General features: G+C 58.8%; 146 protein-coding genes, 18 pseudogenes and 1 riboswitch. Of the genes and pseudogenes, 56 read left to right on the top strand and 108 right to left on the bottom strand.

Annotation, left to right across the window (positions count from 1 at the left end):
• Position 1 precedes the first annotated feature (1 nt).
• Both KQH55_RS16945 and KQH55_RS10865 read left to right on the top strand, forming a co-directional pair.
• A pseudogene (locus KQH55_RS16945) lies at positions 2 to 199 on the top strand (type II toxin-antitoxin system PemK/MazF family toxin); the annotation flags it as partial.
• Positions 200 to 452: 253 nt separating this feature from the next.
• Entirely contained in the window at positions 453 to 1,769 is a 1,317-nt protein-coding gene (locus KQH55_RS10865) for a hypothetical protein (RefSeq protein ID WP_235090881.1), read from the top strand.
• A gap of 126 nt (positions 1,770 to 1,895) precedes the next feature.
• On the opposite strand, the gene KQH55_RS10860 is transcribed toward KQH55_RS10865, so the two are convergent.
• Positions 1,896 to 2,036, bottom strand: a complete 141-nt coding sequence (locus tag KQH55_RS10860; protein WP_338893349.1) for an EAL domain-containing protein — start codon at positions 2,034 to 2,036, stop codon at positions 1,896 to 1,898.
• A 3-nt stretch (positions 2,037 to 2,039) separates the two neighbouring features.
• Between KQH55_RS10860 and KQH55_RS10855 the strand changes: the two are divergent.
• The 5 genes and pseudogenes from KQH55_RS10855 to KQH55_RS10835 form a co-directional block, all read left to right on the top strand.
• Positions 2,040 to 2,465: pseudogene (locus KQH55_RS10855) on the top strand (pyridoxal-phosphate dependent enzyme); the annotation flags it as partial.
• Between the two features lie 107 nt (positions 2,466 to 2,572).
• Entirely contained in the window at positions 2,573 to 4,009 is a 1,437-nt protein-coding gene (locus KQH55_RS10850; protein WP_235090879.1) for a cytochrome ubiquinol oxidase subunit I, read from the top strand.
• Positions 4,010 to 4,014: 5 nt separating this feature from the next.
• Positions 4,015 to 5,022 carry a cytochrome d ubiquinol oxidase subunit II gene (gene cydB / locus KQH55_RS10845; RefSeq protein ID WP_235090877.1) on the top strand — a complete coding sequence of 336 codons (1,008 nt, stop codon included), beginning with the start codon at positions 4,015 to 4,017 and terminating at the stop codon, positions 5,020 to 5,022.
• On the top strand, positions 5,022 to 5,168 hold the full coding sequence (locus KQH55_RS10840) for a DUF2474 domain-containing protein (RefSeq protein ID WP_076794323.1): 147 nt from the start codon (positions 5,022 to 5,024) through the stop codon (positions 5,166 to 5,168). The genes cydB and KQH55_RS10840 overlap by 1 nt, the downstream gene beginning before the upstream one ends.
• A 154-nt stretch (positions 5,169 to 5,322) precedes the next feature.
• Positions 5,323 to 5,514 (top strand): hypothetical protein, encoded by a 192-nt coding sequence (locus KQH55_RS10835; RefSeq protein ID WP_076794325.1) that lies wholly within the window; start codon positions 5,323 to 5,325, stop codon positions 5,512 to 5,514.
• A 366-nt stretch (positions 5,515 to 5,880) separates the two neighbouring features.
• On the opposite strand, the gene KQH55_RS10830 is transcribed toward KQH55_RS10835, so the two are convergent.
• Positions 5,881 to 6,414: a bacterioferritin gene (locus tag KQH55_RS10830; protein ID WP_233203373.1), complete on the bottom strand. Its 534-nt coding sequence runs from the start codon at positions 6,412 to 6,414 to the stop codon at positions 5,881 to 5,883.
• Between the two features lie 237 nt (positions 6,415 to 6,651).
• Positions 6,652 to 6,825 (bottom strand): DUF1328 family protein, encoded by a 174-nt coding sequence (locus tag KQH55_RS10825; RefSeq protein ID WP_076794591.1) that lies wholly within the window; start codon positions 6,823 to 6,825, stop codon positions 6,652 to 6,654.
• A gap of 415 nt (positions 6,826 to 7,240) precedes the next feature.
• A riboswitch (TPP riboswitch) is annotated at positions 7,241 to 7,347 on the top strand.
• An 81-nt stretch (positions 7,348 to 7,428) separates the two neighbouring features.
• On the opposite strand from KQH55_RS10825, the gene thiC reads away from it, so the two are divergent.
• The 3 genes and pseudogenes from thiC to KQH55_RS10810 all read left to right on the top strand — a co-directional run.
• The gene (gene thiC / locus KQH55_RS10820; RefSeq protein ID WP_076788145.1) at positions 7,429 to 9,360 is read left to right on the top strand and encodes a phosphomethylpyrimidine synthase ThiC; all 1,932 of its coding nucleotides are present in this window, start codon (positions 7,429 to 7,431) and stop codon (positions 9,358 to 9,360) included.
• A 115-nt stretch (positions 9,361 to 9,475) separates the two neighbouring features.
• A complete protein-coding gene (locus tag KQH55_RS10815) occupies positions 9,476 to 9,688 on the top strand; it encodes a glycine zipper 2TM domain-containing protein (RefSeq protein ID WP_076794329.1) in 213 nt (70 codons plus the stop codon).
• 170 nt (positions 9,689 to 9,858) lie between these two features.
• Positions 9,859 to 10,257: pseudogene (locus tag KQH55_RS10810) on the top strand (DMT family transporter); the annotation flags it as partial.
• Here KQH55_RS10810 and KQH55_RS10805 read toward each other — a convergent pair.
• Positions 10,229 to 10,552, bottom strand: coding sequence for an Lrp/AsnC family transcriptional regulator (locus KQH55_RS10805; RefSeq protein WP_076794330.1), 324 nt, complete (start codon positions 10,550 to 10,552; stop codon positions 10,229 to 10,231). The pseudogene KQH55_RS10810 and the gene KQH55_RS10805 overlap by 29 nt on opposite strands.
• A gap of 280 nt (positions 10,553 to 10,832) precedes the next feature.
• Between KQH55_RS10805 and arfB the strand changes: the two genes are divergently transcribed.
• The gene (gene arfB, locus KQH55_RS10800; protein WP_235090875.1) at positions 10,833 to 11,234 is read left to right on the top strand and encodes an alternative ribosome rescue aminoacyl-tRNA hydrolase ArfB; all 402 of its coding nucleotides are present in this window, start codon (positions 10,833 to 10,835) and stop codon (positions 11,232 to 11,234) included.
• A gap of 21 nt (positions 11,235 to 11,255) precedes the next feature.
• Here the strand turns inward: arfB and KQH55_RS10795 are convergent, their stop codons facing one another.
• Genes KQH55_RS10795 through recC form a run of 3 tightly spaced genes read right to left on the bottom strand, consistent with a single transcriptional unit; the run spans position 11,256 to position 20,550 of the window.
• On the bottom strand, positions 11,256 to 13,364 hold the full coding sequence (locus tag KQH55_RS10795) for an AAA family ATPase (protein WP_235090873.1): 2,109 nt from the start codon (positions 13,362 to 13,364) through the stop codon (positions 11,256 to 11,258).
• Positions 13,365 to 13,408: 44 nt separating this feature from the next.
• Positions 13,409 to 17,152 carry an exodeoxyribonuclease V subunit beta gene (gene recB / locus KQH55_RS10790; protein ID WP_235090871.1) on the bottom strand — a complete coding sequence of 1,248 codons (3,744 nt, stop codon included), beginning with the start codon at positions 17,150 to 17,152 and terminating at the stop codon, positions 13,409 to 13,411.
• Complete coding sequence (recC, locus tag KQH55_RS10785) at positions 17,152 to 20,550, bottom strand: exodeoxyribonuclease V subunit gamma (protein WP_235090887.1); 3,399 nt, start codon at positions 20,548 to 20,550, stop codon at positions 17,152 to 17,154. Before recC ends, recB begins: the two co-directional genes overlap by 1 nt.
• 274 nt (positions 20,551 to 20,824) lie before the next feature.
• Between recC and KQH55_RS10780 the strand changes: the two genes are divergently transcribed.
• Positions 20,825 to 23,245: an FUSC family membrane protein gene (locus KQH55_RS10780; protein ID WP_076788158.1), complete on the top strand. Its 2,421-nt coding sequence runs from the start codon at positions 20,825 to 20,827 to the stop codon at positions 23,243 to 23,245.
• A 12-nt stretch (positions 23,246 to 23,257) separates the two neighbouring features.
• Here KQH55_RS10780 and KQH55_RS10775 read toward each other — a convergent pair whose 3' ends face one another.
• From KQH55_RS10775 to hrpA, 7 genes and pseudogenes are all read right to left on the bottom strand, one after another.
• On the bottom strand, positions 23,258 to 23,491 hold the full coding sequence (locus tag KQH55_RS10775; RefSeq protein ID WP_139337196.1) for a hypothetical protein: 234 nt from the start codon (positions 23,489 to 23,491) through the stop codon (positions 23,258 to 23,260).
• 76 nt (positions 23,492 to 23,567) lie between these two features.
• Positions 23,568 to 25,625, bottom strand: a complete 2,058-nt coding sequence (locus tag KQH55_RS10770) for a response regulator (protein WP_235090869.1) — start codon at positions 25,623 to 25,625, stop codon at positions 23,568 to 23,570.
• Complete coding sequence (locus KQH55_RS10765; protein WP_076788163.1) at positions 25,622 to 27,373, bottom strand: ATP-binding protein; 1,752 nt, start codon at positions 27,371 to 27,373, stop codon at positions 25,622 to 25,624. Before KQH55_RS10765 ends, KQH55_RS10770 begins: the two co-directional genes overlap by 4 nt.
• Before the next feature lie 233 nt (positions 27,374 to 27,606).
• On the bottom strand, positions 27,607 to 28,407 hold the full coding sequence (locus tag KQH55_RS10760) for a molybdopterin-binding protein (protein ID WP_235090866.1): 801 nt from the start codon (positions 28,405 to 28,407) through the stop codon (positions 27,607 to 27,609).
• Between the two features lie 34 nt (positions 28,408 to 28,441).
• Complete coding sequence (locus KQH55_RS10755; protein WP_076788166.1) at positions 28,442 to 29,287, bottom strand: EI24 domain-containing protein; 846 nt, start codon at positions 29,285 to 29,287, stop codon at positions 28,442 to 28,444.
• 11 nt (positions 29,288 to 29,298) lie between these two features.
• Positions 29,299 to 29,784, bottom strand: a pseudogene (locus KQH55_RS10750) (YncE family protein); the annotation flags it as partial.
• 96 nt (positions 29,785 to 29,880) lie between these two features.
• Complete coding sequence (gene hrpA / locus KQH55_RS10745) at positions 29,881 to 34,062, bottom strand: ATP-dependent RNA helicase HrpA (RefSeq protein ID WP_076794337.1); 4,182 nt, start codon at positions 34,060 to 34,062, stop codon at positions 29,881 to 29,883.
• A gap of 22 nt (positions 34,063 to 34,084) precedes the next feature.
• Here hrpA and argA point away from each other — a divergent pair, with 22 nt between their 5' ends.
• The 3 genes from argA to KQH55_RS10730 all read left to right on the top strand — a co-directional run bounded on the left by argA (position 34,085) and on the right by KQH55_RS10730 (position 37,335).
• Positions 34,085 to 35,494, top strand: a complete 1,410-nt coding sequence (argA, locus tag KQH55_RS10740; protein WP_235090864.1) for an amino-acid N-acetyltransferase — start codon at positions 34,085 to 34,087, stop codon at positions 35,492 to 35,494.
• Positions 35,495 to 35,556: 62 nt separating this feature from the next.
• On the top strand, positions 35,557 to 35,832 hold the full coding sequence (locus tag KQH55_RS10735; RefSeq protein WP_013428666.1) for an oxidative damage protection protein: 276 nt from the start codon (positions 35,557 to 35,559) through the stop codon (positions 35,830 to 35,832).
• Between the two features lie 336 nt (positions 35,833 to 36,168).
• A complete protein-coding gene (locus tag KQH55_RS10730; RefSeq protein ID WP_139337291.1) occupies positions 36,169 to 37,335 on the top strand; it encodes a hypothetical protein in 1,167 nt (388 codons plus the stop codon).
• 31 nt (positions 37,336 to 37,366) lie between these two features.
• Here the strand turns inward: KQH55_RS10730 and KQH55_RS10725 are convergent.
• The 4 genes and pseudogenes from KQH55_RS10725 to alr form a co-directional block, all read right to left on the bottom strand.
• Positions 37,367 to 37,617 (bottom strand): annotated as a pseudogene (locus tag KQH55_RS10725) (IS481 family transposase); the annotation flags it as partial.
• 89 nt (positions 37,618 to 37,706) lie between these two features.
• Entirely contained in the window at positions 37,707 to 39,086 is a 1,380-nt protein-coding gene (locus KQH55_RS10720; protein ID WP_235090862.1) for a hypothetical protein, read from the bottom strand.
• 189 nt (positions 39,087 to 39,275) lie between these two features.
• Positions 39,276 to 40,661 carry a DNA repair protein RadA gene (radA, locus tag KQH55_RS10715; protein ID WP_235090860.1) on the bottom strand — a complete coding sequence of 462 codons (1,386 nt, stop codon included), beginning with the start codon at positions 40,659 to 40,661 and terminating at the stop codon, positions 39,276 to 39,278.
• Between the two features lie 15 nt (positions 40,662 to 40,676).
• The gene (gene alr / locus KQH55_RS10710; protein WP_076794342.1) at positions 40,677 to 41,747 is read right to left on the bottom strand and encodes an alanine racemase; all 1,071 of its coding nucleotides are present in this window, start codon (positions 41,745 to 41,747) and stop codon (positions 40,677 to 40,679) included.
• 201 nt (positions 41,748 to 41,948) lie between these two features.
• On the opposite strand from alr, the gene lplT reads away from it, so the two are divergent.
• Positions 41,949 to 43,253, top strand: a complete 1,305-nt coding sequence (gene lplT / locus KQH55_RS10705) for a lysophospholipid transporter LplT (RefSeq protein WP_235090858.1) — start codon at positions 41,949 to 41,951, stop codon at positions 43,251 to 43,253.
• Between the two features lie 66 nt (positions 43,254 to 43,319).
• Entirely contained in the window at positions 43,320 to 44,126 is an 807-nt protein-coding gene (gene thiD / locus KQH55_RS10700; protein ID WP_076788179.1) for a bifunctional hydroxymethylpyrimidine kinase/phosphomethylpyrimidine kinase, read from the top strand.
• Positions 44,127 to 44,267: 141 nt separating this feature from the next.
• Here thiD and KQH55_RS10695 read toward each other — a convergent pair whose 3' ends face one another.
• The 4 genes from KQH55_RS10695 to tsaB are packed head-to-tail and all read right to left on the bottom strand — an operon-like array spanning position 44,268 to position 47,668.
• The gene (locus tag KQH55_RS10695; protein WP_235090857.1) at positions 44,268 to 45,455 is read right to left on the bottom strand and encodes a DUF1853 family protein; all 1,188 of its coding nucleotides are present in this window, start codon (positions 45,453 to 45,455) and stop codon (positions 44,268 to 44,270) included.
• Complete coding sequence (locus KQH55_RS10690; protein WP_076794344.1) at positions 45,410 to 46,387, bottom strand: uracil-DNA glycosylase family protein; 978 nt, start codon at positions 46,385 to 46,387, stop codon at positions 45,410 to 45,412. The genes KQH55_RS10695 and KQH55_RS10690 overlap by 46 nt, the downstream gene beginning before the upstream one ends.
• Positions 46,374 to 46,919, bottom strand: coding sequence for a ribosomal protein S18-alanine N-acetyltransferase (gene rimI / locus KQH55_RS10685; protein WP_235090856.1), 546 nt, complete (start codon positions 46,917 to 46,919; stop codon positions 46,374 to 46,376). The genes KQH55_RS10690 and rimI overlap by 14 nt, the downstream gene beginning before the upstream one ends.
• Positions 46,916 to 47,668, bottom strand: coding sequence for a tRNA (adenosine(37)-N6)-threonylcarbamoyltransferase complex dimerization subunit type 1 TsaB (gene tsaB / locus KQH55_RS10680; protein WP_076794345.1), 753 nt, complete (start codon positions 47,666 to 47,668; stop codon positions 46,916 to 46,918). Before tsaB ends, rimI begins: the two co-directional genes overlap by 4 nt.
• Before the next feature lie 125 nt (positions 47,669 to 47,793).
• On the opposite strand from tsaB, the gene KQH55_RS10675 reads away from it, so the two are divergent.
• From KQH55_RS10675 to KQH55_RS10655, 5 genes and pseudogenes are all read left to right on the top strand, one after another.
• Positions 47,794 to 48,063: an acyl-CoA-binding protein gene (locus KQH55_RS10675; protein ID WP_076788187.1), complete on the top strand. Its 270-nt coding sequence runs from the start codon at positions 47,794 to 47,796 to the stop codon at positions 48,061 to 48,063.
• A gap of 583 nt (positions 48,064 to 48,646) precedes the next feature.
• Positions 48,647 to 50,254: a DEAD/DEAH box helicase gene (locus KQH55_RS10670; RefSeq protein WP_083703631.1), complete on the top strand. Its 1,608-nt coding sequence runs from the start codon at positions 48,647 to 48,649 to the stop codon at positions 50,252 to 50,254.
• A 398-nt stretch (positions 50,255 to 50,652) separates the two neighbouring features.
• Positions 50,653 to 51,960, top strand: coding sequence for an isocitrate lyase (gene aceA / locus KQH55_RS10665; protein ID WP_235090855.1), 1,308 nt, complete (start codon positions 50,653 to 50,655; stop codon positions 51,958 to 51,960).
• Positions 51,961 to 52,175: 215 nt separating this feature from the next.
• A complete protein-coding gene (gene aceB / locus KQH55_RS10660; RefSeq protein ID WP_235090854.1) occupies positions 52,176 to 53,771 on the top strand; it encodes a malate synthase A in 1,596 nt (531 codons plus the stop codon).
• A 131-nt stretch (positions 53,772 to 53,902) separates the two neighbouring features.
• Positions 53,903 to 54,295, top strand: a pseudogene (locus tag KQH55_RS10655) (alpha/beta fold hydrolase); the annotation flags it as partial.
• Between the two features lie 214 nt (positions 54,296 to 54,509).
• Here KQH55_RS10655 and KQH55_RS10650 read toward each other — a convergent pair.
• The 23 genes and pseudogenes from KQH55_RS10650 to KQH55_RS10540 form a co-directional block, all read right to left on the bottom strand.
• Positions 54,510 to 55,604, bottom strand: coding sequence for a hypothetical protein (locus tag KQH55_RS10650; protein WP_235090853.1), 1,095 nt, complete (start codon positions 55,602 to 55,604; stop codon positions 54,510 to 54,512).
• 41 nt (positions 55,605 to 55,645) lie between these two features.
• Positions 55,646 to 56,542 (bottom strand): DUF4255 domain-containing protein, encoded by an 897-nt coding sequence (locus KQH55_RS10645; protein WP_235090852.1) that lies wholly within the window; start codon positions 56,540 to 56,542, stop codon positions 55,646 to 55,648.
• Positions 56,543 to 56,556: 14 nt separating this feature from the next.
• Positions 56,557 to 58,614, bottom strand: a complete 2,058-nt coding sequence (locus KQH55_RS10640; RefSeq protein ID WP_235090851.1) for an ATP-binding protein — start codon at positions 58,612 to 58,614, stop codon at positions 56,557 to 56,559.
• On the bottom strand, positions 58,611 to 60,266 hold the full coding sequence (locus tag KQH55_RS10635; RefSeq protein WP_235090850.1) for a contractile injection system tape measure protein: 1,656 nt from the start codon (positions 60,264 to 60,266) through the stop codon (positions 58,611 to 58,613). Before KQH55_RS10635 ends, KQH55_RS10640 begins: the two co-directional genes overlap by 4 nt.
• Before the next feature lie 46 nt (positions 60,267 to 60,312).
• Positions 60,313 to 61,854 carry a WD40 repeat domain-containing protein gene (locus KQH55_RS10630; RefSeq protein WP_235090849.1) on the bottom strand — a complete coding sequence of 514 codons (1,542 nt, stop codon included), beginning with the start codon at positions 61,852 to 61,854 and terminating at the stop codon, positions 60,313 to 60,315.
• Positions 61,855 to 61,938: 84 nt separating this feature from the next.
• Complete coding sequence (locus tag KQH55_RS10625) at positions 61,939 to 62,403, bottom strand: hypothetical protein (RefSeq protein ID WP_235090848.1); 465 nt, start codon at positions 62,401 to 62,403, stop codon at positions 61,939 to 61,941.
• A gap of 241 nt (positions 62,404 to 62,644) precedes the next feature.
• Positions 62,645 to 66,493 carry a WD40 repeat domain-containing protein gene (locus tag KQH55_RS10620; protein WP_235090847.1) on the bottom strand — a complete coding sequence of 1,283 codons (3,849 nt, stop codon included), beginning with the start codon at positions 66,491 to 66,493 and terminating at the stop codon, positions 62,645 to 62,647.
• Between the two features lie 2 nt (positions 66,494 to 66,495).
• Positions 66,496 to 69,198 (bottom strand): hypothetical protein, encoded by a 2,703-nt coding sequence (locus KQH55_RS10615; RefSeq protein WP_235090846.1) that lies wholly within the window; start codon positions 69,196 to 69,198, stop codon positions 66,496 to 66,498.
• Between the two features lie 44 nt (positions 69,199 to 69,242).
• Positions 69,243 to 69,662 (bottom strand): hypothetical protein, encoded by a 420-nt coding sequence (locus KQH55_RS10610; protein ID WP_235090845.1) that lies wholly within the window; start codon positions 69,660 to 69,662, stop codon positions 69,243 to 69,245.
• A complete protein-coding gene (locus KQH55_RS10605) occupies positions 69,659 to 70,075 on the bottom strand; it encodes a GPW/gp25 family protein (protein ID WP_235090844.1) in 417 nt (138 codons plus the stop codon). The genes KQH55_RS10610 and KQH55_RS10605 overlap by 4 nt, the downstream gene beginning before the upstream one ends.
• Before the next feature lie 18 nt (positions 70,076 to 70,093).
• Positions 70,094 to 71,767 (bottom strand): phage baseplate assembly protein V, encoded by a 1,674-nt coding sequence (locus tag KQH55_RS10600; RefSeq protein WP_235090843.1) that lies wholly within the window; start codon positions 71,765 to 71,767, stop codon positions 70,094 to 70,096.
• Positions 71,764 to 72,462, bottom strand: a complete 699-nt coding sequence (locus KQH55_RS10595; RefSeq protein WP_235090841.1) for a hypothetical protein — start codon at positions 72,460 to 72,462, stop codon at positions 71,764 to 71,766. Before KQH55_RS10595 ends, KQH55_RS10600 begins: the two co-directional genes overlap by 4 nt.
• Entirely contained in the window at positions 72,459 to 72,647 is a 189-nt protein-coding gene (locus KQH55_RS10590) for a DUF5908 family protein (protein WP_235090840.1), read from the bottom strand. The genes KQH55_RS10595 and KQH55_RS10590 overlap by 4 nt, the downstream gene beginning before the upstream one ends.
• Positions 72,644 to 73,102: a phage tail protein gene (locus KQH55_RS10585; RefSeq protein WP_235090838.1), complete on the bottom strand. Its 459-nt coding sequence runs from the start codon at positions 73,100 to 73,102 to the stop codon at positions 72,644 to 72,646. The genes KQH55_RS10590 and KQH55_RS10585 overlap by 4 nt, the downstream gene beginning before the upstream one ends.
• Complete coding sequence (locus tag KQH55_RS10580; RefSeq protein ID WP_235090829.1) at positions 73,099 to 74,340, bottom strand: phage tail sheath C-terminal domain-containing protein; 1,242 nt, start codon at positions 74,338 to 74,340, stop codon at positions 73,099 to 73,101. Before KQH55_RS10580 ends, KQH55_RS10585 begins: the two co-directional genes overlap by 4 nt.
• A 47-nt stretch (positions 74,341 to 74,387) precedes the next feature.
• Positions 74,388 to 75,800 (bottom strand): phage tail sheath C-terminal domain-containing protein, encoded by a 1,413-nt coding sequence (locus tag KQH55_RS10575; protein WP_235090827.1) that lies wholly within the window; start codon positions 75,798 to 75,800, stop codon positions 74,388 to 74,390.
• Positions 75,801 to 75,861: 61 nt separating this feature from the next.
• Entirely contained in the window at positions 75,862 to 76,932 is a 1,071-nt protein-coding gene (locus KQH55_RS10570) for a phage tail sheath C-terminal domain-containing protein (protein WP_235090826.1), read from the bottom strand.
• A gap of 58 nt (positions 76,933 to 76,990) precedes the next feature.
• Entirely contained in the window at positions 76,991 to 77,440 is a 450-nt protein-coding gene (locus tag KQH55_RS10565) for a phage tail protein (RefSeq protein ID WP_235090822.1), read from the bottom strand.
• Positions 77,441 to 77,627: 187 nt separating this feature from the next.
• Complete coding sequence (locus KQH55_RS10560; protein WP_235090820.1) at positions 77,628 to 78,200, bottom strand: hypothetical protein; 573 nt, start codon at positions 78,198 to 78,200, stop codon at positions 77,628 to 77,630.
• 80 nt (positions 78,201 to 78,280) lie between these two features.
• Complete coding sequence (locus KQH55_RS10555; protein ID WP_235090819.1) at positions 78,281 to 78,763, bottom strand: glycoside hydrolase family 108 protein; 483 nt, start codon at positions 78,761 to 78,763, stop codon at positions 78,281 to 78,283.
• Positions 78,764 to 79,186: 423 nt separating this feature from the next.
• Entirely contained in the window at positions 79,187 to 79,336 is a 150-nt protein-coding gene (locus tag KQH55_RS10550; protein ID WP_235090818.1) for a hypothetical protein, read from the bottom strand.
• A 282-nt stretch (positions 79,337 to 79,618) separates the two neighbouring features.
• Positions 79,619 to 79,843: pseudogene (locus KQH55_RS10545) on the bottom strand (Rieske 2Fe-2S domain-containing protein); the annotation flags it as partial.
• 240 nt (positions 79,844 to 80,083) lie between these two features.
• Positions 80,084 to 80,917 carry a sulfite exporter TauE/SafE family protein gene (locus tag KQH55_RS10540; RefSeq protein ID WP_235090817.1) on the bottom strand — a complete coding sequence of 278 codons (834 nt, stop codon included), beginning with the start codon at positions 80,915 to 80,917 and terminating at the stop codon, positions 80,084 to 80,086.
• Positions 80,918 to 81,336: 419 nt separating this feature from the next.
• Between KQH55_RS10540 and KQH55_RS16940 the strand changes: the two genes are divergently transcribed.
• Both KQH55_RS16940 and KQH55_RS10535 read left to right on the top strand, forming a co-directional pair.
• Positions 81,337 to 81,669, top strand: coding sequence for a hypothetical protein (locus KQH55_RS16940; protein WP_373566386.1), 333 nt, complete (start codon positions 81,337 to 81,339; stop codon positions 81,667 to 81,669).
• Positions 81,670 to 82,307: 638 nt separating this feature from the next.
• Positions 82,308 to 83,237: a DMT family transporter gene (locus tag KQH55_RS10535; protein WP_235090816.1), complete on the top strand. Its 930-nt coding sequence runs from the start codon at positions 82,308 to 82,310 to the stop codon at positions 83,235 to 83,237.
• Positions 83,238 to 83,599: 362 nt separating this feature from the next.
• On the opposite strand, the gene KQH55_RS10530 is transcribed toward KQH55_RS10535, so the two are convergent.
• The 6 genes from KQH55_RS10530 to argG form a co-directional block, all read right to left on the bottom strand.
• Entirely contained in the window at positions 83,600 to 84,502 is a 903-nt protein-coding gene (locus tag KQH55_RS10530; protein WP_255763126.1) for a LysR family transcriptional regulator, read from the bottom strand.
• A 26-nt stretch (positions 84,503 to 84,528) separates the two neighbouring features.
• On the bottom strand, positions 84,529 to 85,773 hold the full coding sequence (locus KQH55_RS10525) for a phosphatidylserine decarboxylase family protein (RefSeq protein ID WP_235090811.1): 1,245 nt from the start codon (positions 85,771 to 85,773) through the stop codon (positions 84,529 to 84,531).
• 120 nt (positions 85,774 to 85,893) lie between these two features.
• Positions 85,894 to 88,545, bottom strand: coding sequence for a response regulator (locus KQH55_RS10520; RefSeq protein ID WP_235090809.1), 2,652 nt, complete (start codon positions 88,543 to 88,545; stop codon positions 85,894 to 85,896).
• A gap of 125 nt (positions 88,546 to 88,670) precedes the next feature.
• The gene (locus KQH55_RS10515; RefSeq protein WP_235090808.1) at positions 88,671 to 88,877 is read right to left on the bottom strand and encodes a helix-turn-helix domain-containing protein; all 207 of its coding nucleotides are present in this window, start codon (positions 88,875 to 88,877) and stop codon (positions 88,671 to 88,673) included.
• Positions 88,878 to 89,455: 578 nt separating this feature from the next.
• Positions 89,456 to 90,901: an NAD-dependent succinate-semialdehyde dehydrogenase gene (locus KQH55_RS10510; RefSeq protein ID WP_235090807.1), complete on the bottom strand. Its 1,446-nt coding sequence runs from the start codon at positions 90,899 to 90,901 to the stop codon at positions 89,456 to 89,458.
• 67 nt (positions 90,902 to 90,968) lie between these two features.
• On the bottom strand, positions 90,969 to 92,327 hold the full coding sequence (argG, locus tag KQH55_RS10505; protein WP_076788213.1) for an argininosuccinate synthase: 1,359 nt from the start codon (positions 92,325 to 92,327) through the stop codon (positions 90,969 to 90,971).
• A 508-nt stretch (positions 92,328 to 92,835) separates the two neighbouring features.
• On the opposite strand from argG, the gene KQH55_RS10500 reads away from it, so the two are divergent.
• Positions 92,836 to 94,269 (top strand): F-box domain-containing protein, encoded by a 1,434-nt coding sequence (locus KQH55_RS10500; protein ID WP_235090806.1) that lies wholly within the window; start codon positions 92,836 to 92,838, stop codon positions 94,267 to 94,269.
• Between the two features lie 163 nt (positions 94,270 to 94,432).
• Here the strand turns inward: KQH55_RS10500 and KQH55_RS10495 are convergent, their stop codons facing one another.
• From KQH55_RS10495 to KQH55_RS10450, 10 genes are all read right to left on the bottom strand, one after another.
• Complete coding sequence (locus tag KQH55_RS10495; RefSeq protein ID WP_235090805.1) at positions 94,433 to 96,004, bottom strand: hypothetical protein; 1,572 nt, start codon at positions 96,002 to 96,004, stop codon at positions 94,433 to 94,435.
• 713 nt (positions 96,005 to 96,717) lie between these two features.
• The gene (locus KQH55_RS10490) at positions 96,718 to 97,443 is read right to left on the bottom strand and encodes a ProQ/FinO family protein (protein ID WP_235090804.1); all 726 of its coding nucleotides are present in this window, start codon (positions 97,441 to 97,443) and stop codon (positions 96,718 to 96,720) included.
• Between the two features lie 179 nt (positions 97,444 to 97,622).
• Complete coding sequence (locus KQH55_RS10485; protein ID WP_235090803.1) at positions 97,623 to 98,732, bottom strand: NADH:flavin oxidoreductase/NADH oxidase; 1,110 nt, start codon at positions 98,730 to 98,732, stop codon at positions 97,623 to 97,625.
• A 134-nt stretch (positions 98,733 to 98,866) separates the two neighbouring features.
• Positions 98,867 to 99,466, bottom strand: coding sequence for a TetR/AcrR family transcriptional regulator (locus KQH55_RS10480; protein ID WP_235090800.1), 600 nt, complete (start codon positions 99,464 to 99,466; stop codon positions 98,867 to 98,869).
• Positions 99,467 to 99,746: 280 nt separating this feature from the next.
• Positions 99,747 to 101,207 carry a DegQ family serine endoprotease gene (locus KQH55_RS10475; RefSeq protein ID WP_076788221.1) on the bottom strand — a complete coding sequence of 487 codons (1,461 nt, stop codon included), beginning with the start codon at positions 101,205 to 101,207 and terminating at the stop codon, positions 99,747 to 99,749.
• Positions 101,208 to 101,553: 346 nt separating this feature from the next.
• A complete protein-coding gene (locus KQH55_RS10470) occupies positions 101,554 to 101,826 on the bottom strand; it encodes a hypothetical protein (RefSeq protein ID WP_076794606.1) in 273 nt (90 codons plus the stop codon).
• A 271-nt stretch (positions 101,827 to 102,097) separates the two neighbouring features.
• Positions 102,098 to 102,997: a LysR family transcriptional regulator gene (locus tag KQH55_RS10465; RefSeq protein ID WP_076794368.1), complete on the bottom strand. Its 900-nt coding sequence runs from the start codon at positions 102,995 to 102,997 to the stop codon at positions 102,098 to 102,100.
• A gap of 301 nt (positions 102,998 to 103,298) precedes the next feature.
• Positions 103,299 to 104,075 (bottom strand): SDR family NAD(P)-dependent oxidoreductase, encoded by a 777-nt coding sequence (locus KQH55_RS10460; protein WP_235090798.1) that lies wholly within the window; start codon positions 104,073 to 104,075, stop codon positions 103,299 to 103,301.
• 545 nt (positions 104,076 to 104,620) lie between these two features.
• Positions 104,621 to 110,548 (bottom strand): excinuclease ABC subunit UvrA, encoded by a 5,928-nt coding sequence (gene uvrA / locus KQH55_RS10455; protein WP_235090796.1) that lies wholly within the window; start codon positions 110,546 to 110,548, stop codon positions 104,621 to 104,623.
• Between the two features lie 821 nt (positions 110,549 to 111,369).
• On the bottom strand, positions 111,370 to 111,993 hold the full coding sequence (locus KQH55_RS10450) for a GNAT family N-acetyltransferase (protein WP_235090794.1): 624 nt from the start codon (positions 111,991 to 111,993) through the stop codon (positions 111,370 to 111,372).
• 46 nt (positions 111,994 to 112,039) lie between these two features.
• Here KQH55_RS10450 and KQH55_RS10445 point away from each other — a divergent pair, with 46 nt between their 5' ends.
• Positions 112,040 to 112,369, top strand: a complete 330-nt coding sequence (locus KQH55_RS10445) for a hypothetical protein (RefSeq protein ID WP_235090890.1) — start codon at positions 112,040 to 112,042, stop codon at positions 112,367 to 112,369.
• A gap of 130 nt (positions 112,370 to 112,499) precedes the next feature.
• Positions 112,500 to 113,027, top strand: a pseudogene (locus tag KQH55_RS16700) (alpha/beta fold hydrolase); the annotation flags it as partial.
• Here the strand turns inward: KQH55_RS16700 and KQH55_RS10435 are convergent.
• On the bottom strand, positions 112,986 to 113,630 hold the full coding sequence (locus KQH55_RS10435) for a class I SAM-dependent methyltransferase (protein WP_235090791.1): 645 nt from the start codon (positions 113,628 to 113,630) through the stop codon (positions 112,986 to 112,988). The pseudogene KQH55_RS16700 and the gene KQH55_RS10435 overlap by 42 nt on opposite strands.
• A gap of 543 nt (positions 113,631 to 114,173) precedes the next feature.
• Between KQH55_RS10435 and KQH55_RS10430 the strand changes: the two genes are divergently transcribed.
• The 3 genes from KQH55_RS10430 to ahpF all read left to right on the top strand — a co-directional run bounded on the left by KQH55_RS10430 (position 114,174) and on the right by ahpF (position 117,816).
• Positions 114,174 to 114,956: a putative hydro-lyase gene (locus KQH55_RS10430; RefSeq protein WP_235090790.1), complete on the top strand. Its 783-nt coding sequence runs from the start codon at positions 114,174 to 114,176 to the stop codon at positions 114,954 to 114,956.
• A 622-nt stretch (positions 114,957 to 115,578) separates the two neighbouring features.
• Positions 115,579 to 116,142, top strand: coding sequence for an alkyl hydroperoxide reductase subunit C (gene ahpC / locus KQH55_RS10425; RefSeq protein WP_235090788.1), 564 nt, complete (start codon positions 115,579 to 115,581; stop codon positions 116,140 to 116,142).
• A gap of 78 nt (positions 116,143 to 116,220) precedes the next feature.
• Positions 116,221 to 117,816 carry an alkyl hydroperoxide reductase subunit F gene (gene ahpF, locus KQH55_RS10420; RefSeq protein WP_235090786.1) on the top strand — a complete coding sequence of 532 codons (1,596 nt, stop codon included), beginning with the start codon at positions 116,221 to 116,223 and terminating at the stop codon, positions 117,814 to 117,816.
• 206 nt (positions 117,817 to 118,022) lie between these two features.
• On the opposite strand, the gene KQH55_RS10415 is transcribed toward ahpF, so the two are convergent.
• Together KQH55_RS10415 and KQH55_RS10410 are read right to left on the bottom strand one after the other, a co-directional pair.
• Positions 118,023 to 118,628, bottom strand: a complete 606-nt coding sequence (locus KQH55_RS10415) for a hypothetical protein (RefSeq protein WP_235090784.1) — start codon at positions 118,626 to 118,628, stop codon at positions 118,023 to 118,025.
• A gap of 1,032 nt (positions 118,629 to 119,660) precedes the next feature.
• Positions 119,661 to 120,212, bottom strand: a complete 552-nt coding sequence (locus tag KQH55_RS10410) for an NADPH-dependent FMN reductase (protein WP_076788236.1) — start codon at positions 120,210 to 120,212, stop codon at positions 119,661 to 119,663.
• A gap of 314 nt (positions 120,213 to 120,526) precedes the next feature.
• On the opposite strand from KQH55_RS10410, the pseudogene KQH55_RS10405 reads away from it, so the two are divergent.
• The 3 genes and pseudogenes from KQH55_RS10405 (at position 120,527) to KQH55_RS10395 (ending at position 121,648) form a co-directional block, all read left to right on the top strand.
• A pseudogene (locus tag KQH55_RS10405) lies at positions 120,527 to 120,761 on the top strand (hypothetical protein).
• Between the two features lie 129 nt (positions 120,762 to 120,890).
• Complete coding sequence (locus tag KQH55_RS10400) at positions 120,891 to 121,199, top strand: DUF1488 domain-containing protein (protein ID WP_235090782.1); 309 nt, start codon at positions 120,891 to 120,893, stop codon at positions 121,197 to 121,199.
• 89 nt (positions 121,200 to 121,288) lie between these two features.
• Positions 121,289 to 121,648: a DUF3564 family protein gene (locus KQH55_RS10395; protein ID WP_076794608.1), complete on the top strand. Its 360-nt coding sequence runs from the start codon at positions 121,289 to 121,291 to the stop codon at positions 121,646 to 121,648.
• Positions 121,649 to 121,658: 10 nt separating this feature from the next.
• Here KQH55_RS10395 and KQH55_RS10390 read toward each other — a convergent pair whose 3' ends face one another.
• The 4 genes from KQH55_RS10390 to hpnI form a co-directional block, all read right to left on the bottom strand.
• A complete protein-coding gene (locus tag KQH55_RS10390; RefSeq protein WP_076794378.1) occupies positions 121,659 to 122,720 on the bottom strand; it encodes a lysylphosphatidylglycerol synthase domain-containing protein in 1,062 nt (353 codons plus the stop codon).
• Entirely contained in the window at positions 122,717 to 123,574 is an 858-nt protein-coding gene (hpnK, locus tag KQH55_RS10385) for a hopanoid biosynthesis-associated protein HpnK (protein ID WP_076794379.1), read from the bottom strand. Before hpnK ends, KQH55_RS10390 begins: the two co-directional genes overlap by 4 nt.
• Positions 123,571 to 124,992, bottom strand: a complete 1,422-nt coding sequence (hpnJ, locus tag KQH55_RS10380) for a hopanoid biosynthesis associated radical SAM protein HpnJ (protein WP_235090780.1) — start codon at positions 124,990 to 124,992, stop codon at positions 123,571 to 123,573. Before hpnJ ends, hpnK begins: the two co-directional genes overlap by 4 nt.
• 82 nt (positions 124,993 to 125,074) lie before the next feature.
• On the bottom strand, positions 125,075 to 126,301 hold the full coding sequence (gene hpnI, locus KQH55_RS10375) for a bacteriohopanetetrol glucosamine biosynthesis glycosyltransferase HpnI (protein ID WP_235090778.1): 1,227 nt from the start codon (positions 126,299 to 126,301) through the stop codon (positions 125,075 to 125,077).
• A gap of 471 nt (positions 126,302 to 126,772) precedes the next feature.
• On the opposite strand from hpnI, the gene KQH55_RS10370 reads away from it, so the two are divergent.
• Positions 126,773 to 127,099 (top strand): DUF1778 domain-containing protein, encoded by a 327-nt coding sequence (locus KQH55_RS10370; RefSeq protein WP_306666085.1) that lies wholly within the window; start codon positions 126,773 to 126,775, stop codon positions 127,097 to 127,099.
• Between the two features lie 459 nt (positions 127,100 to 127,558).
• On the opposite strand, the gene KQH55_RS10365 is transcribed toward KQH55_RS10370, so the two are convergent.
• On the bottom strand, positions 127,559 to 127,960 hold the full coding sequence (locus tag KQH55_RS10365; protein ID WP_076794381.1) for a type II toxin-antitoxin system VapC family toxin: 402 nt from the start codon (positions 127,958 to 127,960) through the stop codon (positions 127,559 to 127,561).
• A complete protein-coding gene (vapB, locus tag KQH55_RS10360; protein WP_076788259.1) occupies positions 127,960 to 128,196 on the bottom strand; it encodes a type II toxin-antitoxin system VapB family antitoxin in 237 nt (78 codons plus the stop codon). The genes KQH55_RS10365 and vapB overlap by 1 nt, the downstream gene beginning before the upstream one ends.
• Before the next feature lie 425 nt (positions 128,197 to 128,621).
• Here vapB and KQH55_RS10355 point away from each other — a divergent pair.
• A pseudogene (locus tag KQH55_RS10355) lies at positions 128,622 to 128,927 on the top strand (transposase); the annotation flags it as partial.
• Positions 128,928 to 129,122: 195 nt separating this feature from the next.
• Complete coding sequence (locus tag KQH55_RS10350; protein ID WP_170872350.1) at positions 129,123 to 129,287, top strand: hypothetical protein; 165 nt, start codon at positions 129,123 to 129,125, stop codon at positions 129,285 to 129,287.
• 105 nt (positions 129,288 to 129,392) lie between these two features.
• On the opposite strand, the gene KQH55_RS10345 is transcribed toward KQH55_RS10350, so the two are convergent.
• The 3 genes and pseudogenes from KQH55_RS10345 to KQH55_RS10335 form a co-directional block, all read right to left on the bottom strand.
• Complete coding sequence (locus KQH55_RS10345; protein ID WP_235090776.1) at positions 129,393 to 130,589, bottom strand: F-box domain-containing protein; 1,197 nt, start codon at positions 130,587 to 130,589, stop codon at positions 129,393 to 129,395.
• A gap of 1,037 nt (positions 130,590 to 131,626) precedes the next feature.
• On the bottom strand, positions 131,627 to 132,688 hold the full coding sequence (waaC, locus tag KQH55_RS10340; protein WP_076794384.1) for a lipopolysaccharide heptosyltransferase I: 1,062 nt from the start codon (positions 132,686 to 132,688) through the stop codon (positions 131,627 to 131,629).
• A gap of 85 nt (positions 132,689 to 132,773) precedes the next feature.
• Positions 132,774 to 133,090: pseudogene (locus KQH55_RS10335) on the bottom strand (N-acetyltransferase); the annotation flags it as partial.
• A gap of 250 nt (positions 133,091 to 133,340) precedes the next feature.
• On the opposite strand from KQH55_RS10335, the gene KQH55_RS10330 reads away from it, so the two are divergent.
• The 4 genes and pseudogenes from KQH55_RS10330 to KQH55_RS10315 all read left to right on the top strand — a co-directional run bounded on the left by KQH55_RS10330 (position 133,341) and on the right by KQH55_RS10315 (position 137,403).
• Entirely contained in the window at positions 133,341 to 134,561 is a 1,221-nt protein-coding gene (locus tag KQH55_RS10330; protein WP_235090774.1) for a metallophosphoesterase, read from the top strand.
• 424 nt (positions 134,562 to 134,985) lie between these two features.
• The gene (gene adh, locus KQH55_RS10325; protein ID WP_235090772.1) at positions 134,986 to 136,506 is read left to right on the top strand and encodes an aldehyde dehydrogenase; all 1,521 of its coding nucleotides are present in this window, start codon (positions 134,986 to 134,988) and stop codon (positions 136,504 to 136,506) included.
• 19 nt (positions 136,507 to 136,525) lie between these two features.
• Positions 136,526 to 136,897 (top strand): annotated as a pseudogene (locus KQH55_RS10320) (DUF779 domain-containing protein); the annotation flags it as partial.
• A 305-nt stretch (positions 136,898 to 137,202) separates the two neighbouring features.
• Entirely contained in the window at positions 137,203 to 137,403 is a 201-nt protein-coding gene (locus KQH55_RS10315; protein ID WP_076788266.1) for a hypothetical protein, read from the top strand.
• Positions 137,404 to 137,623: 220 nt separating this feature from the next.
• Here the strand turns inward: KQH55_RS10315 and KQH55_RS10310 are convergent, their stop codons facing one another.
• The 4 genes and pseudogenes from KQH55_RS10310 to KQH55_RS10295 form a co-directional block, all read right to left on the bottom strand.
• Positions 137,624 to 138,334: an MIP/aquaporin family protein gene (locus KQH55_RS10310; protein ID WP_235090770.1), complete on the bottom strand. Its 711-nt coding sequence runs from the start codon at positions 138,332 to 138,334 to the stop codon at positions 137,624 to 137,626.
• Between the two features lie 21 nt (positions 138,335 to 138,355).
• Positions 138,356 to 139,852, bottom strand: coding sequence for a glycerol kinase GlpK (gene glpK / locus KQH55_RS10305; protein WP_076794388.1), 1,497 nt, complete (start codon positions 139,850 to 139,852; stop codon positions 138,356 to 138,358).
• A gap of 339 nt (positions 139,853 to 140,191) precedes the next feature.
• Positions 140,192 to 144,055 (bottom strand): non-ribosomal peptide synthetase, encoded by a 3,864-nt coding sequence (locus KQH55_RS10300; RefSeq protein WP_235090768.1) that lies wholly within the window; start codon positions 144,053 to 144,055, stop codon positions 140,192 to 140,194.
• 370 nt (positions 144,056 to 144,425) lie between these two features.
• Positions 144,426 to 145,802 (bottom strand): annotated as a pseudogene (locus tag KQH55_RS10295) (hypothetical protein).
• A 975-nt stretch (positions 145,803 to 146,777) separates the two neighbouring features.
• Between KQH55_RS10295 and KQH55_RS10290 the strand changes: the two are divergent.
• Together KQH55_RS10290 and KQH55_RS10285 are read left to right on the top strand one after the other, a co-directional pair.
• Positions 146,778 to 147,974: a hypothetical protein gene (locus KQH55_RS10290; RefSeq protein ID WP_306666084.1), complete on the top strand. Its 1,197-nt coding sequence runs from the start codon at positions 146,778 to 146,780 to the stop codon at positions 147,972 to 147,974.
• Between the two features lie 612 nt (positions 147,975 to 148,586).
• The gene (locus KQH55_RS10285; RefSeq protein WP_076794390.1) at positions 148,587 to 148,868 is read left to right on the top strand and encodes a hypothetical protein; all 282 of its coding nucleotides are present in this window, start codon (positions 148,587 to 148,589) and stop codon (positions 148,866 to 148,868) included.
• Between the two features lie 10 nt (positions 148,869 to 148,878).
• Here KQH55_RS10285 and KQH55_RS10280 read toward each other — a convergent pair whose 3' ends face one another.
• Together KQH55_RS10280 and KQH55_RS10275 are read right to left on the bottom strand one after the other, a co-directional pair.
• Positions 148,879 to 149,094 carry a hypothetical protein gene (locus KQH55_RS10280; RefSeq protein WP_076794391.1) on the bottom strand — a complete coding sequence of 72 codons (216 nt, stop codon included), beginning with the start codon at positions 149,092 to 149,094 and terminating at the stop codon, positions 148,879 to 148,881.
• 17 nt (positions 149,095 to 149,111) lie between these two features.
• Positions 149,112 to 149,261: a hypothetical protein gene (locus tag KQH55_RS10275; RefSeq protein ID WP_170872351.1), complete on the bottom strand. Its 150-nt coding sequence runs from the start codon at positions 149,259 to 149,261 to the stop codon at positions 149,112 to 149,114.
• Positions 149,262 to 149,331: 70 nt separating this feature from the next.
• Here KQH55_RS10275 and KQH55_RS10270 point away from each other — a divergent pair, with 70 nt between their 5' ends.
• The 5 genes from KQH55_RS10270 (at position 149,332) to KQH55_RS10250 (ending at position 157,023) form a co-directional block, all read left to right on the top strand.
• Positions 149,332 to 150,519 carry a DNA topoisomerase IB gene (locus tag KQH55_RS10270; RefSeq protein WP_235090767.1) on the top strand — a complete coding sequence of 396 codons (1,188 nt, stop codon included), beginning with the start codon at positions 149,332 to 149,334 and terminating at the stop codon, positions 150,517 to 150,519.
• A 229-nt stretch (positions 150,520 to 150,748) separates the two neighbouring features.
• Positions 150,749 to 152,926, top strand: coding sequence for a 3-hydroxyacyl-CoA dehydrogenase NAD-binding domain-containing protein (locus tag KQH55_RS10265; protein WP_235090765.1), 2,178 nt, complete (start codon positions 150,749 to 150,751; stop codon positions 152,924 to 152,926).
• A 234-nt stretch (positions 152,927 to 153,160) separates the two neighbouring features.
• Positions 153,161 to 153,964: an EAL domain-containing protein gene (locus KQH55_RS10260; RefSeq protein ID WP_076794394.1), complete on the top strand. Its 804-nt coding sequence runs from the start codon at positions 153,161 to 153,163 to the stop codon at positions 153,962 to 153,964.
• Positions 153,965 to 154,039: 75 nt separating this feature from the next.
• Positions 154,040 to 155,449: an NADP-dependent phosphogluconate dehydrogenase gene (gene gndA / locus KQH55_RS10255; RefSeq protein WP_235090763.1), complete on the top strand. Its 1,410-nt coding sequence runs from the start codon at positions 154,040 to 154,042 to the stop codon at positions 155,447 to 155,449.
• Between the two features lie 161 nt (positions 155,450 to 155,610).
• On the top strand, positions 155,611 to 157,023 hold the full coding sequence (locus tag KQH55_RS10250) for an MFS transporter (protein ID WP_139337297.1): 1,413 nt from the start codon (positions 155,611 to 155,613) through the stop codon (positions 157,021 to 157,023).
• 5 nt (positions 157,024 to 157,028) lie between these two features.
• On the opposite strand, the pseudogene KQH55_RS10245 reads toward KQH55_RS10250, so the two are convergent.
• The 5 genes and pseudogenes from KQH55_RS10245 to KQH55_RS10225 all read right to left on the bottom strand — a co-directional run.
• Positions 157,029 to 157,217, bottom strand: a pseudogene (locus tag KQH55_RS10245) (VapC toxin family PIN domain ribonuclease); the annotation flags it as partial.
• Entirely contained in the window at positions 157,204 to 157,437 is a 234-nt protein-coding gene (locus KQH55_RS10240; RefSeq protein ID WP_076788281.1) for a DNA-binding protein, read from the bottom strand. The gene KQH55_RS10240 and the pseudogene KQH55_RS10245, both read right to left, overlap by 14 nt.
• A 321-nt stretch (positions 157,438 to 157,758) precedes the next feature.
• A complete protein-coding gene (locus KQH55_RS10235; RefSeq protein WP_235090761.1) occupies positions 157,759 to 158,076 on the bottom strand; it encodes a hypothetical protein in 318 nt (105 codons plus the stop codon).
• Between the two features lies 1 nt (position 158,077).
• On the bottom strand, positions 158,078 to 159,436 hold the full coding sequence (locus KQH55_RS10230) for an acyclic terpene utilization AtuA family protein (protein ID WP_076788284.1): 1,359 nt from the start codon (positions 159,434 to 159,436) through the stop codon (positions 158,078 to 158,080).
• A gap of 21 nt (positions 159,437 to 159,457) precedes the next feature.
• Positions 159,458 to 160,762 (bottom strand): CitMHS family transporter, encoded by a 1,305-nt coding sequence (locus KQH55_RS10225; RefSeq protein ID WP_076794615.1) that lies wholly within the window; start codon positions 160,760 to 160,762, stop codon positions 159,458 to 159,460.
• A gap of 175 nt (positions 160,763 to 160,937) precedes the next feature.
• Here KQH55_RS10225 and KQH55_RS10220 point away from each other — a divergent pair.
• From KQH55_RS10220 to KQH55_RS10210, 3 genes and pseudogenes are all read left to right on the top strand, one after another.
• A pseudogene (locus KQH55_RS10220) lies at positions 160,938 to 161,051 on the top strand (IS3 family transposase); the annotation flags it as partial.
• Positions 161,052 to 161,109: 58 nt separating this feature from the next.
• Positions 161,110 to 161,340: an acyl-CoA dehydrogenase family protein gene (locus tag KQH55_RS10215; protein ID WP_083703607.1), complete on the top strand. Its 231-nt coding sequence runs from the start codon at positions 161,110 to 161,112 to the stop codon at positions 161,338 to 161,340.
• Entirely contained in the window at positions 161,285 to 161,569 is a 285-nt protein-coding gene (locus KQH55_RS10210; RefSeq protein ID WP_139337298.1) for a hypothetical protein, read from the top strand. The genes KQH55_RS10215 and KQH55_RS10210 overlap by 56 nt, the downstream gene beginning before the upstream one ends.
• A 359-nt stretch (positions 161,570 to 161,928) precedes the next feature.
• Here KQH55_RS10210 and KQH55_RS10205 read toward each other — a convergent pair whose 3' ends face one another.
• Positions 161,929 to 162,357 (bottom strand): type II toxin-antitoxin system HigA family antitoxin, encoded by a 429-nt coding sequence (locus KQH55_RS10205; protein WP_083703608.1) that lies wholly within the window; start codon positions 162,355 to 162,357, stop codon positions 161,929 to 161,931.
• Positions 162,358 to 162,359: 2 nt separating this feature from the next.
• Positions 162,360 to 162,662 carry a type II toxin-antitoxin system HigB family toxin gene (locus KQH55_RS10200; protein ID WP_076794397.1) on the bottom strand — a complete coding sequence of 101 codons (303 nt, stop codon included), beginning with the start codon at positions 162,660 to 162,662 and terminating at the stop codon, positions 162,360 to 162,362.
• A gap of 240 nt (positions 162,663 to 162,902) precedes the next feature.
• On the opposite strand from KQH55_RS10200, the gene KQH55_RS10195 reads away from it, so the two are divergent.
• Positions 162,903 to 163,058, top strand: coding sequence for a hypothetical protein (locus tag KQH55_RS10195; protein ID WP_170872352.1), 156 nt, complete (start codon positions 162,903 to 162,905; stop codon positions 163,056 to 163,058).
• A gap of 236 nt (positions 163,059 to 163,294) precedes the next feature.
• The gene (locus tag KQH55_RS10190; protein WP_139337299.1) at positions 163,295 to 163,582 is read left to right on the top strand and encodes a hypothetical protein; all 288 of its coding nucleotides are present in this window, start codon (positions 163,295 to 163,297) and stop codon (positions 163,580 to 163,582) included.
• Between the two features lie 459 nt (positions 163,583 to 164,041).
• Here the strand turns inward: KQH55_RS10190 and KQH55_RS10185 are convergent.
• The 3 genes and pseudogenes from KQH55_RS10185 to KQH55_RS10175 all read right to left on the bottom strand — a co-directional run.
• Positions 164,042 to 164,363, bottom strand: a pseudogene (locus tag KQH55_RS10185) (transketolase); the annotation flags it as partial.
• Positions 164,364 to 164,659: 296 nt separating this feature from the next.
• The gene (locus tag KQH55_RS10180; RefSeq protein WP_235090759.1) at positions 164,660 to 165,448 is read right to left on the bottom strand and encodes an OBAP family protein; all 789 of its coding nucleotides are present in this window, start codon (positions 165,446 to 165,448) and stop codon (positions 164,660 to 164,662) included.
• A gap of 70 nt (positions 165,449 to 165,518) precedes the next feature.
• Positions 165,519 to 165,758 carry a hypothetical protein gene (locus tag KQH55_RS10175; protein ID WP_076788289.1) on the bottom strand — a complete coding sequence of 80 codons (240 nt, stop codon included), beginning with the start codon at positions 165,756 to 165,758 and terminating at the stop codon, positions 165,519 to 165,521.
• Positions 165,759 to 166,029: 271 nt separating this feature from the next.
• On the opposite strand from KQH55_RS10175, the gene KQH55_RS10170 reads away from it, so the two are divergent.
• Both KQH55_RS10170 and KQH55_RS10165 read left to right on the top strand, forming a co-directional pair.
• Positions 166,030 to 166,722 (top strand): PadR family transcriptional regulator, encoded by a 693-nt coding sequence (locus KQH55_RS10170; protein WP_373566385.1) that lies wholly within the window; start codon positions 166,030 to 166,032, stop codon positions 166,720 to 166,722.
• Entirely contained in the window at positions 166,719 to 167,561 is an 843-nt protein-coding gene (locus KQH55_RS10165; protein WP_235090756.1) for a siderophore-interacting protein, read from the top strand. The genes KQH55_RS10170 and KQH55_RS10165 overlap by 4 nt, the downstream gene beginning before the upstream one ends.
• 36 nt (positions 167,562 to 167,597) lie before the next feature.
• Here KQH55_RS10165 and KQH55_RS10160 read toward each other — a convergent pair.
• Positions 167,598 to 167,749, bottom strand: a pseudogene (locus KQH55_RS10160) (methylmalonate-semialdehyde dehydrogenase); the annotation flags it as partial.
• 715 nt (positions 167,750 to 168,464) lie between these two features.
• Between KQH55_RS10160 and KQH55_RS10155 the strand changes: the two are divergent.
• Positions 168,465 to 168,998, top strand: coding sequence for a hypothetical protein (locus KQH55_RS10155; RefSeq protein WP_235090754.1), 534 nt, complete (start codon positions 168,465 to 168,467; stop codon positions 168,996 to 168,998).
• A 517-nt stretch (positions 168,999 to 169,515) separates the two neighbouring features.
• Here the strand turns inward: KQH55_RS10155 and KQH55_RS10150 are convergent.
• The 12 genes from KQH55_RS10150 to KQH55_RS10095 all read right to left on the bottom strand — a co-directional run bounded on the left by KQH55_RS10150 (position 169,516) and on the right by KQH55_RS10095 (position 183,032).
• Positions 169,516 to 170,097 carry a TMEM165/GDT1 family protein gene (locus KQH55_RS10150; protein WP_076794404.1) on the bottom strand — a complete coding sequence of 194 codons (582 nt, stop codon included), beginning with the start codon at positions 170,095 to 170,097 and terminating at the stop codon, positions 169,516 to 169,518.
• A gap of 194 nt (positions 170,098 to 170,291) precedes the next feature.
• Positions 170,292 to 171,665 carry an alkaline phosphatase family protein gene (locus tag KQH55_RS10145; protein ID WP_076794405.1) on the bottom strand — a complete coding sequence of 458 codons (1,374 nt, stop codon included), beginning with the start codon at positions 171,663 to 171,665 and terminating at the stop codon, positions 170,292 to 170,294.
• A 93-nt stretch (positions 171,666 to 171,758) separates the two neighbouring features.
• A complete protein-coding gene (locus KQH55_RS10140; protein ID WP_076794406.1) occupies positions 171,759 to 172,649 on the bottom strand; it encodes a TatD family hydrolase in 891 nt (296 codons plus the stop codon).
• Entirely contained in the window at positions 172,636 to 173,358 is a 723-nt protein-coding gene (locus KQH55_RS10135; RefSeq protein ID WP_076794407.1) for an EboA domain-containing protein, read from the bottom strand. The genes KQH55_RS10140 and KQH55_RS10135 overlap by 14 nt, the downstream gene beginning before the upstream one ends.
• A 57-nt stretch (positions 173,359 to 173,415) precedes the next feature.
• Positions 173,416 to 174,273: a UbiA family prenyltransferase gene (locus KQH55_RS10130; protein ID WP_170872353.1), complete on the bottom strand. Its 858-nt coding sequence runs from the start codon at positions 174,271 to 174,273 to the stop codon at positions 173,416 to 173,418.
• Positions 174,270 to 175,577, bottom strand: a complete 1,308-nt coding sequence (eboE, locus tag KQH55_RS10125; protein WP_235090751.1) for a metabolite traffic protein EboE — start codon at positions 175,575 to 175,577, stop codon at positions 174,270 to 174,272. Before eboE ends, KQH55_RS10130 begins: the two co-directional genes overlap by 4 nt.
• Before the next feature lie 65 nt (positions 175,578 to 175,642).
• Entirely contained in the window at positions 175,643 to 176,686 is a 1,044-nt protein-coding gene (locus KQH55_RS10120; protein WP_139337300.1) for a hypothetical protein, read from the bottom strand.
• Positions 176,673 to 177,953 carry a 3-dehydroquinate synthase gene (locus tag KQH55_RS10115; protein ID WP_235090748.1) on the bottom strand — a complete coding sequence of 427 codons (1,281 nt, stop codon included), beginning with the start codon at positions 177,951 to 177,953 and terminating at the stop codon, positions 176,673 to 176,675. Before KQH55_RS10115 ends, KQH55_RS10120 begins: the two co-directional genes overlap by 14 nt.
• A 486-nt stretch (positions 177,954 to 178,439) precedes the next feature.
• Positions 178,440 to 179,522, bottom strand: coding sequence for a ferritin-like protein (locus KQH55_RS10110; protein WP_076794409.1), 1,083 nt, complete (start codon positions 179,520 to 179,522; stop codon positions 178,440 to 178,442).
• A gap of 34 nt (positions 179,523 to 179,556) precedes the next feature.
• Complete coding sequence (locus tag KQH55_RS10105) at positions 179,557 to 181,458, bottom strand: hypothetical protein (protein ID WP_235090746.1); 1,902 nt, start codon at positions 181,456 to 181,458, stop codon at positions 179,557 to 179,559.
• Between the two features lie 191 nt (positions 181,459 to 181,649).
• Positions 181,650 to 181,790: a glycosyl hydrolase 108 family protein gene (locus tag KQH55_RS10100; RefSeq protein WP_170872354.1), complete on the bottom strand. Its 141-nt coding sequence runs from the start codon at positions 181,788 to 181,790 to the stop codon at positions 181,650 to 181,652.
• A 1,098-nt stretch (positions 181,791 to 182,888) separates the two neighbouring features.
• On the bottom strand, positions 182,889 to 183,032 hold the full coding sequence (locus KQH55_RS10095; protein ID WP_170872355.1) for a hypothetical protein: 144 nt from the start codon (positions 183,030 to 183,032) through the stop codon (positions 182,889 to 182,891).
• A gap of 243 nt (positions 183,033 to 183,275) precedes the next feature.
• On the opposite strand from KQH55_RS10095, the gene KQH55_RS10090 reads away from it, so the two are divergent.
• Positions 183,276 to 183,737 (top strand): transposase, encoded by a 462-nt coding sequence (locus KQH55_RS10090; protein WP_083703610.1) that lies wholly within the window; start codon positions 183,276 to 183,278, stop codon positions 183,735 to 183,737.
• 565 nt (positions 183,738 to 184,302) lie between these two features.
• On the opposite strand, the gene KQH55_RS10085 is transcribed toward KQH55_RS10090, so the two are convergent.
• The 6 genes and pseudogenes from KQH55_RS10085 to KQH55_RS10060 all read right to left on the bottom strand — a co-directional run.
• Entirely contained in the window at positions 184,303 to 184,527 is a 225-nt protein-coding gene (locus KQH55_RS10085; protein ID WP_076794412.1) for a hypothetical protein, read from the bottom strand.
• Positions 184,528 to 184,899: 372 nt separating this feature from the next.
• Complete coding sequence (locus KQH55_RS10080; protein WP_235090743.1) at positions 184,900 to 186,012, bottom strand: NAD(P)/FAD-dependent oxidoreductase; 1,113 nt, start codon at positions 186,010 to 186,012, stop codon at positions 184,900 to 184,902.
• Positions 186,009 to 187,961, bottom strand: a complete 1,953-nt coding sequence (locus KQH55_RS10075) for a LodA/GoxA family CTQ-dependent oxidase (protein ID WP_235090741.1) — start codon at positions 187,959 to 187,961, stop codon at positions 186,009 to 186,011. Before KQH55_RS10075 ends, KQH55_RS10080 begins: the two co-directional genes overlap by 4 nt.
• Before the next feature lie 8 nt (positions 187,962 to 187,969).
• Complete coding sequence (locus KQH55_RS10070; RefSeq protein WP_170872357.1) at positions 187,970 to 188,107, bottom strand: hypothetical protein; 138 nt, start codon at positions 188,105 to 188,107, stop codon at positions 187,970 to 187,972.
• A 39-nt stretch (positions 188,108 to 188,146) separates the two neighbouring features.
• Entirely contained in the window at positions 188,147 to 188,413 is a 267-nt protein-coding gene (locus KQH55_RS10065; protein ID WP_235090739.1) for a hypothetical protein, read from the bottom strand.
• A gap of 58 nt (positions 188,414 to 188,471) precedes the next feature.
• Positions 188,472 to 188,745 (bottom strand): annotated as a pseudogene (locus tag KQH55_RS10060) (hypothetical protein); the annotation flags it as partial.

Here is a 188,745-nt window from a genome sequence, read left to right as displayed (position 1 = left end):
CGTGGTGAGGCAGGTCAAGTTCGAGCGGGGCGATATCGTGCGCGTGAGCCTGAATCCGACTGTCGGGCGAGAGCAGCAAGGCGATTTTCGTCCGGCGCTCGTTCTCTCTCCGGCGGCGTTCAACGCCTTGGGCGTGGCGCTCGTTGCCCCAATCACCCAGGGCGGCGAATTGGCTTCCATGATCCTGTTTGACATGCCCGATGATCGGCTCGACGGCTTGACGCCGCCATCCACGCCACGAAAGCCCAGATTGGCCTGAGGCGGGAGGCGACCATTCCATCGATAAAGCTACTACATCCCTAATATGCGATAATTCATATTATGTAAATTATGATATCGTCAAGAAACTTAAACTCGCAACGTATCGCTGCGCGCCGCTACCCGCTTTCCGCTAGCCTGCTGCACAGCTTCGCTGCGCGTGGCGTCTTCTTGACTTATCGCTGAGCTTGCCGATGGAATTTGATCTGAACACTGCTTTAAACGACTCGTCTGCCTACGTTTGCACATTGGCATCTGTCCCATCACCCACCGCGCCGTCACCGTCACCGTCGCCGCAACCGCCCCGCGCCGCGTGGGCAAACCCACGGTTCAAGCAGCCCACCACTTACCAGGACCTGCCAACCGAGGTCATCGCGCGCATTGGTGACTACGTGCCCGTTCAAGACGTGATACCGTTTTCCACCGTCAATCGACGCACATATCATGCGATGCAGACCAGACGCCTGGTGCACCGCTATTGGCAGCGGGCTCAACAAGCCGTGAGTCGTGAATCGGTCAACCAGTTGCTCAATGAAATGGACGGCACGCTCGCCAATCCAGCGCAGCACGCCGAACCCCTGGACGCACTGCGCCAACGGCTGCGAGCGTTGCCTGAAGGAGACTGCGCCGACGTGTTCAAGCGTGTATTCGCAGCCGCACAGTGTATCCCGCAAGAAGGCGTGCAGATACAAAAAGCGCTGTTGCTCATGCACCGGGATTTCGCCTATGACCGCGTATGGACTGAACTCTTTGACTTTGCCTACGCGCTGGTCGAGCAGCGTAAGCCAGGACAAGACAATGTGTGGCCAGAACTGGCGCTCGGGTTGTCAAATTTCTCGATCCATACTTCTGACACGCCCCACTTTGCTCAGCGGTATTACGCGCTGCTGGCACGGCTGCCGTCGCTGAGCGTGGCCGAGCAGGAGCAGATCATCCCGACAATGTGCCGCTTATTACTTAAATTCAGACAGTCAGACCCGCGCGTCTCCCAACTCCATGCGCTCCTGCAAGACTACGCATTACGCCTGCCCCGGTCCCATCAAGGCTCGTCGGCCGGCGCGTTGGGAAGTTACATTTGGTTTTTGCCGGAAGCGGAGCAACCCGTGCGGTATGCGCAAGTGCGCGATTGGGCTCTATCGCTGCCTGATGATCAGTGGGCGGTCGCACTACGCCATTTACCCGCAGGACTCGATGGGTTGCCCACCAGGCAACAAGAGCAAGAGCTTGCGTTGCTTGAGCGCCATTTGGCGCGCGTACCCGCGGCGCAGCGTGTTTCAGCAGCATTAGGGCTACTTAGGTGTGTCCCTTTGATGAACGACACGCTGGCACAGCGGGTCTGGCAGCAAGGACTGAGTCTATTGAAGGGTACGGACGAAGCCACTTTATGGAAAGTACTGAACGAGCTTCGCGGGCATTGGGTGCTATCTGGATTAGAACGGCATACCATGGTTCAAAAGTGTGCCCGATTAATTGTCCCTTCAGTGGTATCCGTCCAGCTTTGGTACTCCTGATCCAGGCCCTCCCATCTCACAACGACGTCGATCATGGGCTCAAGCGGCATCGTACGATGGACGTGCCAGCGCAGCGCCAACCTCGAAGCGGACTGCACACCGATCTCGAGACATTCTCCTTGACGATTACTCAAACTCGACGAGCGCCGGCAGCATGCGCACCGGGCACCCTTGCACGAGGTCGCAACCCGCGTCGAGCAGCCAGGCGAATTGCTTTAGGCTTTCCACGCCTTCGGCCACGACCTGAAGGTCGAAGCGATGCGACATCAAAATGCACTGTTCGTGCCGCTAGGCGGCGGACTGCTGTCCAGGACGGCGCTCGCTGCATTGTGAGTTGTTCGGTGTCAAGCGGAAAGCGGGCAACGACGGACAATAATCGTTGCGCAGCGGCTCACGCGTGCGCATCGACACACCAAAGACTCTCGCGGACGGCGCGCAGACACAGCAACTGGGGCAATTAACCTTCTCGATCATTCAGCGCGACGTCACCGATATCGAGACCGCATCGGACGACGAGTTGATCGTTGCCTCCGTTTTTTTGCATCAAGGATGAAGACCGTCGTCGAGCCGACAGGTTGCCTGGGCTTTGAAGCGGCCCGCTGCGTCGCGGGCCGCTTCACAAGCAAGTGTATCAGCGTGCTGCTCAGCGGCGGCAACATGGGCCTGGATCGATACGCCGCACTGCTGGCGCAATAGTGCGGCCGCACTCAACCATCGCGCGCCGGGGGGCGCGGGCACGGGGTCTGCTTCGCCATGGCGCGACGTCCAACCGCGGACGTCGTTGCCGCGATGGAGGAACTCGCATGTTAGGCTTGTCCGCGCTGGATTTGGCGCGCTTTCAGTTCGCTTTTACGATCTCTTTCCATATTCTCTTTCCCACCATCACGATTGGCCTGGCGAGCTATCTGGCCGTGCTCGAGGGATGCTGGCTGCGCACGCGCAACATCGTCTACCGCGACCTGTATCAATTCTGGATCAAGATCTTTGCCGTCAACTTCGGCATGGGCGTGGTGTCGGGCATCGTCATGGCCTATCAGTTTGGCACCAACTGGGCGGGTTTTTCGCGCTTTGCCGGGGGCGTAACCGGCCCGCTGCTCGCCTACGAGGTACTGACCGCGTTTTTCCTCGAGGCGGGATTCCTCGGCGTCATGCTGTTCGGGTGGAACAAGGTCGGACCGGGATTGCATTTCCTGTCAACCATCATGGTTGCCGTCGGGACGCTAATTTCAACGACATGGATCTTGGCCTCAAACAGCTGGATGCAAACTCCGCAGGGATATCAGATCATCGACGGGCACGTCGTGCCCGTCCACTGGCTGCAAGTCATCGCCAATCCATCGTTCCCGTACCGCCTCGTGCACATGAGCCTGGCCGCGTTTCTGGCCACCGCGTTGTTCGTGGCCGCATTGGCCGCTTGGCACCTGCTGCGCGGCCACGACAATGCGGCGATCCGCAAGATGCTATCGATGGCGATGGGCATGATATTGGTCGTCGCACCGATCCAGGCCGTGGTGGGCGACGCACACGGACTCAACACGCTGGAACATCAACCAGCCAAGCTTGCTGCCATCGAAGGCCACTGGGAGAATCGTGGAAACGAAGCCGTACCGCTGATCGTCTTCGGCTGGCCCGACATGCAACGCGAGCAGACTCGTTATGCGCTCGAGATCCCGCACTTGGGCAGCCTGATCCTGACACATAGCTGGAACAAGCAATTCCAGGGCTTGAAGGCGTTTCCCCCAGACGAGCGGCCGAATTCGACCGTGGTGTTCTGGACCTTTCGCACGATGGTTGGCCTCGGCCTATTGATGATTGCGCTGGGCGCATGGAGCCTGTTCTTGCGCCGCCGCGCACGCCTATACCACTGCCGCGCATTCCTGCGCTGCACGCTGGTGATGGGGCCGGCCGGACTGGCCGCCGTACTCGCAGGCTGGCTGACCACAGAAATCGGTCGGCAGCCTTGGGTCGTGTATGGCCTGCTGCGAACCACCGATGCGGTGACGCCACATCCGGCGCCGGAAATACTGCTGTCGGTGGTGTTGTTCGTCGTGTCATATTTATTCGTCTTCGGGGCTGGGTTGGCTTATATCCTGCGGCTGATCCGTCAGGGGCCCCAGCTGCAACCCGATACCCGGCCGCCCGTGGGCGGCCCGGGACAGCCGCACACCCCGGCGCGGCCGCTGTCCGCCGCGCACGAAGATGAGCGTCGAACGGCCACGATGGGCGACGTCGGGAGATAAAGACAATGGGTTTTGACATTTCTCTGGTCTGGGCCGTGATCATCTTTGCCGGCGTGATGATGTATGTCGTGACTGACGGCTTCGACCTGGGTATCGGCCTGCTCTTTCCTTTCGTGCCGAACCGCACGGAGCGTGACTTAATGATGAACAGCGTCGCGCCGGTTTGGGACGGCAATGAAACCTGGCTGGTGCTGGGCGGTGCTGGGCTGCTGGCCGCGTTTCCACGAGCCTATGCGATTTTGCTGAGCGCGTTGTATCTGCCGCTGATTTTTATGCTACTCGGCCTGATCTTTCGCGGCGTGGCGTTCGAGTTCCGTTTCAAGGCCAACGACCGCGAGCGCCCCATCTGGGACATCGCATTCGTGGCTGGCTCGTTGCTCGCGTCATTCTTCCAGGGCGTGGCGCTGGGCGCGTATATCGACGGCGTGAAGGTCAACGGCGATGCGTTCGCTGGCGGCGCCCTCGATTGGGTCAAGCCGTTTGCACTCTTTTGCGGACTTGGCGTGGTCGCGATCTATGCACTGCTGGGCGCGACATGGCTGATCATGAAAACCGAACATACGTTGCAACGCACGATGATCGGCATAGCGCGGCGGCTCGCATGGCTCGTGCTCGCCGCGATCGCGATTGTCAGCATCTGGACGCCAATCGCCCATCCCCACATCGCACAGCGCTGGTTTACGCTGCCTAACCTGCTTTGGTTTTGCCCCGTCCCATTGCTGGTGCTGCTTTCCGTTTATGTTCTCCGACGCTCGTTGAGCCACACGCCGCACGCCGGTCCGTTCCTGTGCGCGCTGGCGCTGATGTTCTTAGGCTACACCGGGCTGGCAATCAGCATCTGGCCGAACATCGTGCCACCGTCGCTATCGATCTGGGACGTGGCCGGTCCGTTGCAGAGCCAGGGCTTTACACTGCTCGGCACCCTGTTCATCATCCCGTTCATCCTCGGCTACACGACGTGGTCGTACTATGTGTTCCGGGGCAAGGTACATCCTGGCGAGCACTACCATTGATGCCAACATCCCGTCAAAACCGCATGCCGGCTTGGATTAAGCGATTGGCTTGGTTGATCGCACTATGGACGACCGGCGTCACCGCGTTGGCCGTCGTCGCTGGTGCATTGCGCATCGCGATGCACGCAGCTGGGTTGTCCTCCTGAGCTGGCCAACATCCGCACACGCCGTCACCTGTGTGCATAGTTGCAAACGAAATACCGACAGACATGTGTAGTGGTTGACAGCACAACACGGCTCGTGCGGTCGCCATCTGGCAACCTTGAATCGCGCCTGCCCTGTCAACGCATCAAACTGCTCATGACGCAATGCCCGCTATACGTGTTAGAGGATCGGCCCACCCCGATCGCTGCTGTCGTTACACTCGTGTGCACGCTGGAGGACCAGGCAATCGTCGCATCGTTCCAAGTCCCCAGGCTGGTGAAGCTGGCCGACCTGTCGACGATGACAGTCAAAGCCCAGGCCGCAGAGGCCGATGTGAGCTGGATCTAGCCCCCGCCAGAGAAAATCAACAACGCGGTATTCTTCTACACGCTGTTCGACGTGCTGAATCCGGACCGCACACAATAGGTGGATATGACGGCGCAGGTCGCCATTCTGCTCGACGACGCTCGTGACGCATGACGCTACCGCAATGCCCTTGATGGCACTGACAGCCGAGGCCAGGGCGGCTGCTACGAGGTAGGCGTGCTGCACGCCAACGCTGATGAACCTCCTGAGCTACCTGGACCTGCGCAACAGCGGCCCGTGCCAGGTGCGGGACCACAATGTTCGGGCTGGCCGCCGCCGCGCTAGCCGGCGTAGTCCATTGGCGCGGCGGACAGCGACGCGCGCAGGCCGCGTGAAGCGGCCTGCGCGTTAGGCGCGCTCCTCGAGCAAGTCGGCCATGTCGTCGGCATGCTCTTCCTCAACCGCCAGGATTTCCTCGAAGATGCGGCGCGTGGTCGGGTCCTTGTCGCCAATGTACTTGACGATCTCGCGGTAGGTATCAATCGCGATGCGCTCCGCAACCAGGTTTTCTCGAATCATCTCGGTCAGCGTCTCGCCTTCCACATATTCGGAGTGCGCGCGGCTGGCCAGCCCGGCTGGCGCAAAATCGGGTGACCCGCCTAACTGCACGATGCGCTGCGCAAGCTGATCCGCATGCTGCTGCTCCTCGGCCGCATGCTGTGCAAACTCGTCGGCCACCGCTTCCGAGTTGATCCCTTTTGCCATGAAATAATGCCGCTTATAGCGCAGCGTGCAGACCAGTTCCGTGGCCAGCGCGTCATTGAGCAGCTTTAGGATCGTGTCGCGATCCGCGCTGTAGGTCGACGTCACGGGACCCTCGTCCATATGCTGGCGAGCGCGCTCACGGATTGTCTCTAAGTCGAGTCTAAAAGTGTCTGTCATCGCAACCTCCATAAATAACTGTCATGTCCTTGTCACGCCGATCAGCAACCTGACGACAAACACGACAGCGAAACACAAAACAAGATTTTTGCGCGGTCTGCGCGCCACGCGTAGCCAAGTCGGTCAATTCCGATGCGCCGGCCATCACGACTGCAATAAGAAGCAACCGTGCTGTGGCGTGCAGCATCGCGGCACCTTTAGGCCCCGCATGACGCGCCCGCCGTTTGCGTGTGGCGGCTAGGTGATCTTCTTCGCGACAAAAATGCCGATCAGCAGGCACACCACGCACAGCACGACGAAGACGAAAAACAGGAATTTCGCAATCGCGGCCGCGCCCGTGGCAATGCCGCTGAATCCAAGCAATCCCGCGATGATGGCGACAATCGCAAAAAATAATGCCCACTTCAACATGATCGCGACCTCCATAGCAAGTGCCGGGATTCGGCAACGAGCGCAATTAAAGCAAAGGCAATGCCAGAATTGTTGCTCGCTACCCCGGCAACGCACTGGCTGACAACACATTGTCCTCTCGAAATCAAGGGTTTAGAGCCGTTTACCGAACGGTGGCACGACGCACTGGTTGTAGGTTACGCAGACAAGTAGAGGCCGCCACTTTGTTTCATACAATGAGTAAGCCTTACTCCATTTAGCGTAAGCTCTACCCTAATTTACTGAGACTGAAACCGCTGGAGATGGGTGGTGCGACCTCAAAAAAATCACGCGACCCTAGATCCCATCCCACGTTATGGACGGCAAACGTCACGGACAGCGGCGTCAACATTACGGACGGCGGTTGCCAAACGCCCCTGAACCAGTGTATCGTGAACCTGCTACGCGGGGGTCCTGCTTGCGCACCATTGTCAAGCGGGTGAGAAACACCCTTTGAACCTGATCTGGGTAATGCCAGCGCAGGGAAGCGTCCGGGGTCGATCAACGATGGTCGCCGCATCCGCCCCGCTCCACCGCTTCTCTGGTCTCCCGTGTTCCGTTGCCCTTGCCCACAGGAGACATGCGATGGTTGCCAACCCAAAGTTTCTGTCCGAGTCCGCACGCGTGGACGATGCCGCGGTCACGCCGCTGCCGAATTCCCGCAAAATCTATGTGACCGGCTCCCGGCCCGACCTGCGGGTTCCGATGCGCGAAATCAGCCAGGCCGACACACCGACCGGCTTCGGTGGTGAGAAAAACCCGCCGATCACGGTCTATGACACGTCCGGCCCGTATACTGATCCCGACGCCAGGATCGACATCCGTGCCGGCCTGCCCGCGCTGCGTGAGGCCTGGATCGAGGAGCGCGGCGACACCGAGCGGCTGAAAAGGCTCTCGAGCCAGTACGGCCAGGCCCGCGCGGCCGACCCGGACACCGCGCAACTACGCTTTCCAGGGCTACATCGCGCGCCGCGGCGAGCCAAAGCCGGCGCCAACGTGACCCAGATGCACTACGCGCGCCGCGGCATCATCACGCCGGAAATGGAGTTCATTGCGATCCGCGAAAACCAGCGTCGTCATGAGTATCTGGAGAGTCTGCGCGCCAGCGGGCCACAGGGCGCCAAGCTGGCCGAGCTGATCGGCCGGCAGCACCGTGGCAACGCATTCGGCGCGACGGCATTCAGTGGCACTCAGGCCCGCGAAATCACCCCCGAATTCGTGCGTGACGAAGTCGCGCGCGGTCGCGCGATCATTCCGGCCAACATCAATCATCCCGAATCCGAGCCGATGATCATCGGCCGCAACTTCCTGGTGAAGATCAACGCAAACATCGGCAACTCCGCTGTCACGTCATCGATCGGCGAGGAAGTCGACAAGATGACATGGGCGATCCGCTGGGGCGGCGATACCGTGATGGACTTGTCCACCGGCAAGAACATCCACGAGACGCGCGAGTGGATTATCCGCAACAGCCCGGTGCCGATCGGTACCGTGCCGATCTATCAGGCGCTGGAGAAAGTTCACGGCAAGGCGGAAGAACTGACCTGGGAAATCTTCCGCGACACGCTGATTGAGCAGGCCGAACAAGGCGTCGACTACTTTACGATTCATGCCGGCGTGCTGCTGCGCTATGTACCGATGACTGCAAGCCGCATGACGGGGATTGTCTCGCGCGGCGGTTCGATCATGGCCAAGTGGTGTCTTGCCCATCACCGCGAGAGCTTCCTGTACGAACATTTCGAAGACATCTGCGAGATCATGAAGGCATACGACGTGAGCTTCTCGCTGGGCGACGGGTTACGGCCGGGCTCGGTCTACGATGCAAACGACGAGGCGCAGCTCGCCGAACTCAAGACGCTGGGCGAGTTGACGCAGATTGCATGGAAGCACGATGTGCAGACGATGATCGAAGGCCCGGGGCACGTGCCGATGCAGTTGATCAAGGAAAACATGGACTTGCAGCTGGAGTGGTGCAACGAAGCGCCATTCTATACGCTCGGACCGCTGACCACCGACATCGCACCGGGATACGACCATATCACCTCGGGCATCGGCGCGGCGATGATCGGCTGGTTCGGCACCGCGATGCTGTGCTACGTGACGCCGAAGGAACATCTGGGGTTACCGAACAAAGACGATGTCAAGGAAGGCATTATCACGTACAAGCTTGCCGCACACGCCGCCGACCTTGCGAAGGGGCATCCCGGCGCGCAGATGCGTGACAACGCGTTGTCGAAGGCCCGCTTCGAGTTCCGTTGGGAGGATCAGTTCAATCTCGGACTCGATCCGGACAAGGCGCGCGAATTCCACGACGAGACACTGCCGAAGGATTCCGCAAAGGTTGCCCACTTCTGCTCGATGTGTGGCCCGCATTTCTGTTCGATGAAGATCACGCAGGACGTGCGCGAGTTTGCCGAGAAGCAAGGTGTTGGCGAAGTGGAGGCGCTGCGCAAGGGCATGGAAGTCAAGGCGATCGAGTTCAAGCAGTCGGGCGCCGAGATCTACCAGAAACAGTAAAGTAACATTTGCTTACAAAAGCGACGAATCGCCTACAAAGCCGTAACGTCTTGAAACGTATCGGCCGCGTACTATCGAATCAGGCCGACAATCAATACAACGAGGAGTCACCATCATGAATTCGGTTAAGCGTATTGGCGCCGCGGCGCTCGTCGCCGCGCTGCTGACGAGCTTGGTGGCGTGCGACGGGATGACCACACGCCAGCGCAACACCGCGATCGGCGCGGGCGTGGGCGGCGTCGCCGGCGCGGCAATCGGCGGCAACGCACTGTCGACGCTGGGCGGCGCAGCTGTCGGCGGCATCATCGGCAACCGGGTTGGCAAGTAAGGCTTCGTCGCGCGACAGGGACGCGGCTCGCGTGAGCCGCTGCGGAACGAGCCGGCAGGCGGCGCTTCCGCCGGCGGCACTTCTACCACCGCGCCGCTAGCCACCCCTGGCCGTCCCTCAGTCGCCCATCGGGGCGCACGCGGGCTCCGTCACGCCCGTCACGCTTATAAGGCGTGGCGGCGAACTACACCAAACAATATCTGTCCGGGGTGGACTCGTTGACCGTGGCGTGCGGCAGCATGGTCGGCGCGTCCATCGCCTTGTTGCCGCTGGCCGCGTGGTGTTGGCCTGCTGCCCCGGTCTCGACGCATGCGTGGCTCGCGGTACTGGCGCTCGGTGTCGCGTGCACGGGTATCGCGTACAGGCTCTACTTCCATTTGCTGGCCACGGCCGGCCCGGCCCGCGCGATGACGGTAACGTTCGTGATACCGGTGTTCGGTATTCTGTGGGGCGCGCTGTTCCTCGCGGAATCCGTGTCGATGCGGATGATCGAGGGATGCGGGGTCGTGCTGATCGGTACCGCGCTCGCCGCCGGCCTCATCAAGCGGTTACGCACGCAGGAATCGTAGCGCCTGGCGCTGGCTTGCCAATCCGCGACGGATCCTGTTGCGGTTGCGCGCCATGTTCGCCGTGGTGCCGGGCGCGCATCCGTATCATCGCGCAGATCGCATAGCCAAGCTTAACCGGATCCACTTGCGTGCGATATCCGGCAATCACGCCACTGGCCTCGAGCCTGCGGATCCGCTCGGATACAGCCGGCTGGCTCAGATGGACGCGCCGTCCGACCTCGGCATGCGAAATGCGGGCGTCTTGCTGCAGCAGTTCAAGAATCCGAAAATCATACTGATCGAGCTTGACATTCATGATGCTACGACTCAAAAGAAATGCTGACCGTCCGCCGGCCAGCAAGCATTACGTGCAAGGTACGCGCGAGCGAAGCGTCCAACATGGCAAGGTGCCGAGGAACATGATGCGACGTAGCGGCATGGCATGCATAGAAGGTATCATCGGCTATGAGGCCCTGGTGCGCTGCAACGTCAGCGCCAACGAAATCACCCGGGACGCGTTGCTGGCGCGGGCAATCCGGACCAGCTTCCATGATGCTATATCGGCTGAACTGGCCAGTAGGGGCAGACACTGAACCATGCACAAGCTCGTCGTTCCCGACCACGAAATCACCATGACGGCAGTGCGAGCGCAAGGCGCAGGTGGGCAAAACGTCAATAAGGTATCCAGTGCGATCCACTTACGGTTTTCGATTCGGTCTTCGTCGCTGCCCGAGGTTGTCAAGATGCGCTTGCTCGCGCTGAACGATAACCGTATTACGCGCGATGGGGTCATCGTGATCAAGGCGCAGTCCTACCGGACACAGGAGTCGAATCGTACCGAGGCGCTCGCACGCCTGCACGAGCTGATCGAACGCGCCAGTCTCCCCCGGCGACCCCGCCGGGCAACCCGGCCGACGCTGGCGTCGCGGATGCGCAGGCTCGACAAGAAGGCGCGCCATGGCCAAATCAAGGCCGGCAGACGGCCGGTGACCGACTAAGCTCCACAGGCGCTCACGACTTTATCGTGACGAGGCGGTTTCGCGCTGTGCACGCGCCGCCGCGTATCGTAACCGCGCCGACAGTCCGGTATCGCGGCGGGTCGGCGTGCCAATGGCCTGTGCCAGCACCGCACGCGTGCCAATAATCGCGATTTGAGCCCGTGCACGGGTCACAGCCGTGTAAATCAACTCCCGCGACAAAGCCCGGCTGAACGTAGGCGGCAACACCAGCGCAGCCCGTTCGAATTCCGAACCCTGTGACTTGTGGACCGTGAGCGCGAATGCCGTATCGTGCGACGGCAGCATTGCGGGCGACACACTCCGGCGCTGTCCAGCCCCCTGTTCGAAGACCACCCGCAGCGCGCCGTCGCCAGCCGGCAGCGCGATGCCGATGTCGCCATTGAACAGGCCGAGCGCATAGTCGTTGCGCGTGACGATGACCGGACGGCCAGCAAACCACCGGGCGGCCGGCGCAAATGGCAAACGGACGACCCGACGCAGTTCAGCACTGATCCACTCATTCAATGCATCGACACCGTGTGGACCGGCGCGAACCGCGCACAGCACACGGAATGCGTTAAGCGCGTCGAACAGCACACCGGCCTGCGGCTCGCGCCGCTGCAACATCCCAGCCAGCAGATCGGCATAGCGTGCGAAACCCCGCGCGATATATTCGCGTGCCGCGTGTCCGAGTGCCGGTCCGCCGTCATCGATGAAGTAGGCAGGCGCGCAATCGTCTGCCGCCTCGAGCACGCCGAGCGCGTCCGCCGGCGAACCGTCGCGGATTGCACTGGACAGCTGTCCAATCGGAGAATCAAGACCGAATCGATAGTTGGTCTGCAACCACACGACGCAATTGGCGAGCGCGGCGGGCTGTGCACTGTCGGCCGCGCTCGCCGTGTCGTTCGGCACCGGATCGATGGTACCCGCCCCATCCGCCGGATTGTCGTCGGCGAACAGATCGCGCTGTGCAGGCGCCGAGGGCGTCGTCGGCGTGTCAGGCGGCGCGGCCAACACGCCAAGCGTATCGAACAACGCGCGATAATCCGCCCGCTCCGGGAGCACATCCCCATCCGGTAGCAGATCAGTGTGTTCGCGTTGGGGCAGGCCACCGCGAACATGCCAGGCAAGCGCGTTGCGCAATGTGTTGGTCGTGCAGCCAAGCGCCTGCGCGATGCGCTCGGCGCGCTGGCCGACATAGCACGGATGGGCACTCAGTTCGGCGAACACCGCTCCCGCGTCGACCGCGGCCAATTGGTCCTTGTCGCCCAGTAGAATCAACCGAGCACGCGGTGCAACGGCGTCCACCAACCGGCTTGCCAGCGCGACGTCGATCATCGAAGCCTCGTCAACGACGATAACATCGTACGGCAAAGGATTGCGCCGATGGTGGCGAAAGCCCCTGTCCGGTGTGCTGCCCAGCAACCGATGCAGCGTATATGATGCGGTTGGCAGCTTGGCGGCGATATGGTGGGCCAACCGGTCTGTGCGGGACGCCAATGCCTCCAGCATGCGCTGTGCCGCCTTGCCGGTGGGCGCCGCCAGCGCGATGCGCAGGTCCGGTTTGGCATCGAGCAAACAGGCCAGCACGCCGACGACCGTGGTCGTCTTACCCGTGCCTGGCCCACCACTCACAATCGTCAGTTTCCCGGACAAGGCGACAGCCGCCGCGACGCGCTGCCAGTCGAGGCCGCTGCCGCTCGCCTCGCCGAAATAGCGGGACAACACGTTACGCCACCGCTGCGCGTCATCGGACGACGCATCATCAAATTCCGCTTGCGCACGTGCGCTCAGTGCATTGGCCAATCCACGCTCGAATTCGTAATAGCGTGCGAGATAGAGTCGGTCATCGGTATCGATCACCAGCGGCAAACGGGGCGCCGGCTCGTCATCGTCGATGCACGCGGCAACGCCGCTTGCGAGCAGTAACGCGCGGACTGTGTCGGGCGGCTGCCCGAGTTGCCGCGCGAGCGCTGCCAACTCGATGCAGACATGTCCGTTCGCAGTCGCCGCGCTGACCATCGCGGCGGCGGCCGCAGCGACGCGTGCATCGCCGGCGGCTGCTCCCAAGCGCTGCGCAAGCGCGCCGATCCGGCGCGAGAACCCCTGGGCCAGCATGATGTCAGTCATCACTGCTCTCCACCGAAGCCGGGCATGGTCCGTACCTCCTGAAATCAAGCATGGCTACCCCCCGCTGAAAACAGTGCGTCGAACGCCTCGACGACGGCGCGCGTCGGCCTGAATCGTTCGATGCCGGCACCAGGCCAATCCGGACGCACGCCTCGTAAAAATAGGTACAGGCTTGCACCAAAATGGGTGTCATAGTCGTAATCCGGCAGTCGCACCTTCAAATATCGGTGTAACGCAATCGTGTAGATCAACGCCTGCAGCCGGTATGCATGGGTGTCCATCGCGGCCGATAGCGCGTGCGCGCGATACGCGTGCGGCGAGTTGCCGAGATGGTTCGATTTCCAGTCGATAATCCAGAATCGGCCGCGGAACTCGACCACAGCATCGATGAACCCCTTCAGATAGCCGTGCAATACGCCATCGTCGAGAGCCACGCCGGCGATGCCGTGCTCCTCAAGCATTGTCGCAAGCCGGCGCATGTTGAGCGACGCAACCGGGAAGACAAATTCAAGCTCGGTCAACCGACGCGACGGATCCAGCTCGCCAAGCATGAAGTCCGCTTCGAGCGGAGTATGCGCAAGATCCCGCAACAGGCGCATCATCATGGCACTGAGCCGTTCCGTGCTCAACTCGCGCGAATGCACCGGCTGCTCGGTCAGCGCCCGCACGATGGCAGTTGGCCAGCTGGAAGGATCGCGCAGATCGGCAAGCTCCATCAGCCGATGCAGACAGTCGCCCGCGGCTGGCCCCCGGGGGAAACGCAGGATGTCGTCGTCATGTAGCCCAGTCAACGCGCTGTCCAGCATCGGTTCAGGTTCTGCTGCAATCGCCTGCGCATCAAACTGATCGACATCATCATCGTCGTCGTGATCGGGTCGCGCGTGCAACACATCGTCGATACCCGGTAACGGCCGCTGCCGCGCCGAGGCGAGCGAGCTAAAACTCGCGGTCCGCCAGGCATCGAAGAGATGGCGCGCCGGCACGCGTGGGCGCACGTCTACATGCGATGCATCAGGTGGAGGCAACGGATCACGCCGGGCCACGATCGGCAGCGGCACAACGACAATGCTATCCTCGTCACCCGGTAACGCGCGCCAGCATGCCGCCAACGCGGCAGCTTCAGGTGGTGCATCCAACCATGCGTCGAAATGCGACGATCCACCCGCAACGAGCCAGTTCAGCACACTTTGGCGCGCCTCCTTCGTCGATGCATGGGCGCCGCTCGCGTAGATCCCCGCAACGAGATAGCACCGATACACCGCACGCGTGAGCGCGACATAGATCAGGCGCGCACGCTCGGCCGCCTGTTCACGCATCACGCCTCGATCGATGCGCTGCGCGTCATCGCCGTCGCAGCCAAAGTGCAGCACGGCAAGTCCATCATCACGATGGTACTCGCGCGCCACCGGCAATGCAGTGGACGAGGGCCCTACACGTAATGCACCGTTGGTCAGGAACGGGCAAAACACCACGGGGTATTCGAGCCCCTTGGACTTGTGGACCGTCACAATCTGGACCAGGTCTCGGTCTGATTCGAGCCGCAATTGCGTCTCGTCGCCGATGCCGGGATCCGCGCGTTGCGCACTCAGCCAGCACAGGGTTGGCGCGATACCGGGGTGTTCGCTGTCACGAGCCTGAATCAGTTCGGCCAGGTGATTCACGTCGGTCAGCCGGCGTTCACCGTCGTCTGCTCTGGCCAGGCGCTGCGCAATGCGCAGTTCGCGCATCACGATGCGCCACATCGGCGCAAAGCCACGCTCGTGCCAAAGCAACCGATAGCCCGCAAACCGCTCCACCCACGATGCCGAATCCAGGTCCGATGGCACCGGCTCACATCGGCCAGCCACGGCAGCGGCTGGTTCACCTTGCTCGATGGCCCACAATGCCGCCGCGTCCAAACCGATCCAGTCCGTGGCCAATGCCGCCCGCAAGCGTCGCAAGTCACCTGGCGTGTCGATTGCCAGCAAGACGCGTTCGAATTGCTCCGCGTCGATCGACGCGAAAACCGAGGCTTGGGCAAGCTCCACGCTGCCGATGCCCCATCCGCGCAATACCCGTTTCATCAACATACCCTGCCGATGCGTCTGCACGAGCACGGCGATATTGGCCGGGGCGAGCGGCTCGGTGCCGATCGTCGCATCCCCTGCTCGCGCGTCGCGCATTAGCCGTGCGACCTCTGCCGCACACGCCTCGGCGGCTGCACGCTCGGCATCCCGCTTGCTCAGCGGCGCGTGGTCTGGCAGCCACCATACTCTTAGGGCCGCCCCACTGCCATCGGTTGCGCCGAGCGGATCGTGCCGGTCGGCAAATGTCGGTCGCGTCCTCATGCCGGCGCGCACTGGGTGATAGTAGAGTCCGCCTAGCACAAAAGCGCGCGGGTTGGCACCGAACAAGCGGTTGCACGCAGCGATCAGCGCGGGATCGGACCGTTGATTGACGGCCAACGTGTAGCGGGCGCTGGCATAAGCACGCGCGTCCAGGTACGTATGCAAATCGGCAGCACGAAAACTGTAAATCGCCTGCTTCGGGTCGCCAACGAGAAACAAGGGGCCCTTCGGCGCAAAAATCTGGTTAAAAATGGCAAACTGCAGCGGGTCTGTGTCCTGGAATTCATCGATTAGCGCTGCGGGATAGCGCTCACGCAACGCATCGGCGAGCCAACGGTGCGTATGCAGCGCACGATACAAATTGGCTAGCAGGTCATCAAACGACATGACCCGCGCAATGCGCTTACGTTCGGCAACGCTCGGCGGCCCAATATGCAGCCACTCGCGCACCAACGCAAACCAACGACGCAGATGCATCGCCTGCTCTGCACGGAACGCGGCAACCAACGCGTCCGCGCAGTCGAAGAACGGGTGTGCCGGCGGCTGGCATTTGGCCTTGGTGGCAGCGGCCAGTGAGGACGAAGTCAACTTCAGCGCGTCCTTCGAAATCGGCGCATAACGGTCACCGCGCACAAAAAAGCGCTCCCACGCCGCCAGCGCGGCTTGCACCTGAGACGGCTTGTGCGTGCGCCGGTCCAACTGGAGGGCACAGTCGGCAAGCCGCTGCGCGATCTGCTCTCGCTCTTCGCGCCATAGGTTGCCGGCGCGGTCAAAATGATCGATCGTCGTGTCAACCGTCGCATCACACGCCGGATCGGTCCATACGAGTTCGGCCAACGGCTTTTTTAGACGTTGCGCGAGCAGCGCCTGCAGCACCGTGGGCCCGGCGCCTTGCGAAACGAGCCAGTGTGCGAATCCCGGCGTGCGCGCCGCTTCCGGTTCAACGCGCTCGCGCCAGAACTGCGCGGCGACATCGAAGCGCAGCGCGGCGTCGTCGGCTTCGGTCTCGAGCGCGAACGGCATTGCAGCCGCAAACGGCGCTTCTTGCAGCGCACGTTGACAAAACGCATGAATTGTATGGATCGCGGCCTGATCAAAACCATGCAACGCGCGCCGGATCCGCTTCAGCGCGCGCTGTGTGGCCGTTTCCGGCGCGTCGCCATCAATAATAATCCGCCCGATTAGCCCGGTCACGAACGGGTCGTCCAGCGCGGCGCCATGCGCGAGCGCCTGCTCGAGTTGCATCAGGCGCGCTCGGATTCGCGCGTGCAGCTCCGCGGTGGCCGCTTTCGTAAAGGTCACGACCAGGATCTGGTCCGCTTGTAAGTCCTTTTCGAGCAACAGGCGGAGATAGAGCGCACAGATGTTCCAAGTCTTGCCGGTGCCGGCGGAGGCCTCGATCTGCGTCACACCATCAAGCGCGCACGCGAAGACGTCGAGTTCAAGCACGTCGGAAGTCATCAGGCGTCCTCCGCCGGCTGTAGGTGCGCGAGCAGTGGTTCGAACACCGTCTTGGCAATGGCGACAAACGTGTCATCCAGTGTCATCGGCGTGCCGCGCAACACGAGCTGGATCGCCGGATCGTCGAGCTCGCCACCCGTACGTTCGTTCGACCACGCGTTGCGGGCGGCGGAGTCGCTTTGCGACACGAGTAACCAGGCGCTTTTTGGAAAGAAACGCAACGGCGCGCGTAACCCGGCACGATACAGCGCAAGCAACTCGCCCAGGTACGCGTGCGGGTCCCGTGGCGTCGTGAGCACGAAGCGCTCGTCGTCGCCGATCCACAGCGTCTGACGTGATGCTTGCGGACTTGCGGCACACCAGCACAGATGGCGCAACCACGCATCAAGGTAATCACGAGCGGTCGGCCTAGCATAGCGGTAGAGTACCAATTCGTTACGTGTCACACCGTCCAGCACGCCAGTCAACACCGTCGGCAACAACACCGTCTCGCGCCACGCCGGCATCCGGTCCAGCAACGTCGATACGGACCCGAGCCGTTCAGGCCAGCGCGGGGCAACGTGGATCGAAAATTCGGCAGGTTCGAGTTTAGTGCCGACCTGCCCCCGGATGTGCTCGGCCAGCTTGCTCAACGCCACCACCTCACGCTCGTGTATCGCGCGTCCGGTCGCACCTCCCGGCAATTCGGGAATCGCACGCGCGATTTCATGGGCCCGCTCGGCGTACGCCGATGACTCCACTAGCAACGGCAACAGGCGCCCGGCAAGCGCATCGCGTCCCGCATAATCGAACTCGTACGGCTCGGTGTCGGGCAATGGGGCCTGCGCGCGATGCAGCACGATGCCCAGTCGTTCGCGCAGCAGCGCGCGTTGCGGGTGGCGCCAGAATCGCACCAATTCGTCCAACCCGATCGTCTCGCGCATATCGGGGGGCAGCGCGTCGCCAAAAAACGGCTGCATGGCGTCCGCCTCCATCCGCTGTGTCGGATCGGCAAGCGCTGCGGCCACTTGCGCGCGATCTGCATCGTAGGTCAACAAAGGCCCCTGCATCGAAAAATACGACAGCGCGAACGGCTGCAACGGATGTTCCGTGACAAAACTGCGCCGCGCCAGTGCAATTTCGTCAAGACTTGCCCCTTCGCCCGCCTTCAACGACGCAAGGTGATCAAGCAACTCGGTCACCAGCGCCGATGGCGGCAACTCGGCGTTGTCGCAGATATTGCGGCCGGTATAGCTGAGCAGCACGGTATCGCGCGCCGCCAACATGAGGTCTAGGAACAGGTTGCGCTCGTCATCGCGACGTTGCCGGTCGCCGGATTGCGCAAACGAGGCCATCAGGTCGAACTCATCCGCGCGCGAGAGCGTGGGCAACACGCCATCGTCGATGCCAGCCACGCAGACGACACGGAACGGCACACCACGCAGGCTGGATAGCGGCGATACGGTCACCGCGCCAGACGGGACCCCGCCGCGCGCAGGATCGTCGAGCACGGACAATAAAGCCGTACGCAACACCGCCGCGGGCAACGGTGTATGTGGCGCGCCTGCTTCGATTTGCACGAAGAGCGCATCGAGCGCGTCGCGCAGCCCGCTCAATGAATCAGCATCCGGGCCGCGGGCATCAAAGAACTGGTCGAGCACGGCGAGCAACACATGACGCCACTGCGCAACCGTATGCGGTGTCGCGCACGCGAGCGCGAATGCATCGAGCTCGTCGACGAATTGCGCGAGCCGCCCAAGCAGCATGGCGTCGGCGCCGGTGGATGCCGCCACCGGCAACCAATCGCCGACAGGCAGAGCGTCATCCGGCATCGCGTAGCCAAGAAACAACCGCGTCAAGGCGTCAGCAAACGTATGGCGAGCGCGGGGCGCGTCAAGATCCCGCTGCTCACGCGGCGCGAACGAACGGCGCGCGCCGGCGTGCGCCAACCACCGTTGCACGGTGTCCAGCGCCACCGGGTCGATGTCATAGCGCGCCGCAATCGCGTCCACGCGCAGCCATTCGACTAGCGCGGACGCGTTGACGTCGCGCTCCGCCAGGGCCAGCCAGTCCAGCAGCGTGCGCGCGAGCGGATTGGCTTGAGACGGCGGCAAGCCGGTGACGCGATATGGGATGCGGCGCGGGTCGCCCGGCGGCACCGCGCCGAACACCGCGTCCACGATCGGCGCGGCGGCAATCAGGTCGGGCACCGCGATCAGTACGTCGGCCGGCGTCAAACTCGGATCCGCATCGAATTCGGCCAGCAGCCGGTCATGGAGTACCTCGAACTGCCGCGTCAGGCTGTGACAGACGTGAACTTCGATGCCATCGCGCGCAGGCGGTGGCGATGGCGACACCGGATGCTCGAGCGACAGGATTGCATTCTGTACGACGGCGAGCCAGCTGCACGCCGGGGCCTCGACGAATTCGCTGCTCTCGCCCGCCACCGCACCCTCGGTATGCTCATGAAGCAACGCGAGTTGCGCTTGCGTCTGCCGCCCCCACTCGGCCAGCAGTGGGTGCCCGACCGTCTGGTAGTCGAGTTGCCCCGCCGCATCCAACGCGTCGGCGCGCCGTTGCGTGACGATGTCGAACCAGTACTCACGGCATGGATTAAGTGCATAGATCCGTACATCGATCCAGCGCGACAACTCGCGCAGCAATTGCACATGCAGTGGTGGCATCGTCGGCAACGCGAACACGCTGACCTGCGCCGGCCAGTCCGCGCGCGCGACATCGTCCAGATCCAATTGCGATGCGATCGACAGAAACCGGTATGCGGGCGGCGACATCCGTTCGAGCGCACCGGCATCGCGTCCGCCGGCTAGTTCGTTTAGCACGTCGCGCCACAATTGTGCTTGCCAAGCCTCGTCGGCACGCTGTATCGGCGTCACGCCGGCAAGCCGTTGCGCGCCGTCCGGCTGGTGGCGCGGCGCGAAGATCGACTCGCCTGCCAGCCATTGGGCAAGCCAATGTGGACGATACGTTAGATAATGATCGAAAACGCAGGCAATGCGACGCGCCAGATCGAACATCATCGCAGGATCCGCCGCCGCCAGGTAGGCGTCCAGTCGCGTCAAGGGCGTCTGGCCGTCGCCATCGCACACCGTGCCGCGCTGCGCGAGCATCCGGTAAAGCCGCCATACGAGCCGCTCCGGCGCGAACGGCGATTCGCACGGCACGTCGATTGCTTCGACGCGCGCGATCTGTGCCCATAACCACTGCGCGAGATAGCAGAATTCGACATTCGCGCACAGGCCGAACCGGTCGGCGTAGTCCAATTCGAGCCGTCGGCGTACCGCGACATTCGGCACGATGATCGGCTGCGGCCGCCACAGGTCGCCGCCGATGCGCTCGAGGTCGTCCAACAGCGCCGCGGCAAGCGTCTCGTAGCGGTTTGAATAAAACAGTTCAAGCATGAAGCGGCGGATGAAAATCGCGACGCGCGACGGCCACATGGACGCCCCGTCGCCAGTGAAAGACCCAAGCATAACAAAGCGCCGGCCGCCCGCGAACCCGGCCGTTCGGCCTATTGTGCGTGACGGGCCCGTGGCGTTACGCTGTCCCGGTACGTTAACGGGCTGTGGGCCGGAAGCCTAGCCGCCGGCACGCACGAGCATGACTTCAGGCGGCCGCAAAAAACATCGGCGAAGTGCGCTAGACTCGCAGCATTGTGTGCCCGCCCAAGCGTCGATGCGATATTCGATCGAAATCAAGAAATTTCTCTACAGTCAGTATTTCTACGGTGGGCTTCGGATCGCGACCGGCATCTCGTTGCCGGCCGTGGTATTGCTCGTCGTCTTTCACAATCGGGAGCTAGGCTTCACGATTTCGACCGGCGCACTGGGCGCATGTGTGGTCGACATGCCCGGGCCCCTGAAATACAAACACAACGAGATGCTCGCGTGCAGCGTGATCGGGTTCTTTTCGGCGCTGGCCACCGGCATCGCGACCGCTCACCCGCTATCGCTGTGGCTAACGGTCGTACCGTTGACTTTCGTGCTGTCCTTGATCGTCGTCTACGGGAACAAGTGGCCGCAGATCAGCTTCGCGACGCTATTCATGATGGTGGTGACGCTGGAGGAGCGCTTCACGCCGCTCCAGGCACTGGCCAATGCCGGCTGGATCCTGGCCGGCGGAATCTGGTACACGTACTGGTCGACGTTCGTGTCACGCTGGCAGACCCACCGGATCGAGCAACAGGCGATCGCCGAAAGTGTGTTCGCATGCGCCGACTACCTGCGCGCGCGCGCTCGTTTCTATGGTCCGGCGCATGATCTGGATGAGTGCAATAGGCAACTAGTCGACAAGCAGGTGCTGGCCGTAGACCGACAAGAGGCGGCGCGCGACATCGTACTGCGTAACCTGCCGAAGCTGCGCAGCGGGCAACTCGATGCACGCCGCACGATGTTGTTCAACTTGTTCATCAATACGGTCGACCTGCACGAGCTGTTCGTCGGTGCACACGTCGATCACGCGATGATCCGCGCAACCTTCGGCGGCTCGGACTTGATGGTATTTTTTCGCGATCTGATCAAGAAGGCCGCGTCCGACCTGGAAGACATTGGGCTAGCCGTGCTACAGGATCGCCCGTCGGCACAGCGAATCAACGCGAAGGCGGAACTGCGCGCGATCGAGTACGAGATCGAGCTGATGCGCAAAAAGGCATTGCCAACCACCAATCCGGAGGCGTACTCGACGATTGTGTCGGCATTCCGGCGCGTCTGGAGCGCACAGCGGCTAATCGAGCGCATGCACCGCAACACGCGCGTGGATATCAGCACGCAAGACACGGAGATGCGGATCGATCAGGCGCTGTCGCGCTTCCTATCGAGCCGGCGCGTGCCGTGGCTGCAGATCTTCTCGAATCTAACCATGTCCTCGCCCAGCTTTCGGCACGCGTTGCGCGTCACCGTTGCGGTGGCGATCGGCTTGTGGCTTGGCCGCCTGCTGCCGCTCACGAACGCGTACTGGATTGTGATGACGACCATCATCATCCTGAAGCCTGGTTACTCGCTCACCAAACAACGCAATACGCAACGGATCATCGGTACCACGATTGGCTGTGCGGCGAGCATCGCGCTGATTCTGTTCGTGAAGGAACCGCCGCTGCTGTTGGCCGTCATGTTCGCCAGCATGGTGATGAGCTACAGCCTGTTGCTGTTCAACTACACGGCCAGCGTCGTATTCACGTCGTCATATGTCCTGTTGATGTTCCACATGCTGGCACCCGGTAGTCTGCGCATCATCGGCGAACGTGCGATTGATACAGTGCTAGGCTGCGCGATTGCGATCGCCGCAAGCCACCTGTTTCCCTATTGGGAGTATCGGCTGATGGGCAAACTCGTCAACGGCTTGCTCAGCGCAACCCGGCAATATCTGGAAATCTGCTGGTATGCGGGCAAATCGGGGACCGCGGCCAGCAGCGTAACAGACCAGGCCAAGCCGCCCACTCCGGATCCGACCGCGCCGGCGGACAAGAAGGGTACGGGCAAGAAGGCCAGCGCGCTGGTTTCCAGCGCAACCGCACAACCAACGCCGGCGGCCAGCGCCGCCGCGTCGGCGATTGACAGCGACATTCGATACCGGCTCGCGCGTAAGAATGTGCATATTGCATTCGCCAACGTCGGGCAGGCGTTGCAGCGCATGTTGCTCGAACCGAAGTCCGCGCAACGCTATGTCGCTGAGTTGAACGACCTGTTGGTGCGCGTGCACGCGTTGACGGCACAGATCACGGCGTCCGCGCCGCTGATGATGACGCTGTCACAGTCACCGGCCCGTACGGCCGGGATCGTGGGCGCCACTGGATGGGGCACCCAGCCCGTACCGGTCGTCGATGCACAAGCGCTTGCGCCACTGCGCAAGGCGCTGGGCATCGTCCATGACAATTTGGTACAGGCCGAAGCGGGCGTCGCACCGCCCCCCGAGCAAACGAGCATCGTCAAGCAATTGAATCATGAGCTGGACCAAATGGTCGTCGACGCGGAACGCACGCGCAGCGAATCGTCCGACGTAGCGCAAGAGCTCAAAGGGTTGGCATACCAGTGTAAGCAGATGGTGGGCGCATCGTTTCTCATCCGCAAGGATGCAAGCGTCATCAAGCTGCCGACATAGGACTCGACGCCGTTAACGGCTCCCAGGCACCGGCGTGGCAGCCGACGCACCGGCCACCGGGGCACCCTGCACGCCGACGCGCGCGGGCGACGCGGATACCGCAGCCGATGCGCCGAGCGTGGCAGACACCGCGCGTGCGACATCCGCAGCGGCTTGATGATGCTCGGCATCGTACTCCCGCTTGCCCGACAGTGCATTGAACAGCACGGTCGCAAGCACCCCGGCAACGATGCCGACAATCATCACGCCGACCCACGCTGCGGGATCGAGATGTCGGCGGCGACCAGTCTCGGGAGCGGGCTGGCGTGGGTTAATACGTCAGCTAAGCGCTAACCGCTGGTGGCGCGCGACCGACCAGCGATGCGATCGCCAGCAGTAGATCGGCCGGGTCGACGGGCTTGGCTAAGTGCGTTTGGAAGCCGGCCATCAGTGCGCGCCGGCGATCCTCGCCGTGGACCCGGCCGGACAATGCCGCGGCCGGCGTCATTCCACCTCGCGCCGCCTCGCGCTCGCGCAACTGTGCGATGAATGCGAAACCGTCTTCCTCCGGCATGCCCAGATCGCTGATGACGACATCGGGCGTGCCGTCGTCAAAGGCCTGCAACGCGTCCCGCACGGACGCCACCGCGCTCACCTGTGCGCCGCGCTCCTCGAGCACGCGCTGCACGAGTTCACGCGCATCGGCTTCATCTTCGATCACCAGCACGTGAACGCCATCCAGACGCGGTAGCGCCGTATTCGGCTGCGCGCTGATCGGTGCCACTGCGCCGCGGCGCGTGTCGGCGCCGGTCGTCACCGTGGGCAGCGTCACCGTAAATGTCGCGCCACGCTGTTCACCCTCGCTGGCCGCGGTGATATGGCCTCCATGCATCTCGACCAGTTCCTTGACGATCGACAACCCCAGCCCTAGGCCGCCAAACTGGCGTGTGGTACTCGCGTCCTCCTGTCGGAAACGCTCAAATACGTGCGGCAGGAACGCCTCGCGGATACCACAGCCCGTATCGCTGACGACTAGTCGCGCCTCGCCGTCGCCGCTGGTTAGCGTGACCGCCACGCGTCCACGCCGGGGCGTAAACTTGATTGCGTTGGTCAGCAAATTCCAAATAATCTGCTGCAGCCGAGCGGGATCACCATTGACCACTGCCGGCGCGCCGAGCACTGGCATGACGCGAAGCTCCTTCGCGTCGGCTGCTAGCTGTACGGTCGCGATCACGTCGGTGATCACATCGACCAGTTCGACGCGCTGCACGTTGAGCCCCACCTTGCCCGCCATGATGCGCGACATGTCCAGCAGATCATCGATCATCTGCGATTGCAGCCGTGCATTGCGGTGGATCACCTGCAGGCCCTTCTCGACGCGAGCCGGATCGGACGCGTCACGCAGCAGCAACTGGGCCCATCCGACGATGGCATTCAGCGGCGTGCGCAGTTCGTGCGACAGCGTGGCGACGAACTCGTCTTTGAGCCTGGATGCTCGCTCCGCTTCCGAGCGAGCCTGCCGCTCATTCGCGAGCAAATGCTCACGCTCCTGCGCAGCCAGCTTCTGGTCGTCGATGTCGGTCGACGTGCCAAACCACTTGCTAACCCGGCCGGCGCTGTCCAGCAGCGGCGCGGCCCGGGTCTTGAACCAGCGCCATGCGCCGTCGGCAGCCCGCAGCCGATGTTCGACATCGTAATCGCTACTGTCGCGCAAAGCGTCGGACCAACACTGTACAGTATGCTCGCGATCCTCAGGATGAACCAGCACGTCCGGCCACACGTGGCCAAGTAGTGACGGCGCGTCCATACCCGTGTAGGACAGCAACTGCTTGGACGCGAAATCGATCCGTCCGTCGGGCAACGCGGTCCAGACCAGTTGCGGGATCGCCTCCGCCAGCGTCCGGTAGTGCAACTCCCTTGCACGGACCAGCTCCGCCTCGGCAATTTCCCGCTGCGCGCGCTTCTGCGCCAACACGCGCTCGATTGCCTGTGGCAAATAATCAAGGTAATCGGAGGTCTTGGGCACCACGTCCGCGACGCCCGAGCGCAGTGCCTCGATCACCCGCGTCTCGTCGGCAAAGCCGGTGCACAGGATGGCGGGCAGCATCGTGCCCTGCATGCGTAAAGAGCGCAGGAAGTCAAGCCCCGTCTCGGCAGTACCGAGCACATAGTCTACGACCAGCACGTCAGGCCACCGCTCCTGGCCCCGGCTGTCCAGCCACGCGCGCGCGGCCTGCGTGCCCGTCAACGTCACCACGTCGAATCCGGCGCGGGTAAGCGCGCGGCGGGCCAGGCTAAGCAGACCCTCGTCGTCATCGATAATCAGTGCACAGGCAGCCGGCTGGCCATCCGCACCCAATACTCCGGGTGACGAATCGACTCGATGAGAAGCAGGCGTCATACGGGGAACGTCGAGTGAGTAGGCAACGGACGGTCCGGAGCCAAAGCGCTGGCGCCGGGCTCCAGCCCGCTACCTGGGCGCAAGCGACCGACGCGCGCGGCCCTGGCTCCCGCGTTGACGCGGGCCAGCGTGTTCAGTGCTGCCGCACGCAACGCTTCATGTGCACTGCTAGATTCGGGCAGCGACAAGTAGAACGTCGAGCCGAATCCTTCACTGGACTCGGCCCACACGTTGCCACCGTGTCGCTCGACAACACGGCGCACGAGCGCCAGTCCAATACCCTCGCCCTTGGCTGCGCCACCGTGCAAGCGCTGGAACGCGGTGAACAATTTGGGCAGTGCCGACGCGGGAATGCCATATCCGTTGTCGCGCACGTAGTAAATGCGTAACGAGTGCACGCCGACCGGGTTCGGACGCGTACCGATTTCGATCTCGCCAGCGCGGCTCGGATCAAGATAATTGACCGCATTGGAAATCAAGTTCGCGAAGACTTGCTCGACCGCGGTCGGATCGCCCCATGCGGACGGCAACGAATGCGTCTTCACAGTCACGCCCCGGCTCTTAATCGAGTCGCGCATAGCATCCACCACGCGGGACACCACCGCCTGTACATCGACTTGTTGCGGTCGGTACTCGACCCGGCCCGCGCGCGAGAGCCGCAGCAACGCGTCGATGATACTGGCCGAGCGCATCACCGCTGTTTGCAGAAAGCGCAACGCCTCGGCAATATCGTCGTCGACAATCCGCAACAGCCGGCGCCGTTGTGTGTCGGTCAGCGTGCTGCGCGCCAGTATCTGGCGCAGTGAGTCGCACGCCAAACTCAGTTCCTGCGAAAATCCTTGCAGGTTGACCAGCGGCGCGCGCAAGTCATGCGACACGCTGTAGATGAACATTTCGTTTTCTTGCGTACGCTCGCGCAAATGCTCGTTCATCGTGCCGAGTTCCTCGGCCTGATGCGCGAGGTCAGACCGATAGCGCGACTCGATGCGCTCCGCTTCAAGCAGGCGTCGGCTCGTCTGGTGCAGCGCGAGGTCCAACTCGGCGATTTCATCGTCGCCCCCGAGCATCGGTGCGAGCGGCGCATTGTTCGCGAGCTGCTTAGTGTTGTCCGCAAGCGTGCGCAGCCGCCGTCGCACGCTCGACGTGAACACGTAGACCGCGATGGCGCCGGTAATGATCGACGCGACCACGGCCGACACGAGCAGCACCTGCTGCATGCGGCGCGCCTCGGCGACACGTTCGGTACGCACGCTGTCCAGCCGCATTTCCTCTTGTTGCAACGCGGCGACCTGCGCACGGAAGTAATCGACGATATCGTGGCCATTGATCTCGCGAAAGCGGGCCACAAGCCCCGCTTGATGACCGTGCCGAAGCAGTTCCTGCGAACGCTCACTCCACTGCCGGTATGCCTGTGCGCTTTGCCGGATCTGCACCGCGCGTTCGACCTGCAACGGATTGTCGGCAACCAGTTCGATCAATCGGTCAATGCGACGGTCGATCTCGCCCCATTGGCTGGGCGGCGTCCATACCTGTCCATATCCGTCAATCACGGCGCCGCGCATGCGCACGGCATCGACGAGCACTGGGTCGAGCACGGCAGTGGCCTGACTCAGCACTTCCTTGCTCCGCACTGCCCACTGCTCCGCTTCCAGGGCCTCAGCCTGGGTACGCATCACGCCGACCAATAAGCCAAGCTCAACGAGGCTCGGAATCGCGATCAGCAGCAGCCCTTTGGTGATCAGTCTCATACAGCGTTCTGGCGTTGGCGAAACAATGCGCACAGCAATGCCCGATTCGGCGCACGCGCGAAACGGCATGACAAGCACGCGGCGGCGCGGCGTGTCGCCGGATCTGCCGCGGAGCCATTATCGCGTCGTTTAGCCTAAATGACAAAAGCCCATGTTGTGACAAATGACCTTCATCGATTCAGATATAAGGGACACAACATTGCGCATGATAATTTCAATATTGCGCTCAATAATCAGCTTCCCGGCTCGAAAATTTCTCCTCCAAGCATATATACGCCTTCACGTAGCACCCTATACGCGACAGCGACGGCCTCCGGGTCGCCTTTCACGCCCAGATCGATATGCCGTCGCGCATAGATCCCACCGTGCTCGGCATCGCCGACGCTGGGCAAGCTGAAGACACGTACGCCGACAAAATCGCGTTCGATGCGCTCCATCAGCGGCGTGAGCGCGGACTCAGGCAACTCGAATACCAGAAATGAGCGCTCGTCATGCGGCGTGCCGTGATGCAAATGGGCATAATGGGTATCGAGCACCCATTCCATCATGGGCCATGCCATGACAGGGAACCCCGGCATAAAATAATGATTGCGCACCGAAAAGCCGGGAATCTTGTTATAGCTGTTCGGAATGATGCTGGCGCCCTGCGGGAACACGCCCATGTTGAAGCGATGCCGGTTATCCGGCGCATCCAGGTCCGCCTGGCCGGTCGGTGCGGTTTCAATAATCCGCTCAGCGATCAGTTGCCGGGCCTGTGGGTGCAGTTCCAGCGGCACGCCGAGCGCGGCCGCCGCACACTGCCGCGTATGATCGTCCGGCGTCGCGCCGATGCCCCCAGTCACGAAGACGATGTCATCGGAGTCGAAGGTGCGCTTGAGCGTGGCAGTGATTCGTCTGCGCTCGTCGCCAATGTACTCGGCCCACGCGAGCGCCAGCCCCCGCGCGCGAAGCAACTCGATGGCCTTCGGCAAATGCTTGTCAACACGCCGTCCGGACAGGATTTCGTCGCCAATGATGATAATGCCGAACCCCATGGGATCCCCTTGATCGTTTCAGACGGCACGCAGCTTACGCCGATCCTGGCGGGCGCGCTTGCGTTGGTTGCCGGTCAGTCCCATGGTGTCGCGCACGCAATCGCCGCAGCACGCTCAGGCAATAATGAGCGAACCACAGCGCGGAAAACACGAAGATACACACGTACAGCCAGATCGACACGATCGCGACGAATGGGAACAGCACGATCATCAACACGGAGGATGCCCACAGCAGCGTTGGGACCGCGCCGAGCATCCCGCACATCACGCCGATCGCGAGCAGCGGCACGCGGTGCGTGCGAAAAATCATGCGCCGCTCATCCAAGCTTGCATGCCATGCCAGCGCATCATAGGTCATCACGCGATAGGTGAGCCAGCCCCACAGCAGCGGCGGGATCACGGCGAACAGCGGCGGCACGAGCCACAGCGGAACCGTGACGACCAGCAGCAGCACGCAGATGCACGTGGCCGCGATCGAGTGGAGCAGACTGCCGAGCAGCGTGCCGCCGCGCAAGGGCTCCAGATCGGCGAATTGGCGCGCACCGAGATGGCGGATCACCGCCGGCATCGATATCGCGGCAATCATCAGCAATACGGTCAACACGATCAATGGCACAGCGATCGCGACAACGACGAGCGGCGCGAGCACCATTTGTACGTGGCCGAAGCCGATCCCCATGAGCAGCGAATTGATCGATGCAGTCCAGCCCCAGTGTGACAGCCAACCGTGCGCCGCACCGACCCATCCTTCCCAGCCAAACCACAGCACCGCTCCCCAGCCCAGCGCGGTCAGCAAAAACGGCAACACGGTCAACCACAGCATTCGTGGATGAAGCATGCCCAGCAGCGCACGACCGAACGAACCGAGCAACTCGTTCATTGGCAAAGACGTGGTGTCAGCCACGGTGGTGCGATGCGCGCGGTATGCGACGTCGGGCTCATGAGGCGGCCCGACACCTGCAGCGTCACGGACGCGGTACGACTGTCGTCCAGCCGGTCCAGCCGCAGGCCGGTCGATACGAACCCTTTTCGATCCGGCGAGAAATCGATCTGGTACGGATCCTCGATGCCCTCGACCCAGCGCTGCACCTTGCCGGACTTCGGATCAACGAACATCAGGTTGTTGAACACCGAGTTTGCGACGATCAGCGACATATTATCCAGAGTCGGCATCAAGCGATGCGGCTCCTTATCCGTCGGCACAGTGCCGACGACTTGCCGCGACGCCTGGTCGATTAGTGACAGCGTGGCTTTACTCGAGTTCAGGACGATGACGTTGTTGGCGACAGCCAGCGGAGCCAGCGCGACACACACGAGCGCGGCGGCAAGCGAGCCGGCCACGCGGCGGGCCTGTACACAGCGGTTGGAATTGAGCATGGACACCCAGACAGGAAAACTGCGTCTATTGTACGGACTTTGCCGAGGGCCCGGAACGAATCGCGCATCGGGGCAAACGTGCCGGCATGTCGCGCGTCATCGCTGCATCGATTCCCATACCTTATGCAGCCGCTTGACAGACACCGGCATCGGCGTACGCAGTTCCTGCGCGAACAGCGAGATGCGCAACTCCTCGAGGAGCCAGCGGAACTCTACGAGCCGTGCATCGGCTGCGCCTCCGCGCTGCGACAACGCACGCTGGTATGGCTGCATGAGCTGCGCACACTCGGCCGCGAGCCGCTGGTCACGCGCCGGGTCCACCTTGAGCTTGTCAATGCGCAACGACATGCCCTTTAAATAACGCGGGAAATGCGCAAGCTGGGCGTAAGGCGTATCGATCACAAAGCGGCGGGTCATCAGCGCGGCCAACTGCTGCTGCATGTCCGCGTGGGCTGCGCCAAAGCCTTTGGCTTGCGCGAGCTTCTTCACGAGCGCTGCGTACTCGGCGAGGATTTGGCCGGTCAGCCGTGCGAGTTCCTGGGCGAGCAGCGACAGTCTAGCCCGGCCCTCATCGCGCCGGGCCGCGAAGCTAGCATCGTCGTGCGGCCACGGCGACTGCAGGCAGGCACGGTCCAGCGCGGCCTCGATCAATTGGTCGCGCAGTTCCTCCTGCGTGCCGAGTGCCATGTACTGCATTGACATTTCGCGTAGTCCTGGCAAGTTTTTCGCCAGATAGCGGATCGGCTCGCGCAACTGCAGTGCGAACAGCCGGCGCAGACCGGCGCGATGGATATGCTCGGCCTGCGCAGGCGAATCAAAGACTTCGACGTCGCAGTGCCCACCACGATCGACCAGGGCCGGATAGCCGAACAGCGTCTGGCCGCCACGCTGGATCTCGAGCAACTCGGGTAGCGTGCCAAAATTCCACGTCGTCAGGTTCTCATACAGCGCGGTACAGGCCGGCCGCGCCGTATCCGATGCTTCGGCGTGCGCCGGCCCGCCGGCGTTCGCCAATTTGTTTCGCGCCGGGCCGGTTGACGGCTGTCCGGCCACGCGCGACGCACCCGGTGCCGGTCCATCGCCCGACGTGCGGCTGGACGTGCGGCCCGGCGAACCAGCGCTTGCCGCAGCCGCCTGCGTATGCTGGAATGGTTGCCGCCCATCGGCCAATGCCGCGCTGGCCGCACCCGACGCGATGCGCTGGAACTGTTGCTGCGCCTGCGCGCCAAACTCGCCGCGCAGTTGCGCGAGATTGCGCGCCATGGCGAGCTGGCGCCCGTGCTCATCGACCACCTTGAAGTTCATGAACAGGTGAGCCGGCAGCGTCTCGATCTTAAAGTCGGTCGACTTGACCATCACTTGCTTGTGCTCGCGCAGATCGGCGATCAGCGCGTCAATCAACGACTGCCCGGCAAAATACACGCGCTCGACGAAACCGGCCGCATACTCGGGCAGCGGCACACAATGTCGGCGCAGCTTTTGCGGTAGCGATTTGAGCAGCGACTGCACCTTGTCCTTCAACATGCCAGGCACCAACCATTCGGTGCGACGCGCGTCGACTTGGTTCAGCGCGTACAACGGCACGGTCAGCGTGACGCCATCACGCGCCGCGCCCGGCTCGAAATGGTAGCTCAGCGCCATGTCAACGCCGGCCATCGCCAGCCGTTTCGGAAACAGATCCGTCGTCACGCCGGCCGCTTCATGCCGCATCAGGTCCTCGCGCGACAGAAACAGCAGCTTGTCGCCGTCGCTACCTCGCCGCCGCGCCTCGTCGCGATACCAGCGCTCGAACGCCGCGCCGGTATAGATTTGCGCGGGCACCGCCGCATCGTAGTACGCGTAGATCAACTCATCGTCAACCAGCACGTCCTGACGACGTGACTTGTGCTCGAGTTGCTCAATTTGCGCGACCAGCCGCCGATTGTGCGCAAAGAATGGCAGACGAGTGTCGAATTCGCCATCGACCAGCGCGCTGCGAATGAACAATTCCCGCGCACGTGCCGGATCCTGTGCGCCGAACGCGATGCGCCGGCGCTGATAGACGGGCAGCCCATACAATGTGCCGCGCTCGAACGCCACCACCTGCGCGGCCTTCTTTTCCCAATGCGGCTCGGCGACCGAGCGTTTGATCAGGTGGCCGCCGACACGCTCGATCCATTCCGGCTCGATGCGGGCGACGGTGCGCGCGTAAAGTCGGGTGGTCTCGACCAACTCCGCGGCCATCACCCAGCGGCCGGCCTTTTTTGCAAGCGTCGATCCCGGCCATACGAAGAAACGAATGCCCCGTGCCCCCAGGTAATGCGGATCGTTGTCGGCCTTCAGACCGATATTTCCGAGCAATCCCGCCAACAGCGCCTGATGGATCTGCTCGAATGTCGCCTCGGACTCATTTAACCGCCAGCCGTGCTCGCGCACCACGGTCAACAACTGCGAATGCACGTCGCGCCACTCGCGCAGCCGCAGATGCGAGAGGAATTGCGCGCGGCACGCTTCGGCCAGTTGCCGGTTCGATTTCTTGTGTGCAACGGCTTCCTCGAACCACGCCCAAATCTTCAGCCACGTGATGAACTCCGAGCGCTCGTCGGCAAAGCGGCGATGCGCCTGGTCAGCCTGCTCCTGCGCGTCCAGCGGACGCTCGCGCGGATCCTGCACGGACAGCGCGCTGGCAATGATCAGCATTTCGCGCAACGCGTGTTGCTCGCGCGCCGCGACAATCATCCGGGCCACGCGCGGATCCAGCGGCAGGCGCGCCAGCTCGCGACCGACCGGCGTCAACGCATTGTCGTCGTCAACCGCGCCAAGCTCGGCGAGCAATTGGTAACCATCGGCAATGGCCCGGCCCGGCGGTGGCTCGACGAACGGAAACGCGTCGATTTCGGCCAGGTGCAACGACTTCATCCGCAGGATCACCGACGCCAGTGACGCGCGTAGGATCTCCGGATCCGTGAAGCGCGGGCGAGCCTGGAAGTCACGCTCATCATAGAGCCGAATGCAGACGCCGTCGGCCACCCGGCCGCACCGGCCAGCCCGCTGATTGGCGGCGGCTTGCGACACCGGCTCAATCTGCAATTGTTCGACCTTGTTCCGGTACGAATAGCGCTTGACCCGCGCCAGGCCGGTGTCGACAACATAGCGGATGCCGGGCACCGTCAGCGATGTCTCCGCGACGTTGGTGGCGAGCACGATGCGGCGCGCATTGCCGGGCCGGAACACCCGCTCCTGCTCGGCGGCCGATAGCCGGGCGAACAGCGGCAGGATCTCGGTATGCGGCGGATGGTGCTTGCGCAGCGCCTCAGCGGCGTCGCGGATCTCCCGTTCGCCCGGCAGGAAAACCAGAACATCGCCCGGGCCTTCGCGACACAGTTCATCCACCGCGTCGACGATCGCGTCATGCAAGTCGCGCTCGGCCTGACGCGCGGCAGTGATACTGCCCGTGGCGCCCGGCGCAAAGCCCGGTGAGCCAAGTGGACCGGCCCCTGGCGCCGCGCCGCGCCGTGCGGGCGTGGCGCGCCCATCGTCGCCGACGACCGGCCGATAGCGGATCTCGACCGGATACAATCGTCCGCTGACCTCGATGACGGGCGCGGGTCGCTCGTCGCTGCCAAAGTGGCGCGCAAAGCGCTGCGCATCGATCGTAGCCGACGTGACGATCAGCTTCAGGTCAGCACGCCGCGGCAGGATCTGCTTCAGATAGCCAAGCAGGAAATCGATATTCAGGCTGCGCTCGTGCGCCTCGTCGATGATGATCGTATCGTAGGCGCGCAGCAGCGGATCGGTCTGCGTCTCCGCGAGCAGGATGCCGTCGGTCATCAACTTGACCGATGCACCCGGCGACAGGTTGTCGGTGAAACGGACCTTGTAGCCCACCACTTCGCCGAACGGCGTACCCAGTTCCTCGGCAATGCGTCGCGCCGTCGCCGATGCCGCGATACGTCGCGGTTGCGTATGGCCGATCAGGCCGGTGCCGCCCGCGCCCAGCCCGCGTCCGAGCGCCAAGCAGATCTTGGGCAGTTGCGTGGTCTTGCCTGATCCGGTTTCGCCGCTGACGATCACGACTTGGTGGTGCGCGATCGCGGCAGCGATCTCGTCGCGCCGACCGCTAACGGGCAGCGCCTGCGGGAACGTGACGGGAGGCACCGGATTGGGCGCAGGGTTGTGCGCCGAGGACGCGCGTCGGGCCTCGGCGCGACGTGCAGCAGGCGGCCTGCCGTGGCGCGCAGGGTCAGCGAGATCAGTCGGCGATGCATCTGCCGCGCGGTTTTTGGCTACATTGGACATGGGGGCGCATTATAATCCGGCCATGACTGCACAAAACGATCTCGCCCGCCGCGACACGAGGGCCAGCGGCCTCGCCGTGGCCGGCGGCCAGACGAGCGCCGCCATCGAATACACCGCGAATCACGCTCAATTCGTCGAATGGCTGCGATCGGTTGCACCGTACATCCATGCGTTCCGCAACCGGATGTTCGTCGTCGCGTTCGGCGGCGAATTGATGCAAGCGGGCGCGCTCAATGCGCTGGTGCAGGATGTCGCATTATTGCATGCGATGGGCATTCAGATCGTACTGGTGCACGGTTCCCGCCCGCAGGTCGAGGAACAGTTAAACCTGCACCAGGTCGAGTCGTTGTTCGCGGGCGGCATGCGGATCACCGATGCACGCGCGCTAGAAGCGGCCAAAGAAGCGTCCGGCGAAGTGCGGCTAGACATCGAAGCGGCAATCAGCCAAGGTTTACCCAATACGCCGATGGCGCACGCGCATATCAGCGTCGTATCCGGCAATTTTGTCACCGCGAGGCCGGTCGGGATACTCGATGGCGTCGATTTCCAACATACCGGCGTGGTGCGCAAGATCGATGCCGAATCGATTCGGCATTCGCTGGAGAGCAACAAGATCGTGTTACTGTCGCCGCTCGGATTCTCGCCGACCGGCGAGGCGTTCAATCTGTCGATGGAGGATGTCGCGTCGTCCGCGGCCATCGCGCTACGTGCCGACAAGCTGATCTTCATCACCGAGACGCCCGGCGTGATCGACGGCGACGGTGAACTGACCCGTGAGCTGTCGCTGGATGACGCACAGAGAATCTACGAAGCTCATACGGGCGAGTTGGACCGCGCAGATGCGGACTTTTACCTAAAGCATGCGATCCGCGCGTGCCGCGGTGGCGTGCCGCGCTCGCACATCATCCCCTATGCGCTGGACGGCAGTATCCTGCTGGAGCTGTTCCTGCACGACGGGGTCGGCACAATGATCTCGTACGAGAATCTAGAAAGCCTGCGTGAGGCAGTGCCGGACGATGTCGGCAGCATCCTGCAACTGATCGAGCCACTCGAGACGGACGGCACGCTGGTGCGGCGCGACCGCCACCAGATCGAGCGTGACATCGATCACTTCTCAGTCATTGAGCACGATGGCGTGCTGTTCGGTTGCGCGGCGCTGTACCCATACCCGCAGGAGCGGATCGGCGAGATGGCGTGCCTGACCGTGGCACCGGAGGCGCAGGGCACCGGCGACGGCGAGCGTCTGCTCAAGCGCATCGAGCAACGCGCCCGGGCGCGCGGCCTGACGCGGATTTTCGTGCTGACGACCCGCACTGAGCATTGGTTCCTCAAACGCGGTTTCGTCAAGGCGACGGTCAACGACCTGCCCGAGGACCGGCGCCGCCTGTACAACTGGCAGCGCAAGTCGCTCGTGCTGATCAAGCAGCTCTGAGCACGCGCGGGGAATCCGCACGTCGGCACCCCGCCCCACCCCCATATCAAAGGAGAAGTCTGATGGCTCGAATGGTTCACTGCGCAAAACTTGGCAAAGAGGCGGAAGGATTGGACTTTCCGCCGTTGCCGGGCGAGCTTGGCAAACGCATCTTCGAAAGCATCTCGAAGGAAGCATGGCAGGCGTGGCTCAAGCAGCAGACGATGTTGATCAACGAAAACCGTCTGAACATGGCCGATCCGCGCGCGCGCCAATATCTGTTAAAACAAACTGAAAAATTTTTCTTTGGCGAAGGCGCGGACGTCGCGTCGGGCTACGTGCCGCCCGCCAACGGCTAAGCGGTGTGGCCGTGCCGGACATCGGCCGGCGGTGCATGCCGGCCACCATTGCCGCACGCTGGTGGTCGGCGACGACGACCCGCACATCGTCAAGAGGCTGGACGCAGCATGATGCGGCGTCGGCCGTCACTTGTCCTTCTATTCAGCCAATTTCCACCCGCTGGAAGACGCTTCGTTTTTGACGTCTGGACTTCGTGCTGCGCTATCACAGTCAAAACAGCACGCCTATAACGTAACTGAAGCACGTCGTTTTCACTCACGGCAGAGGCAACATCGCTTTATCTTGAATAATAGCTTGTCGACATAACTGCCGTGGAACCAAATAGGGGTCCTAAATTGAAACTGACCATTACTTCTCACCAGACCGAATTCGAAGCGCAGAATACGAATACGCAAACTTCGCCGCCCCGTGCGCCGTCACCGTCTAAGAGCGCATCCTCTGCACCGACCAGCCCATTATCTAACACTGACGAGTTCGAGGCGATACGAAATAAGCTTAAAGACAATCCCAGCGCCGCCAAGGCACTTTCTCGTTTCGCCGCTCGAGCCAAAGGGCATTTCGTGCGGGAGAAGATCGTCAAGGTACAAAGCCACGGTACGGGAGTCATCCAGATTACGATCAAAGGTGGCTCTGTCGGCGCGAGTCCTCCAGACACGCCGCTTAAAAGGATCCGAGATAGGCTTCCGAGCGATAAAGATGGGAATATCGCGACTTACAATATGGTTGTTGTAAAAGGTGGAGCGGAGTCTGGTAAAGTGATCGGGACAAAGGAAGGGGAGGAGCCGGAGTTCCCCTCAGACCTTGCAGCGGCAGCGCCGGAAGGGTCCGCCTTTATTAACGGCGGGTACTTCGTGCACAAAACCAGACTTAAGATTGTTCAAGGAAACGATGAAAAGTCAGCAAAAGAAAATGACGTTGGCAGGCCGGTGGGCCCAACCGCAACTCGAGGCGACCATGTCGACGTCGCTCCGCCTTGGCGGAATGACTACGGTCAACTACAAGCGGACGGTAAAGTCGGCGTCACGAGCGGTCCAGTGCTCGCATTGAATGGACAGAAGACGAAGTTGGACAGCAACGATGACCGATTCCAATATCGCAACGCCGAGGAGGAAAACCCATTAAACAAATTTGCCGGCGCGCTGACTCATGCTAGCGAGCGCAATGAGCGGGCCGCGGTGAGTGTGCGCCCCGGAGTGTCTGGCGAACCAGATGACTTAGTCATGCATACTTTGACAACAACAGGCGGCAAACGAGGCCTGGGTGTGGAAATGGTTTCATGGCAAGATATCACGGCAACTGGTGCTGATCCAGCAGGGAAATATAAAAACGCTGCCAATGGGATTGGCGTTTCCACGCTCAACTTAGATGGTGGTGGTTCTGTATATCTTGGTATCCGCGATAAGGATAAGGTGAGAGAACTTGCCAGAAGCGGACAAGCCGACATCCGGCCTGTCGCCAATATCATTTCTGCCCAGCCCGCGGAAAAGACACCGAAGGAGTGAACCGTGCGCTGCCGATGGCGTGCAATTTGCTCCTTGACTCGTGCAATCGAGGTTCATTCTGGATCTGCCGCGCGCCTTTGTGCTCAGCACGCAGTCGGAGGATCGTTGCTCGATCTGCCTCGATAACCTTCTGGCTTGGAATTCGGTCGGTGTAGACGGCGGCTTTGGGATGGCAGGCCTGCTTTGCCGGCTTCCTGATAGCGGCGTAGCCATTTGCGAAGTGTCGGTCGAAAGATGCCGCACCGCGCACACGAGGCCGGCGTTGCCGGCCTCGTAATACATGTGCACCCAACGTAATCGCGCGGCATGACGACAACGACGAACCCTTGCCAGCGCGCCGATGGCACGTCGGTATCTGTTCCGGCGTTGAATCAACGAAGCATACTGGGTTCAGTTTCAATAAATATTATTGGCTCACTTCTGAGCCAATCTACATTGGCCCGGAATCGCGCCCGCGCCGGCTCGGAGAACTGGCTGGCCTCCATAAAGCGCGTAATCTCCTCCACCGCCATTTCCCATCTGAAATTGCTGAACTCAGATAACACCCAAGCGGCCCGAAGTTGGCGAAGCAAATCCCATAAAGCGGCTTCGCCCGCATCATTCAGTAGGTTCAAACCTTGCCGCCAGGCCCGCTTCATTTGTACATCGTCTAAAAACAAGTGGCATTTGAGTAGTCCAAACGCTGCCGAAACACGCTGAGACATAGGCACGCGCGCTAAATGACCCTCAAGCAACGTCAGCTCCTGCGCACGTTGTTCATACGACAGCTCTTCAAGCCCTTCGGGCAAATACTGCAAAGCAACCCCCCACTGCTCATCAGGCAGCGACAGCGCCCAATCACGCATCCGCGTGTATTGGGCAAACTGCTCCGCTTGCGGCAAAATCCGTACGCAACTCGCTAATATGCCGACCGATGCGCCTTGATGAGAGGGCGGCAGTTGTAACGCGTGTCCGCGTAAGAGCGCATAGCGTTCAAGGACGCGTGGGTCTGTCTTATTAAAGTAAAAAAGCAAATTGGATAATACCGGGATGAGCTTCGCTTGTTCGGATATTCTTAACGACGCAAGCCGATCTAAAAGCGCCTGATAACGCTGCTCGACAAAAGGCGAATGGAACGAAAAAAACCGCAAACTGTCAGCCAGCTCCGCCCAAATATTGTCTTGCCCGGGCGCGCGTCGTTCCGCCATCGCATAAGCGAAGTCGAATAGCTCATCACGCCGGCTCGGAGGAAAAATAAAAAAAGCGCGTAATAGCGCTTTTTGTATTCGCACGCCGTCCTGCGGGATACGCTCTGCGGCCGCAAACACGCGCTTGAATGCCTCGACTCGCTCGGCTTTTGGCAACGCTCGCAGACGCTGACTTAGCGCATCAATGGGTTCGACATACTGCGCTGGATTGCTCAACGCGCCCCCCATTTCATTCAGCAGCTGGTTGACTGACGCCAAGCTGACGGCCTGGTTTGCCCGCTGCCAATAGCGGTGGACGAGGCGCCGGGTCTGCATCGTATGATACGTGCGGCGATCGACTGTGGCGAACGGCATCACGTCTTGAATGGGTACATAGTCACCGATCCGGGCAATCAGTTCGGACGGCAGGTCATCATACGTCGTCGGTCGGGTGGGCAAGGGACGAGTCAACGCGTCGTTGGAAGACAGTCGTGGCGGCGCTGACGCGGCAGGCTGTTGGCCCGCCTGCCCTGCGCACACGTAGCTGGAGTGAGGGTTTAAAGCGGCATTCAAATCGAAGTCCATTGGCAAACTCAGTAATCGATGAAAAGATAACTTTGCGGCCAACGCGCACGTGCTTAACCGCAGTCCCCAAATGCAAATTCATTTTCGCACCCATCGCGCGTTCGATGAGCGCCTTGTTGAACGTTAACATCCGATCCCACGCCTGAAGCACGGATAGGCGGTGCGGCCGAGAGTAGCGATTGCGTCCCCCTATTGTTGCAGCGTCCGAATACGGTCAATCGCCTGTTCGATGCGCTCGACGGCGATCACCTGCAAGCCGTCGATTGGCTGCTTCGGCGTATTGGCCTTCGGGATCAATGCAATCGAGAAGCCGAGCTTGGCGGCCTCCTTCAGGCGCTCTTGGCCACGCGGGCATGGCCGGATCTCACCGGCCAACCCGACTTCGCCGAACACGATCAGCCCCTTAGGCAACGGCTTGTTGCGCATCGACGAATGAATCGCGAGCAGCACGGCCAGGTCCGCGGCCGGCTCGGCGATCTTCACACCGCCGACCGCGTTCAGGAAAACGTCCTGATCGAAGCATGCGATGCCTGCGTGCCGATGTAGCACCGCGAGCAGCATCGCAAGCCGGTTTTGTTCCAGGCCGACGGCCAGCCGGCGCGGGTTCGGCACGTGCGCCGTATCGACCAGCGCCTGCACCTCCACCAGCAACGGCCGCGACCCTTCTTGCGTGACCAGCACGCACGAGCCAGGAACCGTATGCTCGTGCTGCGACAAGAACAACGCCGACGGATTGGCCACGCCGCGCAGCCCGCGCTCGGTCATCGCGAACACGCCGAGTTCGTTGACCGCGCCGAAGCGGTTCTTGAACGCCCGCACCAGCCGGAACGATGAATGAGTGTCGCCTTCGAAATACAGCACCGTATCGACGATGTGCTCGAGCACTCGGGGCCCGGCAAGCGCGCCCTCCTTCGTCACGTGGCCAACCATGATAATCGTCACGCCGGATTGCTTGGCAATCCGCGTCAGTTGCGCCGCGCATTCACGCACTTGCGCCACGGAGCCAGGCGCTGAACTCAGCGCATCCGAGTAAATGGTCTGGATCGAATCGACGACGGCAATATTCGGCTTGACGGCGTCAATCGTGGCTTGCAACTTCTCGAGTTGGATCTCTGCCAGCAGTTGCAAGTCGCCGACCCGGCTGGCGGGCGCATCGAGCAAGCCGAGCCGCTGTGCGCGCAACGCGATCTGCGCGCCGGATTCCTCGCCGCTGATATACAGCGCACGCCGCTTGTGCGCGATCTCGGCGAGCGCCTGCAGCAGCAACGTCGACTTGCCGATACCGGGATCGCCGCCGATCAGCACGACGCCACCTGCGACCAGACCGCCACCGAGCACACGATCGAACTCACCGATGCCAGTCGAGTAGCGCGGCACGTCCGACGCTTCGATTTCGGCGAGCTTGCGCACCGGCTGGCTCTTGGCAAGTGCCTGGTAACGATGGTTCGGCGCGGCGATCGACTCAGCCGACTCGACCAGGGTGTTCCAGCTGTGGCACGATGGGCACTGGCCCTGCCACTTCGGCGACTGCGCACCGCAGTCATTGCAGACGAAAACGGTCTTTGTTTTTGCCACGCGTCCTGCTCCGCGTTATTCTGCACGCACCGACACGCGCTGCGTGATCGCGCACATCAATTCGTAGCCGACCGTGCCGCACGCTGCCGCGACATCGTCGATTGGCACGTCGCCCCCCCACAACTCTACTGGGCTGCCGATCGCCGCGCTCGGACACGAGGATAGATCCACGGTCAACATATCCATCGACACTCGACCGACAACCCGCGTGCGAACCCCGCCCACCTGGACCGGCGTGCCCTCGGGCGCGCAACGGGGATAGCCGTCCGCGTAACCGCACGCCACAACGCCAATACGCATGCGCTCGCGCGCCTTGAAAGTCGAGCCGTAGCCGATGCTGTCCCCTGGCTCGACCGTCTGCACCGCGATCAGTTCCGAGCTGAGCGTCATCGCCGGCTGCAGGCCGAGGCCCTCGATCGCGGCCGAGACGCCGGACGGCGACGCGCCATACAGCATGATGCCGGGGCGCACCCAGTCGAAATGCGCATGCGGATGCCATAGCGTCGCAGCCGAGTTCGACAGGCTGCGCGCACCTACAATGCCTTCGGCGCCATGTTCGAACACTTCTAATTGGTGTCGGATGCCGCTTTCGCCCTCGGCATCCGAAAAATGGGTCATCAGCGTGATCTGGCCAATGCTAGGACACGCGCGCGCGCGTTCCCATGCGGCGCGATACTTGCCGGCTGCATAGCCAAGCCGGTTCATGCCGCTGTTCATTTTCAACTGGATGTTGACCGGCTTGGACAGACGCGCCATTTCCAGCATCCGCAATTGTTCGTCGCAATGCACGGTGGTCGTCAGGCTGTAGCGGTCAATCACATCAATGTCGGTCGGACGAAAAACCCCCTCTAACAGCAAAATGGGCCCGGCCCAGCCCAATTCGCGCAACTTGACCGCTTCTTCGAGGTCAAGCAATCCGAAGCCGTCGGTCGAACGCAGGCCGGGGAACGCGCGCGCCAAGCCATGCCCGTAGGCATTGGCCTTGACAACGGCCCAGAGCTTGGACTTCGGAGCACGGCGGCGGGCAACGGCGAGATTATTAGCAAGCGCTGCGGTGTGAATCGTGGCAAGGAGCGGGCGAGGCATAGATTGGATAGTTTAATGTCGCTGCAAATCAACGATTTAAGTGCACGATCGCCGGCGCGATCTGCGTCGCTGAAGCGAGCGCTAACTCTGAACGTTCGTATTTTCGTGTTATAAAGCCGTGCACACAACCCATTTCGAGCAGTTCATGCTACGGGTTAGCCCGACAGCGGCTGCCGACAGAGGAATCAAGCTCAGCATCAGATGAAGAAAGGTTTTTACACCATCATGGCGGCGCAGTTCTTTTCTTCGCTCGCCGACAGTGCGCTTCTGATCGCTGCGATAGCCCTTCTGAAAGACCTTCACGCGCCGAATTGGATGACGCCGCTGCTGAAGCTGTTTTTCGTGCTGTCTTATGTTGTACTTGCCGCCTTTGTGGGCGCATTTGCAGACTCGCAGCCGAAAGGCCGCGTCATGTTCGTCACCAATACGATCAAGATGGTAGGCTGCGTGACGATGTTGACTGATGCCCATCCGCTACTGGCCTATGGTATCGTCGGATTCGGCGCGGCCGCGTACTCGCCGGCTAAGTACGGCATCTTGACCGAATTACTGCCGCCAGAGCGCCTGGTAGTGGCCAACGGCTGGATCGAGGGAACGACCGTCGCGTCGATCATCCTGGGCACCGTGATGGGTGGCGCGCTGATCAGTCCGCACATCGCACAACCGCTGCTGCGGCACTTGTCGTTCGCCCACACCGCGGCAGAATCGGCGATTGTGGTGATCATGTCCGTGTACGCACTGGCTGCGGTGTTCAATCTGTGGATACCGGACACCGGCGCACGCTACCCACAGCAGCAACACCGGCCGATCCGGCTGATCCGTGACTTTGCCGAGTGCTTTGGCGCACTGTGGCGCGACAAGCTCGGCCAGATCTCGCTGGCGGTCACCACCTTGTTCTGGGGCGCCGGCGCTACGTTGCAGTTCATCGTGCTTAAATGGGCCGAGGTATCGCTCGGCATGACGCTGTCCGAAGGTGCCGTGCTGCAGGCCGTGGTCGCGGTCGGTGTGGCAGGCGGCGCAATGCTCGCGGCCACGTGCGTGCCGCTCAAGCGCTCGCTGACGGTACTGCCCGTCGGTATCGTGATGGGTCTGCTGGTCATGACGATGTCATTCTATACCCCGGAGCTCTTTCCATCCGACTGGGCATGGCACATTGGCCACATCCGGGTACCCGCCTACCTGATATGCGCGTATGCTTTCCTCATGGTGGTCGGCGGCATGTCGGGCTTTTTCGTCGTTCCGATGAATGCGCTACTGCAGCACCGCGGACATGTGCTCCTGTCCGCCGGCCATTCAATCGCGGTACAGAACTTCAACGAGAATCTGTCGGTGCTCGTGATGCTGTGCTTGTACGCCATGCTCATCTGGTTCAACGTGCCGATCCAGCTGGTGATCGTGCTATTCGGCACCCTTGTGTGCCTGACCATGTGGTGCGTGATGCGCCGGCACGCAGCGAATCAGCGCGCGTTCGATTCAGTCGCGTTGATCGGCGAGCAGGGGCATTGACGCGTGCGGCGATGGCCGCAGCGCGGCATGGATGACTATTTGAGTGGCTTTTCGCGCACTTTTTCCATGGAGCCTATGATTCCGAATGTGCTGACAATTGCCGGGTCCGATCCAAGCGGCGGCGCCGGCATCCAGGCTGATCTCAAGACCTTTTCCGCGCTAGGCGCATACGGCGCCGCGGCGATTACCGCGTTGACCGCGCAAAACACGCGGGGCGTCACCGCGGTGCATCCGGTACCTGCCGACGTCGTGACTGCGCAACTGGACGCAGTATTCAGCGATCTGCGCGTTGACGCAGTCAAGATCGGCATGCTGGCGAACGCGGCGATCGTTCGCGCGGTGGCTGCCGTACTAGAGCGGTACCAGCCCGCGCACGTGGTACTTGATACCGTGATCTTGTCGTCCAGCGGCCACGCGTTGCTCGAGCCCGATGCACTTGATGCGCTGCGCGAGCGATTGCTGCCACTGGCCAGCATCATCACGCCGAACTTGCATGAAGCGGCGGCGCTGCTTGACCAACCCGTCGCCGCCGACGAAGCGCAGATGGCACGCCAAGGCGATGCGCTACACGCGCTAGGCGCCCACGCAGTGCTGATCAAGGGAGGGCACTTGCCAGGCGACTTCAGTCCAGACTGGCTGATCGAAGCAAGCCGCCATACCCGGCTGGCCGGCGCTCGCGTGAATGTGACCAGCACGCACGGCACCGGCTGCACATTGTCCGCCGCGATTGCCGCGCTGCGCCCGCAACGACTGGACTTGGCCAACGCCGTCAGCGATGCAAAGACCTATCTGACCCAGGCATTGATCCACAGCACGCGGCTTTCAGTCGGGCAAGGCACCGGGCCACTGCACCACTGTCACGCATGGTGGTAGCTGTTCTCAAGCGGCAGCAGACGTGGCGACCTGCGCGAGGCAGACTCCACGCCGCGAGCGGGGTCGGCGCGCCGGGGACGCCATACGAAGACGACATAGAAGGACATCGTACAGGGACGTCGCGCAGAGACAGCCGCGAGGTCACGGAACCGTCGTATACGCGGCCGCACGTTTGGGCCAGTCATCCGGCACGATGAACCCGCGCGCCAACTCACACCACTCGCCGGCCGGGTTGCCGACGTCCTGGTTGACGCGCACGTCGGCTAACGCCGCCACCATCAATGGCTGATTCGGCCGGTCGCGCCAATAGTCGATGCAGTGCACCAGCACAGCGGTCGAATCACGATACACGCGCGGGTCGTCGGCGGACAGCCGCAGCGGCGCCATCCAGCGCAAACGTGGCACGATCGTCCAGGCAGGCGCGTCGAATACGGGCCACTGCGCGGCACATGTCCACCAACCCCATAAGTGATCCGGCGCGACAGATTCCGGCGCGGCATCGCTGCGCGGCGCGCAGTTCACGCTGACGTTGTCCGAATCGCCAACGCCGCTCGAATCCCAGCGACGGAACAGCCAGCCGCACACGACCATGGCCGCCTGCCAACGACCATCGGCGGCCAACGCCGCGATTTGTGGATGCTGGCTCAGCGTCAGCTGGTGGGTCAGCAACCGGGTCAGCTTACGGTCAAAGCGGTCGGCCAAATTCGGCCCCACATAGCGCACCAGTGAACCGGGCGGCCCCCCCACGTCGAGATAGCACTTGACCGTCAGTTCCCAATGCCACGCCCTTGCGTCGTCATCTACGAACAGAAAGTCGCACTCCCCCAGTGTGTGGCCATCGACCCGCACGGGCCGGTTTGCAGCGATCAACCGCGTTGCGGGGCCATATTGTAAGAAGAAGCCGAGCAACTGCTCCGCATATAAGCCGAGACGCGACTGCGGCCGGGCATCCAGAGCCGCATGCAACGCACGCGGATCGGCGTCGAGCCGTGCCAGCCATGCGAGCGCTTGCTGCCGCTGCCGCGGCTGCGCCAGCACGTGTGCCAATCGCGGGCCGAAATACCGCGCGTCAAGCAACGAGGGCGACAATAGCAGCCACGCCAGATCACGCACCGCAACGTCGCGATACGCATGGAGCAGATCAACGCAGAGCCTGCTGGCATGTGCAGGCATCCGGAGATCCACGCACCCGCGCGCGGCAGCCGCGAATGCAGCCAGGCCATCCGACTGACGCACGCTGCCGCCCTCGTCGGCAGCCACGCCGGCGTCGCGATCCTGGCGGCTCAATGCGCGACGGTGCGCTTGCGATGAATCGCACGAGCCAGACATAGGTCACTCCAGGCCTTGTGCTTGTCGTGCAGGCTGCGTAACAGGTACGCCGGATGATACGTGACGATCACCGGCACGCCTTCATACTCGTGCACACGCCCCCGCAACGAAGCAATGCTCGCGTCGGTCTTCAGCAAGCTCTGCGCGGCGAACCGTCCGAGCGCGACAATCACGCTCGGCTTGACCAGCGCCACTTGCCGTTTCAAGTAGGGCTCGCAGCGCACCACTTCGTCCGGCTCCGGATTGCGATTGCCCGGCGGCCGGCATTTCAGCACATTCGCGATATAGACGTTGTCGCCGCGCCGCAGCTGCAATGCACGCAACATGTTGTCCAGCAGCTTGCCGGCCTGGCCAACGAACGGCTCGCCTTGCTTGTCCTCGTTCTCGCCTGGTGCTTCGCCGACCAGCATCCAGTCGGCCATCTCGTCGCCGACGCCGAACACCGTGTTCGTGCGTCGTTCGCACAGCCGGCACAGCGTACAGCCCGCGACGCGCGCCTTCAACGCTGCCCAATCCAACATCGGCACCGGTTGCGCGTCTGCCGCGGCCCCGGACGCTGATGCGGCAGTCGTCTTGACTCCCTCAGCCGCCTCGACTCCTTCTAATGCCTTGCCGACTCCACCCGCTGGTCCAGTTGCACTGTCCTCTGCCCTAGTCGCTTCAACTCGCGACTGCGCGGCCTCAACCGACGTGTGGCTTGCTTGAGAGGGCGCATGCGCTGCACTCTCTTGCGCGTCGCAAGCCTGCACAGTCACATCCGTCGCTTGGAGCGGCTGCGACGGCAGCGCGATGCCGGCCTCGCGCATAACGTCCCGAGCCGGGGACAGCGCATCGCCCTCAGCGTCACCAGGACGATGAACATGCCCCGCGCCGCGGCGGACCCACAACGGCGCAATGCCAAGCTCTTCCAGAATCGCGTCAAGCTGCGCCATCGGCCTGCTCCCGTTCCGCTTCCAGCGGGGTGCCCGCGCGCCGCGCGCCGGACATCACCTCAGCGTGCAAGCCGTAACGCATCACGATTGCGTCCTCGCGCGCGTGGTGCCGCGCGGGATAATAACTCTTGCGCCGGCCGATCACGATGAAGCCAAAGCGCTCGTACAGCCGCATGGCACGCTGATTGGACGGACGCACCTCGAGCAGCACGCTGCCGAGCTGGCGCGCACGCGTGATGCGCACCGCTTCGCGCAACAACGTCAAGCCAGCGCCGTGGCCTTGCGCGGTGGGCGCCACGCACAGATTCAATAAGTGCATCTCGTCCACGACCGGCATCAGCACGCAATAGCCGACCAACACGCCAGTGACGTGCCTCAGGCAAACACCGAAGTAGCCATTGCGCAGTGAGTCCTCGAAGTTGCCTCGCGTCCAGGGAAACTCGTACGCGTCGCGCTCGACCGCCGCGACCTCATCGAGATCGCTGTCGGTCATCGGCGTCAGATAGCGCTGGGTCATCAACACGCCGCTCATCGGGCCTCCTTCGCCGAATCTTTGAGCACACGGGCCGCCGCGCGCTCGTCAGTGGTCTGCGCGACTTTGTCGCGCACGTACTCGGGCGTGGCCAGGTGCGCTGGCAACGCGCGGCCCGCCATCAACGCACGCCAGCCGGCTAGCGCCAGCGCGTGGGCGTGCGGCATCGCGCAAGGGTCGATCACGCGCGCCCGCGTCGCGGCACACAGCGCGTCGCCGAACACAGACGATGCATTGCCGGCTAGCGTAAACGGCTCGTCCGGAGCCGGCACGCGATCGGGCGCGGCGAGCGCGGCAGGATGGCATACCCGCCAGTCGGCGAGCGTGTCGTCCCACGCAAAGTCCGCCCAATAGACCTCGCCCATCCGGGCGTCGAGCGCGACAAGCACGCGTCCTGCATCTGGATCCGATGCGCGCGCGCGTTCCGCGCAGACAAGCAACGTGCCAACCGGCACCACCGGCACACCCAGCCCGAATGCCAGACCCTGCGCCACGCCAGCCGCCGTGCGCAGACCGGTGAACGAGCCGGGCCCCGCGCCGAACGCCACCGCGGCGCAATCAGTCAGTGTGAGTGTCGCTTCCTCCAGCACTTCCCGTACCGCGGGCAGCACGCGTGCGCTGGAAACCGGGCCAGTGTGCTCATGGCGGCTGATCACGCGCGGCGAACCGGCGGCAGGCGGCAGATGGAACACCGCGACCGAGCAGAATTCGGTCGACGTATCGAGAGCAAGCAAGGCATGAGGCGTCATAACCGCTATTGTAATGCCGGCCCGCGTCAACTCTATTATTTGGAGGACTTGCTCCAGCACAGGGCGGCACGTTCCGACTACACTCGGCCGTTCAGGATGGATGGACAGGGCCAAGGAGGGTCACGATGAGTGAGATCGATGCGCGGTTCGCGCAGGCGCAGAACGAAGTTAGACAATTGCCGGAGCGCCCCAGCAATCTAACGTTGCTGCGCTTATATGCGCTGTTCAAGCAAGCCACGGAAGGTGACGTGTACGGCGACAAGCCCGGCTTAGCCGATATCGTCGGCAAGTATAAGTACGACGCCTGGGCCGCGCTGAAAGGCACGTCGCAGGACACCGCCAAGCACCAATACGTCGAGTTGGTCGAATCGTTGAAGAACGGCACCGCGTCGTGATACTGCGCGCCCGCGCCCGCGCCGGCGGGCACAGCGCGATCTTGCTCGCAGCAGGTAGCGCAGCGCAGCAAATTCGGATAGAATCGAGGCTTCGCGCGCCGGTGAACTACTATATTGTTTGGCTGGGTCGCGCGTTTTTGCAGCGTTTTGCTCCAATCCCCGTTTAGAAACTGTCCCCTCCCACCTTTGCCCGCTTTTGGGTGCGGTTGTAGACCAAGCAAGGTTCGCGTTTCCGCGTTGGGCGGTTCGCACCGTTACAGGTTCTAACATCGGCTCGCATTTCACGAGCCATGCCCGTTTTTCGATCTGGTGAACGGCTATCGTTCATCGCATCCGACGATCGTGGCTGCCGATTGGCGCCTCTCGCATTTTTCCGGACCGGTTCGCGCCGTGCAGGCGCGAAACTCATAGGATCGTCATGACCTCGAATTCCTCCTCGTCACTCGGCACGCTGGCGCGTGAACTTTTCGGCAACGATGCCCCCTCGTCGCACGGCGACGCGCCGGTGGTGCCCACGCCAGCTGCTGAAGCCGCCCCTGCCACAGCGATGCACGCAGCCGCCGCCACGCCGGCATCCGATGCAATGGCTCCGTCAATGGCCGCGCAGCCCGACGCCGCAGCAAGCGCGGCCATCGGCGCTGCACAGGCCACCGACACGGCGAACAACGATACTCCCCGCGGCGACGGCTTTATAGCGCTCGGTCTGTCGCCGGAGATCGTCTCCGCGCTGACCGCCGCCGGCTATCACGCGCCAACGCCGGTCCAGCAGCGCGCAATACCGGCTGCACTTGCCGGCCACGATCTGCTGGTCTCGAGCCCGACCGGCTCGGGCAAGACCGCGGCATTCATGCTGCCCGCGATCGAGCGCTTTGCACAGATGCAAAAAGCCGGCACGCTTAGCCCGCGCGCGAGCCAGCCCGCGCATCAGGCGCAGCGTGGTGATCGGGGCGAGCGCCGTCATCGCCGCGAGCAACCTGTCGCCAAACCGGCGCTGCTGGTGCTTACACCGACACGCGAACTCGCGATGCAGGTGACCACTGCGGCGGCCACCTATGGCAAGCACCTGCGGCGACTGCGCACGGTCAGCATTCTGGGCGGGGTCGCCTATGGCCAGCAATTGATGCTGCTGGCGAAGAACCCCGAAATCCTGGTTGCCACCCCCGGCCGGCTGATCGATCATCTCGAGCGCGGCCGTATCGACCTGTCCCAGTTACAGATGCTGGTGCTCGACGAAGCCGACCGGATGCTCGACATGGGGTTCATCGAAGATATCGAGACCATCATCGACCGCACCCCGGCCACACGGCAAACGCTACTGTTCTCGGCAACGCTCGACGGCAAGGTAGGATCGCTGGCGCAACGCTTTCTCAGCGACGCCGAACGGATCGAAATCCGTCGTGAGCCGGAGTCGCGCGCGAACATTGCGCAGTCCATCCACTACGTCGACGACCGCGCCCATAAGGATCGGCTGCTGACGCATCTGCTGGCTGACGGCGCGCTTGATCAGGCGATTGTGTTCACCGCGACAAAGAACGACGCGGACGTGATCGCTGCCAGGCTGGCCGAAGACGGCTTCGCCTCCGCCGCGTTGCATGGCGATCTGCCGCAAGGCGCGCGCAACCGGACAATCCGCGCATTGCGTGAACGCCGCGTGCGCGTATTGGTCGCGACAGATGTCGCCGCGCGTGGCATCGACATACCCGGCATCACGCACGTGTTCAATTACGATTTGCCCAAATTCGCAGAAGACTACGTGCACCGGATCGGCCGGACCGGACGTGCGGGGCGCAGCGGCATCGCTGTCAGCCTTGTGCACCATGCTGAAGTCGGCGCCCTGAAGCGGATCGAGCGATTCGTGCGCACGCCGCTGCCTGTCAACGTGATCGCCGGATTCGAGCCCAAGCGAGCACCGTCCACGCGTGCACCGGCACGTCGGGGCGCGCCGCCGCGCGGCCACGGGCGGGGCGCCGGCGGCAGCTATCAAGGGCGAGGAACAAGCAATGGTTACGGCAACGCTCGGCACGGTGCCGGTGGTGGTAGCCGCGAAGGCGGCGGCCGCGAGGCCGGCTATCGCGGCGGGTTCAGTGACACCCGCGCCGGTAATGACCGTGGCCGAGGCGGTTTTGCGGATTCGCGCGGGCCGGCGCGTCGTCGGGATGACGATCGCCGTACGTCACGCTACGACGACTGACCGTTCTGACGCGAGCGGGCCGGCGACGGCCCGACGTTCCGAGAGATGGCGCCCTGCGGCGCCATTTTTTTGCGCCGTATTTATTGCACCGTACGGCTGGCATTCGAATCAAAAATTTCATTATATGAAATCATCTTTTGTGTCATAAAAATGTGTGGTGCATGGCACAAAAATTCTGTTGCAGGATAGAAAATTTCATTTCATATAATGAAATTATATTTTTAAATATTTGATTTTTAAAATTTAAATATATTCCGCCAAACGCTTTTCGCCTCTGTTCCGCTCGACTTGGTTTGCCTAATCTCTTATATAAGACTTCACACGCAGCGCTAATCTCGGCGATGCAAAACCGAAGTCATCCAGGCTACCCCATACGTCATTCGAGCAAGGAGAACGCTATGTCTCGCCAACAGGAAGCCCAAAAACTACAGGCCCAGTGGGAAACCAATCCACGCTGGAAGGGAATCAAGCGCGGCTACACCGCAGAAGACGTGATTCGCTTGCGTGGCTCGGTACCGGTCGAGCACACGCTTGCTCAGCGCGGCGCCGAGAAGCTGTGGACACTGATCAACGAAGAGCCGTTCGTCAACGCGCTTGGCGCATTGACTGGCAACCAGGCGATGCAACAGGTCAAGGCCGGGTTGAAGGCAATCTATTTGTCCGGCTGGCAAGTCGCGGGCGATGCCAACGTCGCTGGCGAAATGTATCCGGACCAATCGCTGTACCCGGCCAACTCGGTGCCGCTGGTCGTCAAGCGCATCAACAACACGCTGACCCGCGCTGATCAGATCCAATGGTCTGAAGGCAAGAATCCGGGTGACGAAGGCTACATCGACTTCTTCGCGCCGATTGTTGCGGACGCCGAAGCCGGCTTTGGTGGTGTGCTGAACGCATACGAGTTGATGAAAGCGATGATCGAAGCGGGTGCGGCCGGTGTGCACTTTGAAGATCAGCTCGCCGCCGTGAAGAAGTGCGGCCACATGGGCGGCAAAGTGCTGGTACCAACCCGCGAAGCGGTGGCCAAGCTCATCTCGGCACGGCTCGCGGCCGATGTCAGCGGTACGCCAACGGTATTGGTGGCCCGCACCGACGCGGAAGCCGCCGACCTGATCACCTCCGATATCGACGACAACGACAAGCCATTCCTCACTGGTGAGCGCACGGTCGAAGGCTTCTTCCGGACCCGTCCGGGCCTGGAGCAAGCGATCTCGCGCGGCCTGGCGTACGCGCCGTATGCCGACCTAATCTGGTGCGAGACCGGCAAGCCGGACCTGGAATACGCAAAGAAGTTTGCCGAAGCAATCCACAAGGCATTCCCGGGCAAACTGCTATCGTACAACTGTTCGCCGTCGTTCAACTGGAAAAAGAACCTGGACGATGCAACGATCGCAAAGTTCCAAAAGGAACTCGGCGCGATGGGCTACAAGTTTCAGTTCATCACGCTGGCCGGCTTCCACAGCTTGAACTACTCGATGTTCAATCTCGCGTACGGCTACGCGCGCAACCAGATGAGCGCCTTCGTTGAATTGCAGCAGGCCGAATTCACCGCAGCCGAAAAGGGTTTTACCGCGGTCAAACACCAACGTGAAGTCGGCACCGGCTACTTCGACGCGGTCACGCAGACGGTCGAGCGCGAAGCGTCGACGACCGCACTGCATGGCTCCACCGAAAACGAACAGTTCTTCGACAGCAAGAAGGTCGCGTAAACCGCGTCAGCTGATCGCCCCGACAAAAAGGGCGTCTGCATGCGACGTGTCGCCGATGCAGTGGTGCATGCGCGGCGGAATCAAGAAGGAAAGGAAGGTCCGCCCCCGATGCCGGTACCGGATCCGGCATGCAGGACATGATTGCGTTCATCGAACGCGCGTCTCACCTATCTTATTCGCATCACTGAATAAGCTTGACCGACCAAGGAGAAATCATGGCACACTCGCCTCTCTCGCTACCCGAAGGCGTGCAGATTCATGCTCCGCTCAAGCCCGGCTTTGAAACAATCCTCACGCATGACGCACTCGCGCTAGCTGCTCAGCTTCACCGCCAATTCGAAGCGCGCCGCCAAGCCCTGCTGGCTGCGCGCGTGGCGCGTGCAAAGCGGTTGGATGCCGGCGAACGGCCCGACTTTCTGCCTCAGACTCAAGCCATTCGAGATGGTAGCTGGACTATTGCGCCGCTGCCTGCCGACCTGCAATGCCGTCGTGTCGAGATCACCGGGCCGGTCGAGCGCAAAATGATCATCAACGCGCTGAACTCCGGTGCGGACTCGTACATGACCGACTTCGAGGATTCGAACGCGCCGAACTGGGACAACCAGATCCAAGGCCAGATCAACCTGAAGGACGCGGTGCGGCACACAATCTCATTAGAGCAGAACGGCAAGTCATACCGGCTCAACGACAAGATCGCGACGCTGCTGGTACGCCCCCGTGGCTGGCACCTTGACGAAAAGCATGTGACGATCGATGGCCAACGCGTGTCCGGCGCGCTGTTCGACTTCGCGTTGTTCCTCTTCCACAACGCCAAGGAGCAACTGTCGCGCGGCACTGGTCCGTATTTCTACCTGCCGAAGATGGAAAGCCACCTGGAAGCGCGGCTGTGGAATGATGTGTTCGTCGCCGCGCAACAAGCACTCGGCATCCCACGCGGCACGATCCGCGCGACCGTGCTGGTCGAGACCATCCTCGCCGCGTTCGAGATGGACGAGATCCTGTACGAGCTGCGTGAACATAGTGCCGGGCTGAACGCAGGGCGCTGGGACTATATCTTTTCAGCGATCAAGAAATTTAAGACCGACAACGACTTCTGCCTCGCCGATCGTGCCCAGGTGACAATGACTGCGCCGTTCATGCGGGCGTATGCGTTACTGCTGGTCAAGACCTGTCACCGGCGCAATGCGCCGGCGATCGGCGGCATGAGCGCGCTGATCCCGATCAAGAACGATCCGGCTGCCAACGACAAGGCACTGGCCGGCGTGCGCTCGGACAAGGCGCGTGATGTAGGCGATGGCTACGATGGTGGCTGGGTCGCCCACCCCGGCCTGGTGCCGATCGCAATGGAAGAGTTCGTCAAGGTGCTCGGCGACAAGGCCAACCAGATCAACAAGCAACGCGATGACGTGCAAGTCACCGCCAAGGATCTGCTCGACTTCCGTCCGCAAGCACCGATCACCGAAGCCGGCTTGCGCAACAACATCAACGTGGGCATCCATTACCTTGGCTCATGGCTGACTGGCAACGGCTGCGTGCCGATCCACAATCTGATGGAAGACGCGGCGACCGCCGAGATCTCGCGTTCTCAGGTGTGGCAGTGGATCCGCTCGCCGAAGGGTAAGCTCGATGACGGCCGCAAGGTGACTGCGGAACTCGTGCGAGCGCTGAGCGTCGAGGAACTCGCCAAGGTCAAGGCTGTTGTCAGTGGTGACACTGCGTCGTATGATCGGGCCGCGCAGATCTTCGAGCAGATGTCGACGTCGGGCACGTTCACCGACTTCCTGACGCTGCCGCTGTATGAATCGATCTGACGATCGGATTGCTGCGCGATCCGTGATGCTGAACCAATCGTAACCGGTTCGACGCGGTTCTGGACAGCGATACCGATTACGCTGGTCAACCGGATCTTTCCGGAGGTCGCGACGCGCGTAGTGCCGCAGGCGTGATCACGTCGGCCTTGCCGTCACGGGACGTATTCGGGCGACCGGGCCGACGTACACATGCCGTACCCGACCTGCTTGGCTACGGCCGGTACCAGGACGTGGCATTCGATGCGATATCGCTCGATGGGCAAGTGGAACACCGGCGTGCATTCGTTCACACGCAATGGCCGGCGACGCCGGTCGATGTGGTCGGGCACTCCGTCGGTGGCACCGTCGCGATGCTGTTCGCGTACTGGTTTCCGCACCTGGTGCGCCGGATCGTCAATGCCGAAGGTAACTTCACGTTGGACGATGCGTTCTAATCCGCATCGGTGGGACGCATGAGCGCCGAACAGGCCGATGCCATGCTTGATGCATTTCGCGCTGATCCACTGGTCTGGCCGAGCGGTGCGTCCCGGTAGATGAATGAGGCGTTCGCTGCCCCATAGCCCATGCTCATTCCGACAGGGCGCCACCGGCTAAGCATGCTTTATTTTCCGTTTTCTGAAGCGCGCCCCTTCTGCGGGTTGCGTATCGGCAGCGCTGACGCATGGTTCGTACCAGGCCGCGGCGCGATGGTGGCCTTGACCGGCCAGCGTAGCCCGCCAGCCTGCGAGATCGCTGCAATCAGCCCGCTGAACCTTCCAACTGCGAGCATGCTGTCTTCATAAGCGGTTCATTAGCCATTCTGATCAAATTCTTAATTTTGTTCGTCGACGAAATATTCTCTTTACCAGCATAATCAATAGAAACAATCCCTAAGCGTTTTTTTGTTTCATAAATTTCATTAATAGCCTTAATTACCTTATTGTGATCATCTCTGGCCAGATTTTTTACAGATTTTGGCACCGGCAATATTCTGAGCGGCATATTGCTTTGAATAATTGATATTTTTTTATCCTCAAACTCTGGCTTGCCATGAAATTTTAAAATATGTTTTGCTGTTTTTTTGCCGCTAGCTTTGTCAGCCCACTTGGAATAAGTGCTACCTTTATAATCCCATACATATTTACTTACAATGGAATCATTAAATGACTTTTCCGCATGATTCACCATAATTAGAATATTTTTACCGCAGCCAAGCGTCTCCCCTACGGTAAAACTACCAAGTGGCTTCTCCCCCTTACCGTTATTTCCTTCCTTGCCTCTCTCGCCATTATCTCCCTCTTTGATATTATCACCCTCTTTTTCATTATCGCCTTCCTCACCACCACTGTCTTCCGTGCCACTATTTCCGCCCGCGCAATCATATATTAGATGGCCTATGTATTCATTTACAAAGCCGCAAAGAAAATCCTCTGCATCCCTTTTATCAAAATGCATCTTAAATATATATAAATTATCTTTATCGTTGACGGCATAATTAAACAGATCCATTACTTCCGCGAGCGCATCACCTCCTGTTTTGCTGGGTCCATGAAAAAAACTGAATTTTCCCGCCCGCCCTTTTTTTACCCGGATATCAAAGTATCTAACTCCTGCTCGGGCTTGTTCAACCAAACTTAGAGACTGACATTTAAAGCCACCAGGAAACAATGTTCCTAAACTATCGATCCCCTCCGCTTTTTTACGACTAAACCAATGCGTTCCGGCATCGTGTGCACCTAACATCGAAATTTGAGAGAGGGTAACTTCAGGACGCATATCAGCATGATCTTCGCCAAGACTTTTAGTTTTATGATTTTTCTTTGCTTCCCTATTAAGACGCATCTGTTCTTGCATTTTTAATCCGATTTTTAAGTAAGCTTAAGTAGTGTCGGACCTTATTTGTGAGAATCCGATTCGCTTTCTACTATGCGCAGTTTAGCTGCTGTATCATCCACACTCTCGATGGTCAAACTCACACCCTCTGCAAGAGAGATGGTCGTACCACGCCACGCATTGGCGATTTGCGTGATCTTCTCACTTATGTCCTTCGATACAACGCCTGACAACTTAACGTCAATCATATTTTGCCCCGGTATCGGATTACAGCAAATCCTTACTTTTTCAAGTTCAATGGCATCCCCGTTCATTCCGTCAACTGCATTGCTCAGCTTGTCACGCAATAGATGCTCAGCCTGCCGGTATAAATCGATCGCTGGTTTGGGTTGCACGTCACTAATAGGTTCACGTACAGGGGGAGATGGTTCACTTAGATCGGTCAGCGTGATAGGCACGGTAACCATATAACTCAAACTGAGTCTCGGCTTGTTATCCAACGCCTGCCAGAATGCGCCTAAACTTGTTAAATGTTCAGCTGGCGGCAGAACTCGGCAATAGGCAGACAAACCCGGCAACGTGCGGTGATTGACCAATGCATTGAGCACCCAGTTCATCCGGACCATCGCGTCACTTCTCGCGCCCAGCACCGCTGGGCTATCGCTGTTTTGGGGCTTTTCCCAGTATGTGATCAGATAGCAGCAACGCACTTGTACACAGCCAGGCGCCGCTTTGCCTGTGCTTGGGTCATAGAACCGGCTCTCGCTGTTGCGCAGCTGCAAATCCTCTTGGATATCATATAAAAACACGCTGACCGTAGGGTCGTTGACCTTCCCCTGTTCCGGCAAGTCGAAACGGATTGTCAAATTCAAATCTTTCGGAACATATAACTCGATTGCTTCTTGAATCCGTTCGTTCAATTCGAGTATCTTATCATCCGATTTTCTGGTTATGTCCATTCGTTCGTTCCAGCTTAGTTGTCATCCCGCGCCCATAGGCGCCCCATTTTGCCTAGCTCACGCTGCGCCGCCCGCTCGAGGTGCACACGTCCCACGCAGGGTGCGCCTTCGTCGACAGCTAACCAAGTGGCAAACAACGCGATATTGCGAATATTACCTCCGGTAATTTCAGCCTGTCGCGCGAGTCGTGTTAGATCCACATCGTTGGCTAGCGCGATAGCGGCGGGCCAGATCGCGCGCCACATCCGTTCGCGAACTGCCGCGTTGGGAAAAGTGAAACGGATCATGAACGTGAGCCGGCGTGTGAACGCATCGTCTAAATGCGCACGGTGATTTGTCGATAAGATCACCAGCCCAGGATAGGCTTCGAGCCGCTGTAGCAGGTAAGCCACTTCAATATTGGCATGGCGATCCTGCGCGTCTTTGACTTCGCTACGCTTACCGAATAGCGCATCGGCTTCATCGAAGAATAGAATCCCTGAATCGGCTGCAGCCAAATCAAAAATCCGCGCCAGATGCTTTTCGGTTTCGCCGATATATTTGTTGACTACCGTCGATAGATCGACTCGGATTAGATCAACGCCGAGCTCGCCAGCCAGCACCTCAGCCGCCAGAGTTTTACCGGTACCCGAGTCGCCGTAAAAGAGCGCGCTAATACCGGTATTGTTCCCAAGCTTGCGTGCAAAACCGCGTTCCAGCACGTTTTCCCGATGATGGATTGCCGCCCGGACTTCCCGTAACTGGTGTTGCACGTCGTCGGGCAGCATCAAGTCATCCCAATTCCGCTTGGGCGTTAGGCGCTGCGCGAGCGAGCCAAACTGACGCTGTGCGCGCAATCCAAATGCTTTTGTTAGATCTGCCATCTCTAACACGGCCTCTTGGCCGCGTTGCCGACGGTAACCATCTGCCTCTTGCAATGTATGCGTTGCCGTTTCCGGAGTTGGCCGGAAGCGTTGCACCAGCGTGTCCAAATCCAGCTTGGCGACTTCTGATGCTTTTGTCCATGGAGCCAGCTGTTCACGCAACCATTTCACATCGTGCGCCATTGAACGTGGCGGCATATCGTGAAACACCTGCGCGCGTGCACCTAACCACACGGGTTGACTGGTGACGAGCACGGCCACTGGCGCTGGATACGCGGCGATTTGACGCGCAAACGGCGCAAACAGCCGAGGCCGCGTGTCGGCCAATACATCGGACGCGGCCAACACCAGGCATAGATCCCACAGGCGGGCTTCACGTAGCACTTGATCCAGTACGGCCCATGCGTCATCGTCTTCGTCGGGTAAGCTAGCTAAATTCAGCTGAAGCGCGCGACGCCCCACTGACGCGGCAGCCTCGGCAAGCGCCGCGCCTCCCCCCTCGCCTTTTACAGCGACCACCGGGCTGATCGTGTCAGGCATACGCCAATCGCGCGCGAGCGCGGCGATAAAATCGGGCGCATGCGCACCAGCTACCGGCGTTAGCCAATCGGCGCAACGCGCGGGCAATGCCACATCGCCGCCAATCAGATAGTAATAAACAGATGGGTTAATTTTGAGGTCCTGCAGTACTTCACCCGTTTTCGGCCGACGCACTAGACCGTGCGCAAATAGCGGCGCGTCGGCGCCCAGGCGCGCCTGCTGCGCAAGGCGGGTCTGGTTATCCGGGCACAATAAGCTTAACGCCCAATCCAGCGTAGGCCAACGACGCGCCTCGTCTTGCTGCGCATAGGCCAATAATGCTCCGTAGCGGCTATCTAAGCGAGGTAACAAGCTAAGTATCAACAGGTCGCGCTCAAGGTCTGACAAACCAAAGCGCGCGACTACCTGAGCCAATCGACCGGTTGTGGGTGGCGGCGGCGGCATCGTCTCGTGAGACGGGACAAACCAGGCTGGTACACCGGTCGGTCGCTCAAGGCGCTCAGCAAGCGCTTCGGGTGATAACATCAGCGCATGCAGCATCAAACGATCATCCGGATGCTGCTCGAGCGTTTGCAACCGACGCTGCAGCAGCAAGTCGAGCCGTTCGACATGCGACAGAAGGCTCATCACGTCCGTCGGTATATTGAGGCCAGGTAAGTCGTTTTTCATTGGTATGCATTGTCGGTTAGCGCCCAATCGATCGCAATGGGCTTTTCAAGCCATGGCAGCAGTACGGCTTGCATTGGCCAGCAGATGTCGCGCAATAAAACGTCGCTGGCATCGGTGTCGACATGCACGGTCCATTGCCCGGCACGTTGCGTCAAATAACCTGTCCGTTGTAAAAACAGTTGCCGTATGTCAGGCACGCCACAACGCTGCAAGCCTGGTAGGCTCATCGGTAACCCATCGAGCCACGCGTTCAGTTCGGCGAGCCGCTCAGTTTCAAGTGGTGCCTCGGTAAATGGCGCATCCAGCGGTAACGCGCATAGCGCCTTGTTAAACAACGCACGCGATTCAAGGACAGCGTCATCACCCCATATCAAGCGATTGAGCCAATTGACGGCGCCGTATTGCGCTGCCTCATCAATAAATGTTTTTTCTGCCACCAGACCCAGGCGTCGCAACACAGTGGGTAGCAATGGCCAAAACAATACAAGGCCCGCACCGCTGATAGGCAGTGGTTTATCGATGGACAGATCAGGCTGAGATGCAGGTAGAGGCTGCTGTGCAGTGAGCGGCCCCGGCCGGGAAAGCAAGGCCGTCTTGTGATTGCTCACCGGCCAAACATCCATAGGCACAGCCGAGCGCTGCTCGGGATAACGCTGAAAAAATGATTCAGCGCTATGCAACAGCACCTCCGTAAATCGCTCACTGGTCCAAGCCGTTGTTCTACGGCGGGCTTGCGGCGTGTTGAATCCCGGTGCATCGTTAAGCGCGGGGGGGCACTCATCGCCGTTGAGCGTGCGCGCAATGCGCTGCAGCGTGTCAGAATCAAGCATCTGCTGTAGACGCTTTACCATCTCAGGATTTAAGCACAGTCGTGCCAGCCATGCGCGATCAGACAGCGTTCGGATGCGCAAGGCTTCGAAGATCAGATGATCAAAGGTTTGTCCATCGTCCGCTTCGCGGGCCATAGCGCCCGCCCGTATCGTGGGCAAGCGCTGCTCGGGATGGTGTTGAAAAAATGATTTAGCGCTGTGCAATAACACTTCCGAGACCCGCTCACATGTCCAGACCGTTGTACTACGGCGTGCTTGCGACGTGTTTATCTCCGATGCGTCGCTAAGCACGGGTGTGCATTCATCGCCGCCGAGCGCGTGCGCAATGCGCTGGAGCGTGTCAGGGTCAAGCATCTGCTGTAGACGCTGTAACATCACCGGATTCAAGCATAACCGCGCTAGCCATGCTCGATCAGACAGGGTTGCGCTGCGCAAGGCATTGAAGACCAGGTGGCCGAAGGCTTGTCTATCGGCCACTTTATGAGCCACATCGCCTGCCTGTACCGCGGGAGAGCGCTGCTCGACTTGTAAGTAGACACGCGAAGTAGATGCACCTATCTTACCCAACCGCTGCCTTAGTTGCGTGATTAGTTGCTGACGCAATTCCGTTTCCCAATGCGTACAACTGAGCGTACCGACATCCAAAACTAATCGGTCAATGGAGAACGTCAAAGCGTCCGGCGAAAGTGCCAATACCTGTTCCAGATCATCTCGCAAGTACTGGTGAAATAAGATACTACAACGCTGCAAGATCAGCTCACCATGATCAACGGAACGTATGCGTAAAATCATGCGTACGCTATTAATCGCAGCAGTGTTCATTAGTGAAATTCCAATTCCCACTCATTATGTCACACTGCCATCATAATCATTTAAACGGATGTCCATAAACATATGCATTTCCCTCACCGCCCCCCACAAGCAGCGTTTGGCCGTGGTAGCTTACAGCAACACTAACACTGTAGTTAGCAGTCAGCTTTTGTTTTTGTGCCCATGTCTCGCCCTCTTTCATAAACACACATGCCACTCCAGCGCGTGCTCCCACAAGCAGCGTTTGACCATCGCCACTTATAGCAACGCTAGAACCAAATTGGCCATCGTTAGCAGTCAGCTTGTCTGTTTGTTTCCATGTCTCGCCCTCTTTCATAAACACATACACTGCTCCAGTAAATGTTCCCAAAAACAGTGTTTGGCCGTCACCGCTTACAGCAACGCTAGAGACAAATTGACCGTCGCCAGCAGCCAGCCTTTGGAGCTTCCATGTCTCGCCCTCTTTCACGGACACATATGCCGCTACAGTGGACGTTCCCACAAGCAGCGTTTGGCCGTTGTCGCTTATAGCAACGCTACAACCAAATTGGTAGTCAGCACCGTAAGAAGCAGACAGCGTCGTTTGTGGTCCGTAGTTCCATTCCCCATTCTCTTTCAGAAATACATATGCCGACCCAATTGAATTGTTGCCGCTATAGCGACGGTTGGATGATCCAACAAGCAGCGTTTGGCCGTCACCGCTTACAGCAACGCTACAACCAAAGCCCTCGTTGGCATCCCAGCCGTGCAGCATTTGTGTTTTTGTCCATGTCTCGCCGTTTTTCATAAACACATATACTGCCCCAAGGCCCGGAGATACTCCAGTGCCATAGTTAGATGCTCCCACAAATAGCGTTTGGCCGTTGTCGCTTACAGCAACGCTATAGCCAAATTGGCTGCCGTTATCCCCGTCAGTCAGCGTTTGTGTGTGGTTCCATGTCTCGTTCTCTTTTATGAACACATGTACTGATCCAATGCCGGAAACGTTACCGTGGTCATTGACGGGTGCTCCCACAAGCAGCGTTTGGCCGTCAGCGCTTACAGCAACGCTATAACCAAATTGGTCGTTGACAGACTGACCACTAGCAGACCCGCTTGAAGCAGTCAGTCTCTCTCCGATATAATAAATGAAATTGCACGATTCCAGTAACAGCCGATAAATCTCCTGTCGATCAGCCTTACTCAATTGCTTAAAAGCATCGACTGAAAGCAGCTTATCCTTAGCAATAGACAATCGATGTTCTGCATCAATCTGCAAACCTGAGCTCGGATCGATGGCCACACTCAACCCGTTTGGGCTAATGCTAAGCCCTCCCCCCATGCCTCCTTCAGATTTCGAATTATCGATTTTCACCGATAATCTTTGGTTGCTATCCAACTCCAAGCCCAATCCCGGCTGTTTACTACCACCCAGTTGCATACCCACAGCAGCATACCCCACCGATGCCATATCGATTAAGTTACTGAAATCTTGCTGCGTAGGGATATGCCCCTCACTGAATTTTTCTTTTAAACTCTGTGTCAGAGGTACCTGTTGAGCATCGTGTTCCCTCGGAGGTTGCTTTGGGGCAGTCGGGTTCTGTTGCGATTGATCTTCCATATAGATACCTTGTTTAAATATTCACTGGGTTACGGTTGCGCAGCAGTTCATCAAAAGCTCACAGGCCTGGAAACGTAAAGCACTTCAGTCTGCTTGAAGCAGCTGATAAATTGCTCGTCGATCAGCTTTACTCAATTGCTTAAAGGCATTAACAGAAAGCAGTGCATCCTTGTCAACAGCCATTCGATGTTCTGCATCAATCTGCAAACCTGAACTCGGATCGATGAACACACTCAAGCCGTTTGGGCTAATGCTAAGCCCCCCGCTCATACCATCCTCAGATGCCGAATTATCGTTTTTTACCGATAATCTTTGGCTGCCATCCAACTCCAAGCCCAATCCCGGCTGTTTACTACCACCCGGTTGCATACCCACAGCAGCATACCCCACCGATGCCATATCGATTAAGTCACTGAAATCTTGCTGCGTAGGGATATGTCCTTCACTGAACTTCTCTTTTAAGCTCTGTATCAGCGTCAGCTGTTGAGCATCGTACTCCATCGGAGGTTGCTTTGGGGCAGTCGGGTTCTGTTGCGATTGGTCTTCCATATAGATACCTTGGTTGAATACTCACTGGATTTCAAGTGCGCAGCGGCTGGACATGAGCTTACAGATCGCCCTTTGCTCCGCAAGTACTGGTGAAATAAGGTGTGACAACGCCGCAAGACCACCTTACTCCACTTAACGGAGCGTACGCATAGAATCATGAGTACGCTATGAATAGCGGTAACGCTCATTGATAAAATTCCAACTTCCCTGCATCATCACATCACACTGTCATCGTAATCCGTTAAACGGACGACTCATAAATATATGCCTTTCCCACACCGGGGTAGTTTTCTGCTCCCACAAGCAATATTTGTCCGTCACCGCTTATAGCACCATCAACACCAAAACCCACTTCGCCTTCCAAAGCAGTCAACTTTTGTTTTTGTTTCCACCCTTTTTCCTCTTTCATAAACACATATGCCGCTGCAAACTTATTATTGGAATTGCTATATGCTCCCACAAATAGTGTTTCGCCATCGTCGCTCACAGCAACGCTAGCTCCAAAGCAGTCAACAGCAGTCTCAACCAAAGCAGTTAGCTTTTGCTTTTCTTTCCATGTCCCGTTTTCTTTTACGAATACGTATGCCGATCCAGTTCGGGCACCACCGTTATTGTTGTAAGGTGCGCCCACAACCAGCGTTTGGCCATTACCGCTTACAGCAACAGCAACGCTACCACCAATTTGGTCGCAGGCAGCTCCATCCGAAGCAGTTAACTTTTGTTTTTCTATCCATGCACCATCTTCTTTCATGAACACATATGGTGAGTTATATGAGCCCGCAACCAGCATTTGGCCATCACCGCTTACAGCAACACTACCGGTACCGTCCGAAAACTTCAGCTTTTGTTTTTCTGTCCATGTACCGCCTTCTTTCATGAACACATATGCCGATCCAACGCCATTATTAGATGCTCCCACAACTAGCATTTGGCCGTCGCCGCTTATGGCAACCTTAATGCCAAAATGATCGCTAACAGCTCCATCCGAAGCAACCAGCTTTTGTTTTTCTATCCATATACCATCTTCTTTCACGAACACATATACCGATCCAGTTTGGGCACCGCCGTTACCGCAACCGGTGCGTGCTCCCACAACCAGCGTTTGGCCGTCACCACTTATAGCAACGCTACAGCCAAATTCATGCCAGGCAGCCCCGTCCGAAGCAGTCAGCTTTTGCTTTTCTGTCCATGTCTCGTTTTCTTTCACGAACACATATGCTGATCCAGTTTGTTGCATGATGGAAACTGCTCCCACAACCAGCGTTTGGCCGTCACCGCTTACAGCAACGCTAAAGCCAAATTGGTCGATGGCAGCCCCGTCCGAAGCAGTTAACCTCTTTCCATTACCAAAGCAATCCTTTAGTTTGGGAACGTAAAGCACTTCAGCCTGCTTGACGTTCTCCTCCGTTTTCCATTCATGCGTCGCTGGATCAACCAATGTGGCGTCGACCAACTCCTCACGAGTGATGATATGCATCGTGCCGATCCCCTCCGGCTCATCGGGCAGCCGGCCTAAAGCAAGTTGCCGTAACAACGTGTAAGATTTTTGGCCCAACGGAACACCATTGTTTTGCCAAGCCTGATAGTTTTGGCTGAACTGCTTAAACTCGTTGTTGTCAAGCCAGTGGATATTTGTGGCGATGTGACACGGAATTTCTTCACGCACAATCTGTTCGACCCAGGCGATCACATCGCCCGGTCGGGCGACGTTGAGCAACTGGTCCCGATTAAAAACGATGCCCACTCCAAATGAAAACTGATCCTCAATCGTATCCTTTGGAATGTACCAGAGATACGAGCTGGGCGTATCTGGCCAAGTGGCCTGCTGGTCCTGGAGCTCAGCTATAAAGCAACCTTTGGCCACATCGATGGAACGGATAGTGGCATGCAATGGGACATCACTGATGGAGGCGTCAGATCCCTTTTCCCGAGATGCAATAATTTTGGCTGACTCAACAATGATATCGTTGCCCGCTTTCAGCACAGTTGGACTGAGAGTGATTTGAATGCGTTTTTGCCGCTTATTATCGTCAAGACCATTCTGATCATCAGCATACTCCAACCGGAAGTCCATATCGTGCAACCAAACATCGCAGTAGCTACACTGCACGCTTGATAAATTCTTTTTAATACGTTCAGCATTTCGCTTCAAATGGGCATTTTGTTTGGCATCCAACTCAATGAATTTTTGACTTTTGTCCGCCTGAGTTACCAAGGCCCAATTAATATTAACTTGCGCGCCCTTTAATTGAATCAGTTGCCCCGCTTGAGGCAAGCATTCGGCATCAATTTTAGCAAAAAAAAGCTTCAAGCTGCCACTGTCGTTAACATCAACATCAGTCGGTATCTGATTCACAAAGTCTGTATTGGGCGCTTGCGGCAACAACGCACGATATTCAACCAAGTAAATATCCGATTTAGCCGATTGAGAATCTATTTTATTGGTTAGCTGGGGATCGTTCGATTCGATACCGAGCCGAGCCGCAATGCGTTTGAGCAGAGGAAAGGTCTTATCAATCCGAACTTTGGCACGGTGATAAGTCAAATCGCAAAACTGGGAGAGATAATTTTGCTGCGTTTTAAGAAAATCGGAATCAAGCAGTCCTTTGGAGGACAACACAGGAGACGCAACTTGGCCGCCAAAATAGCGCAGCAGCGCGTCGATAGTCTCCAGTTCTTTCTTATAAGCTTGCTCCTGTTCTTCGACTTTCTGATGATCCCGATTAAAGGCCAGACGCTGAGGAAGCGTAGCCAATTGCTGACGCTCCGTCGTCAGGCAATCCTCAAATAGCTGCAAGAATTGACGTAAATTCTCACGTTGCAGTGTTTCATCAGTTGTGAGCGTTGCATCTTCTAATGCATCTTGCAATCCATAACAAGATGGCAGCAGCGCGCTTACGGATAACGCCTGCCCCACATTGCGGTCACGCCCCATAGGCAGCATAGGTAATACATCATCGATCAGTTTAGGGGCTTTAACATAACGACGGATGTTTTTAATTTCGGGCAACAAGTGTTGCCCACGTTTAAACAGTTTGACTGGTGAGTCCTTCCCTGCCAATATCTCAATTGGTTGATCACCCCAAGCCATGGGATAGTGCTGTGCTGGAATATCTTGAGTCCAGCCGGTGTTCTGTCCGCAGTGCAGTGTGCGGATCCGCGCAATACCACGCACGTTCAATAAGTGGCAGACCAGCCCGCTGATGTCTACGGTTTGCTTGTTACGATAGTCCACTGCTGGCGGCAACGCAGTAATCCAACCATGATTTAGATAGGGACCGTCGTAAATATCGTCGGTAGACCACCCTTCCGCTATCAGCACATCGGACGCCGAGCGTGCCGGCTTCGGACTGATCCAATCATCGACGAGTGTGTAAATATCGGCCATCACACGCTCATAATCTTGACAGTCATCGTCCAGATCCACCTCCACCTGTACGTTAACAGGCTGCGGCTTCAGCCAAGTGATGGTACGCACCTGCTCACAAATATTGCGATTCTCAATTAAAAACTTATCTAGCGCCTCTTGAGCCTGCACTAAATTAGCATTCCGACTTGGCTCGACAAAGATTTGATAACCGCCTAGTAGATGAAGCTTCTGCGCTGCATCCCTGTTACTAAACTGGAATTGACGCGTTTTAACGTTATACCAATAAGTGTAATATTGTTCGGCGGACTCACACACCAACTGAATGTTTCTAAAGTAGAAAGGATCACTTTCTTTATCGCTGTGCAGGTCCAGCAACGCGCGCCGATAATCTTCCGCGGTAATTGGCGTACAGGTCAGCGCCCACTGCGGTCCAAATGTTTTTGGAAAAACTCCTTGCGCCTGCCGTGCTTGCGATCCGGACGTAGCCGGGATGAGTAAGTCCACCAACGGATGCGTATGCCGGTAAGCCAGATCGGACACGCCATAGGCTAAGGCTTGCAACAATGTGATACCGGGATCATGTTCAGCCTTGTCACTCCAGGACTTGCCGGCATACGTAGCCAACACCTGACTCGCCGTTTCCAAAAGGGTATCGAAGTGAATCTGACGCCGCACTGCGGCAGGCACGCGATTCAAGTTGTCTAAAATCAAGTTATCCATCTTTAGCGCGGCTTAGAATAATCGGGAATATCAAGTATCAACACTTCTAGCGCCTGTGCAGCTGCCGACTCAGCTTTGCCATCAAGCGTCAGCTTACTGATACTTTTAACCCATTCCAGTTGTTGAATAAAAGCAAGCAGCGCATAGTAGTCGAGGGATTCACCAAGCGTTACCGTGCGATGATTTGCATCGTCGGCCCAAGGCATATAGTGGGCTGTTAAAGCGAGTTTGACCTGCCGATAGCCGTAATGCGGATTGAGGCTGTCATTAAAAGTTAACTCGTAATCCAACGCAACATTTTTATATTGCGGATTGCATAGCGAGAGGGCTAGCCACGGCGAAGCACGGCTGCGCATATCCTTCTGCATCGTCTGTAGCCGTGCAGGGTTAAACATCGGTCGCAGCGCATCAGTATTGTCGCGTTGTCCTGGCGCTGGAATAATGACCAATTGCTGTATCGGCGGCTCTGCCAAATTGCTAGGCTTTTGGGGTTGAGCGATCCGTGCGTCATACACTTCCGGGTAACGATCGTGCAGCAGCGCGATAATATCGCGCCAGGTCAACGCGCGATTCCTGTGGTTAAGCCGTCGCGCTATCCGGGCTAAAAACTCGGTTTCATCTTCCGGGCCTCGTCCGCCTTCGGACGGCCACGGTTGTTCAATCTTTTGAATTCCATCGCAGGACTCGACAGTGCGAGTAATTGTGCCTGCAGGCAATGCAACCTCCAGGTCGCCTCCGCTCACACGCGTTGCCGTTACACTATTGGTATGAAGACCGTTAATCCACGGAAAATTCGATACAGCCTCACTCTTTAATGCAACCTCACTGAATTCAGCCTCATGCGCAAATGAACCCCGAATCCAACAACGCCCTGGAGGCATCGCGGAGGCATGAGTGCTCGCGTCGTCAGGAAGCGTGGCCGACCATAAGCCGGGGCGGAATAAGCCATTGGTGTCATCCCGCACTTGAGCATCTAAGCTTTTCCACTGATTGCTGTCACACAAATATTCCCAAACAATTGTATGCCGCTGCGCGCTGCTAAGCTGCCAGTGCAAAGCGAGATCTTGGCCAGGCAAAAGATGTTCAAAACCGAGATAAATTTGACGTTGTTTAACAGCTTCCTCGGCATCTGCATGCCCAAATGGCGTCAACACGTACTGCTTATCGATGTCAGGTGACAGCGTATAGTCACACTGATAGTCTACACGCAGGCCTTTGAATTGAGGTGTGTACGGCGGATTGAGCACCTTTTTACTATCTTGCTCTGCAGGCGCGGTTAAATATTGCCAATATTCTTTATGTAAAAAATCCTGTCCCGCCAATTCCAAACGCAGATATTGCGGCCATTCTCGAGGATCAAGACTGGTAGACGCAGTAGCATTGAAGCTCGGGAACGTAAACTGCAGTGATTGCGATGTTGGCTCACCTGTCGTCTCAATACTCGAAAAAATTGGATGGATCTCGCTCCATGAGCTTGTTATTGAGCCAACCGTCGCTTTAAGTTTGAACACGTCATTATCTTTGACGCTGTTTACGTCCTTATAATTTTCATACCATTTTGGAAAAGACACTGCAGGCAAGTCCAACCACTCCGGCGTAAGAGTCAGCTTGATCTCGCATTTTGGCTTATAGAAATCAGCAGCAGTCAAATACACGCTACTGCCAATCAACGGCTCCATGCCAAAAGGGTAAACACGCTCGGTCAATTTGGCAGCCCCGTCATCGGTGCTCAGCCGTGCGTCGGGTAATTGCTCGACCTGGATGCTTAGCTGCTTAATTTCGGGCACCGCTTGGCCACTAGAATCAATGAGCTTAAGCAGCGGAGCGGTATCGGTAAAACCATCTAATCCTGGCGATGCACTGATCGCTGGCGCATCGGCATCCAATGTAAATTGAGGATCCGTTTGTCCAGTAGCAGTCGTCTTCAACGGAATCCATTTCCCATTGCTGCTGGCATACGCGTGTAACTGCGTTACGTTATCCACGTTTCCGCCCAACTTGAGCGTCAGTGTGCGCGTGCCACCCGATAGCGCCAGCGCAGGACTACTGAGCACCCGGCCCGTGACGATGGTCGGATCGCGCGTATCACCCTGCTCGAACAGCCGAATGCCTGCCGTTGGCCAAGGCTGCTGGGCGCTATACACAATACGATAACTGCCAGCCCCACCGCCTGGTGCCGGCCGGCACCAACGCAAGTCGGTCCACCGGCTCTGGTTGGCCAATAAATTTTGGTCCAGCTGATAGCGCCGAGGCGTGCCATCACTGTCTTGTCCGGCGTCGACCAAGAGCCCAACTGGCAACATCCTTTCAGGTCTATCGTCATTAAGCTGGAACGAAAGCACTACCCGGTCGGCAACGCTTACACGCTCGCGCAGTCCCAAGGCCTGGCGATAATAAAACTGCCGGTGTTGTGCAGGCAGCGCGTTTAATAACGCCTGCGGTGTCTGCAGCAGTTGTAAAAACGCCAACAGCAACGCCTGATGAGGTGGTAATTGACCATTGCTTTGCGTTGGGTCCTCGGCCAATTGAATCAGACGCTCGACGTTGTCTGGTTCTTGAAATAGCACGTCTGCCCAGGAAAGCTTAGCCGCCGAACCTTCCCACGTCTTAAAGGGTGTGTTTTCGCACTGCTTTTGCCAGTCACGCAAACGACAAGCGATCGTGCGATCATCGAGTACAAACGGTGTGTCTTGCTGCAATGCCATAAGGTCAAGTCAGATTTAAGTTACCCAAAGTCCAGATAGGCGGTCTAACCCGCTCGCGCAAACATTTGGGTCGTCATAAAGCGTCCTTTACCCATTGTTGGCGTTGGCACATCAGGGCTGTTGGGCGGATTAGTCATAATCGCCGGCTGCGTTGGTGTAAAACGGGCGATAAACTGCTGACCTTTAAGCAAAATAGGCGCACCACTGTTGCAGCGCGGAGTTTGCTGATTAGGCAACAGTTGCAGAATGCTCACCAGTCCTTGACCGGGACTATAGCCAGGTATCAGGTATTGCGCCTGTGCCTGGACTTTTTTCTCATCGCCCAACACACAAACCGGACGGCCGCTAACCGTTGCGTGACCGCTACCTCGAATCATGACCGGGGCAGCCACGATCACTTGCCGGTTGCCAAACATCGGTTCAAACAACAAAGTATCGCCATCCATCACAATGATGTCGCTCATACGAATCCTCCTGCACGGCCGTTACCGATATCCAACTGACCATTGAACCTATGCACGCTGTCTGCACCCCGAATACGGTAAGCGACCTGAACATGCAGGTAATTTGGCTGTTCCGAAGCCCGTGTAAACGTTACGTCCTCGACGATCACTCGCGGCTCATGCTGTAGCACACTGTCGATGATCCGCGTGCGCAACTCCGCGAACAATGCTTCACTGATGTTTTCAAAAACAGCCGACTGTAAATCACATCCGTAGTGGGGCCGCATAATGCGTTCACCGGGCTGCGTCCTAAAGAGGATTTGCAAACTTTGCTCGATGTCTTGCTGATCAGCCACCATTTTTACCCCTTGTTTGGTAAAAGTGATTGGAAAACACCAACCACGACCATATATATCTTTGGTCTTATCACTCATCGCTCTAACCACGCATGCTTAATTAGTCAAGTCTACTTTGGCACCTTTCAGCGTGACACCCATCGTGCCTTCAGCCGTAAATTGCTGCTTCGCCTGGATAGCGACTTTTTGCCCGTTAATTGCGACCTGTTGCTCGTTACTGGTTAGCGTAAGCGACTGTTTAGCCACGACATCGATTTTTTGGCCGTTAATCGCGATATTCTGCTCGCTGTCAATCTGCCCGCCCTTATGCAAAGTCAATCGATCTTTGCCGCTCTCAAGCACGGCGGAAATTTCTTGTGTATCGAATACCAAGCCCTGTTGCGTTTCACCTCGCACAAAGATTAGGGCTTTTTTTGCATTTTCCTCACTGGGAGGAAATGGCGCTTTGTTTTTGGGGTTATGCATTGCACCCAGTATCACCGGATAGCGTGGATCTTCATCCAGAAACGCCAGCACAACTTCGTCGCCCGGTTCAGGATACAGGCACAGCCCGCTGCCATTGCTCGCGTATGGCGCACCCAGCCGCGCCCAAAGCGGTTCAGTGCCCAGCACGGGAACACTGACGCGCAGCCGGTTAAGATTGCTCGGATCAGCTCGATATTTCTGCACCACGCCAATCGTCAGCCCAGGGGCACGCGGCAACAAGCCGGCATCGACCGCGCGCAATGCATCCTGGCCGATCGCCACAGTGGTCCGCAATGCACCCCGTTGCCAATGGTGCCGCACTTCGCTAATAATGCCCTTACCTTCGAAGTGCTTTTCAAAACCTTCGAGCGCTAAAGTCTGTCCCAGCTCGTACTGGAGCGATTCGGCCGAATCCAGCACTGTCAAACGCGCCTGCACAGCGGCGGCATGTTGCGCGAGCAACCGTGCATCGGCTTGTGCCTGTGCTTCAGCTGGCGTCAATGGCACCGCATGGCTTAATTGCCAAGGCAGTGAACTCAAGGCCGCAACCTTGGTAGGATCCAGGCCTCCCTGGCCCAGACTTGAAGCGTTGGCCCGCACTGTACGCGACATCGCTTGTTGTGCCACATCCCAATAATTCACTGTCAGCGATGACGGTTGGGTCTCGCTGCTAAATTGCCATTCGGCATCGATAACTGCCGCCTGCGTATCCGACGATCGGCTGGCCATAAGCTTATGATCGGCGCGGGCCGCCAATTTCGGGAAACGGCACTCGAGTTGCTCAGGCTTGGGCATCAGCCATACGCCGTAGGCGCTTAACCGGCTACGCAGCCATTGCCAATCAGAGCACGCCCATTGAACCAGTTGCGGCTGCTTAGCGGTCATGCCATCGATTGTGCCAACCGAGATGCGCTGTGCTTGCAGCAAGTGTCGCAGGATATCGGCGTCGCTCTGGTTTTCGAATAGCTGGCTGCGATAGGTGCTCACCAGCCGATGCAGCGGGTGCTTCAGCCGTAGCGCGAGTTGCCGGTCGTGCCAACGCCACGTCTGCTGCACGACAACGCCAGAAAACAGCGTTGTCTGCTTGCACTGGATATGCACCTCCGTACCCGGCTGGCATCGTGCCGCATCTTCCGAACTATGCTTCCAGAGATCACTATGTGCATCGCCCGTCGGCTCCAACACTAAATATGCCGATGGAATATGTTGAACCGTATAACGTGTCTCGATCCGCACGGGTTTGAAAAACTTAAGCGGCTGACCCTGAAACAGTATCGTCAGATCCGTGGCTGGCCCGCTGCTCATGACGCCCCTCCACCACTTGGTGGCCAGACCAACGTTTGTCCCGGCGCGATTGCACCTAGATTGTCCAGATCATTCGTATACGCCAAATCCAAATAATCCACCGTGCTCGACTGCGCACTCAATGCACCGCTAGCAATGAGTGGCAGCGTGTCTTGCCCCTGCACCTGTACGGCTGATGGGGACGGTGTTAAACGGCCTTGCGCGGACTGCTGCAGAACAATGCTACGGTCTTCTTTCAACACCAGCGTCACATTGGCCCGCAGCGGAGCGCCATCTCGGTCGAACAACGTGTAATACACGGACATGCTGGCCATCCGCCCGGCAAAATAGCCATCACCGTGCCAACTGAGCTTGCCCCATTTGACTTGCAAAAAGCGTGTCTCCTGGCTATGTCCGTCGACAATGCCGCACAACGCCCGCAATGCGGTTAATTGAGTGTCGACCGGCTGGGTATTGCCTGGTAGCTGGCTGTCGAAAAGTAGCTGCAGGCTTAGCCGGCCTGGTCGCAGCCCGGTAAAATAGTTGACCTGTGACGAGTCATTTAGCGCCTGGTTTTCTTGATAATCAGCCTCATAGTTCAACTCGAGCGCCTCGGGATTATACATAGCTTGGATGTGACCGATCTCACGCTTGAGTTCACGGTCCAAATAAGCACGGATCGTGAGTTTGGCCAGGCTGCGCTCGAAGGCTTTCATAGATGCCGCTCTCCATTTTCCCGCAACTCTTCCCGAAGTTGCGTCAGTACACGGCGTACCACCTCCTCGATGAGCCGCTCTTCTTGCTGCAGCGTGAGCCGTGTTTCAGCATTCTGCACCGCTACTGCTGGCGCAGCATCGGCTATCCGTGCTTCGATAACCAGCTCCCGAATTTCGAGCGTCATGCTTTAGCTCCTAACCAGTGCATCTCACGGTAAGCCAACTCCAGTGTATTGATCAATACAGTGTTACTGGTTGCATCCAAGTCGCCTGTCTGCCAGCGCACTGGCAACGCCTGCGTAAAGGTCCAACTGCATACTGGAACATCGACGTGATTCATAAGCAACACGACCACATTGGCGTAGCGGCTCTTAAATTCACTCAGCACATCATTGAATGTCCAGGTCAGCGGCGTCAACGTCATCACCCCTCGCTCCAGAATTAGGTTGCCGTGGACAACTCGCTCGGGCAAATGTACGTTACCGACGTTGTCTCCCCCTTCATGCCGGCTGCTAACTTGTAATTCCCGGTTCAGGCCAGAGATGCGCTGAAAACGGAAATCCACTGGGCTGGGCACTTTATCAAAGAAGACAGAGACGATAAAACGGTGCGCTACCGCAGGTTCAAAAAGATCGCTCATCGCATCACACTCTTATGAGGAGGTGCCATGTCAGGCGACATCATGCTTTCCGAAGTTTGAAGCTGCAGGCGCAACTCGATAAATTCGGCTGGATAATAAGCAGCAAGAAAAACCTTCATGATCAAACGGCCGGCTTGAACATCTTCTTCGGTCATGCTCTCGCCCAACCCCAGCAACAGCCGAAAAGCTTCATCTTCTTGCGCACCAAATAAGCCGCCAGCCTGCCAAAGTTGGCGCAGCCATGCTCGTGCCAACGCCTTAAGTTTGAACCAGGTGATTGCATTGTTGGACTCAAACACTGCAAAGCGGCCGATTTCACTCAGATGCGCTTCAATGTAGGACAGCGTCCGGCGCACTTGCACATAGCACCACGGAGGAGATTGTATTAATGTGCGACATCCCCAAATGCGCACACCACGCGCGGGAAAACTACGAATCAAATTAATTTTCGGCTCCTGGCCGAACACGCCAGCTTGTTGGTAAGGTCGTGCGGGGCGGATCACGCGAGCCAAAAGCACATTTGCGGGCGCTTTCCAGATCCCACGTTCACGATCCGTACATTGAATAGCCGCTGCCAGCGCGCCTGACGGAGGCACGGTAATCCAGCTTCCGTCGTCTTTTTCATAATTGGTGACCAACTGTGGCCAATAGGCTGCACCGTGCGCCAGCGCTTCGTCCAGCCCCGCTTTTGCGATGCGGTCCAAACATTGGCGCGCTACATCGGGATCCGATGGAGCATCAAGCAGGGCGAAAACACCACGCTGGTGTCGATGAACGCACAGCATCTTTTCCCAAACCCTGGTCCAGTGATCGACAAGCACATTCTCATCACCTGATTCCAGCAATACTAGATCTGGTATTGCCAGCAAGGTGGCCTCGGATGCCTGAGCTAACGCACTTACCAAGTCACGCTGCAACGCCTGCGCGATTGCTTCCTGTGTCGCCTGCTTAACCGATGCATACGAGCCGACCGACAGCACATAACATCGGCCACCGCCATTATCAAAATAGTGCCGTACGGTGCTATAAAGTGCTAGACAACAATCTTTTGGTGGAGGGCCGCCGAGCTGATCTTGATAGTCTGCGAAAGTACCGATGTTATACACGGTCGGTGCCTTGCTTTCCTCTGGGGTATCCGTATACCCGACAAACAATGGCACCGCCGTAGGCAACTCCGTTGGAGTTGGCACGGCCGGCTCCTGAGAAAATACCACGCCGGGTGAGAAAGGAGAATCCATGACACTCACTCAAATCGCAAACTGACAGCGGCGTGACGCATTACCGTTCATGATGCGTCGCCTCCCAGAATTTGCGAAAACTGCAAAATAATAAATTCGGCGGGACGTGCTGCGGCCATCCCTACTTTGACAATCAGCGTGCCCGCATCGATGTCGCTTTCGGTCATTGTGATGTTCTGGCCAATTTTCACAAAATACGCTTCTTCCGGCTTGGTCCCCATTAACGCGCCCAAGCGCCATAGGCTGTACAGGTAATTATCGATTGCTGAACGTACTTTTTCCCAAGTGAGCGGACTATTCGGTTCAAACATCACCGTACGCATCGCCTGCTGAATATCGCGTTCGACCGAATTGAACAAACGGCGCACTGGAATATAGCGCCATTCGGGGTCCTGGGCCGCAAGCGTGCGTGCCCCCCAGACCACAAAGCCTTGATCACTGAAGGCGCGGATGGCATTGATGCCGTTCCCGTTGAGCTTGCCTTGGTCAGCCTCGGTCACAGTAACAGGCGTGAAGGTGGGCTTATTACCAACTATTGCCACTTGCACTAATCCAGCGACATTAATGAACGCCATATTGGCCGGCGCTTTCCACACGCCGCGATTTCGATCGGTTTTACAATAAACGCCCGCGATCGCGCTACTGGCACGCAAATATACTGGTGCGTCTTCTAATTTCGCTTTTAGCGCTTCGTCAATTTTTTCACAAAGGTTTTGACTGACTGTATCGTGCTTTTCCCTGAGTTCGGCCAGGTTGTTTACGCCCGGATAGCCCGTAATGGTAATCAGTGCGTCATCCACATATGGCCGTTGGTAGGTCGTTTGCAAGCTCGGGTAATAGACAGCGACTTGCTCGCTCATCAACCCGCTGGGCGGCTCGCCATCGTAACTATCAACCAGCAGGAAGTAGCCTTTTTTCTTATTTAGAAGGCTGTTTAACTCACTATAAATGCTTTGATCCTTCTTATTATCCGTTATCTCGCAGTAACACAGCAAAGAAATTTCGGAGCAAGCTTCGATAGTAGGAACAATAAACGCTTTCTCATCCTTACCGATTTTATCCAACGGCAATATATAGCAAGCCCCACCACCATTATCGAAATAATGCCTAACAGATAGAGATCCCAAATACTCTTTATAATCAATTTTAACAGCGTAATCTGAATCCTCGTCTTCCTTTCCAGCACCTCCATCCGAATCTGTCGATTTGCCGCCTTTCTTTACTACTACTTTTCCAGGTGGAGTTACTGTAACCGCTGGAACAGCAGAATTACCAAAATTCTGCTTAAACTCGAGCCACGTGTTAACTCGAACACATTTTTTTGGATCCGCCCATGCTCCTTGCGGAGTTCTGAATACACCTACAAATACAGGCACCGCTGTCTTGCCTGCTGGCACGCTCATTGCCAATGACTGATCTTCTTCGATATATATACCTGGATAACTGACATTCGTTGGCATCATAGCCCCACACATTAATCGTTATTTCAGTCTGCTTCGTACGAGATGCCAGCAGTATGCCTTACGCAGTGGCCATACCTTGCGTAAATTGGAGAACGATAAATTCTGCCGGACGCACCGCAGCCATACCGATCTTAACAATCATTTTCCCTTGCAGGATATCGTCATCCGTCATCGTGACGCCCTTACCGATCTGCACAAAATAGGCCTCTTCCGGCTTGGTGCCCATCAACCCGCCTTGACGCCAGATACTATGCAAATAATTGTCAATCGCCGAACGCACCCGCTCCCACGTCGGTTGGCTGTTTGGCTCAAACACCGCGACGCGCATCGCTTTACGGATATCTTTTTCAGCTGCGTTAAATAAGCGTCGCACCGGCACATAGCGCCAGCGCGTAGTATCGGCCTCGGCGGCCAACGTGCGCGCGCCCCAGATTATTGGATCAGTGCCTTGAAACACCCGAATTAGATTGAGCGGCTTCGCGTAAGTGTTATAGGTGCCCTGCGCCGTGTCCGACACATTCTGATTAGGCCGCACGCCGCCTTTCAGGCCAATATTGGCCGGCGCCTTCCACACGCCCCGCTCTCGGTCTGTTGTGCACACCGCACCGGCCACCGCGGCGCTCGGCGGAATCGGTATCGTCGTCCAATTCGCAGTCAGCCACGGCCCATAGACGGCCGAATAGGATGAGTTATCATAGCCGTCCATGATCGTGCTAGGCACTGCCGTTAATTCCGTCTGGGGCCCATCAAGCAACGCGAACCGAGTTTCCCCTTCCTTGCATAGCTGACCGACCGCCGCTTTCACATCTTGGCCGGCCGCAACAATCAGCGTGATGTCGTCGTACCCTGGCACTTGCTCTTCCAACTTATTAGTCGGGCACACATACGCATAGCCGCCACCGTTCTCAAAATACGTTTTCAATGACACATACAGCAAATCTGTCGTTGGAGGCTGTGATTTGAGCGACGTCACAAAATCCAACCACGAGTTTATTCGCACCACCGTGGTATCCTTGATCAGTTCGCCATTGTGCGCGAACACCGGCACGGCCGTCGCACCACTTGCGATAGATAAAGCCAGGCTGGCATCTTCTTCAAGATAGACGCCAGGACAATTGTAATCACTCATCATGCACTCCTCAAATCAAGTCACAGACCAATTAACCATACCCATGAGCCACATACCATCAGTGAAATACCACCGCCAGGCGGTCCGCTGACAACGTCATTTCTTCAACGGCCACTTCATTGCTGCTTGCATCGAAGCTGGGGGCCGACAACCTCGTGGGAAATGCATCCGTAATATTCCAGGTAACCAATAGCTCGTTGCCAGCATCATTGGTCAGGCTGATCGAAATATCTTTTTTCTCGACCTGGTTCAAAGAAATCGAGTTGATCCAGTCATACAACTGGCTACGCCCCTTAAAAACACCACGACGCAACGTAATGGTCAGTGGTTGACGCTGGCCAGGCATCCTGCATACCTGACCTGTGCCGTCTTTATACTCAATTGTTTCCACCCCCAGCTCCAGACCCGAGACGGCACTAAATGCCATTTCCTCCGAGCCGACTATCACCTTGAATCGATAAGTGGGAATGGGGTAATTCGTTGCGATTTTTTCAGCCGTCGTAGCCATTAGCATTCCTCATTATATTTAACTGCAACTCAACTACTTCTTGCATCAAGCAAGAATGTGTTAATATGATCTCCGCTCATAACAAGCGGTTGCTTACACGCCAATTCGTACTAAATGCACCCTTTTCACACTGCCACCTTTCGCTAACGCCTAAACTGCTGCACTCGCTTGCATCATTTGTTAATATTTATGGCTTGTTGTTTGCTGTAGTGGGCAGCGTTACTGGAGCAGACGTCGGTGCACCGTTCATCGTTTGGGTCGTCACATGCGTGTCCGGATCAGTCGCGAAGCTGGTAATCACCGCTGCCTGCTTGGTTGCTGTCGACGACGAGCCAAAAAAGAATTCTTTTGCTCCCAGCACCATCGCAATCAGCACTCCCTCAATATTGCCCAGCACGCCAAAGGCGACCGGATTGACGGGTATGCGAGCGAACAACAACCAGAAATGCGCACCGATCACCAAAAATAAGCCAACTGTGTACAGATAGGCCAAGTTACGCGGAGTGTGATCGTGTTCAGTTAAAGCCATTTGCCGGGCGTTGGCGCGATCAGCCGCATTCGTCTTCGCGGCTTCTACATTGGCCGTAATGCGTGTCTTTTCCACATCCGCTGCAATGCGTTGCAGATCAACCTGGCTTTCAACGATCGACTCCTGGAACCGGTAAGCAAGTTCTGGGTTTGCCTGGATCGCAGCCAGTGCCTGCTCCGGCGTGTTCGTGCTCGTGACAGTTTGGGCGATATTGATCACTTTTTGGGCCACTTGCTCGGCTTGACTGCCGCCAATCCAATGCGCGATCTGCGGCGCGAATTGTGCGAGTGCGAGAACAATCGGTAACATGGTCAGGCTCCTGCCACTCTTAAGTTAGTCGCGATGCGTCGCGCCCAGCCGCGGCCAAAGCTTGGCCAAGTTTGCAGCGCGGTCAAGTAAGTCAAGCGCGCGGCAATAAAACGCATAATGAAAAGCTCAGGATCGACTGCCTGCACCGCAGCGATCGTCTTGGGCCCGAGTTTGCCGTCGGCGAATGCGCCACTGGCCTGCTGCATCCAGATAACAACGTGCCCACCGTTGTAATTGGCATCAAAAATTTGAAACGCGACCCGTGCGTCATAGCAGTCACAGTGCAATGGATCCCAGTACAGGGCTTTGGCGATCTGTTTTGCTGTCTCACGCGGTAACTCCCGCATCGGTCCGGTGTAGCCCCATGCGCGCGCGACGCGCTGGGTCACGCCCCACATCGTCTCGCCCCCAGGATCCTGAGGGTTATTGGAATAACCGCCTTCGTTACCAATAAGCTTATCGAATGCGTCGTCGAAAACGCTCATACCTTTCTATCAGGAAAAGGAACACTCTCGCTTCACACGCAAAGCGATTCATGCATCAACCGGTAAAGCACCGCGTCACACCGACAAACGTCAGCGTGAGCCGTTAAACAATGAGCAGAAAAGTGGATATGCTTGATCAGTCATCACGTGGCGTTATCGCCGTACCGTACTCGTGAAACTGACAGTAGGGGAAAAAGACTGGGTATGTACTGCGTACCTGAGGAGAGTGTCGTTGAGTCAAGCCAGTATTCTCTTTCATTATTGTGCCCCAAACATCGCTTGCATGGATCGAAGGACGGGGTACTGCACTTGCTCTCAGCGAATCGTCATGCCTCCTTTCGCTGCCTGCCCCTTCGTCCGGACGGGAGGGAATTTCTCATAAGTTCAATAAAATTTCAAGCTTTTTGAACTGCGACATTTGTCTCATCGTGTCATCACGCTATTGATACACCCGCTTACGTCGTCCAGATGCAGTGCACGATTGACCGCCTCCAGACTCTTGAACAACTCGCACCGCCGATGCATCACCGGCTTGACCGGTACATAGCGCAAACGTGATGGCCGCTCGAGCATCTCAGCAACTTACAATCCGAATGGTTCGTCCGTCCGCGGATTTTCGATGAATCCAAGTCTGCTTTACAACGCAGTTCTAAATAATTGAGCACATTCCGATGAACTATGTCGACGTATAACTTCGCAGGTACATCCTGCGGGTCTTGCCCTTGCGAGGGCAACGCATCTGTACCAGCGTCTCGCACACATGTAACGCACTCTGCTGCTGGTTTTTTGGTAAAGCGTGTCGATCAGCCGCTGTCGCTGCACACCACTGTACCGACCCCAGGCGCCATGTCATGGGGCACAGCGGTCCTCCAGTGCGAATAGTTTGCCGGACTCGGTGCGCACCAGCACGATCGGATCGCCGGCAAACTGCACGCCGAGCGCCTTGCCCCGCTTGACCTCGTGGGACCAGGCCAACGGATACCAGTGGTCCGGGTGAATCGGCACACGGCGCAGATCGCACGCCGAGGCGCTGGCGGGTAGGTCAATGGCGCTACTGTCCGGCAAAGGCAATGCATGCATGCGTGACGCCTCCTTACGTAAAGGCACTTCGACAGTCGCCGCCACAGCCGCCTAGCCGGCGAACGGGCGGATCTGGCGCAGTCTACGCGAAGTCCGGCCGAAATCCCGCCTTGGCGCTCCTCTGTCGCGACGCCCGGTGTGGTCGCCTGCTACCGATGCAACTCGACACGTCGCAAGCACGATTGCAGGACTTCTCCACCCGGCAAGCGAAACCCACTGGATCGCCACGTGCACCGTAGCTCATGCCGACCAACCGGGCGAAGCGAACAGCACCTTGACCATCATGCCAAGCGCAACCAACCCAGCCACCACCGCAAAAACCTGTTGCAGGCGGGGTCCACTCAACCGCGCGGCGATTCGGCATCCACCGAGCATGCCGGCGACAGCACCGGCGGCGAACGGCAAGCCCACTGGCCAGTCCATCCGTCCAGCCAGCGCACTAGCGGCGATGCCAGCCGTCGAGACCAACGCAACCACCGCCAACGACGTTGCGACGATCGCCTGCATTGGCGCGTTCGTCGCTCGCCTGAGCGCCGGCACGATCACGAAGCCGCCCCCCACTCCAAGCAAGCCGGACAGAAATCCGGCACCGGCACCCAACGCGATCAACGCACGCGCGCAGGAGGCGGTCCAAACGAAGTGCTCGCTCGCGTGGTCCAGTTGACGAGGCGGTGACATGCTCATGCGCGTCGCACATCGATCCGAATGGCTGGCACACGCATGACCCTGCAGAAGCATGCGCCACGATACCCACGCCAACACGCACGCGAAGACGAGCGCCAACGGCCCGTTCGGTAGCCAGCGCGCGGCCCACAGGCCGATCGGCGACCCAACCATGCCGCTTACCGCCATCAGCGCGGCCGCCCGGTAGCGGACAATCCCACTGCGCAAGCCAATTGCCGCGCCGACCGCTGCCGACATGCCCACCGCAAGCAGTGCTACCGGCCCAGCCCGCGCAACGCTCAGATCCAGCGCAAATAACAGCAGCGGTACCGCAAGAATCGCACCGCCTGCACCGGTCAATGCCAACACCAGGCCAACCGCAACGCCAAGGATCGCAGTACTTTCGATCATTTTTACGCGCTCCTGATTGTCGTTGGGATGTCGCCGAGCCGCACGACCCAACACGCGGCGCGAGCCGGAATACCACGCCACCCATTAACGCCCACGGATACCACCATTGCGCAGCCTCGAGATGAACGGCGCGGCGCGTCCTGGCTAAGCGCCACCCTGCTCGAGTTTGCGTAACCGTATGATCGAAGTGAAGCACCAGCATCGGCGTTCGCTTTCGATGCGTTGCGCATCCGGTAATGCACCCCCAGTGCGTCGCACCGCGCCGTCCAGGATGCGGCTTTTTGCCAAAACGCGGCTAACACGCGCACCAGCGCCCGGCAGACGGAACGCCAATACATGGCCCAGCGCGCCTGGCGCACAATCCAGCACGAGCCGTTGCCCAGGGACGCAGCGGGGCGCCATTGCACGTGCCAGCGCCAATGGCAACCGATGTGATCAGGACAGCCGCCACCGTGGCGGTCGCCTCGTGCGTCCGAGATCGACGCATCGACCGACAAGCTCGTGGCGATCGTGTTGGCGTTGCAACGATACGACCGATGGCCACATCCAGCTTTGGCATTGACGTGCTGGCCGAACGTTTGGCGCATCCTGCCAGTACCCGGAACACGTGCACCACTCGTTCGAAAAACCATGTCGCGCTGGGATATTGCTATGGAAGCAACGACCAAGCACTCAGGTATTACGCCGGTTTGTCTCCTGTAACCAGCTTTATTCGCAAAAAGCGATGGCGTCATTCGGAGCCTTTCTATTAATCTCGGCATGCCGCCACTCGGCAGTGTAATGCCGCTGTGGCCTGCGCCGCCCGCCGATGCATCGACCACGTCGATAGCATCGAACCGCCAGGTGATCGTAGCCAAGCACGAGCCCCATTGGCATTGAGCCAACAATCGTACGCGAAGCCGGAATGCAGCGTGACGCACTGACGCAGTAGTCGGGTCAGCTGATACTATGTAATAGACAATGCACGAGGCGACGCTACGCGTCGGCGAACTCCGACAGCGTTTTGTCGGATCACGGACGTTTTGCCCGCTTAACAGGCGCGGTAACGGACCGTTTCAGGCCATGCACAGCGGCCAATTCAATTCTCTACCATTCGGCTTACGGAGTATGTGGCACGTTTCCCGCACAAGGTCGTAACGCTATCGTGATATGAAAAACTACCATGATAAGTGGCGAATCCACCCATAGGCTGCCCTTCACAGCAGCCAGCGGCGGCTGCGCTTACCATACGTTATCCGCCAAAAATATAATCGCCTCCGCTGACCCCACCGATACTGCTCGCGCTTTCGAATAGGCTGCTACATAGTGGTGCTTGCCTAGTTGTCCTTGTCCCATCCGGACTTGCCGATGCGTGCAACGTGCAATACCGGTCACTCTGCGAAGGCTATGCATGATCTCCCGATCGGTGTTCAACGTGGCCAACTTGCTGGCGCTCGCAGCACTTTGGAGTACGTCGTTTCTTTTTGTGCGCATCGGCGTTGCGGAGTTCGGCGTCGTGCCGATGGTAGCGTTGCGTGTGTCGATCGGCGCCACTTTCTTAATCGCGCTGTTGATCACGCGAAAAGGCGTGGAGGGAAAATGGCGTGATTCGCAACGCAAGCTGTGGCCGTTGTTCGTGCTCGGCGTACTGAACGCTGCGATGCCGTTTTGCCTGTTTGCGTATGCCGTGCCTGCCCTGTCAGTGAGCCTGGCCTCCGTGATCAACGCGACTGCACCGCTGTGGGGCACGCTGGTAGCGTTCCTGTGGCTCGGGGACCGGCCCAGCATCATGCGGGTTTCAGGCATCGCGCTCTGTTTCGCCGGCGTGACGCTGCTGGTCGGAAATCAGATCAGTGCAACGAGCGGCATAGCAGGCGCGGCGCCGTGTGCGCAGGCCACTGCACTGGCCGCCGCCGCGGGACTCACCGCCACAGCGCTGCTGGGTATCGCGGCTAGCTATACGAAGCGCTATTTGTCCGACATCGACCCATTGGTGATCGCGGCCGGCAGCCTCGTCGGCGCATCGATCGTACTACTACCGCTCGCCGCATGGGCATGGCCAGCGACACCGATTTCGATGCAGGCGTGGCTCGCGGCGCTGGCGCTCGGCGTGGCGTGCACCGGCGTTGCCTATGTGCTGTACTTTCGCCTGCTCACCGCCGGTGGGCCGACTCACGCGATGACCGCCACATTCGTGATTCCGGTGTTCGGCATCCTTTGGGATTCGCTATTCCTTTCGTTATCCATATCAATAAAGATGATGGAAGGCTGCGCCATTGTGCTGATCGGTACCGTCTTCGCCACGGGCTTAATCGAGCGACTGCGCTCGCAGCCATCATAGCGACGTGTAACGCGTTGTGGCCACACGGCTTATTCGGCCGGCGCAGAGCGCGCTAATCAGCGCCGGCATCGATCAAGCCATAAAGCGTAACAGCACTCCATGCGTTTGGCGCCGAAGCGGTCGATCCCGCCACCAGCGTGGCGATGGGAATCTTTTCCCAGCCGAAGCGCCTGCTTGTCAAGAATGAGCAACGACGCAAATATAAGAACGCTCAAGCGAGCAGCGCGTCATCGTAGCGTATCGTATTTTCACGGCCATGGACGTGCGAGGCGGCGCGACCCGGCAGCGGGATTGACGAGGGGCGATCGTCGGCGGCGGGCGGATGCGCCGGCCAGCCGCGTTCTTGCCGGACAGCTTGCGCGCTAGAACAGGCCGGACTGTCGCATTTGCGCGAGAAAAGCTTGCACGGCGGCCGAATAGCGACGGCCGCGCCGCACGAATAGCTGAGCCTTGGCACGCTCGAGCACGACGTTGGTCGTGCGCTGTGCAACGAGCACACCAGCGGCCAATTCGTGCTCCACCGGATAGACTGACAAGAATGCCACGCCCAGCCCCACGCCAACGTAGTGCGTCAGCGCATCGATCGAGTTTGCCGAAAATACGGCATTGAACCGGATTCCCTCCGCCACCTCGGCTTGGCGCGTCAGCGCGCGCAGGCCGGTGCCCACTGGGGCAAGCGCCAGCAGGTATTGGGCTACAGCCTCCAACGACACCCGGGCAGCCGGCCCCGCCAAAGGATGCGTCGCCGCCATGATCGCGCAAAGCGGCTGCGGCCGTTCGTGCACGATGCGCACCGCCGGATGGGCGGGCGGACACAGCGTCCAGCCAAGATGCGCCCGGTCCTCAACCACGTGGGCAACCGCCTCTTCCGCCCCGACCCTCTGCATCTGCACGTTGACGCCTGGATACCGGGCGCAGAATGCCACCATCACCTTGGACATCAATTCGCGCACAAAGCCCTCGCCGGTTACGATCGTCAGCTCTCCCCGCTCCAATCCGCGTAGCTCGTCCAGGCGCAGCCGCAGTGTTTCCTCCACCAGGCGCCGCTCCTCGTATGCCTGCAACACTAGGCGCCCCGCATCGGTCGGCGCGACGCCGCGCCCACGCCGCTCGATCAGCGTGACATTCAGCTCTTTCTCAAGCAATTGGATTTGCCGGCTGATGACCGATGCTTCCATGCCCAGCCGTTCAGCGGCGGCACGCATCGAACCGGCCATGAGCGCCGCATGGAGGTAGTGGAGCCGTCGCTCGCTCAGACTCACCATTGGCCTCAGGACACTGCGGCACGGGCCTACCGCGCCATCGCCAGCCGTGCATTGACCTTGATTGGCGGGGCATTGTCGTCGAATGGTGGCTGCGGCTCAAACTGCTCGATCACACCAGGCTCAAATATCAGACAGTACGTAGAGCCGCCGTACTGGAAATAGCCGATCTCGTCGCCCTTGTCCACATGCTGCCCAGGCAACGCCACGATATTACATGACGAGACCTCGGCCATTCCGACGAACACGCACGCGACTTGCCCGAGCGCACAATCATCACAATCAATCACGATCACCGCCCGCGCGGCGATCGCGGTGGTGTAGCCCTGGGAGGCATTCAGCCCGCTCGGGTTGACGCCCTCGGCCTCGAGATCGGAGTAATAGCTGCCATCGACCCAGTACGCCTTCGATACCGTACCACTGACCGGTGCATGCCAACGATGATAGTTGTATGCGCTCAAGTATGCCTGGTACACGGATCCGCCGACGAACCGCTTGGCCAATTCGCGCTCGCCCGTCGTTAGAATTTCCTGCAACGAATAGGGCTGCTCTTTGATCCAGAAGCGATCATGAAGCTGGACGTCCGAGCGGATGTTGTATGGCGACGCCTCGCAGGCACTGACGATGACCTTGGAGTCGTGCGGCGCGTCGACAGGCCGCGCGCCAGGCTTAAACTGACGTGTAAAGAAACTATTCCAGGATGTGAAGCCCCAATAAGGTTGCTTAGGATGGCAGATGAATTCCATCATGCCAATTTTTTTTATCGCTTTGTCGCAGAACCAGCCGTCCGGCGATTGGGTGTTCAGGTGCGTTCGGGAGTACGGACCGCTCAGGAACCCGCACCAATGATTCAATACTCGTTTGAGTTGCGCGTTGAGCGCCGGGTCACGAAAAAATGCATAGCCGGACGGCATACACATCGGCCAGTCGAGCAACGCATTGAGAGGGCAGATGATCAGGCTCGACTCGCTAAAGGGCGGTGCATACGTCATCAGATAGTCGATCAAGGACATCAGCTCGTCGATCGTCGCGTAACCCAGTTGGTAACCCGCGCCACGCGCATCATCGATGGCCCGTTCGAGGTTCATGCGTAATACGGCATCATTGCTCACCAACGCAGCCAGTTCCTGAACCACGCTGGTACGCAAGTCGGGGCGTGCTTTTGCGCGCGCCGCCAATTCCAGCCGATACTGCGCCAGCGCGTCTTCCCGGTTGGGAAGCCAGCCACCGAGCCGCCGCTTTTCGCGTGTGCGTGCGCCCATTTCAGATGCCATTGCTCTCTCCGTCTGTCGATAGGGTAAGGAATAGCGTGAACGCACCGACTTCAGCAAGTTGCTTGCCCGAGAATAGCGTCATATCGCGCTGCGACTGCGCTGGCAGCCAACGGGCGACCGCTACGCCGACTTGCGGCACGCCGCAAGCCGGCGGCCAAGCGCCAGCGCATCCAGCGGCTTTTGCAGCACGGGAACATCGTCGAGCAATGGGTCAACATCCGCGCATTGCCCGTACCCCGACATCAGGAACACATGAACATGCGGCTGGGTACGCCGCAGCGCTAATGCAAGCTGGTCGCCAGCCATGCCGGGCAACGTAAGATCACTCAGCAGGACATCATAGCGTTGCGCCGCGGCCCGCTTCAGCGCTTCCTCCGCGCTGCCGGCCGCACAGCACCGCAGCCCCATCACTTCGATCAAATCGCGCATCGCCTCACGCGAGGATGCGTCGTCTTCCACCAGAAGCACATGACATGGCAGCTGCCCTTCTTCGTCGCACGGCCCGGGAGCAGCGGACTGTGCTGCCACAAGTGATGGCAATGGGGACGGCGATAACGATTCGGCCGGTGGGATAGACGGCGATGGCGACTCGTCATTGCAATTCGACAGTGCCGACTGAGGAGGCATCGCCCGTCCCCCAGACTGCCCTTCGAGCGCGCTGCGCAGCTTATGCGCCAACTCATCACGCCGATACGGCTTGGCTAGCAACGTCACGCCCGGATCGAGCCGGCCATGATGGAAAATCTCGTCGCGCGTGTAACCCGATGTGAACACCACGGGCACCGACGGCATCCGTTGCGCGGCAAGGCGAGCAAGTTCGGGGCTCTTCACGTCCCCCGGCATCACGACATCGGTGAACAGCAGGTCGATGCGCGCGTCACCGAGCAGTATCGCCTTGGCCTCGTCGCCGGTCGACGCAGTCAACACCTGGTAGCCAAGCTGCGCAATCATGTCGACGGCGGTCAGACGCACGTCCGCATCGTCTTCGACGATAAGCACCGTCTCATTACCACGCGGCACGCCGCCCAACGTCGCGGGCGAGTCCGTGCATGGCGTCTCGAGCGAGCGCGGAAAAAACAACTCGACTGTCGTGCCGCGCCCGACCACGCTATCAATCTCCATGTGACCACCGCTTTGCTTGACAAAGCCGAATACCATGCTCAAGCCCAGCCCGGTTCCATGGCCTTCCGGCTTGGTCGTGTAGAATGGCTCGAAGGCATGCTCGAGCACCTCGGCGGACATGCCCACACCGGTATCCGAGACCGAAAAGCAGACGTACTCGCCCGGCCTGACTTCAGTGTCGCCACCACCGCCGTGACCATTGTCCGGCTTGCCGTCCAGCATCACGTTGCGTGCAGCGATCGTTAACGTGCCCTCGCCGCGCATCGCGTCACGAGCGTTGATGGCCAGATTCAGCAGCGCGTTCTCCAACTGATTGCGGTCGACCAACACATTCCATAAATCGTCCGGCACGATCGTATCAATATTGACCGTCTCGCCAAGCGAACGATGGATCATCTCGTCCATGCCTTCGAGCAACTGCCGCGGACAGACCACCGACGGCGACAAAGGCTGACGTCGCGCGAACGCGAGTAGGTGCGACGCCAGCCGGGCACCGCGCCGCACCGCCTCCGCCGCGGTTGCAATCCGGCGTTGCGCGACCGGGTGGTTAGCCAGTTCTGCCGACAACATTTGCAGGTTGCCGTTGATCACTTGCAAGACATTATTGAAGTCGTGGGCGACACCACCGGTGAGACTGCCCAGCGCCTCCATTTTTTGCGCCTGCCGCAGTTGCGCCTCCACCGCCGCCCGCGCGGAAACCGCGTCCTTGACCCGCTGCTCCAGGGTGGCCGTCAACTGCACTAATGCCGCTTCCGCGACCTTGCGCTCATGAATGTCGATCAGCACGCCGGGTAACCGGTGTGGCCCCCCATGCGCATCCAACTCCCACTGTCCGCTCGACTGCACCCAAAGGAATTCGCCGTTCGCGCGCGTGATCCGGTATTCGGCGCGAAACGGCGTTTGCGCACGCAGCGACGCAAGCATCTGTGCCTGCACTTGCGCGACGTCGTCAGGATCAACCTGCTGAATGGACAATAAATCGCCGATGCCGCGGACTTTCCGCTGCGAAACATCGCCGAAGGTGCGGGTAAAGCGTTCGTCGCCGCTAACCGTGCCGGAGCCAACGTCCCAGACCCACGTGCCAAGTACCGCGCCGGTATTAAGCGCGAGTTGCAGCCGTTCGTTGGCTAACCGCAGCGCGACCTCCGCGCGTTGCCGCGACTGTTCCGTCAACACGCGCTCGGTTGTCTCCACGACTACCGCGATAACACCCGCAGGCACGTCATCGTCGCCGGCGACTGGACTGTAATACAAGTCCATCCAGACGTCCTCCGGCTTGCCGTCGCGCAGCAGCACAAGCTCCTTGTCGCGATACGTCAGCGTGCCGCCGGCAAGGCAAGTCTCCAGCACGCGGCGGTTGAACGCGGCCACTTCCGGCCAGCCTTGCTCGACCGGGCAGCCGAGCAAGTACGGATGCCGACCGCCGGCAAATACCGCATACGCATCGTTGTATAGCATATAGCCATCGGCACCCCACAGCACCACCATCGGCACTGGAGAAGCCAGCACCACTTGCATCACCGACACCAGGCTCTGCGGCCAACGCTCGATCGGGCCCAATTCGGTCATGGACCAGTCGAACGCCCGAATCCGCTGCGCCATTTCACCGTCGCCACCCACATGGCGCCGAGATTCGTCGAGCACGGACATGGCTCCCCCTGCAAATATCGCGCGGAAATTCCTTTACCCGGCCAATGCCGCCGCGACGGCCCGCAACCATCACGCAGACCGGTGAACATAGCGAACGCTAATCTAAACGCAAACCACGCGACACTTCAAGCGCCCTGCGCACCGGCTGTCTGCAGCCTCGCAAACAACATCACCAGGCCTTGAAAATCGCCTCGCAATGCGTCAACGGGTTCATCCTTCGACTTGAAATAATGATAGAACGTGCCCTTCGAATTAGCTGCCTCAATGACGATGTCATCGATCGTCGTCTTGTCGATGCCGTTCAGCACAAACAGCTTGGCACCGGCATCCATCCGTTCCTCGCGTCGCACGTCTGCGGGCTTGATCGTATGCCGCGCTTTCGACGGAACGCTGTTTTTTATCGATATGGCTATCAAATCGGTTATCGCAGACTATCTAGGAAAAAGTGAATTCTACCGCCTCCGGCTCGCATGCTCGCCCCCGCAACCGTGACGATGCACAACGGCGCCGATGTGCAGCCCGCACCACCTCACAGCGACCGAGCCACGACGCGCCCATCGATGAAGTAAGCCTTTAGTTTATAGGTTTGTTAATAGACTGACAGTCGACCTACAGCTACGATCGGCTCTACTACGGTCGGCTCTACTCGCTCGATAACCATAATGCATCGCATTCATCCTGCGACGTGACTTCACGTTAAGGCAACGCAAACCCCTTTGAGCGGATTGATCCGATTTTTCGCTAACCTATTTCTGCTGCTGACAGCAGCCTTGGGTGGCCGGATGGGGCGGTTGCATGGGCCGCCGGCCGGCTTCGCGTGGAAGAGTCTATTCTCGAAGCGAGAGGTGCGGGACCTATATCGGCCAGCCCGCGAGCGCCCGAATACCGCGGCGACCGCGTCACAGCGAAATCAAACCGCCGTCACGGACACCGCCTTGGTGACCAGATAGGCATCCATCGCCTCCGGCCCGCCCTCGGACCCATACCCTGAATCCTTGACGCCGCCAAACGGCATTTCAGGCCACGGCGTCGCAGGCTGATTAATCCAAAGCATGCCGACCTCGAGCTGCTGAGACAGCAAATGCACGTTGCGCACGGAATGCGTGAACGCATAGCCAGCAAGGCCATACGGCAACCGATTCGCTTCGGCGATCGCGTCCTCGAGCCGGTCGAAGCCGCGGACCGCGGCAACAGGCCCAAATGGCTCATGATTGAACACGTCCGCCTCCCGGGATACGTTCGTCAATACCGTCGGCGCAAAGAAATTGCCTGTGGAGCCCACCCGCTCGCCGCCGGTGGCCACCGTCGCGCCGGTGGCGCGCGCATTCTCGACGATCCGCATCATCGCCGCAAGACGACGCGCGTTCGCCAGCGGGCCGAGCGTGGTGCCTTCTGCAAGCCCGTCACCAAGTTTCAAACCCTGTGCGTGCTTGACCAGTGCCGCCTCGAATGCCTCTCGGATGCTGTTGTGTACCAGGAAGCGCGTCGGCGAAATACACACCTGCCCCGCGTTCCGGAACTTCGCCCCACCGGCTGCTTTGATCGCCAACGCGATGTCGGCGTCCTCAGCGACGATCACCGGCGCGTGGCCACCCAGCTCCATCGTCGCACGCTTCATGTGTGCGCCGGCCAACGCCGCGAGTTGCTTGCCGACTGGCGTCGAGCCGGTAAACGTCACCTTGCGGATTACCGGATGCGGAATCAGGTAGCTCGAGATTTCAGCGGGATCGCCGAACACGAGTCCGACGGCGCCGGCTGGCACGCCGGCATCAACGAACGCCTGCAGCAGCCCCGCCGGCGACGCCGGCGTTTCCTCCGGTGCCTTCACGAGGAACGAGCACCCGCATGCAAGCGCCGCACTGAGCTTGCGCACGACCTGGTTGACCGGAAAATTCCAAGGTGTAAAGGCGGCGACCGGTCCAATCGGCTCCTTCAGCACCGACTGCTGCACTGCAAGATTGCGCGACGGCACGATACGGCCATATACGCGCCGCCCTTCATCCGCGAACCATTCGATGATATCGGCTGCCGACAACACCTCGATCCGCGCTTCTGCAAACGGCTTGCCCTGCTCCTGTGTCATCAGCCGCGCGATTCCTTCGGCGCGCTCGCGCACCAGCGCCGCGGCTTTGCGCATTGTTGCCGCGCGCTCGTGGGCCGGTACCTTATGCCAAGTATCGAAGCCGCGCTGCGCAGCCGCCAACGCGCGATCCAGATCCGCGATGCCGGCGTGCGCAACACGGCCAATGACCTGGCCGGTCGCCGGATTGACCACGTCGAGCGTCTTGCCGCTCGCCGCATCGCACCACTGACCGTCAATGAGAAGTCGGGTGTCCGTATAGCTCGACGTAACCATGCTGCCTCATCCCTGAAAGTTAGAGTACGGTCATGCTGCTTGCCTTGCGATGCGACACAGCGAGGCGTTACTTGCCCACAGCATCGCCGCGCTGGCCTTCGCCTTGCTCCAGCTGCGGCAACGAGATTTCACCTTTGGCGCCGAGCACGCCGGTCTTCGCGTAGATTTGCAGCTTGTCGCGGGTATCGGCGATATCGAGATTGCGCATCGTCAACTGGCCGATGCGATCCAGCGGCGAGAACGTCGACTCACCCTTTTCCATTGTCAACCGCTCGGGTTGGTAGGTCAGGTGCGGCGACTGAGTGTTGACGATCGAATAATCGTTGCCGCGACGCAACTCGATCGTCACCTCGCCGGTAATCGCGCGCGCAACCCAGCGCTGTGACGCCTCGCGCAGCATGATTGCCTGCGGATCAAACCAGCGACCCTGGTACAACAGTCGTCCAAGACGGCGGCCGTTGTCACGATACTGGTCGATCGTATCCTCGTTGTGGATACCCGTGACCAGACGCTCATAGGCGATATACAGCAACGCCAGTCCTGGCGCTTCATAGATGCCGCGGCTCTTCGCCTCGATGATCCGGTTCTCGATTTGGTCGCTCACACCCAGTCCATGCCGTCCGCCGATGCGGTTCGCCTCGAGTAGCAGTTCGACACCGCTGTCAAATTCAACGCCGTTGATCGCCACCGGAAGACCCTGCTCGAACCGCACGGTTACGTCCTCCCGAGCAATTTGCACGTCGTCGCGCCACGACGCGACACCCATGATCGGCGCAACAATCCGCACGCTGCTATCCAACTGCTCCAGATCCTTCGCCTCGTGCGTGGCGCCGAGAATGTTCGAATCGGTCGAATACGCTTTATCAGCCGACATCCGATAATCGAAGCCTGCCTGGCGCATGAATTCAGACATCTCGGCCCGGCCACCAAGCTCGTCGATGAACGCCTGGTCCAGCCATGGCTTGTAGATGCGCAGGCCCGGATTGACGAGCAGCCCATAACGGTAAAAGCGCTCGATGTCATTACCTTTGAACGTGCTGCCATCGCCCCAGATGTTGACCCCATCCTCCTTCATCGCCGCCACCAGCATCGTGCCGGTCACCGCGCGGCCCAACGGCGTCGTGTTGAAGTAGGTAACGCCGGCGGTACTGATATGGAATGCGCCGCACTGCAGCGCGGCAAAGCCCTCTGCGACGAGCTGCGCGCGGCAATCAATCAACCTTGCGTTTTCGGCCCCATACTGCTTCGCGCGACGCGGGATGTCATCATAGTCGGCCTCGTCCGGCTGCCCCAGGTTAGCCGTGTACGCATACGGGACCGCCCCCTTGACGCGCATCCAGTGCAGCGCCGCGCTGGTGTCTAGGCCGCCGGAGAACGCAATGCCGACCTTTTGGCCGCGCGGAAGTTGTTGCAGGATAGTTGCCATAGCTGATTTGCGGAAATGTCGGATGAAAACGCTTGCAGACAGGGCGTTGCGCCCACAGAACATCAATTGTATTACCAAAAACGCAATGCAGACGGCGTCCGGGCCAAACGCCCCATCTCTTGCCAAGAGTTTACACGACGCCATGCGGAGCCCGCGCGCCATACAGGTACTTACCGCACGCTCTCAAGTATCGCGTTGCGCGCGGTAAATGTCTCGCGCGAGCGCGTCAACTTTTGATAACCCGCCATGATGCTGTTCAAAAACACATCGAACATTATGAATCAGACCAAAAATTACTTAATACTGCTTAAGCTATGTACTTGGTAACGTTTTTCCATTAGCCTTCATTTTGCGCCTGAGTGCTTTTAATTTTACCCATTGTGGCCAATCGCACGGCTAGCGCAATGACCGTCCAGGCGCCGCAATGCATTCACAGTGCAACGGCAAGTATCTGTACCAATGACGCCATCCGCATGCCTATTCAAACTTAAACTTAATAAAATTAACCATGGATTTTGATCCTAACCTTGCCTCTATCAACGCTCAGGTGGCTATGTGCGCAATGCAGAGCCAGCAAAACCATCATGCTGCTACAGCCGCACCACCTGTCTCATTACGTCAGGTGGCACCCGAGAACACATGTACGTTGAAAGAGCCGCTGATCTGTACAGCGGAAAATCAAGCCAAAGAACCAGCCAATGGCTCAACAATAGTTAGTAAAAACCGTCCGACAACCTACCGAGATCTGCCGCCCGAAATCATCCAGCAGGTAGCTGACTACCTACCCTTTTATCTTATCGGCGATTTATCGACCGTGGACAGGCGCACATACCACGTGCTGCGGGAACAGCGGCTACGCTATCTTTGCTATGCACGCGCCATACGCCTAGGAGAAAGAACTTTTAATTTAACATCAGTGCTTCAGTTGTTAGCCGAGATTGAACGCATCCGCGTAAACCCTGCGTTGCGCGCTGAGCCACTCAGAACGCTGGGGTGGCTAATATTAGACTTGCCCGATGCGCAAAAGCCAACGGCGTTCTCACTTATTTTTGAGGCTGCCGACCGCATGCCCCAAAAGCAACGCTTGCAGCTACAAAAAGCGATGATCAAACTTATAAGCGATTGTCCGGCCCCGCAGCGACTCAAAATGTATAATTTTGCATATGCAATGGCAGAACGACGAGGTAGAGAACAAGACAATACCTGGGCCGAGCTGGCATCGCTGCTAGAATGCCTGCCAATTGACCCCTCGCAGTTTGAAAGCGAATATCGGGTTTTCCTAAACCGGCTTCCTAATTTAGGCACGACCGGGCAAGCTGATTTGATTACAAAACTGGCGGAGCTCCTGCTGCGTTTGCACTGGAATGTCAATGAGACGAAAGCTGCCGAATATTATGGAATACTCCAACAATGGGCACAGCGCTTGCCGCCGTCGCACCAAGGTGCGCCGATTGGCGCATTGGCCGAGACAATATGGGTCGTTCCAGATTCTCAAAGGCCGGAGTACTTCTCCAATATGCGTCGCATGACGTTGTCATTGCCGAATCACCAATTGGGTAGCGCGTTGCGCAACCTGCCATGTGCGCTAAAGTATCTACCATCCGCTTTACATGCGTATGAATTTTCGCTGCTCGAAACCACCATTCAACGCGTGGAGCCTTCGCAGCGTAGTATGGCGGCGTTTGGGTTAATATTAAGTGCAGTGATGCTAAAAGACACCCTACCATTGAAACACATATGGCAACTCGCACTACGCCTACTTGACGGCGGCGATGAAACGGACGTTGTGGACGTGCTTGAAGCAGTGAAAGATATGTGTTTGATGCTAAGATTATCCTCCGAGCAAAAAAGAGATTTTAAAATTGAAATCATGGCTTTTATCGAGCGTAACAAACTTACTCAAAATACCCACACCTCTCTGCTTAGATACATTGCCGAGTAGCGTTGTCTTATACTATTTTTCCGACGACCGTCACCAGTGTCTAGCATACGCACGAATGCGGCCATCGGTTTCATCAGTTCTTATTATGGAAAAACTTAAATTATGAACTAGCTACAGTTAGGCGACCCTTTGCATTTCATGCAACACCCAATCAACCAAAAACTTAAACGTTAACGCTGTTATGCACACCAGCACCACTGTTTAATATACTCCTTATATTTTCTATACCCCTAAGTCTTTCAACAAACATTTTTATATCACTTCTAAATCTTAGCTCAACCCCTTTATCCAAAACATATTGACCCATCAGCTCATCGACTTGCCTTCTGCAATGGCTTCCAATCAAAATATTCGCCAAATCAATATCAAAACCCTTAGTGTCCAACCAATAAGAAAAAACCTTTAATGACTTGATGTTGATATTATTATTCCCAAGACTAACCCCGTTATCCTTACAACAATTAAAAATAATATCGGAAGTTATTTTGTCTCGTGGACACAACAATTTATCGTAGTTCCCCATCAAAAGAGCTCTTTCTTTTCCGCGCAAAGCATTAATCGACCTCCTAAAGTCGCTTTTAAAGTTTTTTGATATGCTTTGATCAGCTTTAAAAAGAACCTCCAGCGCATTATTAAACTCCCTATCACCTTCCGACCTTACAACACTCAACGACTCGTCAAATCCAAATTCCCTTTTTATAAAATCCTTTACTTTTGACAACGTACCACGATATACCAGAGAATCCCGAAATTCATTAAGGATATCGGCATCTTTTTCTTTAGGCGACGACATTTGCAAGCGGAGACTAATGATATTACGCGCGTCACTAGCCAGAGTGGGCGCCGAAGAATTTTCCAAATTCAAACCATCATAGCCCGTCATTTTCGAAAATCGCTTCCCCCTCTCCCACTCAAGCAAATACTTAAATTTGCCAATAGCCCTATCAAGCTTAGATCTATATTTATAATTTATTTTTAAATCAGCATCGTTTTTAAACAAATCAAACGAAGTAGTAGGATTGTAAATATTTGTTCGATCTGTAACCGGCTGACTCCTCAAATAATCAGACAAACTGCCTCCATGCTTCACATTTAGCCAATGAGAAAAATAACGCAAAATGCCCGACAACCGTCCATCCTCGAATGGTTTATGCCTAAATTCCGGGCAAGCTTCCCCTAAAGAGGCAAAGCGGTCTTCTAAGTCGGACAGGATCAGCTCGTCCTCTCGTGACAAAATAAAATTCATTTCTGGCACGAAACGAGTATTCGCTACACCAACAACACCTGCAGCCGCGTTAAGACCAGCAAGATATTGCTGGATTGTCGCAGCATTAGAAACTACGCTGGTTCCGGCATGCTCGGCTGTTAGCGGTTGCTGCTGGTTGGACGCTGAAGGCGATCGAAGACGCCGGAACATGTTGCTAAGCGACGACACATTGACGGGTGGACGCTGTAAATACTGATCTTCAACCGTAGCCGGTTCATCACGTCGTGTTGGCCTCGATTGACCTCGAATGGGCGAGCCGCTGCGAGTTCGCACCCGTGTCCATACACTCGTATTATCCGAACGGGGATGGTTTTCAAAATCGAACAGATGCCGAATGTCATCATTCAACGCATCATCTAATTGCGCAAAGTTGACCGGCTCAGTTATAGAGAATTGCTGACGCCTACCTCGCCGAAGCGGGCTACTATTTGCCGGGATCGTCCTTGCCGGATCCGACGACCAAGTCATGACTGCCTCCTGACGAGCCCGACGTGACGAACGGACGCGTGGCTGTTTTTGACGCGATGTAGCGTCGGCGCCTGTTTGCGTTAAGCCGTCCGATTGTTGAAAATTTCTAGTACTGGAGGAATTTGCCAGGGTCCTTATTGTCGGGTCCGACGACCAGGTCATGATCGCCCCCTGAAGAACCCGGGGTGACGAATGAACGCGTGGCTGTCCTTGACGCGATATGGTGTCAGCGCCTGTTTGCGTTACACCGTCCGGTTGTTGAAAATTCGCAGCGTTGGAAGAATGAGCGTGAGAAAAAACGTTGAAGGGATTCATTAAAAAGCGAACAGCGTTGCGGCTGCGTTCTCCGGTGGACAAACCAGAGCATATTTTGCTAAACAACGCCTTTATGAGTACAGGTTACTACGAAACGGGTTCATGGCTAACGCACTATCTAGTGTTGCCGCCCTCAACAAAATAATCTAGTCATGCAAATCATATAGGTATCCATATAATAATATGGATACCTATATACTGGCAGCAAGCTTACACATACCTTGCATGTTTACCTTTACAAGTTAAACATGCTGACTACGCCGTTACATATCACGATGCAGGTGTGTTCAGACACGGCAACTAAACAGCAGGGCTCCGGGTGTGGTCAACGCCAAGCGCTCGTGCACGTCATTATGCGCATCGCTGCTGCGCTGGCGCAGCAGCGAATCTGCCCGGCCTTACTCCAAATTTGTCTTCCGGTCTTGGGTTGTTTCATGCGCTTCGACCGACTGGGCGTCCGGACATTCCATCTGCTGCGCGCCCACCGATGCGTGCGCCGATGGCGGCTGCGCCGACCTCTTGGCTATCCGCGCTTCGTTTGACAAGCATGCCGCGTCGGTCTTCGCCTTCGCGCATTGTCGTTTGGCACCGCCATGCGGATGCGAGCGCCGTGACGCCAGCCAGCGCGCGCGCGCTGCCTGCGGTGCTGAAACCTCACCGGCAGGATTACCTTGCAAATCGACACGCGCAGCATGTTCGACAAGGCAACTCCAGTAACGATTACCCTGACACCACGTCGCGATCGCCTCCTTGATCTGCGCTTCGGTCAGCCCAAGCTTTTTCGCATGCTGCATTGCATCAATATGAATACCGAGTTTGAGCGGCAGCTTCGGCTCGGGTTTTTTAGGAAAAGACTTGGGAAAATGCTTCTGCAAGCGCCAGATCGCTTCCACTACCGGATCGACCGGTTTATTGCTCTGTGCAACGGGCCGCTGCTGGCCGCCCTGCCCGGTTCGTGCCAGCTTTGCATGATAAGCCGCAGATTGTTGCTTGCTCTGCTGCTTGCCTTGTTCGGCATGCTGCGGCCCACCTCGTTCCGTACGCTGCTTCGCCTGCTCAGCACGTTGCTGTTTAGCCTGTGCAGCGAGTTGCTGCTTCAGCGCGGCAAGTTGCTCAAAACCCATGTTGCTTGTTATTTAAAAGGAGTCTGCCCATTGTAGCAGTTCGTCTCTGGACGCAAGAGACTGTCGTCGGTCATGAAGCCGCGTGCGGCGGCTACAGCGTACCCGAATTGACGCTAAATAAACCCTCGCTACGCTTAATCACCGTAGCACCACGCTATCGCGGCACAAGCATGCAGGTTTTACGCGGCCTTCTCCGACGCCTTGTAGCGCTCAAGCCAGTGTGCGTAGGGTGCGGGCAGCGTCCACGCTGGCCGCTCAACACCCAGTTGACGAGCGGCGTAATAGGGCCAATGTGGATCAGCCAGGTGCGCGCGACCGACCATCACGAGATCGAGTTGATCATTGGCAACCACCCGTTGAGCAAGCTCTGGCGTATCGATGCCCCAAGCCGACGCCACCGGCAATCGCACCTCGCGGCGTACCCGCTCCGCAATCGGTGCTAGAAACGCAGGTCCCCATGGAATACGCGCTTGCGGCGTCGAAAAACCGATTGTCACGCTCAACAAATCGAGCCCTCCTTGCTTAAAGCGCTTCGCAAGTTCAATCGACTCGGCAAGGGTTTGCTCATCGCGGCCGTCGTACTCGATTACGCCAAAGCGCGCGGTAAGCGGCAATCGCTCCGGCCATACAGCACGCACCGCTGCCAGCGTCTCTACCAGGAAACGGCCGCGGTTTTCGGCACTGCCTCCATACGCATCATCACGCTGGTTGGAATGCACCGAGAAAAAGCTCTGCGCCAAATAACCGTGTGCAAAGTGCAACTCGAGCCACTCAAAACCCGCGTCGAGCGCACGCTTCGCCGCTGCAGCATAGGCGTATTTCACACGCTCAATCTCGTCTAGCGTCATCGCGCGAGGCACCTTCGGCAGATGTGCACCGAATGGCACAGCCGATGGCGCAATCGTCTGCCAGCCACGCGGATCATCGTTTGCGATGTGATCATCGCCCTCCCATGGGCGATTCGCGCTTGCCTTGCGGCCAGCATGCGCGAGTTGGATACCCGGGATCGCGCCGGCTGCCTTGATCGCCGCCACCGACGGCTCGAATGCCGCGGCCTGCGCATCGGACCACAGACCCGCGCAACCTGGCGTAATACGCCCTTCGGGAGACACCGCGGTCGCTTCCGCAATCACCAAGCTCGCGCCCCCCCGAGCGATACCTGCCAGATGCACATGGTGCCAGTCGTTCACGACTCCTTCGTTGGCCATATACTGGCACATCGGCGGTACTGCAATGCGGTTGCGCAAGTTGACGTCTTTCAGCTTGAACGGTTCGAATAACGCAGACATGAAAACTCCTTGATTACGTTAGAAGTGCCGCACCAGGTACGGTATACGATAAAAAAACTAGCCCGATTAGACTGGTCGTCTACAAACTCACTCAAAAAAGCAATGTCCAGCACGCGTCGCCACGCCCGGCGCCGTCACTCTGCCGGCAAATGCAGCATGCGACGTGTCATTGTCATCGCCACGTCCAACGCAGTGCCATCGCGCCGAATCTTTTCCAGCAGCGTCGCGCCGAGCCACAACTCGTACAATGTTGCAGCAGTTGGCTGCGGATCAAGCTCCACCTTTAACGAGCCATCATCAATGCCCGCCGCAATGCAAGCTGCGAGCCGCTGCACGATCTGGTCGGTACCTCGCCTGAGTGCGTCACGCATCGCCTCGGATAAGTCGCAGACTTCGGCGCCAAGCTTGACTGCAAGACACCTGCCATACGGGTCATCGCTCACTTGCATCGCCTGCCAATCGGCCCAGTAGCGCATCAACCGCTCGGCAGCCGTTCCCAACGTGCGTTCAAAAAGATTATCAACGCGGTCGATATAGTGAATGAAATAAGCCTCCAGTAACGCCTCGCCAAATGCCTCTTTTGAATCAAAATAGTGGTAAAACGAGCCTTTTGGCACGCCAGCAGCCGCTAGAATCTCGTTCAGACCCACGCCCGAAAAGCCCTTACGAAGCATAATGGGCTTGGCCGTGTCGAGGATATGTTGCCGCACGTCGGCAGCGGTATTTGCACTCATAAACGTAATCGTAGCGTTTAGTAGACCAGTCGTCTAGAAAAGGCCACTTGACTCCATCCTTGCATCGGAGCCACGTTTGACGTGTAAGGTGGCCCTTCCAGCAAGCTGACAACTCGCGTGACAAAGCGCTGGCTTAATAGCAGTGCCAAGAGACTGGGCGTGCTCACGTTGCTGTCCCAGCTCCGCCGTGCGCGGCGCATCGGCGGCAACGAGCATGGCCCAGGCGGTTGCATTTCCAATTCGCACCGCGGCCGGCCCTGCAGCCACGGCGCATCATGGCTCAGCCGAGGTCAACCGGTATAAAGATTTGTGCGTTGTCGCGCTGCACCAGCAACGCAACGCTGCTACCGGCCCGCGAGAGGCTTGACGCGAGTTGGGCGGGCGTCGTGACCGGCTGGCCGTTCACCGCCAGGATGACGTCGCCAGGCTGCACGCCGGCAGCTGCTGCCGGGCCCGCCACATCCTGCACCAGTAGGCCGTGAGCTTGCACTGCGCGTTGCTCCTGCGGCGTCAATACGCGCACCGCAACACCGAGCCGTCCCTGCGTCGCGCCTTGCGCATCGTTGGACCCGACCTTGTCGTTTGCGAACGCGCCCAGTGTCACATTGACATCCTTCGTGCTCCTGTCCCGCCACACCTGCAGTTTTGCAGTCGTGCCCGGTTGCATCGCGGCGATCTGCGCGGGCAGTTCCGATGAGCTTAGCACCGGCGCGCCATTGACCTGCAAGATCACGTCGCCTGCCTTCAGCCCGGCCTTCGCAGCCGGTCCACCGGGCTCGACCGAACTGATCAGCGCACCCTGCGGCTGCTTTAGGCCAAACGAGTTTGCCAGCGCCTGGTTCACACCCTGCACCGACACACCCAACCGCCCACGACTGACGTGACCGGTCTTCACTAGCTGGTCTTTCACACGGATCGCCTCATCAATCGGGATCGCGAATGACAGGCCCTGGAAGCCACCGGTCTGAGAGTAAATCATCGAGTTGATCCCGATCACATCACCCTGCAGATTGAACAACGGCCCACCTGAATTGCCTGGATTCACCGGCACATCGGTTTGGATAAACTGCGTATAGTTTTCGTCCGGCAGCGCACGTGACTTCGCGCTGATGATGCCCGACGTCACGGTGTTGTCAAAACCATACGGCGAGCCGATCGCAACAACCCACTGACCAACTTTGCTTTGCTTTGGATCACCGATCTTCACCACCGGCAGGTTGCTCGCGTCGATCTTGAGCACCGCCACATCGGACTGCTTATCGCTGCCCACCACCTTCGCGCGGAACTCGCGCTTGTCGGTCAGTCGCACGGTCACCACGTTCGCACCGTCGATCACGTGCGCGTTTGTCAGGATATATCCGTCCTTGCTGACGATGAAGCCCGAACCCAGGCTGCTGCTCGGCACCTCCTGCTGCGGGCCGAGGTTGCCGCCGAACCCGTAGAAGCGGCGGAAGAACTGGAAGAACGGATCACTCGGGTCGATTGGCAACGGCAAGCCGCGCTGCGCGGCCTGCCGCACGATATGCTTTGCGCTGATGTTGACGACCGCCGGGCCGTACGTTTCAACCAACCCGGAGAAATCGGGTACGCCGGTCTTTGCGGCGGCTTCGGCCGGCATCATCGGAACGGCATGGGCCGACTGCACAGGCTCAATGTCCTTGCGTCCAGCGAAGTACCCGGCTGATAACGCGGCCGCCACCGCGACGGCAACGGCGCTACGCGACAGGACTTTGGTTTTCATCGATTGTGCTCCTTGTCGGAATGACTGCTATGATGCCTACCAGAATAGGAGCGGCCGCTTAAATCTGTCTTAAAATCGAGATCGTCAGGATCGCTGTGCAATGCCGTGTATCCTTCAGCAAAGCGAGCACAGCCTCGAGGCGGAACGCGAGGTGTATGAGCGGCGTGGTGCGTTTTCGAGACGACTTGAAAGCGTACGGGCTATTGGTCGCGGCAGAGCCGCTCGCCTCCGCCATGGCAGCGTGCGCGTGCAGACGCGCGATGGCCAGGCGCCGACTGGTTGACAAGCCTTTTGCGGAAACGAAAGGGATGACAGGCGGCGTTGGCCGTGAGTCACGCAGCCGGCGTTACTTGCCAAGCCGCGCGCGCAACGCCCGCGCCGTTTCCAGCAATCCCTCGTAACCCGAACGCGCGTGATCCGGCAGGTCCGGATCACCGACCAGCGCCCCCAGTGTCTCAATTAAGCTGTACAGGATGCCCTTGGCTGCGCCGGCTGCGATATGGCCCGACGAAAGCTGTGTGTTCACGTGATTGAGCGCGGCATCCAAATGGTCGACATCCGGCCGCTCGCCACGCGCGCCTGACGACGACTGCCCACCGGGGCTCGATTCTTCCCGCATTCCGTTCTCCTGTTCAAGGATCCGATTATCCATCCCGCCTATCGTCCCCTCTTGGAAAGACATTGGCGCGACGTCGGGACTCCGGCCTGACGCTTAGATCATAACGCTTATTCACGATATCATATTGGCTCGATACACAAAATACGGCAATGCGTCAGCGTTCAGGGGGTTCGAGCAAATTGCTTTTTCGCTCGTCGTGATGTTTGGGCGGATCTGTTTCGCCGTGGTCGTCTATGGGTAAGCCCTGGGACGCGGCACGCGGTGCGCGCGGTCATCGAGGCACGGCCCCGTCCGAGCCCAGTGCCTCGGACAAAAAATCGATGAAGGTGCGCACCTTCGACGTCATGTACTTGCGGCTCGTGTAGACCGCGTACACGCGCGGCGAGAACAGCGCATAGTCTGGCAGCAGCCTGAGCAGTGCGCCGTCGCGCAACTCAGTCACGACGATCCACTCCGGCAGGTACGCCAAACCCAGCCCCGCCTTGACACATTGCAGCGCCATCGACGTGTCGTTGGTCTTGAGCACCGCGCGGTTTCTAATGGTGAACCGCCCACGCGGCCCTGACAGCTCAACCCTGTCCAGGTTCGTATAGTTCGGCAGCACGATCCGGTGCGCCTCGATGTCGAGCGGCTCGCGAGGCATGCGATGCCGAGCCAGATAATCGGGTGTGCCCACTAGCAGGAACGGCACTTCGCACAATGGCCGCACGATCAACGACGGCGACGGCTCGGAGGTGGCGCGCAATGCCATGTCATAGCCTTCCTGCGTTAGGTCGACAAAGCGATTCTCCAGTCGCAGGTCGATCAACACATGGGGAAACCTGTGCTGGTAAGCCGCGACCAAGTCCGCGAATCGCCGCGTCGCGAACCAGCCCGGCGCCGAGACTTTCAGCACACCCTGCGGCTGGCTGCTCTGTGCGCCAAGCGCCGCTTCAGCGGCCTGCAGAATGTCCAGGGCCTCGCAGCATTGTTCGTAATATACGCTGCCTGCCTCGGTTAGGCTCATGTGACGCGTAGTGCGGTTCAACAACCGGACATGGAGTTCACGCTCGAGGCTGGCGATATGCTTGCTCGTCATCGCAGTCGAGATATTCAAGCGCTCGGCCGCCTTCACGAAGCTGCCCGCTTCAGCGACTTCACGAAACACCCGGATGCTGGTGAATCTGTCCACGCTGCCCTTCCTGTTGATAAGACCGACGCGCAGATGATAGCGGGTTCGGCGCAGCGCCGTCGCCGGCTAACCGAATGGACACACGCCACGCAATCACCGTCACGATGTGCTGAACGGTCCCACCTGGCCCTCGCCGAGGCCACATAGAATGGTATGAAGCGTAGCTTTGATTATCAGGTTCAGGCAGCCATCTACTGGGCGACATGCAATGATGCCGCCCCAGCAGGCCTACAACGCACACCGGATCACGCCGAAGCGCCGCCTGAATGTTCAGCCCTCGCGCGTTATAGCGAATGGTTTGTCAGTGGAAAGTAAACCCTCCGTCCACATTAACCGACTGGCCTGTGACGTTCTCCATGGTCGCAAAGAATACGGCGAGCCTGCCCATGTCCTCCGGTGTCTGTGCACGGCCTTGCGGAATCAACGTCAATTGATGACGCGACCATGATTCCTCCACCGACTCTCCGTCGTTTTTCCATTCGTCGGAGAGCCGGTCCCACATGTCGGTCCGCACGATACCCGGGCATATCGCGTTAACTGTAATACCCTCGCGGGCGACTTCTTTCGCCAGCGCATTTGTAAAACCAACAACCGCGAATTTTGAAGCACTGTAGTGAGCAAGATTCGGAAAACCTTCCTTGCCCGCAATCGATGCGACGTTGATGATACGTCCACGCTGCTTCGACTCCATGTAAGGTAGTGCCGCCTTACAAACCAGGAATGTACCCTTTGCGTTGACATCCATCACGAAGTCCCAGTCCTTTTCACTCAACTCGGAGACGGAATGGATATTGAGTACGCCGGCGCAATTCACGACGATGTCGAGTCCGCCGAGTTCGTCGATTGCTTGCGCGACCATGGCGTCAACCATAGCGGACTGCGTGACATCCACCTTCCTTGACGTCGCACGACGCCCCAGAGCCCGCAAGGCGGCTATCGTTTCCGCCATGGGTGCGTCGAGCAAATCGGCCACCATCAAATCGGCACCAGCTCGTGCAAGCTCCAATGCAATGCCGCGTCCAATTCCGCGCGCCCCTCCTGTGACCACAGCGACCTGACCCTGCAACGGTTCACTCATCTCACGTCTCCTTCAAAGTGTACTGTCTATCCCGGACCGCCTAGAGCCATTCGCGCGGCGTGCAAAGCGCGTCAGCCATCAGCGGATGGGCCACCATTCACGCCCGTTCGGCCCGCGATGATATGGCAAGACGTATGCCAGCGCATCTCAGATTATTGCCTACGCGTGAGAAGCGTGGCATCACGGATATTGGCGCGTATGAAACGAATGTTTCCGAACGCCAGAAGACACCTCTCGGTGTTGGAAGCGGAACGTATTGACGCGCCAACCTCGCACGCGAAAAGCGGCCGATGCAACGCGGACCTTGTCCAGCATGGCGTTGAGAGAGCCGAGTCATAATCATGGGGCGTCTCCCGCTGTCGCTGCGCAAACGATTTAGCTCACGACGAGGCATCGCTGCTGCAAACGATCGCGCTACTGCAATCGATGGAAACCGACGCCGCGATCCGATTGCTGGGTGAATGGCTGCCGCATGTCACCTCTGTGTCGATTGGTTGCGCAACGGTCATGAGCAGGCCGCACAGCGCGGCCTGCCGCCCATCCGGTCAACCCGTGCGGCGATCGCCGCACGAGACGTCGTGCTGTAGCGCCCGCTGGCGTGCGAGCACCGGTGCGAGCGCCGCGCCGGTATGGCTGTGCCGGACCTTTGCAAGCGCCTCGGGCGCCGCGGCGGCCACCACCGTCCCGCCGCCGGCGCCGCCTTCCGGGCCCAAGTCGATGATCCAGTCCGCCTCGGCGATCACATCAAGGTCGTGCTCGATCACGACGACGCTGTGCCCGGCATCGACGAGCCGGTGCAACACGTGGATCAGCTTCGCGACATCGGCCATGTGCAAGCCGACCGTCGGCTCATCAAGCACGTATAGCGTATGCGGGACGCGCTGGCCGCGTCGCGCGACGTCATCACGGACCTTGCTCAACTCGGTGACGAGTTTGATGCGTTGCGCCTCGCCCCCGGACAACGTCGGCGACGGCTGTCCCAACGTCAAGTAGCCCAGACCCACGTCCTTCATCAACTGCAACGGATGGGCAATCGATGAGATCGCGCCAAAAAACTCGACTGCCTCGTCAATCTCCATGGTCAGCACGTCACCGATGCTGCGGCCGTGCCACGTGACAGCCAGCGTCTCCGGATTGAACCGTTGCCCGTGACAAACGTCACACGGCACCTTGACGTCCGGCAGGAAGCTCATGCCGATCGTGCGCACGCCCTGTCCTTCGCACGCTGGACAACGGCCGTCGCCAGTGTTGTACGAAAAGCGCGATGCCTGGTAGCCGCGCGCCCGCGCCTCCAACGTCTGCGCAAACAGCTTGCGGATCGCATCCCAGACACCAATGTACGTGGCCGGGCAGGAGCGCGGCGTCTTGCCGATCGGCGTCTGGTCCACTTCCAACACCCGATCGATGCCGTCCCAGCCGGTAATCGACTCACAACCGCGCCACAGATGACGGACACTGATACGCGGACGGGCGTCGGTGCGTGCTAGCACGCTCGCGCGTCGGGCGCGCGCCGACACGTTGTCGGCGTCACCCTGCGCCGCTTTGCGCGCGCGACGCTCCGCTGGCGATGACAGCACCGAGCGCCCGACTGCATCGAGCAGGTTCGCCATCAGAACATCGCGAGCGAGCGTTGACTTGCCGGAACCCGATACGCCCGTGATCGCGACCAGCCGTGCCAGCGGAATCTCGACCGTCACATCGCGCAGGTTGTGCAGCGACGCGCGTTGCACGCTTAGCCAACGTGACGGCACCGTGCGGCCGGCCGCATCGACAGCGCGTCTCAGCTGCAACGGGTGCACGATCGGTTGCGCGAGATAGCGGCCCGTCAATGACCGCGGATCCGCCGCAATGTCGGCGACACGGCCGGATGCGACGAGCGTGCCGCCGCGCTTGCCGGCACCGGGCCCGATGTCGATGATATGGTCCGCGCGCCGGATCGTGTCCTCGTCGTGCTCGACGACGACCAGCGTGTTGCCCTTCTCGCCGAGCTTGCGCAGCGCGTCCAGCAAGATCCGGTTGTCACGCGGATGCAGTCCGATCGTCGGTTCGTCCAGCACATAGCACACCCCTTGTAGGTTGCTGCCGAGCTGCGCGGCAAGGCGGATGCGTTGAGCTTCGCCACCGGACAGGCTTGGCGCCGCGCGATCCAGGCTCAGGTAGCCCAGCCCGACCTCTTCGAGAAATTCGAGCCGACTTTGTATCTCGCTGACGACATCGCGCGCAATCTCCGCATCGCGCCCACCCATCCGCAATTGGCTGATCCAGTGCCGTGTATCCGATACTGTCCACTGCGCGACGGCAACGATGGGCTGACCGGCAAACGTGATCGCCCGCGACACGTCGTTCAGCCGCGTGCCGCCACAATCCGGGCAAGGTTTGTCGCCGACGCCTTCGGGCTCTTGCTCCTCCGAAGGCAGCGTTTGCTCACGACCACGATCATCACCGCCAACGACCGTGTCATCGAACGCGGCGCGTTGCTCGCGAGTCAGTTTCAAACCGGTACCCACGCATGTCGTGCACCAGCCATGCTTGCTGTTATACGAGAACATACGCGGATCTAACTCAGGATAGCTGGTGCCACACACCGGGCATGCGCGCTTGGTTGAGAACACCTTGATCGCGCCAATATCAGCGCCCGAGCTGCCGCGTGTCATGCCGTCGAGCAGGCCATCCAGCGGCCCAAGCACGTGCATCACTCCCTTGCCCACCTCGAGCGTGTCCGCGAGCAGGCGCCGCAACTCACCTTCGTGATCCGCCGACACGACCAGATCGGCGACCGGCAGTTCGATCGTATGCTCGCGGAAGCGGTCCAGCTTCGGCCACGGATCGACACTGACAAACGCACCATCAACACGCAGGTGGGTATTACCCCGTGCCTTCGCCCACTTGGCCAGGTCTGTATAGACGCCCTTGCGGTTCACGACGAGTGGGGCGAGCAAGCCGATATGCTGTCCCTTGTAGTCACGCAGCAACTGTGCGGCGATCGACTCGATGCTCTGCGACGCGACCGGCGTGCCGTCATGCACACAATGCTGCACGCCCAGCTTCACATACAGCAGACGCAGGAAGTGCCACACTTCGGATGTCGTCGCGACCGTGCTCTTGCGGCCGCCGCGCGACAACCGTTGCTCGATTGCGACGGTCGGTGGAATACCATACACCGCGTCGACTTCCGGCCGGCCCGCGGGCTGCACAATCGAGCGGGCATACGCGTTCAGCGACTCGAGATAGCGGCGCTGCCCCTCATGGAACAAAATGTCGAACGCGAGCGTCGACTTGCCTGAGCCCGACACCCCGGTGACCACGTTGAACTTACCGTGGGGGATATCAACATCGAGTGACTTCAGATTGTGCTCGCGCGCGTTAACGATCCGCACCGCCTGTTCAGTGCTCGCGCGTCGCACCCGCGCCGCTGCCAATGCCGTTTGCAGCGCGACGCCGGCGGCAGCGGCCTCGCCGGCCAGGTACGGCACCGACGACTCGTTCACGCCATGCGGACCGGACAACGCCGCACTGTCGCCGCCTGCCTGCAATGCCCGATCGTATTGCAGCAGCGCCTGACCCGTGTGCGACTGCGCGCAGCGCTTCACCTCTTCTGGCGTGCCACTGCACACGAGCTTGCCACCCGCATCACCGCCACCGGGACCGAGATCGATCAGCCAATCCGCCGCACGGATTACATCAAGGTTGTGCTCGATCACAATCAGTGAATGACCACGCTCGAGTAGCTTACCGAACGCACGCATTAGCTTCGCGATGTCATCGAAGTGCAAGCCGGTGGTCGGCTCGTCGAACATGAATAACCGTGCCAGCACGGCGCCCGCCCCCCGGCTCGGCGCGGTCTCGGCGAGAAAACCGGCAAGCTTGAGCCGCTGCGCTTCGCCGCCGGACAGCGTCGGCACGGGCTGCCCGAGTTTCACATATTCGAGCCCGACGTCGATGATCGGCTGCAACACGCGCAGCACTTCCGTATCGCTGGCGAACAGCGCCGCCGCCTCGCTGACCGTCAGCTCCAGTACGTCGGTGATCGACAGGTGGCGCGACGCGCTGCCTGGCGCCGTGCGCTCGATCTTCACATCCAAGACTTCCGCGCGATAACGCTTGCCGTCGCAATCCGGGCAGCGCAGGTACACGTCGCTGAGGAACTGCATCTCGACATGCTCGAAACCCGAGCCGCCACATGTCGGACAGCGCCCGTCTCCGGCATTGAAACTGAATGTGCCGGCCGTGTAGCCGCGCTGCAGCGCGAGCGGCGCCTTGGCAAACAGCTTGCGGATTTCGTCAAACGCGCCCACATAGCTGGCCGGGTTCGACCGCGCCGTCTTGCCGATCGGTGACTGGTCCACGAACACGACGTCGCCCAGTGCGTCGGCGCCGTGCAGCGCACGATAGGCGCCCGGCGCGTCAGTCGGCTTGCCAAAGTGGCGCGCCAGGGCCGGGTGCAGCACGTCCTGCAGCAGCGTTGATTTGCCGGAGCCGGACACACCTGTCACACACACCAGCCTCTGCAGCGGAATCTCGACGGTGACGTCGCGCAAGTTGTGCTCGGTCGCCCCTTCGAGCACTAGTCTTCGCGTCTGCGCATCGACGGGTCGACGCAGCCACTCGGACGCATCGGCGACACGCTTGCGGCCGCCCAGATACGCGCCGGTCAGCGTTGACGCGTCGCGTACGTCAGCCGGCGTGCCATCGTAGACGATCGTACCGCCGCGCTCGCCCGGACCGGGGCCCATGTCGATCAGGCGGTCGGCCGCAAGCATCACGAGCGGATCATGCTCGACGACCACCAGTGTGTTGCCGGCGTCGCGCAATCGCTGCATCGCCTCCACGATCCGGCCGAGGTCGCGCGGGTGCAAGCCGATGCTGGGCTCGTCCAACACGAACAACGTATTGACCAGCGACGTGCCCAGCGCGGTCGTCAGGTTGATCCGCTGCACCTCGCCGCCGGACAGCGTGCGACTCTGCCTGTCCAGCGTCAGGTAGCCCAGACCGACGTCGCACAAGTAGCGCAAGCGGGTCCGCACTTCGGCCAACAACAGCTTCAGTGCATCGTCGAGCAACAGACTCGGCAGCGTTAGCTCGTCGAAAAAACGGCGGATGCGCTCGATCGGCATCAGCATCAGATCATGGATCGTCAAGCCGGGCAACGCTTCGAGCTGCGCACGCGTCCAGTCAACGCCGCGCGGCATGAACCGCTGCTCGCGCGGTAACACCATGTCCGCGTTGGCTTGTGTGCCGAGCCGCCACAGCAGCGCGTCGGTCTTGAGCCGTGCGCCGCCGCACGTATCGCACGGCGTATAGCTGCGATACTTCGACAGCAGCACGCGGATATGCATCTTGTACGACTTCGATTCCAGATAATCGAAGAAACGCCGTACGCCATACCACTGCTGCTGCCAATCGCCGTCCCAATCCGGCGAGCCGTTGATCACCCAATCGCGGTGCTGCGCGGACAACTGCGCCCACGGCGTGTCACGCGGGATGCCCGCGCGCGCCGCGTAACGTATCAGGTCGTCCTGGCACTCCTTCCACGCGGGGGTCTGCATCGGCTTGATCGCGCCATCACGCAGCGACTTGCGCTCGTCTGGGATCACCAGTCCAAGGTCGACGCCGATCACGCGGCCAAAACCGCGACACTTGTCGCACGCGCCATAGGCCGAATTGAACGAGAACAATGCCGACTGCGGCTCCGCGTAGCGCAAATCACTATCCGGGCAATGCAGGCCGGTTGAGAAGCGCCAGGTCTGCGCGGGCACGTCACTGTGCTCAGGCACCTGCACGTCAACGCGTCCGCCGCCGCGCTTGAGCGCCGTCTCGATCGCTTCCACGACTCGCGCCTTGTCAGCGTCGTGCACGCGGAAACGGTCCGCCACGACGTCCAGCAGCTTACGGGAACCGGACGCGGTGGCAACCACGCGCTGCGCATGCACGCGCGTATAACCGCTTGCCGACAGCCACTGTTCGACTTCCGCCTCCGTTGCGGTGTCCGGCAGTTCAACCGAGAATGTTATGATCACCCGTGGATTACGTTCGCGCGTGCGTTCAACAAGCTCCGCGTAGATCGTCTCGGGCGTATCGTGGCGCACCCGCTGCGCGGTCTGCCGGTCAAACAGTTCCGCAGCACGCGCATAGAGCAATTTCAGATGGTCGTTCAACTCGGTCATCGTGCCGACGGTCGAACGTGAGCTGCGCACCGGATTCGTCTGGTCGATCGCGATGGCCGGCGGCACGCCATCGACCCGGTCCACTTGTGGCCGGTCCATGCGGTCTAGGAACTGACGCGCATACGCGCTGAAAGTCTCGACATAGCGCCGTTGCCCTTCCGCATATAGCGTGTCAAAAACGAGACTCGACTTGCCGGAGCCCGACGGTCCGGTCACCACTGTCATCTCGCCCGGGTACAAGTCAAGATCGAGGTTCTTCAGGTTATGCTGGCGTGCGCCACGGATACGGATTGAGTTCGAGGAAGACAATTTATCCGACCATTTTAGGGTATTCCCCGATACTGTACACGCATACAGTATTTTTGTCTTCTAGGATCGTATCAGCGACTAGCATGACGGGCCGCACTAGGCGACAGATCGTCGCATCCGCCTACGCCGCACCACGACCGACGCGCCACGCAACCGCTACCCCCGTCACACGTGACATTGATGAGACAGGCGGCCGCCTGCGCCCGGCGCCACGATATCGTCTCGCACGATCCACAGATACCACGTGCGCATTCTAATCGACACGTCGGATGCCCGTGTTTGTGCTGACGTTATGCGAGTGCCCATTGAGTCCATGCTGCCATTGCAGCACGCCAACCCCCTATGTCAGAAAACTCCGGCGCGTGCATATAAAAAACGCCAAGAGGGGGCGCGCGCCCGACACCCAACCGTGCCCCGGCGCTGGCCCGCTGCTGCAGCCGGCCGACATCCGGCTATAGATGTCGTTTTTACGGCAGCCAGCCGAACATTTACACACCGTTTTTTGGCGAGTGGACAATGCAGATTCCCACTTGGAGAACGCCATGTCTGATCTGTCCGTCTTGAAATATTCGATCCGCCATAGCAGCGAAAAAGGCCGCGAAAGGCAGCAAACACTTCACCGCCGCCTGCGCGTGCGCCGATGACTGGACGCGCTGGCGCTGACCGGCGTCGTCATCGCAACGGCAACGATCGGCACAGGCCATCCGACGCTCGGACTGGGCCTCTATCTCGCTTCAACACTGCCCCTTGTATTCCATGGGACATAATGCGCCAGCAACGCGATCGAAGGCGAACCATGCGCTGGATAGGCGCTGCCACGCTTATGCGGCCCCGGCCAACGTGCGCCGCGCCAGCATCAGTCGCCGATCCCACTGACCGAGCATCCGTGCCGCAACCGGTGGTTTGCTCAGGATGGCGCTGTCATAGCACTTGTCAGCAAATCGCATCACGTCTACGAAGCGAAATCCCTGTGAACGATAGAACGCGATCAGGTGCGATGCCGGATACGGGGTATCGAGCGCAAGCGCCGCGTAGCCGCGGGTGGCCGCCCAATGCTCGGCGAACGCCAGCAGCATCGTGCCGAGCCCGCGTCCCTGCCATGCCGGATCGATGCCAAACTGACGCAGCGTCGCAACATCACGCAGCCGATAGTAAGCGCATGCGGACTCGGCATCGCGTGCGTACAACGTCATTGTGCCAATTGGCGTAGGGCCGTATGCTACGACGAAGCAATCGCCGGCCTGCGCACGCTGCCTCGTCGAGGTGACCGACTGGCCGACGCAGGCGCAGTTTAGCTCCATGGCCCCAAGGCGAGCGAATGCACGATGCAGCATGGCAGTCAACGACGCATAGGAATCCACGCGTGGGTCGAACCGTCTGAGTGTGATGCCTCGTCCGACTGTCCGCGCCTTGCTATCATCGACATACGCGCGCTGCAATGACATGCGACCTCCCACATTGAATCAGTTGTACGAAGTCTAGAGCCCGGTTTTGTGGCGTCGCAAGAAAAAATACCGTAAAAATAGCGGCGACCGTCGCCGCGACGCGCGCCGCGCCGTCAGGCCGCGTGGCTACCACGGGCCGCGCAGATGCCGATCGTGCTGCGCTCGTTATATTCGCGCCAGTAGCGATATTGATCGTTGTATTGCCGTCAATGTCGTTGTTGATCGTTATATTGCCGCCAGTATCGTTGCCGGTCGTTGTATTGCCGCCAATACCGTTGCTGATCGTTATATTGGCGCCAGTATCGTTGTCGATCGTTATATTGCCGCCAGTACCGCTGCTGATCAAGACGTGCCCGCTCGCTCGTGCTGTCGCTGATGCGCATGCGCCAATCGTCGTTTCCGTGCTGCATGGTGCCAGGCTCCACGGCCACGCATCGAAGCGCGTACGCAAGGGCCATCGCGGCCAACAGCATCGCTCGTTTCTTGTGCACGACATTCTCCATTGCATGGCCTATGCAGGACGTGGCACGGTAGCGCGGCATCGCGCTACCGTGCCGAAACGACTTCGCATGCGGCGCGCCGGCAACGCAGTACCTAATACAAAATTCGTCAAGCCGGTTATGCTTTCAGATACATTGGCAAACCCTGGCGAACCATACATGGGCAACCCCAGCAAGACGGTGCAGAAAACAAGCGATGCCGAAGGCATGCTTGACGTCGGCAACGGCCATTCGATCTACTGGCGCGAATTAGGCAATCCGCAGGCGCAGCCAATCGTCGTGCTGCACGGCGGTCCCGGCGGCGCGACGAGCTTGGGCTGGGCCGACCATCTCGATGCGACGCGCTGGCGGATCGTCTTCTTCGACCAGCGCGGCTGCGGTCGCTCCACGCCGTTCGGCGAACTAGAGCACAACGGCATCGTGGATCTAGTGGGCGATATCGAAAAACTGCGCGAACACTTGCGGATCGAGTGCTGGACCGTGTTCGGCGGCTCATGGGGTACGACGCTCGCACTCGCCTATGGCAGCACGCATCCGCAACGCTGTAGCGGATTTCTGTTGCGCGGCGTCTACCTGGCGCGCAAGCGTGATCTGGCCATCGAAAATTCGCGATGCGACGACTTGCTGAACGAAATAGTCGATGCCATGACCAAATGTATCGATCTTCTCCAGGTACTGTCGCAACGGGTGTTTGGTCAGCACGACCAGCGATCCGCCAGGCACCATGGTGCGCTCGATCTCGGCGAGGATCGCGGCAAGATCGGGTGAGGTTTGGAGCGCCCATTTCGATACGATCACGTCGAATACCTGGTCGTCGAATGGCAACGACTCGCCACTTGCCTGCACGATAGTCGCGCCCGGATTGCGGCGTCGCGCAAGCTCGCATAACTGCGCCGCCGGCTCCACGCCGAACAACGTCGCGCCTCGCGCACCGAGTGCGTGCAAATCGTCGCCCGCGCCGCAGCCGATGTCCAGCACGGTCAACCCTGTCAGGTCGCCGGGCACCAGGCTGTGGAATAGGCGTGAACTGTCTTGGTTCTGGTCTTGCGCATCCTGCGCATAACTGTCAGGGAAGCGATCGTACTGGCGGCTCAGATCACCGGTCCGATGATTCGTCGACAACAGTTGCGCTTCCATATCGCTTCCTCTTCAAGATTCGGCATGCCAAGTGACTCTTCCACGCCGGAATCGTAAGGACGCCGACCTGTTCCGACAAAACCGAACGCGAACCGATCGAAGCACTGCCGAAGTAGCTTGTCGGCAAAGCAGCCGCCATGGGCGGCGTTGCCAGGCAGCTCAATGCTCCTATTGCCGTCAGAACGCGTAACGCTGGCTGCGGTTGGCGTGCTTAAAGCGAAGCATGTCATGGTGGCCAGGCACCTTGATTGCGACGACGTCCATGCCGCATTGGCCGATACTCGGATGGGTTCTTGCAAACCACTGGATATTTCACGTTCGCGACATCCTCCACCGTCATTCCCTCCTTCTGGACGGCCACGACGCAACTAGATGTGCCGACGTAGCTGGTGAACTACCATGGTGTATTCGCTAGTGGATGGGTTACTGCAACGCCGAAATTTCAATAGGGGCGACTCAGACTCGCTGAACACCCTCTATTCGGCTGTACTTACGCGCATTGGGGAAATCGCTGAAATCAATATCTGTTAACCGGAGAGAGGCATGGACAAGCACACTCACCCATACGAGTTTCGGCGCGCTGCACGGGCTGGTCTGTATGATCAGCCAACTGCCGGATACTGTGAAGGCTATGTGCAAGCGAATCTGATGATTCTTCCACACGAATATGCCGCTGATTTCGCGAGGTTTTGCGCACTAAATCCACGCGCCTGTCCATTGCTTGCCGTCGGAGAAGTTGGCAGCTGGAACTTGCCAACGTTAGGCGAGGACATTGACATTCGAACTGACCTACCGCGATACACCGTGTATCGAAACGGCAAGCCCTCTAATTCACTGACCGACCTCAATAAGGTGTGGAGAGGTGACCTCGTCGTTTTTGCACTCGGATGCTCGTTTTCATTCGATCATCTGCTTTTGAAAAACGGTTTACCCGTGCGACACATTGAGTTAGGCGGAAGCGCTCCTGTGTTCGTTTCGAACATCGATAATCATCGAAGCGGTCCCTTTGGCGGAAAACTCGCTGTTTCGATGCGCCCGTTCAGCGTGGCGCAAACCATTCAAGCTATCGAAATCACAAGTCGTTATCCGCAGGTACACGGTGCGCCGGTTCACTTTGGCAATCCTTTGGAAATCGGAATCACAGATGTTGGCCAGCCTGATTTCCCCGGGCTGCCGGCCGTGCGAACCGGTGAAATTCCTGTCTTTTGGGCTTGCGGGCTTACCCCGCAAGTCGCCGTGATGGCAGCTGAGCTTCCGTTTGCTATCGGTCATGCTGCGGGGCACATGTTGATTACGGACATCTCAATTGAAACGCTTTTATCCTGACAGGTTGCAGACGCTATCGACTCCACGAAGACACTTCATTGCCGACTCTCAGACTCGGCGACGGAGTCATCCACCTATCATCAAAGCTGCGGAGCGTTTCATGCAGTTTTACTAGGCTTCGGTGGCCGCTAACAGTGCTTTGTTGGACGTAGGATCGAAGTCATTCGTCGAGGTAACGCAGACCGCATCAGAAGATGTCAGCTTGAACACAGAAAACTACAGGCTACATGTGGACAAAATTTGCTGAATCGGGTTTTCGTTGGCAACGGTCGGTCCGGTCAATGCCCGCAGGCTCAGCAACATCGTAGCGTTATGCCACGATATAGAGCACCATCGACGATGGATTCCATTGAACCTCGAATTCGGCTGGACATACCTGTTAAGGCGTGTCTAGCCCAGCGCATGTGTAGCTCGGGCAGCGTCTGATCGACGCCTTCACCGCGCCGCTGCCCTGCTGCCCTGCTGCCCTATCCTGCGCTGCCGGCGGCATGAGGCGGTTCAGACATCGGCGTCACTTAATAGAATATATAAATTGCATTTATAAAACCAATCAAATTTACCTAATATCCTGCCGCCGACATACTGGAGTCCTGGATCGAAACCCTACAAACAGGAGGACCGAATGTCGATCATCAACAGCCGGATCAAGCCGTTCAACGCAACCGCCTATCACAACGGTCAATTCGTGCCGGTCAGCGACCAGACACTCAAGGGTAAGTGGTCGATGATCGTCTTCTATCCGGCCGATTTCACCTTCGTCTGCCCGACCGAACTCGATGATCTGGCTGACCGATACGCTGAGTTTCAGCAACTCGGTGTCGAGATCTACAGCGTATCAACCGACACGCATTTCACACATAAAGCGTGGCACGACACGTCGGACACGATCGGCAAAATCGCCTATCCCATGATCGGCGACCCGACGCAGGCGATCTCGCGCAACTTCGAGGTGCTCGTCGAAGAGGAAGGCATGGCGCTACGGGGCACGTTCGTCGTCAACCCGGAAGGCGAAATCAAGTTATGCGAAATCCATGACAACGGCATCGGCCGCGACGCCGGTGAATTGCTACGCAAGGTGCAAGCGGCCCAGTATGTCGCTGCGCATCCGGGCGAAGTCTGCCCTGCGAAATGGTCTCCCGGCGCGCAAACGCTCAAGCCGTCGCTGGGCCTGATCGGAAAGATCTGACGCAAGACACCGCATGACGCGCGGCGCCGTTACCACGAAGGCGCCGCGTGCCCCAATACCTACCCAATTGGAACTGACATGCTCGACGCAACCCTGAAAAGTCAACTCAAAACGTACCTGGAAAAGGTCAACCGACCAATCGAAATCGTCGCATCGGTCGACGACAGCGACAAGTCGCGCGAACTGCTCGCGTTGTTCGACGATATTGCGTCGCTGTCCGGCCACATCCGTGTCAACGTGCGGCGTGACGACGAACCGCGCAAGCCGTCGTTCTCGATTGGCGAGCCGGGCAAGCCCAGCGGCATCCGTTTTGCGGGCATCCCGCTCGGCCACGAGTTCACGTCGCTGGTGCTTGCGCTGCTGCAAACCGGCGGACACCCATTGAAGCTCGACGATGCGCTAATTCAGCAGATCCGTGAACTGGACGGAGACTACCAGTTCGAAACGTATTTTTCGCTATCCTGCCAAAACTGCCCGGAAGTCGTGCAAGCGCTCAACCTGATGACATTGATCAACCCACGCATCCGGCATGTCGCGATCGATGGTGCGCTGTTTCAGGATGAGGTCCAAGCCCGGCAAATCATGGCGGTGCCCATGATGTTCTTAAACGGCGAGCTGTTCGGTCAGGGCCGCAGCGGCATCAAGGATATCCTCGCCAAGCTGGACAGCAGCGCAAGTGAGCGCACGGCGCAGTCGCTACAGAACAAGCCAGTGTTCGACGTACTGATCGTCGGTGGCGGACCGGCGGGCGCGGCTGCGGCCATCTACGCCGCACGCAAGGGTATCGCCACGGGGGTGGTGGCCGAACGCTTCGGCGGGCAGGTGCTCGATACGCTAGCCATCGAGAACTTTGTGTCAGTGCAGGAAACGGAAGGACCCAAGTTCGCCACGGCGCTCGAACAGCACGTAACACAGTACGACGTCGACATCATGGATACGCAACGCGCCGACGCACTGATTCCCGGCCCCGTGCATCAGGTGCGGCTCGCCAGCGGCGCGGTGCTGAAGGCGAAAACCATTGTACTCGCCACCGGCGCGCGTTGGCGCGAGATCGACGTGCCAGGCGAGCGAGAATATCGCAACCGCGGCGTCGCCTATTGTCCGCACTGCGATGGGCCCCTCTTCAAAGGCAAGCGTGTCGCCGTCGTGGGAGGCGGCAATTCGGGCGTCGAGGCGGCCATCGACTTGGCGGGCATCGTCAGTCATGTCACGCTGCTCGAATACGGCCCCCAGTTACGCGCCGACGCGGTGTTGCAGCGCAAGCTGAACAGCCTATCCAACGTCACGGTGATCACACAAGCACAGACTACCCGGATCATGGGCAACGGTAGCAAGGTGGACGGGCTGACGTACCGGGATCTTCGCACAGGTGAATCGCAACACATCGAACTGGCGGGCGTGTTCGTGCAAATCGGCCTGGTACCCAATACGGAGTGGCTGAAGGGCACAGTCGAGTTGTCGACGCACGGTGAAATCGTCGTCGATGCCAAGGGGGCAACGTCGGTACCTGGGGTATTCGCTGCCGGCGACGTGACCACGGTGCCGTTCAAGCAGATCGTGATCGCCATTGGCGAAGGAGCGAAAGCGTCGCTCGGCGCGTTCGAACACCTAATCCGCCATGCCGACCCGGTGGTGATCGAGCCGTTGCCCGCCAGTAAATTGCAAGCGGCGTGACGACAGAGTGCCGGGGCGGGGGTGGCCGCCCCGGCATCCATGACGGTGAACGCTGAAGAATGACCCGATAGTGAAGGTGGGGGAACGCCCTCGCTTGCCGCGATGTTCGGCGAATCGCCTCCGGAACATGGCCAACCGGCAGCGGGCGGCGCCCGGGGAACGTAGCCGAACATATTGGCCACAAACGGCACCCGCGATAGCCCATGTCAACCGCGCGGTGTCGGCGACGGCAGTGTCTCGAAGTCCCAACCGATACTGGCATACGCACGTGCGGCCCTTTGAGGGTCCGACGACCGTCTGGCATCATCGAAATCATGCGCCGGTCCAACTGTCATCGATGCCACACCATTAATTAACGAACCAAAGCAATTTACCGAAGCAAGATACATCTCACCCGACCTGAGATGTTCAATAGCATCGCGTCCGAATACCCTGCTTTCGACCAGATGCGCCCCCGTATAGGTTTGCGTACCGGAGCACAACCCTTTCATATTCGCAATGACCTCGTCATGCGCGTGATCTGATATGCCAATGTTCTGTTTCTCCAATAGGCCACTGATCTGTCGCACCGCGGGAGGGTAATACTTGGCTTCAGGATGCTGGGCAAAGACGGCGGCCTGGCTCGTCACGTTTCTGCGTCTTGCCATCGACTTGCGGCACGCGAGCGCGGGCAGTTCAGCCAACATTCCATCTGGCTTTGAACCGGCACGTGCTAGCCCCTGTCCCGCGACTTCACTACGTGTATTCAGCTCATTGTGAAACGACAAGGAATCCACCTGCGACGAGCCTGGATTAATCGTATTAACTTGCATGGGGGCCTCACTACTAAACTGTCAAACAAAGGCATCTGACTTGACGGAAATGCAACATGTAATGTCTCAACAATGTCATTCATGCTCAATCAGATTAGGTTTTCTCACATAACCAATATTCAGGATAGCGATATAAAATACTTTTTAGCGAAGTCTCGACGATCTCATAATTATTGACTAGCATTTCTAATTAAAAAATGCTGCACCGCCTTGAAAACAACGATACCTCAGATTCGGCTGACAGTTCTGCGGCACCGCGTCACCCCTGCGGCGCTGCGTCACAGTATGGCGACAGCGTATGCTCTATACTTCTTCGCGGGATAGGTTAGAGACCGCTGAACGATGGTCCATATACGTGATCGCATAATCATGCACAACGGCGACCTTTGCGGTGAATCCGCATAACATCCTTTCGACCAGTGTGCCATCCGCGTTTAACGTTGCTCCGCTACCAATGGATTGATAACCGGCTTCATCCATGCAGGATACAGCATGCGCGGCATACCCAATGTTGATGCCGTGTCACGGTAGCAAAGCGCCCGCTCGGTGCGATTCATCGCGCGCCATGCGACAGGCCCGTACGTGGGCCTGATTTACGGCATCGGCGCTCAAGGGCTCCCGAATAACCTCACCTTTGCGGCGCCCGCTGCTGCGTCGCACCAGCATCCCACGCCCCTGTCCCGAATGCTCTCACCTTCGGGATGTCGGGCCGCCTATCTGCATCACGCTCGCCTGGTAGGGTTCGTTCGGATCTCAAATGGCCCGCGCCAATTCTTCGACTTGCAGAACGTCGGCCATCACGTGGTCAGCGACTACGTTGTACCCTCGGCGAGCGCTCGCCGAGCCGCCGCGACCGACCAGCGGGTTGGAACATCATTGCTGACAGCGCGGCATTGGAAAGCATGCTGCCCGGCCACTGCCCTGGCTGGGCGATGCTGCGTGGGGCATCCTCGTCGCGGAAGGCGTAAAAACCGAGGCGCGACTGCGCGGCGCGCCTTGGTCACCGCCGTGGCCGATGCGCGCAGTCAGCACTCACTTCAGCAACTTGTCCAGCCATCCGACGTAGCGATCGGCGAAACCTTGCAAGAACTGCTTCGTTCTGGCGTTCGCAATGTCGCCATCGGCATTGAACGTATCGTCCTTGACGTGCAGGAAGACCTCGGGTTGACCGAGCGTGGGCACATCTAGGTACGCCAGTACGTTGCGCAGCTGCTGCTGGGCGATCGCCGTACCGATCGTGCCAATTGAAGCGCCTGCCACCGCAGCCGGCTTGCCAGCAAACGAGCTCTTGCCATACGGACGGGAGGCCCAGTCGATCGCGTTTTTCAACACGCCGGGCAGGCCGCGGTTGTACTCGGGGGTGAAGAACCACAACGCCTGCGCCGCCTCAATGTCAAGCTTTAGCCGGCTGACCGGCTCCGGCATCTGCACTTCCAGATCCTCACTAAACAATGGCAACGTGGCAATATCGATGAACCGGCACTCGAGCCGGTCGCCCGCCAGCCGCGCGAGCGCATGCGCGAGCTTCTTGTTCCACGAATCCACGCGGATACTTCCGACTATTACCGCAACTTTGTAGGCCATCACGCCCTCCTTCGAACGGGTGGATAGAACAATGCACGCCCATACTGACCATCGCGCGCGACTTCTCCTCACTATAGCGGCGCTGAATAAAAGTATCGAGCAGCGCGTCCGATACATTCGGACAACATCGGCCAACATTGCCCAGGCTCACACGCGCTGCGCGCGTCAGCATGCTGCATCGGCGCAATCACCCGTTACACCTTCAGGCGTTTGCATACAACCGTGATGTACGCGCATGGCCGTCCTGAGCCGTTGTTCTACGGAAAGGCGCCGTCTTTACGCCGGTGCCCCGACTAATTCACAGGAGAATTCGCATGGAATATGCCATCCCGACGATTCAGCGCCTGCGCGCGCTCGTGCTCACCGCAGCCGTACCCGCCGCGCTTGCCGCGTGCGTGGTGGAGCCCGCACGCCCGCCGCAACCGGCCCCCGTCGTGGAGATGGTACCGGGCGGTCCCATGCCGGGATACCATTGGACTAAGGGCCACTATCGTGTGGGACTACGATCACTGGAAATGGGTGCGCGGACACTGGGCGCCCAATGATTAATCTTCTTGCTTTTCGCGTGTTAGTGGCTACGATCATTCAATTAGGGCTGGCAGCCCGCCCAGCCCTGGATGATGCGCCGTGGCGCGGCCGTGCGCACCGTCCCCGTCCGCGCCACGCGGGGAGCCTATCATGGAGATCATTTTCGTCAATACACCGCCGGAATTCCGCGACTGGAATCTGACCGTGGGGTTCACCGCGAAGGTCGATGACCGACCAGTCGATTGCTCGATCTCGGCAGAAGCGCTCGAGGACCATTTCGGCGCGGAGTCAACCGATCCGGGCGACCTGTTGGCGGCGTTCGACCGGCACCGCGCGGCGATCGAGCATGCCGCATTTAACGTGCTTCAAGGTTCGGGTTTCAACGAGATCTTGTTGCGTAGCGGCTACCTGCGCTTCCAGCAATGCCGCGAAGCGGCACGCGCGACACAGTGTGGCTGACGCCGCGCCTCTATCACGTTGGTTACGCCGGATCACCGGTCACGGTCGAGGTCAAACGGTGTCTGTGCGCAACCGCGAAGGAGCACACGATGCGCTTGACAATCCTAGTTAACGGTAGCGACCCGCAGACTCGCGACGACCTCGCGGTGTTGTGGCCCGATATTGACGAACGCGTCTGGTCACGGGAATCGCACAGTGGCATCGATCTGCCGTCATGGGGACGGCTGCGCGATGAGGACGACACGATGCTGCTGTGCGGCCCCGAGGAAAACGCCCCACTGTGCACGCTGCACGGCTTGCGCTTCGGGCGTGGCGTGCGCGCCGCGATCGAGCATGGCGCCGCCGCCTGGGTCAGCCTCCGCAGCGGTGAGCCCGTGGACGGCCGCTGGCACCTGCAGACGGTCAACTGCGAAGTCGAACCGACCGAGCCCAGCGAATTGCGCCACTAACGGCGTGGCGTCAGCGACGCACCAACGGCACAGAAACTGCGGCAGCACGGCGCGCCCGCCGTCGCAGCCGTCGCTGCACCCGCCAACGACGGCGCAATGGCTCACCGATGGTCCGATGTGCACGCCAGGACTCCACGAGCTGCCATGATGCGAGCGCCAGGCCGCTGAACACGACCTCGCGCATGCGCTTGGTCACCGCCAGCGACATCGCGGTCGCCGCATCGATCCCCAGCATCTGCGCCAGCACGAGCACCGCCGCCTCTTGCACCCCAAGACCGGCCGGCACGATGAACGCGGCGTGGCGTACCGCCTGGGTCAGCGCCTCGATAGCCAGCGCCGCGCCGATCGATACGGGATGACCCAGCAGCGCCAATGCCCAATACGTTTCCAGTGCGCCGATCACGTAGCCGGCCAATTGCCATGCGAACGCTGACGCCAACGTCGCCGCACGCGTAAGCACCGCGTCGATGCGGCAATCCAATGCGGCGCCATCGACGCCGGCCAGCAACCGGTGACCAGCCCCAAACAATCGTTTCGCGAAACGGTCGAGCTTATCGAACAAGCCGCCGCGTCGCAACAACACCACGCACACGATCGGTATCGGCAACGACAATACGAGGCCGACGACAATCGGGGTCAGCGAACCGTGGTGCGAAGCCTGCAAAAAGATCAGCACGATGCCCAGCACCGAGAACACGTACTGGACCGCGATCGTGGTCAGCACCTCGACAACCACCGACGCGGCCACCAGGCTCGCATCGTTGACGCGCCACGCGGCCAGCCGGATACCGACCAGTTCACCGCCGATGCCCGCGGACGGCAGCATCCGAGACACGGCTTCGCGCACGGTCGCTGCCCAGGTCAGGAACAACAGCGACGCACGCCGCTCTAGCAGGATTCGCCATGCTTGCGCATCGAATGCAAGCGGCACGATGTGAAACGGCACCAGCCATAACAACGCAAAGCCCGCCTGCGACAGCGGCTGGCTCACGTCATGCACGCCCTCATGCCACAGCAACGCGACGAAGATCGCGATGCCCAGAGGCCAACTCAGTGCGCGCAGCAACTTCATGCGAGTGCCTCGCGATTCGTGCCGGCCCGGGCTGGCAGCACATCGCGGAAACCGCCGCACCGCACGTTCGCCGCTGCCAGCGCCGCGGCAACACGCGGCGACAGCAGCGCGTCGAGTTCATCCGCATGGCGGTAATCGCGCATCGACGGCGTGATGGCCTCCTCGCCCGGCACGGCCGGATGCAGATAGATCTCGCCGACCCCGGGCGGCAGATGCGCGATAGCCGCGAGCAGCGCGGCCTCGTCCATCTGACCACTGCGGGCAATGCCCACTACGTAGTCGTTGTACGCGATCCCGGCACGCCGCAGCCGCGACTGGACCAGCGCGATCCACGGCCGCAGCAGCAGCGGCGCGTCAGCCTCTCGCGGCAGCCGCATCGCGTGCATGCCGTAATCGCGGCCGATTTTGACAATCAGCGACAAGACGGTCGGGTGCAGGTGGAAATGCTTGTGCGTATTGACGTGGTCCAGCGTCAAGCCAGTCGCCGCGAACGCGTCGAACTGCGCGCGGATCTCGCGGGCCAGTTGCCGGCGCACATGCGGCAGGAAAAAGAACCGGGCCCCATCGCGCGCCATCGTATTGCCAAACCGGCCGTGGGCGTCGACCAGGGACGCGATGCGCTCACGCGGCAGCATCGCATTGCCGTCGGCCAGCACCAGATGCAAGCCGACACGCAGCGACGGCATCCGACGCGCACGCTCGAGCGCATCGCGCGCGGCTGGCGCGGCCACCATTAGGCTTGCCGCATTCAAGATGCCATCGCGATGCGCGCGCTCGACCGCCTCGTTCACGCGCGGATGCAGCCCGAAGTCGTCGGCGGTAACGATCAATGCGCGGGCCGGCGACTGTGTCACGCCTCGCGTGCTCGTAGGAAACGGAAGAACTCGACCCCCTCGCGCAGCCGGCGCTTCATCATTTCCCAGCTCGTTAGCATCTCCCGCACGATCTCCCATATTTTTGACGGCCGGAAATAGAACCGCTTATAGAACTCCTCGAGGCCGTGATAGATGTCCTCGCGCGACAGATGCGGGTAACCGATCGCCGCCAACTGCACGCCCTCGTGGCTGACCAGGTTGATAACCTTGTTTTCCTCCAGCCAACCGTTCTCGACGGCCTGCTTGTACAGTGTCGTTCCGGGGTACGGCGCAGCCAGCGACACCTGGATCGTATGCGGGTTGATCTCCTTCGCATACGCAATGGTTTTTTGAATCGTCTCGCGCGTTTCCCCGGGCAGACCGAGGATGAACGTGCCGTGAATCTTGATGCCCAGCTTGCGGCAGTCCTCACTGAAACGGCGTGCGATATCGGTGCGCAATCCCTTCTTGATGTTCAGCAAGATCTGATCGTCGCCAGACTCGTAGCCGACCAGCAACAGCCGCAGACCGTTCTCCTTCATAATCTTCAGCGTCGAATACGGCACGTTCGCCTTGGCATTGCACGACCACGTGACACCGAGCTTGCCGAGCCCGCGCGCGATTGCCTCCACGCGCGGCTTGAAGTCGGTGAACGTGTCGTCGTCGAACATGATCTCCTTGACTTCAGGCATGTTGTCGCGAATCCACTTCACTTCCTCCAGCACATTCTCGACCGAGCGTACCCGATAGCGATGCCCACCGACCGTTTGTGGCCACAGGCAGAACGTGCAGCGCGAGCGGCAGCCACGGCCGGTATAGATCGACACGTACGGATGCTTCAGGTAGCCGATGAAATAGTTGTCGATCTTCAGGTCGCGCTTGTAGATAGGCGCCACGAACGGCAACTCGTCCATGTTCTCGATCATCGGTCGCGGTGGATTGTGCTCGATCGAGCCATCGGCCAGCCGGTACGACAGGCCGGTGACGTCCTTCAACGGCCGGCCTTCGGCGACTTCCTTGCACGTATAGTCGAACTCCTCGCGGCCGACCCAGTCGATCGCCGCACTCGCGCTGAGCGAGCCATGCGGATCGACCGCCACTTTCGCGCCAACCATGCCAATCATCACCGACGGCTTGCGCTCCTTGAGCTTCTGCGCAAACAACGCGTCGGTTGGGAACGACGGCGTGCTCGTGTGGATAACGACCAGGTCATAGCCTTGCGCGATATCAAGCGTCGCCCCGACCGATAGGCCGTCAGCCGGCGCATCGAGCACGCGGCTGCCCGGCACCATCGCAGCGGGCTGCGCGAGCCACGTCGGGTACCAGAACGAGCGTATTTCGCGCTTGGCCTGATAGCGTGATCCGGCGCCGCCGTCAAAACCGTCAAACGACGGAGCCTGCAAGAAAAGCGTCTTCATTTAGTCAAATGCTCCGCAATGTGCGATGAACGCCGCACCCGTTCCCCAAAACCATGACCTTGATCCGTCGGGCCGCGCGCCACTACAGCGACTCACGTTTGCGCGACGGTAATGGCGTGCCGACCAGCGGCACGCGCGAGCCGCGCCAGTATACGTGCGAGCCGACCGCAGCGCTCAACCATTGGCCCAACAACAACATGTCGCGCAACGGCACCAGCGGCACATCGCGCAGGAAGGCGCGCACGGTGCGCGCGCCGTGGTCCCGAACCACCTCGCCGGTGATGTAGATGCCACGCCAGTGCAGCACTAGCCGCGCGAGCAAACCGATGCCGGCCAGCACCGCGGCAACGCCGCTCAACAGCGTCTGGGACGCGGGCCGGGCCAGCGCGAGTGCGGCAGCCACGGTCAACCACGGCGATGTGAACGTGACGAACAGGAAACCGAAACCGAGCGGATTGATCGAGCGGATCGTGCGCAACCAACGCGTTTCACGCCGCCACAGCGCACTGAAATGCGACTCCGCGACGTCGGTGGACACGGTGATGTCGGACAACACCGTCGCGAGCCCAATTTCGCGTGCGTGCTCGGCCAACCAATAATCGTCCGCGAGGCAGTTCTTCAACCGCTGGAAACCGCCAACTGTATCAAGGGTCTGCCGCCGCAGCGCCAGCGTTGAGCCGAAACCAAAGCGGGTCGATCCGCCAGCATGCGCGACCCGCACCGATGGCGCGAACCAGTCGTTGACAAACATCGCGCCGAGCCGCGTCCACCACGGACCGACGCCGTGTGCCCGGTACAGGCACGTGACCACGCCCACAGCCGGATCGGCCAGCGGCGCGCACACCGAGGCTAGATAATGCGGCTCCACCGCGATATCGCTGTCTGCAAGGACAATCGTATCGTAGCGGGCGTGTGCAGCCAGGTTGATCAGATTGCTGACCTTCAGATTGCTGCCATGCACGTGCGGATCGACACACAGTCGGATGTCGCATGCCGGATAAGCCGCTTGCAGCCGTTCGACGACCGCGATTGCCGGATCGTTCGAGGAGTGAACGCCACAAAGCAATTCGAAGCACGGATGATCCTGCTCGCAGAACGTCGCGAGATTCTCGAACAGCCGCGGCTCTAGCCCACATAGCGGCTTGAGCACGCTGACCGACGCAAGCGGCGCGCCTAGCGCATTCAACCGTGCCTGATGCGAGGGTCGACGCCCGCGCAGCGACGCCGCTGCGGCGATCACGGCGTACAACACCGCCATGGCGGCGACGGTCACGATTAACCAGGACGCGAGATTTGCGATGACTGCCATCACACAGTATGACGCATGCCACCTTGGCGACATGCGTCGTTTTCATTCATTCTTGCCAGCCCAAGCCGGACCGGGACAACGTTAAAGTAATCAACCAAAGCAACATGAAAGGCTATTTTCTGCTACATCAAGTGTACGCAGTATTCTGATGACGTGCGCGTTCACCCATACTACCGACCGGATGCCGCGTTTTCCAGCCTCTGCCGCAGCCCCCCGTTGCACCCCACGCAAGTCCGTTGGCGCGCCGGGCTCAAAAGCGAGTCCAGAATGATAACGACTCGATGTGATGGCAGCAACCGCGTCTTGACGAAAATCATAACCTTGCATCCAACCACACAAAGGCCCTTCGTCATCCTGGTGAGCCCTTCGTCCTTTTGTGGGCCTGCACCGGCGCCGGGTGTTGGCACCTGCGACGGGTCGACGCTTAAGCTAGCAGTTTGTAAAGACATTGTGCTGCGATAGCATGCGTCATTGGCGTTAACTACCCTGCCAGCTTTCAGCACAGCGTTTGCCAAGCGCGAGACATTGAATCTGCGCATCAAATCCGAGGAGCGAAGCTTGATTGACCGGGCTGCGAGGGTTCGAGGGAAAAATCGCACGGATTTTGTGTTGGAAGCGGCACGGGCAGCGGCGCAAGAGGCGCGGCTTGACCAAACCATCATGACGGCTTTCACAGAAGCTTATGCCGCCTTTGTAGCGCGTCTGGATGTGCCTCGCAGCCAAACGAGCGCTTGCGTAAAACCTCGCAAACGCCGGCGTCGTAAGATGAACATGGCGATCGAGGCGCTGGTTCCTTAGGTATCCTATCATATATTGGAACCATTCACGTCGGGCGCGCAGAGCCTGGTCCCCCGACAGCGGCAAGTATCCGATCTTGATGCGCAGGGCCGTCTCAATGTCAATCAAATCAAGCAGCGCGGTAGCTCGCTGTTTGAAGTCTTCATGGCCTCCAAACTGGGCCGCAACAACAGGTAGGGCACTGCGAAAGTTGTCGATGCCGCGACCCGCTTTACCGTACAAATCAGTCAATGGACGTCAACACCTGCCTTGAGCCAGGCCCTTGATGAGGCAGCACTGGCATGCAACAGTGCTCTGGCATTTAGGCGGCGAGACGCTTATGGCAATTCGAACATAAGTTAAGCGAATTTCATAACTTCAAAGCTTATGATAGGAATTTACGCGTACCTTGTTCACTCCCTTTGTCGTGGCGAGGCTCTTCTTTCCAAATTTCGAGATTAATAAACATATTGGAGTTTTTTACTTGTTGAGCCAGTTTTCGAGCCTGATACCGGGATAGTCGGCAAAGTCGCGCTCGTTGTTGGTAACGAGAATAACGTCCAGGGCAATCGCGTGTGCGGCGATCAGCTTGTCAAGAGCATCCTTCTTGCGCTCGCTCGTCGCTTTGCGCACAGGCCCGTAGGCCGTTGCTGCGGCAGCGTCGAACGGGGCCACAGGAATATCTTCGATTAGGGCGGCGAGATTGCGGCGCTCGCGAGTTCGGTTCGCAGACACTACGACGCCGTATTCAAGTTCAGCGTAGGTGACTGCGGACATAACCACATCCCCAACGTAGCACTGCGCAAATCGCTTCGCGACTTCTTCAGGCTGATTCTTCATCAGGTAGATGCACATGTTCGTGTCGAACATAAAGCGCGGCATTACAATCCCTCGCGCTCAGCCTGCTCCTGCTCGCCGCGGCCTTCAGCCATGAAATCCGGCCCGAATTTCGCAAACTTCTTGAGCACGCCAGTCAGCGGACGACGCATCGGACGGATACGGATCTCATCGCCTACGCGCTCAATTTCGATTTCGATATCGCTCCGGTCGTAAGCAAGGTCGGCGGGAATGCGAACGGCTTGCGAGTTGCCATTCTTGAAAACGCGGGTGGTATGCATAGTGGTTCCTGATGTGTGTACTTTGGATGTACTATAGACTATCCACCGCTCTATGTAAATACGTGTATGTACATGGGCGGCAACTGCACTCCATGCCTTGAGCGGATCGTGCGTAGTCATGCCTCGTAACGAGCGCGCCTTGGCTACTGTTACGAGGATGTTTGCCTCCACGAGCGCAAAAGCTGTCCCGCGAGCCCGGAATTGTCGGCTTTCCTCGGAAAAGTCGGCGCCGCAGGATCACGACCGCGCTTCTCGTCACCTGGCCGACGCATCCGGCCCATGACGGCGTGGCCGTCGGCGGTGACGGTCAGCATCGTGACGCCGATCACGCACCCGTCGGACGTCTCGTAGCGCTACCACAGACCCGCTACGGCGAACGGTTCGCGATGGAGTTCTAAGGCGGCGTTCCCGAACTGCTGGTGCCCGACAAGTGGGCGTATGAGAGAGGCGTAGAGATCGATTTCTCACGTCCCGGCAAGCCAACTGATAACGCAAAGAACGAGTCGTTCAACGGGCGCTTGAGTGAGGAATGCCTCAACGCGCATGGGTTCTTATCACTCGAGGAGGACGCCAAGCACAAAATCGAGGCCTGGCGCGAGTACTATAATGAGGCGTGTCCCCACTGGGCGCTGAAGTGGATAACGCTCGCCGAATTCGCCCGCCAGTGCAGGTTCCAGGCCGATTCGACCCATCCGGAAGAGCCGGAAATTTTCACTTTAAAACGACCCTGATTGGGAGGTGGCCTCACCATATGAAACCACCATCTATCCACGGAAAGGTGATCGGGGCTTCCATAGGAAAGCGATCAGCAACCGGAGCGCTGGGAATGCGAGGATAACCGTGGCACACTCGACAGCATGGCCACGAACGCCAACTCAGGCTTGCGGGCTTATTCATCACGGTGCGCGTTTTGATATTTGGCGATCATGTCGGCCGGCGTGTCCCACGCGGCCCATACGGCGCGGGCAGCAGTCAGTGACGTGGCCAGTTCACTGTTCTTGCATCGCACCATCGCCGGCATCGTGTACCGCGACCAAGTCGATCCGAGCGGTGATTGTCAGTCGCGTGTACTCGCCGCGCCGCCGTGGTAGACGCCGCACGCCGGCGCGACGATGTTTGGATGTTGTGCCGCGAGCGACGCCGGGTCGAAATCACGCGCCCTTAACCGCTACCAAGCATCGCGGCCACGGCCTAGTTTACGGTGTTTGATACATACGGAACCAACAATAATTCAGGGAGTTCAGCATCTCATTGCGAGTGGCTTGATCGAACTGGTTGCGCCCGAAGAAGGCCTTAATTTCAGTTCTTGCGGCCTCCCATTGCTGGTTATTGAGTTTCAGTCCAATCCGTAAGTGGATATCGTAGAATACTTCCGCTATGCTGAGTCCATTGCTGCCGTCGAGCAAACGCATTGCACGCTGCCATACCTGCTTTAACAGTGCATCGTTCAACCACGATGTTTCATCGAGCAGCCCGAGCGCTGCTAATCCGCGCTGCGCGGGCAGCACGCGCTCAAGGGCGGGTTCGAGCAGCGCAAGCTCATGCGCATGTTGATCTGGCGGTAGCAGCATTATTAACGCGCCCGGCAGGTAGCGTAACGCACTGCCTAATTGATGATCCGGTAGTGACAGCGTCAAATGCCGCAGATGAGCGAGGTACATTGGCCTTTGTGCCTCTGGTAGCATCGATACTCGATCGGCTAGTGCGCCGATCGGCGCGCCCCGATGCGACGCTGGTAGGCGTTGCATCCATTGAAACAGTGTTTCATACAATTCAATGATCGTCGCGCTCGCAACATCATAACGATAAGCATAATATTTGGGGGACGGGGAAGATAATGAGAATGCGCCTAGCACTTCGGCTAATGCTGTTATCAGTTCGGCCTGTCCAGACGTGTCCAACGCAGGTAGTCGGCTTAAAAGAGCCCGATACTCGCTTTCAATCTGTGGTGCATCAAACCACAAGTTTTCTATTGGTATCCGGCCGTAGATTGGCAGCACCGATGCAACGGCGCCCCAAGTGCTGCCCTGTTCAGGAGAACGTCTTTCGGCATCTGCATACACGAACCTATACAGATTGCGCTGATACTGGATTGGAATCCCACGTATGGTCCCGATCATGTCTTTTTGTACCTGCAAGCCTTGCTTTGGCACACGGCCTGCAGCTTGGAAGATCGCTATGAATACCTCGGGTTTCAATATGTACTGTCTTCTTGCTCGTTGCCACAGCGTCTGAAGCAATTCAGCGCGCAGGGAGCCAGTGTCAATACGCTCAATTTTGGTCAACAACTGTTGTACCGACGTGCGATCCAGCGCACCGGCATGGGAAATGCGTTGGCGACAAAGCCAGCTCAATCGCCTTTCTTGCAGCGCATGATAGGTCTGGCTGTTCACAGCTGACAGATCACCGATATCGTCGGGCGGCATGTAATCGGCCACTTGTTGGAGAATTTCGGCTGGCAGATCCTGGTATGTCGTGGGCCGGCTGGCCAACGTGTTAGCCAAAGCGCTGCTTGGCGGCTTCAATGGCGGCGGCGTTAACGCGGCGGGTTGCGAGCATGCCTCAACCGTGCAGATGTAGGCTGGATAGTTGTTTAAATTGGTATTCAGATCAAAGTCCATTCACAAGCTCAGCAAGAAGTCAGATATACGCAGCGCAAAGCGATGCTGCGCCGTAAGGTAGATGAAAGCGGGCGAATAAACATAATCATGCGCCGCAATCGCTGGATTTTTGGCGGATAATGCGTTGTCGGCTAGCGCCTCGGGTCAAGCCATAACGGCGTACAGTCGTCGGTTTATCGAGCAGCTGCGCCAGTTCATATTCTTTCACTGGGTGCGCATCAGCCACGCGAGGCGCAATCGTGCGTTTGATAGCGGGAATGGTTGGGAGACACGCACTTTCGCATGAGAGAGGCAATACCTGCTGGACCGAAGAACGCTGCCGGTTGCCCAACCGCTATGCCTACGACGCCGAAATCGCATTCAGCGTGCAGCGGCGCTTAGCCAGCATGGCGCCATTCACCGCTTGACCAACGCACACGGCATTGTGGCAGGTGTTACAACGGCGCTTCATCTACATTCAAGGCTGCGTCGCACCGGACTTCGAGCGTACACGCTTTCTATCGGGGCTACGCGAGACGGCCGGCGTGGAAAACGTCATCGATCAGACGATGACCGGCCCCGGGCGCACGCTGCCGTCTCCGCTGTGGCAATTACCATCGCCTGCCACGTCATCGCAGGCTATGCCAGTGCAAGCCCAGCCACCACGGACTACGTCCACGCATGACGCGCCTGCGCACTCAACGCGTGGACTACGTCGTGAGGCCGCGCTTCTAAATACTAAATCAATTCACCCGTGACAATTCTGTTGCCCGGCGTATCGACGAGGGCCGCGCGTCGGCACGGGCACCCACCGTGCGGCGTCAGCGCAGTCAAGCTGCCTCATGCCGGAATGGGACTATCGTCGGACGCGACTTCATGGCCACGACCGGTTCGACACGGGGCCCAGCGGAAACGGGGCTTGCAACCCCACACGGGTACACCGAGTCAATTGCAGCCAGCACATCGCGCGCGGCGGGCGGGCGCCCTTCGTCCCCCACTGAGGTGGCGCGACCCGGTATGTCGATACCGAAATGCAAACGCGAAGTCGCGGTAAAGATCATCACGGTCGGCTTGCCAAGTGCATAGGCAAGATGCACGAATCCGGTGTCCACGCCGACCACGAGTTCCGATGCGTCGATGAACTGCGCACACTCTGTCACCGTGAGCTTGGGCAATACCTGAGCCTGTGGCACACCCGCGGCGATCCGGCATGCTTCGTCGTGCTCCCGTTTCGAGCCCCAGGGCAATAGGACCTGCAGGCCTCGCGCAGTCAAGGCCCGAGCCACATCGATCCAATGCCCAGCCGGCCACTTCTTTACATCGGTCGATGTCGCGTGGAACAGCATGGCACGCCGCCCCGAGCCGCCGATCGCCGACAGCGGCAACGCTGGCGGCAGCTTCAGGCCGAAATGCGGGCGTCCCTCGACCGAATAGCCGAGCGCATCGCCGACACTGCGACGCATGGCATACCACGCGTTCGACAACCCCTGCCGATCAAACCGGTCGGTATACGCGAATGCCGCACCTGCCTCGCCGAGGTTCTCGCGGCAGTAGCCATAACGTCGTCGCGACCGAGCGATGAAGGCAATGATTGCGCTTTTGTAGACGCCGTGAATATCGAGCACCAGATCATAGCGCTCGCTGCGCAATGTGCGAATCGACGCGATGATGGCGCGCAGGTCGTCCAGGTTGCACGCTTTCTTAAAGCGTCGCAGCGGCGCGCACAACACGCGGTCGACGCCCGGATTCCATTGAACCACCTCGGCAAACGCCTCGTCCGCCGCCCAATCGATCCGGGCGTCAGGAAAAGCGCGCCGCAGGTCCCACACAACGGGCTGCGCCTGCACAATGTCGCCAAGCGACGTGACTTTGACCACGAGAATACGTTTCATGGGTTATTGCGAGCGAGGCCCTTGTTGTTGCTGCAAAGCATTTTACTGCGTGACTGGAAACAGCGGCGACAGACCCGTCGCGGGCTCACCATGCCGGATCGCGCTGCAGCCAAAAACACAAATTGTTGCACACCACCGGCCATTCGGACTCCAAAATCGAGAGCACCGCCGTGTCACGATAGCTGCCGTCAGCCGCGACTAGGTGATTGCACAAGCTGCCGTCCTGCTTTACACCCAATTGTAGGATCGCCGACCGCACCGCGGTGTTCATATAACGGGTGCGGAATTCGACCGCCATCGCATCAACCGCTCGAGCGCATGGGCGAGCAACAGCAGCTTCGCCTGCGTATTCACCGCGGTACGCTGATACCACGGCGCATACCACGTTGCACCGATTTCAAGCGACAGTGCAGCGTCTCGACGCCCACAACACCCATAGCCGGCGGTCGGTGATGGTCTCCTCCAATGCGTCGACATGGTCGAGGCTGAACAACTCGGGCACGATTGCCTGTCCACTTAACGTCACGGGCTGAATCCAGGGTGCCGTTGCGATTCTCTTGAGCCGCGGTCGAGCGCCGTATGTGAGTCTACCGCTAAAATGGCCCTGCCCCCGCCCAGCCACCGCGCAGGCGGCCTACCGCGAAAGGATGTCATGCGACGCTATAATTTTCTAATTCGGATCATCACGATCGGTATTTTGATGCATCTTTACGTCGGCGTGCGCTTGGTGCCGGCACTGCCAGGCGGCCCCGCCGTGCGCGACGCGGCAGTCGCATGCCTGGGCCTATCCGTCATATTAATCCCGTTCGGAATGCTGGCGCAGGCAGTCGAACGGCAACCGCTTTCCGACTGGCTTGCGTGGGCAGGCATGCTGGCGATGGGATTCTTCTCGTCATTGCTTGTGCTCACGTTCGCGCGCGACGTGGCACTGCTCTTCGTGCATGGGCTCGATGCCGCGCTCGCGGCGCACTGGCCGCTTGAGCAATGGCAGCGCGATTCGGCACCCGCCGTGCCCGCACTTGCGCTGCTGGCCTCGTTCGCGGGCTTCGTCAATGCGCGCCGGCGCGCAGGCGTGGTCACTGTCGAAGTCCCAATCGACGGGCTGCCGGACGCATTAGACGGCTTCACAATCGCGCAGCTCAGCGACATTCATGTCGGGCCGACAATCAAGCGCGGCTATGTCGAGACGATCGTCGAGGCGGTCAATGCACTGAGGCCGGACTTGATCGCGATCACCGGGGATATCGTTGATGGCCGCGTCGAGCAACTGGCGCCCCACACCCGGCCGCTGGAGCGGCTACAGGCGCGGCACGGCGTATTCCTGGTCACCGGTAATCACGAATACTACTCCGGTGTGCATGCGTGGATCGACGAGTTCGAGCGGCTGGGCCTAACCGTGCTGATGAACCGGCACGTGGTGATTGACCACGGTACGGCGTGCGTCGTGGTGGCCGGCGTCACGGATTATTCGGCGGGTCACTTCGACGCCACGCATGCCAGCGATCCGGCCGGCGCACTGCGCGGTGCGCCGCCGCACGCCGCCGTGAGGATCCTGCTGGCCCACCAGCCGCGTACCGCATCGGCAGCCGTGCCAGCCGGCTACACGCTGCAGTTGTCCGGACACACCCATGGCGGCCAGTTCTTCCCATGGAATTTTTTTGTGCGGCTGCAACAGCCGTTCACCGCCGGCCTGCACCGGCTGTCGCAGCTATGGGTCTACACGAGTCGCGGCACCGGGTATTGGGGGCCACCGAAGCGCATTGGCGCACCGTCAGAGATTACGCTGGTGCGGCTGGTCCCGGCACGCGCCAGCTTACGCGTTCCCGCCCCACCCGGCTCGAGCGTCGCTCGCCAGTGCGCACTACGCTGCTGACACCACCGCGGGGATTTGCGCGTCAACTTGCTGGCTGGCCGGCATCACCGCGTGTGCCACGGCGAAGCGGCGACACGCTCAGCGGCAGTGAATCAGTCGCCTCGGCAGTGGATCAGTCGCCTCGAGCAGTTCACGGCGATCTGTCGCAACGATGATGCCTGGGGGGCCAGTCAGCGGACAGCAATCGATGCGGCGCACTGCTCCAATTCGGGACAATTGTTGCAAAACAGGGCAATTAGCGCATCAGCGCGATGGCGAGACATTCCTCTCATCGGCGATCCGGGTCAACCACCGCTACCCACCGCTACCTCCTCCCGCCAACGCGCACCGTTGGCACGCTTCTGGCTTTGGCTCGGTGCCGCGCGCGTCGAAGCACGGCACCGAGCCAAAGCCAGTCTATGGATATGTGAGGAGCGCACCCGAGATGAATCACGCTGAAATGCAGTTCCTAACCACGGAATTCCCGTACAAGAAGCAATATGCCAACTTCATCGGCGGTGAATGGGTGGCGCCAGTCGGCGGCGAGTACTTCGACAACATTTCGCCGGTGACCGGCGAGCCGTTCACCGCGGTGCCCCGCTCGCGCGAGGCCGATATCGAACTCGCGCTGGACGCCGCGCATCGTGCCAAGACCGCATGGGGCAACACTTCGCCGACTGAGCGAGCGAACATCCTGAACCGCATCGCTGATCGCCTGGAAGCCAACTTGACGCGCATAGCCGTCGCTGAGACGATCGACAACGGCAAGCCGCTGCGTGAGACGATGGCTGCCGACATCCCGCTGGCGATCGATCACTTTCGCTACTTCGCCGGCTGTCTGCGCGCACAGGAAGGCTCAGTGTGCGAAATTGACCACGATACCGTCGCGTATCATTTTCATGAGCCCCTGGGCGTGGTCGGCCAGATCATTCCATGGAATTTCCCGATCCTGATGGCCGTGTGGAAGGTCGCGCCGGCACTGGCCGCCGGCAATTGTGTCGTGCTCAAGCCGGCGGAGCAAACACCCGCGTCCATCCTGGTCGTGATGGAGCTGATCCGAGACCTGCTGCCGCCGGGCGTGCTGAACATTGTCAACGGTTTCGGTCTCGAAGCAGGCAAGCCCCTGGCGTCGAATAAACGAATCGCCAAGATCGCATTCACCGGCGAGACCACCACCGGCCGGCTAATCATGCAGTATGCGAGCCAGAACATCATCCCGGTGACGCTGGAACTGGGCGGCAAAAGTCCGAACATCTTCTTTGCCGACGTGATGGATCGCGACGACAGCTACTTCGACAAGGCGCTCGAAGGCTTCACCATGTTTGCGCTCAACCAGGGCGAGGTCTGCACTTGCCCGTCGCGCGTGCTAATCGACGAGAAGATTTATGACCGGTTTATTGAACGCGCGCTCAAGCGCGTCGCTGCGATCACGCAGGGGCATCCGCTGGATCCGAAAACGATGGTCGGTGCGCAGGCCTCGCGCGAGCAACTCGAGAAAATCCTATCCTACATCGACCTGGGCAAGCAGGAAGGCGCGCAATGTCTGATCGGCGGCGAGCGCAATGCCCAAACCGGCGAACTTGCCAACGGCTACTACGTGAAGCCGACCGTGTTCCGCGGCCACAATAAGATGCGCATCTTCCAGGAGGAGATCTTCGGGCCGGTCGTCTCCGTCACGACGTTCAAGACCGAAGACGAGGCACTGGACATCGCCAACGATACTTTGTACGGACTGGGCGCCGGCGTTTGGACTCGCGATGGCACACGCGCGTATCGCCTCGGCCGCCAGATCCAGGCCGGACGCGTCTGGACCAATTGCTATCATGCGTACCCCGCGCACGCGGCGTTTGGCGGATACAAGCAATCGGGCATCGGCCGTGAAACGCATAAGATGATGCTTGATCACTATCAGCAGACGAAAAACCTGCTCGTCAGCTATAGCGACAAGCCGCTGGGCTTGTTCTGACGATGACGTCCGATTCTCGCTGCGAGTGCCGCGCGTCGTCGCGACGCCGGCGGCACTCGCAGTGATTGAGTCGCTGCGCCAGGAGCACGGCGCGCTGATCTTCCATCAGTCCGGGGGCTGCTGCGACGGCAGCGCGCCCATGTGCTTTCCTGCCGGCGAGTTCCTGATTGGCGACTCGGACGTGCGGCTCGGCGAGATCGGCGGCGCGCCGTTCTACATGAGCGCCGCACAGTTCGAGTATTGGCAGCATACGCAGCTCACGATCGACGTGGTGCCGGGCAACGGCGGCCTGTTCTCCGTCGAAAGACCGACCGGCCTGCGCTTCCTGACGCGCTCCAGGCTCTATACTGACGAGGAAAACGCGTGGTTGGAACGGCATCCGGTCATCCGTCCCCTGCTGCGCCCGGCCGGGTACCCGACCCGGGGCACGCGCGCCGCAGCACGCCTGCCGTCACCGCGGTCGCATTTATTAGGCGAGCAGGCACGATTCCCGCAACAACCATTTTGCCGCAGGCCATTCGACGCACTCGGGCACGCGGCACATCTAGATCGTTGCTGGCAAGGCAACGCACCGATCGTTCCATCGCTGCGCCAGTAAGCGTGTAGCATGGAAGCATGGGGTGGCGTGGACACACGCGGGTCGCATGCGTGACAGCGATCGAAAACGGCAGTATTTAGATGGAGGCTTGTAGCAGGATGGACATCCTCGAACTGGCAAAGCAATCCGGCTTTTTCGTGACGCTAGACGGTAAGATCGGGCGTGAGCAGTATCAAAGCGTGCACGGTTCGGTCACCGCTCTACAACGCTTCGCGGAAGCGGTGCGCACTGAAGCGGATCATGAGCGGCACGGAAAATGCGCGGCGACGCCCCAACGGGGGACACGCCAAACCGGGTGACACGGCGCGCGACAGCCCGAGCGCGGGCACGGGGCACGAAACATGGAGACCGGCACGCACAGATGTCTCGGGGCGGGCGGCCTGGCCTACCGCGCAACACGTGTGCGTCGGGTCATCAAGCACGGCGGCGCCGGCGAGCACCGGCGCAGGGTTCTCTTTGTCTTTATATTGATAGCGCGCTGGCACCCCAGCGTACTCAGCCGCGAAAGGCGGCTCCCCTCTATCCCTGTTGCACAGAAACCACCGCCGCCAGCACACCGCCGATCAACGAGCCGGCGACCGGCACCCACGCGTAGCCCCAGTCGCTATCGCGTTTGCCCGGTATGGGCAGCAGTGCATGCATAATCCGCGGACTCAGGTCCCGCGCCGGGTTCATCGCATAGCCGGTTGTGCCGCCAAGCGACACACCGATGCCCAGCACCACCAATGCGACCGGCAGCGCATTAATCGCGCCCAGGCCCACAGACGGTGCGGCCATGTGCAGCACCGCGTACACGAGCACGAAGGTGGCGACGATCTCTGACGTGAGGTTGCCCAGCGTATTGCGAATCGCCGGGCCCGTGCAGAACACCGCGAGCTTTGTGTCCGGGCCATCCGTCGTCTCGAAGTGCTTACGATAAACGAGCCAGACTACGAACGCGCCGAACATGCCGCCGAGCATTTGCGCAGCTGCATAGGCCAGCACCTTAGCCCACGCGAACTTGCCAGCGACGGCGAGCGCCACAGACACGGCCGGGTTCAAGTGCGCGCCGCTATAGGCAGCCGAGCAGAGAACACCCACGAATACAGCCATTGCCCAGCCTATCGTGATCACGATCAGCCCGCTATTGTGACCCTTCGTGCGCCCCAGAATCACATTGGCGACGACGCCGTCGCCGAGCAATACCAACAGGGCGGTCCCGATGAATTCCGCGATCAACGCATTAGTCATGATCATCTCCGTTGTCGTCAATCAGGCCGCCGCCCACAGCATCGCGGCGGACACCGCGCGCTGCCAGCCGGCCCTGTGCCGCGCCATCTCCTCCGAATCCAGCGCCGGCGTGAAGCGCCGGTCCAGCTGCCACTGGTCGCGGACCTCATCGAGGCCGTCCCAGTATCCGGTCGCCAATCCCGCCAGGTAGGCGGCGCCGAGCGCGGTGGTTTCCGTCACGCGCGGGCGCACCACGTCCACGCCGAGAAGGTCCGCCTGGAATTGAATCAACAGATTGTTCTCGACCGCGCCCCCATCGACGCGCAGCTCGGTGATCGGCTGGCCTGCATCGGCCTCCATTGCCTTGAGCACGTCAAACGATTGATGGGCAATGCTGTCCAGCGCGGCGCGGGCAATGTGCGCGGCCGTGGTACCCCGCGTGGCACCGAACAATGTGCCGCGTGCGTGCGGATTCCAATGCGGCGCGCCCAGGCCCGCGAAGGCTGGCACCAGGAACACGCCATCGCTGTGCGGCACGGAGGCGGCCAGCGCCTCAATATCGGCCGCCTGCTTAATGATCCCCAGCCCGTCGCGCAGCCATTGCACCACGGCGCCGCCGATGAAGATACTGCCCTCCAGCGCGTAGGTGGTCTTGCCGTCGATTTGCCAGGCAATCGTCGTCACGAGGTTGTTGCGCGACTCAATCGGCTTGTCGCCGGTGTTCATCACCAGGAAGCAGCCCGTGCCGTACGTATTCTTGACCATGCCGGGCGTGGTGCACATTTGCCCGAACAGCGCGGCATGCTGATCGCCCGCCACGCCAGCGATCGGGATCCGCGACGCAAACACAGTGGTCTTCGTAGCGTCGTACAGCCCCGAGGACGGCTTGACCTGCGGCATCATGCTGCGCGGGATGTCCAGTTCGGCTAGCAGTTCGTCGTCCCAGTCCAGCGTATGGATATTGAACAGCATCGTGCGGGACGCATTGGTCACGTCCGTCGCGTGCGTATTGTGACGCGTGAAATTCCAAATCAGCCAGCTATCAACCGTGCCAAACGCGAGTTTGCCCTGCTTAGCACGCTCGCGCGCACCAGCGACGTTGTCCAGGATCCAGCGGATCTTCGTCGCGGAGAAATAAGCATCGATCGGCAAGCCGGTCTTCGCGCGAACCGCGCTCTCAAGGCCGCGTGCCTTAAGCTCGGCACAAAAATCGGCGGTGCGCCGGTCCTGCCAGACGATGGCGTTATAAATCGGCAGCCCGGTATCGCGGTCCCATACAATTGTCGTCTCGCGTTGATTTGTGATGCCCAATGCGTGGATCGACCCACCGTTCAGCCCCGCGCGCACGACGGCTTCGGCGGCGACACCTGCCTGGGTCGACCAAATTTCCTGCGGATTGTGCTCAACCCAGCCGGGTTGAGGATAGATCTGGCGGAATTCCTTTTGAGCAGTCGATACGATATTGCCCCCGCGGTCGAACACGATCGCGCGCGAGCTGGTGGTGCCCTGGTCCAGCGCCAGGACGTACTTGCCTTCCATGACTGTCTCCGTCGGTTTGGCCGTTGTTGAACGCTGCACCGTCTATACAGTGCAGTGCCGCGCGAGGCGAGGCAGTCCGGCCATCATGTTCTTTTTTTGAACATTCAATCCCGTCATTACGCCCACTACATCGCTGCGCGAAATTTAATGTTCTAATTCGCAAATGTAAAGTCCGTTTTCGAACATATTAGGGAAAACCCTTGGTTGACAACGCCTAATTTAGATTAAAGTGTCAATTCTATCTGGAAACGCACGTGCATACCGCGCACGCGGCGTGACACGCCTCACTGGCGCACATCCCATGGCACCGCGTCCGATATCGGGATGCGGTGCCAACGTTCAGGCTGCTATCATCCGGCTGCGCTCGTGCAACGGCACGCCGTGCAGTTGATCAAGCTTTTCCCGCAGCACGCGACCGATTTCCGCCGACGGGCCCAGCCGGTCCATATCGTCGTGCGTGCACGCGATGTCATGGGTCTCGATCTTCCCCAGCACATAGGGGCGCCAGGCGTCCAGCGCGATGAGCGCCGAGGATCCGCCGCCCGGTATCGTGGCCCGGAAAAAGAGCATATCTGCGCAATAAATCCGCGGCGTAAAGGTCTTCACGAGGGAATAATTGTTACGCATGACCTCCCGCGTTCTTTCCAGCGCATAGCCAGCCCCGTCGGCCGTTCCAGGGTCTCCCTCGTACCGCGCCAGCGACCTGATATAACTTGCATCCAGTTCTGGCTGGAAACTGTCGCCCCGCCAGCGATGGTCAGGCAGGCTGTCCAGCACGGCCAACAGCGCGATGCGCTCCCCCTGCTGCTCGAGCTGCGTCGCCATGCTGTGCGCGATATTGCCGCCCAGTGACCATCCCAGCAAGTAGTATGGCCCGTCTGGCTGGATGCGCCGCATTTGCTGGATGTAGTCGAGCGCCATCGCGTCGATGCTCGTGGCCAACAACGAAGGATCGTCGAAGCCCCGGGCCTGGATGCCATAGACCGGCTGCTCGGGCGGCAGGTGTGAAGCCAGGTTCCGGTAGTGCCAACTGAGCCCGCTGACAGGATGGATGCAAAAAAGCGGGGCACGCTTAGCCGGCACCCGAATCGGCACCAGCACTGGGAAGGACTCATGCGGCGCGGCCGAGGGCGCAAGCACGGCCTTACTCAGCGCCGCGATGCTCGGCCGGCTAAATAGCTCATGCACCGGGATGGTCACGCCCAACGTGGCACGACAACGTTGCGTCATTTGCAGAGCCAGCAACGAATGCCCGCCGAGTGCGAAGAAATCATCGTGACGCCCGATACACCGCACGCCGAGCAATTCAGCCCATAGGGCGGCGAGCGCAGCTTCGAAATCGCCCTGGGGCGCCTCATAATTCTGCAGCACAAAAGCGTCGCTGTCGGGCGCCGGCAACGCCCGCCGGTCGATCTTGCCGTTCGGCGTAAGGGCAAACGCGTCGAGCCTCAAAAACGCGCTTGGCACCATATAGTCCGGCAACGCGCCTGCCACATGCGCGCGCAGCGTGACCGGCAACGATTCGCTAGGATCGGCCACGACATACGCGACGAGCCGCTTGTCTGCTCCGTCGCCCACCGCGACCACGACAGCCTCCCGCACCAGGGGATGCTGGGTCAGGCACGCCTCGATCTCCGCGGGCTCGATGCGGAACCCGCGGATCTTGACCTGATCGTCGTTACGGGCAACGAACACCAGATTGCCGTCGGGCAGGTAGCGGACCAGATCGCCAGTCCGGTACATCCGCGCGCCGGTCTCGGCGCTAAACGGATCGGGCAGGAAGCGCTGCTCCGTGAGATCTGGCCGGTTCAGGTAGCCACGCGCCACCCCGGCACCGCCGATATACAGCTCGCCGACCACACCTTGTGGAACAGGATTGCGTTGCTCATCCAACACATAGAGCCGGGTGTTGGCAATCGGGCGACCGATCGGCGGCGGGTCATCGTCGGCGCTCAGCGGCCCAGACGTGGCGACCACGGTCGTCTCGGTCGGACCGTACTGGTTGACCAGCGTAAGGCCATCGGGCAAGGACCGCGTCAACGCCGGGAAGCGATCCCCACCAGTTAACATATAGCGCAACCCGGACGGCAGTAGATTCTCGGTCAACGCCATGGCGGCCAACGGCGTGACGAGGAACGCCACATCTAACGGCTGCTGCTGCCACCAATGCAGCAGCGCGCAGATATCATTGCGCACCGTGCCGGGCGGGATAAATAACGTACCGCCGCCGAGCAAGCCCGGCCAAATCTCCCATGCACACGCATCGAACGCCACACTGGCAGTGACCGAGCTGCGCGTGCCAGGCCGCACATCGAAAGCCTCGTTATGCCAGGTACAGAGATTGACCAGATTGCGATGCTCGACCATCACACCCTTAGGCGTGCCGGTCGAGCCCGACGTGTAGATAACATAGGCGAGGTGACGTGCGTTCAAGCCAGGTACGGCCGGATTGGTTTCTACCCCGTGCTGGACGTCCTCGGGGTCGATCACGACAAGCGGCGCGAGCGCGTCCTCGCCCAGTGCTGCCCGGCCCGCGGCATCAGCTAGCAGCACCACGGGGGCCGCATCATTGAGGATGTGCGCGAGACGCGCATTCGAATAGGCCGGATCCAGCGACAGATAGGCGCCGCCCGCTTTCAAAATGGCCAGCAGCCCCACGACCATCGCCGCCGAGCGCTCCATGCAGATGGCAACGCGCATGTCGGGCCGCACGCCGAGCGCAATAAGCTGGTGCGCGAGGCGGTTGGCCCGGGTATTCAGTTCGGCATACCGAATCGTCTGCGCCCCATACACTAGCGCGACTTGATCCGGCTGCTGCATGACGTGGGTCTCGAACAAGCGGTGCACGCACTGGCTGGCCGGATACGCGCGCGCCGTCGCATTCCATTGGACCAGCAAACGGTGCCGCTCCTCGGCATCGAGTAGCGCTAGGCGGCCGATGGACTGCGCAGGTTCAGCGGCAGCCCGCTCGATAAAGCGGATCAAGCGGTCCAAGTGCGCGGCGAACGCGTCGTTCTTATAGGTAGTAGGGTTCACGTCGAACTGCAACTGCAGCGGCTGATTGTCCGACAACGCGTACACCGCCACCGTGACATCTTGCGCCGGTCCGCTCACCAGGTTGTGATAGCTGGCGCGACACGGTCCCATGGTTAAGTCGTGAAACGACATGACATTGACCAGCGGACCGAGCAATGGATGCCCGGACGGCAACTGAAGTTTGCGGCACAGCGCTTCCTTCGGATAGCGCTGATGACGCAAGCCATGTTGAATGTGCTGCGCCGCCTGTTCCATCAGCGTCGACAGGTCCATGTCCGGCCGTACGCTGAAACGTAGCGGAATAATGTTCGTCAATGAGCCTGGAATGCGCTTATCTTCGCCGAAGCGGGCCGCCACCGGCAGGCCCAGCACCACTTCTTCCGCGCCAGTCAACCGATGCAGGTAGGCTGCGAAGACCGCTGTCAGAAACTGCGCAAACCGCCTGCTGTCCGTGGCATAGCGCCGTACTGCGGGGCCGGACAGCTGCCGCTCATATCTGAGCCGATGCTGCAACGCGGGCGCCGGCTGGGCAGCGAATGAGATCGGCACGGGCCAGTGTGCACAATACTCGAGCCAATACGCTTCATCCAGCGCCCATTGCGACGAACCCCGATACTGGAAATCACGCTCCAACAGATCCGATAGGGGGGCGAACGGCGGATCCGGGTCAACGCCGGCACACATGGCAGTATAGACGTGCGCGACACGCTGGCTGAGCAGGGCAACTGAATAGCCGTCCATTAGCACATGATGATGGCGTTCATACCACAGGACTTCATTGGGGGCCACGCGCAACAGCGCATTGCGAAACAGTCCTGTGCCCGTCAAGTCGATGGCACGCTCATAGTCAGCACGCATCCACGCCTGCGCGGCGACCCAGGGATCGGCCTCCTCGCTCATATCGACGAGTTGCAACTCCCAGTGCGGCGACGCAACGTATTGCCTGATCTGGCCATCAACCTCGACGAACTGCACACGCAGGCTCTGCGTTTCCGCGACGACCTGCCGCAAAGCCGCCTCGAACAATGCGACGTCAAGCGGACCGCGGATCGCAGTGTATTGAGCGACGTTGTATATTGGGCTGTCCGGATGAATCAATTGAGCGAGCCAGATTTCCGACTGCGCGCTGGTCAACGGATAGGTACACTGGCTGGGTGGGGCGTGCATCGATAACCTCCAGGCCCGCGGTTGCCGCGGGTTTGGCTAACAGCTGAAAGCTGGATGCACAATATTGCAGGAGGCGAGCAATAGAGCAGCCCATTCGACGCGCGGTGACGAATGAAATAGCGAAAAACCGCATCAAATTTCGGACACAGATTAGCGCCAATCTGTCACTTAGATTAGGCAGACGATCGGCGTATCGCGGATTTACATCAAGTTATCTCAGGCAGTCAGCGACACCGCTCAACGGTGTCGCGTTCAGCGCCATGCGCTTGCCGATTACTTTAGTGAATTTCCGTCCTCCGGCATGTCGATATCCGACGCCTCGATGCATTGGAATTGTCCAACGATTGATGTACTTAAGCTGCTGTGGCTGTTAATCTGGCCAACTTCTGAACCAAGACGCATTGTCTTGGATTCGCGCCTGGGCTGACTTGGGAAACTGGTTGACTTTCATAAAGCGTGTGATCTCACCCATCGCCACTTTCCATTGGCGATTGTTCAGGCTACATAGCAAATGTTCGTTCCGAAGCTCGCCCAGTACTTCCCATAAAGTAGCTTCGTCCATACCGTTCAGTAGACTCAGTCCCTGCTGCCACACTCGTTTTGACAGCGAGTCGTTCATAAAATGAAGACAGGAGATTATCCCGACTGTCGCCTGTGTACGCTGCGCCGTAGGCACGCGCCCCAAATAGCGCTCCAGCAACGCCAGCTCCTGCGCCTGTTGTTTAGGTGACAATCCGTCAAGCCCTGCGGGCAAACGCCGCAGTGCAACCCCCCACTGGTCGTCGGGTAGCGATAGCGCCCAATCGCGCATTTGCGCATACCGCGCGGGTTGCTCCGCTCTCGGCAAGCGCCACACGGCATTTGCCAACGCGCCAACCGATGCGCCTTGATGAGAGGGGGACAGGCGTAGCGCGTAGTCGTGTAAGAGCGCATAAAGCTCAAGAATGCGCGAGTCTTCCGGGCTGAACTTAGAAAGTGAATGGGTCAATGTGGGAATGATCTGCGCTTGCTCGGCTACGCTCAACGACGGCAGCCGTGCCAGAATCTTGTAATACCACTGAGCATACTCAGGGGTCTCAGGTGTGTCGAGGGAAAAATTCGACAGTCCAAGCGCCAGTTCCGGCCATACATTGTCCTGCCCGGGCTCACGCTGTTCGGCCAGCGCGTAGGCAAAGTCAAATAGTTCCATCCATTCGCGCTCATAGGTGAAATCCCGGTGCATGAGCAACAGCGCTTTTTGTATCTGCACGCCGTCTTGCGGGATACGCTGCGCGGCTGCGAATAAACGCTTAAACACATCGCCGCGATCTGCGCTGTGTAATGCTCGCAGCCGCTGGCATAGGGCGTCCATGGGTTCAACGTGCTGCGCTGGATCGGCAAGCGTGCCGTCCATCTCATCGAGCAGGCGGTTGATCGACTCAAAGGTCACCGCTTGTTTTGCTCGTTGCCAGTAGCTATGAACGAGGCGCCTAGTCTGCATCGCATAATAGGTGCGCCGATCGACGGTGGCAAACGGCATCACGTCTTGGACGGGCACGTAGTCACCAATGCGCGCGATGACTTCGGTCGGCAGGTCCTGGTAGGTGGTGGGCCGCTTGGCCGATGGGTTTGACCACGCGGCGCTGGGCGGCTACAGTGGCGGTGGCGCCGACGCAGCGGGTGCCGGGCGAGCCTCTAACGCGCAGATATAGGCCTGATAGTCGTTTAAAGCGGCATTCAAATCGAAGTCCATCGGCAAGCTCAGCAAGAAGTAAAGAAGACGCCACGCGTAGCGAGGTTGCGCAGCAGGCTAGCGAAAAGTAGGCACAGGCGCGCAACGATACGTCGCAAGCGCGAGGTTTTTGGCGAGTAACATAAGCGTGCGGATAAGCCGCGGTATGACAAGCGGGCGATGCAAGCGAGCAACGACAGAGGACATCGGCCGAGCAATCACTTAATGTGCATAGCATGTAAGATCGTTTCGGCCCAGGAGTTGTTGTTGAGGCTAATCAAAAAACTGGTCCATTCAGAAATAAAAAACCCGGCATGATGCAACCTTGGCAAGCAAAAGGTCATGCCGTGAAGAAGAGCCAATACACTGAAGAACAGATTGCATTCCAGGTGGGCGTACGAGAACGGCGTCAAGAATCGACTTCTCACGTCCTGGCAAGCCGCCTTCTCTATTCACGGTCCGCGGCATCGCAGAGAGGCATAACCTTGTAAAGGCTTTCATCTGGGATTTAGATAGAAACGATTTTCTTTATCTTTTTTGATTTCCATTCGTAACAATATCTAAAATCGGTCTATTGTGAAGGATCTGCTACGTGCACATGTGTTTCCACGGATACCCACTGCCATGCGGACTTTACGTAAAATTTGCAATCAATTTTCTCTAACTTTACCGACGAACAGTGCGAAATGGACAAGCTTCATGCACTCCAAGCTACGGGTGTATGGTGAGGCCGGGAATGGTCGAATGTGACTGAGCCTGCACCATCATTTATTTGATCCGCACGTTGTTTCGGCTGCGTGCTGGTTACCATTGCTAGCTTCGCACAAATTTCTTCAAAAGTGTGAGTGGCCAACAAATGAGGTAACAACTTCCGCATATCAGTATGGCACTATCCGCCAAGAACATGGCATTCACAGTCCATCGCTGTGCTCAGCTTCCCGTTTTCGGCTAGCCTGCTGTGCGGCCTCATGTCGTATTGCGCCGTTTTTTTATCGACTGCCGAGCTTACAGATGGACTTTGATCTGCGTGCCGCTTTGAACGACTACCAAGCCTACATATGCGCGTTGGAGTCGTGCCCGCAGCCTGCTGCGTCGGCGCCCCCGCCGACACTGAGACCAGCAGGCGGTGGGCTGGTGAACCCACCGGCCAGTCGGGCCACAACATACCATGACCTGCCGCGCGAATTAATTGAACGGATCGGTGACTACGTGCCCGTTCAAGACGTGGGAAATTTTTCAGCAGTCGATCGTCGCACGTACCATGCGATGCAAAGTCGGCATTCAGTCTACCGCTACTGGCAACGAGCCAACCAAGCCGTGAGCCTCGCGTCAGTCAACCAGCTGCTCAGTGAGATGGATGGCACGCTCGCCGATCCGGCGCAGCACGTCGAGCCGCTTGAGGCGCTGCGCCAGCGGTTGGAAGCGTTGCCATATCGCGAGCGCGGCGAAGCCTTCAAGCGCGTGTATGCGGCGGCGCAGCGCATTCCGAAGGATGGCGTGCAAATACAAAAAGCGCTGTTGTTGCACTCATTGCGCGATTTTCATTGGAGCCATCGCGATGAATTATTCGACTTCGCTTACGCGATGGCGCAGCGGCGTGCGCCCGAAGAAGATAATGTTTGGACGGAACTCGCTGACAGTTTGAGATTCTTGTTGTTTGGCTCAGCTGAGTTTATCGAGCGTTATCAGGCGCTCGTAGCTCGGCTTGCGTCCTTAAGGATGTCCGAGCAAGCGGAGCTGATCCCGGTATTGTGTCGGCGAATGATTCACTTTGCTGGAAGCAACGACCGCCTCCCTGGACTGTATGCAGTGTTACGCGAACAAGCGTTGCAGCTGCCGCCCTCTCATCAAAGCGAATCGGTTGGCATGTTAGCCAGCGCCATATGGGTTTTGCCAGAAGTGAACCGGCTCGCCCAGTACACGCAGCTGCGTGATGTGGCGCTGTCGCTGCCTGACGAACAGTTGGGCGTTGCGCTAAGCTATCTTCCAGAGGGGTTGACGAGGTTACCGAGCGAGCATCATGCACACGAACTTCAGTTACTGGAGCCGGCATTGCTGCGCGTACTGCCAGCGCAACGCACGCAGGTCACACTCGGCCTACTAACGTATACCCACAGATTGGACGATGCCCTGGCGAAGTGGGTCTGGCAGCAAGGCTTGAGTCTATTGAATGGCGCAGGCGAAGCCTGCTTTATGCGATGTGCTTAGCAGACTTCGAGCGCGGGGTGCGATACGTAACTTAGACGATCATCAATGGGATATGGCGGTGGTTGAGATTACCCGCTTTATGGAAGACAACCAGTTCTCCGAGCCGGCCCGGGCACGATTCCAGGACAGTCTGCTTTGGCTCAAAAGTTAGCTACATTAACCTGCGGCTGAACCAGCATACTTCGTTTATCTGGGGAATTCTTTAAACTCGATTGCGGGCCGGTTTTTTGTAAACGATTGATCCTATAGAGTTCTCAGGAGATTCAAGAACCGAGCGGGCAAGCGATGACAGCACGTGTTGCGCTGTAAGTATTTTGGCGCGCTACTGCCAAAGCCGCCCCCCTCGGGCGAAGTGAGCGCAGCTAGGCTATACCGAAATCGTCTTCGTGGAATGGCGCAATTGCTGCAGGCGTAAGCGACTAAAAAGCGATTATTGCTTAGTCACCGATGAGCCAAAACGCGCGGTCAGTCGTTCGATGATGCTTGCTCTCGCCGTGGCGCATTAGGCTTAGACGAGCGTCACGTTCGTTCACCATGGGCCAAGGCTTGCCTTTCGGTGCCGGATGCAGCCTCACACTATGATTAATGGATCGGTCCTGCTTCGGAACTTGCGTGGCGAGCGATATTTCAACGCGCTATGAGGATGCTTTTCGTTGTAGTGGTCGCATCTTCAACGGCCTCAATCCGATGGACGCTACCATGATTGGCGCCCTCAGCAGCGCCGCCGTCGTCAATAAGCTCGGCCAGCAATACGCGAAGCCCAACCTTACCGGCTATCGAATCGCCGTGTCGCTCAGCAACAGCACGCCTCGTACATTCCACGTGCCGTCGCCCGGTGAATTGCGTCTCGGCAATCGCGTCAGCATTGACGACAACCGGTTGGCGCGCTACTGACCACGCTCGCTCACGCATCTTCCCCTACGCCGTTCGGGGCAGGCAGTGGCTCCTGCCCGGCGTTGGTGGGTGGGGGCGGATGCCCTGTCATCGTCGCCTTCTGCGCCTCGGTGAGTCGGCGATCCGCCGCGGTTGGCACGTCAAGGCGTTGCCGTGGCGCGCCTGCCGGTTGCGGAGATCGCGCCTCACCCGGCTTCGCCGGTGCATCATTTGACTTTCGTTCCATTAGTCGTGCTCCTCAATCTAAAAACCCGTGTCGGTCGAGCCCAGTGCGAGCCAGCTTCCCTCCCGCACCCACGGCCAGGCCGCCGCCGCGCCGCGTACCGCCCCACCAGCGCCGCCACCGATGCCCGGCACGCCGGCGCACCCTGCCAATGTTCCAGCAGACCGCATTCCCGACCCAGGGTGTGACGGGCATGCAGATTGCGCCGCGTGCCTTCTCTCGCAGCTGCCGTGAAACACCATGCCTGACACACCGGCCCCAACTGAAACACGAGCTACCCCACGCTGCCGGCAGCGCCCTGCGCACGATGCCGATGCGTGCGAGCAGTTGCGGTACGTGAGCGACACGCAGCCCGGCTATACGCGCCGTGCGGTTAATGGCCGGTTCGCGTACTTCGACACACGCGGCACGCGCATTCGCGATCGCGCACGCATCGAGCACATCAATGCACTGGCGATACCGCCCGCGTATACCGACGTGTGGATCTGCCCGGACCCATACGGTCACTTGCAAGCCACCGGCCGTGATGCGCGCGGGCGTAAGCAATACCGCTATCACGCCGCGTGGCGCATGATGCGCGATACGCACAAATACGCACGGATGGCCGACTTTGCGCGCGCGTTGCCGAGGATCCGCGCGCGCGTGACGCGGGACCTGCAGCGTCCGGGGATGCCGCGCAAAAAAGTGGCCGCGGCGCTGGTACGGCTGCTCGACCGTACGCTGGTGCGGATCGGCAGCCCCGAATACGCGCGCGACAACCGGTCCTACGGTTTGACGACCCTGCGCAAACAACACCTGGCGCTCGACGCCGACCGCATGCGGCTACGGTTCCGTGGCAAGAGCGGCGTCGAGCACGACGTCGACATCGACGACCCACGTATCGTGCGCATCGTACGGCGCTGCCTGGAGTTGCCTGGTCATGAGCTATTCCAGTATGTCGACGAGCATGGCGAGCGGCACGCCATCGGTTCGACCGACATCAATGCGTACCTGCGCGAGATAAGCGGAACTGGATTCACTGCAAAGGACTACAGAACGTGGGCGGGTAGCGTCCTTGCACTTGGCACGTTGCGTCAGATTCCGCCGTGCAGCCTCACGCGTGCGCGCCAGCATGTAGTTGACACGGTCCGGCAGGTCGCCGATCTACTGCGCAACACACCTGCCGTATGCCGTAAATGTTATATCCATCCCGTAGTAATCGAAGCTTTCGAAACAGGTGCGCTTGCCACACTTAAGCCGCTGCGCCAGCACCGACGCCTGAAGGCCGACGAAGCGCTGTTCGCGTCCCTGCTTCACCATCACGCGCGCACAGCCCGCGCAGTGTCGCGCCGTACCCGACGACTCCTGATGATTTTTGGAAATCAGCGTCGTTCAAGTGGTAACTTACGCTCGCACGCGACATCTTCAGCCGGCGTACGGCCTCGCTGAGATTGCCGGCTTCGAGGTTTCGACCAGCAACGTAAGAGCGGTCAAGTCCATGGTGGCACACGCTCGCAGCGCATGAGGTATGACACATGGTGCATGGCGCCATCACGCGATGGTTCAAAATTTTTTGACAGCCTGTCAATCACTGTTGTAAGTGTCATACAAGTCAGCGATTGGACAATCGGCCGGCGAAGCGCGCCGCGCGCCCCCACCTATTGCGGAGATACGCCCAATGACCCTCGTTCCCTCCCCGACCCAACCCGTGAGCCATGAACGACACGGTAAGGTTCTGGTTGTCACGATTGACCATCCGCCGGTTAACGCGCTTGGCGTCGCGGTGCGCCGCGGGCTGATCGACGCGATCGACGCCGCTGAAGCTTGCGGCGAGGTCGCAGCGGTGTTGCTGCTCGGCGCGGGCCGCCACTTCATCGCTGGCGCCGACATCCGTGAGTTCGGCAAGCCGCCATTGCCGCCGTCGCTGCCACAGGTGTGCCAGCGCATCGAATCGTGCTGCAAGCCCGTGGTCGCCGCGATTCACGGCGCGGCGCTGGGCGGCGGCTTGGAAATCGCGCTGTCCGCGCACTACCGGATCGCCATCCCCGGCGCGAAACTCGGCTTGCCGGAAGTGCAGCTCGGTCTGATGCCGGGGGCCGGTGGCACGCAACGCACACCGCGACTGATCGGCGCGCGTGCCGCGCTCGATCTGGCGTTGAGCGCACGTCATGTCGGCATCGACGAAGCACTCCAGCTCGGACTACTGGACCGCGTCAGCCAGAGCGACGACACGCGAGCGGAAGGCCTGGCCTATGTGCAAGCGCTGCTGGCCTCGCACGCCGGAGTACGTCCGACCCGTTCCGCCAAGGCGCTCGCCGATCGCGACGCGAGCCATGCGGCCGTGCAAGCCGCCCGCGCCGACGTCGCGCGCCGCTCGCGTGGACTGTTCGCGCCGCTGAAGATTGTCGAGGCGATCGAAGCAGCGATCGATTTGCCGTTCGATGAAGGGATGAAGCTTGAACGCCAGGCGTTCCTGCAATGCCTTGATAGCCCGCAGCGCGCGGGGCTTGTGCACGCATTCTTCGCCGAGCGTGAAGCCGCCAAGACACCGGAAAGCCAGCATGCATCGCCGCGCACGATCGACACGGTCGGCGTGATCGGCGGCGGCACAATGGGCGCCGGCATCGCGGTGGCCGCGCTCGATGCGGGCTTTCCGGTAACCATGATCGAACGCGACGATGAGATGCTGGCACGCGGGCGGGCCCACGTGCAACGGGTCTACGACGCACTGATCGCCAAGGGCAAGCTGAGCGCGTCGGCCAGTGCCGCCACACTGTCCCGGCTCAGCGGCAGCACATCGTATGATGCGTTGGCCAACGTGGATCTGGTCATCGAAGCGGTATTCGAGGATCTCGCCGTGAAGAAAGCCGTTTTCGCGAAACTGGACCGCGTCTGCCAGCGCGGCGCCGTGTTGGCGACCAACACGTCATATCTGGATATCGACGAGATTGCCGCCAGCACCGGGCGCGCGAGCGACGTGATCGGGCTGCACTTCTTTTCGCCAGCCAACGTGATGAAGCTGCTCGAAATCGTCGTGCCAGCCAACGTGGATGCCGACGTCGTGGCTACGGCGTTCGAGTTCGCCAAGCGCCTACGCAAAACGCCTGTGCGAGCCGGGGTGTGCGACGGGTTCATTGGCAACCGGCTATTGGCCGTGTATCGTGCTGCCGCCGATGCGATGATGGAGGACGGTGCCTCACCGTACCAGATCGATCGCGCGATCCGCGATTTCGGCTTTCCAATGGGGCCATACCAGGTCATTGACCTGGCCGGCGGCGATATCGGCTGGGCCGCCCGCAAGCGCCGCGCGGCCACGCGCGATCCGCGCGCCCGCTACGTACAGATTCCGGATCGCCTGTGCGAACGTGGCTGGTTCGGCCAAAAAACCGGTCGGGGCTACTACTTGTATGAGTCGGGCCAACGCACCGGCACGCCCAATCCCGAGGTCGAGGCCATCATCGCGTCCGAGCGGCAGCGGGCCGGGATAACACCGCGCGAATTCACTGACGAGGAAATCGTGCGCCGCTATTTGGCCGCCATGATCAACGAGGGCGCCAACGTCGTGCATGAGCGCATTGCCTTGCGGCCACTCGATGTGGATGTTGTGCTCGTACACGGCTACGGATTTCCGCGCTATCACGGCGGCCCGATGCACTACGCCGATACCCGGGGTCTGGCGAACGTGCTCGCCGATATCCGGGAATTCGCGCGTCAAGATCCGTTGTTCTGGCAACCGTCGCCGTTGCTCGTCGAACTCGTGGACAAAGGCGCCACCTTCGCGAGCCTGAACCGCACGCCAACGCGTAGGCGCAACAGCCCGTCGCCCTGGCGGGCCGCTGGCATATACTTTGCGTGAGCGGCGTCTGGCCGGTTGTCCGGACGTCGCGCGACGCTTGTGCTCTGGCATCCTTGACATTCGCCCGTCTGGAAAGTCGCTATATTGAGCGCCGTCCGGTCGGCGCGACCCTAACGCTGCACACGAACAATCAACACGAGTCAAGTTCAGATTCGCATCAACTGGGTAGTTTTTACACGATGACGAAAATCCGACAAGGATGTTGTCAGTGCCAAGGAAAGCACGATCGATGGTATGAACGCCAGTCTTAACGCATCAATGACACTCAAGGAGAGTCTGGAACAGGCAATACGCGACAACACGTTCCGGCTACGCTATCAACCCCAGGTCGATCTGACCAGCGGCTGGATAGAAGGGGCCGTCGTATCGCTGTATTGGCCGGCCCTGGACGGCGAGCCGATCGCCCAATCGGCCCTGCTAAGCGCCGCGCACGACAGCGAGATCGCGGTCGAGCTAGGCGAGTGGATGCTACGCCAGGCCTGCCAGCAAAACTACGAGTGGCAGCAAGCTGGTCTGCCGCCGATCCGTGTCGCAGTGCCGATCCCCGCTGCGCTATTCCGCGTGCAGGACGTTGCGCAACGCGTGGGAGCGATCTTGCAGCAGGCGCAGTTGCATGGACGCTACCTGGAACTGGACATCGCGGAAACGGCATTGCTCGAGGATTTGACCCATGCTGATGCGGCGCTGTCCGCGCTGCATGCGCTGCAGGTCCAAAGCACCGTCACGGACGTGCGTTTTCGCGCGCAGGGCGATGAGCACCTAGCCACGCTACCATTGGACCGGATCAAGCTCGATGGCGCGTTAGTGTCGCCATCGGCCAAGGCGCGCACCGGCGAGACACTCGCCAGGCTGCTAGTGGCACATGCGCACTCCACCGGCCTAAAGATCGCCGTCTATGGTGTTAACAGTTTCGAACAATTTGAGTTTTTTCGGCATCTCGAATGCTTTGAGATGGTCGGCAATTTCTATTATCGTCCGATCGACAGCGCCATGATGTCGCAACTGCTCAACCGCGAATCGAAACCGCCATTGCTCTGAGGTGTTCAACCGATCCGCGCAAGTTGTGCGAAGATGCGACAATCGGAAACTTGCAACGCGTTTCGGAGCTGCAACATGGGCAAGCAGGCCATTGGCGTGATCGGACTCGCGGTCATGGGCCGCAATCTAGCATTGAATATCGAAAGCCGCGGCTACGCGGTATCGGTCTACAACCGCACGCGTGAGCGCACTGACGCGTTGATCACGGCATTCCCAGATCGCAAGCTGGTCCCGACTTATACGTTGCAAGCGTTTGTCGAATCGCTCGAAACGCCGCGACGTATTCTACTAATGGTCAAGGCCGGCGCGCCGACCGACGACACCATTGCTGCGCTCAAGCCGCTGCTGGATCGGGGGGACGTGCTGATCGACGGCGGCAATACCCATTTCACCGACACGATGCGCCGCCATCGCGAACTGGCCGACGCTGGCTTGCATTTCATCGGCGCTGGCGTGTCGGGTGGCGAACAAGGCGCGCTGCACGGCCCGTCGATCATGCCAGGCGGGCCGCGTGACGCATACGAGCGTGTCAAACCGATCCTCACGCGCATTGCCGCGCGTGCCGGTGATGGTGAGCCATGTGTCGCGTACATGGGGCCGGACGGCGCCGGCCATTATGTGAAAATGGTCCATAACGGCATCGAGTACGGTGACATGCAGTTGATCGCCGAAAGCTATGCCGTACTCAAGCATGTCGCGGGCTTATCCAACGCGCAATTGCGCGACGTGTACGCGCAGTGGAACGAAGGCGAGCTTGACAGCTACCTGATCGATATCACGTCCAAAATCTTCGCGCGCAAGGATGACGAGACCGGCCAAGATCTGGTCGATGTCGTGCTTGACCGCGCCGCGCAGAAAGGTACTGGCAAATGGACTAGCCAGAACGCACTGGATCTGAGCGTGCCATTGCAGTTGATCACCGAGTCGGTGTTCGCCCGTATGCTGTCCTCGCTCAAATCCGAGCGGGTGACGGCCAGCCGCCAACTGAGCGGCCCGTCGCCGCGCGCGCTGGCGGGCGCGCGCGAGCCGTTCGTCGAGGCCGTCCGGCGCGCGCTGTATCTGAGCAAGGTGATTTCGTACGCACAAGGGTTTGCGCAATTGCGTGCCGCATCCGATGAATATGGATGGGATTTGCCATATGGCACGATCGCACGCATTTTCCGCGCCGGCTGCATCATCCGCGCGCGCTTCCTGCAAAAGATCACCGACGCATATGCGCAGGATCCGGCGCTAGCCAACCTGTTGCTCGCGCCCTATTTCTGCGATGTCGCCGCACAATACCAGGCGGCGCTGCGCGAAGTTGTGATTGCGGCGGTGCAAGCCGGTGTGCCGGTGCCGGCGTTCGCGTCGGCGATTGCGTATTTCGACGCGTACCGCGCCGAAACATTGCCGGCGAACCTGATCCAGGCGCAGCGCGACTGCTTCGGCGCCCATACGTTCGAGCGCATCGACAAACCCGGCAGTTTCCATGCCCGTTGGATATAGCAGCACCGCTTCGTCACAGCGCCGCGTGTGCCGTGCCGCCCTACCGCAACGTACACGCAGCCGTTCCTGTTGATCGATTGTTCTATATTCATGCTGCGTAATGCTGTTTCGCCCCAGCCGTCATTTTGCCTACCCGGCTCGTGCTACATCGGAGGCCGGGGATGAACGATCCACGACTCGATCTCAACGTGGCGACGGCAATGCCCAGAACGACAGCCTCTGACACGGCTGCGTCCGAGCCATCGGCAAAGCCTATGTCGAACGCGCTGCCGGATCTGCCAGCCGATCCGGCGCAGGATGTCCCGCTGGAACCCCCGCCCGCGCCGCCGCCCTCCGAGGCAGCCGCGCGTCAATGGCACGACCTGCCGCGCCCCGCCGTTCAACCGGATCCGACCGGTGCATTGCTGCGTTCACTATCCGGCCTGCTTGCCGCGTACGCGGTGCTGATGATCGGCAACGGACTATTCACAACGCTGATCCCGATCCGGATGCTGCATGCGGGACTGTCAACGGTCGCGGTCGGACTCGTGCAGTCGTGCTACTACGTAGGATTTGTCGCAGGGGCCGTGACCAACAGCCGGCTGATTGAGCGCATCGGCCAGCATCGGGCGTTCGTTGCCTTTTCGGCTGGCGCGGCGCTGACTGCGCTCGCATTTGGCACATTCGACTCACCGTGGGTCAGCGGCGCACTGCGCTTTTGCAGCGGTGTTGCGTTCATGGGCGTCTACGCGTGCGTCGAGAGCTGGCTCAACGGCGCGGTTCCGAACGCAATGCGCGGCCGGGTATTCTCGACGTACCTGGCGATCACGTACCTGGGCGTCGGTGCGGGGCAGTTCCTGCTGGACATAGCCGGTGCATCCGGCGGGCGCAACCTGCTGATCGTCGGTGCGCTGTTTGTCGGCGCCATCCTGCCCGTCACGCTGCTGGAAGGCTGGCCAGTGCACGTGTTCGAGGATCGGGCCGGCGTGCGCCGCCCCCGCTCATGGATCGGCCATGCGATCGACCTGTGGCGCGACACGCCATTAGCGATTCCCGGTTGCATCTGCGCCGGGTTGCTGTCCGGCGCGTTTTATTCGATGACCCCAGTGTTCCTGACCGGCATCGGCTTTTCAGTTAGCGAACTGTCGCACTTCATGGGCATTGTGCTGATCGGCGCATTGCTGTCGCAATGGCCGATCGGCAAGCTATCGGACCGCATCGAACGTCGCGTGCTGGTGTTTCACCTCGCGGTGCTGGCCGCAACCCTTAGTGCATCGTTGATCATCGTGCGCGTGCATTGGTTTGTCGGCATCGCGACGCTCGTGTATGTCGCTGCAGCGTTCACGCTTTACGGTCTCATCGTCTCCTACGTGAATGATCATATCGACGCAAACCGACGCATTGCGATCAGTGCGACGCTGTTGATCCTGTTTTCGATCGGCGGACTGTCAGGGCCGACAATTGCGTCTGTGGCGATGACCGTGCTTGGACCGAGCGGCCTGTTCGTGTTCAATGCCGCAACGGCTGCCCTGCTTGCCTATGCGGCACGCCGGTCGATCACCGGCGGACGGGCAACGCGGTCCGGGACGCCGTGAGGTCGGGTTGCCTGCGGTTTGTCACCGCGGTGGCGGATCAACTCTACGCCGCGCCGCAGTTCGGCCACTGTCACCACGGACAAATATAGACCGGTATCTTCCAGGGCCGCCTGCCAGAAAAACGCCATGACGCCCGGATCTGCTTGTTCCCGCTTGCGTACCTCGCTGATGACGTTGGTGTCAACCCAATACATGCGCTGCCTTGCCATCGTCGCACCGGGCAAAGTCCGCGTCCTTTCCCACGCTCGGAATACTCATGAGGGCTTGCGCAAAGGTCCTGCGCTGCGGCCTGCGCAACGCCTGCGCCAGGATCTCGCGATGCTCCGCCTCGGCGCTGCGGCCGTGTGCTGCGGCCCGCTCGCGCAGACTTTGGACCAGCGCGTCGTCTACGTTGCGCACCAGTAAATTTGCCATGTTTCACCTCCCGCTTTCCATTGCTATCAACGATAGCGTTCGCCGCGAGAGTTGCAAGCACGGCTAGCGCCAGGGTAATCAATTTTTTGCATCATGTTAGGAGCCCTTTTGAGACGCGCGTAAAACCGTTTGAGGCTGGTGGAATGCCGTCCACCGACTTACTCCAGACGTGCGCAGAAACTACGGCAATTCGCCGCTGCGATGGCGTCGATGCAGTTCACCGATCGATCCGGTCATACACGATGCGATCCAGCGTCACGAAGGAAGCCTCGGTGCGCTGCTCGCCTGCACCGAAGCGATGGAAACGCAAAACGAGGCTAATTAAACATCCTTTGGATCTTCGAGATCCAAGTCGAGCAACGCGCTGCTCAGCGACTTGCCATGGGCGTCCAGCGCAAGCGATCGGGTCACCCCGCCACCCAGTGCGTGTTGGGCAACAAAATTGAACGCTGCGATATTGGGCAAATCGTATCGGACGACGTCGCCAAGTACTACATCCTGTAGGTGCGTTTTCACCCGTTCGGCCGTCAGCGTCTGACGCAGATACGCATAGTGGCGACTGTCATAGCATATGACCGATATGTTTAACGTATCTCCCTTGTCACCCGTGCGCGAGTGGGCGAGGTTGCGCAACTTCATTTTACGCCTCCACAAATTCGAATGTCGGTCGCACGTGCGCTCTTGGTAACAAGATCGATTGCACAGCGAGCACTTCCCGCGTTGCCTTGGTCGCACCCCCACCGCCTGCAGGACCATTGGTATAAAGCGTCTCAACCTCGTTGCCGATGCATGCTGCGTCCGCTAACGAAGCGGTCCGTCCCGCGACGCGTACACGGACCTCGTATGGTTCGCCGCCGCGTGCGCCGGCGCTCGGACCATGCAGTGCGTCAACACCAATCAGGTCAAAGCGCAGCTCGCGAGTCTGGACGCCCCTGAGTTGCAGACGTTCTCGAACGATATCCAGTGCGACACGCGCCCGCCCGAGTGCACCCGGGCCGCCGTATGACATCTGCCCTTCTCCGATAAAGCCATCCGCATAGGCTACCGAGACCTTCAGTGTATCGGTACGCGCAGTACCACGGCCTCCTGCTATGCGGACGCGGTCGGGAGCTTCTTCGAATACGCGGACCCCGGTAAAATCTGCCACGACGTCAGGCTGCAGGTAGCGACTCGGGTCGTGTATCTCATAAAGCAATTGTTCCTTGCACGTCGCCTCGGTTACGCAACCGCCGGCATCAGCAACCTTCGTCATGACGGCCGTTCCGTCGGGCTCGACCTCCGCGATGGGGAACCCCAGGCGGGCGAGATCGGGCACGTCCTTGAAACCGGGGTCGGCAAAGTAGCCGCCCGTAACATGACCCGCGCACTCGAGCAAATGCCCGACGACGGTGCCTCGTCCGAGCCTGTCCCAATCATTCATGTCCCAGCCGAACTCGTAGATCAACGGCGCGGTGAAAAGCGCAGGATCGGCGACGCGGCCCGTCAGCACGATATCGGCGCCGGCCGTCAATGCATCGACGATGGGTGCCGCTCCCAGATAAGCATTCGCTGAAACGAGCCGCTCGGCATACGATGTCACACTATCGCCCGACTCCTCGAAATAAAAATCGCCCTGCCGCACGAGGGCAAGCACGTCGTCTCCGGTGACTGCGGCAATCCTTAAACCGTGCAAACCTAGTGAGCGCGCAATCTGAGCGGTCCTGCGTGCAGCGGCAACCGGATTGGCTGCGCCCATATTGGAGATGATTTGCACGCCATTGCGCACAGCGACAGGCAGAACCGCCGTCATGCGAGCATCGAGCAACGGGTCGTAGCCCCGTTCAGGGTTGTCGCGCCGCATCTGCTGCGCAATCGCAATAGTTCGCTCGGCGAGGCATTCAAATACGAGATAGTCCAGCGCACCATGCGCCGCCAGTTCGACAGCGGGTTCTATCCGATCGCCCGAATATCCGGCACCCGCCCCGATTCGCACACAGCGCCGTTGATGAATTACAGCCATGGCATGATTCTCAGTGAAGGCTTACAAGGGGAAAACACCCAATACAACAGCGGCGACAGTCATGACAATCGATGTGCCGAATAGCAAAGGGAAGGTAAACTTTTGATGATCGGCGAGATCGATACCGCACAGTCCGATCACAAGGAATGTCGCTGGCGTAAGCGGGCTAACGGGAAAGCCTGTGGTCATTTGCCCGAGCAACGCTGCCTGCCCGACCTGCACTGCCGGCACACCCAGTTGCCCTGCCACTTCTGCGACGACAGGTAACACGCCAAAATAGAACGAATCAGGATCAAACAACATGCTCATCGGCATCGCGAGGAGCCCCAGCGTAAACGGGATGTGGCTAGACATCTCTTGAGGCACAAGATTGACGGTGGACTGTGCCATCGCTTTGAGCATGCCGCTACCTTGCAACACGCCGGTAAAAACGCCGGCCGCCAATAAAACACCCGCCATCATCAATGCAGCTCGCGCATGCGCATCCACACGCTTACGCTGCATCTCCACGTTCGGATAGTTGACCGATAGAACAATACATAGTCCAACCATGAATACGATCGCGGGCGGGATCTTGTCACCTATTAGCACCAACGTGCCAAGCACGCACAAAGTCAACACGACGTTGAACCAAAAATACTTGGGGCGGCGAATTTCGCTTTCCTCCCGCGTGAGCTTGCGCTCTGGCATCGGCCCTGAGTTGTTAACCCAAGCGGATCCGAGCCGTTTCTCCTCGCGGCGACCTAGTAGATATGCGATGCCAAATACGAACACCAGCCCCACCACCTGCACGGGTATAAGCGGGTTGAAAAGCGACGACACTGGCAGATGCAAAGAAGCGGATGCGCGGATCGTGGGTCCGGTCCACGGCAAAAAATTCACGCCCGCCGCCATCGATACGGCTGCCGCCAGCACACGACGATCCATCTTCAAGCGATCGTAAAGTGGCAGCATCGCTGGGATCGTCACGAGAAAACACACGGCTCCTGAGCCATCGAGATGAATCAGTAATGCCAGTAGTGTCGTTCCCATGACAATGCGTGTTGGCTTCGTGCCAACCATCTTCAGAATGCGATCAATAATTGGATCGAGCATGCCAGCGTCCGTCACCGTCCCGAAATAGAGAATCGCAAATACGAACATGCCCACCACCGGCGCCATATTCCTTAAGCCGCCAATCACGAACTCGCAAGTCTGCCACCCGAAGCCGCCAAGCAGTGATGCCGCAATAGGCACCACAATCAGCGCTACCAACGGCGACATTCGCTTCGAGAGGATGGCGGCGAGCAAAACCACAATGGTGGCGAACCCCAGTAACGGCAGCATATATTCGATCCCCAATTTTTCTTTTGATCACGGGTCTAGGGTAGATCGATTGCATCGATAGATCAATTGAAATGATTTGATTGCAGCATTCATAAAGCGCAATGGATAGGAAGCTTCGCGACATGGAGTAGTTGATTACAAACGCACACTCTCTAGGGGATGGGTCGCGGAGGACCTGGAGCACGTTCAGCGTTTCGCGACCGACTGGATGTGGACTGACAATCACGATCGCCCGAACATGGCCCTGGGCGGATTGACGCCAAAACAGCGGCTGGCCATGACCGCATAGTTCCTACTTCTGAACCCCGTGGAAAGCGGGGAGATTACCCCGCCACCTTGAAGCATGCATTACCCACGCGCGTACCCGCCGCCAGTTCGGCCAGCCCATTGGAAAGAATCAAGCCATCTCCCATCGCCTCGCCGACATGAAAGTCAACCTCGATGCCGCGTGCGAGCTCGTCTATCGGGTAGGGCGGCTCAAGGACGCGGGCCTGGTAGTCGCGCTCAATGCGCCAGCGCATTGTGGCAACGCGAACCGGACCTGCCCACGAGCAGAACGCAGCGCAGCACCACGCTGAATTGCAAGCGCTGCAGGCGCAACTCGGGGACGCACGCGAGCAAATTGGCACGCTGGAAGGCAGCTTGGCGGCGCTGCATTGCATCAACGCCGGCACTGAAAAAGCGCGGCACGTGCAGCAGCGCACGTCAGCCAAGTCTGCATTAGGCCGGATCACCGGCCCTATTGGGCGGCAACGCCCGCCAACACATGCGCTGGGCAAATCTCGCACGCGGGAACAAGCCGTATGAAGCAGTCACTTGCGAACCGTCGACAGTGATGCCCAAAAATTGTTAAGCAAAACGGCCGAATCGATAAGAACAGGGCGCGTCGGTCATGCTAGCATTTTTGCACGATCGGAAAACTAACCCGACTATTAAGTTTACGAAATCGTAAACTTAATCGCCACATTTGATAACCACAGTTGCGCGCACACGAGGCCGGCGTTGCCGGCGTCGTGAGACATGCGCACCTAACGTAATCGCGCGGCAATCTCTCGGTCCATCGCCTCATTTTAGTTGAAACGATGTCCGTGAATCGCACAAGTAACGGGAGTGTCTGCATGCTTTCATCCCTCGTACTACCGGTTCGTCTCCCGACATTGATCGTTTTAGCGTGGGATAAACAAGGCAGGGCTTACATCGAAAAACTTGCCCAACTTGCCCGCTAGCGTCGCACTGATCTTTCGCTTACCTGCCAGAATTGCGGAAAGGTTGCTTTGGGGCACCACCTCCGACAGATCTTCCTGTTTAAGCCGGCGCACGCCCATCAAGAATTTTAGCGCGTCTTTAGGTTCGGCCGCCTCGATTGAATAGCGCACCTGCTCATATCTCGAAACCAGATCACTGACAAGGTCAAGTAAGCCGGATAGGGGATGCTCCTCATCATCTCCTGCAACGTCCAGCAGCGCATTCATCAACGCGACCATATGATCATAGTCCGCATCGCCGTGGATAGGGTGCAGGTGCGCCATCGCATCAAAAGTTTGCCACGATGCCTGGATCGCTTGAATGTTGAAGTGCGTATGCGTGCCTTGCATGATTACACCTTGCCTTTGTGATAGAGCTTGGTCCAGTCGTCATATTCCCGATGCGTCATAACTTTCTGAACAAACACCTTTTTGAATCTGTATCGAACAATGACTACTACGCGATAGTTGTTCCCGCCGACATCAAAGACGACATAAGGCGGTACGTAGTCGGCTGAGTTAAAAAGCGCCCGGACATGGTTGAAATCTTTAAACTCAGCATGCTCCACCACTGAGTGCCATTGCCGTAACACCTGTTCTGCCTCCGGATGTTTTTGCCAGAAATCGCGGAGCATCTTGAGGGAAATGATGTGCATGAGTGAATTATATCGTTTTGATATAATTTGTCAAGGTATCGCCTATATAATGTCGTGTAAAAGCCGTCAGCTGGCAGCTGCCAGCTCCCGCTTCACCTCACCTTCAAAACGCCCGACCTGTGACCCTGGCTCAACTCGCCCCCGTGCCACCGCTCGACTCGCTTACGCTCCCCGACCGCCTGGACGGGCACAACGGCACCAATCGCTGCGCGCTCGAGACCGCGCAGCGGTACGCTTACCATGTCATCGCTCACGCACGAGGATCTGCAACGGTTCAAGGTATTTCTGGTCGATCCGCAGCCGGCCAGCCGCTGGTTGCCGAACAACGGGGCAAGTATTCTCGCGACGTGGCGACCCTTTAACGGGCTGCTGTCGCCGGCCAATCAGCACTGGTGATGCTGAACAGCCATGTTCATATGGTGGATCGGCGCCGGCTACCTGTGCGGCAACCCAATGGCGATGCTACGCCAACGCGGTCGACACGCGCAACGCGCTTTCTGGAGCGCGATCTGTGGTAGGAAGCCACGCTCTAATTTGAAGATGTCACAACGATCGGTAGAATTTCGCCGCTCAAAGGAGAGAAAGACAAATACAATGCGATGCATGGCCATCCTGCTCTTGATGTTTGTACGATGCTTGAGAAAGATGGCACGATATCAGAGCAGCCCTGGCCATCTTGTTATCCCTCATATCTCGTGCTGCGCGCGGTAATCAACAAAACATCGTCCTGGCTGATCACGCAACAACTTTTCACATTAACGCTCAATCTATGCGCGACGCAACATCGCTATCGGCACCACGAAACGATTCCCACAGCATTTGTCGAATCGACCATGAGTTATATGGTCAACAAGCGTTTTGCGAACCCAATCATCGTGCACAGCGTGACAGGAGCGGCACGGGATTTTTGGCACACGTGACGGGGAACGCCGTGGCCAGGCTACCTTAAAAGTTTAGTTTTTTTGGCACTCTCGTGCGCAGGAAGTGGATGCTTTGGCATCGGAAATTTCATCGCTCTCCAAGCTGGACGTATCAAGCGACCACACTGGCTTATTGATTTCTTTGAGAAACCTAGATAATTCGCCCGGCTTAGCTCCTTTAACTGAAATGGGTTTATTAAATGCAGCTGGGATTTTATCATTCTTTAGTTTAAGTGCGGCAACTATATCATTTATTTTTTCTTCTGCTATTTTAGCATCGTTAAAGCCAAGTGTTTCCTGTGCGAGGAACTGCTTTCCCGGAAAGGCGTGGCCGATCCGCGCGCTTGCACGATGCAAAGCAAAACCTCCCGTACTTGAGAAAATGCCTCCCTCTCCACTTGCCCGAGCCTCTACTTCGTGGCAAATTGCGCATGGAACAAGCCTGCCTGCCATGGGAACAATCACACGCTCGCCCAACGCCATGCCCACCGATTCGGCAATCCCCTCTCCCAGTGGTCCCGTCGTCAGTTCGATACCCTCGGCATGCCGATATTCAGGATGACCCGGCGTCTTGCTGCCGAGTTGGCAAAAGCATTTCAGCTCCTCGATCAGCATGTCGCAATAGCCAGTCAAATATAAGAGGCTGTACAGCAGCATCGAATCGCATGAAGTCCTTGAACAGGACAGTGGCAATGTCGGCCATGCCCATCGGCGCACCTGGATGGCTGCTTTTTGCCTTCTGTACAGCGTCCATCGACAGGAATCGAATGCAGTTGGCCATTTCCCGAAGATGCGGATTGCGGGGAAGCGGCACGCCCTTGGGTGCTGCGGGTGCTGCACAAGATTGCTCTGTCATCAGTCTATCCTTTATAGGTCTTGAACAAATGACACGCGCTGTCCCGTTCTTATCCTACTGCCAGCAGCATGAGGGCAAAGAGCGCACGGCATGCATGCAACAGACAGCGCCGTCCGATCCGTCGGTCACCGCCGTCAGCTCGATCGCTTGTTGCCGGGCTCGTGCGTGCGCTGGCTATACGTATCATTGCCACAATGCGGGCATTTTGACATGTACGTTGGTCAACGCGGCACTTTGACCTTTACCTCAGCCGTCGCAAGCTGCAGCGTACTGCCGTCCTGCCATGCGTCCGCGCCGACCACCGGCTGCGGCTGCGCCAGATCGGCACGACGCCGACGCAGCGCGTCGGTAGACACGCCGAACCGCGCGTCACGCGCCTGCACGCGCGCACGGTCAAGTTGCCCGTCATCCGTAAAACTCATCATCAGTTGCGGAATGCCAAGCGGCAACGCGTGATCGCGATCGATCTGCCACGTATGCCAAGTCTTGCCGTACGTGTTGACAAGTTGCCCCATCAGCGCGTGCTCGGCTTTCTCCGGAATGCCCGGCGCCAGCAGTTCTCCAGAACGTACTTCGTAGCGGTGACTGTGCCATAGCCGTCGCTCCTCGTCGGGCAGCGTGCGGAATACACGCTCGCTGACGATATATTCGATGCCAATCAGCTTTGCATCCGGTGCATCCGAATCGTAGATCACGCATTGATGGAAGTCTTCTGTCAGGTGCGTGCAGTAATGAAAGGCCTCGACCTGCCGGCCCATGTCATCGGCATAGAAATGGAAACCGTTCAGGAATGCGCTCATCGCGTCAACAGGCCGCTTTTTCTGCAACAGTCGCGCACCCGTGTCGAGCACGCGGCTTCGCGGCGACAGCTTCGCCCCAGGCACGGGCGTGCCGTGGTTCTCGTCGGCACGCGCAGACGACGCCGACAAGCCCGCCGCGGAGGCCAACGCGACCTTGAGCGCTGACGACGTGAACGCCCGACGGCACGCGCAGATTGTAGATTTCTTCATTGATCACCCCCGTTATTCGTGAATAGGGCCGCGGTGACCCCAAGATAAAGACCGGTGTGCTGCGAAGGTTTCACGCCGACAAATCACCACCGCTGCGCGGCTCAACGTCCTTTGGATTATCAAGATGCCCCGGCGGCGGCTGGTACGGGCCCCGGTCCGGTTCCGGCTTTTGCGGGATCATCGTTTCGTCCATGTTGCCATGGCCTTTTTGGTGCACTTTGCCATCCTTGTCGACGGTCACCTCGCCTTCACCTTCCGCAGGTTTGCGCATTGCGGGGTCAGCACGATCGGCGGCATCGCGATGTTTCATCGTGGGTCTCCTTCAACAGGCGCGCCACAACAGCGCGCGTCCCTGTTCAGAGCAAACCACATGCCGCTGCGTGGCAACCCGGTACCGGCTCGAGCCAATCGCCGCGATACCCTCATCGTCACGGCTGCTACGCACGGAACTAGCGGCGGACGGCACCACGCTCCAGCGATTGCGACCATTGGACTGCTCAGTCTTTTACACCCACGACCTTGACAATACATCTAAAGACACATATCTTTAGATGTGTCTTACGACTCTCTTGGAGCAACCTATGCGTCATCGTTCTTTTTTCCGCGATTGGTCACGCAGTGCTCGCTCGTGGCACGATTGCATGCCGTTTGCCGCGCTGCGCCACGCAATGGGCCGGCACGGCCACCGGCGGCACGGCGGTGGTAGCCCGTTCTGGGGGGGCGGCGGCTTCGGCTTCGGCGATGACGAAAGCATGTCGCGCGGCCGCAAATTCTCGTCTGATGACCTGCAATTGCTGCTGCTCGCGTTAATCGCACAACAGCCCAGCCATGGCTATGAGTTAATCAAGGCATTGGATGCTCGCTCCAGCGGCTACTACAGCCCGAGCCCGGGCATGGTATATCCGGCTCTGACCTACCTCGAGGAGCTGGGCTACGTCACAGTCCATCTGGAAGGCAACCGCAAGCGGTACGTAATAGCGGATCCCGGGCGCGACTATCTCGAGGCCAACCGAGAACGCGCAGACCTGCTGCTCGCCAAGCTGCAGCACATCGGCCGCAAGATGGAGATGATCCGCCGCTTCTTCGCCGGTGGCGAAGGTGACGACATGTCGGGGGGCCCAGCGTGGCTGCCGGAATTCAACGAGGCCCGGCTCGCACTGAAGCAAGCGCTGTACCGTCGCGATAACCTGCCGCCGGACGAGCAGCGGCGCATTGCAGCCATCCTGAGGCGTGCGGTCGCCGAAATTGAGCACAAGCCGGAGGCAAGCCAATGACATCCGCTCAGGACAACATAACGGTGCAGGACGGCCCGGAGCGCACCGTGACGCGCGTTCGTCATCCGTTGAAGTTTCGTCTGTTGCGCGTGCAGCGCGTGCGGCAGATCACGCCGACGCTGGTGCGTGTGACGCTGGCCGGCGACGATCTACATGATTTCGTCTCCGCCTCGTTCGACGACCACGTCAAGGTGTTTTTTCCATTACCCGGCATGGACAAACCCCTGCTGCCGACTGTGGGACCGGATGGTGTCGTGTTCCTGGAGCATCATCCACGCCCCCCGGCCCGCGACTACACGCCGCGGCGCTACGATCGGCAGGCAGGCGAATTGGATCTGGAATTCACACTGCATGATGCCGGCCCTGCGTCCGCATGGGCAAAGCAGGCGCAACCGGGACAATGGCTCGGCGTCGGCGGACCGCGAGGCTCACTCATCATCCCGACTGGCTTTGACTGGCATTGGCTGATCGGCGACGATACCGCACTGCCCGCCATTGCGCGGCGGCTTGAAGAGTTACCCGCCGATACTCGGGTGGTAACCGTGATTGAGGTAGCAGACGCAGCGGCGCGCATCGACCTCAATACCCGCGCACAACTGCATGCGGTGTGGTGCTATCGCGACTGCGCGGGGCCCGACGGCGGCGCGTTGTTACGCGCGGTGCAGGATACGGATTTGCCGGGCGGCGATGGCTACGTTTGGGTGGCAGCCGAGGCCAGCATAGCGCGCGCAGTGCGCCAGTACTTGGTGGAGGAGCGCGGCGTACCTAAGTCTCGGATCCGCGCGGCCAGCTATTGGCGGCGCGGATCCGCCGCGGTACACGAGGCGATCGACGGTTGACGGTTGACGATCTGCGGCGTGCGCTGCCCAGTCGGTGGCGACGGGCATCGCGAAGTCGGCGCCGGCACCAATGGACGGCGACCAGCGCTGCATCACCGCCTTCCGCCGCGTGGAGAAGCGCACACCCTCCTCGCCGTATGCCGACGTATGCATGGCTTCCAGCCACCGAAGCCGTGCCATGCCATCGGCCAATGACTCCAGCAGTTGGCAACTCACAATGGAATGGGAATTTCCAGTTGCCGTTTTCTGATGAACTGCCCTATACTGGAATTGCCGCTGAAAACAGCAGCGGCCGGGTGTGACAATCCGGTAACTCTAGGCGCATATAAGCCGCGCCCTCTCACGATTCGCGGCTTTTTTATGCGCAACGTCTGGCACGTCTATGGCGGGCCGGGCGGGGCCAGCTTCGGCTGGGCCGGTTCCTAGAGTCCGGTTTGTCACCCTCGTTCGGTCCGCCACCCTCCGTGACAAGAGGCGCGGGTATGAACCGTACTCTAGGAGCCAGGCATGGATATTTCCCCTCTTGGCGTTTGTCTGTCCGAATATCGCCGCCTGCGTGTTCGTCGAACGCTGCTGCTTCTTTTCCCTCGTCTTTGCGCGTTTTGTGCGTCACTTGTCGCCTTTAAACGGGTGTCGAGCTATTTAGCCATGGCGCACCGAGCCGCGCAGCCACCGTAAGATAGTGAAATTCCCACTGTTGCTCCAAACTAAGCGGACGCTTCGCGTAACCGTTAGGACTGTTAATTTAATGGCTTAAGCGCCTTTTCCGCTTCCCCTCGCATCGTGCTTATCGGCGCGAGGGGTATGTTTTGCCCAAAACAAGGAGGATATGCAGGGCCTGCGTCGCTCCAGCGATGCAGGCCAACAGATGCCGTGGTGGATCAAGGATTTTACGTCATTGCCATGGATCCGGCGCATGTACGCTTCGTCGTGCCGCCGGCCGTAGTTTCTAAACGAGAAAGCATAGGGACATGGCTCGCCGCCACTAGCTTGACCGTCACCGCGTTCGTCGTGCGTCTTGATGTCGGTATCGTGGTCTTACTCGGCGAGGTATGGATCGCCTGGCGGTGGCTGCGTCGGTTTGAGCCGACCCTGACCACAAGCCAGTTCAGCATCAGTGCGGCAGGCATGATTTGGTTCGGGTCAAAATCGGGCCCCGCTCTGATCGCCATGCATCGGATAAGGCGCGTTTGCCTGGTCCCGCCGCGCAGACGCCGCGTTGTCCTGCTGTCGCTACGCGCAGCCTTCGATGAGCCACAGGCCTTGCCATGGCGGCGTCCTGATCGCAGGCGTCTAGCCAAATGGGGCATTGTGGTCGAGGCTGATGGGCTCGATTATGCTATCGCGCAGGGTTTGTCTCGCCGTACCGCTCTTCGGCTGGCGCGGGCAGTGCGACGGGCACTGCGTGCTGCGCTGCGAGATGGGCATTGGGTTTGACGCTCTTTTCATGCCGATATGGCGCGTATTGAGCGCTGCTCAGAACAAGTCTAGAACATTATGCACAACGCCGCCTCGTCATTACTCTTGCATCGCTTGCTCGTCAACGGCCACGCTCGGCTGGTATCAACCGCGGTTGGATTTTGATTCTTCCACACTTTGTGTGAACCCGAGAGGGACGACGACGGTCAAGCCGATCTCGCATTGCTTGGACTACTGGCGTGGATTTTTCCTTCAACGCGTCTTGCCCGCTTCCAGTGCCGTCGACGAGCATTTGCCGAAAGCCTTTTGTCTTGTGTCGCACGCCATCAACGCCGCACGGGCCGAACGCAGCCAGTTGGTGCCACACGATCGCGCTGGCGTCTACGCCGAAAGCATTACGCGTGGCGCGCCGCAAGCAATACAAGTGGCTGACAGGCGGCATCTGCTGAAGAATCTTAGAAACGCCATTGAGCGCGCGCCCGGCTGCTGCCAACAGCATATACCGGGCACCGCATGTGCCGCGAACCGGTCCGCGTCATCCACCACGGGTGTCGACGCCCCAGGCCGCAAGTCCCCCCAACACGATGAACATGACTGCGGCAGTCGTACGCACAGCGGTCATCGGCAGCCGATGTGCAAAAAGGTTACCGAAAAAAACGACCGGCATGTTCGCGAACATCATGCCTAGCGTGGTGCCGATAATGACACTGGGCAGATCGTGGAACCGGGCGGCCAACGCCACGGTTGCGATTTGGGTCTTATCGCCCATTTCTGCGAAAAAAAACGTCAGCAATGTAGTGCCGAAGATCCCAAGCTTTGTACGCGCAGGCTGCACCGCTTCCATGAGCAGCTTGCCAGGAACCAGTACCCATACGCCCATCGCGATGAATGACAGCGCGAGTGCCCAGCGCATTGCCGACGGAGTGAGCACTGACAACAGCCATTGGCCGAGCGCGCTCGCTCCAGTATGGTTCACCAGAGTGGCAGCCAGCATGCCAAACACAATTGGCCAAGGTTGGCGATAGCGTGCGGCGAGCGCGAAAGACAGTAGTTGCGTTTTATCACCGATTTCGGCAAGTGCAACGCTGCTAACGGAAACGAGCAAAGCTTCGATCATGAGCGATAGTGTCCCAGGCCGTCGATGTGCGAGTCACAACTCACGCACTGCCCGAACTTTTCCGGCACTCGTAGGCCATTAGCCCCGCCACTGGTAAGGTAACAAATGGCCGGACTCAACACGTGTGGCCAAACTGATTGTCGCCGTGCATTTTCCATCGCAAATTGTTTCCGTGCCAGAATTGATGTACTTGCTTATTTGTCGAAGATATGATTCAAAATAATACCGCGTACTGATTCAGCCTTCACTGGCGCGGCGGGTAGCTTATCGGCATGTGAACTGATCAAGACTGGGCCTTGTTTAATATCGTCGGTTGGGCGTCCGTGGGAGCCTTTTACCAGTAGCGGGTTCAATGGAATTACATCAAGCAGGCTACGCATGCCCAGTTGCCGTTTAAAAAGTTTCCAACCAATTTGTAGGCGGGGAAAGACCCGCTCGGGGTCGATGAATAACTCTACTGGGTCATAGCCCGGTTTGCGATGAATGTCCACTGTGCGTGCGAAATCAGGCGCACGTGCGTCATCGAGCCAATAATAGTAGCTGAACCAACGATCAGCCTGGCTGATGGCCACCAGTTCACCAGCACGTGGATGATCCAGTCCTATGCTATGCTGGCCTGCCCTGTCCAATACGGTGTCGACGCCGTTTAAGCGCTGCAACAGCGCCTTGACTTCATCGATTAGCGCGTTATGCCGGATATAGACATGGGCGACTTGATGATCAGCCAGCGCAAACGCCTTGGATGCCCCACAATCGAGCTTCTCTTCCCCCTGTTCATCACGTACCGCGAGCCAGCCGGCTTGACGCAACGCGCGATTAATTGGAATATCGCCCGATACCGGCGTGATTCCGTATTCCGACAAAGCGATGACGTGCATGCCGTAGCTGTCCGCGTGCTCGATGAGCTCACCGCATAGCGCATCCACCGCAGCGACTTCTTGAGCAATAGCCGGATGACTTGGCCCAAGCTTTTGCAAACAGTAGTCCAAATGTGGAAGGTACACCAGCGTCAATGTGGGCTGCCGGGTGTCACACAAGTGCAGCGCGCAGTCCGTGATCCACCGGCTTGACGCAAAGCCAGCCGCCGGCCCCCAAAACTGAAAGAGGGGAAATTCGCCCAATTGCCATAGCAATTCCGAATGCAATGCGGCCGGTTGCGTATAGAAGTCGGGGATCTTGCGACCATCCGCCTTATAAATCGGCCGCGGCGTGACGCTCCAATCCACATCCGCATACATATTGAACCACCAAAATAGCTGCGCACAACTGAAGTCTGGATTGCGCGCTTTGGCTTCGTGCCAAATCTTGTCTCCTTCGATGAGTCCATTGTTTTGCTTCCAAAACAGTGGTTCAGCTAATTCCCGTGAATACCAACCATTAGCGACACAACCATGATGTTGCGGCAAACGTCCGGTCAGTAGTGTGGCTTGGGCCGGGCAGGTCAAAGCTGGTGTCACAGTGATTAAAGGGCACATTGCGCCGCGCTTGGCCAAAGCGGATAAGTGAGGCGCATGCTTCAGTAGCTGGCCGCTTAGCCCCACCACATTCAGGACGATCACGCGTTGCATAGCAGCACCTTGCTTAAGGTAGCTTATTCATGGTTGGGCGGCTCACAAACGGCGATCACGAGATCGCCCGACTACGCCGATTCTTGGCATCGGTTACTCAGTGGTGGTTACCTGCGGGGTTTGTCCGCGTAGCACTGAATTGCCCTCCCAGTTATGGCGCTGATCGATCAGCAGCGGCGTTTCAGCCTCGGCGATATCAAGCCGTGCGCTTTGGGCGAAAAAAGCAAGCGGATTGTGCCAAACGATCGTTTCGATTTCATGCTCGGCGATGCCCGCATCACGCATGGCCGATACAGTTTTAGGCACTTTCAACGGATCGCTGACGCCCCAGTCCGCTGCGCTATTCATGATGATGCGCTCACTGCCATACTGCTTAACCAGCGCGACCATACGCGCTTCATCCATCTTGGTGTGCGGGTAAATCGAATGTCCGGCCCAGCAACCTGAGTCGAGCACCAGCGGGAGTGTCTCTTCCGTATTGTGGTCAATCAATACCCGTTCTTGGTCAATGCCGCTTTCGCGAATGAGCGCGAGAGTGCGAATGGTGCCAGCTTTTTTATTTCGATGAGGCGTATGCACCAGCACAGGTAGGTCATGTTCGATTGCCAGTTCAATTTGACGCGCAAAATAATGGGCTTCGGCCGGTGTTTCATCGTCGAATCCGACTTCGCCCACTGCCACCACGCCATCTTTATCAAGATAGCGCTCAAGCAACGCGATGACGCCATCAGCAATATCCGAATTATTGGTTTCTTTAGGGTTCAAGCCCAGCGTGCAAAAGTGGCGGATGCCAAACTGGCCGGCCCGAAAACGCTCCCAGCCCAATAAAGATAAGAAATAGTCTTCGAACGTACCGACATGCGTGCGCGGCTGCCCCATCCAGAAGGCCGGCTCTACCACGATCGTAATGCCCGCGTTGCTCATCGCCTGGTAATCATCGGTGGTGCGTGAGGTCATATGGATATGGGGGTCAAACATTTTCATGTTCAATACCTCGCAGAAGGAAGTTAAGGTCATCAGATATCTGACGTTTTGCTGCGCGCCGTTCACTGGCGTAATCGGCAACCATGCGTTTTAGTGTGGGAGTGAGTCGTTTATTGAGCCCAGCAATGCGGCGGATTGACGTGCCGGTAAAGAGAGCCTTCAAGACAAGTTGATTAAAATTCAACTCGCAGAGGAAACGTTCGGGATACGCATTGTCGCAAGCGATCGCTTCAAAGACAATCGCCACATTGCTACGGCAACCCTCCGCGGCAATCGATACCCATCGCTGCGGTTCGGGCAATAAGATCAAACTGCGCAATATTGCCTGCTGCTCAGTACTATCGCCACGTCGATAGAGACGCGTGACAACGCTGGGATATTCAGCACTGGGCCGCAACGACAAGGTATGTAAGAGGATCAGCGCTCTACCAAAATCACCTATACTCCATTGCTGCGGCGCAATGACGCCGGCTCCGCGCAATGTATCAAGCGTCTTAGTGGGCAACGACGGCAGACCCGCAAGTCGGCGCTGTGCTATTGCGAAATGATGCTCGATACTGTGCTCGAGATCATCACTGCATGAGGCAGGCCTTGTGATGATCTGTTGGTAGCGAGCCAGCCAATTTTTTGCCCGATCTGCCTTATCCTCTGCAGAGCAGGCTTCGGCGGCTTGGAGTAAACCCGCATAAAGCGTATTCGCGATTGTCATAACCAAATTTAATATTAGGTTGGCGATAAGGCTAACTGAGCATAGGTTGACTGGAATTTAGTTTCCTGCAATACGCCGCTGCCATAAAATTGTTAGAAAAAAAGCGACCACGCTTGCCACTGTCCAGCTTGGCGCGCCGTGAATCGAAATCAGTAATGCGTCAATCAATGCCATGCCAGCGATCAGTTCGCCTGTGGCGCTGCGCAAATCGCACGTCTTAGCGCGAAAGGCCGCACGCTGAAGAAGCCATATTGTCCAACACGCAAACGCCCCTAGATAGCCCCATGCCCATCGATGGATCGGCAAACTCATTAGCGCATACACCAGCGGCGCCGCGAGTCCAAGCACGGGCACAAAACGAATCATTGGGCCGGTGAACTGCTGCTTAGCAGCGTAGGTTAGGCCCACTGTGTAAGCGAATAAAATAACCGAGCCTTGCGATGCGGGTTGGGACAAGGTGCCGTTTGTGAAAGCTAATGCACTGATAATATAAACCAGCATTCGGCACAGGCCCATGATCAACGGACCCAATGGGTTATCTTTATGATACAAGTTATAAAGTATAACCAAATGCGCTAAAATAACACCGCTGGCAAAAGTACCACTTCCTTGTGAGGCGAGCAATAGTACGCCCGCACCGAGCATCGCCAAGCCACTGACCGATACCGTCGAAACACTGATTTGACCCGCAGGAATCGGTCGTTCTGGCCGCTCAATCACGTCGATCGCTCGATCGCATACGTCATTGAGAAACATACCAGCGGTGTAGATCAGCGACATCGCTAATAACAAGCATAGCAAAGTGAGAGGGTGGATGGACTGGCCAGTAAGTACCGCACCAGCAATGACATTGCTCCATACAGTGGGCAGGTTGGAAACGCGCCCCAGACGTAAAGCGACATGCCAGTTGATCATTTCAGCTGCTCCTGGACCCATTGCAACTCATGCGAGATCGCTTCGACAAGGCTGCCATTCGACTGAGTACGTTCGGTATGATGCGGCTGATAGACAGCCGGTAACGCATGCCACGTATAAGTTTCCACTTCCAGATGAGTCGAAATCGGCGTATCACGTTGCATTGCCAACATGGTCTTTAAGAACGTTTGCGTGCTCTCAAATGGTCCCACGGTGTTGGCCCATACAGGCACATGAAAATGAATGCGCCATTCGCATTCGATATCGGTGTTCTCATAAACCGATGGAACAGTATTGAGGGCACTAAGTGCATCAGGCAGATCAATCATGCGCTGTAGCTCGGTGTTGGTTTCAGCTGTACGGCGCTCAATCACTTGATGTAAATACACCTGTTCGGCGAATGGCTGCAGCGCGCGTGCATGCGATGCACACGGGCGAGGAACGCGCAGCCCGGCACTGAGTTGTAACTTGGCGATGCGGATCCCCGCGTGCCTAAAGCGGCTTATCATATCGTTCGGATCTTCGAACTCGACAGCGGCGTGGCACGTGTCAATGCACACGCCTAAATGACGTCGGATCAACGCGAGCGCCGCAGCGTCGTCTAGTGCACATGCGGCTGCAATGTGCTCAGTCGCGGTGGCGTTGAGCAGATATTCCTCAAAAAACGTAATGGTTTCGGTTGTGGTTTCCAACAGGCAACACGGCTCTGGCTCTAGCGCCAGCGTGATACATCGCCCTGTTTCCTGATGTAGCCGATGCAGCATCACTGCATGCTCAAGCAGTTGCTTAGCCATCACGGGCCGGCACTGAGGATCGTCAGCAAGATGCGGTTTGAATCCCCCGGCAATGGTGCTGATACTGCCTTCGATATCTTGATCGTCGGGTAAGAGTTGAGCCAGCAGGCGAGCCAGTCGATTGCTGTATTCAAGCCGCCGCGGATCGCGCCAATCCGGCAGATAGACCGCATCTTTAACAGATTGCTGGTGAAAATGACCAAAGGGAAATCCGTTGAGCGTGAACACATATAAATCATGCGTTTGCAAGAAAGCTTTAAATTGTGCAAGCGCGATAGAGTCGTCCAGTTCGCGAGCCGCCAGCTCGGACAGCCACAATCCAACACCAAACGGTGCGTGGGGCGAGACGCGCGCCTTGATCTGGGGCAGATAGTGGCCCAATGTGGCACGCACTTCAGACCAGCTTTGTGCAGGATGAACATTGGTGCAATAAGTCAAATGGGCCCGTTGGGAGGGTGGCATGGCATCCAAACACAACGCATGAGGTTTTCCGATATCGGTCCGATCCATAGGGTCATCCGGTTGCGCGGTCTCGAGATTAACGAAACCGCGCCAGGGTGGGTTGGCTCAGTCTTTCAACGTGTCTTCGCTGACTTAGCCGGCATTTGCGGTTCGCTTTTCTTGCCGTCCGTACAGTCGGTTGCAAAAAGACAGCACCATGGCGGATGAGGATTATCTCTTAGCTTCGCTTTGACTTTTTGCCAAACTTCTTCTCCTGGTTTTTCAACTTTGAAATTTTTGAAGTTTTGACTGACAATGGGGGCGTTAGGGTATGGGACACTCCGGTCTCCCGAGAAAAAGAAAGATTGCGGCACTTTATATTTTTTATAATCCGTAACGAATTTGTCTCTCCAGAAAGCATAGCCAAACAAAATATCGCCAGGCACGATTATTGAGTAAGCTTGAATCTTGCCTTCAAGATGCTGACTTTGCTTGGAATCGTAAAGCAAATGCTTAATAAAATCGCGCCTCGGCGGATGATTGTCTAGCGAAAACTGACAAATTTCCGGCATGCCCTGAGGTCGGTCCTCAACGTAAGTAAGAAAATAGGCTTTATTACCTAGTGATACAAAAGAACAGGTGTATTTATTATCATGCGGAAAAATTGGCAAGCATCGCTTGTCATAATGCTCCATCATCGCGCCTTGCCCATCCTTGTCTGTCGGTATGTAAGTCGAATCGTAGACTGTCCAGCCGCTTGAAATTTCATAGTCTTCGATGGGCTTTAGATTTCTTGGAGGATCGTCGTATGGCGGTGAAAATGTGTCATAGTTTTTGAACACCCGATACATGGTCCAATCGCTAGTCCAATACTCAGGGAATTCCGGCTCTGGTTGAGGCCGCCCAGTTTGATGACTGTAATCACATTCTGAACCGGGCGTGTTGCAACCTTTTTCGTTATGTACTCCGTTTGTGGGATAAATATGCCGTTCGCAGATTTCTTTATCTTTCCGACTCTCGCAAACGTCACCCGTCGTATTGAGGAAGACCTGATTATAAGGTTTGCCTGTACCTAACGCTGAGGCCATGCATGCTAAAGTTAGCAGCAACACCAAAGCCGATTGAGACCATAGCTCGTGTAGTTTTGCGCTATGAGTTTTAAGCTTATACCATCTCATGATAAACCTCCTTTCTCTCAATGTGCAAACGATGTCTATCTTGCTCTTGTAACCAGTCGATGGCTGCATTGGCTTCGCACTCGTCAATGGTGTGGACTTCCACGCTTTGCCCGATTTGTTTAATTAATGTGACGGTCAACTCGCCGCCCAAATGTTCACGGAACTCAGTGAGCCCTTCCAGCACCTGTCGCCGTCCAGATTGATCGCGTGCATCGAGCGCGTCGTGCCACAAACGGAACCCCAGATGGTTCAGCAACGTGTACATTGCAGCCAATACAGGCTTTTCCAACAAACCTATGGCCACTGCATAACGGGTATCTAGTGCGAGGCCAATCGCGACGGCTTCACCGTGCATGAGCGTATGGGCGCTTAGGGTCTCCAATTTGTGCGCTGCCCAGTGCCCAAAATCAAGCGGGCGTGCACTGCCCGATTCGAATGGGTCACCGCCTTGACTGATATGCTGCAAGTGTAGCTCGGCGCAACGGCGAATCATCCATTGCATCGCGTTCGGCTCAAAATTCGCAAGCGCACTGGCATGGGCCGTCAGCCAATCGAAGAAGGTCCGATCACGGATTGCAGCGACTTTAACCGCTTCGGCCATGCCCGCGATGCAATGCCGTGCAGGCAGCGTCGCGATAAAGTCAAAGTCATTGATTACCGCAAACGGTGGGGTGAAGGTGCCCAAGAAGTTTTTTACTCCAAAAGCGTTAATAGCCGTTTTAACGCCGATGCCCGCGTCATTCTGAGCTAAAACTGTCGTGGGCAACCGGATCAGCCGCACGCCGCGATGCGTCGTGGCCGCCGCGTATCCGACCGCGTCCAGCACCGCGCCGCCACCGACCGTTACAACACAGGCATGACGGTCGATGTGCTGATCGTGCAACCATTGTTGTAACGCGCGCACCGCGTCTGGCTCGTGCTTGAGTTGCTCCCCGCCAGCCAACACACGCGGCGCGTCAACCAATTCAAGCGTGTCTGCATGACGTAACGCATATGCTTGTAAAGCCTGGACGATAGCGGGATTGGCATTAGCCAGGCCGGCATCGACCACGGCAACGAAGCGGTGGCGCCGGTGCGGTTCCAGCCGGCAGATTGCTCGTTGCAACGTCAGATTGTGTGGGTCACTAAATACACCGCGGGTGAAATACACGGGATATTCAAACGGTACATTGAAACGTTGCATCACGCTATCGGTATCGACGGCATGGACAGACGAATTCTCGTCAATCGGTCCGTCTTCTTTCATGGATTCCGACAGACATTGCATGGCGATTCCTCTTTGGCAAGGGACAAAACGCTAAAATCCAAAGCAGTTTTTTCTCAACTCAGCGGACCGCAGTGACAAATTACGTTTGCCACTATAAATTTGAAATCTTGACTACCGTTTCAAGCCATTTAGTTTTTCAGCTCAATGCCAAGCATGTGAGCACCCCCATGACGGTTCGAGCAATATCGACTACTTTCTGAACTACCTGCTCTGGCTGACTGTCGTCATTCCAAATAACCATCCTCATTGCCAATAAGTTGTTCAAACATGTCTTTGAAAGTTCTCATACTGGTAACCTGGAAAAGAAACGCGCCTTACCGTGAAGCGGTGCACCCCCCTTACAAAAAATTTGGTCACACCTCCATCCACACGAATTATTCCCACTTGCCTACCATTAAGCAATGGACAGAAAGGGCAGGCGTTTTGAGCAATGATGATTACACCGTCTTGCCACCACACCCGCTCACTTGACTTCGAGGTGATCGGTTAGATCCCATCGCCGGGATCCACCAACTGATATTCGAAGCTCGGGCCGGTCACCACTTCAGGGTTGGGAATACCGGCCATCATGTTTTTAGCTTGGCCTTTCAGCGACATCATTAAACCGATCGCAATATTGAACTGCTCGGGTGTGGCATGGCCGTTAACCAGTTTGTTCAGGGCCGTTAATAGATTGGTATAAGCATAATTGAAGTTATTACAAGCCAGTTGCTGCGCTGAACCCGGTGGATAATTAGCAGCTTTCGGGTCAGTCGGAACATTATAGACACCCTGAGGATCGAACTGTATTAGATTACCCGAGTAGGAATAAGAGGGGGGAGGAGACGAATTTTTTAGTAGTTGCCTGCCCTTCTTGATTTGCATAAATCGGTAATAATGCGCGTAACCATTTTCCCCGGGCTCGTCAGGTGAATTACGAGTACCCTCGCCCTGCTGAATAATGGTTTCAATCGCCAGCTTCGCCGTCTTGACATTCGTGACGACAATCGACCCTTTCATTAGGTCCGGCCCAACCTGATTACGCGGCGGCTTAACAAACACGCTATCACCCATTAACTCAATAAAAATTTTAATAATTTCATAGAATTGACCAATCGTTATTGGTTGACTGGGTTCAGCGAAAAACTCCGGCTTGCCAAGCTTAGCAAAAAGCGCCATTAAACTTGGATAATCGAGGGGGGTTTCCGGTTCTTCAATAGTTAAAAAAGTGTCGAGTTGCTTCAGTGAAAACGGCGCAAGATGGACTTCCAGCCCCCCTTGCACGCCGCCCGGTAATGGCCCGGGATACTTGGGAATAAAATTGGGATGCCCGATATCTGGGTTACCACCTAGTGCGTTGAGAACATTCGACGCCAGCGTCATATGTAACATTTCTTCCATGACCACTGACAGCAGAATATCAGCAATCTCCTTGTTCTTTGATGCGTCCAGCGAATACAGCGCATAGAGGTAAGGGGGAATTGTCGCATGTTCCAGTTCAATTGCTCGCTGCAAGACGGAGCATATCGCTGACACAGGTTGAGCGGTTTGCAGGTCTTTCAGGATAGAGCGCTGTTCAAGGAGAATCATTGCGTAGCCTCTCAATGTGGTAGGACTGGGCGGATCAGCGCAAGGACAAACGACGGGCGCTAGCAGCGGCTTTGCCGCCTTTGGCAACAGTTTGTATTAGATTGACGGGTTGCGTGCCAGCGCTCAGCACCTGTGCAGAAGGGAGCGCGGGCGCGACACTCCCGAACGTAGGATTGCCCAGCCATGTCAGAATTGCGGCGCGTTTGGCTGGGGATAAATCCCGCGTTACCGGCATGTAGTTCGGATCAGTTGGGTCCAGACCGAATACCAGTTTGAGCAAAGAAGCATTTTTGACTATTTCATCATAGTTAGCCATGTTCAGAAAGCGGCTCATGATCGGGTACAAGTTGGCGTACTGTTGGAAAATGGGTTGGAGATCGGCCCAGGTCACCGGTTGAGCTGGCTTAAAGTCGTTCCATAGCAGAATGCTGATGAAGTTCCATGGATTCGATGGGCCGTTGTACTGTGTATCCGCAAATGCAGGCCGGATGCCATACACTTGGCCGTCGATACTACAGCCCGATTTAAAACAGCGCGGCATACCGGGATCGCTCGCGTCCAGTGTCAGCATCGCTACTCCCTCGCTGTTAGTGACGATGTTCCCCACGAAGTCTTTTGACAACGGTGTTGTCTCACCCGTTTCGCTATCGACGAACTGCAGCGCGGTCAGCGGCGTTGCAACGGGCGGTATGTCCGATGGATCAATAGAGTTGTCTGGCTGCAGTTCACCCGAATCCGGCGCGAAGCTCAGCTTAACGCCAGCAAGCGGTCGCCCCCATTGAATAGCGTAGACGGGAATTTGCGTCCGAGCGCCCGGACTGATGCGATAGACGAAGCGGTCGGCACGCACAAACACCCCACTCTTCCATTCGCTAATGGAAAACTTTTTGTCTTTGCTGCTCAGAGTCAACGGCGCCGCTGACACCGCTAACATCTGTGCTTGCGTTAGGGGAAGCTCGACCACACCGGCGGTGAGGGGGTACCAGTTTTCATCAGTATAGCCCTTGGAACCTTTTGAAAGGACACTACCTAGCACCTCTGGGTTGCCATCTGGTTTTAATACACTGAGCGTCAAATCGCCCAGGTCGTTTATCCCACCGCCCGGTTTGGATGTGCTCAGCGCGTTGCCCAGATCGAGAAAGATAGCGCCGGCGTCATTGCTCTTTTTAACAATCTGAGCCGAAAAAAAATTGATGCCGCCTTTAGGTTTAAAAAAGTGGCTTTTCTCCGAAGACTCATCTGCCATGAACTGTCGACCTATCACTATGCTCCTCGGTTCGGACTTTTCCGAAGGTCCAATTGTGCCGACGATACGCCCGCACGCGAATTCGGCTGACTTAAAATCCATGTTAAAGCCGTCAACGTTAAATTTGATCGACAGTTGAGTGGAACTCGCATTCTTCAGAGCCTTCAGGAAGTTCGAGTCCGATACGTCGCCCCATTCCAGGTTGGTCAGCACAGATTGGTACATGGCGCCGGCAATCTGGTCGCCTTGCGATTCGTTGGTAGCTCTGTCCCAGATATCGAGGAACGGTGCAGGAGAAAAATTCCCGCACATTAGCGTATTGCCGTTCACGTCGGTGATACGCACTTGCAAGCCCCAGATCTCAGAGACCAACTGCTGATAGGGGTCCAAATCCACCAGTTTCGCGCTGACTCTGCTGTTTGAGTCCGCAATCAGGTATTTCCGGACCGGGTCGTCGGAATCAACGGATCCGGATGGCAACCAGGCCGATGTAACCTTGCATCCGAGCAGCCGCCACGCAGCATCGCCGGACGGATTCCACCACCCATTGGCTGCTGTTTGACTCCGCATTTCTTGATAACTCGGCAGAAACGTTGCATTATTGAAGTGTCCAGCATCATTGTTGACGGTGGATACGTTGGCTTGAAACTGGCCAGCAAAGTGCAATCGCAATGGGTTGAGGTAGCTCATGGTATTTTTGCCGTAGGAAAATAAAGAAACATTGCTCGAAATTTTTCAAAATGGCTTGACCAAACTAACCAGGTTAACTTCCACATATGCGCAAACATCGACGCTAACATTTGGAATAGCGATACACGCGTCATAGAACTGTCGCAGCGCAGCGGATCCTAGTAAAGTACCTTGGCAATTTGCTTTGCTGCCTAAGGCGGTACATTCCACATTGGGCCGGCATAGCCCCACGCGAGCGCGGCGCGCTGAATCACGCCCCACTCACCGTCGGGATCCTGACGGTGATCTGAATAGCCACCCTCGTTGCCAATAAGCCGGTCAAATGTATTCATACTGGTTTGTCTAGGCAAGCAACGCGCCGCACCGTGAAGCAATACATGCGCCTGTTGGGAAACCTGCGTTATGCCCGCGCGTGGCGAACCTTTCTCGCTGCTTCAAAACCGCGAGCCAGGGAAACGCGTCTGTCTTGGACAATCATCACATCGTCGCCACTACCCCTACTCAAATGACTTCAAGGCGGCACGGGCTTGCGTACTAAAAAACAATTACTTGAAACGAGGCTACCGTTTTTATTCATTGTTACATCCTAAATTTGCATTATCAAAAGACAGCAAACCTTTAAAAGCATGGTCGTTCTGTCTGTTGATAATGACCCTTTCTCTGTCCACCAATCCCGCCTGAGGACCGCAAAAATCACTTACTTGTTTATCAAGTCATCTGAACTCGATAAGGCACCGCACCACCAATAGAACAATGCACTATTTCGAATAAGCCACCGAAGCGAGGGTGACTTACCAATGCTTACGGGCATGTGCACCTTTACAAATTAGGGTACTTTGTTATTGTGCTCACTCCAAATATCGCTTTCATGAAACGGCAGTCGCGACTGCCCACGAAAAACGTCATTTTCTGCTGTCTGCACCGCGAACGGGGTAAAGCCATGCTATTATGGGCACCGTTTGCTAAGAAGGTAAAATCACTATATACATAAATTTCGATCAACCCAAGAAGATTCTCTTTTGCTAAACCGCCAAATCAAATCAAAAAAAAACCAATTAGTTCATAAGCTAAAAAATCCAAGGCAAATTTAAAACAATAACCGTAAAGATGATCAAATGTTTCTTTTTAATAAACATCAAGCAGAGCGTTGGTAGCGATAGGATTTTAAGCAGTTGCTACATTGACGGCCTTCATGATGATCTATCCAAGAAAAGCTTCGTCGAAGCCAGCTGGATGTAAAACTCAGATGGCCGGCGACCGAAAAGCAAGGCAATGGGCGCCCACTGCCGCCCATTCGCCACCCGCTCGATCATGCGGCACGGCGCGATGTGCTGGAGACACAGGCGCGACACGTCAACGTACAGCAACCCGCCAGTGAGCGGACCGACCGGGCAAGTGCGCTCACACACGCAATCGGGCTTCTTTGCGTGCTACCTGTGCCGCAACCCCAGATCGTCGATGACATCGGCCAGTGGTACCAGCAGCACGTTAAAAATGGCTTTCCCCCCCACTTTGTGTAAACCTGCAGGTGACAATGACGCAAGCCGGTACCGCATCACTCGGATAATCAGCATGAATTTTTCTTTCCTTCAACGCCTGTTGCCCCTCCCGACATGCGCATTCTCGGAGGGGAGATGATCGGCCATCAGCTCATCGTTGCACTGAAACATCAAGGGCTCGTTGCGCACTGCACGGCGTGTGGAGCGACCAGTTCCCGGATACACGGAGGGTACTGACGACGCGTTGAGGATCTACCGTGTAGCGACCATCGCATCACACTGGAAATCCAGGTGCGGCGCTTTCGTTGCGATAACACAATGTGTCGCCGGCGAACATTCGCCCAACGCCTTGCGCCATTCACTGCGCGTCAGCAGCGCCGCACAGCCCGGGTGCAGACGACGCTGTGGCATGTGGGCTTGGCGCTTAGTGGCGCCACGGGTGCACGCCTAGCACAGCGGCTGGGCATCTCGATCAGCGGCGAAACGATACTTCGTTTGCTCAAACGCAACAGCCAAAAGCACGTCGCGACGACATCCAACCTTACCCTAGTTGGCGTCGATGACTGGGCATTCAAGCGCGGTCATCGCTATGGCACCCTACTGGTCGATCTCGAGCAACGGCGCCCATTAGACCGGTTGCCCGATCGTGATGCGACATCGGTGGCGAACTGGCTAACAGGAAACCGCGCAATCCGAATCGTATCGCGCGATCGCGCTGGTGTTGACGCCGAAGGCATCACCCGTAGCGCGCCGCAAGCCATACAAGTGGCCGACCGATAGCATCTATTGAAGCATCTTGGCGATGCCATTGAACGCGCGCTGGGCCGCTGCCAGCGGCCTACCCGCGAAGTTGCACGCTCACTCGATCACGAGCACGCTTCTGTCGCATTGCCAGCGATCGAATCAAATGCGCCCGGCGTGGCAACAACATCGCGCGCAAAGGAGCAACAAGCGCAGCGGCGCAAAGCGCGGCTCGCACGCTATGAATCGGTCATGCACCATTATCGAAGCGGGATGGCAATCCGGGCGATTGCGCACCTTACAGCATTGGACCGGCGTACGGTGCGGCATTGGACCAATGCCGGTGGTTTCCCTGTGCGGGCGCAACGGCTACCCGCAGCCAGCAAATTGGATCCCTATCGAGCATCTCTTGTCCAGCGCTGGCGTGAAGGCTGCCAAAACGCGGCGAGCTTGGATCGGGAAATCGTGGGCCAAGGGTTCAACGGCGGTTGCGACATCGTACGCCAAGCCCTTCGGCCTTGGCGACAAGCCTGTGCAATCACGCAGCAGCTGCGTACTGCTGTGTTGCGAGCGGTGCCCTCCACTCGCCGCGTAGGCCCGCTGGTTAATGGGTCGGGGCACGGTCGCGCTCACCAACGACGATAAGCGGCACGTCCAGCGCTTTGTTCAATGACTCGCCGAGCAAAATCCCCAGAGAGCAGCAATCCGGCGGCTGTCGCTCCAGTTCACTGACATGGTCAAGCGCCGCGCACATCAAGCTTTGGCAAGCTGGCTGCGTCAAGCCCAGGCCAGCGGTGTACCAGAAATGCAGCGGTTTGCAGCCAAGCATTGGTCACGACTACGATGCCGTACACGCCAACTGTGCCAACATGATCAGCGCCATCGACCAACCTACGACTTTACGCGGTCCATGCGTTTAATTTACCGCTTATGCTTTAAGAAACCCATATCGACACCATTTACGGTAACGTCAGCAGTGGCAAACGTGCGCTACGGCAGTCAATTGCTGTCGGACACGGTGAGGCTAATTGGTCCGCAACTATGAATCGCCCCGGGTTTCGTCTCTGGATTCCAGAAGCAATTCAGTGACCGCTCCGGTGACCCGACGGGTATCAGGTAACTGATAGTCAGTCCCCGCGATGCGGTCTACGTCAGACGTGTGGCCGTTGATATAAAGAACTCAAAAAGGCCGATCGACAAGCTACAAGCCTGACGTATCTAGACTGCGAGCCTGGTGTGCGCGGGCCGGCCAGAATGGGTCCGGCTCGCAATGGCCTCGGTAGGCATAGCGGAGGTCAAGCTGAGCGCGTGAATGGCGGTAGGTCGCTTGTACCGCATGGTCGTATGCGGCGAGCGCATGGGGGTTGCCGGCCATGCATTCCCGAGTGGCGTGAGCCGCCGCGAGAGCTGAACCGAAAGCCTGGGCCAGCCCTTGGCCGCACAACGGGTCGAAGGCCGTTGCCGCATCGCCGACTGCCAGCCAGCTATCCGCCGCGCAGCAGTTCAGCCGCGCGCTGGACGCGTCCATGACAAACATCTTCGACGTGGCCGTGGCAGCCAATCCAGGGTACAACTCTTCAAGAAGCCGCCGCAAGACACGCTTCAACGCATCCGGCCGGCCTACACTATCAAGCGGGTCGGCCACCATCGCCACACGCGTGTCATCGGCTGGGCCGTCAGTACGGTACCACCACCCATGAGGGGTCGCAGTCAGGTGCAGATATGGGTCGCGCTGAGGCGCATGACGTTTCAGCCGTGCTGCAGCCGCAATGAGCTTGTCGTCGACGATGCGGCGGGCACCCAGCCGGCGGGCCAGTCTGCTAGCGCGGCCCGTTGCGTCAATGACAAACTTCGCTGTGACGACCTGCGTCTGGCCGCCGGATGCCAACGATAACACGTAGCCTGAGGTGTTGCGTGTCACACTTGCCAGAACGGCTTCCTCTAGCCAACGGCAGCCATTGATCAACGCCAGGCGTTTGAGTGCTGCCACCAATCGCGGCGGATCAATCGCCCAGCCGCAGACACCGCGCAAGCCGTGGTCTGCGAGATCGGGACCCATCGAGGGCCAGTGCGCGACCACGCCGTCGCACTGCGCTGCAATCCCTGCTGATGTTGCAAATAAAGAGGTTAGCTCAAGCGCATCCAGTACCGGGTTCGCTTCGGGCCCCATTACCTCGCCAGCCTTCCGGCTACTATGGCCGGCGATCACCGTGACGGCGAAGCCCCAGCCGGCTAGAATCCGCGCGACTGTGGCACCCGCCGGCCCGCCGCCGGCGATGGCCACATCACACGTTTGCGTGATGTTGTCACTCATATCTCGCCACGGTGGTAAGTTCGGCGGGGCGGCCGACTTTGCCCCGGCTGAGTCAGACCCATTGCCTTAACGGCTGACGGCGTCGGCGAGGCAAGCCGCTCGATCGCGGCCATGAGCATGACTTTGTCGTTCGAGCCCGCATGATCTGGATGCCGACCGTTTTCGACGTGGGCAATTTCCGGCAGGCCAAGCGCCTGCAGGTGCGTTGGCGTACCGGTCGGCAACACCATTCCCAACTCCCACCAATTCTGCACCATATTGTCAATACGCTCATAGTAGTTGCGCCCGTTAATGTCACGGGTCCAAACCTCGCGGTAAGTGGCATGCTTGAGCTTCTGCATCTCGAAGCTTGCCTCATCGACGGCACGCGACCAGGCTTCAGCGCTTAACACTTGGTTGGGAACCCGCGCGCCCCAGTAGCTGGGCATTGATAAGTAGGTGGACGGCGAGTATTCAAAATCGGAGAGGCAGGAGGCCTCGTCGGTGTGCCACGGGACGCCTAGCCAACGCGTCAGCGCACCTGGTGCCACTCCGCGCAGTGGTCCGTCGGCGCCCAGGCAGATCTCCGGCGTTAGCTCAGGCCCGAAGTCCTGCCGCGCCGATCCTTCTTCGTCCAGTACGTTCAGCCGGTAGGGCCCAGCCCACAGGGACGCTCGCCGCATGATCCAGGTTAATTCGATCCCAGGATGAAACGGGCCGCCGAGGCATTCGTACAGCGGAGCGCGCGAAAGATGCTCGATTTGTGCGGACGGAGCCAGCTCGTCAAAACGCGGCGGTAGCGGCTCGCCCTGCCAGTCGTTAATAAAGTCGCCTTTCGCCCAGGCCGCGAGGTGGCGGTACATGGTCGAGGTGACCGCTAACAGCACGCGGGCATGGTCGACACTGCCGCCATCGTACGCATCGCCGTATAGATAAGGTAGCTTCGAGCGATCAGTGGCGCCGCCCACCGCGGGATCGCGAAACAGGCCAAAGACAGCTTCACGCCAAGCGCGCCCCTCATGCGAGGTGTCGGTGAGCCTTTTAAGCACTTTTGGATTCCGTGCATCTAAAGGTGAGCCGAATCCATGCGCCATGAAAAGGCCGTGATTGACCCATTGCATCGCAGTCAATCTGGAGAAGATTGGCCAGACATCACGGGTAAAACTTGTTTGGGGCGGCAGTTCAAGCCAACCTTCCGCGGCGAACATATCACGCACCACGTCGTCCATCGTCACAACCCCAAACAGCCCGGGCGCATAGTTAGGGGGCGCCACCGAAACATAGCCCGGTGTAGCCTCAAACGATTTGCCGCCGACCGTAACGTGCGCGCGCACAGTTCCGTCGGCCACGTCGTCAAACCACAAACTATTGTTAGCGAACGTCGTTGGCTTGGTTCCCGCCCAGCGAGGAGCGGCCCGACCATGCCCGCCCAAAAATAATAGCCGGCCTTGAGGATCAGTGCGTAACTCGCCCAAGTAGACGGTTTTGTCAAAGAACTGCCCTTCGAATATATAGCCTGCGCCCGACACACCGCGACCTTCAATGGACTGCGGCGGCGGCGTGATATCGAGGCGAAAGCGGCCGGACGATGTCTCAGCGTTCCGCTTCACTGCGGGCTTTGCGAGGCCGTCGGGTAAGTCAAGTGCGTTCGTGAACTCATACCAGCCGGCCTTCAGGTTGGCGATAGCCACCCGCCATTGAATCTGGATTCCGTCGTCTAGTGTTAGCTCACGCACTTGCCCTGAGGCAAGCGTGGCATAGACGCGAAAACGCACGGCCTGGCGCTTGATCTCGCCATTTGCGTTGCGCAGCACTCCCGGATCCGCCGGCACACCGCCAATGACTTCAGCGGCAGTGAAATAGTCCGAGTCGCCTTGAGCGTTGCCGACGCGCGCGATACCCAGCGGTGGATAGATCGCTATCTCTACGATCGACGCCGGATCAAGCGCGTTGCTGCTGTTGCTATTCATATGCCACCTCAGTAGTTTAAGTCAACTTCTTGCTCGGAGAAAAGCTCGTCCTCAAAACCCGTGCTGCGCAGCACGCGTACCTTCACGGCGTTGACGCCTGGAAACTGGTTGCGGTCGATCTCAGCGTGCGGCGTCTCGCGTCCCACGGCAATAGTTTGCCAAGTCGACTTCCCCGCAGGACATACCTATACGGTATAAATGACGCCATCCTGTGGCGCTGCCGCTTGCGCACGCAGGGCGCTACGGTTGGGTTTGCCCGGCAGTGGCGCGTCGATCGACAGCGGTGACAAGCCGCCGGAGATCTCCGAGGCAGCACGCGGCTCGGCTGCCTCGAAACAACTCACCTCAGTGCCGTTATACAACAGCGCAATCCGTTTCATGCCGGGTGTCACCGGGATGTCCTCATTAACAAGGGCTGTTTTAGGCAACGTGTCGTCTGCACAACTTGACACCTGGATAGCCGGGCGAAACCGGCGCAGCTCTTGACCACCGGAATCTTGAATCGAGATGTCAAACGCATCGAGAACTTAGTGCTTGAGTCGTGGCATAAGTGTCCGGATCGGTCGCGAAGCTGGTAATCACGGCAGCCTGCTTTTTTGCCATTGAAGACGAACCGAGGAAGAATTCCTTTGCGCTCAAGACCATCGCAATCAGTACACCCTCAATATTGCCAAGCACGCCAAAAGCAAACTCTTTGACCTCTATGTGAAAGAACAACAAACAGAAGTGCGCGCCAATCACCAGAAATAGGGCGCCTGTGTATAGATAGGCGAGGTTACGCGGG

The organism is Mycetohabitans sp. B3, assembly GCF_021498065.1.
Taxonomy (GTDB): domain Bacteria; phylum Pseudomonadota; class Gammaproteobacteria; order Burkholderiales; family Burkholderiaceae; genus Mycetohabitans.
This window is presented reverse-complemented; position numbering and strand designations above follow the sequence as displayed.

What these genes read in the sequence shown, in the direction of transcription:
- adh (WP_235090772.1), top strand. Translation starts at nt 134,986, where the DNA reads ATGAATCACGCTGAAATGCAGTTCCTAACCACGGAATTCCCGTACAAG.
- KQH55_RS10275 (WP_170872351.1), bottom strand. Translation starts at nt 149,261, where the DNA reads ATGCGGTCTGCTGGAACATTGGCAGGGTGCGCCGGCGTGCCGGGCATC.
- KQH55_RS10450 (WP_235090794.1), bottom strand. Translation starts at nt 111,993, where the DNA reads ATGTCATTGCAGCGCGCGTATGTCGATGATAGCAAGGCGCGGACAGTC.
- KQH55_RS10690 (WP_076794344.1), bottom strand. Translation starts at nt 46,387, where the DNA reads ATGGCGCAGCTTGACGCGATTCTGGAAGAGCTTGGCATTGCGCCGTTG.
- KQH55_RS10390 (WP_076794378.1), bottom strand. Translation starts at nt 122,720, where the DNA reads ATGAAGTTGCTGCGCGCACTGAGTTGGCCTCTGGGCATCGCGATCTTC.
- KQH55_RS10170 (WP_373566385.1), top strand. Translation starts at nt 166,030, where the DNA reads ATGCGTCATCGTTCTTTTTTCCGCGATTGGTCACGCAGTGCTCGCTCG.
- eboE (WP_235090751.1), bottom strand. Translation starts at nt 175,577, where the DNA reads ATGGATCGGACCGATATCGGAAAACCTCATGCGTTGTGTTTGGATGCC.
- KQH55_RS10110 (WP_076794409.1), bottom strand. Translation starts at nt 179,522, where the DNA reads ATGATTCTCCTTGAACAGCGCTCTATCCTGAAAGACCTGCAAACCGCT.
- tsaB (WP_076794345.1), bottom strand. Translation starts at nt 47,668, where the DNA reads ATGACGCCTCATGCCTTGCTTGCTCTCGATACGTCGACCGAATTCTGC.
- KQH55_RS10605 (WP_235090844.1), bottom strand. Translation starts at nt 70,075, where the DNA reads ATGAGTGATAAGACCAAAGATATATATGGTCGTGGTTGGTGTTTTCCA.
- KQH55_RS10165 (WP_235090756.1), top strand. Translation starts at nt 166,719, where the DNA reads ATGACATCCGCTCAGGACAACATAACGGTGCAGGACGGCCCGGAGCGC.
- KQH55_RS10770 (WP_235090869.1), bottom strand. Translation starts at nt 25,625, where the DNA reads ATGACGCCTGCTTCTCATCGAGTCGATTCGTCACCCGGAGTATTGGGT.
- KQH55_RS10520 (WP_235090809.1), bottom strand. Translation starts at nt 88,545, where the DNA reads ATGTCCGTGCTCGACGAATCTCGGCGCCATGTGGGTGGCGACGGTGAA.
- alr (WP_076794342.1), bottom strand. Translation starts at nt 41,747, where the DNA reads ATGCCTCGCCCGCTCCTTGCCACGATTCACACCGCAGCGCTTGCTAAT.
- KQH55_RS10485 (WP_235090803.1), bottom strand. Translation starts at nt 98,732, where the DNA reads ATGTCTGCGTTATTCGAACCGTTCAAGCTGAAAGACGTCAACTTGCGC.
- KQH55_RS10570 (WP_235090826.1), bottom strand. Translation starts at nt 76,932, where the DNA reads ATGAGTGATTACAATTGTCCTGGCGTCTATCTTGAAGAAGATGCCAGC.
- KQH55_RS10240 (WP_076788281.1), bottom strand. Translation starts at nt 157,437, where the DNA reads ATGGCAAATTTACTGGTGCGCAACGTAGACGACGCGCTGGTCCAAAGT.
- KQH55_RS10300 (WP_235090768.1), bottom strand. Translation starts at nt 144,055, where the DNA reads ATGCACGCCCCACCCAGCCAGTGTACCTATCCGTTGACCAGCGCGCAG.
- KQH55_RS10830 (WP_233203373.1), bottom strand. Translation starts at nt 6,414, where the DNA reads ATGACAGACACTTTTAGACTCGACTTAGAGACAATCCGTGAGCGCGCT.
- KQH55_RS10145 (WP_076794405.1), bottom strand. Translation starts at nt 171,665, where the DNA reads ATGCAACGCGTGATCGTCCTGAATGTGGTGGGGCTAAGCGGCCAGCTA.
- KQH55_RS10595 (WP_235090841.1), bottom strand. Translation starts at nt 72,462, where the DNA reads ATGAAAGCCTTCGAGCGCAGCCTGGCCAAACTCACGATCCGTGCTTAT.
- KQH55_RS10835 (WP_076794325.1), top strand. Translation starts at nt 5,323, where the DNA reads ATGACGCAATGCCCGCTATACGTGTTAGAGGATCGGCCCACCCCGATC.
- KQH55_RS10155 (WP_235090754.1), top strand. Translation starts at nt 168,465, where the DNA reads ATGGATCCGGCGCATGTACGCTTCGTCGTGCCGCCGGCCGTAGTTTCT.
- KQH55_RS10105 (WP_235090746.1), bottom strand. Translation starts at nt 181,458, where the DNA reads ATGAGCTACCTCAACCCATTGCGATTGCACTTTGCTGGCCAGTTTCAA.
- KQH55_RS10615 (WP_235090846.1), bottom strand. Translation starts at nt 69,198, where the DNA reads ATGGCATTGCAGCAAGACACACCGTTTGTACTCGATGATCGCACGATC.
- argG (WP_076788213.1), bottom strand. Translation starts at nt 92,327, where the DNA reads ATGGCAACTATCCTGCAACAACTTCCGCGCGGCCAAAAGGTCGGCATT.
- KQH55_RS10540 (WP_235090817.1), bottom strand. Translation starts at nt 80,917, where the DNA reads ATGATCGAAAGTACTGCGATCCTTGGCGTTGCGGTTGGCCTGGTGTTG.
- KQH55_RS10670 (WP_083703631.1), top strand. Translation starts at nt 48,647, where the DNA reads ATGGCTCCGTCAATGGCCGCGCAGCCCGACGCCGCAGCAAGCGCGGCC.
- KQH55_RS10575 (WP_235090827.1), bottom strand. Translation starts at nt 75,800, where the DNA reads ATGCCAACGAATGTCAGTTATCCAGGTATATATATCGAAGAAGATCAG.
- KQH55_RS10755 (WP_076788166.1), bottom strand. Translation starts at nt 29,287, where the DNA reads ATGAACGAGTTGCTCGGTTCGTTCGGTCGTGCGCTGCTGGGCATGCTT.
- KQH55_RS10620 (WP_235090847.1), bottom strand. Translation starts at nt 66,493, where the DNA reads ATGGATAACTTGATTTTAGACAACTTGAATCGCGTGCCTGCCGCAGTG.
- KQH55_RS10435 (WP_235090791.1), bottom strand. Translation starts at nt 113,630, where the DNA reads ATGGAAGCGCAACTGTTGTCGACGAATCATCGGACCGGTGATCTGAGC.
- KQH55_RS10100 (WP_170872354.1), bottom strand. Translation starts at nt 181,790, where the DNA reads ATGAATACATTTGACCGGCTTATTGGCAACGAGGGTGGCTATTCAGAT.
- KQH55_RS10495 (WP_235090805.1), bottom strand. Translation starts at nt 96,004, where the DNA reads ATGACTTGGTCGTCGGATCCGGCAAGGACGATCCCGGCAAATAGTAGC.
- KQH55_RS10075 (WP_235090741.1), bottom strand. Translation starts at nt 187,961, where the DNA reads ATGAATAGCAACAGCAGCAACGCGCTTGATCCGGCGTCGATCGTAGAG.
- KQH55_RS10760 (WP_235090866.1), bottom strand. Translation starts at nt 28,407, where the DNA reads ATGGGGTTCGGCATTATCATCATTGGCGACGAAATCCTGTCCGGACGG.
- KQH55_RS10225 (WP_076794615.1), bottom strand. Translation starts at nt 160,762, where the DNA reads ATGCTGCCGTTACTGGGGTTCGCCACCATTGTGGTTTTGCTCGCCGCC.
- KQH55_RS10350 (WP_170872350.1), top strand. Translation starts at nt 129,123, where the DNA reads ATGTCGGCCGGCGTGTCCCACGCGGCCCATACGGCGCGGGCAGCAGTC.
- KQH55_RS10195 (WP_170872352.1), top strand. Translation starts at nt 162,903, where the DNA reads ATGTCATCGCTCACGCACGAGGATCTGCAACGGTTCAAGGTATTTCTG.
- KQH55_RS10490 (WP_235090804.1), bottom strand. Translation starts at nt 97,443, where the DNA reads ATGGGTTTTGAGCAACTTGCCGCGCTGAAGCAGCAACTCGCTGCACAG.
- KQH55_RS10430 (WP_235090790.1), top strand. Translation starts at nt 114,174, where the DNA reads ATGGACAAGCACACTCACCCATACGAGTTTCGGCGCGCTGCACGGGCT.
- KQH55_RS10080 (WP_235090743.1), bottom strand. Translation starts at nt 186,012, where the DNA reads ATGAGTGACAACATCACGCAAACGTGTGATGTGGCCATCGCCGGCGGC.
- aceB (WP_235090854.1), top strand. Translation starts at nt 52,176, where the DNA reads ATGGCACACTCGCCTCTCTCGCTACCCGAAGGCGTGCAGATTCATGCT.
- KQH55_RS10510 (WP_235090807.1), bottom strand. Translation starts at nt 90,901, where the DNA reads ATGGTTACGTCGAGCTATACGGACACCCGACTTCTCATTGACGGTCAG.
- KQH55_RS10460 (WP_235090798.1), bottom strand. Translation starts at nt 104,075, where the DNA reads ATGAGTGAACCGTTGCAGGGTCAGGTCGCTGTGGTCACAGGAGGGGCG.
- KQH55_RS10610 (WP_235090845.1), bottom strand. Translation starts at nt 69,662, where the DNA reads ATGAGCGACATCATTGTGATGGATGGCGATACTTTGTTGTTTGAACCG.
- KQH55_RS10190 (WP_139337299.1), top strand. Translation starts at nt 163,295, where the DNA reads ATGCTTGAGAAAGATGGCACGATATCAGAGCAGCCCTGGCCATCTTGT.
- KQH55_RS10780 (WP_076788158.1), top strand. Translation starts at nt 20,825, where the DNA reads ATGCGATATTCGATCGAAATCAAGAAATTTCTCTACAGTCAGTATTTC.
- KQH55_RS10805 (WP_076794330.1), bottom strand. Translation starts at nt 10,552, where the DNA reads ATGAATGTCAAGCTCGATCAGTATGATTTTCGGATTCTTGAACTGCTG.
- KQH55_RS10500 (WP_235090806.1), top strand. Translation starts at nt 92,836, where the DNA reads ATGGATTTTGATCCTAACCTTGCCTCTATCAACGCTCAGGTGGCTATG.
- thiD (WP_076788179.1), top strand. Translation starts at nt 43,320, where the DNA reads ATGGAGCCTATGATTCCGAATGTGCTGACAATTGCCGGGTCCGATCCA.
- KQH55_RS10330 (WP_235090774.1), top strand. Translation starts at nt 133,341, where the DNA reads ATGCGACGCTATAATTTTCTAATTCGGATCATCACGATCGGTATTTTG.
- KQH55_RS10475 (WP_076788221.1), bottom strand. Translation starts at nt 101,207, where the DNA reads ATGAAAACCAAAGTCCTGTCGCGTAGCGCCGTTGCCGTCGCGGTGGCG.
- KQH55_RS10795 (WP_235090873.1), bottom strand. Translation starts at nt 13,364, where the DNA reads ATGACTGACATCATGCTGGCCCAGGGGTTCTCGCGCCGGATCGGCGCG.
- hrpA (WP_076794337.1), bottom strand. Translation starts at nt 34,062, where the DNA reads ATGTCCAATGTAGCCAAAAACCGCGCGGCAGATGCATCGCCGACTGAT.
- KQH55_RS10735 (WP_013428666.1), top strand. Translation starts at nt 35,557, where the DNA reads ATGGCTCGAATGGTTCACTGCGCAAAACTTGGCAAAGAGGCGGAAGGA.
- KQH55_RS10090 (WP_083703610.1), top strand. Translation starts at nt 183,276, where the DNA reads ATGTGTCGCCGGCGAACATTCGCCCAACGCCTTGCGCCATTCACTGCG.
- glpK (WP_076794388.1), bottom strand. Translation starts at nt 139,852, where the DNA reads ATGGAAGGCAAGTACGTCCTGGCGCTGGACCAGGGCACCACCAGCTCG.
- KQH55_RS10765 (WP_076788163.1), bottom strand. Translation starts at nt 27,373, where the DNA reads ATGAGACTGATCACCAAAGGGCTGCTGCTGATCGCGATTCCGAGCCTC.
- KQH55_RS10415 (WP_235090784.1), bottom strand. Translation starts at nt 118,628, where the DNA reads ATGCAAGTTAATACGATTAATCCAGGCTCGTCGCAGGTGGATTCCTTG.
- KQH55_RS10840 (WP_076794323.1), top strand. Translation starts at nt 5,022, where the DNA reads ATGCCAACATCCCGTCAAAACCGCATGCCGGCTTGGATTAAGCGATTG.
- KQH55_RS10410 (WP_076788236.1), bottom strand. Translation starts at nt 120,212, where the DNA reads ATGGCCTACAAAGTTGCGGTAATAGTCGGAAGTATCCGCGTGGATTCG.
- KQH55_RS10095 (WP_170872355.1), bottom strand. Translation starts at nt 183,032, where the DNA reads ATGCTGATTATCCGAGTGATGCGGTACCGGCTTGCGTCATTGTCACCT.
- KQH55_RS10140 (WP_076794406.1), bottom strand. Translation starts at nt 172,649, where the DNA reads ATGAAAATGTTTGACCCCCATATCCATATGACCTCACGCACCACCGAT.
- KQH55_RS10650 (WP_235090853.1), bottom strand. Translation starts at nt 55,604, where the DNA reads ATGCAAGAACAGATGCGTCTTAATAGGGAAGCAAAGAAAAATCATAAA.
- KQH55_RS10205 (WP_083703608.1), bottom strand. Translation starts at nt 162,357, where the DNA reads ATGCAAGGCACGCATACGCACTTCAACATTCAAGCGATCCAGGCATCG.
- gndA (WP_235090763.1), top strand. Translation starts at nt 154,040, where the DNA reads ATGGGCAAGCAGGCCATTGGCGTGATCGGACTCGCGGTCATGGGCCGC.
- KQH55_RS10590 (WP_235090840.1), bottom strand. Translation starts at nt 72,647, where the DNA reads ATGACGCTCGAAATTCGGGAGCTGGTTATCGAAGCACGGATAGCCGAT.
- KQH55_RS10085 (WP_076794412.1), bottom strand. Translation starts at nt 184,527, where the DNA reads ATGCTTGGCTGCAAACCGCTGCATTTCTGGTACACCGCTGGCCTGGGC.
- argA (WP_235090864.1), top strand. Translation starts at nt 34,085, where the DNA reads ATGACTGCACAAAACGATCTCGCCCGCCGCGACACGAGGGCCAGCGGC.
- KQH55_RS10250 (WP_139337297.1), top strand. Translation starts at nt 155,611, where the DNA reads ATGAACGATCCACGACTCGATCTCAACGTGGCGACGGCAATGCCCAGA.
- KQH55_RS10365 (WP_076794381.1), bottom strand. Translation starts at nt 127,960, where the DNA reads ATGCCGCGCTTTATGTTCGACACGAACATGTGCATCTACCTGATGAAG.
- KQH55_RS10580 (WP_235090829.1), bottom strand. Translation starts at nt 74,340, where the DNA reads ATGGATTCTCCTTTCTCACCCGGCGTGGTATTTTCTCAGGAGCCGGCC.
- KQH55_RS10815 (WP_076794329.1), top strand. Translation starts at nt 9,476, where the DNA reads ATGAATTCGGTTAAGCGTATTGGCGCCGCGGCGCTCGTCGCCGCGCTG.
- KQH55_RS10400 (WP_235090782.1), top strand. Translation starts at nt 120,891, where the DNA reads ATGGAGATCATTTTCGTCAATACACCGCCGGAATTCCGCGACTGGAAT.
- KQH55_RS10630 (WP_235090849.1), bottom strand. Translation starts at nt 61,854, where the DNA reads ATGGAAGATCAATCGCAACAGAACCCGACTGCCCCAAAGCAACCTCCG.
- KQH55_RS10565 (WP_235090822.1), bottom strand. Translation starts at nt 77,440, where the DNA reads ATGGCTACGACGGCTGAAAAAATCGCAACGAATTACCCCATTCCCACT.
- KQH55_RS10200 (WP_076794397.1), bottom strand. Translation starts at nt 162,662, where the DNA reads ATGCACATCATTTCCCTCAAGATGCTCCGCGATTTCTGGCAAAAACAT.
- KQH55_RS10480 (WP_235090800.1), bottom strand. Translation starts at nt 99,466, where the DNA reads ATGAGTGCAAATACCGCTGCCGACGTGCGGCAACATATCCTCGACACG.
- KQH55_RS10470 (WP_076794606.1), bottom strand. Translation starts at nt 101,826, where the DNA reads ATGCGGGAAGAATCGAGCCCCGGTGGGCAGTCGTCGTCAGGCGCGCGT.
- KQH55_RS10530 (WP_255763126.1), bottom strand. Translation starts at nt 84,502, where the DNA reads ATGGTGAGTCTGAGCGAGCGACGGCTCCACTACCTCCATGCGGCGCTC.
- KQH55_RS10600 (WP_235090843.1), bottom strand. Translation starts at nt 71,767, where the DNA reads ATGAGCAGCGGGCCAGCCACGGATCTGACGATACTGTTTCAGGGTCAG.
- ahpC (WP_235090788.1), top strand. Translation starts at nt 115,579, where the DNA reads ATGTCGATCATCAACAGCCGGATCAAGCCGTTCAACGCAACCGCCTAT.
- KQH55_RS10135 (WP_076794407.1), bottom strand. Translation starts at nt 173,358, where the DNA reads ATGACAATCGCGAATACGCTTTATGCGGGTTTACTCCAAGCCGCCGAA.
- KQH55_RS10850 (WP_235090879.1), top strand. Translation starts at nt 2,573, where the DNA reads ATGTTAGGCTTGTCCGCGCTGGATTTGGCGCGCTTTCAGTTCGCTTTT.
- KQH55_RS10635 (WP_235090850.1), bottom strand. Translation starts at nt 60,266, where the DNA reads ATGAACACTGCTGCGATTAATAGCGTACGCATGATTTTACGCATACGT.
- KQH55_RS10825 (WP_076794591.1), bottom strand. Translation starts at nt 6,825, where the DNA reads ATGTTGAAGTGGGCATTATTTTTTGCGATTGTCGCCATCATCGCGGGA.
- KQH55_RS10230 (WP_076788284.1), bottom strand. Translation starts at nt 159,436, where the DNA reads ATGGCTGTAATTCATCAACGGCGCTGTGTGCGAATCGGGGCGGGTGCC.
- KQH55_RS10675 (WP_076788187.1), top strand. Translation starts at nt 47,794, where the DNA reads ATGAGTGAGATCGATGCGCGGTTCGCGCAGGCGCAGAACGAAGTTAGA.
- KQH55_RS10315 (WP_076788266.1), top strand. Translation starts at nt 137,203, where the DNA reads ATGGACATCCTCGAACTGGCAAAGCAATCCGGCTTTTTCGTGACGCTA.
- KQH55_RS10265 (WP_235090765.1), top strand. Translation starts at nt 150,749, where the DNA reads ATGACCCTCGTTCCCTCCCCGACCCAACCCGTGAGCCATGAACGACAC.
- arfB (WP_235090875.1), top strand. Translation starts at nt 10,833, where the DNA reads ATGCACAAGCTCGTCGTTCCCGACCACGAAATCACCATGACGGCAGTG.
- KQH55_RS10280 (WP_076794391.1), bottom strand. Translation starts at nt 149,094, where the DNA reads ATGGAACGAAAGTCAAATGATGCACCGGCGAAGCCGGGTGAGGCGCGA.
- rimI (WP_235090856.1), bottom strand. Translation starts at nt 46,919, where the DNA reads ATGAGCGGCGTGTTGATGACCCAGCGCTATCTGACGCCGATGACCGAC.
- KQH55_RS10535 (WP_235090816.1), top strand. Translation starts at nt 82,308, where the DNA reads ATGATCTCCCGATCGGTGTTCAACGTGGCCAACTTGCTGGCGCTCGCA.
- KQH55_RS10120 (WP_139337300.1), bottom strand. Translation starts at nt 176,686, where the DNA reads ATGAGATGGTATAAGCTTAAAACTCATAGCGCAAAACTACACGAGCTA.
- KQH55_RS10585 (WP_235090838.1), bottom strand. Translation starts at nt 73,102, where the DNA reads ATGAGCGATCTTTTTGAACCTGCGGTAGCGCACCGTTTTATCGTCTCT.
- KQH55_RS10865 (WP_235090881.1), top strand. Translation starts at nt 453, where the DNA reads ATGGAATTTGATCTGAACACTGCTTTAAACGACTCGTCTGCCTACGTT.
- KQH55_RS10290 (WP_306666084.1), top strand. Translation starts at nt 146,778, where the DNA reads ATGGACTTTGATCTGCGTGCCGCTTTGAACGACTACCAAGCCTACATA.
- KQH55_RS10515 (WP_235090808.1), bottom strand. Translation starts at nt 88,877, where the DNA reads ATGGATGCCGGTGCCAAGCTGTTTGTGCTGAACGGCATCGACAAGACG.
- KQH55_RS10150 (WP_076794404.1), bottom strand. Translation starts at nt 170,097, where the DNA reads ATGATCGAAGCTTTGCTCGTTTCCGTTAGCAGCGTTGCACTTGCCGAA.
- KQH55_RS10720 (WP_235090862.1), bottom strand. Translation starts at nt 39,086, where the DNA reads ATGGACTTCGATTTGAATGCCGCTTTAAACCCTCACTCCAGCTACGTG.
- recB (WP_235090871.1), bottom strand. Translation starts at nt 17,152, where the DNA reads ATGACTTCCGACGTGCTTGAACTCGACGTCTTCGCGTGCGCGCTTGAT.
- aceA (WP_235090855.1), top strand. Translation starts at nt 50,653, where the DNA reads ATGTCTCGCCAACAGGAAGCCCAAAAACTACAGGCCCAGTGGGAAACC.
- vapB (WP_076788259.1), bottom strand. Translation starts at nt 128,196, where the DNA reads ATGCATACCACCCGCGTTTTCAAGAATGGCAACTCGCAAGCCGTTCGC.
- lplT (WP_235090858.1), top strand. Translation starts at nt 41,949, where the DNA reads ATGAAGAAAGGTTTTTACACCATCATGGCGGCGCAGTTCTTTTCTTCG.
- KQH55_RS10130 (WP_170872353.1), bottom strand. Translation starts at nt 174,273, where the DNA reads ATGATCAACTGGCATGTCGCTTTACGTCTGGGGCGCGTTTCCAACCTG.
- hpnJ (WP_235090780.1), bottom strand. Translation starts at nt 124,992, where the DNA reads ATGAAGACGCTTTTCTTGCAGGCTCCGTCGTTTGACGGTTTTGACGGC.
- KQH55_RS10310 (WP_235090770.1), bottom strand. Translation starts at nt 138,334, where the DNA reads ATGACTAATGCGTTGATCGCGGAATTCATCGGGACCGCCCTGTTGGTA.
- hpnI (WP_235090778.1), bottom strand. Translation starts at nt 126,301, where the DNA reads ATGGCAGTCATCGCAAATCTCGCGTCCTGGTTAATCGTGACCGTCGCC.
- KQH55_RS10180 (WP_235090759.1), bottom strand. Translation starts at nt 165,448, where the DNA reads ATGAAGAAATCTACAATCTGCGCGTGCCGTCGGGCGTTCACGTCGTCA.
- KQH55_RS10175 (WP_076788289.1), bottom strand. Translation starts at nt 165,758, where the DNA reads ATGAAACATCGCGATGCCGCCGATCGTGCTGACCCCGCAATGCGCAAA.
- KQH55_RS10235 (WP_235090761.1), bottom strand. Translation starts at nt 158,076, where the DNA reads ATGAAGTTGCGCAACCTCGCCCACTCGCGCACGGGTGACAAGGGAGAT.
- waaC (WP_076794384.1), bottom strand. Translation starts at nt 132,688, where the DNA reads ATGAAACGTATTCTCGTGGTCAAAGTCACGTCGCTTGGCGACATTGTG.
- KQH55_RS10525 (WP_235090811.1), bottom strand. Translation starts at nt 85,773, where the DNA reads ATGGCATCTGAAATGGGCGCACGCACACGCGAAAAGCGGCGGCTCGGT.
- KQH55_RS10260 (WP_076794394.1), top strand. Translation starts at nt 153,161, where the DNA reads ATGAACGCCAGTCTTAACGCATCAATGACACTCAAGGAGAGTCTGGAA.
- KQH55_RS10115 (WP_235090748.1), bottom strand. Translation starts at nt 177,953, where the DNA reads ATGCAATGTCTGTCGGAATCCATGAAAGAAGACGGACCGATTGACGAG.
- KQH55_RS10270 (WP_235090767.1), top strand. Translation starts at nt 149,332, where the DNA reads ATGCCTGACACACCGGCCCCAACTGAAACACGAGCTACCCCACGCTGC.
- thiC (WP_076788145.1), top strand. Translation starts at nt 7,429, where the DNA reads ATGGTTGCCAACCCAAAGTTTCTGTCCGAGTCCGCACGCGTGGACGAT.
- ahpF (WP_235090786.1), top strand. Translation starts at nt 116,221, where the DNA reads ATGCTCGACGCAACCCTGAAAAGTCAACTCAAAACGTACCTGGAAAAG.
- KQH55_RS10550 (WP_235090818.1), bottom strand. Translation starts at nt 79,336, where the DNA reads ATGCTCGAGCGGCCATCACGTTTGCGCTATGTACCGGTCAAGCCGGTG.
- KQH55_RS10395 (WP_076794608.1), top strand. Translation starts at nt 121,289, where the DNA reads ATGCGCTTGACAATCCTAGTTAACGGTAGCGACCCGCAGACTCGCGAC.
- recC (WP_235090887.1), bottom strand. Translation starts at nt 20,550, where the DNA reads ATGCTTGAACTGTTTTATTCAAACCGCTACGAGACGCTTGCCGCGGCG.
- KQH55_RS10555 (WP_235090819.1), bottom strand. Translation starts at nt 78,763, where the DNA reads ATGAGCGTTTTCGACGACGCATTCGATAAGCTTATTGGTAACGAAGGC.
- KQH55_RS10860 (WP_338893349.1), bottom strand. Translation starts at nt 2,036, where the DNA reads ATGTCGCATCGCTTCGACCTTCAGGTCGTGGCCGAAGGCGTGGAAAGC.
- KQH55_RS10645 (WP_235090852.1), bottom strand. Translation starts at nt 56,542, where the DNA reads ATGGACATAACCAGAAAATCGGATGATAAGATACTCGAATTGAACGAA.
- KQH55_RS10640 (WP_235090851.1), bottom strand. Translation starts at nt 58,614, where the DNA reads ATGAAAAACGACTTACCTGGCCTCAATATACCGACGGACGTGATGAGC.
- KQH55_RS10695 (WP_235090857.1), bottom strand. Translation starts at nt 45,455, where the DNA reads ATGTCTGGCTCGTGCGATTCATCGCAAGCGCACCGTCGCGCATTGAGC.
- cydB (WP_235090877.1), top strand. Translation starts at nt 4,015, where the DNA reads ATGGGTTTTGACATTTCTCTGGTCTGGGCCGTGATCATCTTTGCCGGC.
- KQH55_RS10625 (WP_235090848.1), bottom strand. Translation starts at nt 62,403, where the DNA reads ATGGAAGACCAATCGCAACAGAACCCGACTGCCCCAAAGCAACCTCCG.
- KQH55_RS16940 (WP_373566386.1), top strand. Translation starts at nt 81,337, where the DNA reads ATGGCAACCGATGTGATCAGGACAGCCGCCACCGTGGCGGTCGCCTCG.